The sequence below is a fragment of the Agrobacterium sp. CMT1 genome, from assembly GCF_037203725.1.
Classification (GTDB): domain Bacteria; phylum Pseudomonadota; class Alphaproteobacteria; order Rhizobiales; family Rhizobiaceae; genus Agrobacterium; species Agrobacterium pusense.
In genome coordinates this window covers 114,136-341,391 of sequence record NZ_JBBCAR010000003.1, presented here as the reverse complement: position 1 = coordinate 341,391, position 227,256 = coordinate 114,136, and the positions used below count along the sequence as shown (strand labels likewise).

General features: G+C 59.9%; 219 protein-coding genes, 1 tRNA gene and 1 pseudogene (2 of these 221 cut by a window edge). 96 read left to right on the top strand and 125 right to left on the bottom strand.

What is annotated here, in order from left to right; all coding sequences use genetic code 11:
* The 4 genes from WA845_RS06655 to WA845_RS06640 all read right to left on the bottom strand — a co-directional run.
* Nucleotides 1-224, bottom strand: partial view of a tRNA-binding protein gene (locus tag WA845_RS06655; protein WP_112554068.1) — the 5' portion only. 118 nt of this gene lie to the left of the window's left edge; only the first 224 of its 342 coding nucleotides appear in the window; it begins with the start codon at nt 222-224; its stop codon lies off the left edge, out of view.
* 11 nt (nt 225-235) lie between these two features.
* The gene (gene proC / locus WA845_RS06650) at nt 236-1,054 is read right to left on the bottom strand and encodes a pyrroline-5-carboxylate reductase (protein WP_004442932.1); all 819 of its coding nucleotides are present in this window, start codon (nt 1,052-1,054) and stop codon (nt 236-238) included.
* A gap of 1 nt (nt 1,055) precedes the next feature.
* Complete coding sequence (locus WA845_RS06645; protein ID WP_004442934.1) at nt 1,056-1,556, bottom strand: YbjN domain-containing protein; 501 nt, start codon at nt 1,554-1,556, stop codon at nt 1,056-1,058.
* A 426-nt stretch (nt 1,557-1,982) separates the two neighbouring features.
* Nucleotides 1,983-2,246 (bottom strand): accessory factor UbiK family protein, encoded by a 264-nt coding sequence (locus tag WA845_RS06640; protein WP_004442935.1) that lies wholly within the window; start codon nt 2,244-2,246, stop codon nt 1,983-1,985.
* A 308-nt stretch (nt 2,247-2,554) separates the two neighbouring features.
* Here WA845_RS06640 and lgt point away from each other — a divergent pair, with 308 nt between their 5' ends.
* The 6 genes from lgt (at nt 2,555) to WA845_RS06610 (ending at nt 8,572) form a co-directional block, all read left to right on the top strand.
* A complete protein-coding gene (gene lgt, locus WA845_RS06635) occupies nt 2,555-3,367 on the top strand; it encodes a prolipoprotein diacylglyceryl transferase (RefSeq protein ID WP_042936581.1) in 813 nt (270 codons plus the stop codon).
* A gap of 16 nt (nt 3,368-3,383) precedes the next feature.
* Nucleotides 3,384-4,484: a class I SAM-dependent methyltransferase gene (locus WA845_RS06630; RefSeq protein WP_077987400.1), complete on the top strand. Its 1,101-nt coding sequence runs from the start codon at nt 3,384-3,386 to the stop codon at nt 4,482-4,484.
* A 151-nt stretch (nt 4,485-4,635) separates the two neighbouring features.
* Nucleotides 4,636-5,430 (top strand): peptidoglycan editing factor PgeF, encoded by a 795-nt coding sequence (gene pgeF / locus WA845_RS06625; RefSeq protein ID WP_004442938.1) that lies wholly within the window; start codon nt 4,636-4,638, stop codon nt 5,428-5,430.
* A gap of 1 nt (nt 5,431) precedes the next feature.
* Complete coding sequence (locus WA845_RS06620) at nt 5,432-6,583, top strand: M24 family metallopeptidase (RefSeq protein WP_112554070.1); 1,152 nt, start codon at nt 5,432-5,434, stop codon at nt 6,581-6,583.
* 89 nt (nt 6,584-6,672) lie between these two features.
* Entirely contained in the window at nt 6,673-7,419 is a 747-nt protein-coding gene (locus WA845_RS06615) for a hypothetical protein (RefSeq protein WP_112554072.1), read from the top strand.
* Nucleotides 7,420-7,639: 220 nt separating this feature from the next.
* Nucleotides 7,640-8,572 (top strand): ribose-phosphate pyrophosphokinase, encoded by a 933-nt coding sequence (locus tag WA845_RS06610; RefSeq protein ID WP_003522877.1) that lies wholly within the window; start codon nt 7,640-7,642, stop codon nt 8,570-8,572.
* Nucleotides 8,573-8,800: 228 nt separating this feature from the next.
* Here the strand turns inward: WA845_RS06610 and WA845_RS06605 are convergent, their stop codons facing one another.
* Genes WA845_RS06605 through WA845_RS06590 form a run of 4 tightly spaced genes read right to left on the bottom strand, consistent with a single transcriptional unit; the run spans nt 8,801 to nt 12,269 of the window.
* A complete protein-coding gene (locus WA845_RS06605) occupies nt 8,801-9,649 on the bottom strand; it encodes a phosphatase PAP2 family protein (RefSeq protein WP_037089792.1) in 849 nt (282 codons plus the stop codon).
* A complete protein-coding gene (locus tag WA845_RS06600) occupies nt 9,639-11,147 on the bottom strand; it encodes a glycosyltransferase family 39 protein (RefSeq protein ID WP_162719151.1) in 1,509 nt (502 codons plus the stop codon). The genes WA845_RS06605 and WA845_RS06600 overlap by 11 nt, the downstream gene beginning before the upstream one ends.
* Nucleotides 11,122-11,409 (bottom strand): lipid-A-disaccharide synthase N-terminal domain-containing protein, encoded by a 288-nt coding sequence (locus WA845_RS06595; RefSeq protein WP_035209260.1) that lies wholly within the window; start codon nt 11,407-11,409, stop codon nt 11,122-11,124. The genes WA845_RS06600 and WA845_RS06595 overlap by 26 nt, the downstream gene beginning before the upstream one ends.
* 20 nt (nt 11,410-11,429) lie before the next feature.
* Complete coding sequence (locus tag WA845_RS06590; protein ID WP_037089786.1) at nt 11,430-12,269, bottom strand: glycosyltransferase family 2 protein; 840 nt, start codon at nt 12,267-12,269, stop codon at nt 11,430-11,432.
* A gap of 187 nt (nt 12,270-12,456) precedes the next feature.
* Between WA845_RS06590 and WA845_RS06585 the strand changes: the two genes are divergently transcribed.
* Complete coding sequence (locus WA845_RS06585; RefSeq protein WP_045532019.1) at nt 12,457-14,721, top strand: methyl-accepting chemotaxis protein; 2,265 nt, start codon at nt 12,457-12,459, stop codon at nt 14,719-14,721.
* A gap of 142 nt (nt 14,722-14,863) precedes the next feature.
* Here WA845_RS06585 and adh read toward each other — a convergent pair whose 3' ends face one another.
* The 3 genes from adh to WA845_RS06570 form a co-directional block, all read right to left on the bottom strand.
* Nucleotides 14,864-16,381: an aldehyde dehydrogenase gene (gene adh, locus WA845_RS06580; RefSeq protein ID WP_112554076.1), complete on the bottom strand. Its 1,518-nt coding sequence runs from the start codon at nt 16,379-16,381 to the stop codon at nt 14,864-14,866.
* 173 nt (nt 16,382-16,554) lie between these two features.
* The gene (locus WA845_RS06575) at nt 16,555-17,514 is read right to left on the bottom strand and encodes a helix-turn-helix domain-containing protein (protein WP_006699467.1); all 960 of its coding nucleotides are present in this window, start codon (nt 17,512-17,514) and stop codon (nt 16,555-16,557) included.
* Between the two features lie 94 nt (nt 17,515-17,608).
* Nucleotides 17,609-19,690 (bottom strand): putative bifunctional diguanylate cyclase/phosphodiesterase, encoded by a 2,082-nt coding sequence (locus tag WA845_RS06570; RefSeq protein WP_060942556.1) that lies wholly within the window; start codon nt 19,688-19,690, stop codon nt 17,609-17,611.
* Nucleotides 19,691-19,992: 302 nt separating this feature from the next.
* Between WA845_RS06570 and WA845_RS06565 the strand changes: the two genes are divergently transcribed.
* The 5 genes from WA845_RS06565 (at nt 19,993) to WA845_RS06545 (ending at nt 25,294) form a co-directional block, all read left to right on the top strand.
* Nucleotides 19,993-20,601, top strand: coding sequence for a 50S ribosomal protein L25/general stress protein Ctc (locus WA845_RS06565; protein ID WP_004442950.1), 609 nt, complete (start codon nt 19,993-19,995; stop codon nt 20,599-20,601).
* Nucleotides 20,602-20,899: 298 nt separating this feature from the next.
* Nucleotides 20,900-23,287 (top strand): EAL domain-containing protein, encoded by a 2,388-nt coding sequence (locus tag WA845_RS06560; protein ID WP_112554078.1) that lies wholly within the window; start codon nt 20,900-20,902, stop codon nt 23,285-23,287.
* 17 nt (nt 23,288-23,304) lie between these two features.
* A complete protein-coding gene (locus WA845_RS06555; RefSeq protein WP_048902733.1) occupies nt 23,305-24,018 on the top strand; it encodes a substrate-binding periplasmic protein in 714 nt (237 codons plus the stop codon).
* Nucleotides 24,019-24,117: 99 nt separating this feature from the next.
* Nucleotides 24,118-24,834, top strand: a complete 717-nt coding sequence (gene pth, locus WA845_RS06550; protein WP_004442954.1) for an aminoacyl-tRNA hydrolase — start codon at nt 24,118-24,120, stop codon at nt 24,832-24,834.
* Between the two features lie 7 nt (nt 24,835-24,841).
* Nucleotides 24,842-25,294: a GNAT family N-acetyltransferase gene (locus WA845_RS06545; RefSeq protein WP_337322236.1), complete on the top strand. Its 453-nt coding sequence runs from the start codon at nt 24,842-24,844 to the stop codon at nt 25,292-25,294.
* Nucleotides 25,295-25,297: 3 nt separating this feature from the next.
* Here WA845_RS06545 and clpS read toward each other — a convergent pair whose 3' ends face one another.
* Nucleotides 25,298-25,609, bottom strand: a complete 312-nt coding sequence (clpS, locus tag WA845_RS06540) for an ATP-dependent Clp protease adapter ClpS (protein ID WP_006699463.1) — start codon at nt 25,607-25,609, stop codon at nt 25,298-25,300.
* 241 nt (nt 25,610-25,850) lie between these two features.
* Here clpS and ychF point away from each other — a divergent pair, with 241 nt between their 5' ends.
* The 3 genes from ychF to WA845_RS06525 all read left to right on the top strand — a co-directional run bounded on the left by ychF (nt 25,851) and on the right by WA845_RS06525 (nt 28,188).
* Entirely contained in the window at nt 25,851-26,954 is a 1,104-nt protein-coding gene (ychF, locus tag WA845_RS06535) for a redox-regulated ATPase YchF (RefSeq protein WP_004442957.1), read from the top strand.
* Nucleotides 26,955-27,250: 296 nt separating this feature from the next.
* Complete coding sequence (locus tag WA845_RS06530) at nt 27,251-27,724, top strand: MaoC family dehydratase (RefSeq protein ID WP_006699462.1); 474 nt, start codon at nt 27,251-27,253, stop codon at nt 27,722-27,724.
* Nucleotides 27,721-28,188 (top strand): MaoC family dehydratase, encoded by a 468-nt coding sequence (locus WA845_RS06525; protein ID WP_004442959.1) that lies wholly within the window; start codon nt 27,721-27,723, stop codon nt 28,186-28,188. Before WA845_RS06530 ends, WA845_RS06525 begins: the two co-directional genes overlap by 4 nt.
* Nucleotides 28,189-28,231: 43 nt before the next feature.
* On the opposite strand, the gene WA845_RS06520 is transcribed toward WA845_RS06525, so the two are convergent.
* The 4 genes from WA845_RS06520 to petA all read right to left on the bottom strand — a co-directional run bounded on the left by WA845_RS06520 (nt 28,232) and on the right by petA (nt 31,785).
* On the bottom strand, nt 28,232-28,774 hold the full coding sequence (locus WA845_RS06520; RefSeq protein ID WP_004442960.1) for an adenine phosphoribosyltransferase: 543 nt from the start codon (nt 28,772-28,774) through the stop codon (nt 28,232-28,234).
* Nucleotides 28,775-28,998: 224 nt separating this feature from the next.
* A complete protein-coding gene (locus WA845_RS06515; protein WP_004442961.1) occupies nt 28,999-29,886 on the bottom strand; it encodes a cytochrome c1 in 888 nt (295 codons plus the stop codon).
* 22 nt (nt 29,887-29,908) lie between these two features.
* Nucleotides 29,909-31,192, bottom strand: a complete 1,284-nt coding sequence (locus WA845_RS06510; protein WP_004442963.1) for a cytochrome b — start codon at nt 31,190-31,192, stop codon at nt 29,909-29,911.
* Between the two features lie 14 nt (nt 31,193-31,206).
* Nucleotides 31,207-31,785, bottom strand: coding sequence for a ubiquinol-cytochrome c reductase iron-sulfur subunit (petA, locus tag WA845_RS06505; protein ID WP_004442965.1), 579 nt, complete (start codon nt 31,783-31,785; stop codon nt 31,207-31,209).
* 309 nt (nt 31,786-32,094) lie between these two features.
* Between petA and WA845_RS06500 the strand changes: the two genes are divergently transcribed.
* On the top strand, nt 32,095-33,027 hold the full coding sequence (locus WA845_RS06500) for an endonuclease/exonuclease/phosphatase family protein (protein ID WP_112554082.1): 933 nt from the start codon (nt 32,095-32,097) through the stop codon (nt 33,025-33,027).
* Between the two features lie 9 nt (nt 33,028-33,036).
* On the opposite strand, the gene WA845_RS06495 is transcribed toward WA845_RS06500, so the two are convergent.
* The 3 genes from WA845_RS06495 to WA845_RS06485 all read right to left on the bottom strand — a co-directional run bounded on the left by WA845_RS06495 (nt 33,037) and on the right by WA845_RS06485 (nt 38,153).
* Entirely contained in the window at nt 33,037-34,905 is a 1,869-nt protein-coding gene (locus WA845_RS06495; protein WP_112554084.1) for an ABC transporter ATP-binding protein, read from the bottom strand.
* A 144-nt stretch (nt 34,906-35,049) separates the two neighbouring features.
* Nucleotides 35,050-36,900 carry an ABC transporter ATP-binding protein gene (locus tag WA845_RS06490; RefSeq protein ID WP_045532037.1) on the bottom strand — a complete coding sequence of 617 codons (1,851 nt, stop codon included), beginning with the start codon at nt 36,898-36,900 and terminating at the stop codon, nt 35,050-35,052.
* Nucleotides 36,901-37,277: 377 nt separating this feature from the next.
* A complete protein-coding gene (locus WA845_RS06485; RefSeq protein WP_112554086.1) occupies nt 37,278-38,153 on the bottom strand; it encodes a metallophosphoesterase in 876 nt (291 codons plus the stop codon).
* A gap of 235 nt (nt 38,154-38,388) precedes the next feature.
* Here WA845_RS06485 and WA845_RS06480 point away from each other — a divergent pair, with 235 nt between their 5' ends.
* Complete coding sequence (locus tag WA845_RS06480) at nt 38,389-38,862, top strand: tRNA (cytidine(34)-2'-O)-methyltransferase (protein WP_112554088.1); 474 nt, start codon at nt 38,389-38,391, stop codon at nt 38,860-38,862.
* A gap of 173 nt (nt 38,863-39,035) precedes the next feature.
* The gene (locus tag WA845_RS06475; protein WP_022556698.1) at nt 39,036-40,688 is read left to right on the top strand and encodes a Na/Pi cotransporter family protein; all 1,653 of its coding nucleotides are present in this window, start codon (nt 39,036-39,038) and stop codon (nt 40,686-40,688) included.
* Nucleotides 40,689-40,747: 59 nt separating this feature from the next.
* Here the strand turns inward: WA845_RS06475 and WA845_RS06470 are convergent, their stop codons facing one another.
* Nucleotides 40,748-41,023, bottom strand: coding sequence for a hypothetical protein (locus WA845_RS06470; protein ID WP_004442978.1), 276 nt, complete (start codon nt 41,021-41,023; stop codon nt 40,748-40,750).
* A gap of 128 nt (nt 41,024-41,151) precedes the next feature.
* Between WA845_RS06470 and hemF the strand changes: the two genes are divergently transcribed.
* The 3 genes from hemF (at nt 41,152) to WA845_RS06455 (ending at nt 42,756) form a co-directional block, all read left to right on the top strand.
* Nucleotides 41,152-42,063 (top strand): oxygen-dependent coproporphyrinogen oxidase, encoded by a 912-nt coding sequence (hemF, locus tag WA845_RS06465; RefSeq protein ID WP_004442979.1) that lies wholly within the window; start codon nt 41,152-41,154, stop codon nt 42,061-42,063.
* A 121-nt stretch (nt 42,064-42,184) separates the two neighbouring features.
* The gene (locus WA845_RS06460; RefSeq protein WP_112554090.1) at nt 42,185-42,451 is read left to right on the top strand and encodes a hypothetical protein; all 267 of its coding nucleotides are present in this window, start codon (nt 42,185-42,187) and stop codon (nt 42,449-42,451) included.
* Between the two features lie 119 nt (nt 42,452-42,570).
* Nucleotides 42,571-42,756, top strand: coding sequence for a DUF1059 domain-containing protein (locus tag WA845_RS06455; protein WP_004442982.1), 186 nt, complete (start codon nt 42,571-42,573; stop codon nt 42,754-42,756).
* Nucleotides 42,757-42,782: 26 nt separating this feature from the next.
* Here the strand turns inward: WA845_RS06455 and WA845_RS06450 are convergent, their stop codons facing one another.
* The 3 genes from WA845_RS06450 to WA845_RS06440 are packed head-to-tail and all read right to left on the bottom strand — an operon-like array spanning nt 42,783 to nt 45,300.
* The gene (locus WA845_RS06450; protein ID WP_337322235.1) at nt 42,783-44,039 is read right to left on the bottom strand and encodes a CCA tRNA nucleotidyltransferase; all 1,257 of its coding nucleotides are present in this window, start codon (nt 44,037-44,039) and stop codon (nt 42,783-42,785) included.
* Nucleotides 44,036-44,674: a CoA pyrophosphatase gene (locus WA845_RS06445; protein ID WP_045532048.1), complete on the bottom strand. Its 639-nt coding sequence runs from the start codon at nt 44,672-44,674 to the stop codon at nt 44,036-44,038. The genes WA845_RS06450 and WA845_RS06445 overlap by 4 nt, the downstream gene beginning before the upstream one ends.
* Entirely contained in the window at nt 44,671-45,300 is a 630-nt protein-coding gene (locus WA845_RS06440) for a DUF1285 domain-containing protein (RefSeq protein ID WP_004442985.1), read from the bottom strand. The genes WA845_RS06445 and WA845_RS06440 overlap by 4 nt, the downstream gene beginning before the upstream one ends.
* Before the next feature lie 175 nt (nt 45,301-45,475).
* Here WA845_RS06440 and WA845_RS06435 point away from each other — a divergent pair, with 175 nt between their 5' ends.
* From WA845_RS06435 to WA845_RS06415, 5 genes are all read left to right on the top strand, one after another.
* The gene (locus WA845_RS06435) at nt 45,476-46,486 is read left to right on the top strand and encodes an AAA family ATPase (protein WP_004442986.1); all 1,011 of its coding nucleotides are present in this window, start codon (nt 45,476-45,478) and stop codon (nt 46,484-46,486) included.
* Between the two features lie 25 nt (nt 46,487-46,511).
* Complete coding sequence (locus tag WA845_RS06430) at nt 46,512-47,438, top strand: DUF58 domain-containing protein (RefSeq protein ID WP_112554094.1); 927 nt, start codon at nt 46,512-46,514, stop codon at nt 47,436-47,438.
* Entirely contained in the window at nt 47,435-50,245 is a 2,811-nt protein-coding gene (locus tag WA845_RS06425) for a DUF4159 domain-containing protein (protein ID WP_337322234.1), read from the top strand. Before WA845_RS06430 ends, WA845_RS06425 begins: the two co-directional genes overlap by 4 nt.
* Nucleotide 50,246: 1 nt before the next feature.
* Entirely contained in the window at nt 50,247-52,331 is a 2,085-nt protein-coding gene (locus tag WA845_RS06420) for a hypothetical protein (RefSeq protein ID WP_112554098.1), read from the top strand.
* An 89-nt stretch (nt 52,332-52,420) separates the two neighbouring features.
* The gene (locus WA845_RS06415; RefSeq protein ID WP_045532056.1) at nt 52,421-52,834 is read left to right on the top strand and encodes a GNAT family N-acetyltransferase; all 414 of its coding nucleotides are present in this window, start codon (nt 52,421-52,423) and stop codon (nt 52,832-52,834) included.
* Between the two features lie 19 nt (nt 52,835-52,853).
* Here the strand turns inward: WA845_RS06415 and WA845_RS06410 are convergent, their stop codons facing one another.
* Complete coding sequence (locus WA845_RS06410) at nt 52,854-53,807, bottom strand: LysR substrate-binding domain-containing protein (protein ID WP_112554100.1); 954 nt, start codon at nt 53,805-53,807, stop codon at nt 52,854-52,856.
* 86 nt (nt 53,808-53,893) lie between these two features.
* On the opposite strand from WA845_RS06410, the gene WA845_RS06405 reads away from it, so the two are divergent.
* The gene (locus WA845_RS06405; RefSeq protein WP_112554102.1) at nt 53,894-54,859 is read left to right on the top strand and encodes an MBL fold metallo-hydrolase; all 966 of its coding nucleotides are present in this window, start codon (nt 53,894-53,896) and stop codon (nt 54,857-54,859) included.
* A 56-nt stretch (nt 54,860-54,915) separates the two neighbouring features.
* On the opposite strand, the gene WA845_RS06400 is transcribed toward WA845_RS06405, so the two are convergent.
* Both WA845_RS06400 and WA845_RS06395 read right to left on the bottom strand, forming a co-directional pair.
* Entirely contained in the window at nt 54,916-56,229 is a 1,314-nt protein-coding gene (locus WA845_RS06400; protein WP_112554104.1) for an MFS transporter, read from the bottom strand.
* Nucleotides 56,230-56,565: 336 nt separating this feature from the next.
* A complete protein-coding gene (locus WA845_RS06395; RefSeq protein ID WP_107339111.1) occupies nt 56,566-57,135 on the bottom strand; it encodes a GNAT family N-acetyltransferase in 570 nt (189 codons plus the stop codon).
* Between the two features lie 295 nt (nt 57,136-57,430).
* Here WA845_RS06395 and WA845_RS06390 point away from each other — a divergent pair, with 295 nt between their 5' ends.
* Complete coding sequence (locus WA845_RS06390) at nt 57,431-58,423, top strand: glutathione S-transferase C-terminal domain-containing protein (protein WP_112554345.1); 993 nt, start codon at nt 57,431-57,433, stop codon at nt 58,421-58,423.
* 15 nt (nt 58,424-58,438) lie between these two features.
* Here WA845_RS06390 and WA845_RS06385 read toward each other — a convergent pair whose 3' ends face one another.
* Nucleotides 58,439-58,930 (bottom strand): NUDIX domain-containing protein, encoded by a 492-nt coding sequence (locus WA845_RS06385; RefSeq protein WP_004443008.1) that lies wholly within the window; start codon nt 58,928-58,930, stop codon nt 58,439-58,441.
* Nucleotides 58,931-58,995: 65 nt separating this feature from the next.
* Here WA845_RS06385 and WA845_RS06380 point away from each other — a divergent pair, with 65 nt between their 5' ends.
* Nucleotides 58,996-59,961 (top strand): metallophosphoesterase family protein, encoded by a 966-nt coding sequence (locus WA845_RS06380; RefSeq protein WP_004443010.1) that lies wholly within the window; start codon nt 58,996-58,998, stop codon nt 59,959-59,961.
* 199 nt (nt 59,962-60,160) lie between these two features.
* On the opposite strand, the gene leuA is transcribed toward WA845_RS06380, so the two are convergent.
* From leuA to WA845_RS06360, 4 genes are all read right to left on the bottom strand, one after another.
* Nucleotides 60,161-61,870, bottom strand: a complete 1,710-nt coding sequence (leuA, locus tag WA845_RS06375) for a 2-isopropylmalate synthase (RefSeq protein WP_112554106.1) — start codon at nt 61,868-61,870, stop codon at nt 60,161-60,163.
* A 318-nt stretch (nt 61,871-62,188) separates the two neighbouring features.
* Complete coding sequence (gene brnA / locus WA845_RS06370) at nt 62,189-62,431, bottom strand: type II toxin-antitoxin system BrnA family antitoxin (protein WP_004443014.1); 243 nt, start codon at nt 62,429-62,431, stop codon at nt 62,189-62,191.
* On the bottom strand, nt 62,391-62,681 hold the full coding sequence (locus WA845_RS06365; protein ID WP_112554108.1) for a BrnT family toxin: 291 nt from the start codon (nt 62,679-62,681) through the stop codon (nt 62,391-62,393). Before WA845_RS06365 ends, brnA begins: the two co-directional genes overlap by 41 nt.
* Before the next feature lie 36 nt (nt 62,682-62,717).
* Complete coding sequence (locus WA845_RS06360) at nt 62,718-63,896, bottom strand: benzoate/H(+) symporter BenE family transporter (RefSeq protein ID WP_004443018.1); 1,179 nt, start codon at nt 63,894-63,896, stop codon at nt 62,718-62,720.
* 274 nt (nt 63,897-64,170) lie between these two features.
* On the opposite strand from WA845_RS06360, the gene WA845_RS06355 reads away from it, so the two are divergent.
* Nucleotides 64,171-65,253 (top strand): esterase-like activity of phytase family protein, encoded by a 1,083-nt coding sequence (locus WA845_RS06355; RefSeq protein WP_112554110.1) that lies wholly within the window; start codon nt 64,171-64,173, stop codon nt 65,251-65,253.
* Nucleotides 65,254-65,332: 79 nt separating this feature from the next.
* On the opposite strand, the gene WA845_RS06350 is transcribed toward WA845_RS06355, so the two are convergent.
* Together WA845_RS06350 and WA845_RS06345 are read right to left on the bottom strand one after the other, a co-directional pair.
* The gene (locus WA845_RS06350) at nt 65,333-65,977 is read right to left on the bottom strand and encodes an NrsF family protein (RefSeq protein WP_035209199.1); all 645 of its coding nucleotides are present in this window, start codon (nt 65,975-65,977) and stop codon (nt 65,333-65,335) included.
* A complete protein-coding gene (locus WA845_RS06345) occupies nt 65,974-66,522 on the bottom strand; it encodes a sigma-70 family RNA polymerase sigma factor (RefSeq protein ID WP_006699438.1) in 549 nt (182 codons plus the stop codon). The genes WA845_RS06350 and WA845_RS06345 overlap by 4 nt, the downstream gene beginning before the upstream one ends.
* Nucleotides 66,523-66,704: 182 nt before the next feature.
* On the opposite strand from WA845_RS06345, the gene WA845_RS06340 reads away from it, so the two are divergent.
* Nucleotides 66,705-66,947 (top strand): pentapeptide MXKDX repeat protein, encoded by a 243-nt coding sequence (locus WA845_RS06340; protein WP_022556718.1) that lies wholly within the window; start codon nt 66,705-66,707, stop codon nt 66,945-66,947.
* Nucleotides 66,948-67,018: 71 nt separating this feature from the next.
* Here WA845_RS06340 and WA845_RS06335 read toward each other — a convergent pair whose 3' ends face one another.
* Entirely contained in the window at nt 67,019-67,600 is a 582-nt protein-coding gene (locus WA845_RS06335; protein ID WP_003523060.1) for an ATP-dependent Clp protease proteolytic subunit, read from the bottom strand.
* A gap of 233 nt (nt 67,601-67,833) precedes the next feature.
* Between WA845_RS06335 and WA845_RS06330 the strand changes: the two genes are divergently transcribed.
* Both WA845_RS06330 and WA845_RS06325 read left to right on the top strand, forming a co-directional pair.
* Nucleotides 67,834-68,424, top strand: coding sequence for a HupE/UreJ family protein (locus WA845_RS06330; protein ID WP_112554112.1), 591 nt, complete (start codon nt 67,834-67,836; stop codon nt 68,422-68,424).
* A 100-nt stretch (nt 68,425-68,524) separates the two neighbouring features.
* Nucleotides 68,525-69,277: a DUF2076 domain-containing protein gene (locus WA845_RS06325; protein ID WP_037089749.1), complete on the top strand. Its 753-nt coding sequence runs from the start codon at nt 68,525-68,527 to the stop codon at nt 69,275-69,277.
* 25 nt (nt 69,278-69,302) lie between these two features.
* Here WA845_RS06325 and queF read toward each other — a convergent pair whose 3' ends face one another.
* The 4 genes from queF to WA845_RS06305 all read right to left on the bottom strand — a co-directional run bounded on the left by queF (nt 69,303) and on the right by WA845_RS06305 (nt 72,414).
* Nucleotides 69,303-69,767: a preQ(1) synthase gene (gene queF / locus WA845_RS06320; protein ID WP_004430149.1), complete on the bottom strand. Its 465-nt coding sequence runs from the start codon at nt 69,765-69,767 to the stop codon at nt 69,303-69,305.
* 16 nt (nt 69,768-69,783) lie between these two features.
* Nucleotides 69,784-70,686 carry a cation diffusion facilitator family transporter gene (locus WA845_RS06315; RefSeq protein ID WP_004443025.1) on the bottom strand — a complete coding sequence of 301 codons (903 nt, stop codon included), beginning with the start codon at nt 70,684-70,686 and terminating at the stop codon, nt 69,784-69,786.
* A gap of 155 nt (nt 70,687-70,841) precedes the next feature.
* The gene (locus WA845_RS06310) at nt 70,842-71,243 is read right to left on the bottom strand and encodes a glyoxalase superfamily protein (protein WP_112554114.1); all 402 of its coding nucleotides are present in this window, start codon (nt 71,241-71,243) and stop codon (nt 70,842-70,844) included.
* Between the two features lie 67 nt (nt 71,244-71,310).
* Nucleotides 71,311-72,414 carry a branched-chain amino acid ABC transporter substrate-binding protein gene (locus tag WA845_RS06305; protein ID WP_004443027.1) on the bottom strand — a complete coding sequence of 368 codons (1,104 nt, stop codon included), beginning with the start codon at nt 72,412-72,414 and terminating at the stop codon, nt 71,311-71,313.
* 286 nt (nt 72,415-72,700) lie between these two features.
* Here WA845_RS06305 and WA845_RS06300 point away from each other — a divergent pair, with 286 nt between their 5' ends.
* Nucleotides 72,701-73,876: a DUF3095 family protein gene (locus WA845_RS06300; RefSeq protein ID WP_112554347.1), complete on the top strand. Its 1,176-nt coding sequence runs from the start codon at nt 72,701-72,703 to the stop codon at nt 73,874-73,876.
* A 128-nt stretch (nt 73,877-74,004) separates the two neighbouring features.
* On the opposite strand, the gene WA845_RS06295 is transcribed toward WA845_RS06300, so the two are convergent.
* The 4 genes from WA845_RS06295 to WA845_RS06280 form a co-directional block, all read right to left on the bottom strand.
* Nucleotides 74,005-74,325, bottom strand: coding sequence for an ArsR/SmtB family transcription factor (locus WA845_RS06295; RefSeq protein WP_003524068.1), 321 nt, complete (start codon nt 74,323-74,325; stop codon nt 74,005-74,007).
* A 536-nt stretch (nt 74,326-74,861) separates the two neighbouring features.
* Nucleotides 74,862-75,908: a choline ABC transporter ATP-binding protein gene (gene choV, locus WA845_RS06290; RefSeq protein WP_004443032.1), complete on the bottom strand. Its 1,047-nt coding sequence runs from the start codon at nt 75,906-75,908 to the stop codon at nt 74,862-74,864.
* Entirely contained in the window at nt 75,905-76,756 is an 852-nt protein-coding gene (gene choW / locus WA845_RS06285; protein ID WP_112554116.1) for a choline ABC transporter permease subunit, read from the bottom strand. Before choW ends, choV begins: the two co-directional genes overlap by 4 nt.
* A 187-nt stretch (nt 76,757-76,943) precedes the next feature.
* Nucleotides 76,944-77,846 carry a choline ABC transporter substrate-binding protein gene (locus WA845_RS06280; protein WP_373887382.1) on the bottom strand — a complete coding sequence of 301 codons (903 nt, stop codon included), beginning with the start codon at nt 77,844-77,846 and terminating at the stop codon, nt 76,944-76,946.
* A 373-nt stretch (nt 77,847-78,219) separates the two neighbouring features.
* Here WA845_RS06280 and WA845_RS06275 point away from each other — a divergent pair, with 373 nt between their 5' ends.
* From WA845_RS06275 to WA845_RS06265, 3 genes are all read left to right on the top strand, one after another.
* Nucleotides 78,220-78,801 (top strand): thymidine kinase, encoded by a 582-nt coding sequence (locus tag WA845_RS06275; protein WP_022556726.1) that lies wholly within the window; start codon nt 78,220-78,222, stop codon nt 78,799-78,801.
* Nucleotides 78,802-78,912: 111 nt separating this feature from the next.
* Nucleotides 78,913-79,362: a pseudoazurin gene (locus WA845_RS06270; RefSeq protein ID WP_037089744.1), complete on the top strand. Its 450-nt coding sequence runs from the start codon at nt 78,913-78,915 to the stop codon at nt 79,360-79,362.
* Between the two features lie 236 nt (nt 79,363-79,598).
* Nucleotides 79,599-80,756 (top strand): DUF2333 family protein, encoded by a 1,158-nt coding sequence (locus WA845_RS06265; protein ID WP_004443043.1) that lies wholly within the window; start codon nt 79,599-79,601, stop codon nt 80,754-80,756.
* A gap of 30 nt (nt 80,757-80,786) precedes the next feature.
* On the opposite strand, the gene WA845_RS06260 is transcribed toward WA845_RS06265, so the two are convergent.
* Together WA845_RS06260 and WA845_RS06255 are read right to left on the bottom strand one after the other, a co-directional pair.
* Entirely contained in the window at nt 80,787-81,503 is a 717-nt protein-coding gene (locus WA845_RS06260; RefSeq protein ID WP_337322233.1) for a helix-turn-helix transcriptional regulator, read from the bottom strand.
* Between the two features lie 95 nt (nt 81,504-81,598).
* Nucleotides 81,599-82,120, bottom strand: a complete 522-nt coding sequence (locus WA845_RS06255; RefSeq protein WP_004443046.1) for a TIGR00645 family protein — start codon at nt 82,118-82,120, stop codon at nt 81,599-81,601.
* A 353-nt stretch (nt 82,121-82,473) separates the two neighbouring features.
* Here WA845_RS06255 and WA845_RS06250 point away from each other — a divergent pair, with 353 nt between their 5' ends.
* Entirely contained in the window at nt 82,474-84,714 is a 2,241-nt protein-coding gene (locus WA845_RS06250) for a TonB-dependent hemoglobin/transferrin/lactoferrin family receptor (protein WP_337322232.1), read from the top strand.
* Nucleotides 84,715-84,770: 56 nt separating this feature from the next.
* On the opposite strand, the gene WA845_RS06245 is transcribed toward WA845_RS06250, so the two are convergent.
* Entirely contained in the window at nt 84,771-85,709 is a 939-nt protein-coding gene (locus WA845_RS06245) for an extensin family protein (RefSeq protein WP_112554122.1), read from the bottom strand.
* 282 nt (nt 85,710-85,991) lie between these two features.
* Here WA845_RS06245 and WA845_RS06240 point away from each other — a divergent pair, with 282 nt between their 5' ends.
* Together WA845_RS06240 and WA845_RS06235 are read left to right on the top strand one after the other, a co-directional pair.
* Nucleotides 85,992-88,181: an anthranilate synthase gene (locus WA845_RS06240; RefSeq protein WP_112554124.1), complete on the top strand. Its 2,190-nt coding sequence runs from the start codon at nt 85,992-85,994 to the stop codon at nt 88,179-88,181.
* Nucleotides 88,181-88,690, top strand: coding sequence for a GNAT family N-acetyltransferase (locus WA845_RS06235; protein WP_112554126.1), 510 nt, complete (start codon nt 88,181-88,183; stop codon nt 88,688-88,690). Before WA845_RS06240 ends, WA845_RS06235 begins: the two co-directional genes overlap by 1 nt.
* Here the strand turns inward: WA845_RS06235 and WA845_RS06230 are convergent.
* Nucleotides 88,687-89,631, bottom strand: coding sequence for an HD-GYP domain-containing protein (locus WA845_RS06230; RefSeq protein WP_035211098.1), 945 nt, complete (start codon nt 89,629-89,631; stop codon nt 88,687-88,689). The genes WA845_RS06235 and WA845_RS06230 overlap by 4 nt on opposite strands.
* Before the next feature lie 276 nt (nt 89,632-89,907).
* Between WA845_RS06230 and ade the strand changes: the two genes are divergently transcribed.
* Entirely contained in the window at nt 89,908-91,602 is a 1,695-nt protein-coding gene (gene ade, locus WA845_RS06225; RefSeq protein ID WP_112554128.1) for an adenine deaminase, read from the top strand.
* A 67-nt stretch (nt 91,603-91,669) separates the two neighbouring features.
* Here the strand turns inward: ade and WA845_RS06220 are convergent, their stop codons facing one another.
* From WA845_RS06220 to bglA, 3 genes are all read right to left on the bottom strand, one after another.
* Nucleotides 91,670-92,356, bottom strand: a complete 687-nt coding sequence (locus WA845_RS06220) for a hypothetical protein (RefSeq protein WP_337322231.1) — start codon at nt 92,354-92,356, stop codon at nt 91,670-91,672.
* Between the two features lie 130 nt (nt 92,357-92,486).
* Nucleotides 92,487-92,942 (bottom strand): aminoglycoside 6'-N-acetyltransferase, encoded by a 456-nt coding sequence (gene aac(6') / locus WA845_RS06215; RefSeq protein ID WP_037089732.1) that lies wholly within the window; start codon nt 92,940-92,942, stop codon nt 92,487-92,489.
* Nucleotides 92,939-94,603: a beta-galactosidase BglA gene (gene bglA, locus WA845_RS06210; RefSeq protein WP_112554132.1), complete on the bottom strand. Its 1,665-nt coding sequence runs from the start codon at nt 94,601-94,603 to the stop codon at nt 92,939-92,941. Before bglA ends, aac(6') begins: the two co-directional genes overlap by 4 nt.
* Nucleotides 94,604-94,758: 155 nt before the next feature.
* Between bglA and WA845_RS06205 the strand changes: the two genes are divergently transcribed.
* Together WA845_RS06205 and WA845_RS06200 are read left to right on the top strand one after the other, a co-directional pair.
* Nucleotides 94,759-95,679 carry a PfkB family carbohydrate kinase gene (locus WA845_RS06205; protein WP_162719152.1) on the top strand — a complete coding sequence of 307 codons (921 nt, stop codon included), beginning with the start codon at nt 94,759-94,761 and terminating at the stop codon, nt 95,677-95,679.
* A 138-nt stretch (nt 95,680-95,817) separates the two neighbouring features.
* Nucleotides 95,818-96,867 (top strand): bifunctional monoglucosyl/glucuronosyl diacylglycerol synthase, encoded by a 1,050-nt coding sequence (locus WA845_RS06200; protein ID WP_112554137.1) that lies wholly within the window; start codon nt 95,818-95,820, stop codon nt 96,865-96,867.
* 170 nt (nt 96,868-97,037) lie between these two features.
* On the opposite strand, the gene WA845_RS06195 is transcribed toward WA845_RS06200, so the two are convergent.
* The 4 genes from WA845_RS06195 to WA845_RS06180 form a co-directional block, all read right to left on the bottom strand.
* A complete protein-coding gene (locus WA845_RS06195) occupies nt 97,038-97,646 on the bottom strand; it encodes a DUF2026 family protein (protein WP_112554139.1) in 609 nt (202 codons plus the stop codon).
* Nucleotides 97,647-97,841: 195 nt separating this feature from the next.
* Complete coding sequence (der, locus tag WA845_RS06190) at nt 97,842-99,272, bottom strand: ribosome biogenesis GTPase Der (protein WP_004443070.1); 1,431 nt, start codon at nt 99,270-99,272, stop codon at nt 97,842-97,844.
* Nucleotides 99,273-99,404: 132 nt separating this feature from the next.
* The gene (locus WA845_RS06185) at nt 99,405-100,076 is read right to left on the bottom strand and encodes a tetratricopeptide repeat protein (RefSeq protein WP_112554141.1); all 672 of its coding nucleotides are present in this window, start codon (nt 100,074-100,076) and stop codon (nt 99,405-99,407) included.
* 156 nt (nt 100,077-100,232) lie between these two features.
* Nucleotides 100,233-100,817 carry an NnrU family protein gene (locus tag WA845_RS06180; RefSeq protein ID WP_006699417.1) on the bottom strand — a complete coding sequence of 195 codons (585 nt, stop codon included), beginning with the start codon at nt 100,815-100,817 and terminating at the stop codon, nt 100,233-100,235.
* 148 nt (nt 100,818-100,965) lie between these two features.
* Between WA845_RS06180 and WA845_RS06175 the strand changes: the two genes are divergently transcribed.
* Nucleotides 100,966-101,949 carry a polysaccharide deacetylase family protein gene (locus WA845_RS06175; protein ID WP_112554143.1) on the top strand — a complete coding sequence of 328 codons (984 nt, stop codon included), beginning with the start codon at nt 100,966-100,968 and terminating at the stop codon, nt 101,947-101,949.
* Nucleotides 101,950-101,995: 46 nt separating this feature from the next.
* Here the strand turns inward: WA845_RS06175 and sbmA are convergent, their stop codons facing one another.
* The 4 genes from sbmA to WA845_RS06155 form a co-directional block, all read right to left on the bottom strand.
* Entirely contained in the window at nt 101,996-103,273 is a 1,278-nt protein-coding gene (sbmA, locus tag WA845_RS06170) for a peptide antibiotic transporter SbmA (RefSeq protein WP_034498745.1), read from the bottom strand.
* 185 nt (nt 103,274-103,458) lie between these two features.
* Nucleotides 103,459-104,649, bottom strand: a complete 1,191-nt coding sequence (locus WA845_RS06165) for a YbfB/YjiJ family MFS transporter (RefSeq protein WP_112554145.1) — start codon at nt 104,647-104,649, stop codon at nt 103,459-103,461.
* 280 nt (nt 104,650-104,929) lie between these two features.
* A complete protein-coding gene (map, locus tag WA845_RS06160) occupies nt 104,930-105,682 on the bottom strand; it encodes a type I methionyl aminopeptidase (RefSeq protein WP_004443083.1) in 753 nt (250 codons plus the stop codon).
* A gap of 51 nt (nt 105,683-105,733) precedes the next feature.
* Complete coding sequence (locus WA845_RS06155) at nt 105,734-106,798, bottom strand: LLM class flavin-dependent oxidoreductase (protein WP_004443085.1); 1,065 nt, start codon at nt 106,796-106,798, stop codon at nt 105,734-105,736.
* 205 nt (nt 106,799-107,003) lie between these two features.
* Here WA845_RS06155 and WA845_RS06150 point away from each other — a divergent pair, with 205 nt between their 5' ends.
* The 5 genes from WA845_RS06150 (at nt 107,004) to WA845_RS06130 (ending at nt 113,937) form a co-directional block, all read left to right on the top strand.
* Nucleotides 107,004-107,780: a 3-hydroxybutyrate dehydrogenase gene (locus tag WA845_RS06150; RefSeq protein ID WP_006699412.1), complete on the top strand. Its 777-nt coding sequence runs from the start codon at nt 107,004-107,006 to the stop codon at nt 107,778-107,780.
* A gap of 127 nt (nt 107,781-107,907) precedes the next feature.
* Nucleotides 107,908-109,377: a xanthine dehydrogenase small subunit gene (gene xdhA / locus WA845_RS06145; protein WP_278066944.1), complete on the top strand. Its 1,470-nt coding sequence runs from the start codon at nt 107,908-107,910 to the stop codon at nt 109,375-109,377.
* Nucleotides 109,378-109,380: 3 nt separating this feature from the next.
* Nucleotides 109,381-111,720 (top strand): xanthine dehydrogenase molybdopterin binding subunit, encoded by a 2,340-nt coding sequence (xdhB, locus tag WA845_RS06140; protein ID WP_337322230.1) that lies wholly within the window; start codon nt 109,381-109,383, stop codon nt 111,718-111,720.
* A 195-nt stretch (nt 111,721-111,915) separates the two neighbouring features.
* The gene (gene xdhC, locus WA845_RS06135) at nt 111,916-112,770 is read left to right on the top strand and encodes a xanthine dehydrogenase accessory protein XdhC (protein ID WP_162719154.1); all 855 of its coding nucleotides are present in this window, start codon (nt 111,916-111,918) and stop codon (nt 112,768-112,770) included.
* A gap of 237 nt (nt 112,771-113,007) precedes the next feature.
* Nucleotides 113,008-113,937 (top strand): LysR substrate-binding domain-containing protein, encoded by a 930-nt coding sequence (locus tag WA845_RS06130; RefSeq protein WP_112554151.1) that lies wholly within the window; start codon nt 113,008-113,010, stop codon nt 113,935-113,937.
* On the opposite strand, the gene WA845_RS06125 is transcribed toward WA845_RS06130, so the two are convergent.
* Nucleotides 113,913-114,251 carry a hypothetical protein gene (locus WA845_RS06125; RefSeq protein ID WP_006699610.1) on the bottom strand — a complete coding sequence of 113 codons (339 nt, stop codon included), beginning with the start codon at nt 114,249-114,251 and terminating at the stop codon, nt 113,913-113,915. The genes WA845_RS06130 and WA845_RS06125 overlap by 25 nt on opposite strands.
* Nucleotides 114,252-114,722: 471 nt before the next feature.
* Here WA845_RS06125 and puuD point away from each other — a divergent pair, with 471 nt between their 5' ends.
* The 4 genes from puuD to WA845_RS06105 all read left to right on the top strand — a co-directional run bounded on the left by puuD (nt 114,723) and on the right by WA845_RS06105 (nt 119,532).
* The gene (puuD, locus tag WA845_RS06120; RefSeq protein ID WP_112554153.1) at nt 114,723-115,985 is read left to right on the top strand and encodes a urate hydroxylase PuuD; all 1,263 of its coding nucleotides are present in this window, start codon (nt 114,723-114,725) and stop codon (nt 115,983-115,985) included.
* Complete coding sequence (guaD, locus tag WA845_RS06115; RefSeq protein ID WP_112554155.1) at nt 115,982-117,292, top strand: guanine deaminase; 1,311 nt, start codon at nt 115,982-115,984, stop codon at nt 117,290-117,292. The genes puuD and guaD overlap by 4 nt, the downstream gene beginning before the upstream one ends.
* Nucleotides 117,293-117,598: 306 nt before the next feature.
* On the top strand, nt 117,599-118,318 hold the full coding sequence (locus WA845_RS06110; protein ID WP_077987360.1) for a sulfite exporter TauE/SafE family protein: 720 nt from the start codon (nt 117,599-117,601) through the stop codon (nt 118,316-118,318).
* Between the two features lie 80 nt (nt 118,319-118,398).
* The gene (locus WA845_RS06105; RefSeq protein WP_162719336.1) at nt 118,399-119,532 is read left to right on the top strand and encodes an L-lactate dehydrogenase; all 1,134 of its coding nucleotides are present in this window, start codon (nt 118,399-118,401) and stop codon (nt 119,530-119,532) included.
* Nucleotides 119,533-119,735: 203 nt separating this feature from the next.
* Here the strand turns inward: WA845_RS06105 and WA845_RS06100 are convergent, their stop codons facing one another.
* Nucleotides 119,736-120,080 carry an SMR family transporter gene (locus WA845_RS06100; RefSeq protein WP_112557355.1) on the bottom strand — a complete coding sequence of 115 codons (345 nt, stop codon included), beginning with the start codon at nt 120,078-120,080 and terminating at the stop codon, nt 119,736-119,738.
* Nucleotides 120,081-120,082: 2 nt separating this feature from the next.
* The gene (locus WA845_RS06095; protein WP_112557356.1) at nt 120,083-120,649 is read right to left on the bottom strand and encodes a TetR family transcriptional regulator; all 567 of its coding nucleotides are present in this window, start codon (nt 120,647-120,649) and stop codon (nt 120,083-120,085) included.
* 200 nt (nt 120,650-120,849) lie between these two features.
* Here WA845_RS06095 and WA845_RS06090 point away from each other — a divergent pair, with 200 nt between their 5' ends.
* Nucleotides 120,850-122,121, top strand: a complete 1,272-nt coding sequence (locus WA845_RS06090) for a D-alanyl-D-alanine carboxypeptidase (RefSeq protein ID WP_244455643.1) — start codon at nt 120,850-120,852, stop codon at nt 122,119-122,121.
* 3 nt (nt 122,122-122,124) lie between these two features.
* Here WA845_RS06090 and WA845_RS06085 read toward each other — a convergent pair whose 3' ends face one another.
* The 9 genes from WA845_RS06085 to WA845_RS06045 form a co-directional block, all read right to left on the bottom strand.
* A complete protein-coding gene (locus WA845_RS06085; RefSeq protein ID WP_112557358.1) occupies nt 122,125-122,868 on the bottom strand; it encodes a metallophosphoesterase family protein in 744 nt (247 codons plus the stop codon).
* Nucleotides 122,869-122,873: 5 nt separating this feature from the next.
* Entirely contained in the window at nt 122,874-123,230 is a 357-nt protein-coding gene (uraH, locus tag WA845_RS06080; RefSeq protein WP_037089711.1) for a hydroxyisourate hydrolase, read from the bottom strand.
* Nucleotides 123,227-123,727 (bottom strand): ureidoglycolate lyase, encoded by a 501-nt coding sequence (locus tag WA845_RS06075; RefSeq protein ID WP_004443111.1) that lies wholly within the window; start codon nt 123,725-123,727, stop codon nt 123,227-123,229. Before WA845_RS06075 ends, uraH begins: the two co-directional genes overlap by 4 nt.
* A gap of 3 nt (nt 123,728-123,730) precedes the next feature.
* A complete protein-coding gene (locus tag WA845_RS06070; RefSeq protein WP_006699600.1) occupies nt 123,731-124,093 on the bottom strand; it encodes a HepT-like ribonuclease domain-containing protein in 363 nt (120 codons plus the stop codon).
* Complete coding sequence (locus tag WA845_RS06065; protein ID WP_004443113.1) at nt 124,090-124,380, bottom strand: nucleotidyltransferase family protein; 291 nt, start codon at nt 124,378-124,380, stop codon at nt 124,090-124,092. The genes WA845_RS06070 and WA845_RS06065 overlap by 4 nt, the downstream gene beginning before the upstream one ends.
* A 49-nt stretch (nt 124,381-124,429) precedes the next feature.
* Nucleotides 124,430-124,927 (bottom strand): 2-oxo-4-hydroxy-4-carboxy-5-ureidoimidazoline decarboxylase, encoded by a 498-nt coding sequence (gene uraD / locus WA845_RS06060; protein WP_006699599.1) that lies wholly within the window; start codon nt 124,925-124,927, stop codon nt 124,430-124,432.
* Nucleotides 124,927-125,850: an allantoinase PuuE gene (gene puuE / locus WA845_RS06055; RefSeq protein WP_112557360.1), complete on the bottom strand. Its 924-nt coding sequence runs from the start codon at nt 125,848-125,850 to the stop codon at nt 124,927-124,929. Before puuE ends, uraD begins: the two co-directional genes overlap by 1 nt.
* Before the next feature lie 200 nt (nt 125,851-126,050).
* Complete coding sequence (locus tag WA845_RS06050) at nt 126,051-126,758, bottom strand: DUF1045 domain-containing protein (RefSeq protein WP_004443119.1); 708 nt, start codon at nt 126,756-126,758, stop codon at nt 126,051-126,053.
* A gap of 96 nt (nt 126,759-126,854) precedes the next feature.
* Nucleotides 126,855-128,069, bottom strand: a complete 1,215-nt coding sequence (locus WA845_RS06045) for an FAD-dependent oxidoreductase (protein ID WP_112557362.1) — start codon at nt 128,067-128,069, stop codon at nt 126,855-126,857.
* On the opposite strand from WA845_RS06045, the gene mnmD reads away from it, so the two are divergent.
* The gene (gene mnmD, locus WA845_RS06040; RefSeq protein WP_112557364.1) at nt 128,068-128,823 is read left to right on the top strand and encodes a tRNA (5-methylaminomethyl-2-thiouridine)(34)-methyltransferase MnmD; all 756 of its coding nucleotides are present in this window, start codon (nt 128,068-128,070) and stop codon (nt 128,821-128,823) included. The two genes, WA845_RS06045 and mnmD, sit on opposite strands and share 2 nt — an antisense overlap.
* An 11-nt stretch (nt 128,824-128,834) precedes the next feature.
* Here the strand turns inward: mnmD and WA845_RS06035 are convergent, their stop codons facing one another.
* The gene (locus WA845_RS06035) at nt 128,835-132,509 is read right to left on the bottom strand and encodes a response regulator (protein WP_337322229.1); all 3,675 of its coding nucleotides are present in this window, start codon (nt 132,507-132,509) and stop codon (nt 128,835-128,837) included.
* A 501-nt stretch (nt 132,510-133,010) separates the two neighbouring features.
* Here WA845_RS06035 and WA845_RS06030 point away from each other — a divergent pair.
* A complete protein-coding gene (locus WA845_RS06030; protein ID WP_004443127.1) occupies nt 133,011-134,483 on the top strand; it encodes a DEAD/DEAH box helicase in 1,473 nt (490 codons plus the stop codon).
* A 234-nt stretch (nt 134,484-134,717) separates the two neighbouring features.
* Here WA845_RS06030 and WA845_RS06025 read toward each other — a convergent pair whose 3' ends face one another.
* From WA845_RS06025 to WA845_RS06010, 4 genes are all read right to left on the bottom strand, one after another.
* Complete coding sequence (locus WA845_RS06025; RefSeq protein WP_112556943.1) at nt 134,718-135,626, bottom strand: DMT family transporter; 909 nt, start codon at nt 135,624-135,626, stop codon at nt 134,718-134,720.
* Nucleotides 135,627-135,790: 164 nt separating this feature from the next.
* Entirely contained in the window at nt 135,791-136,180 is a 390-nt protein-coding gene (locus WA845_RS06020) for a DoxX family protein (protein ID WP_004443130.1), read from the bottom strand.
* 239 nt (nt 136,181-136,419) lie between these two features.
* The gene (locus WA845_RS06015; RefSeq protein WP_004443131.1) at nt 136,420-137,037 is read right to left on the bottom strand and encodes a L,D-transpeptidase; all 618 of its coding nucleotides are present in this window, start codon (nt 137,035-137,037) and stop codon (nt 136,420-136,422) included.
* 78 nt (nt 137,038-137,115) lie between these two features.
* Nucleotides 137,116-138,012 carry an EamA family transporter gene (locus tag WA845_RS06010; protein ID WP_112556942.1) on the bottom strand — a complete coding sequence of 299 codons (897 nt, stop codon included), beginning with the start codon at nt 138,010-138,012 and terminating at the stop codon, nt 137,116-137,118.
* A 437-nt stretch (nt 138,013-138,449) separates the two neighbouring features.
* Here WA845_RS06010 and WA845_RS06005 point away from each other — a divergent pair, with 437 nt between their 5' ends.
* The 7 genes from WA845_RS06005 to WA845_RS05975 all read left to right on the top strand — a co-directional run bounded on the left by WA845_RS06005 (nt 138,450) and on the right by WA845_RS05975 (nt 143,951).
* Nucleotides 138,450-139,859 (top strand): circularly permuted type 2 ATP-grasp protein, encoded by a 1,410-nt coding sequence (locus tag WA845_RS06005; RefSeq protein ID WP_022556767.1) that lies wholly within the window; start codon nt 138,450-138,452, stop codon nt 139,857-139,859.
* 3 nt (nt 139,860-139,862) lie between these two features.
* On the top strand, nt 139,863-140,804 hold the full coding sequence (locus WA845_RS06000) for an alpha-E domain-containing protein (protein WP_004443135.1): 942 nt from the start codon (nt 139,863-139,865) through the stop codon (nt 140,802-140,804).
* 21 nt (nt 140,805-140,825) lie between these two features.
* Nucleotides 140,826-141,647: a transglutaminase N-terminal domain-containing protein gene (locus WA845_RS05995; protein WP_112556940.1), complete on the top strand. Its 822-nt coding sequence runs from the start codon at nt 140,826-140,828 to the stop codon at nt 141,645-141,647.
* 4 nt (nt 141,648-141,651) lie between these two features.
* Nucleotides 141,652-142,248, top strand: a complete 597-nt coding sequence (locus tag WA845_RS05990) for a methyltransferase domain-containing protein (protein WP_112556937.1) — start codon at nt 141,652-141,654, stop codon at nt 142,246-142,248.
* A gap of 116 nt (nt 142,249-142,364) precedes the next feature.
* Nucleotides 142,365-142,823: a GNAT family N-acetyltransferase gene (locus WA845_RS05985; RefSeq protein ID WP_112556935.1), complete on the top strand. Its 459-nt coding sequence runs from the start codon at nt 142,365-142,367 to the stop codon at nt 142,821-142,823.
* A 55-nt stretch (nt 142,824-142,878) separates the two neighbouring features.
* Nucleotides 142,879-143,295: a VOC family protein gene (locus tag WA845_RS05980; protein WP_112556933.1), complete on the top strand. Its 417-nt coding sequence runs from the start codon at nt 142,879-142,881 to the stop codon at nt 143,293-143,295.
* Nucleotides 143,296-143,318: 23 nt separating this feature from the next.
* Nucleotides 143,319-143,951 carry a histidine phosphatase family protein gene (locus WA845_RS05975; RefSeq protein WP_112556931.1) on the top strand — a complete coding sequence of 211 codons (633 nt, stop codon included), beginning with the start codon at nt 143,319-143,321 and terminating at the stop codon, nt 143,949-143,951.
* A gap of 197 nt (nt 143,952-144,148) precedes the next feature.
* Here WA845_RS05975 and araD1 read toward each other — a convergent pair whose 3' ends face one another.
* The 4 genes from araD1 to chvE all read right to left on the bottom strand — a co-directional run bounded on the left by araD1 (nt 144,149) and on the right by chvE (nt 149,150).
* Nucleotides 144,149-145,144, bottom strand: a complete 996-nt coding sequence (gene araD1, locus WA845_RS05970) for a 2-keto-3-deoxy-L-arabinonate dehydratase AraD1 (RefSeq protein WP_112556929.1) — start codon at nt 145,142-145,144, stop codon at nt 144,149-144,151.
* 119 nt (nt 145,145-145,263) lie between these two features.
* Nucleotides 145,264-146,460 carry a sugar ABC transporter permease GguB gene (gene gguB, locus WA845_RS05965; protein WP_004443145.1) on the bottom strand — a complete coding sequence of 399 codons (1,197 nt, stop codon included), beginning with the start codon at nt 146,458-146,460 and terminating at the stop codon, nt 145,264-145,266.
* The gene (gene gguA / locus WA845_RS05960; RefSeq protein ID WP_022556773.1) at nt 146,457-147,995 is read right to left on the bottom strand and encodes a sugar ABC transporter ATP-binding protein GguA; all 1,539 of its coding nucleotides are present in this window, start codon (nt 147,993-147,995) and stop codon (nt 146,457-146,459) included. Before gguA ends, gguB begins: the two co-directional genes overlap by 4 nt.
* A gap of 90 nt (nt 147,996-148,085) precedes the next feature.
* Nucleotides 148,086-149,150, bottom strand: coding sequence for a sugar ABC transporter substrate-binding protein ChvE (chvE, locus tag WA845_RS05955; protein ID WP_004443148.1), 1,065 nt, complete (start codon nt 149,148-149,150; stop codon nt 148,086-148,088).
* 254 nt (nt 149,151-149,404) lie between these two features.
* On the opposite strand from chvE, the gene WA845_RS05950 reads away from it, so the two are divergent.
* Entirely contained in the window at nt 149,405-150,409 is a 1,005-nt protein-coding gene (locus WA845_RS05950; RefSeq protein WP_004443150.1) for a LysR family transcriptional regulator, read from the top strand.
* Between the two features lie 71 nt (nt 150,410-150,480).
* A complete protein-coding gene (locus WA845_RS05945; protein ID WP_112556927.1) occupies nt 150,481-150,963 on the top strand; it encodes a hypothetical protein in 483 nt (160 codons plus the stop codon).
* Between the two features lie 46 nt (nt 150,964-151,009).
* Here WA845_RS05945 and WA845_RS05940 read toward each other — a convergent pair whose 3' ends face one another.
* Both WA845_RS05940 and WA845_RS05935 read right to left on the bottom strand, forming a co-directional pair.
* Nucleotides 151,010-151,273: a hypothetical protein gene (locus tag WA845_RS05940; RefSeq protein ID WP_112556925.1), complete on the bottom strand. Its 264-nt coding sequence runs from the start codon at nt 151,271-151,273 to the stop codon at nt 151,010-151,012.
* A gap of 246 nt (nt 151,274-151,519) precedes the next feature.
* Nucleotides 151,520-152,026 carry a MarR family winged helix-turn-helix transcriptional regulator gene (locus WA845_RS05935; RefSeq protein ID WP_004443154.1) on the bottom strand — a complete coding sequence of 169 codons (507 nt, stop codon included), beginning with the start codon at nt 152,024-152,026 and terminating at the stop codon, nt 151,520-151,522.
* Nucleotides 152,027-152,546: 520 nt separating this feature from the next.
* On the opposite strand from WA845_RS05935, the gene WA845_RS05930 reads away from it, so the two are divergent.
* Nucleotides 152,547-152,623, top strand: a tRNA-Arg gene (locus WA845_RS05930).
* A 325-nt stretch (nt 152,624-152,948) separates the two neighbouring features.
* On the opposite strand, the gene WA845_RS05925 is transcribed toward WA845_RS05930, so the two are convergent.
* Both WA845_RS05925 and uppW read right to left on the bottom strand, forming a co-directional pair.
* Nucleotides 152,949-154,898, bottom strand: a complete 1,950-nt coding sequence (locus WA845_RS05925; RefSeq protein ID WP_112556923.1) for a methyl-accepting chemotaxis protein — start codon at nt 154,896-154,898, stop codon at nt 152,949-152,951.
* A 470-nt stretch (nt 154,899-155,368) separates the two neighbouring features.
* On the bottom strand, nt 155,369-156,745 hold the full coding sequence (gene uppW / locus WA845_RS05920; RefSeq protein ID WP_004443210.1) for a Wzy-type polysaccharide biosynthesis protein UppW: 1,377 nt from the start codon (nt 156,743-156,745) through the stop codon (nt 155,369-155,371).
* A 534-nt stretch (nt 156,746-157,279) separates the two neighbouring features.
* Here uppW and WA845_RS05915 point away from each other — a divergent pair.
* Nucleotides 157,280-158,350 (top strand): GNAT family N-acetyltransferase, encoded by a 1,071-nt coding sequence (locus WA845_RS05915; RefSeq protein ID WP_162719310.1) that lies wholly within the window; start codon nt 157,280-157,282, stop codon nt 158,348-158,350.
* 36 nt (nt 158,351-158,386) lie between these two features.
* Here WA845_RS05915 and uppG read toward each other — a convergent pair whose 3' ends face one another.
* Together uppG and uppI are read right to left on the bottom strand one after the other, a co-directional pair.
* On the bottom strand, nt 158,387-159,466 hold the full coding sequence (gene uppG / locus WA845_RS05910; RefSeq protein ID WP_162719312.1) for a polysaccharide biosynthesis glycosyltransferase UppG: 1,080 nt from the start codon (nt 159,464-159,466) through the stop codon (nt 158,387-158,389).
* A gap of 2 nt (nt 159,467-159,468) precedes the next feature.
* Nucleotides 159,469-160,539 (bottom strand): polysaccharide biosynthesis UDP-hexose transferase UppI, encoded by a 1,071-nt coding sequence (gene uppI / locus WA845_RS05905; protein ID WP_112556916.1) that lies wholly within the window; start codon nt 160,537-160,539, stop codon nt 159,469-159,471.
* A 275-nt stretch (nt 160,540-160,814) separates the two neighbouring features.
* Between uppI and uppH the strand changes: the two genes are divergently transcribed.
* Entirely contained in the window at nt 160,815-161,726 is a 912-nt protein-coding gene (uppH, locus tag WA845_RS05900; RefSeq protein ID WP_006699577.1) for a polysaccharide biosynthesis endo-1,4-beta-xylanase UppH, read from the top strand.
* Nucleotides 161,727-161,734: 8 nt separating this feature from the next.
* Nucleotides 161,735-162,679, top strand: coding sequence for a polysaccharide biosynthesis UDP-hexose transferase UppJ (uppJ, locus tag WA845_RS05895; RefSeq protein WP_112556913.1), 945 nt, complete (start codon nt 161,735-161,737; stop codon nt 162,677-162,679).
* Between the two features lie 21 nt (nt 162,680-162,700).
* Here the strand turns inward: uppJ and WA845_RS05890 are convergent, their stop codons facing one another.
* Together WA845_RS05890 and uppL are read right to left on the bottom strand one after the other, a co-directional pair.
* Nucleotides 162,701-162,949 carry a hypothetical protein gene (locus WA845_RS05890; protein ID WP_045532155.1) on the bottom strand — a complete coding sequence of 83 codons (249 nt, stop codon included), beginning with the start codon at nt 162,947-162,949 and terminating at the stop codon, nt 162,701-162,703.
* A gap of 154 nt (nt 162,950-163,103) precedes the next feature.
* Nucleotides 163,104-163,904 (bottom strand): polysaccharide biosynthesis UDP-hexose transferase UppL, encoded by an 801-nt coding sequence (gene uppL / locus WA845_RS05885; RefSeq protein WP_142185169.1) that lies wholly within the window; start codon nt 163,902-163,904, stop codon nt 163,104-163,106.
* Nucleotides 163,905-164,147: 243 nt separating this feature from the next.
* Here uppL and WA845_RS05880 point away from each other — a divergent pair, with 243 nt between their 5' ends.
* On the top strand, nt 164,148-164,357 hold the full coding sequence (locus WA845_RS05880; protein WP_003491679.1) for a hypothetical protein: 210 nt from the start codon (nt 164,148-164,150) through the stop codon (nt 164,355-164,357).
* A gap of 20 nt (nt 164,358-164,377) precedes the next feature.
* Here the strand turns inward: WA845_RS05880 and uppM are convergent, their stop codons facing one another.
* Entirely contained in the window at nt 164,378-166,000 is a 1,623-nt protein-coding gene (gene uppM / locus WA845_RS05875) for a polysaccharide biosynthesis protein UppM (protein WP_162719309.1), read from the bottom strand.
* A gap of 257 nt (nt 166,001-166,257) precedes the next feature.
* Here uppM and uppO point away from each other — a divergent pair, with 257 nt between their 5' ends.
* From uppO to WA845_RS05860, 3 genes are all read left to right on the top strand, one after another.
* Entirely contained in the window at nt 166,258-167,673 is a 1,416-nt protein-coding gene (gene uppO / locus WA845_RS05870) for a polysaccharide biosynthesis phosphomannomutase UppO (RefSeq protein ID WP_112556909.1), read from the top strand.
* Between the two features lie 131 nt (nt 167,674-167,804).
* Nucleotides 167,805-168,206 (top strand): group II truncated hemoglobin, encoded by a 402-nt coding sequence (locus WA845_RS05865; RefSeq protein ID WP_037091753.1) that lies wholly within the window; start codon nt 167,805-167,807, stop codon nt 168,204-168,206.
* Nucleotides 168,203-168,598, top strand: coding sequence for a DUF423 domain-containing protein (locus WA845_RS05860; RefSeq protein WP_004443245.1), 396 nt, complete (start codon nt 168,203-168,205; stop codon nt 168,596-168,598). Before WA845_RS05865 ends, WA845_RS05860 begins: the two co-directional genes overlap by 4 nt.
* Nucleotides 168,599-168,690: 92 nt before the next feature.
* On the opposite strand, the gene WA845_RS05855 is transcribed toward WA845_RS05860, so the two are convergent.
* The 3 genes and pseudogenes from WA845_RS05855 to rutR all read right to left on the bottom strand — a co-directional run bounded on the left by WA845_RS05855 (nt 168,691) and on the right by rutR (nt 170,189).
* Nucleotides 168,691-168,978 (bottom strand): hypothetical protein, encoded by a 288-nt coding sequence (locus WA845_RS05855; protein WP_112556905.1) that lies wholly within the window; start codon nt 168,976-168,978, stop codon nt 168,691-168,693.
* A pseudogene (locus tag WA845_RS05850) lies at nt 168,959-169,282 on the bottom strand (DUF2325 domain-containing protein); the annotation flags it as partial. The pseudogene WA845_RS05850 and the gene WA845_RS05855, both read right to left, overlap by 20 nt.
* A 265-nt stretch (nt 169,283-169,547) precedes the next feature.
* Entirely contained in the window at nt 169,548-170,189 is a 642-nt protein-coding gene (rutR, locus tag WA845_RS05845; RefSeq protein WP_112556903.1) for an HTH-type transcriptional regulator RutR, read from the bottom strand.
* A gap of 258 nt (nt 170,190-170,447) precedes the next feature.
* On the opposite strand from rutR, the gene WA845_RS05840 reads away from it, so the two are divergent.
* From WA845_RS05840 to WA845_RS05795, 10 genes are all read left to right on the top strand, one after another.
* Nucleotides 170,448-171,695 (top strand): allantoate amidohydrolase, encoded by a 1,248-nt coding sequence (locus WA845_RS05840; protein ID WP_162719308.1) that lies wholly within the window; start codon nt 170,448-170,450, stop codon nt 171,693-171,695.
* Nucleotides 171,692-173,149 carry a dihydropyrimidinase gene (gene hydA, locus WA845_RS05835; RefSeq protein ID WP_337322228.1) on the top strand — a complete coding sequence of 486 codons (1,458 nt, stop codon included), beginning with the start codon at nt 171,692-171,694 and terminating at the stop codon, nt 173,147-173,149. The genes WA845_RS05840 and hydA overlap by 4 nt, the downstream gene beginning before the upstream one ends.
* Nucleotides 173,150-173,151: 2 nt before the next feature.
* Nucleotides 173,152-173,586 (top strand): NUDIX hydrolase, encoded by a 435-nt coding sequence (locus WA845_RS05830; RefSeq protein WP_004443258.1) that lies wholly within the window; start codon nt 173,152-173,154, stop codon nt 173,584-173,586.
* On the top strand, nt 173,583-174,377 hold the full coding sequence (locus WA845_RS05825; RefSeq protein ID WP_112556899.1) for an ATP-binding cassette domain-containing protein: 795 nt from the start codon (nt 173,583-173,585) through the stop codon (nt 174,375-174,377). The genes WA845_RS05830 and WA845_RS05825 overlap by 4 nt, the downstream gene beginning before the upstream one ends.
* Nucleotides 174,378-174,611: 234 nt before the next feature.
* Nucleotides 174,612-175,487: an ABC transporter permease gene (locus WA845_RS05820; RefSeq protein ID WP_107341344.1), complete on the top strand. Its 876-nt coding sequence runs from the start codon at nt 174,612-174,614 to the stop codon at nt 175,485-175,487.
* The gene (locus WA845_RS05815; RefSeq protein WP_112556897.1) at nt 175,484-176,356 is read left to right on the top strand and encodes an ABC transporter permease subunit; all 873 of its coding nucleotides are present in this window, start codon (nt 175,484-175,486) and stop codon (nt 176,354-176,356) included. The genes WA845_RS05820 and WA845_RS05815 overlap by 4 nt, the downstream gene beginning before the upstream one ends.
* A gap of 21 nt (nt 176,357-176,377) precedes the next feature.
* Nucleotides 176,378-177,370 carry an ABC transporter substrate-binding protein gene (locus WA845_RS05810; protein ID WP_107341345.1) on the top strand — a complete coding sequence of 331 codons (993 nt, stop codon included), beginning with the start codon at nt 176,378-176,380 and terminating at the stop codon, nt 177,368-177,370.
* A 500-nt stretch (nt 177,371-177,870) separates the two neighbouring features.
* Complete coding sequence (locus WA845_RS05805; RefSeq protein ID WP_006699561.1) at nt 177,871-179,067, top strand: efflux RND transporter periplasmic adaptor subunit; 1,197 nt, start codon at nt 177,871-177,873, stop codon at nt 179,065-179,067.
* Between the two features lie 13 nt (nt 179,068-179,080).
* Nucleotides 179,081-182,401, top strand: a complete 3,321-nt coding sequence (locus WA845_RS05800) for an efflux RND transporter permease subunit (protein WP_337322227.1) — start codon at nt 179,081-179,083, stop codon at nt 182,399-182,401.
* A gap of 474 nt (nt 182,402-182,875) precedes the next feature.
* Nucleotides 182,876-183,565 (top strand): cyclic nucleotide-binding domain-containing protein, encoded by a 690-nt coding sequence (locus tag WA845_RS05795; protein WP_112557326.1) that lies wholly within the window; start codon nt 182,876-182,878, stop codon nt 183,563-183,565.
* Nucleotides 183,566-183,633: 68 nt separating this feature from the next.
* Here WA845_RS05795 and aidB read toward each other — a convergent pair whose 3' ends face one another.
* The 21 genes from aidB to WA845_RS05690 all read right to left on the bottom strand — a co-directional run bounded on the left by aidB (nt 183,634) and on the right by WA845_RS05690 (nt 200,971).
* Nucleotides 183,634-184,458 (bottom strand): AidB family quorum-quenching N-acyl homoserine lactonase, encoded by an 825-nt coding sequence (aidB, locus tag WA845_RS05790; RefSeq protein WP_112557328.1) that lies wholly within the window; start codon nt 184,456-184,458, stop codon nt 183,634-183,636.
* Nucleotides 184,459-184,461: 3 nt separating this feature from the next.
* The gene (gene ureG, locus WA845_RS05785; RefSeq protein WP_004443279.1) at nt 184,462-185,073 is read right to left on the bottom strand and encodes an urease accessory protein UreG; all 612 of its coding nucleotides are present in this window, start codon (nt 185,071-185,073) and stop codon (nt 184,462-184,464) included.
* 250 nt (nt 185,074-185,323) lie between these two features.
* Nucleotides 185,324-185,995, bottom strand: a complete 672-nt coding sequence (locus WA845_RS05780; RefSeq protein WP_162719333.1) for an urease accessory UreF family protein — start codon at nt 185,993-185,995, stop codon at nt 185,324-185,326.
* Between the two features lie 3 nt (nt 185,996-185,998).
* Nucleotides 185,999-186,496 (bottom strand): urease accessory protein UreE, encoded by a 498-nt coding sequence (gene ureE, locus WA845_RS05775; protein WP_022556801.1) that lies wholly within the window; start codon nt 186,494-186,496, stop codon nt 185,999-186,001.
* Between the two features lie 149 nt (nt 186,497-186,645).
* Nucleotides 186,646-187,182, bottom strand: a complete 537-nt coding sequence (locus tag WA845_RS05770; protein ID WP_006699556.1) for a peroxiredoxin — start codon at nt 187,180-187,182, stop codon at nt 186,646-186,648.
* 155 nt (nt 187,183-187,337) lie between these two features.
* On the bottom strand, nt 187,338-188,006 hold the full coding sequence (locus WA845_RS05765) for a TIGR02117 family protein (RefSeq protein WP_112557330.1): 669 nt from the start codon (nt 188,004-188,006) through the stop codon (nt 187,338-187,340).
* A 12-nt stretch (nt 188,007-188,018) separates the two neighbouring features.
* Complete coding sequence (ureC, locus tag WA845_RS05760) at nt 188,019-189,728, bottom strand: urease subunit alpha (protein ID WP_112557332.1); 1,710 nt, start codon at nt 189,726-189,728, stop codon at nt 188,019-188,021.
* Between the two features lie 4 nt (nt 189,729-189,732).
* Entirely contained in the window at nt 189,733-190,377 is a 645-nt protein-coding gene (locus WA845_RS05755) for a hypothetical protein (protein ID WP_045532181.1), read from the bottom strand.
* A 4-nt stretch (nt 190,378-190,381) separates the two neighbouring features.
* Nucleotides 190,382-190,798: a lysozyme inhibitor LprI family protein gene (locus WA845_RS05750; RefSeq protein WP_082074323.1), complete on the bottom strand. Its 417-nt coding sequence runs from the start codon at nt 190,796-190,798 to the stop codon at nt 190,382-190,384.
* Between the two features lie 3 nt (nt 190,799-190,801).
* Nucleotides 190,802-191,158, bottom strand: a complete 357-nt coding sequence (locus tag WA845_RS05745; protein ID WP_045532183.1) for a GFA family protein — start codon at nt 191,156-191,158, stop codon at nt 190,802-190,804.
* A 1-nt stretch (nt 191,159) separates the two neighbouring features.
* Entirely contained in the window at nt 191,160-191,465 is a 306-nt protein-coding gene (locus WA845_RS05740; protein ID WP_006699550.1) for an urease subunit beta, read from the bottom strand.
* 20 nt (nt 191,466-191,485) lie between these two features.
* Entirely contained in the window at nt 191,486-191,743 is a 258-nt protein-coding gene (locus WA845_RS05735; protein ID WP_112557334.1) for a DUF1272 domain-containing protein, read from the bottom strand.
* An 8-nt stretch (nt 191,744-191,751) separates the two neighbouring features.
* Nucleotides 191,752-192,054, bottom strand: a complete 303-nt coding sequence (locus tag WA845_RS05730) for an urease subunit gamma (RefSeq protein ID WP_004443305.1) — start codon at nt 192,052-192,054, stop codon at nt 191,752-191,754.
* Nucleotides 192,055-192,160: 106 nt separating this feature from the next.
* On the bottom strand, nt 192,161-193,012 hold the full coding sequence (locus tag WA845_RS05725) for an urease accessory protein UreD (RefSeq protein WP_162719334.1): 852 nt from the start codon (nt 193,010-193,012) through the stop codon (nt 192,161-192,163).
* Entirely contained in the window at nt 192,919-194,172 is a 1,254-nt protein-coding gene (locus tag WA845_RS05720; RefSeq protein WP_112557335.1) for a polyhydroxybutyrate depolymerase, read from the bottom strand. The genes WA845_RS05725 and WA845_RS05720 overlap by 94 nt, the downstream gene beginning before the upstream one ends.
* 242 nt (nt 194,173-194,414) lie before the next feature.
* Nucleotides 194,415-195,110, bottom strand: a complete 696-nt coding sequence (urtE, locus tag WA845_RS05715) for an urea ABC transporter ATP-binding subunit UrtE (RefSeq protein ID WP_063948236.1) — start codon at nt 195,108-195,110, stop codon at nt 194,415-194,417.
* A 223-nt stretch (nt 195,111-195,333) separates the two neighbouring features.
* Complete coding sequence (urtD, locus tag WA845_RS05710) at nt 195,334-196,095, bottom strand: urea ABC transporter ATP-binding protein UrtD (protein WP_004443315.1); 762 nt, start codon at nt 196,093-196,095, stop codon at nt 195,334-195,336.
* A 4-nt stretch (nt 196,096-196,099) separates the two neighbouring features.
* Nucleotides 196,100-197,263 carry an urea ABC transporter permease subunit UrtC gene (gene urtC / locus WA845_RS05705; RefSeq protein ID WP_112557339.1) on the bottom strand — a complete coding sequence of 388 codons (1,164 nt, stop codon included), beginning with the start codon at nt 197,261-197,263 and terminating at the stop codon, nt 196,100-196,102.
* Nucleotides 197,260-198,873, bottom strand: a complete 1,614-nt coding sequence (gene urtB / locus WA845_RS05700) for an urea ABC transporter permease subunit UrtB (protein WP_112557341.1) — start codon at nt 198,871-198,873, stop codon at nt 197,260-197,262. The genes urtC and urtB overlap by 4 nt, the downstream gene beginning before the upstream one ends.
* A gap of 273 nt (nt 198,874-199,146) precedes the next feature.
* Nucleotides 199,147-200,436 (bottom strand): urea ABC transporter substrate-binding protein, encoded by a 1,290-nt coding sequence (gene urtA / locus WA845_RS05695; protein WP_004443324.1) that lies wholly within the window; start codon nt 200,434-200,436, stop codon nt 199,147-199,149.
* A 328-nt stretch (nt 200,437-200,764) separates the two neighbouring features.
* Complete coding sequence (locus tag WA845_RS05690) at nt 200,765-200,971, bottom strand: DUF2735 domain-containing protein (RefSeq protein WP_162719335.1); 207 nt, start codon at nt 200,969-200,971, stop codon at nt 200,765-200,767.
* Nucleotides 200,972-201,452: 481 nt separating this feature from the next.
* Here WA845_RS05690 and WA845_RS05685 point away from each other — a divergent pair, with 481 nt between their 5' ends.
* The 5 genes from WA845_RS05685 (at nt 201,453) to WA845_RS05665 (ending at nt 208,698) form a co-directional block, all read left to right on the top strand.
* On the top strand, nt 201,453-202,487 hold the full coding sequence (locus tag WA845_RS05685) for a glutamine synthetase beta-grasp domain-containing protein (RefSeq protein WP_006700347.1): 1,035 nt from the start codon (nt 201,453-201,455) through the stop codon (nt 202,485-202,487).
* Nucleotides 202,488-202,710: 223 nt separating this feature from the next.
* Nucleotides 202,711-203,481, top strand: coding sequence for an SDR family oxidoreductase (locus tag WA845_RS05680; RefSeq protein ID WP_112557345.1), 771 nt, complete (start codon nt 202,711-202,713; stop codon nt 203,479-203,481).
* Between the two features lie 31 nt (nt 203,482-203,512).
* On the top strand, nt 203,513-206,908 hold the full coding sequence (locus WA845_RS05675) for an ATP-binding protein (RefSeq protein ID WP_112557347.1): 3,396 nt from the start codon (nt 203,513-203,515) through the stop codon (nt 206,906-206,908).
* A complete protein-coding gene (locus WA845_RS05670) occupies nt 206,905-207,831 on the top strand; it encodes a response regulator transcription factor (RefSeq protein WP_004443339.1) in 927 nt (308 codons plus the stop codon). The genes WA845_RS05675 and WA845_RS05670 overlap by 4 nt, the downstream gene beginning before the upstream one ends.
* 279 nt (nt 207,832-208,110) lie before the next feature.
* A complete protein-coding gene (locus WA845_RS05665; RefSeq protein ID WP_112557349.1) occupies nt 208,111-208,698 on the top strand; it encodes an AAA family ATPase in 588 nt (195 codons plus the stop codon).
* Here WA845_RS05665 and WA845_RS05660 read toward each other — a convergent pair.
* The 7 genes from WA845_RS05660 to WA845_RS05630 form a co-directional block, all read right to left on the bottom strand.
* Nucleotides 208,647-209,363: a polysaccharide deacetylase family protein gene (locus WA845_RS05660; protein WP_045532202.1), complete on the bottom strand. Its 717-nt coding sequence runs from the start codon at nt 209,361-209,363 to the stop codon at nt 208,647-208,649. The genes WA845_RS05665 and WA845_RS05660 overlap by 52 nt on opposite strands.
* A 127-nt stretch (nt 209,364-209,490) precedes the next feature.
* Entirely contained in the window at nt 209,491-210,609 is a 1,119-nt protein-coding gene (locus tag WA845_RS05655; RefSeq protein WP_004443345.1) for a branched-chain amino acid ABC transporter substrate-binding protein, read from the bottom strand.
* A 119-nt stretch (nt 210,610-210,728) separates the two neighbouring features.
* Entirely contained in the window at nt 210,729-211,082 is a 354-nt protein-coding gene (locus WA845_RS05650; RefSeq protein WP_004443347.1) for a DUF6867 family protein, read from the bottom strand.
* Nucleotides 211,083-211,262: 180 nt separating this feature from the next.
* Nucleotides 211,263-211,991 carry an ABC transporter ATP-binding protein gene (locus WA845_RS05645; RefSeq protein WP_004443349.1) on the bottom strand — a complete coding sequence of 243 codons (729 nt, stop codon included), beginning with the start codon at nt 211,989-211,991 and terminating at the stop codon, nt 211,263-211,265.
* Complete coding sequence (locus WA845_RS05640) at nt 211,991-212,869, bottom strand: ABC transporter ATP-binding protein (protein ID WP_034498713.1); 879 nt, start codon at nt 212,867-212,869, stop codon at nt 211,991-211,993. Before WA845_RS05640 ends, WA845_RS05645 begins: the two co-directional genes overlap by 1 nt.
* Nucleotides 212,869-214,221: a high-affinity branched-chain amino acid ABC transporter permease LivM gene (livM, locus tag WA845_RS05635; protein WP_373887383.1), complete on the bottom strand. Its 1,353-nt coding sequence runs from the start codon at nt 214,219-214,221 to the stop codon at nt 212,869-212,871. Before livM ends, WA845_RS05640 begins: the two co-directional genes overlap by 1 nt.
* Nucleotides 214,222-214,270: 49 nt before the next feature.
* Nucleotides 214,271-215,173, bottom strand: a complete 903-nt coding sequence (locus WA845_RS05630) for a branched-chain amino acid ABC transporter permease (protein ID WP_004443357.1) — start codon at nt 215,171-215,173, stop codon at nt 214,271-214,273.
* Nucleotides 215,174-215,508: 335 nt separating this feature from the next.
* On the opposite strand from WA845_RS05630, the gene cysQ reads away from it, so the two are divergent.
* The 4 genes from cysQ (at nt 215,509) to WA845_RS05610 (ending at nt 218,655) form a co-directional block, all read left to right on the top strand.
* The gene (cysQ, locus tag WA845_RS05625) at nt 215,509-216,297 is read left to right on the top strand and encodes a 3'(2'),5'-bisphosphate nucleotidase CysQ (protein ID WP_337322226.1); all 789 of its coding nucleotides are present in this window, start codon (nt 215,509-215,511) and stop codon (nt 216,295-216,297) included.
* A 340-nt stretch (nt 216,298-216,637) separates the two neighbouring features.
* The gene (locus tag WA845_RS05620; protein WP_112557081.1) at nt 216,638-217,678 is read left to right on the top strand and encodes a DUF2793 domain-containing protein; all 1,041 of its coding nucleotides are present in this window, start codon (nt 216,638-216,640) and stop codon (nt 217,676-217,678) included.
* Nucleotides 217,679-217,869: 191 nt separating this feature from the next.
* Nucleotides 217,870-218,145 carry a CtrA inhibitor SciP gene (sciP, locus tag WA845_RS05615; protein WP_003491799.1) on the top strand — a complete coding sequence of 92 codons (276 nt, stop codon included), beginning with the start codon at nt 217,870-217,872 and terminating at the stop codon, nt 218,143-218,145.
* A 228-nt stretch (nt 218,146-218,373) separates the two neighbouring features.
* Nucleotides 218,374-218,655 carry a GNAT family N-acetyltransferase gene (locus tag WA845_RS05610; RefSeq protein WP_337322225.1) on the top strand — a complete coding sequence of 94 codons (282 nt, stop codon included), beginning with the start codon at nt 218,374-218,376 and terminating at the stop codon, nt 218,653-218,655.
* A gap of 140 nt (nt 218,656-218,795) precedes the next feature.
* Here WA845_RS05610 and WA845_RS05605 read toward each other — a convergent pair whose 3' ends face one another.
* Both WA845_RS05605 and WA845_RS05600 read right to left on the bottom strand, forming a co-directional pair.
* Nucleotides 218,796-218,999, bottom strand: coding sequence for a DUF1059 domain-containing protein (locus WA845_RS05605; RefSeq protein ID WP_004443364.1), 204 nt, complete (start codon nt 218,997-218,999; stop codon nt 218,796-218,798).
* A 283-nt stretch (nt 219,000-219,282) separates the two neighbouring features.
* The gene (locus WA845_RS05600) at nt 219,283-219,633 is read right to left on the bottom strand and encodes a flagellar export protein FliJ (protein ID WP_003491821.1); all 351 of its coding nucleotides are present in this window, start codon (nt 219,631-219,633) and stop codon (nt 219,283-219,285) included.
* A gap of 482 nt (nt 219,634-220,115) precedes the next feature.
* Between WA845_RS05600 and ctrA the strand changes: the two genes are divergently transcribed.
* Both ctrA and WA845_RS05590 read left to right on the top strand, forming a co-directional pair.
* Nucleotides 220,116-220,820: a response regulator transcription factor CtrA gene (gene ctrA, locus WA845_RS05595; protein ID WP_004443365.1), complete on the top strand. Its 705-nt coding sequence runs from the start codon at nt 220,116-220,118 to the stop codon at nt 220,818-220,820.
* 121 nt (nt 220,821-220,941) lie between these two features.
* Nucleotides 220,942-221,469, top strand: a complete 528-nt coding sequence (locus tag WA845_RS05590; RefSeq protein ID WP_035211687.1) for a GNAT family N-acetyltransferase — start codon at nt 220,942-220,944, stop codon at nt 221,467-221,469.
* Between the two features lie 30 nt (nt 221,470-221,499).
* On the opposite strand, the gene WA845_RS05585 is transcribed toward WA845_RS05590, so the two are convergent.
* The 4 genes from WA845_RS05585 to chpT form a co-directional block, all read right to left on the bottom strand.
* Nucleotides 221,500-222,546, bottom strand: a complete 1,047-nt coding sequence (locus tag WA845_RS05585) for an alpha/beta hydrolase family protein (RefSeq protein ID WP_035211690.1) — start codon at nt 222,544-222,546, stop codon at nt 221,500-221,502.
* A gap of 132 nt (nt 222,547-222,678) precedes the next feature.
* Nucleotides 222,679-222,786, bottom strand: coding sequence for a DUF6616 family protein (locus tag WA845_RS05580; protein WP_312619911.1), 108 nt, complete (start codon nt 222,784-222,786; stop codon nt 222,679-222,681).
* A 45-nt stretch (nt 222,787-222,831) separates the two neighbouring features.
* Nucleotides 222,832-223,359, bottom strand: a complete 528-nt coding sequence (locus tag WA845_RS05575) for a GNAT family N-acetyltransferase (protein ID WP_035211693.1) — start codon at nt 223,357-223,359, stop codon at nt 222,832-222,834.
* A gap of 84 nt (nt 223,360-223,443) precedes the next feature.
* Nucleotides 223,444-224,091: a histidine phosphotransferase ChpT gene (gene chpT, locus WA845_RS05570; RefSeq protein WP_004443377.1), complete on the bottom strand. Its 648-nt coding sequence runs from the start codon at nt 224,089-224,091 to the stop codon at nt 223,444-223,446.
* 252 nt (nt 224,092-224,343) lie between these two features.
* Here chpT and WA845_RS05565 point away from each other — a divergent pair, with 252 nt between their 5' ends.
* On the top strand, nt 224,344-224,940 hold the full coding sequence (locus WA845_RS05565) for a DUF1134 domain-containing protein (RefSeq protein ID WP_004443378.1): 597 nt from the start codon (nt 224,344-224,346) through the stop codon (nt 224,938-224,940).
* Between the two features lie 310 nt (nt 224,941-225,250).
* Nucleotides 225,251-226,501, top strand: coding sequence for a hypothetical protein (locus tag WA845_RS05560; RefSeq protein WP_112557076.1), 1,251 nt, complete (start codon nt 225,251-225,253; stop codon nt 226,499-226,501).
* A gap of 236 nt (nt 226,502-226,737) precedes the next feature.
* Here WA845_RS05560 and WA845_RS05555 read toward each other — a convergent pair whose 3' ends face one another.
* A protein-coding gene (locus WA845_RS05555) for a TrmH family RNA methyltransferase (RefSeq protein ID WP_092651364.1) crosses the window boundary here: on the bottom strand, nt 226,738-227,256 show its 3' portion. Its footprint extends 336 nt past the window's final position; the window shows 519 of its 855 coding nt (coding positions 337-855); its start codon lies beyond the right edge, outside the window; its stop codon occupies nt 226,738-226,740.

The window sequence follows — 227,256 nt, the reverse complement described above, 5'->3', positions numbered from 1 at the left end:
GGCGGAAAATTCACCACGCCCAGAACCTGCCGGCCGATAAGGCTTTCCGGCGTATAGTGCACCGTGATCTGCGCCGAGGACTTCTTGATGCCGATCTCCGGCCCGAAATCGATCTTCACCTTGATTGCCGGTTTGCGCGCCTCGGGAAAAGGCTCGGCTTCCACGATCGTACCGACGCGGATATCCACCTTCTCGAAATCGGCATAGGAAATTTCGCCGTTCATCGCCCGCCTCCTCAGCCCGCCAGTTCTTCAGCGCGGGTCTTGGCAGCGGCGACCGCCCTGTCGAACAGGGGCTGCATGCCGTCTTCGGCCATCAGCACGGAAAGTGCGGCAGCCGTGGTGCCGCCCGGCGAAGTCACATTCTGGCGCAGGCGCGCCGCCTCGTCGGAGGACTGGTGCAGAAGCTCGCCGGCGCCAGCCACGGTTTCACGCGCCAGACGCATGGCCACATCCGCCGGCAGACCGGCCTTACGGCCGGCTTCAGCCATGCATTCCACGAGATAAAAGACATAGGCTGGCCCGCTGCCCGAAACCGCGGTCACGGCATCGATATCGCTTTCGGCATCCACCCATTCGACCGGACCGCTGACCTTCAGCAATCCGTCCACCACGGCTTTAAGCTCGGGCGTCACAAGTTCATTTGCATATGCGCCGGTAACACCACGGCCCACCATCGCTGGCGTATTGGGCATGGCGCGCACCGCGGCAATCGCACCGAAATGCGAAACGAAGGTGGCAATGGTGGTGCCCGCCGCGATGGAGACGACGACCGTTTCCGGGCCCAGCAGGGGCTTCAGCGAAGGCAGCACTGCTTCCATCATCTGCGGTTTCACCGCCACGAAAAGAATGCCGGCCTTGACGCCTTCAGGCGCGCTTTCGCTATGGGCCGCACCCGCTTCCGTAATCGTTGTGCGCATGGCGTCGGAGGGCCGCGGGTCAACGACAATGACCTGCGATCCCGGCACGCCCTTTTTCAGCCAGCCAGACAGCATGGCGCCGCCCATATTGCCGGCGCCCACTAGGACGAGCGGCCCGGAAGCCTTGTACACCATGTTACGCTTCTCCAACGGTCTCGAACATGACCGCTTCGATTGCACTTTTCGCATCCAGACCCGACCAGACGACGAACTGGAATGCCTGATAATATTGCTCGCAGGCCTCCAGCGCGCTGGAGAGCAGCACTTCCACCTGCTGGTTGTTCGGCTCGGCACCGCCTGACAGAAGCAGCGACTGGCGGAAGATCACGACATCTTCCTGCCGCCACAGATCGAAATGCCCCATCAGCACCTGACCGTTGACCTGCGACAGCAGGCAAATGACTTCGTTGACACGGTGATCGGGCACCTTGATGTCAAAGGCGCAGGCAAGATGCAGCGCTTCGAAATCTTCCATCCACGCAAATGAAACGTGATAATCGGCCCAGTGGCCCGCCACAGTCATGGCGATCTCGTCCTCGCCCGAACGCTCGAACGACCAGTCATTCGAGGCAGCGACAATCTCGATCATATCGACGGGATTGGACTGACGCTCAATTTCAAATTCTATCAGACTCATGCGGCACCTTCTCAGCCGGTCGGAATGTCGTGTTTTGAACGCCGGGCACAAAACGCACATACAAACCGGGATAAACATTTGAGACGATTGCCCGACACCACCAGAATAACGCATTCACCCTGTCTGGAGCTTACCGGTCTTTTCGAATCATCATTTAAAATCAGTGTATAATGGCCGAGTCCCGCTGCCACCCCTCGCTCGCCATTTTTGCTTTTTGAGCAGTGGATATCTTCTCCCCCATCACCTCAGGCGAGAGTCTTAAGCGACTCTGCCGATTGTGTTTTTTGGAAGTGTCCACAGGCCCAAAAAATTCGCGTCTGAGCACGACTTTCGGCAACCGGAGACCAAGTCGGCCAGAGAGAGCCGAAAAACAAAAAGCCCCGGAATCGCCTGCGATCCGGGGCTTCTGAGAAAAGTGATGAAGAATCAGTCCTTCGTGGCCGAAAGCTTTGCTTCGAGAGCCTCGATCCGGGCGCGCAGGGCGTCATTTTCATCCCGCGCCTGGATAGCCATCTCCCGCACGACGTCGAATTCCTCGCGCCGGACGACATCCAGACTGTTCAGCCAGCGATCGGCCTGTGCGTGGAACGCAGCCTCGGCTTCCTTGCGCACGCCCTGGGCCGCGCCGGCCGCATCCGTCATCAGCTTGGCGAATTCATCCAGAAAACGATTGGTGCCTGTCGTGCTCATGGCGCTCATCCTTCGTCGGTTCAGGGGCATCGTCTTGCCCGCTGTTGATAGCATTCAGGTAGGCACTCCACCGTCGCCTTGCAAGCGAAATCGAAAAATCCCAAGAGCTTGCGTCACCTTTGGTATGTTGAGCCATAGCTTAAAGAATCACCTTGACCGCCGCCACCGCAATCGCCATTTTCCTTGGCGTCAAAGAACCGGTGAGCATCATCGCCCGGTCCTTTGAGACAATGGATGATCCGTTGTCCGCCCAGCAACGATGACGGAATATATACGGATTGATAGCCGCTCCCACTTCACTCGCCATCATGCCCTTCCCGAACATCGACCCGATAGCGTTGTCCATCGGTCCTCTGGCGATCCACTGGTACGGCATCGCCTATGTTGCGGGGATCATGCTCGGCTGGCTTTACGCCCGCCGCCTCGCCCGCACGGATCGCCTGTGGCCTAACGACGCCTCACCCATCTCGGCGCAGCATCTTGACGATTTCATCCTGTGGGCTGCTGGCGGAATCGTGCTTGGCGGACGCATCGGCTACATCCTGTTCTACGATCTCGCTGCGGTCGCCGCCAATCCCATCAGAGCCATCGAAATATGGAATGGCGGCATGTCGTTCCATGGCGGCCTGATCGGCACGACGATCGCCATGCTTCTTTTCGCCCGCAAGAACGGCATTCCTGTCTGGAGCATGTTCGATATCGTCGCGGCCGTAGCGCCCATCGGGCTGCTCTTCGGGCGCATTGCCAATTTCATCAATGGCGAGTTGTGGGGCCGCATTGCCGATGTGCCATGGGCGGTCGTCTTTCCCACAGGCGGCCCTTTCGCGCGCCATCCGAGCCAGCTTTATGAGGCTGGCCTCGAAGGCCTCGTGTTGGCCATCGTTCTGGCCATCGCCATTTACGCCTTCAAGGCTCTGAAGCGGCCCGGCACCGTCACCGGCATCTTCGTCTGCGGTTATGCGCTGTCACGCATCTTCGTGGAATTCTTCCGTGAACCGGACGCGCAGATCGGTTATCTCGCCGGCAACTGGCTGACCATGGGCATGGTTCTGTCCACTCCGATGTTCCTTCTGGGCCTCTGGGCCGTCCTGCGCGCGCGCCGCGCGGCAAAAGTCGCCTAAAGCGGTATGGCCAGCCATGACCACACCGCTCGCGCAACGCATCAAATCACTTATCCGGCTCAACGGTCCGCTTAGCGTAACCGACTTCTTTTCACTTTGCCTCGCCGATCCGGAACATGGCTATTACAAGAGCCGCGAGCCCTTCGGCCGTTCGGGTGATTTCATCACCGCCCCGGAGGTGAGCCAGCTTTTCGGTGAAATGCTTGGTGTTTTCGTGGTTCATGCCTGGCAGAGGCACGGTGCACCCGCTGAAACCCGGCTGGTGGAAATCGGCCCCGGCCGCGGCACCATGATGGCGGACATGCTGCGCGTCATCCGCCGCATCGCGCCGCCGCTCTATGAGACGATGCGGGTGCATCTGGTGGAAACCAGCCCCCGCCTTTCCGCCATCCAGAAGGAAACGCTGGCCGAACATGCGGGTCGACTGGCATGGCATGACAGTTTCGACGATGTGCCTGAAGGTTTCCTGCTGCTTGTCGCCAACGAACTTTTCGACGCCATTCCGATCCGGCAATTCGTCAGAACGCCGCAGGGTTTCCGCGAACGCGTGGTCAGCCTCGATGCCAATGGCGACCTCGTCTTCTCCACGGGTCTTGCCAGCATAGACCCGGCGCTGCTTCCGCCGCAGCCCGAACGGCAGCCGCTTGGCACGATATTCGAGATTTCGCCCGCCCGGGAAGCGGTGATGACCGCAATCTGCCAGCGCCTGTCTGCCCATGGCGGCACCGCGCTCGCCATTGATTACGGCCATCTGGTTGCCGGCTATGGCGACACGCTGCAGGCCATGCGCAACCATGCCTTCGATCCGCCGCTCGCCCATCCAGGCGAAGCCGATCTGACCAGCCATGTCGATTTCGAAAGTCTTGTAAAAACGGCCGAGGCGACTGGCGTTCACGTTAACGGCACCCTGAGACAGGGCGATTTCCTCTACGGCCTCGGCCTCAAGGAACGGGCCGGGGCGCTCGCCGCCAAGGCAACCGCGGACCAGACCCTCGCCATCGCCGAAGCCGTCAACCGCCTCGCCGGCGAAGGCGCCGGCAAGATGGGGGAACTTTTCAAAGTCATCGCCGTTTCCAGTCCCGCGCTCCATCTTCTGCCGTTTCGTGCAGTGGATTGACAGCGTAATAACCTCTGGGCCAACATCGTCGCGACACACGAAGCAGGCACACTGCATCACACACGCCGCGCAACGCCGCGGCAACAGGAAACATCTCGCTTGACCCTGCTCCATTGGGCTACAGCGAAATTCTCCAAGGAACTCCCGCACCATGCAGAACGTAACGCTGCCGCTCCCCATCCAGAGTCCCCTCCTCGCCGCCTTCGATAAAAATCGCATCCGCCATGGCTTTTTCACCCGGCAGGGCGGCGTTTCCGATGGTCTTTATCAAGGCCTCAATGTCGGGCTCGGATCTGATGACGAGCCGGAACGGGTGCAGGAAAACCGCCGCCGCGTAACCCAATGGTTCGGCCTTGCCCCAGACCGCCTCGCCACGGTCCATCAGGTCCACTCCCCCGAGGTCGTCGTGGTTGACGGAACCTATGACGGCAGCCGTCCGCAGGCAGATGCGATGGTGACAGCGACACCGGGTTTCGTCCTCGGCGTGTTGAGCGCCGATTGCGGCCCCATCCTGTTCGCCGATGCGGAAGCGGGCGTCGTGGGTGCCGCCCATGCCGGCTGGAAGGGTGCTTTGTTCGGCGTGCTGGAAAACACGATCGAGGCGATGACGAAGCTCGGGGCCAGCCGCGATCGTATTGCTGCCTCGCTCGGCCCCTCCATCAGCCAGGACAATTATGAGGTCGGGCCGGAATATGTCGCGCGTTTCACCGATATCGAACCCGCTTACGCGGATTATTTCTCCAGGGCGGAGAAAGAGGGCCACGCCTTGTTCGATCTCAAGCAGTTCACCATCGACCGCCTGACCAAAGCCGGTGTAAAGGCGGAAAATCTTGGTCTCTGCACCTACCCGGACGAAGAACGCTTCTATTCCTACCGCCGCACCACCCACCGCGCCGAACCCGATTACGGCCGGCAGATTTCCGCAATCGCAATTCTGGAGGACTAAGATGGCCCTGCATTTCGAGCTTTCGGAATTCGATGCCCGCCGCGAGCGGCTGCTCGCGAAAATGGCCGAGGAGAAGCTGGATGCGCTGCTGCTTTTCGCCCAGGAAAGCATGTACTGGCTGACCGGCTACGATACTTTCGGCTACTGCTTCTTCCAGACGCTGGTGGTGAAATCGGACGGCTCCATGACGCTGCTGACACGCTCGGCCGATTTGCGTCAGGCCCGCAATACTTCGATCATCGAGAACGTCCTCCTCTGGGTCGATCGACCCAATGCCGACCCGACGCTCGATCTCAAAAACCTGCTGAGCGATCTCGACCTTCTGGGCGCAAAGATCGGCGTGGAATATGACACCCACGGCATGACCGGCCGTGTCGCCCGCCTGCTGGATAACCAGCTTGCGAGCTTCGGCCAGATGGTCGATGCGTCGTATCTCGTCAGCACCCTCAGGCTCGTCAAAAGTCCCGCCGAAATCGCCTATGCCCGCAAGGCTGGCCAGCTGGCCGATGAGGCTCTCGATGCAGCATTGCCGCTCATCAAGCCCGGCGCGGACGAAGCCGCCATTCTTGCGGCAATGCAGGGTGCGGTGCTCGCGGGCGGCGGCGACTACCCCGCCAATGAATTCATCATCGGCTCAGGCGCGGATGCGCTTCTCTGCCGCTACAAGGCAGGCCGTCGTGTCCTCGACAGCAAGGATCAGTTGACACTGGAATGGGCCGGCGTCAGCGCCCATTACCATGCCGCCATGATGCGCACGGTGGTGATCGGCGAACAGGACTTCCGCCAGAAGGAGCTTTACAGCGCCTGCCTGCAAAACCTCACCGCCATCGAGGAGGTGCTGCGGCCGGGCAAGACCTTTGGCGATGTCTTCGATGTGAATGCCCGCGTCATGGACGAGCGCGGCCTCACCCGCCATCGGCTGAACTCCTGCGGTTATTCGCTGGGCGCGCGCTTCTCCCCGTCCTGGATGGAGCATCAGATGTTCCACTCCGGCAATCCGCAGGAGATCACCGCTGACATGACGCTCTTTGTGCATATGATCGTGATGGATTCCGATTCCGGCACGGCCATGACGCTCGGCCAGACATATCTGACCACGGACGGCGCGCCGGAGCCACTGTCGCGTCACAGCCTCGATCTTCTCACAGCTTAAATCGCCCCCGGGTTTGACACAGCGGGAAAACCGCCCTTACATTGCGCCACCTTGGGCAAGAAGGAGCGGAACATGAGAGGGAAAATCGCATGAGCCGGTTGGGGGTTGCCCTCATTGTTCCGGCTTTGGCACTGATCCTGTCCGGCTGCAACACCACGGAAGCGCTGACGCCACAGGTGGATGTCGGCCACAACGCATCACAGTCGACGCCGGTAACACAGGGTGATCTCGACCAGATGGCGGCAGCCGCCGACCGCGCACCCGCAGGCGGGCCGGCAATCGCATCGTCCGTCCCTGCCTATGCACCCCAGAACTCCCTGCAGGCACAGGCACAGGCACAGGCACAGGCGCTGTCCAATGGCAGCCAGTACGGGGAACCGCTCCGTCAGAACCAGAACGCGGCCGCGGCCCCCGCCGTCACGCAACAACCGCCGTCACAGCAGACGGCTTCCCTTGCACCTGCCACCGCCGCGAATTCCATCCGCTTCCTGCCCATCATCGGCGCGCCGGTTCAGGCGGTGACACCGCTATCCCGCCAACTGGGGGCCGAAGCGCGGGCCAAGGGGCTGACAATCCGCGCATCCAACGACAATTCCGCCGAAAATATTCTGAAGGGATATTTTTCCGCCTTTGCCGATGGCGGCAAGGTCAATGTCGTATACGTGTGGGACATTCTCGACGCCAATGGCGTGCGGCTGCACCGATTGCAGGGGCAGGAGGCAGTGACCGCGCGAGGCAGTGATCCATGGGCCGCCGTGACCGACAAAGTCATGCAGGACATCGCCGCAAAAACACTCAACGACTACACGTCATGGAAGCAGTCTCAAAGCGGATGAGGTGAAACGACGGGAGAAGTCACAGAGATTTCACGAAAATCATTGTGAAAGCGCGGAGTCCTCTTGCAATCGGAAGCAACAGCGCTATTAAGGCGCGCATGGCAACAAGGCGTATCCGGCAAAGGCTTTTCAGCCGGATGTTCCTCCCCTTGAACGACGCTTGGTTACGGCGGATTGAGCCCCGTGGCGCAAGGCGATGGCATGGAAACAGGCGGCCGCAATGAAGGTTTTCGCAGGCAATTCGAACCGGCACCTTGCCGAAGCGATCTGCAAGTATCTTAATGTTCCTCTCGGAAATGCCACTGTAAAGCGGTTTGCTGACCAGGAAATATTCGTAGAAATCAGCGAGAACGTGCGCGGCGAGGACGTCTTTATCGTCCAGTCCACCTCCTTCCCGGCAAATGATCATCTGATGGAACTGCTCATCATGATTGATGCCATGCGCCGCTCCTCGGCCAAACGAATTACCGCGGTGCTTCCCTATTTCGGTTACGCCCGCCAGGACCGCAAAGCCGGCCCCCGCACTCCGATTTCCGCCAAGCTCGTTGCCAATCTCATTACCGAAGCCGGCGCCGACCGCGTTCTCACCCTCGATCTTCATGCCGGACAGATCCAGGGCTTTTTCGATATCCCCACCGACAATCTCTTTGCAGCACCGATTCTTGCCCGCGACGTGAAGGATCACTACGACACCAACAATGTCATGGTCGTTTCGCCTGACGTCGGCGGCGTGGTTCGCGCCCGTGCGCTGGCCAAGCGCCTCGACTGTCTTCTGGCCATCGTCGACAAGCGCCGTGACCGTCCCGGCGAATCCGAAGTCATGAACGTCATCGGCGATGTCTCCGGCAAGGACTGCATCCTCATCGACGACATCGTCGATTCCGGCGGCACGCTCTGCAACGCCGCTGAAGCCCTGCTGAAAAAGGGCGCGACCAGCGTTACTGCCTATATTACCCATGGCGTGCTCTCGGGCGGCGCGGTGGCCCGCGTGGCCTCTTCCAAGCTGCGCGAACTCGTCATCACAGACAGCATCCAGCCGACCACCGGTGTCCAGTCCGCGCATAATATCCGCGTGGTGAGCACCGCCGGCCTGCTCGGCGAAGCAATCAACCGGACCGCGCAGGAACAGTCGGTTTCCGGCCTGTTCGACTGAATAAATTCAGCAATCACGCTGAGGGTTGCCTACGTCTGCCGGTTTTCCGGCACGCGCTTGAGCCAAAGTGGGCGCATATTCACTCAACGTGATCCTCGGCCTTGTGCCGAGGAGCTAACCACGTCGATAAAATCAAGGCGCGCGGGCAATAGGGACAACCCCGAGGATAAGTCGGAACTGTCTTGCCGCTCGCTCCCACCCCAGCGATGCTGCACCTCGAACTCCCAACTAAGACGACGCCGCACCCGTGTCCGGGGGCCGTTGGAGACGGGTGGCTGCAGCCCTGATTTTCGGCCACCAGCCCCGAACGCGGGTAAGTATGGCGTGGCGGCCATTGCGCCAAAGGCTGATCGTATCGGCTGAGATGGCAGCACCGCTGAAGAGGTGACGGTGGTGGCTTATCGCCAGCACACGGTACAGAAACAGTGTCGTCAGGGCCGAAAACAGGATGGACATCACCACATCGCTGAGGAAATGCCCGCCGGCCGCGATGCGAAGACCGGACATGAGAATGATTGCCCCGGCGGCAAGGGCTCCCACCACCCATCGCCCATAGGGCCGCAGGCGCGGCCAGACAAGCACGCAGAGTGGCAGGAAAAAGCTCGCGATCAGTGCGGTTTCACCCGAAGAAAACGAACAGTTCGAATAGCATTGCGTGCTGAACTGAAAAGGTGGCGTGAAAAGCTGATGCCCGCCAAATTCGGTAACGCTGAACGGACGCGCGCGACCGATCATGGCCTTCAGCACGCCGTTGACCAGCAGCCCGGCACAGAGGATCACGGGACCACAAAGGAACGCCCAGACTCGCCAGCCGGTTCGCTGCGAAGTGCCGAGCCGGAGATTGCCGACAAGGACCAGGAAAGTCAGAAGCGCGGCGAGCTCGACACCTTCCCGCAACGTGTCGCGCAGCCATTCGGGAAACGGCTCCCGGCCAGGCCATGGCTGGCCCACCGGCGAGAAAAACAAGGCGGAAAAGCGCAGATCTATAGAGGGGAAGGTCGCAAACAGGATCACCAGCGCAAGCGCTGCGAACGTAACCCAGATGGTGATCCGCATATGCGAGAGATCATTGTCCATTGGCGCTCTCCGGGATGCACTGTGGTGGCAGCCGCCACAGCCCGATTTCCCTGCCCTCGACAAAGCCCGGGCCGGCGGTCCAGTGCGCCACCGGCGCCTCGCCTGCAAGACACGCCGGCAAGCCATCGGCACTTGCCAGAAACAGCGGATTTTTCGCTTCGCCCGGCTTCAATGGATAAAGAAGGGCATAATGGCTGGACGGCACGCCGGTTTCCGGAAGCGCACGCGTCAACATCTGTTTCTCGTCCCGCAACTGGTAAAAGAGCTCGGCCAATATCGAACGATCATTGGCGACGATAGCGTCCGCACCTGCTTCACGCGCCCGCGACAGGCCGGTCGATACCAGCTCGGAGCTTCCAAGATAACGTGCCATCGCCAGTTTACCGTTCGGCAGGCGCAAGCCCGTTCCCACTATCGTCAGCAGCGGCAGCGCGATTGCGACGATGCCGCCGAGGACCAGTGTGGATACGATGAGCCAACGTCGCGATGCCAGGATCGGCACCGCCAGCAGTACGCCTGCCGCATAAGCTCCCACCGCCCAATTGGCGAGTGCCCGCGACATGAGGCCCTGTGCCGTGATCAAAAGCACGATCGGTACGGAAAGAGCGACGAGCGCCCGTGCTTCACCGGTTTTTGCGCGGATTGTCGCAACAATCATGCCGACGAAGACGTATGGCCCAACCACACCTGCCTGGGAAAAGAAGAATTCAAGCGCGGAGCCGATCTTGAGTTGGACACCGTGCCAGTTGGCATTGTCGGCGGTGTGGCGTGCCGTCATGAAATCATGGGCCGCATTCCACCACAGATTGGGCGCGATGACGGCAACGCAGACGAGCGCAGCAATGACCGCGTCACGCAGCCGGATCCGCCATGCTTCGCAAAGCCAGCTGGCGGCGATGAAGCACGGCAGAAAATAGATCATCGCATATTTCGACATCAGCCCGAGGCCGAAACAGAGACCCAGAGCGATGCTCCAACCCAACGCCGCCCTGCCCTCGCTGCGGGCGAGCGCAAGCTTGCGCACGGATATCATCGACAGCACGATGAACAGCATCATCGGCGTATCGGTCGAGATCAGCAGGCTGCCGAGCGTCACGGCTGGCAAGGTCAGATAGATCACTGCCGCAAGCGAGGCCAGCCTGACATCATAGATCATGCGGCCGAGCACAAAAATGGCCGCCGCCGCAACGCCATGCACGACGGGTGCGGCGAGCCGCACCTGAAACGTACCCTCCCCGCCGCCCAGAATGGTGGCCGTGCGAATAAGCCAGCCGATGAGCGGTGGCTTGGAATAGGCGCCGAGCGCCATTTCGCGACCCCACAGCCAGTATTGCGCCTCATCGACAAAAAGGTCGGTGCGGTTGAAGGCGAGCCCGAGGACGCGCAGGGCAGTTACGAGGACAATTGCCGAAAGCGCGAATGTCAGCCATTGGCGCTCAGCGCCTGCCCGCGCATAAGGCAGGGTCGTCGCCTCATGCATGCTGGCGGCGTTCTGCATGGATCAACCAGAGATTTCGAGCATAGATAAAGAGGCCGGATGCCTGCCCGAGAACAAAGACCGGATCGCGCCGCCACAGTGCATAGGAGAGCAGCACCACACCGCCAAGAATCGAAAAATACCAGAAAGCCACCGGCATGACCGACCGGTTGGCCCGTTCCGATGAAATCCATTGAACCAGAAAACGCATGGTGAACAGCATCTGGCCCATGAAACCGGTCAAGACCCATACGAATTCTTCCCAGCTGTTCACATGCAGCATGGACCATAAAGCCGGTACGTTCACGGCAATGTCTCCGTTATGAAAGTTTCAGCCCAGCTTGAACGCTTGCGCCGGCGCAAAAGCCATGCGACGCCGATCAGGTCGTGGATGCCCACCAGCGCCCGGCCGATATTGGTATAATGGGAATTTCCATGCAGCCGCGCCCGGTGCGTGACGTCGACATGGGCGACCTGCCAGCCGTCACGATTGAACAGCGCCGGGAAGTAGCGGTGGTGATGGTCGAAATAGGGCAAAGCGAGGTAGGCGTCGCGGCGAAAGGCCTTGAGGCCGCAGCCGGTATCGCGCGTGCCATCCTTCAAAATTCGCGCCCGAAGCCCGTTGGCAAAGCGTGAGGAAAGGCGTTTTCCCAGCGTGTCGCGCCGGCCGACGCGCTGGCCGGCCACCAGCCCAAGCCGGCGCGGTGCATTGGTGGACAGAAGCGGTGCAAGAAGTGCCGGCAGATTGTCCGGCGGATTCTGGCCGTCGCCGTCCAGCATACATACGATAGGCGCGCGCGCCGCCTGCACTCCGCTGTGGATCGCAGCCGATTGACCGCCCTGGCGGTCGTGCCGCACCAGCCGCAACATGTTGTAACGGGCAGCGAGCGCCAGAACCGCTTCCGCCGTGCGGTCAGAAGAAGCGTCATCCACTACCACGATCTCGAAGCGTCCGACCGGCGCACAGGCGCTCACGATCTCTGCCACCAGCGTTTCAACGCTCGCTTCTTCATTGTGCATGGGCACGACAACGGCAAAATCCGGGGCAGATCGCAAATTGGCTCCGTCACATCCGTCTGCGCGGGTTCCGCAAACATCATCGATTGTGGCGAGAGAAGGAGCGTGAAAAGCTTGCATGAACATGAACAGCCGTTGATCTTCGCTGGATATGCGCCCGTTCTGTTGCAGTTTTATTACGTGGCCTATCGGCGCGGCTCTTCGATTTTTTCACGCCATGCGGGAAATTATCCTACAATTCCCTGTCCTTTAACGCGACCGTAAACAATTTTTGCAACGGTACGGCCACGTTTTTTGGGGGGAGGAAAACAGGATGCCGGGTGGAAATCCGACTGCTGTCAAAGCTAAATCATTGTCAATCAAAGCCAAATTTGCCGCGCTCGTTACCGGTGCGACACTGGTTTCCTGCCTGTCGGTGGGGCTGCTGTCCTACGAGATGGGTAAATCGGGGCTGATCGACGCCAGCAAGATCAGGCTCGAAACGGTTGCAGGCAACCAGTCCAAGCAGCTTGATGCCTATACGTTGCGCGTCGAACAGAGCATTTCCGAACTGTCGCAGAACGCCGCGGTGGCCCAGGCGCTCGAAACGATGACCACCGTTGTCCCAACGGAAAAGGACGCCATCATCCAGGCTTTCCGCCGAGAGGGCGTCTCCGAAGAGGAGCGCGCCTCCTTCAACGGCGAAGGGTTGCGGCTGCTCTACGCCATTCGTCATGCGACCATCAACGCCGCCATTGCCAGCGTCTGGCGTAATACCCGCGTCAGCGATATCTACGTGATCGACAAGAACGGCCTGATTATCTATTCCGTGACCAAGGGAAAGAACTTCCTGACCAATGTAACGGAACCGCAGAACGCCGCGATCAAGGAGCTGTTCGACCGCATCGAAGCCGGCAAGGACGGCGTCGTCAGCACCACGGGCTTCAGCGATGGCGAGAATAATTCGGCCATGATCGGCATGCCGCTCGCCGTCTCCAACTGGGGTCAGCTCCAGCGCAAGGGTGCCGTTATCATGCGCATCGCCGCCGATCGCATCGGCGCGGTGGTGACGCCCGAGGAAACCGGCAAGACCATCGACGACGCCGTTCTCCTGAGCGCCGACGGGAAACTCAGGGCTGGCGTCCTCTCGGGCGGTGCGGATGCTGCCGTTTCCGAAAGTCTCGCTGCCCTTTCCAACGTAAACGACGCCGGAACGGTCATGGCGCAGACACCTGCGGGCAATATCTTCTATGCCTATCGTCCGGTCGCCGTCTTCGGACAGAAACATCTTCTTGCCATCGGCCAACAGGAAAGCAAGGTTCTCGCCGCTGCCAACGATCTCGCCTTCTGGGCAGCGGTGGCAACGCTGGCCGTACTTGCAATAATGACGCTGATCGGGATTTTCGTTTCCGCGAGCCTGACCAAGCCGTTGACCGGACTTGCCGGTCTTATGGAGCGCCTGAACGGCGGTGAAAACAACATCGAGATCAAGGCAGTTTCCCGTGGCGACGAGATCGGCACCATGGCGCGCGCGCTGGAATCCTTCCGCCAGGGCATTCTGGACAAGCAGCGGATGGAAGCCGAAGCCCACCGCAAGGGTGAAGAACTGGACGAGGAACGCGCCCAGCGCGAGATGGAGAAGGCAAGAAGCGCCAGGGAACTGGAAGAAGCCGTGGACGCGCTCGCCACCGGTCTTGCCAATCTCGCCGCCGGCAGGCTCGATCTTCGCATCGAAAAATCCTTCGTTCCGTCACTCGATCATCTGCGCATCGACTTCAACAACTCCATGGCAGGGCTGGAAGCGACGATCTCCAATATCGGCGGAAGCGCCAATGCCATCCGCTCCGGTTCCGGCGAGCTGAAAAGCGCCTCGGAAGACCTGTCGCGGCGCACAGAACGTCAGGCAGCAGCCCTTGAGGAGGCGGCAGCGGCGCTCGGAGACATGACGCAGGCTGTCAATCTGTCGCTGTCGCGCTGCAATGTCGCCGTCGCCGCTACGGCGGATACGATGCAGGATGCCCATAGATCCACGGCTGTCGTCAAAGAAGCGATCGTTGCCATGGAACGCATCGAGACCTCTTCGGCCAAAATCCGCCAGATCATCGATGTCATCGACCAGATTGCCTTCCAGACCAATCTTCTGGCGCTGAATGCCGGTGTTGAAGCAGCGCGCGCCGGCGAGGCCGGCAAGGGTTTTGCAGTCGTGGCGCAGGAAGTTCGCGAGCTGGCCCAGAAATCGGCCGCCGCCGCCCGCGACATCACGCAGCTCATCGCCACCTCTGCGGGTGATGTGGAAAGCGGTGTGGCGCTGGTGCTGAAGACCGGTGAAAGCCTGGAACAGATCCAGAAACGCATCCAGTCGGTCAACGACCAGATCGGCGAAATCGCTACCGCGTCGCGCGAACAATCCGGCCGTCTCAGCGAGATCAATGCCTCCGTCAATGAACTCGACCACGTGACACAGCAGAACGCCGCCATGGTGGAGGAGACAACGGCCGCCGCCTTCTCGCTCGCCAACGAGGCGGATGGCCTGACCGAACAGGTGGGGCAATTCTCCGTGGGCGATCCTCGCCGGCGAGACCAGCGTTACGCGGCATGATGCGCAACAAAAAGGGCCGGAGGCAAAACCTCCGGCCCTTTATTTTGCCTGAAAACCCGATCCGGGCTCCCAGGGGCAGAAGCCCCTGGGAACACGCCGGCGACCTGGCACCACAGCCCCTCGCCGGCTTCCGGGGAGGACCTCAGAAGAAACCAACCTTGTTCGGGCTGTAGGACACGAGCAGGTTCTTGGTCTGCTGGTAGTGGTCGAGCATCATCTTGTGGGTCTCGCGACCGATACCAGACTGCTTGTAGCCGCCGAAGGCCGCACCCGCCGGATAGACGTGATAGCAGTTCGTCCACACACGGCCCGCTTCGATGCCCCGCCCGGCGCGGTAGGCGATGTTCGTGTCACGGCTCCAGACGCCAGCGCCCAGCCCGTAAACCGTGTCATTGGCGATTTCGAGCGCTTCCTCCACGGTCTTGAAGATGGTGACGGAAACAACGGGACCGAAGATTTCCTCCTGGAAAATCCGCATCTTGTTGTTGCCTTCAAAGACAGTCGGCTGGATGTAATAACCGTCTTTCAGATCACCCGACAGCGTCTTGCGATCACCGCCGGTCAGAACCTTGGCGCCTTCCTTCTTGCCGATCTCCAGATAGCTCATGATCTTGTCAAACTGTTCCTGCGAGGCCTGTGCGCCCAGCATCGTCGACGGATTGAGCGGATCGTCCTGGCTGATGGCCTGAACGCGCTTGATCGCTTTTTCCATGAAGCGGTCATAGATCGATTCATGCACCAGAGCACGCGAGGGGCAGGTGCAGACCTCACCCTGGTTCAGCGCGAAGAAGGCAAAACCTTCGAGCGCCTTGTCGAGGAAGGCATCGTCCTCGTTCATCACGTCGGCAAAGAAGATGTTCGGCGACTTGCCGCCCAGTTCCAAGGTGATGTTGGTGACGTTGTCGGCGGCATAACGCATGATTTCCTTGCCGACCGAGGTGGAACCGGTAAAGGCGATCTTGGCGATGCGGTTGCTCTGCGCCAGCGGCTTGCCGGCTTCAAGGCCAGTACCATTGACGATGTTGAGGACGCCAGGCGGTAGAAGGTCTTCAATCAGCTCCATCACGATGAGAATGGAGGCGGGCGTCTGCTCGGCCGGCTTCAGCACCACGCAATTGCCTGCTGCAAGCGCCGGTGCGAGTTTCCACGCAGCCATCAGGATCGGGAAGTTCCATGGAATGATCTGGCCGACGACACCGAGCGGTTCATGGAAGTGATAGGCGACGGTATCGTTATCGATCTCGCCGATCGTGCCTTCCTGAGCGCGGATGCAGCCTGCGAAATAGCGTAAATGGTCGATGGCGAGCGGGATATCCGCATTGGTGGTTTCACGCAGCGGCTTGCCGTTATCCCAGGTTTCAGCCCGGGCGATGAGATCTAGATTGTCTTCAATGCGCTGGGCGATCTTGAGCAGGATGTTGGAGCGCTCGGTTATGCTCGTCTTGCCCCATTTGTCGCGGGCCTTGTGGGCCGCGTCGAGCGCAAACTCGATGTCGGCTGCATCCGAACGCGGCACTTCGCAGATCTTGTGGCCGGTCACCGGCGAGAGATTATCCATGTAGCGGCCGGATTTCGGCTCCACCCACTTGCCGCCAATGTAATTGCCGTATTTCAGCTTGAAGGGCGCTTCGCCCGCTTTCTGCTGAACCTGAATATTCATGATTTCATCCTCCCTGATGAAAACGATCCTGAGCGGACCGCATGAAAGGAAGGTGGGCCCAGATGGCACGGTTCGGTAGAGGGGCGACGCGGTTCCGCAGCGCACATTGTCTCACATCTGCGACAAAGCCGCGTTGATCCGGCGTGATCGGCCGGATCGCAACCACACGGACGTCAATGAACGTCGAATTTCTTCATCTTGCGATGAAGCGTGGCCCGGCTGATGCCGAGCAAGGACGCGGCCTGCGTGACATTGCCGTTGGTGCGCGACAACACGCGCCGCAGCGCCGAACGCTCCGCTTCCGCGAGGTCGGAACCGCTGTCATGGCGCTGTTCCTGCAGGATATCCGCGGCCGGGAGACCCTGCGCGATGCGGGCATCGTCCAGCTTCAGCGCAAGACGAGCGGCGCGGGTCGCGCCGAGCACGAGATCGTCCTGATCCACGGCGAGCAGCGAAAGCGCCGCCCCGAACCCACTTGGCACGACGACGATGCGTGCCCCCGGAAAGGCACGGCGGAACAGATTGCCCTCGATGCGCTGCGCCGCGTCCTTCACCGCCTGGGTGACAAAAGAAAAGGTCATCTCGTTGATGTCGTCGCGGCAGGTGGAAATATCGAGCGCACCCGTCACCCGGCCGGTATGATCGCGAATGGGAGCCGTGGTGCAGCACAGTTCCGTATTCGACGTGAAGAAATGTTGGTCACGATAGACAACCACCGAACGCTCGTCGACGAGCGCGGTGCCTATGCCGTTTGTGCCAACGCTCTCTTCGCTCCAGACGGCGCCGGACCAGAGGCCGAGCGCCCGGAAATCGCGATCATCGCCGGACGCGCCTCGCCGCTCCAGCGCAACGCCCTGAGCATCGGTCAGGAGCAGGCAGCAGCCGGATCTCCCGACACTGTGGAAAATTCGGTCAAGTTCGTCGGTGCTTTCAGCAATCAGGCCAGCGGCACTTTCACGGGCGCGCCGAAACTCCGTCTCGCTGAGAAAGATCGGCTTGCGATTTTCTTCCGGTGCAAGACGGTGCTTGACCATGCAGCGACGCCACGAGGCGACAATCGGCGAACTTGCGGCTGCGGAACGGTGGCGTGCGGTTTCATACACGCGTTCCGCATGGGCGATGTCTGTCGGCATGCGCTCCTCCCAAAGCTTTTGGGCGATGGTGCGCTGGAAGCGTCGATGTTTCAACAAAAAACTTCGCGACCGGCATCGGAGGCGCAGCTGACGGTCAGACCGCCTTGAAGTAACGCCTGCCGGCAGTGACCTCCGGTTCGTCCTCAACGGACAGGAAGGTGTCATCCACGAGGCTGGCAATGGATGTCAGCGGACCGGGCTTGCCGAAAAAGAAGCCCTGCACCTGCAGGCAGCCTTCGCGGCGCAGGAACTCGACATGGGCCTTGGTCTCCACACCCTCCGCAAGCACGGGAATATTCAGGCTATGTGCCAGAATAAGCGTCGAACGCACGATCGCTTCGGACTGCACATTGGTCGACAGCCCGTCGATGAAGGCTCGGTCGATCTTGATCTTGTCGAAAGGGAAACTCTGCAACGTCGAAAGCGAGGAATAGCCCGTGCCGTAATCATCCATCGCGATCTTGACGCCGAGCGCCTTGAGCTTGCGGATGGTGACAAGCGCATGGCGGTGATCGGCGATGATGCTGCCCTCGGTGATTTCCAGCTCGAGCCTTTCAGGCGCAAGGCCCGTTTCTGCCAGGATTTTTTCGACCTTGTCCGGGAACTCGTTATCCGCAAGCTGCTGCGGCGCCACATTCACCGCAATGGAAAGCGATTTTTTCCAGAGTGCCGCCTGCGCGCAGGCTTCTCTCAGAACCCACTCGCCGAGTTCGACGATGAACCCCGTCTGCTCCGCGATCGGGATGAATTCGGCGGGAGAAATCATGCCCCGATCGGGATGGTTCCAGCGCAAAAGCGCCTCGAAGCCGACGATACTGCCGCTTCTGGTGTCGTTCTGCTGCTGGTAATAAAGCTCGAACTCGTTATTGGCGAGGCCGCTGCGCATGGCGACGGCAAGCACATTGCGCTCACGCGCGGCCTCATCCATCGATTTATCGTAAAAGCAGATCGTATCCGAACTGCCGCTTTTTGCCCGGTACATCGCGACATCCGCCTGCGCCATCAGCGTATCGGCATCGATGGAGCCGGTATTGCGGACCGAAATGCCCACACTCGCACCGACCGAAAATGTCTGCCCGTTCCATTCCACCGGCCTGCTGATCTGGTCGATCAGCCTCTGGGCGAATTCGGCGCCATCGGCGCGGGTATAATAGGAATTTGTCATCGCCACGAATTCATCACCGCCCATGCGCGCCAGAAATTCGCCGGCCTTCAGCACGGAACTCGCCCGGTCGGCGATGGTGCGAAGCACGGCGTCGCCCGCCGCATGGCCGTGAACGTCATTGATTTCCTTGAAACGGTTGAGATCGATGGAAAGAAGCGCGGTGTGTGCGCCCAACGAAATATGACGGGTGCGACGATTGAGATGTTCGATGAAGGCTGCCCGGTTGGGAATGCCGGTCAGCGGATCGTGCAGGGAAAGATGGCGATAGCGGGCGACTGCCTGCTGGGTGGACTGGGCGTCGATGACATAAGTGGAAAGCCCCAGTGCCAGCAGCAACAGCGTCACCGCGATGGCGCCTCCGCCCATGATGGCCGGCGGCAGCAGATTTTCAGGAATGATGATACGCGGGTCGAAGGCGAAAGACATGGAGGCCATGCCCGTATAATGCATCGACGCTATCGCCAGGATGAGAAACGCCACCGCGCTGTACTGGCAGAACCGATTGACGGGCCGCGAGACCCGATTGACTGCAACGGCGCCCAGCACTGCCCCCAGCACGAGGGACGCGATGACATAGTTCTGATCCCAGAAAATCATGCCCTGAACATTGTAGGCCGCCATGCCGGTGTAGTGCATGGCTGCAATGCCGAGACCAAGGATGATCCCGCCGGCTTCCACCAGCACGCTGCGCCCGCCATAGGCAGAAATTCCGAAACCGGCAGTCGTTGTGGTAATCGCAATCAGAAGTGACAGCCCGGTCAGATACGGATCGTATCCCACGTCACCCGCAGCAACATAGCCCAGCATCGCCACGAAATGGGTGGTCCATATCGCCGCGCCGCCATTGACACCTGCCAGAAACAGCCAGTTGACCTTCTGCACCCCCGTCGCCAGACGTGCTTTCGAAAAAAGGCGCATCGACACGAAACTACCGAGCATGCAGACGAAAACCGCTGCGACGGTATATCGATAGTCGTGATCGATGGTAAGGCACTGGAGAACTTTGAGCATTGTCATCTACGCAGTTGGAATTTCGCGTAGCCTTATCATTCGCCAAGTTTTCGCCCGGTTTACATGAATGGATAAGCACATATTAAAAGTTGCAACATGCGAGTGAATTAGTACAACCTAATAAACCCGCAAGGCGTGCGATCGAAAAGCAGGCCTCTCTTGTCTTTGTCTCCCGTTTGTATTATAGCGCCCGCACCCGTGTAGACACCCTTGGAGGCAACGCGGGTGGGATGGCGCTTGCCGCCTCCCCAGTTCAGCGCCCGCGGGCATGAACTCTCCATATAACCTCGAAAGGAATTGCCATGAGCAAAGAATCGTATGAGCTCAAGGCCGAGGCGCGCGAACGAGTTGGTAAGGGGTCCTCTCGTGAACTTCGCCGCAACGGTTTGATTCCCGCTGTCATCTATGGTGACAAGCAGGCCCCCATTTCTATCGCCCTGTCCACCAACGAAGTCACCAAGCGTATCCACGCCGGCGGTTTCATGACGACGGTTGCGACGATCGACGTCGACGGCAAGAAGATCAAGGTTCTCCCGAAGGATTACCAGCTTGATCCGGTCCGCGACTTCACCATGCATGTCGACTTCCTGCGCGTTTCGGGCAACACGCTCGTCAACGTCGAAATTCCGGTTCACTTCGAAAACGAAGAAAAGTCGGACATCAAGATCGGCGGCGTTCTGAACATCGTTCGCCACACGGTGGAATTCCACTGCCCGGCCAACGACATTCCGGAAGCCATCACGGTTGACCTCTCCGGCCTGAAGATCGGCGACAGCGTTCACATCTCGAACGTCAAGCTGCCGAAGAACATCACGCCCGTTATCGCCGACCGTGACTTCACAATCGCAACGATCGTTGCCCCGGCAGCAGGCGTTGAAGAAGAAGCAACTGAAGAAGCTTCCGAGGAATAAAATCGGCGGCCGCAAGGCCGGACAGCTTTGAAGAACGAGGCCCGTTCCGTTTCCGGAACGGGCCTTTTAGTTTTTATGAACTTTAAAAACAGAAAGCCCGCTCCCCGCCAGCGATGCGGGCCGTGCTTCAGCGTCGATTAACACTTCCATGAAACGATACCCTTGCGCCCTCATGGAAACACCGGCGGGTCGAGAAATAGCGTGGGGAAAGGGCTCGGCCCGGGATCTGACGCATCTCTGTCCGAAAGGATGAAACAGGGCGCAGCAAGTCTGGGGCAAAGGGTAGCTGCAATCGAACATGGCTCATTCCGTCGAAAGTCGCTTTATCGCGATTGTTTCCGGCGCACTTCTTACAGTGGTCGCCCCGCTCTTCACGCTTTTGCTGACACTTTCCTATAACGAGGCTATTCGCAGCCAGCGCAACCATATCGAAATTCTGCTGTCGACGAATACGCAGGCGCTGGCCCGCCCCCTGTGGGACCTCGATGACGACACGATAAACCAGATTACCGGAACCCTTGTCTCCGATCCCATGATCCGTATGGTCGAGGTCAAGGATACGTCCGGCCAGCTTGATGTCGTTCAGACCGCCGGCAGCGACATCATCCAGGATGCCGCCTCGACGACGCGCGAGGTTATCTACAAGACGACCAAGGGGCCCGTCACGGTCGGCCAATTGACGGTGTATTACGATGATGTCGGTCTTCTGACCTCTCTAAGCCGCACCGAACTGGCCTTTATCACGATTTTCATCCTCGCCATTCTCACCATGGTCCTTGCCGCCATTGCCGGTAACCGCTTCATGGTCATCCGTCCGCTGATGCGGCTGGCCGCGGCAATAGAAGCGACACGACGCCTCGGCTCCCGCCACCACGTCGACTGGCGGTCGAAAGACGAGATCGGCCGGCTGGCGAAAAGCTTCAACGAAATGCAGAGCCAGCTCGAAAAAGAAGAGCTGGAGATAAAGAACGCCCACGCCCGCAAGACGGAAATCTACAACCGCACGCCGGCCATGCTGTTTTCGCTGGACAGGCACGACAGGATCGCCGCCGTCAGCGACTACTGGGTGCAGGCGACCGGTTATGACCGCGCCAGAATACTCGGCCTGAATTTCGCCGACCTCATCCACCCCGATGACCGGACATTATTCCAGGAACGCAAGGCGGCGCATCAGGCGGGTGACACCCAACAGGCAGGCATCACCGTTCGCTTCCACTGCAGGGATGGCAGCGTCATGGATGCCCTTATCCTAGAAAAAGCCCTCGATTCCAGCGATACGGCCCATCACAGCACCTGCCTCTGCGTTATGACCGACGTGACCGAACTTCGGCAGTCGGAAAAACGTAATCGCCAGCAGGCCATTTCCGACCATCTGACCGGCCTCTTCAACCGTCAGGGCTTCGAGGCCATCCTCGACCTGCAGATTCGCGATGCGGACAGGAACGGCAGCGAACTCGCTTGCCTGTTCATAGATCTCGACCGGTTCAAGGCCATCAACGACAATCTCGGTCACGCCGCAGGCGATGCCGTTCTGCGCGAATTCACATTAAAACTGCAGCCGCTGCTGACACCGCTGGACAGCGCCTCGCGTCTGGGCGGAGACGAGTTCGCAATCCTGCTGGCCGGTGACAAGGTGGAAGAGCGCGCCCTGCAGTTCTGTGAGCGCATCTGCACCCTGCTGGACACTCCATTTGAAATCGAGAACAACAGCATCCGCCTCAGCGCCAGTATCGGTATGGCGGTCTACCCCCTTCACGCCGCGAGTGCCTCCGAGCTTCTGCAGAACGCCGACATGGCCATGTATACCCGCAAGCGGACAGGCAAGAACGGCTCCCAGGTCTTCGACAGCTCGATCATGGACAGGGCTCGCGAACATGCGGAACTGGAACGGGATATCGCGCAGGCGCTTTCCGAAGACTGGTTCGAGGCCTATTTTCAGCCAATTCAAAACATTGCAACCGGCCAGACAGCGGGTTTCGAGGCCTTGCTGCGCCTCAACCATCCGGATAAGGGGTTGCTTTCCCCCGCAGCCATCATCAGCCTTGCGGAAGAGAACGGAACCATTCACCGTATCGGCAACGTGATCCTTGATCAGTCGGTCGCCAATCTCGCCAGGCTGTCGCGCCTGCCGGGCATGGCGCAAACCTATGTGGCGGTGAATTTTTCGCCATTGCAGTTCGAACCGGGACTGCCGACACGCATTGCCGGACTGTTGCACCGGCACGGCATTCTTCCCGGGCGGCTGGTCATCGAAATCACCGAAGCGGTCATCATGAAGGACGATCCACAGATCCGGGCGATCCTCACCGCCATCCATCAGCTGGGTTGCCGCATCGCGCTGGATGATTTCGGCACGGGTTACTCGTCGCTCAGCTATCTCAGCCGCTTTCCGGTCGATATTGTAAAGATCGACCAATCCTTCACCCGCTCGATCTGCGACGATACGGTGGAAATCCGGCAGCGCAACCGCATGCTGGTCGAAGGTATCGCAGCCATCTCGCACAAGATGAATTGCGTTGTCATCGCCGAGGGTGTCGAGACGGAGGAGCAGAAGCTGCTTCTGGCGGATATGGGTGCCGATTATGGCCAAGGTTACTTTTTCGCTCGCCCGCAGCCCGTCGAGCGACTGATTGCCACTTATGAGGCCGGGTCCGGACAAAGCCGCGCAGCGGCGCGACAAGCCTGAGCCGACGGGGAGTAGTCATGGGATTGATCCGCTTTTGCCTGGTCTTTCTTGCTCTTGCCAATCCCGTCTGCGCGGCCAAGCTTTTCCTGACCACAGAAGTCTACCCGCCCTACAACCTGCAGGGCAGTGACGGCAGCGTACGCGGCGTCTATTTCGACCAGCTCAAGATCATTCTTGAGGACACCGGCACCAGCTACGAGGTCGCCGTCATGCCCTGGGCCCGGGCGATCGCCCTTGCCACAACACAGCCGATGCATTGTGCCTTCGCCACGGCGAGGACCGCCGAGCGGGAAAAGCTCTTCAAATGGGTCTCGCCAATCCACATCGATCGCAACATTCTCGTGGCGCGGCGCAAGGCGAATATCAATGTCGTGAGCCTCGAAGACGCCAAGAAATACCGGGTTGGAACCCAGCGCGGCGACTACACCGAAACCCTTCTGGAAACGCTCGGTTTTCCGCAGGTGGATGTCGGCGCGGATTTCGAGATCACGCTTCACAAGCTGACGGCCGGACGCATCGACCTTATGCCCATGTCGGAAAGCACCTTCAAGAGCCTGCCGGCGCACACTTTCAGGGAAGTGATAACGCTGTCGAGACAGCAGCTTGGGCTTGCCTGCAACAAGAGCGTGCCGGACGAGGTTATCGCGAAATTGCAGGCCCGTCTCGATGAGCTGATCGCCGACGGGACACAACAGCGGATCTTCGACCGTTACGATCTCATCAGGCCCTGAGCGTCGGCCGGCATTGCCGCAACCCCACAAAAAGATTGACAGCCAGCGGATTTCAGGGTGGTGACAACAGCATCATCAGGCACAACGCGGACATGCTTCATGAAGATCATCGCAGGACTTGGTAATCCCGGCACGCAATATGCCGGAAACCGGCACAATATCGGCTTCATGGCGGTGGATGCGTTACAGCGCCTGCCTTCGTTCGCGCCCTGGTCAAAGAAATTCAAGGCCGAGATTTCCGAAGGCGAGATCGCCGGAGAAAAGGTCCTGCTGATGAAACCGCAGACCTATATGAACCTGTCGGGCGAATCCGTGGGCGAAGCTATGCGCTTCTTCAAACTCACGCCGGCGGACATCATCGCCATCCATGACGAACTCGATCTTCCGGCCGGGCGCGTGCGCATCAAGACCGGCGGCGGTCACGGTGGCCATAACGGCCTGAAATCGCTCGACGCCCATTGCGGCAAGGATTACCGACGCCTGCGCCTCGGCATTGGGCATCCCGGTGACAAGGAGCGCGTGCACGGCCATGTGCTGGGCGATTTCGCCAAGGCCGACCGGGTCTGGCTGGAGCCGCTGCTGGATGCGATTGCCGACAACGCCGCCATGCTGGTGAAGGCGGAGGATTCCCAGCTGATGAACAAGCTGGCGCTGGCCACGGGCAGCAAGCCCGAAGCCGAGAAGCCGGCCAAGGCAGCCAAACCCGCCGCGCAGTCTCATATCCACCAGGCACGCAACAGCGCCCAGCCTAAAAAGCTGCCGGAGACCGGGCCGATGGCCGAGATGCTGAAGCGGATGTTCGGCAAGAAGGACTAGATCGCGAATGTCTTCGAAGACCATCACCCTGCGCGAAGCCGGAACCAGCGATCTGGCTGGATTGCTTGATCTCTACCGGGCGCTTAATCCATCCGACCCGGAAATGACGACGGAAGAAGCAAAGACGGCTTTTGCGGCCATGCTCGCCCAGCCGGGTCTGACCGTGTTTCTTGCGACCGAAGGCGAGGAAGCGGTCGCTACCGCCACGCTGCAGATTGTTCCAAATCTCACGCGCGCCGCCCGTCCCTATGCTCTTATCGAAAACGTGGTGACACTGGAAAACCGTCGCGGCCGCGGATATGGCCGCGCGGTCGTGCGCCATGCCGTCGAGGCGGCTTTTGCGGCGAATTGTTACAAGGTGATGCTGCTGACAGGGCAACAACGCCCGGAGGTTCACGCCTTTTACGAAAGCTGCGGCTTCGTGCAGGACAAGACCGGCTTCCAGATCCGGCAGGATTGATGCTCACTCCTCCGGCTCGGTCGTGAACATCAGCGGAAATCCCGCTTCCTTGCCGAGATCGGTCGCCTCCTTGGCCTTCGTCTCGGCAATATCACGTTCGCAAACGACGACCACCGCGCTGCCGAAACGGTGCGCCGTCATCATCACCCGGTGGCCGGCCTCCTCGCTCATGCGGAACACGGCTTTCAGCACCACAGTCACGAACTCACGTGGCGTATAGTCGTCATTCAGCAGAATGACCTTGTAGAGCTTCGGCCGCTCCAGCTTTGGCTTGACCTTCGGTTTTGGTTTGAGATCGACAGGACTGTCGCTCATCATGGCCGCTCGTGCCTGCCGTTCATCGCGGTTGCTCATGGGAAAACCCCGTTGATGACGAAAGATCGATCGCTTGACCCGCTTATATTGCGCCGCAACCACGCCATCGGCAAGTCTGTCAGGAATTCCTCGCCTTTAAGAAGCCTTTGCCGGCCCAAATCGACCCGCGGGCTTGACCTTCCCCCGCCCTTTCCGCAAAAGGCTCCTCAACGAATTCTTTCAAACGGACAGGTTTCAAGCCATGGGCTTCAAATGCGGTATCGTTGGATTGCCGAATGTCGGCAAGTCCACTCTTTTTAACGCGCTGACGAAAACGGCCGCCGCACAGGCCGCCAACTATCCCTTCTGCACCATCGAACCGAATACCGGCGAAGTGGCGGTGCCCGATGCGCGCATGAAAATCCTTGCCGACATCGCCGGCTCGAAGGAAATCATCCCGACCCGCATCTCCTTCGTCGATATTGCCGGTCTGGTTCGCGGCGCATCGAAGGGCGAGGGTCTCGGCAACAAGTTCCTCGCCAACATTCGCGAAGTCGATGCCGTCGTACACGTGCTGCGCTGCTTTGAAGACGACGATATCACCCATGTGGAAGGCCGCATCAACCCGGTTGGCGATGCCGAAACGATCGAGACCGAGCTGATGCTCGCCGATCTCGAAAGCCTGGAACGCCGCGTCGAGCAGACGCGCAAGCGCGCCACCAGCAAGGACAAGGAATCGCTGGCCCAACTGCCTGTCATGGAAGCCGTCATCGCGCTGCTCACCGACGGGAAGCCGGCACGCCTGCTTTTGAAGACACTGGCGGACGAGGAAATCGAAATCCTCAAAGGCCTCAACCTTCTGACATCGCACCCGGTGCTTTATGTCTGCAACGTCTCGGAAGCCGACGCATCGTCCGGCAACGAGCACACCGCAGCCGTCGCAGAAATGGCGAAGCAACAGGGTGCGGAATGCGTGATCATCTCGGCGGCGATCGAAGCCGAAGTCGCACAGCTTCCAGCCGATGAAGCTGAAGAATTCCTCTCGGCCCTTGGTCTTAACGAGGCCGGCCTCGACCGGCTGATCCGTGCGGGATACCACCTGCTCGACCTCATCACCTATTTCACCGTCGGCCCCAAGGAAACACGCGCATGGACGATCGTGCGCGGCACCAAAGCACCCGCCGCCGCCGGCGTCATCCACAGCGATTTCGAACGCGGCTTCATCCGCGCCTTCACCATCGGCTTTGACGATTACGTTACCTACAAGGGCGAAGTCGGCGCCAAGGAAGCTGGCAAGGGACGCGACGAAGGCAAGGAATATGTGGTTCAGGACGGCGACGTCATCCACTTCCGCTTTAATACCTGATTTGATCTGAACGGGCTTGCTTCTTTTGTGGGGCGGACCCAGCCGCTTGTTTCTTCTCCCCGACCGGGGAAAAGATTGCCCCAAGGGTCGGATGAAGGGCGACGTTGCCGCAGCTCGCTACCTTCGCCCGCTCATCCCGCTGCCGCGACCTTCTCCGCGGCGGGGGAAGATGCAAGACGCATCCGCTCGCTCCATAGCGCCTTCCCGCTCCGATATTGCGCCACCGATTTGACCTTTACGTAAAGGGAAAAATCCTCTTAGATGCGACGGTATTGACTGTGCGAAGGGAGGAAACCATGGCGCCGGTCGCGACCTATGCTTACGAGGATTTCACGGTAGGGCGGGAGTTTCCGCTTGGACCGCAACCGATCTCCGCGGGGCAGATCATTGCTTTCGCCAGCGAATTCGATCCGCAACCCATGCATCTTTCCGAAGAAGCAGGCCGCCAGAGCATTCTTGGTGGGCTTGCAGCTTCCGGCTGGCACACCTGCAGTCTGCTGATGCGAATGATGGCGGACAGCTATATCTCGGATTCGACGTCGCAGGGCAGCCCCGGCATCGACTACGTTGATTGGAAGAAGCCGGTTCTGGCAGGAGATAGGCTTTCTGGGAAATCCATCGTGCTGGAGCAGCGCCCTTCGGCTTCGCGCCCCGGTATCGGCCTCGTGAAATTTCGCCACGAGCTTTATAACCAGCGCGGCGTTCTGGTGTCGCACGGCGAAAACACCGTGATGTTCCTGATGCGCGGCAATGGAGGTATTGCGGCATGAGACTGGCAGAACTCTCCCCGATCGGCGAACGAGTGACCCTCGATACGCTGCATTTTTCCGCCGAAGACATTATTCGCTTCGCCCGCGATTTCGATCCGCAGCCATTTCATCTTGATGCCGAAGCCGCAAAGAACAGCGTTTTTGGCGCACTTTGCGCATCTGGATGGCACACTGGTGCAGGCTGGATGAAGTGTTTTCTCTCGTACTGGGCCAAAGAGGTTAAAAGACTGAAGCTTGAGGGCCTTGAACCGCCAAAACTCGGCCCTTCACCGGGCTTTCGCGAACTTAAATGGAAAAAGCCGGTCTTCGCGGGAGACGATGTCACCTACTTCGTCACCCTGCTCGATACCCGGGCGCTGGAATCCCGAGCCGGTATCTGGCTGAACACCACATTTAACGAAGGGGTCAACCAGTCGGGAGAGACCGTCCTGACTTTCCAGAGCGGGGTTCTGGAATTCGAATAAGCGAGCTTCGGGGCATGTCATTGCGACCTGCCCCACCCGCCGCTCAATGACCGGAAAATTCCACCAGGGTCCGTACCTCGACACCGAGGTCCTCGAGTTTCTTGCGGCCGCCGAGATCAGGCAGATCGATAACGAAGCAGGCGGAGACGATCTCGGCGCCCATCTGGCGCAAAAGCTTGACAGCGCCCTCGGCAGTCCCGCCGGTCGCAATCAGGTCATCGACCAGAATGACCTTTTCACCCGGCTGCACCGCATCAACATGCATTTCCATTTCATCGACGCCGTATTCTAGGCTATAGGCAACCCTTACCGTGGCATGCGGGAGCTTTCCCTTCTTTCGGATCGGCACGAAACCGGCCGAAAGCTGATGCGCCACCGCGCCGCCCAGAATGAAGCCGCGCGCTTCCATGCCCGCGATCTTGTCGATCTTCGTTCCCGCATAAGGTTGTACGAGTTCGTCCACGGCGCGGCGGAATGCGCGGGGGTTGCCAAGCAACGTGGTGATGTCCCTGAAGATGATGCCCGGCTTCGGATAGTCGGGAATGGAACGGATGGCAGCGGAAAGCTCCGAAGCGATAACGGTCATGGTATTTCCAGTTAAAAATGGGAAATGGATGGTTCGGGCCACCCTATCAACTTGACGGCGGCGCACCAACTAAAAAGGACCCGCGCAACCTTCGGCCAACGCGATTGGTATGGCGCATCGCAAATCCGCATCTTGTGAACGACAACCAGGTCAATGCCAGACTTCTAATAAAAAGGCCCCCATGGGACCATGGGGGCCGATGACTGCCGGCACCGTAGTGCCGATCAATGTTCCTTGTTGGCGTAGACCGATTTCTTGGTGAGGTAGATCAGCGCGGTGAAGATGAACAGGAACACCATGACCATGAAGCCGGTGCGCTTGCGCTCTTCCAGATGCGGTTCTGCAGCCCACATCAGGAAGGCGGCCACATCCTTGGAATACTGATCCACGGTCTGCGGCGCACCATCGTCGTAAGTCACCTGATCGGCGCTGATCGGCGGCGCCATCTTCAACGCGACCGCGCTGACGAAATACGGATTGAAATGTGTGCCTTCGGCCACTTCAACACCAGCCGGCGGGTCCTGATATCCGGTCAGCAGCGCATGGATGTAATCCGGGCCGCCCTCCTGATAACCGCCGACGATCGGGATCATGTCGATGATGAATTGCGGGAAACCACGCTCCACGCCGCGCGCCTTGGCAAGCAGCGACATGTCTGGCGGTGCGGCGCCACCATTGGCGGCAGCAGCCGCCTCATGGTTAGGGAATGGCGACGGGAAATGATCTGACGGCACGGCCTTGCGATTATACATTTCGCCGTCGGCATTCGGACCGTCCTGCACTTCATATTCAGCGGCGAAAGCCTTTACCTGCTCTTCCGAATAGCCAAGATCCTCCAGCGTACGGAAAGAGACAAGGCTCATGGAATGGCAGGCCGAGCAGACTTCCTTGTAGACCTTGAGACCACGCTGAAGCTGGCCCTTGTCATATTTGCCGAAAGGACCGGCAAATGACCAGCTCTGCTCCTCGGGCTTGATCACCGGGAAGTGGCCCCCGGCAATCGCATGTTCCGTCTTGGTGGCGAGGTCATGGCTCTCCTCCGCCGCCGAGGCGACGGTGAAGGAACAGCCGATGGCGGCGAAAAGCGCGATGCTCGTTACAAGCTTCTTCATTGTCGTCATCCTTCCTTCGCGCTCAGATTTCGGCAGCCGCAGGCGCGGCACCCGACTTGGCGGCGTTCTTTTCGAGAACGGCCTCGGTAATGGAATTCGGAATACGCCGGGGCGTTTCGACCAGACCGAGGATCGGCATGATGACGAGGAAGAAACCGAAGTAATAAAGCGTGCCGATCTGCGACATGATGACGTAGGTGCCTTCCGCCGGGCGCGAACCCAGCCAGCCGAGCATGATGGCGTTCACCACGAACAGCCAGAAGAACATCTTGTACCAGGGACGATAGACGGCGGAGCGAACCTTCGACGTATCGAGCCAGGGCAGGAAGAACAGCACGACGATTGCGCCGAACATCACGAGAACGCCACCCAGCTTGGAGTCGATGACCCAGATGTTGAAGGTGATGGCGCGCAGCATGGCGTAGAACGGCAGGAAGTACCATTCCGGAACGATATGCGCCGGGGTCTTCAAGGGATCTGCCATGATGTAGTTATCAGGGTGGCCAAGGAAGTTCGGCATGTAGAAGACGAACCAGGCATAACCGATCAGGAACACGGAAACACCGAGCGCATCCTTCAGCGTCGCATAGGGCGTGAAGGGAACGGTGTCGGTCTTGCTCTTCACTTCGACGCCGGTAGGATTGGTCTGGCCGGTGACGTGCAGCGCCCAGATATGCAGGATAACGACGCCCGCAATCATGAAGGGCAGCAGATAGTGAAGCGCAAAGAAGCGGTTCAGCGTCGGCTGATCCACGGCAAAGCCGCCGAGCAGGAACTGCTGGATCCATTCGCCGATGGCAGGAAACGCCGTGAAGAAGCCGGTGATGACGGTCGCGCCCCAGAAGGACATCTGACCCCAGGGCAGAACATAGCCCATGAAGCCCGTCGCCATCATCAGCAGGAAGATGACGCAGCCAAGAATCCAGAGGATTTCACGCGGCGCCTTGTAGGAGCCGTAATAGAGGCCACGGGCGATGTGCAGGTAAACCGCGATAAAGAAGAACGACGCGCCGTTGGCATGCATGTAGCGCAGCAGCCAGCCGTGGTTGACGTCGCGCATGATCTTTTCGACGGAATTGAAGGCAACCGTCGTTTCGGCCGCATAATGCATGGCCAGCACGACGCCGGTGAGGATCTGCACGATCAGCATGACGGAGAGCATCGCGCCGAAAGTGTAGGCGTAGTTCAAATTACGCGGGACAGGATAGGCAACGAAGCTGTCATAGATCATGCGCGGCAAGGGAAGCCGCGAATCGATCCACCTCTCGATGCCGGTAGACGGCTGATAACTGGAATGACCACTCATGAATATCTGTCCCCTTATCCGATCTTGATCACGGTATCGGATGTGAATGCAAATGTCGGGATGGCGAGGTTCTGCGGCGCCGGACCCTTACGTATGCGGCCCGCCGTATCGTAGTGCGAGCCATGGCAGGGACAGAACCATCCGCCGAAATCACCGGCCTGGCCGAGCGGAACGCAGCCGAGATGGGTGCAGGAACCGACCATGACGATCCAGTTTTCCTTACCCTCGCCGGCAGAACGGTCGATATCGGTCGCCTGCGCGTCGGCGGCAATGTTGGCGTTGCGCGCCACCGGATCCTTGAGTTCGCCAAGAGCGACCGCCTTGGCTTCCTCGATTTCCTTTTCCGTGCGGTTGCGGATGAAAATCGGCTTGCCGCGCCACTTGACGGTAAGTGACATGCCCGGCTCGACCGCCGCGACATCCACCTCGATGGAGGCCAGCGCCAGCGTCGATGCATCGGGGCGCATCTGGTCAATGAAAGGCCATGCAACTGCGGCGGCACCGACGGCACCCGCCATTCCTGTCACTAGATAAAGAAAATCGCGACGGGTCGGTTCACCCGAAGCGTCGTGATTGGTTACGTGCTCGCTCACCGCTACACCATCCTCTGCGCTGTTTTTGCCGTAAATCGCATGAGTCCTCCCGCTATGATTTGATCCAGGACAATCTCCGTCCCACCGTCCTGGACACAACTGCGGCATCAAGAAACCGCGTCACTCTGTGTGATCGCAAAATATTGACCGACTTGGCAAGAGCAAAGCACACAAAGCTGCCGTAATTCTGCCCGAAGCGCCCGATTTGCTTCTCATTTTTTCGCCGCCTCTGGCAGTCGGGCAACATTGTGCACCCAAAGGCGCCATGTTAGGAGACTACGAGGGAGAGCTTGGAAAGCAGGGATTCGGATGACGGCGAAGCTCTCGTGCATGGTCTCCACGGCGGTTGCTGCCGTTCTCGTCATTGCCAGTCTGCGCTACATCACCGATTTCTGGCTTCTTGCCTTCGTCACCAGCTTCCAGCTTCATATCGCCATTATCTGCATCCTGTTGTCATGGCTGGTATTTTGGCTCATGCGCGACGCCTTTTCCGCCGTGCTCTTGGTCTGGTCGATTGCGCTCGCCGTCCATGCGGTGGCCATGCTTCTGGATTTTTCGACATCGGCCACGGCCGCACCGGATGCGCAGCCGTTCAGGCTGCTTTCCTTCAATGTGCTGATGGATAACGCCGCCAATGCGGAGGTGATTGCCGACGCGATTGTCGAATCACGCGCCGATGCGGTTTATCTCTTTGAAGCGGACGCCCTGCAATCGGCTCTGCCGCGTCTGCAACAGACATATCCGCACAGGCTGGGCTGCTTCGAGGGAACGCCGGGCTGTGACCTCGTGATCCTGTCGAAGCGGCCTTTGCTCGAAGGCCATTTTCATAGTCTTAGCGACCTGCGCCGCGACCGTTTCGCGATCGCCAAAATCGATCTCGACGGCAGGGAAGTCACGCTTGCCGCTGCACATCTTACCAAGCCCTATTTCGACGATTATCACCGCGACGAGCTGGACGAGGTCAGCGAAATTCTCTACCGCGTCACCGGGCCGCTCATTCTTGCAGGAGACTTCAATTCGGCAAGCATCGCTCCCGATATGCGGGATTTTCTGGCCGCCAACGATCTCAGGAAAGCGCCCTGGGAGCCCGCGACTTGGCCAACGGAAGCAGGACGTTTCGGCATAGCCATCGACCATATCTTCGCCCGTGAACCGGCAACGCTGATAAAAACCACGCGCCTGCCGGACAGTCTCGGCTCCAATCATTACGGCCTGATGGCCGACTTCATGATCGGCAAATAGCGCCGCGCTTTACGGGATCGCCTCGTCTGCCGCGAGAAACCCGCCCGATTGCCGCGCCCAGAGCTCCGAATAGAGTCCGCCCCGCGAGACCAGTTCCGAATGCGTGCCCTGCTCGACGATGCGCCCCTGATCCATCACGATCAACCGGTCGAGCGCCGCGATGGTCGAAAGGCGGTGGGCGATTGCCAGCACCGTCTTGCCCTGCATCAGCTCGTCCAGATTACTCTGGATCGCAGCCTCTACCTCGGAATCGAGCGCCGAGGTCGCCTCATCAAGCACGAGGATTGGTGCATCCTTCAGCATCACACGGGCAATGGCTATGCGCTGGCGCTGGCCGCCGGAGAGTTTCACCCCGCGTTCGCCCACATGGGCGTCGAAACCGGTGCGTCCGCGCTGATCCTCCAGCCGCTTGATGAAGTCGTCCGCCTTGGCCCGTCGCGTCGCCTCCTGCAATTGCGTTTCGCTGGCGTCGGTGCGGCCGAACAGGATGTTGTCCCTGATAGAGCGATGCAGCAGCGATGTGTCCTGCGTAACCATGCCGATATGGGCCCGCAGCGATTCCTGGGTTACCCCCGCAATATCCTGCCCGTCGATGAGAATGCGTCCTTTCTCGACATCGTAAAACCGCAGCAGCAGATTGACGAGGGTGGATTTTCCCGCGCCGGAGCGTCCGACGATGCCGACCTTTTCCCCTGCCCTGATGTCGAGATTGAGATGGTCGATGACGCCGTTCTTTCGGCCATAGTGGAAACTGACATTCTCGAAACGAATGCTCGGTTTTTTAACCTCCAGCATAACCGCGTCAGGCGCATCGACCAGACCGATCGGCTGAGAGATCAACTCGGCGGCGTTCTGCACCGTGCCGAAATTGCGCATGATGCCGTTGAACTGCGTCATCAGGCGCCCCAGCAGGAAATTGAGACGCAGCACCAGCGCCAGCGTGAAGGCCACCGCACCGGAACTGATCTTGCCGGAAAGCCACAGATCGATGCAGAGAGCCGCCATGGACGTGATCATAACGCCTGACAGCAGCGCCATCGATGCCCGCACGCCGGTAATGAACCGCGTGAACGTCATCGTCGCACGCTGAAAGATATCGAAGCCCTGCCGCATGTAGCGGTCATTGGCGTCGTCGCGCCCGAACAGCCGCAGGGTCTGGATATTGCTGTAGGCATCTACCATGCGGCCGGAAAGCATTGAGGCGGCTTCCGCCGTTTCTTTTGAATGATAGCGGATGCGCGGCACGAAATAGCGCGCCAGCAGCGAGAAGATCGCCACCCAGACAACGACGACGACCGCAAGCCGCCAGTCCAGCCCCCCGATCAGAAACAGCATCGAGACGGAATAGATGCCGACGAACCAGACGCTTTCCATCAACGAGGTCACAAGGTCGCCCGCCGCCTGCCCGCCGGACCAGACCTTGGTGACGATGCGGCCGGAAAAATCGTTCTGGAAAAAGGTCAGCGACTGCCGCGCCACATGCATGTAGGATTGCCAGCGCACCAGATTGTAGAAGCCGGGCGTGATGATCTGCTGATCCACCAGCGCCGTCAGCATCGTGACGATGAAGCGGATGACGCCGATCAGGACAAGCATGCCGACGAGTTCGCCGCCATGGGTGGAAAGCAACCCGGCCCAGCCTTCTTCCGGTTTTACCGTCGAGAGAATATCAACGAGCCGACCAACGAACCAGAAAAGCGCCGCCTCGATGGCCGCAGTCAGCCCACCCAGCACCAGCATCGCGAAGAACGGCGCTTTCGCCTGCGAAAAATAAAACCAGATGAAGGCGAACGTGCTTTCCGGCGGCCGCAAATCGTCCTTGCGGTCGAAGGGCTTTATCCAGTTCTCGAAATACTCGAAGATGCGGGTAATGAGCATGATCCGGATATAGGCGGATTCCCGGTGCGGGAACAGCCGCGGAGGCTACGGTGAGAGATTATATTTCGGTAACGTTCCGAGAATGAAAAAGGCGGGAATAAAAGACGGAGGGCGGGAACCCTGTTTCCCGCCCTCCGTCTTTCCTTACTCCGCAGCCGCTTCCGCCTCGTGATCGGCGATGAAGCCGCCGGACTGGCGCCGCCACAGATCGGCGTAAATGCCGCCCATTGCCACCAGTTCCGCGTGGCTGCCCGCTTCCACGATCCGGCCCTTGTCCAGAATGATCAGCCGGTCCATTTCGGTCAGCGTCGAGAGACGGTGGGCAATGGCGATCACCGTCTTGCCTTCCATAAGCGAGAACAGGTTCTCCTGAATTGCCGCCTCGACTTCTGAATCGAGCGCCGAGGTCGCCTCATCAAGTACCAGAATCGGCGCGTTCTTGAGGAAGACGCGCGCAATTGCGATACGCTGGCGCTGGCCGCCCGACAGTTTCACGCCGCGTTCACCTACCTGGGCATCGAGGCCCTGGCGACCATGCATGTCGACCAGCGTTTCGATGAAATCCCAGGCATTGGCCCGCTTTGCTGCCGCAATCACCTGCTCGTCGGTGGCTTCCGGATGACCATAGGCAATGTTGTCGCGGATCGAGCGGTGCAGCAGCGACGTATCCTGCGTCACGACACCGATCAATTCTCGCAGGCTGTCTTGCGACACCTTGGAGATGTCCTGACCGTCGATGGTGATCCTGCCGCCTTCCAGATCGTAAAAACGCAGCAGCAGGTTCATCAGCGTCGTCTTGCCCGCCCCCGAACGCCCGACCAGACCGACCTTTTCGCCCGGCTTGATATCAAGCGTCAGCCCGTCGATCACGCCCTTGTTCTTGCCATAGTGGAAGCGGACGTTGTCGTAGCGGATGCCGCCCTGCGGGGCCGCAAGTTCCGGAGCCTTCGGAACGTCGACGATGTCATGCGGCTTCGTCATCATCGACATGCCGTCATAGACCGTGCCGATATTTTCGAACAGTGAGGTGACTTCCCACATGATCCACTGCGACATGCCGTTGACGCGCATCGCAAGGCTGATGGCAATGGCGACGGAGCCAGCCGTCACCGAACCCTGCATCCAGAAATAGAGACCGAGCGCGGCCGTTGAAAACAGAACCACCGCATTGTTCAGGTCGATCAGGATGTTGAAGCCGGAAATCTTGCGCATCTGGCGGTGAACGGTTCCAAGAAACACGTTCATGCCCTCACGCGCGTATCTCTCCTCGCGGCCCGCATGGGAAAACAGCTTGATCGTCGAGATATTCGTATAGCTGTCGACGATCCGGCCCGTCATCATGGAGCGCGCATCGGCCTGCTCCTGCGCCAGCCGACCGAGCTTGGGCACGAAATAGGCGAGGATACCCATGTAGATACCCAGCCAGACCAAAAGGGGGATAACCAGTCGCCAATCGGCAGCCGCGACCATGAACAGCATCGAAACGACAAAGCTGATCGCGTAGACGAAGACGTCGATGACCTTCAGTGCCACTTCGCGGATCGCCAGCGCCGTCTGCATGACCTTGGTCGAAACCCGGCCGGCAAATTCATTGGCGAAAAACGTCATGGAATGGCGCAGCAGGAAACGGTGCATTTTCCAGCGCGCAATCATGCCGAAATTGCCGGCAAGCGTCTGGTGCATCGTCATGGTGTGGATCGCGCCCATCAGCGGCAGCAGAAACAGCACCAGCCCGGCCATGATGATCAGATGCCAGCCCTCATCGGCAAAAAACGTCTCGCGATTGGCCGTGGAAAGCCAGTCGACGATATTGCCGAGGAATTTGTAAAGCATCGCTTCCGCAACGGCGATGCCCATCGACATCAGGCCGAGCAGCAGCAGCCACGGCCAGGCGGGCTTCACATAATGCCACAGGAACGGCAGAAGCGTCTTCGGCGGCACGGAAGGCGTCGAAGACGGAAAGGGATCGAGACGTTTTTCAAACCAGCCAAACATAGGCCAAGCTCCGGCAATAAATCGTCCCGTCGTCAAAGGTAAGCGGACGCAATATGGCCCACGACGGAACGGAAAAGTCTTTGAACATGGCCGTGACAGCCACATGACGAATCGGAATATGGGAAACGCGGCCGAGCCGCAGAGTAACACCTAGGCCAGCAGCAGCACGACTGGGGCCGGGAGGCGAATACGAATGTCATTTGGCATAAGAACCTCCCTTGGCTGGTGTTGAAGATATGGCCTTGTAGCGCAAAAATTAAGCAATGACCAGCCGGAAAGACACCGACACGCTCGAAAACTCAAGATGTGTCGAGTAGCACAATAGGACGGATTTACCCGCAAAGGTTTCCGACCACCGCCTGCCGTGCTGCATCGCCTTATTCGGCTGCGTCCTGCGCCTGACCACTCTCATATTCCGTGATCAACTCGATCATTCCGGCCTGAGTATGGCGCTTGAGTTCCCGCCGGTCGCTGGGCTGCGGGGCAAAGGTAACGGTCAGACCCATATCCCTTATCGTGCCGATGGCGAAAGATGCGCCGGAGAGCATGCGTACGCCCTCATGCAGCCACAGAGGATCGGTCGCGAAATGCTGGCCGATACCGACCACGATGGGAATGCCCTGCCAGTGTGACATGCGGTCGTAATGGATGTGGCCTGCCAGAATACCAATGATGTCATGTTCGAACAGCAGCTCGTCCAGAATCTCGGTATCGTCAAAGGACAGGGATTCCCACTCCGCATCGGGACGGTCGAAATCAAGCGCCGGCGCATGGTGCATCACCAGCAGCTTCGGCAATTCGGGATGGTTTTCCAGCTCATCCTCAAGCCATTCGACCTGTCCGGGTTCGAAAGCACCCCCAACCTTGCCGGGAACGCTGGTGTCCATGACGATGATGTGAATGCCGGCAATCACCTCGGCATGGTCATAGGGCTCGTCCAGATCCTCGTGGCGATCGAGCATCACGGGATAAAATCCATCGCGGCGGTCGTGATTGCAGAGCGCGAAGAGCACAGGCATACCGAGTTCCGCTTCCTTTATCAGACGCTTGAGCTCCTCATAGCTGCCGGCATCGCCCCGATTGGTCAGATCGCCGCTGACGACGATGAATTCGGGCGGCGGCACCAGCGCCTTGATCTGCGCAAGCGTCGTGGAAAGCGTGGCCGAGGTCTCTGAATAAAGATCGTCATCCTGCACCTGCGGATTGCCCACATGCAGATCGGTCAGATGGACGAAATTCACCCGTTCGGACATGCTATACGCCTGTTCCTGCGTGCAGAAGATCCGGCTCAAGTAGGCCGACGTCAACCGTTCCCCGATGGTTCGGGCAAGCCTGATGATGTACTGGTGAATGGGTAGCCGCCCAGTGTGTCACGCGCATGAATATCCGGTCTGTAATGGCACCCGAGAGGGACTTTTCGCAAACTGCCTGTCGTCCCTTGCCTGCGCGTGATAATCGGACGAGCACAGCAACCGCAGTGAGATCTCCATGTCCGGCACCACGACCGAAATCAGAATCGCCCTTTACCAGCCCGACATTCCCGGCAATACCGGCACCATCCTGCGGCTGGCCGCCTGCCTTGGCCTTGGCGTCGACATCATCGAACCCGCAGGTTTCGACATCTCGGATCGCAATCTGAAACGGGCCGGCATGGACTACATTGCGGCGGCCGCCCTCACGCGCCATGTCAGCTGGGATCGCTTCGAGGAATGGCGGGCAACCACCGGCCGGCGGCTCGTCCTCGCCTCCACCAAGGCAGCCCTGCCCTATACTGATACCACCTATCGTGCCGACGATATCCTGCTCTTTGGCCGCGAAAGTGCGGGCGTGCCTGATCACGTGCATGAAAAGGCGGATGAGCGAATCATCATTCCGATGGTCGCCGGGCAGCGCTCGATCAACGTTGCGATGTCGGCTGCGATGGTCACCGGCGAGGCCTTGCGCCAGACCTCATGGTCCTGACCTGCCATCTTTACAGCTAATTTTTCAGGCAAATTTGAAAATTGGCCGTTTTTGCCGCGAAACTGTCGCAACCCGGCCTGTACCGGAGGCGTTCACGCTCCTATACTGATTAGCCGGACAATAAAAATCGCCCTCGCCGAGACGGTCCGCCGGCGGGTGTGTGGAGACGTCGCATGCAGTCCACCATTGTCATCGTCAATCTTCTCGGCGCGGTCGCGCTGCTGCTCTTCGGCCTCGCCCAGGTGAAGGATGGCGTGACCCGTGCCTTTGGCATGAAACTGAGGAGCGTACTCGCCACCGGCACCCAGAACGGGCCCCGATCCTTCTTTTCCGGCTTCTTCGCCACCGTCGCGCTGCAGAGCTCCACGGCAACCGCTCTCACCGTCGCCTCCTTCGCCGAACGTGACCTCATCAAGCCGCGCATGGCGCAGGTTGTGCTGCTTGGCGCCAATGTCGGCACCGCCGTGACCGCGTGGATCGTGGCGGCGGGCGTCGAATGGTTGTCACCGCTTCTGATCCTCGCGGGCATCGTGCTCAAGAAGGGAAGCTCCAACGCCAGGCAGGGCGGCGGAACGGCGCTGATCGGCATCGGCCTGATGCTTTTGTCACTGCATCTGCTGAGCGGCGCGACCGAGCCCATGCGCGCCTCGCCCGCGCTTGCCGTCTTTATCGGCCTGCTCGACGGGGCCTGGCCGGTTGCGCTGATTTTCTCCGCGGTGCTTGCCTTCGTCTCCTCCTCCAGCCTTGCCGTGGTGGTGTTGATCCTGTCGCTTGCGGCCACCGGAACGCTTTCCACCGGCCTCGTCATCGTCCTCATTCTCGGCGCCAATCTCGGCGGCGCCATTCCTCCGGTCATCGCCACGCTTTCCGGCCCCGCCTCGGCGCGGCGCATCACCATAGGCAATCTCGCGGTGCGCACCACTGGCTGCCTCATCGCCCTGCCGCTCGCCTCCTATGGCGCGGAGTTCCTGCAGCAATTGCCGCTTTCACCCGCGAAACTGCCGGTCGACGCCCATCTCATCTTCAACGTCATCCTGGCCGCGCTCGCATGGCCCTTCTCGGGCCTCATCTCGGATCTGATGACGAAGCTGGTTCCCGGTGATCCGAAAGCCGAAGACGGCCCGAATTTCCTCGATCAACAGGCGCTGGCAACGCCGGTGGTGGCACTGGCCAATGCAACGCGGGAGGTCCTGGTCGTCGGCGACAGCATCGAGCGAATGCTGATCCGCGCCGAAAACGCCTTCAAGCACAACGACCTGGCGCCGCTTGCCGAAATATCCCTGCTTGAAAAAAAGGTCGACCGCCGCCAGCAGGAAGTAAAGGTCTATCTGTCCCAGCTCGGCCGCAAGGGGCTTGACGATGAGGATGCCCGCCGTTCGATCGCAATCATCGATTATGCCATCAACCTCGAACATATCGGCGACATCATCGAAAAGGGCATTTGCGAACAGATCCGCAAGAAGGTGCTGAACAGCTTCAAATTTTCCGATGACGGTTATGAGGAGTTGAAGACCCTGTTCGACATGACCATCGAGAACCTGCGCGCCGCCCAGAGCATTCTGGTGACCGGCGATTTCGAACTTGCCCGCAGGCTGATGGAAAGCAAGGTGGATATTCGCCGCCTCGAAAAACAATCCTCCAACCGCCATCTGGAGCGGCTGCGCGATGGACTGACGGAAAGCATGCAGACAAGCTCGCTGCATCTCGACATGCTGCGCGACCTCAAGCGTATCAACGCCCATATCGTTTCGGTGGCGCACCCCATTCTGGATGAAAGCGGCGTGCTGATCGAAAGCCGTTTGCGATACGCCGAGCCGCGCGCCTAGAGGATTTCAGGAAGCGTCGTCCGGTTTTTCGGTACGGAAAGACGAAAGCACTCTAAAAATCAGTCTGCCGAGGGAAGCCGGCGCATGGTGAATTCGATGCGGTCACCTTCCAGCTGCCGCCAGCTTTCCACTTCAGTCCAGTAAGCGGCCTTGGGAAAGCTGTCGAACCATTCTCGGGCCTTGGCGCGGGCTTCTTCGCGTCCCAGACAGAACGTTTGCCGCACGAACATGCCCTCACGCTTTTGTTCGCCGCCGGCGCTGTCGCGCTCCCTGCGGTGATTGGCAATTCTGCGCTTCAGCCCGTCGAGGGGCGGCGGTCCGGTAAATTTCGTCATGATATTCACCTCTGGCACCTACGTCTTTAAAGATAGTGTCGACACGCTGACTTGGCGAGTCGAATTTGTGCGCGGCGCAAACACCTGCTAGAGGCGGCATGACAGACTACACCGCAGGAGAATGAGACATGGAACGGCCGATCTTGCCGAAGGGCTTGCCCGAGGACATTGAAGACAAGAAGGCCGTTGCCCAGGCATGGTTCCAGCATCTGCGCGACACCATCGTCGCCTCCTTCGAAACCCTGGAAAACGAACTGACCGGCCCCTTGTCCGATCAGGAACCGGGCCGTTTCGTCCAGAAAGACTGGCTGCGTGACAATGGTGAAGGCGGCGGCGGCAAGATGTCTATGATGGAAGGGCGCGTCTTCGAAAAGGTTGGCGTGCACACCTCCACCGTCTACGGCGAATTTTCGCCGGAATTCCGCAAGCAGATACCGGGCGCGGAAGAAGACCCGCGCTTCTGGGCGTCGGGACTGTCGCTCATCGCCCATCCGGTCAATCCCAATGTGCCGGCCGTGCATATGAATACCCGCATGGTGGTCACCACCAGCCACTGGTTCGGCGGCGGCGCGGACCTGACGCCGGTGCTTGGCCGCAGGCGGACGCAACAGGACGCCGATACCCAGCTGTTCCACCGCGCCTTCGAGATCACCTGCAACCGCCATCCCGTGGCGGACTATCCACGATACAAGACGTGGTGCGACGAGTATTTCTACCTGAAGCACCGCGACGAGCCGCGCGGCACCGGCGGCATCTTTTTCGACTGGCTGCATCCGCAAGAGCAAAATGGCGGCTGGGACGCCAATTTCGCCTTCGTGCAGGATGTCGGCCGGGCCTTCAATCTGGTCTATCCGAAAATCGTCCGCGCCAATTTCAACCAGAACTGGACGGAAGAGGACCGCGACGAGCAGCTTATTCGCCGTGGCCGCTACGTGGAATTCAACCTTCTCTACGATCGCGGCACCATCTTTGGACTGAAGACCGGCGGCAATGTCGAATCGATCCTGTCCTCCCTGCCGCCGGTAGTGCGCTGGCCCTGAAAACCTCACGCAAATTTGACGCTTATCAGCCATTTTGTCGCAAATAGCGTAAATTAGGACTTATGGAAAAATCAAGGCAGTGGTAGTCTCCTCCCGCAGACGTACTGGAGGAGCTATCGTCATGATTACTTCGAACAGCATGCCTATTTCTGCTTCCGCCGAGGGAGCATCGCAATCCATCGATACCACCGCATTGATTGACCGCCTGGCCGCCGAAATGCGCTCAACGGGTGATCGCGAACTGCCGCATTCCTTTTATGTCGAACAGGTGAAACGCACGCTCGCCGGAAAAGCCGTGAAGCGCGCGGATAACGACGAACGATCCAGCACAAAAATCCCGCCGGCCGGGACGTCCTCCGTTTTCCAGTGCTGGGCGATGCCCGAATAAGTCCGGTATCAGCGCTCAAGGACGCCGCTTTGGAACATAAGCGGCGGACTTTTGTTTCATAACGGAAGGGCAGCACGTCACTTCAATGCTGCCTTTTTCTGAAGCAGGGAGGCAAGACCATGAGACTTTTTGAATGTGGAACGCTCGTGCCGGGCTGCGCCTGGCATACACGCGCAGATGACGATGCTGAAGTCGTCCGCCGCACGGTGGAGCATATGCGCTCGGCCCACGGCGAAACCGTTATCCGCGAAAATATGATCGAGAACATCAAGGCCCGCATCCGCGACGAGGCGAATGCGGCTTAGACCGGAGTGTCAGCGCTCTGGCAATATCAGTTCTGAAGCATCTCTTTAAGCCGGGCGGTCAACGCTGCCCGGTCAAGCGAGAAATTGACGTCGATCCACTTTTCCTCAAGGCTTTTCAGCACCTCGCCGACCTGCGGACCGGCCGCGACGCCCGCTGCCATCACGTCTGCACCGCTTAAGGGAAATCCGGGCTTCTGGAATTTCTCCGCCCTCGCCAGCAGCGTCGAAAACCGCGCAACCTTTTGCATGGCTGTCTCGCCGGCCGAAATATCGGCACGAGCGGAGGCAAGCGCGAGTTTCAGCCGCGTCTTCACGCCTTCGACACCTTGACGATAAAGCAGCCGGTCGAGCGCCGTCTCCTTCAGTTCGGGATCTGCCGGCGGGGCCGAGGCCCAATGGGCAAGGTAGGCAGCTTCTGCCTTGGACAGCCTGAGCCGCGCGGCCAGAGAGGCCATCTTCTCCCTATCCGGCGGCACGATCGCGGCAAGCCGCAGCATTGGATCCACCGCCCAGCCAAGAGCCTGCTCCGTCGCGACCAGACCGTGAATGGCGTCGATACCCCATTTCTCGGTTTCGGGAAGAATTTCCGTCAGAACGCCCGATTGCCGCATCCAGAGCAGGGCGCGGGAAGGATCGCGGGCCGAAAGCAGCTTTTTCAACTCGCTCCACACCCGCTCGGCCGAAAGCGTCGCCAGCCTGTCCTTGGCCCGTGCGCTGGCTCGCAAGCCATCGGCATCCGGGCGGCCAGAGCCATAATGGGCAAAGAAGCGGAAAAAGCGGAGAATCCGCAGATAATCTTCCGAAATTCGCGTCGCCGCATCGCCGATGAAGCGCACGGTTCCGGTTTCGATATCGGGCAACCCGTTGATAAGGTCGATGATCTCGCCCTTTTCATCGGCATAAAGAGCATTGATGGTGAGATCGCGCCGCTCGGCATCGGTCTGCCAGTCGGTGCCGAAGGCCACCTGTGCGTGGCGGCCATTGGCCTCCACATCGCGGCGCAGCGTCGTCACCTCGAAACCTTCACCGTCGATGACCAGCGTTACCGTGCCATGCTCGATGCCTGTTGGCACCGCCTTGATGCCCGCAGCCTTGGCCCGCGCAACAACCACGTCGGGGGTCAGCGTCGTGGCCATGTCGATATCGACCACCGGCAGCCCCATCAGCGCGTTGCGCACCGCGCCGCCGACGATCCGCACCTCGCCGCCATCGGCATTCAAAAGCGCGAAAATGCGCTTCAGCGCCGGTTTTTCGAACCAGTCCTGGCCGGCAAGGCTGTTCATGAATAAAACCTTTCGTAAATCGTCCTGACGATGCCCGCCGTAATGCCCCAAATGTAGCGTTCACCATAGGGCATTTCATAGAAAAACCGCTCCTTCCCCTGAAAGATGCGGCTACCGCGCGCGTGGTTTTCAGGGTTCATCAGGAAGGACAGCGGCACCTCGAAAACTTCGTCCACTTCCGCCGGATTGAGCGTGAGGTCGAAGCCCGGCCGAACAACGGACAGCACCGGCTTTATCCGGAAACCCGTACCGGAGATATAATCCGGCAATCGCCCCACAGTTTCCACGAAGGACCGGGACAGACCGATTTCCTCCTCCGCTTCGCGCAATGCTGCCTCTTCCGGCGTGCGGTCCTCGGCGTCGATACCGCCGCCCGGGAAGGAAATCTGACCTGAATGTTTGCGTAAGGTGGAGGTGCGCTGGGTGAAGATCACCCGGGCATCATTGCCGTCATCGATAACCGGGACCAGCACGGCGGCGTCTTTCAGCTTGATGCCGTTCCCGGACAGCACCACGCCCGGATTGAGGACATGGTCGCCATTTTCGCGCTCGGCCACGCCCTCGCCCTCCTGCAGCACCCGGCGGCGGAAGTCGCTGGCAGTAAAAGCCTTGAGGCCTATTGTCGTGATCGTCATTGCGAAAGCCGTTCCAGTTCATTGGCGGGCATGACTGGAAAAACGACGCCGCCCGAGCGCACCGCGAACATGTCGACGCCGTTTACCTCGATCACTTCACCGAGGGCGACGAGGTCGTACATCACGGCTCGCGAGACAAGCGCTTCCAGACGGCCGCGGACCAGAAGATAGGGCTTCAACTCGCGGTTTTCGCCCGAAATTTCAAACCGCAGCGGATGCTCCCGCCCCGCCTCTACCACGTCGCCAACATTCGTCCGGAAAGTGAGCACAGGCTCCCCATCCTCCTCGCCCACCGTCACCTTCATTTCCACGGCGACGAAAGGCGCATCGACGACCCGGATCCCGACTTTTTCCACAGGAGTTACAAGATAGGTTTTGCCATCCTCATCCTTGCGCAGAACAGTCGAAAACAGCCGCACCAGCGGCGCCCTGCCAATGGGCGTGCCGAGGTAGAACCAGGTGCCGTCAGCGCGGATTTCCATGTCGAGATCGCCGCAAAAGGGTGGATTCCAGCGGTCCACCGGGGCCGGTCCGCGCCTGGCGTCACCGGTCTGTTCCGCGGCGCGGGAAATCAACGCCGCAAGGCCAGCCGCATCATCAGCCGAATTTATCGTCTCCGCTGCCATATTCGAGTCTCGCTTTGCCGATAAGGAAATACTAAGTCACGACATAGTCATTCGAATGGCGCTTGTCAGCGGCCAAGAGAGCAATAAGCTATATGCAGCGCAAAATCCGTTCCGGCTGGCGGCCAGCAAAACCGGAATGCAAATGTGACAGCGGCGAAGGTATGAGGAGAGCGACATGGGCGTGATGAATACCGGCGAAACCCTCGATGAAAAGGCGATCATCGCCTCGGCCGAAAAGGCGCTGTCCGACATTGCGGCGATCCGCGCGGAAGTCTCCAAGGTTATCTTCGGCCAGGAAAAGGTGGTGCAGAACACGCTTCTCGCCATCCTCTCCGGCGGCCATGCCCTTCTTGTCGGCGTTCCCGGCCTTGCCAAGACCAAGCTCGTCACCACACTCGGCACCGTGCTCGGCCTCGACGCCAACCGCATTCAGTTCACACCGGACCTGATGCCGTCAGATATTCTCGGTTCCGAAGTCATGGACCAGGACGAAAACGGCCGCCGCTCGTTCCGCTTCATCAAGGGACCGGTTTTTGCTCAGTTGCTGATGGCCGATGAAATCAACCGCGCCAGCCCGCGCACGCAGTCCGCGCTGCTGCAGGCCATGCAGGAATACCACATCACCATGGCCGGCCAGACATATGAGCTGCCGAAGCCGTTTCACGTTCTCGCAACGCAGAACCCGCTGGAACAGGAGGGCACCTATCCGCTGCCCGAAGCCCAGCTCGACCGCTTCCTGCTGCAGGTGGATGTCGGTTATCCCGAACTTGCCGCCGAACGCCAGATCCTGCTCGACACCACGGGCACCGCCTCGGGCGAAGCACGCGGCGTCATCGATGCGCCCCGCATGATGGAGATACAGGCGCTCATCCGCCAGATGCCGGTCAGCGACAAGGTGGTGGACGCCATTCTGTCGCTCGTCCGTTCCGCCCGCCCCGGCCACGGCAACAAGTTGACCGATAAGAACGTTGCCTGGGGTCCCGGTCCGCGCGCCGGCCAGTCGCTGATGCTGACGGCCCGTGCGCGTGCGCTTTACGAAGGCAGGCTCGCACCCTCGCTTGACGATGTCTATGCGCTGGCCGAACCGGTGCTGGAACACCGCATGGCGCTGACCTTTGCGGCCCGCGCCGAAGGCATGTCGGTGCGCGATGTCATCGCTGCCCTCGTGGAGCAGGCGAAGAACTGAAGCGACGTTCGCGAAAGGACTGCATGTGGCATCCATCGGCCAGATCGTAGACAAGACGCCGGGTAGCGAAGTTCTGGCGCGCGCGCGCCAGCGCGCCGCCCTGGTGCCGGACTGCATGGTCGAGGCAAAGCGCATCGCCAACACCGTCACCGCAGGCTGGCATGGCCGCCGCAAGCGCGGCATCGGCGAAAATTTCTGGCAGTTCCGCCCCTATGCCGATGGCGAAAGTCTCTCGCGTATCGACTGGCGGCGTTCGGCCCGCGACGATCATACCTATGTGCGTGACCGCGAATGGGAAGCGGCCCACACCATCTGGCTGTGGGCTGACATGTCGCCGTCGATGATGTTCAAATCTACCCTCGGTTCCGTTTCCAAGGAAAGCCGGGCCCTGGTGCTGATGCTGGCGCTGGCGGAAATCCTCGCGCGCTCCGGCGAGCGCATCGGCTGCCCCGGTATCATGGAACCGGTCTCGGCCCGGAATGCCGCCGAACGGCTCGCCACCGCGATCATGCATGCGCCGCCGACCGAAGGCATGCCGGAAACGGGCATGATCCGTGGCGCGAGCGACATCGTGCTGATCGGTGATTTTCTCGATGATGCACAGGCCGTGATGGAGCGCATTTCACCGCTCGCACGGCGGGGCTTGCGCGGCCATGTGGTGGAAATTGCCGACCCGGCCGAAGAAACCTTCCCCTATTCCGGCCGCACCGAATTCAGCGATCCGGAAACCGGCGAAAAACTGGTGTCCGGCCGCGCCGAGACCATTCGCGAAGACTATACCCGCGCCTATCTCGCAAGGCGCGAGGCACTCTCCTCGTCGCTTCGCCGGCTGGGCTGGAACTTCGTGTTCCACCGCACCGACCATCTCGCTTCCGAGGCATTGGTGGCCATGCACATGTATCTTTCCGGCGCGCCGGCACAGGGCGGTGGGCAAGGCGGTGGCCGCCGATGAGCGCATTGCCTTTCGTCTTCACCAGCCCCTACATCCTCTTCGGCTTGCTGGCGCTGCCTGCCATCTGGTGGCTGCTGCGGCTGACCCCGCCGCGCCCCAAGGCAGAGGTCTTCCCGCCACTGAAGATTCTGGCGACGGTGTTGAAACGCGAGGAAACGCCGTCGAAAAGCCCGTGGTGGCTCACCTTGCTGCGCATGGCGCTTGCCGCCGCCGTGATTCTTGCTCTCGCCGATCCCGTGGTAAATCCACGCAACAGCGGCATCGCCGGCAGCGGCCCGCTGGTGCTGGTGGTTGACAATAGCTGGGCGTCTGCGCCCGACTGGGAGCGGCGCGTGGCGACCGCGGAAGCCCTGATCGGGGATGCAGAGCGTGCCGAGCGCCCCGTCGCCATCGCTTTTACAGCTGATGCCGAACATGACGATGTACCCGGAACGACAGCGGTCGCCCTGGAAAAGCTGGCAGCGGCAAAACCGAAGCCGCTCGTGCCCGATCGTGTCCGTACGGCCGATGCCATCACCGAAGCGCTTAACGGCACGACCCCCGGCACCCTCGCCTATATCGCTGATGGCGTGCAGACGGCGCAGGACGAAAGCGCCCTGAAAACGCTGGCCAGTCTTTCACCAGCCGAATTCCGTATCGTCAGCGGCGACGGCAAGGCCATTGCCGCGATAACGGGCGCAACCAACAATGCCGACGCCATGAGCGTTTCGCTTTCAAGGCTCGATACTGCGGAAGCTGCCCGGTTGACGGTCAACGCGCAGGACAGCCAGGGCCGCATTCTCGCCAATGGCATCGCCACCTTCGCCCCCGGCCAGGCTGAAACAACGGCAACGGTGGAAGCACCCTTCGAATTGCGCAACGATTTCGCCCGTCTTTCCCTTGAAGGTGTTTCCACGGCGGGTGCAGTGCATCTTCTCGATGACGGCTTCCGCCGCCGCCGCGTGGCGCTGCTGGCAGGCGAAACCGGCAATGATTTCCAGCCGCTGCTGCAACCGCTTTATTACATCAGCCGCGCACTTCAGCCCTTCGTCGATCTCATTCCGCAGCGGCAGGCCGATCTGGCGCAGGCCATCCCGGAAATCCTGCAATCCAACCCCTCCGTCATTGTCATGGCCGATATCGGCCGCCTGCCGCAGGAAACCTATGAGCCGATGCAAAAATGGCTTGCGGGCGGCGGCACGTTGATCCGCTTCGCCGGGCCACGCCTTGCTGCAGCCCCCGCCGACGACCCGCTGGTGCCGGTGACGCTGAGACAGGGCGAACGCGCGCTCGGCGGCGCACTCTCCTGGGCTGAACCGCAACCGCTTGCCGATTTCCCTGCATTCGGCGCTTTCGCCGGCATGCCGAAAGCCGATGGCATTCTCGTCAAACGCCAGGTTCTGGCCGAGCCGACACCGGACCTCGCCGAACGCACCTGGGCAAGCCTTGCCGATGGCACACCGCTCGTCACCACCCGCAACGTCGAGGCAGGCCGCATCGTGCTGTTCCATGTCAGCGCCGAGGCCAGCTGGTCCGACCTGCCGATATCAGGCCACTTCGTCGATATGCTTCGCCGTATCGTGCAATTGTCCAAGGCGGGCGGCGCTTCGGCTTCCGCCAATGCCCCGGCCGCCGCTCTACCACCCTTCCGGCTGCTGACGGCGGAAGGCGCGCTGTCAGCCGAAATCGGCACCGCCCGGCCGCTGGAAATGCGCGCCGGCCAGCTTCCGCGCACCGGTTTCGACAATCCCCCCGGCCTTTACGGCACAGAGGATGGTTTCGTGGCTCTCAATCTCCTGCCCGCAGGTGCGACGCTGCGCCCGCTCGATACCTCGGCCGCCGGTGTCAGCACGTCAAGTGAAGCGCTGATTGGCGAGACGGCGAAATCGCTGCGTCCCGCCCTCTTCATCGCTGCCTTCCTGATGCTGATCGCCGACAGCCTGATCGTGCTTTTCATGAACGGTGCCTTTGCCCGCCTGCCGAAAGCCAGAAGCGCCACAGTGGCCACAATGCTGCTGGCGCTTGGTGCCTTTGCCGCGGTGTCGCCAACCGATGCCCGTGCCGACGATCCCAAACCCGGCGACGAGCAGATATTCGAGCGGCTCGACACCACTCATCTCGCTTATGTCCGCACCGGCGAAGACGATGTCGACCGCATTTCAGAACAGGGTTTGCAGGGTTTGAGCGAATTCCTGACCTGGCGCACGACGCTGGAGCCCGGGCAGCCTGTCGGCCTTGATATTTCCAAGGATGAATTGTCCTTCTACCCAATCATCTACTGGCCGGTTTCGGCCTCCGCGCCCATGCCGTCCAGCGCCGCCATCTCGCGCATCGACGCCTATATGCGCGCCGGTGGCACCGTGCTGTTCGATACGCGTGACCAGTTCTCCTCGCTCGATACCGGCGCGACCAGCGCCAATGGCGAGCGTTTGCAGGCGATCCTCGCCAATATCGATATTCCGCCGCTGGAGCCCGTGCCGGAGGATCACGTCCTGACGCGTTCCTTCTACCTGCTCACCAATTTCCCCGGCCGTTACAATGGCTCGCCGCTCTGGGTGGAATCGCGTCAGGGTGCCGCCAAGACCACCTCCGGCCTCTCCTCCTCCGGGGACGGCGTGACGCCGATCATGATAACCGGCAATGATTTCGCCGGCGCATGGGCCGTCGATGCGCAGGGCGCACCGGTTCTGCCCACCGTTCCGCCTGACGAGATGCAGCGCGAACATGCCTTCCGCTCCGGCGTCAACATCATGATGTATATGCTGACCGGCAACTACAAGGCCGATCAGGTCCACGTTCCGGCACTTCTCGAACGGTTGGGGCAGTGACATGACATTGACCTTCGCTCCCTTCCTGCCATGGATCGTGATCGCCGTTCTGGCCGTCGCAGCACTTCTTCTTTCCTTCATCGGCCTGTGGCGCGGCGTGCGTGGCGCATGGCTGCGCGGGCTCGCGCTTGCCGCCCTGCTTGCCGCCATCGCTAATCCGCTTTTGACGCAGGAGGAGCGCGAGCCGCTTTCCACCATCGTCCCCGTCATCGTCGATCGTTCGCAGAGCCAGGACGTGCAGGACCGGCCGCAGATGACGGACACGGCGCTCAATGCGCTGAAAGACCGGCTGTCCCGTTTCCCCCGCATCGAGCCGCGCATCGTTGAAGTGCGCGACAATGGCGAGAGCGATTCGCCCTCGACCCAGCTTTTCTCGGCCTTGTCCTCCGCCGTTTCGGATGTCTCGCCTTCCCGTGTGGGTGGCGCGATCTTCCTAAGCGATGGTCAGATTCACGATATTCCCAATGCCCTGCCCAACGCCGAGCAGGCGCTCGGCTTCCGCGCGCCCGTGCACGGCCTGATCACGGGCAAGGCTGATGAGTTCGACCGCCGTATCGAAATCGTTCGCGCCCCGCGCTTCGGCATCGTCAATGAGGAACAGCAACTGACGCTGCGCGTCTTCGATGACGGACGCCCGGCAGGCGGTGGCGCGGCTGAGGTGACGGTGAAGATGAATGGCGAAGAGATCGCCACACTACAGGCGACACCCGGTCAGCCGACGCCGTTCCGCTTCAAGGTCCCACGCGGCGGCAACAATGTCATGGAGTTTTCCGTCGCCGAAATCCCGGGCGAAGTGACTGTTGCCAATAACCGCGCCGTTCACCTGATCGAAGGCATCCGTCAGAACCTGCGCGTGCTGCTCGTCTCCGGCGAACCGCACGCCGGCGAGCGGGCATGGCGCAACCTCCTGAAATCCGACGCCTCGGTCGATTTGGTGCATTTCACCATTCTGCGTCCGCCGGAAAAGCAGGACGGCACGCCGATCAACGAACTCTCGCTGATCGCCTTCCCCACCCGCGAGCTGTTCGTCGAGAAGATCAATGATTTCGATCTCATCATCTTCGACCGCTACCAGCATCGTGGCGTGCTGCCGATCCTCTATTACGATTACATCGCCCAATATGTCGAAAAAGGCGGCGCACTTTTGATTGCCGCCGGGCCGGAGCATGCCGGTCAGGATTCGATCGCCATGACGCCTCTGGCCTCCGTGCTGCCGGCGCAGCCGACCGGTCAGGTGCATCAGGCTGCCTTCTATCCGCGTCTTTCGGAAGCGGGCAAGAAACACCCGGTCACCCGCGGGCTAGAGGGATCGGGCAATGAGCCGCCGCAATGGGGCCGCTGGTTCCGCACCATCAGCGTCGACCCGCCGCAGGGCCAGACCGTGATGCTGGGCGATGGTCAGGACCCGCTGCTGGTGCTCAACCGCCAGGGTGAAGGCCGTGTCGCCATGCTGCTGTCGGATCAGGGCTGGCTCTGGGCGCGTGGTTATGAAGGCGGCGGCCCGCATGTGGCGCTTTACCGCCGCATCGCCCACTGGCTGATGAAAGAACCCGAGCTTGAGGAAGAGGCGCTGACGGCGCGCGCCAACGGCCGCACCCTGCAGATCACCCGTCAGACCATCGGTGACGATCCCGGTCAGGCCAGCGTGCGTTTCCCTTCCGGCAAAACCGAAAACATGGCTTTCACCAGCAGCGAGCCCGGTCTCTACAGGATCGAACGCCGCATGGATGAAACCGGCCTGTTCGAAATCAAGAACGGCGATTTCACCACCCTCGTCCATGTTGGCGCAGTGGACGCACCCGAATTCAAGGCGATGATTTCAACGACCGAAACGCTGAAGCCGCTGGCAGATGCCACCAAAGGCAGCGTGCACCGTGTCGCCGATAATTCCGGCCGGGTCGCACTGCCGGATATTTTGCCGGTTCGTGGCGATATCAGGGTTGCCGATGAGGATCGCATGCTGATACGCATGACCGACGAGACGGTGCTGAAAGGCGTCAACACCCTGCCGCTCTTTGCAGGTTTCGCCGGGCTAGGCGCGTTGCTGCTTGCCTTCTCCGCTCTATGGTGGCGTGAAGGCCGGTAAGGGCGTTCCAGCAAAGATCGTGGGGCCTTCCCCTCGTCTCGGCACGTAAACGGGAAACGGCCACCGCCCGGCGGCCGGGGAAGATGAACATGAATTTCGTTTTAAGCGATGCCGCCGATCCAGAGGCCGAAAAAGCCATCCGCGATCCTCTGGTGGCCTATAATCTTGCTCGTTTCGGCGAAAGCGACAAACGCGACATTATCATCACCATCCGCAATGACGACAATGAGGTCACCGGCGGTCTGGTGGGCCACACCGCCCGCGGCTGGCTTTATGTGCAGCTTCTTTTCGTGCCGGAGACGATGCGGGGACAAGGCACGGCCTCGAAACTTCTGGCCATGGCCGAAGACGAGGCGAAAAAGCGCGGCTGTATGGGCGCCTATATCGACACGATGAACCCGGATGCGCTGAGGACTTACGAACGGTACGGTTTCACCAAGATCGGCTCGCTTGGGCCACTCTCCAGCGGCCAATCCATCACCTGGCTGGAGAAACGGTTCTAGAGCACCGGCCACGCAAATTTCAGGCGGCGATGCCCGACACCTCGCTGTCGACCGTGCGTCCCATGGTGTCGCGAATCTGTTGACGCAGCCACACGGCTCCCGCATCCGCATCGGTCTGCAATGTCCAGACCATGGCGACAGGCGGGAAATTCAACGTCACCGGCACCGGGCTCACTTCCAGTCCCAGCATCGGCGCATAACGCTGAGCAATGCGCGAAGACACGGTCGCCAGCACGGCTGAGGAGCGCGCCGTTGCCAGCACCGAAAGAAAATCCGGCGCAGCAGCGACGACGTCGATTTCCAGTCCGGTCAGTTCCAGCGCGTCCTTGATACAGCCATGCAGACTGTCGGTCTGTGATATGACCGCGTGCTTGGCCGACAGATAGGCGTCCAGTCCAACGGGATTGGGCAGATGGAGCAGAGCCGGGTTGAAGCAGCAGAGCACGCTGGAAGAATAAAGCGGTTCGCAATGGTGCCGCTGTTCTTTCGAATAGGTGCATCCCACAGCCATGTCGATCACGCCCGTATCCAGCATAGCGGTGATTTCCTGCTGTTGCCCGTTGCGCGCAAGGATACGGATACCGGGTGCGATCTCGCGCAGCCGCGCGGACAGATCCGGTAAAAGCAGCAGCTCCACCTCACTGGACATGCCGAGCCGGAACGTCCGCCTCTCGGTCGCCGGATCGAACACATCAGCCGTCAGCACCGCCGCCTGCGCTTGTCTCAGCGCCTGGCGTACCGGCCCCGCCAGATTGAGCGCCCGCGCCGTCGGCTTCATTTCCTGCCCCACACGAATGAACAGCTCATCCTGAAACAGTGTGCGCAGGGTGGAGATATTATGGCTCATGGCAGGTTGCTGGATTTTCAGCCGCCGCGCCGCGCGCGTGACGTTCATCTCTTCCATCATCGCATCGAAAGCGACGAGGAGATTGAGGTCGAAGGAACGGAGATTGAAATGATCGATAGTTTGCATAAGTCACATCGATTTGATTGCTAACCTGCCTACACTTAACTGGAGATCGGAAAGTTTCAAGACATTCCTAAACCCAGGAGCCTTCAATGCCATCACGTCGCTCACTTCTCAAAGGCGCCGCCAGCGCCCTCATCGCCGCCCCCTTTGTTGCGCCCTCCGTCGCATTTGCCAAGGCACCGCTTGTCGCCACGCAGGCGCCCGGCTTCTACCGGCTGATGGTCGGCAAGGTGGAAGTTACTGCGCTTTCGGACGGGGTCATTGCGCTGCCGCTTGCCAAAATTTACACCAACACCACACCGGAACATGCGACGAAGGCGCTTCAGGATGCGTTCCTTCCGGAAGAGACGCCCACGTCCGTCAATGCGTTTCTCGTCAACACCGGTGACAGGCTGGTGCTGATCGATGCCGGCACCGGCTCCTATCTTGGCCCAAGCCTCGGCAGGCTCGTCGCCAATATCGAAGCCTCGGGCTACAAAGCGGATGAGATAGATGATGTCGTTCTCACCCATATCCATACAGATCATTCCGGCGGTCTCTCCGCGGATGGCAAGCGCGTCTTCGCCAACGCGACCCTGCGCGTGAACAAGCGCGAAGCCACTTTCTGGCTGGACGAGGCAAAGGCCAAGGCAGCACCGGAGGCGCTGAAGAAGGGCTATGCCGAAGCCAAAGAAAGCATCCAGCCCTATATCGATGCCGGCAAGTTCGAGACGTTCGGCGACAATGCCGCGCCGGTTCCCGGTCTCGGTTCAGTCCTTTACGCCGGCCACACGCCGGGCCACAGCGGCATCGTTCTCGAAAGCAACGGCCAGAAAATCGTCTTCTGGGGCGATATTACCCATGGCGATATCCTCCAGTTCGATGAACCCGATGTCGCCGTCGCATTCGACGTCGATCAGAAGGCAGCCGTCGCCACGCGTGATCTGGCATTTAAACAGGCGGTGGAAGGCAAATATCTGGTGGCAGGCGCGCATATCGCCTTCCCCGGCATCGGTCATGTGCGCACCGACAGCACCAATTATGATTGGCTGCCGGTGAATTACACGACGCTATAAAGCCGAACCGAATGGCCTGATCCTCAAGGGTCAGGCCATCGTCCCGCACTGACACCCTATGTCAGCGCCACCTGGCGCGTTTCCGCATTGATCATCGTCGCCGCAATGGCGGCCAGTACCAGCAGCCCGGCAAATATGCCGATCGCGACACCAAAACCCTGCGCAATGGCATAACCGAGGAGTGACGGCGCCAGCAGGCCCCCAAGCCGCGCCATCGCCCCTGCGGCACCCATGCCGGTTGCCCGTGATTCCGTCGGGTAAAGTTCCGGCGTGAATGCATAGAGAGCGCCCCAGGTGCCGAGCAACGCAAAGCTCATGATGAGAAGCGAGGCGGCAATCATCGCACCGCCGGAAGCAAGCGTGAAAAGCAGGCATCCGAGCGCGGAGAGCAGGCAGAAGCCGATCAGCGTCGGCTTGCGACCCCACTTTTCGACACCATAGGCCGCAAGCGCGTAACCGGGGATCTGTGCCAGCGCCACCAGCACAAGGAAACCATAACCGCGCACGAAACCGAAGCCATCTCCCGCGAGCTTCGCCGGCATCCAGGTGAAGACGCCGTAATAGGAAACGGAGACGAGAAACCAGATTGAGAGGATCATGATGCTGCGTTGGCGCAGCGCCGGTGAAAATATCCCCTGCCCCTTGGACACTTCAGGCTGGAAAAGCGCTGTCCCGGCATCGAGCGGAGCGCGGCCATTCGTGACCAGCATACGGTTGACGACGGCCTTTGCTTCCTCCGACCGACCCGTGCGCAGGAGATAAAGCGGCGATTCCGGCACGAGAAAGCGAAGGCCAAGGCCGAGGACAGCCGGGAACGCGGTTACGGCAAAGATATATCGCCAGGCATCGGCAACACCGGCAAGGCTGGCACCCCAGGCTGCAAGCGCCACGATCAGCGTCCCGACAGCCCAGAAACCTTCCAGAAAGACGAGCCAGCGCCCACGATTCTTGGCGGGCAGGAATTCCGCCATCATCGCATAATCCACCGGCAGCGTGCCGCCCACGGCGGCCCCGGTGAGAAAGCGCAGGACAAGCAGAATGGTGAAATCCGGCGAGAATATCGAAAGCACGCCGAACAGGGCATCACAGGCCACCGTGACGATTAGCACCCGGCGACGGCCGTAACGGTCCGCCAGCCGTCCGAAACCCGCAGCACCCAGCAACATGCCGAAAAAGAACGCTGTTCCGGTCTGCAGCGCCTGCGGCACCGTCAGCCCAAAGGTTGCGGCAATTGAGGCCGCAGTGAAACCGACGGCCAGAACCTGCATGGCATCCGCCGCCCAGACGAGGCCGAATATGCCCATCAGCCTGCGCTGATAGGCGCCTGCGCCCGCGCGCTCCAGCGCATCATTCATGGTGATTGCCGTCATGCCTCGTCCCTTCGCAAAAACCGACTTTCACTTGCTATCGTATGGGGGGAGGAAACGGAATTGAATTCTGTGGAGGGAGACGCGTTGTTTCGAAACAGGCTACTGGAAGAAGATTTTACCAGACAAAAAGATGTGCACAGCAGTCTCGATGTTTGCCATAGCGCGCAACGCCCCTTCCGTCATCCCGGCCTCGAGCCGGGATCCAGTCACGGCGCGTCTGCGCCGTGGGAAGGGTCCTTTTCAGCCCAAAGACTTGGCCTGGCTGCATTCCGGCTCAAGGCCGGAATGACGGGGCCTATGTTGCGCCAAGAAGCAAAAAGCTCTTCGGATATCCCGTCACCCGTAAACCCGAAGAGGCGCCTCGAAACCCTCATCTTCCACTGTCGCGGCCGGCATCACGGCCTCGCATTTGCGCCAGCCGATATTGCCCTTCAGCCGCTGGTGCACGTCATTGCCAAGCGGCACGACCAGCACCCGGTTCGGATCAACCGGCCCCGGAAAATCAAGCGCCGCATAAGCGACCTTCTCGAACCCGAGCGGCATGTAATAGGGCGGATCGCCGATCAGTATCACGGCTTCGGAGCCCTTGCGCCTTGCCGCCGCAATGGCGATCCGGACGAGTTCCCGGCCGATGCCCTTGTTCTTGTGAGAGGGCCGAACCGCAAGCGGGCCAAGCATATGACCCTTCACATTGCCTGCCAGAACCGGCGTCATGCGCACCGAGGCAATCGTCTCGCCATCATCGGCGCAGACGAAGGAGAGCGACCGGTCATGCGGACCCTGCTCGCGGATGCGTGCTGCCGCACGGGTGTGCCGGCCGGGGCCAAATGCTTCTTCGTTGATGACTTCGATGATGGCGTCGTGCGACGCGTCCTCGGTGAGGTAGACAAGATCGTGCTTGGACATGAAGAGACCGAAACTTCCAGAATGCGGATGCGACAATAGATGACGGCTGCGCCGGTTAGGGCGTTCAGGAGCGTCAGCGTCGTCGGAGCATCCGTAGTTCGATCATAATCAAAAATTTCCTCAGATTTGTGAAAATCGCAATTATCAGGAAAATAACGACCCGTCCAGAACAAATCTCGTCGCGGCCCCATTCCAGCTCTGCAGCACGGAAACGCATTGTTCAATGCCTTGCGGGTTCGCGACAACGAGTGAAACGGGTAGGATTGCCGCCAAGGAAACAATCAAGGAGATCGTCATGGGCATGCTGGTGGAAGGCGTATGGAAAGACGTCTGGTACGACACCAAGGAAACCAAGGGGCATTTCAAGCGCAGCGCCTCGCAATTCCGCAACTGGATAACGGCGGATGGCGCACCCGGCCCTTCAGGAGAAGGCGGCTTCGCGGCGGAGAAGGACCGTTATCACCTCTATGTCTCCTTCGCCTGCCCCTGGGCGCACCGAACCCTGATTTTTCGCAAGCTGAAAAAGTTGGAAGAGCTTGTTTCGGTCTCGGTTGTCGACCCTTTGATGCTGGAAAAAGGCTGGGAATTTAAGCCTGAAGGTGAGCGGACGCCAGGTGCGACCGAGGATCACCTCTTCGGTTCATCCGCGCTCTGGCAGGTCTACACCAAAGCGGATCCCAAATATTCCGGCCGCGTGACCGTGCCGGTGCTCTGGGACAAGAAGCGCGGCACCATCGTTTCCAACGAATCGGCAGAAATCATCCGCATGTTCAACTCCGCCTTCAACGACCTCACCGGCTCGCAGACCGATTATTATCCCGAGACGTTGCGCGACGAAATAGACGCGTTGAACGACGTGATTTACGACACCGTCAATAATGGCGTCTACAAGGCTGGCTTTGCCACAACGCAGGATGCGTATCAGCAGAATGCGGTCAAGGTCTTCGAAACGCTGGACATGCTGGAAGACCGGCTGAAGCACCGCCGTTTCCTGTTCGGTTCGGAGCAGACGGAAGCGGACTGGCGCCTGTTCACCACGCTGGTTCGGTTCGACCCCGTCTATGTCGGCCATTTCAAGTGCAATATCCGCCGCATCCACGACTATCCGCACCTCACGGGTTACCTGCGCGATCTTTACCAGACGCCGGGCGTGCCTGACACGGTCGATATGCGCCATATCAAGGAACATTATTACCGCAGCCACCTCACCATCAATCCGACAGGCATCGTGCCCATCGGCCCCGAGCTGGACCTGACAAAGGCGCATGGCCGCGACTCGCTTTCCTGACGAGGGTGGGCACTGTTACCAGTGATCGGCGAGCGCCGCCTCGCCGGCAAGTTCTGCAAGGCGGCGGCGGGTTGCGGCTGTCACTCCTTCGGGCAGATTTGAAAGATCGAAAAAGCCGCTTTCGGCAATTTCATGATCCGGCTTTTTCGGCTTGGTCTGGGTAACCTCAAGCCGATAAAGCGCGACATGGTCGCGATTGCTGCCTTCCAGATTGAGATAAACATGGAAAAGCTCAGGCTTTGACGTGGCTTCGAGATTGCCTTCCTCCCTAATTTCCTTGTGAAGCGCCGCGAGCAGGGTTTCACCCCGCTCCACCCCTCCACCCGGCAGATACCAGCCCGGCAGATAGGTGTGGCGGACGAGGAAAATCCTGCCGGTTCCATCATAGCAGGCGGCACGCACGCCAAGAGTTGCGCCGCGCGTGAACAGAAAAACGAAATGCAGCAAACGAATGAAGACGCGCATATGGAACGGACGGGCCTGCCGCCCGGTTGTCTCGTCATTCACCCTGTTTCTCCCCGCCTGCCGGCTTTTGTTGGACGTGCGGCATATCATAGGTTATCTCTGCCGCCATGTTCAAACTTGCGCATATTTCAGACGTCCATTTGGGGCCACTTCCAAAACTCACTTTTCGCGAACTTGCATCCAAGCGTATCACCGGTTTCGTCAACTGGCATCGCAACCGCCGCAAGCATCTCTTCACCGATACGCTGGAAAAGCTGCTGGACGATCTGGAGACAAAATCACCGGATCATCTGGCTATCACCGGCGATCTCGTCAATCTTGCGACCGGCATTGAAATTCGCGCCGCCGCCGACTGGCTGGAAGAGGTGGGTGACCCCGAAAAGACCTCCGTCGTTCCCGGCAATCACGACGCCTATGTGTCCGGCGCGCATGACAAGGCCATGCAGGCCTGGTACCCCTATGTTCGTGGCGATGGCGACCCTGCCGAGTGGGACGACGACCGCAAGATATTCCCCTATATGCGCGTGCGCGGCCCCATCGCGCTGATCGGCTGCTCCACCTCGATTGCAACGCCACCTTTCTCGGCCACCGGCTATTTCGGCAACCGGCAGGCGCGCGCCACGGCGGAACTGTTGAAAAAAGCCGGGGAACAGGGGCTGTTCCGCGTCGTGATGATCCATCACCCGCCGATCCGTGGCGCCGCCCCAACGCACAAGCGCATGATCGGCATACGCCGTTTCGCTGCGGCGCTTGGCGTCGGCGGTGCGGAGCTCGTGCTGCATGGCCATACACATTTGAACACAGTCTATTGGCTGAACACGCACCATGGTGAAGACCACATTCCCGTGGTCGGCATCGCCTCTGCCAGCCAGGGGCCCGGTGGAGAAAAACCGCGCGCGGCCTATAATCTCTTCAACATCTCCGGCGGTCCCGGCACCTGGAACGTGACCTGCGAACGGCACAGCCTCAATGAGACGGCAACGGGTGTCGCGCTTGAGGATATCAGGGTATTTTATGAAAACGGGCGGCCGCTGGGGTTTTCGCGGCCTGCGGAGCAGAGCCCGGAGGAGTAAACCTTAGCGCGTGCAGCTTACCCTCCTCTGTCCTGCCGGACATCTCCCCCTCAAGGGGAGATCGACTCGTGGCGATCTTTCGGTCATCTCGACCTTGGCAAACGAGGCTATGTTAGTGCTTCCTGCTGATCTCCCCCCTTGAGGGGGAGATGCCCGGCAGGGCAGAGGGGAGTGCTTTGCCCCACCCTCAACGCAAGCCTTATTTCGTCCGCTCTTCCAGCACCCGATTGGCCGCAGAAACGATCGCTTCCAGCGAAGCCGCCACGATATTCGTATTCACCCCTGCTCCGAACAGCTTGCCGCCCGGATGTTCCATCTCGACATAAGCGATGGCCGAGGCATTCGAGCCGTGCTGCAGCGAGTGCTCGGAATAATCATTCACCGAGAGATCAATGCCGAGATAAACCGACAGCGCATTGATGAACCCGTCGATCGGACCGGTCCCCTTGCCTTCAATGCGCTTCACCTCACCATTGTCGGTGATCTCGGCGGCAACGATGCGCACGCCCTTGAAATCGCCGGCCGGATAGGTGTGGTGATCGACGAATTTGAGGCGCGCATTCGGCTGCGTCACGTAGCGCTCGATAAAGCGCTCATAGATGCGCTTGGCCGCCAGCTCGACACCCTCTTCATCGGTGATGCGCTGGATATCCTCGCGGAACTCCACCTGCAAATTGCGCGGCAGGTTGATGCCGTAATCCTGCTGGAGGATATAGGCGATGCCACCCTTGCCGGATTGCGAGTTGATGCGGATGATCGCCTCGTAGGAGCGTCCCACATCCTTTGGATCGATCGGCAGATAGGGCACTTCCCAGACGGGATGATTGGCGACCTTGATAGCCTTCATGCCCTTGTTGATGGCGTCCTGATGCGAGCCGGAAAACGCCGTGTAGACCAGTTCGCCTACGTAAGGGTGGCGCTCGGGGATCGTCATCTCGTTGGAATATTCATAGACCGCCTTGATGCGCTCGATATCGCGGCAGTCCAGCTCAGGATCCACACCCTGCGTATACATGTTCAGCGCCAGCGTCACGACATCGACATTGCCGGTGCGCTCACCATTGCCGAACAGGGTGCCTTCAACGCGGTCCGCACCCGCCATCAGGCCCAACTCGGTCGCCGCAATGCCCGTGCCGCGGTCATTGTGCGGGTGAAGCGAGATGATGACGTTTTCGCGATTGTCGATATTGCGGCACATCCATTCGATCTGGTCGGCATAGATATTCGGCGTCGCCATTTCCACCGTCGATGGCAGGTTGAGGATCAGCTTGTTGTCGGCCGTCGGCTTCACAACCTCGACCACGGCGTTGCAGATTTCCAGCGCCACTTCCAGCTCGGTTCCGGTAAAGCTCTCAGGCGAATATTCGAAACGGTAACCGCCGCCGGCCTTGGCCGCCATGTCGGTGATCATCTTGGCCGCATCGACCGCGATCTGCTTGATACCGTGCACATCCTTGCCGAACACCACGCGGCGCTGCAGTTCCGATGTCGAATTGTAGAAATGGATGATCGGCTTGTTGGCGCCTTCCAGCGCTTCGAAGGTGCGGGTGATCAGTTCCGGGCGGCATTGCACCAAAACCTGCAACGAGACGTCATCGGGCACATTGCCCTCTTCCACGCACCAGCGGGCGAAATCGAAATCCGTCTGCGACGCGGAAGGGAAACCGATCTCGATTTCCTTGAAACCCATTTCGAGCAGCAGCTTGAACATGCGGGCCTTGCGGTCGTGACCCATGGGGTTGACCAGCGACTGATTACCGTCGCGCAGGTCCACCGAACACCAGATCGGCGCCTTGGTGATCGTCTTGGAAGGCCAGGTGCGGTCGGGGATGTTGATCGTGGGATAAGGGCGATACTTCACGCTCGCGTCGGTCATGCCCTTGGAAACAGTGGTGGTCTTGGCGTCCATGTCGCTTCCTCCTTGCGCCATCCGCGGGCTTCTTCAAGCCATCGGCGGATGCGCGGCCCTTGAGGGCCTAAATCCAGTATAAAATGAGATTTCGAGATGAGGAGCGTTTGCACCAGCGGGCTTTCGGCCGCCGGGCGCTCCTCACTGGACCCGGCAACCGCGTGTAAGGTCGAGGCTAAGAAGCGAGAGTGCACCGCACGGCGAGGCCTTCGCAGAAATCTGCGCGCTCATGCCGGAAATGGTTGCGATGCTGTTGCTCATGGCGATGTGTATAAACAGCGGCTGGCGGTCTGACAAGTGATCTTGTGCGGTGCAGGCCTATTTTGCGTGTCGGCCGATCTCAAGCCTTTCCGCGATCCACAATTTGACAAGCGACTGCCGGGTCACCCCAAGTCTCCGAGCCTCATTGTCCAGGTCGTTGACGACCCACGTCGGAAAATCTATGTTGACACGTTTGGGCTCGATATTCAGATGCCGCGCCGTTGTCCAGTCGAGATACTCACCGATGTCCTCGCCATCATCAGCCATTCTGTCGAATTCTTCTGCGCTTATTGTCTTCATAATGATGCCTCTCTAACTCACGGGCGCGCCGAACGGAAATGATTCGAATACGCCCATCCCGCAGCGTATGCACTGCGAGCCATAATTTGCCGCCGAGAAGAGCGATGAGCGCAAACCGCTCTTCACCGACGCCCAGCGCGATAACGGTCAAACCGAATTTGTCGTGCCACAACGCCTGAGCATCGACAAAATCAATCCCGTGCTTGTCTTTATTGCCAGCGCTCTTGGCCGGATCAAATTCGAATTCCATGAGAATATAATATAAAAACTATACCATTTCCACTATCTAACCACGCCTTACCAACCGTTGCAACGCCATCATCAACCCGCCGCCGATCAAGCCCCAGAAAGCACCGGAAACGCCGCCGAAGGAGAGGCCGGAGGCCGTGATGAGGAAAGTGATGGCCGCAGCCTCGCGGGTTTCGGGGTCCTTGAACGCGGCGACCGCTGAGCCGGAAAAAGCGCCGACCAGCGCCAGCCCCGCCACCGCCTGAATGAGGATGGGCGGCGCAAGCGCCACGAAGGCCGTGACCACGCCGGCTAGCAGACCGAAAATAATATAGCCGACACCGCCGATGATCGCCGCCCAATAGCGCCGCTTTGGATCAGGATGGGCATCCTCGCCCGCGCACATCGCCGCCGTTATTGCCGCAAGATTGACGGCATGGCCGCCAAAGGGCGCGGAAAGCAGCGAGAAGAAGCCGGTCGCGGCGAAAAGCGGGCCGGGCTGCGGGTCGTAGTGATTGACCTTCAGCACCGCAATGCCGGGAATATTCTGCGAGGCCATGGTGACAATGAAGAGCGGCAGCGCGATGGAGACGACGGCATGCAGGCTGAAGACGGGTGTTACCCATTCCATCGGCGGCGTCAGCGATTGCGCGACGCTATCGAGCGCGCCCGCCGGAATATCGACGCCGAAAATCATCACCAGCACGAAGGCGGCAAGGGCCGCAGGTACTGCAAACAGCCGCCTGAAAGCCCCCACGACAATCCACGCCAGAATGATCGGCAGGCCAAGCGCCGGGTTGAAGCCGATCGCCTTGATCGGGGCGAAACACAGGCCGATGATGACACCCGACAGCATGGCATTGGCGAGTGGCGCCGGAATGGAGGCAACCGCCCGACCGAGCGGCTTGAACAGGCCGGCAACGATGATCAGGACGGCGCAGACAATGAAGCCGCCGACAGCCGCAGGAAAACCGCCCTCGATCACGCCCGTCGTGGCCAGAAGTGCGGCGCCCGGCGTCGACCATGCAATGCTGACCGGCAGCCGGGTGGCGACGGAAAGAACGATGGCGCAAAGCCCCATCGCCACCGAAAGCGCCATCAGTCCCGACGCGGCCTCGAAATCGGTCGCGCCCACGGCTTTGAGGCCCTGCAGCACGACGGCAAAGGAACTGGCGAAACCGACAAAGGCGGTGAGGCAGCCCATGAACAGGCTCTGGACGGAAAAATCTCTCAGCATGAAGCACTCTGCGGCCTGCTGCCCGTCGCAAGAAACCGCAGCGATCTGCACTGGCGACGGACACGAACAAATTTGAAGCGTGAAGCGCGAATCTGAAGATAGCAGCACGCTCTGGATGAAGCATGGCTATATTCAGGATCAAAAAAGACGGGGCTTGGCAAGATGAACCGCCGGACTTCGGGTACGCCGGCATGGAAAACGTCATCAAAGTTTAGCGGCAGCACGCTAATCCTCCCTGCATCGCAACGGATCATCCGCCACAGGAGGGAGCTTCATGTATCGTATCGTCACCATTGCAGCCCTGGGTTTTGCAGCCCTTCCGGCGGCTGCCCAGACCCTGCCGCAGCCGGCCTTTCTGGGCCAGATCGTCGTTCCCTCCGGCCTCGCCATCGATGGCGTCACCTTCGGCGGGATCTCCGATCTCGCTTTCGACAGCGAAACCGGGCGTTATCTCGCAATTTCCGACGACCGCGTGGAAAAGGGCCCGGCCCGTTATTACGAGCTGGAACTGGCGGTGTCGGAAGGCGTCGCCACCCTCAATATCGCCGCCATGCATGAATTGAAGGATGAGACCGGCGCGGCCTTCGCTCCCAAAGGCATCGACGCAGAAGGCATCGCACTCGACCGCAAGGGCGGCAAGCTCTATTGGTCTTCGGAACGCGACCTGAAAAACCAGCCGGCGATTTATGTGGCAAACCTCGATGGAAGCGATGTCAAACGGCTGGCGCTGCCCGACGCCTATCTCATCGATGACGCGAAGACCAGGGGCGTGCAAAACAATCTCGGCTTCGAAGGGCTGACGTTGACACCTGGCAGACTGATCGCCGCCACCGAAAATGCGCTCACTCAGGATGGCCCGAAGGCGACGCCGCAGGCGGGCAGCCCGGCCCGTATTCTCGTCATCGATACCGCGACCCTGAAGCCGGTCGCTGAACATGTCTATGTGACGGAGGCGATCTCCAACACACCGACAGCCGCCGAGCCGAAATACAATGACAATGGCCTCTCCGCTCTTGCGGCCCTGCCGGACGGGCGCCTCGTCGCCGTCGAGCGCAATTTCGCCTCCGGGGTCGGCAACCATATCCGCTTCTTCGTCGTCGACCTCTCGCGCGCCGAGAATATTCTCGGCAAGGACAGGATCGATCCGGCATCCGTGGCCGCCGTTTCCAAATCGGCATGGTTCGAAATCAAGGAAGGCGACTTCGGCCTCGACATAGACAATATCGAAAGCCTTGCTTTTGGACCGGTCGTGGATGGCAAACAGCTCTTTGTCATCGCCTCGGACGATAATTTCAACCCGGGCAAGCAGTTCACCCAGTTTGCAGCCTTCGCAGTGCCGGCAAACCTCGGTCAGTAACACACGATAAGGATCGTGCCGGCCCCTGACAGCCCACAGCGCCGGCATGAGCGGACACGACACAACAGGAAACCTGCCTTCACCAGCGGAGAAGACGTGAACCGGCGAAGGCCCCAATCAGACCGGTGAGGAGAATACCCAGCGAATACCAGATCAGCACGAAGGCCAGGCCGTTTTCGCTGCAGAACCAGGAATAGACCCAGGCTCCGGCCGCTCCGGCCGCAAGTCCCACGGCAAAACCTGCCAGGGCGGGATCGGCAGGAGCAGATCGTTTGAGAGCGGCAAAATTCGCAAAAAACACCGGAACAGAAAAGGCGACGATCAAGAGCGGGCAATGCAGGGCTGAAGAACCCAGGATGAGCCTGCGGTAGGCTTCAGGCAGGGCAAATCCCAGCTGTACGAAGGCCATCACCGCCATTGCCGAAACGATCACCGCGATCCCGACAAACAGGCAGCTTCTTTCTCCCTCCGGCCGGGCAAGACGCCTGACCGCGAAAAAAGCGACCATCGCCAGCAGGGCATTGTAGAAAGACTTCACCCAGAAAGCTGGCTCGCTCACCGCATCCCGCATATCGCCGCGCGGTCCCAAAATGATGAACATCAGCAGAAGTGAAACGCCAAGCGCCGGCAGGGCTGCAAAGGCCAGCCGACGCTCGAGCGCAAAAGCCGGAACGGGCCTGAGATCTGCTGCCAGTCGCTCGATAATATCTTCCGTTTTCTTCACGTGTCGCCTCGCAACTTCGCCGCCAGGGTTTTTAATGTCCTGTGAATGCCGACTCGTGCCGCAAGCTCGGTCTGGCCGGTTTTTTTTGCCGCTTCGGCAATGGACTGCCCTTCAAGCTTCACGCTGCGAATGAGCTCGCGTTGCCGCTCCGGCAAATCCTCGAGCAACCGTTCGACATCCATCCGCGCGGTGACGGCGTCGACAGACCAATCCGCCTCCAAGGTCTCATCCAGCTCCACCTCCCCCCGCATGCGCGCGCCCCTGCCGCGATAGTGATCGATGAGCTTGTAGCGCGCTATCGAAAAAAACCAGGCCGTGAACGGTCTTGAGCGATCATAGGTCGCCCGCTTCGCATGCAGCGACAATAGCGTTTCCTGCACAAGATCTTCCACTTCTGCCCTTGAAGCGGCGCCCATGCGCCGACCGTAGTAAGCAGTCAGCAGCCGGCGCAGGGCATGAAGCAAATGCCTGTAGGCGCCTTCGTCCCCGTCGAGGGAACGCAGCATCAGCGTCTTTAAAGTGTCTTCTGAAAGGCTGCCTGTCATTGTCACTATCGGGTTATTCGCGGTCGGCAGCATATTGTTACACGGTGGTTTGAAAAATCTCGCGCGAAGATGTTGTCACAAACGTGTGAAGCTGTAACGACCGCCCATTTCTCCCGAATGGACAATCGTGATCCCCGACATGATGCCGGCGGACATTCGATAACGTCCAGAGGAAACCCTTCATGACCCGCATTTTCACCGCCTTTGCCGCCGCCTCCCTGCTCTCTACTGTTTCCCTCACGGGCATCGCCCATGCCGACGGCATGAAGACAGACGCCATGAAGCCCGACGCGATGAAAATGGAGACGATGAAAAAAGATGGCATGTCCGTGACCGGCAAGAAGGCCTGCATGCACAAGGCCGGTATGGAAATGGACAAGATGAAGAAAGCCGACATGATGAAGGCCTGCGATATGATGAAATAACAACGGCCCGAAAGGAAAAAGCCCGCATCGGTTTTCACCGATGCGGGCTTTATCGACTGAAAATCCGGAACTCAGAGTTCCGACTGGCTTTCGACGATCTTGCCGACGAGGCCATAGTCCTTGGCCTCTTCCGCGCCGAGCCAGTAATCGCGATCGATATCCTTGGCGATCTTTTCTTCGCTCTGGCCGGTGGCCTTGGAGAAAATCTTGATCAGGCGCTGGTTCATCTTGATGATTTCGCGAGCCTGGATTTCGATGTCGGACGCCATGCCGCGCGTACCGCCGGAGGGTTGGTGCAGCAGGAAGCGGGTGTTCGGCAGGCAAAGGCGACGTTCTTTCGGCACCGAAACATAGATCAGCGCGCCGGCGGAGGCGACCCAGCCCGTGCCGATGATGTAAACCTTCGGCTTGATGAACTTGATCATGTCGTGGATGGAATCACCCGATTCGACATGACCGCCCGGAGAATTGACGTAAACGCGGATGTCGTCGTCGCTGGCGGCGGCAAGGGCCACGAGCTGCGTGCAGACCTTCTGCGCCAGTTCCTGCGTGATGCCACCATAGATGAAGATCGAACGCGACTTGAAAAGATTCGCTTCCGTTTCCTTGCCGATCGGCAGTTCCTTGCTCTTGTCGTCTTCGTCTTCGTTCATCAACGGCTCTCTCCAGCAAAATTCGTGCATGCCCTTCGGACATAGTGCGACTTGTTACGTAAGGCAATGAGCAAAAAAGACAAGGTTCGCGCCCGAACAATAAACAGCACCCCCGGCAGATGACGCATGGACAGCTCGTTCGTCTTCGCGATATCGTCAGCGTCTCATTGCAGTGCCGCACGCTGCGGAACCCCAAGACAGCAGGTGAGCGGCGATAATCTTAAGAGGGAACCATGCTGAAAAGACTAAGCCTTGCAGCCGCCGCGCTCGGCCTTACCACCCTGCCCGCTTTCGCGCATTTGAACCCGGAAGAACACGGCTCCTTCATGGCCGGTGTGTCTCACCCCTTCTTCGGTGCGGATCATATTCTGGCGATGGTGGCGGTCGGCATCTGGGCCTCCCAGATTGCTGTCGCGCAAAGTGACCGAAGGGCGCTCTGGATCGTGCCCGCCGCCTTCGTCGGCACCATGGCTGTGGGCTTCCTGATGGCGGTTTACGGCATCGACCTGCCCTTCGTCGAACCCGCCATTCTCGCCTCCGTCATCGGCCTTGGCCTTCTGGTCGCCATGGCGGCAAAGCTTCCCACCGCAGCAGCCGCGGCCGTTGTCGGCGCTTTCGCGCTTTTCCACGGCCATGCGCATGGCGGCGAACTCGGCAGCGCGGGCGCGCTGCAATTCGGCATCGGCTTCATGATCGCCACCGCCATCCTGCACCTTGCCGGCATCGCCCTCGGTCTCGGCATCACCCGCTTCGGCTCGGTCGCCAGCCGCACGGTTGGCGCGCTCACGGCGATTGCGGGCCTCTCGCTCGCTTTCGGCGGCTGAGGATCATTACCGAAATTTAAAATTCGGACCGCTTTGAAAAGCCAAAATTGTGGCCTACCTCCTTATCGTAGAATTTCGCTTCACGGTAAGGAGGCAGCACATGTCACCGGAAGAAAGCCAGCTTCTCAAGGGCCTGTTCGAAAGAACCAAGGCCGCATCCGCCACCCCGCGTGACCGCGAGGCGGAAACGTTGATCGCAGACGCCGTGCGCGATCAGCCCGAAGCTCCCTATTATCTCGCTCAGGCGGTGATCGTGCAGGAGAAGGGACTGGAAGCGGCAGCAGCCCATATCAAGCAGCTCGAAGAGCGCATCCACGCATTGGAAAGCGCCAACCCGGCCCCTCAGGCCGCAGCGCAGGGCGGCTTTCTCAGTTCCATCTTCGGCAGCGGCCAGCCGCAGCCGCCAGCTCCGACACCAGCACCTGCTGCTGCCGCGCCGGCCTCGTGGCGCAACGATACCGCTGGCCAGACGACCGGTCCGTGGGGATCGCAGGCAGCCCAGCAGCAGCCCGGTGGACCGTGGGGTCAGCAGCCGGCAGCAGCCGGCCGATCTGGCGGCGGTTTCCTGCAAGGTGCGCTTGGCACCGCAGCCGGCGTTGCAGGTGGCATGCTGCTTGCGAATTCGCTGAGCGGCATCTTCGGAAGCCACATGTCGTCGCTCGGTCTCGGCTCGCCCTTCGGCGGCAATAGCGGCACTGGCAATGCGCCAGTCGAAGAAACGGTCATCAACAACTATTATGGTGACAGCGCGAACCCGCAGGATAACAATGACGACGATATCCAGCAGGCCGATTACGACGACAGCGCCGATGATGCTGATTTCGATTCAGGCGACGACAGCTCGTTCGCCTGAACTTTTTATCCTTTAAGGAGCCGGATCAGCCGCGGCCGCGATAAGTGGCAACGCCCTGATCCGGCAGCCACACGCCCTCGGGCGCCGGTCCGGTCTGCCAGAACACGTCGATCGGAATGCCGCCGCGCGGATACCAGTAGGCGCCGATACGCAGCCACTTCGGCTGCAGCAATTCCACAAGGCGCTTGGCAATATAGACCGAGCAATCCTCATGGAATGCGCCATGGTTGCGGAAGGACTGCAGGAACAGCTTCAGCGACTTCGATTCCACCAGAAAGTCGCCGGGAATATAATCGATGACGATATGGGCGAAATCCGGCTGGCCGGTCATCGGGCAAAGCGAGGTGAATTCGGGCGCGGTAAAGCGCACGACATAATCGGTGCCGGCATTGCCGTTGGGCACCTTTTCGAGAACGGCCTTTTCAGGGCTCTCTGGCGTATCGACCTTCGTGCCCAGCTGCGACAGGCCGGAAACATCCGTCACGGACATGGAAAACTCCTGTTTTTTAAACGATCACTTTGACGCCATGCGCCTTTTCGCCTTCCGGCTCGACGTGAATGGCAAGGCTGGCGCCCGGTATGACGTCCCTTATGGCATCTTCAAGGCGGTCGCAAATATCATGCGCCTCACGCACCGTCATGATCGCCGGTACGACGACGTGAAAATCGATGAAGGCGGCCGAACCGGCGCGGCGGGTTCTGAGATCATGGACACCGATAATGCCACCGGAATTGGCTGCGATCGCCTTCTTGATCGCCTCATCCTCCTCGGGCTCCACTGCCCGATCCATCAGGCCACCAAGCGAATGCAGGATGACCTTCGAGCCCTGAAACAGAATGTTGACGGCCACGAGAATGGCAAGCGCGGGATCGAGAATGGCATAGCCCGTCAGCAATGCCAGGACGAGGCCGACAAGTACGCCTGCCGATGTCACGACATCAGACATGATGTGGTGGCCGTCGGCCGCAAGCGCCGGCGAAGAATGCTGTTTGCCGACGCGGATCAATATTGTCGCCCAGACAGCGTTAATGATCCCGGCCGCGGCATTGATGGCAAGACCAAGTACCGGCGCTTCCGGCAGTCTCGGATTGAAGAGAGCGCCCCAGGCCTCCTGCACAATCAGCAGGGCGGCGACAACGATCAACACCCCTTCGACAACAGCGGAAATATACTCCGCCTTGTGGTGGCCGAACTGGTGGTCGTCATCGGCGGGCTTCTGCGCATAACGAATGACGAAATAGGCGATGAAAGCCGCGACCACGTTGACGGTCGATTCCAGACCGTCGGACAGCAGCGCGACCGAGCCGGTAACCCACCAGGCCACAAGCTTGAGGCCGAGTACACCGAAAGAAAGCGGAATGCCCCAGAATGCGAGCTTCCTGACCAGCGCATTGCCTTCAACGTTCATTTTCTGTCCCCGTGCGGATGCGAACGAATTGCATCATCAAGTCCCAAAACGCACGAACCGCGCGCACGGGGGTACCCGTGCGCGCGGTTCGCAATTTGCGCGTTCTATCGTTCAAACCATGGCAAAGGTCAAGAGCCGTAGCGGCCTTCAAGGCCTCATGGCCGGCTTTTCTGTTCGCAGAAACGGATGCGGTTGCCGAAGGGGTCGGTCACCTCCATCACGTCGCCCCATGGCAACTCTTCGACACCCGGCTTCATGAAGCGATAATCCTTCGCTGCCAGTTCGCGCTGAAAGGCGTGAACGCCGTGCATCGTGACAAAGATGTTCGAGCCCGGTGTCGCATCGCCATGATGGCCGCTGAGATGAAGACCCATCCCCGCGCGTGAAATCTGCATGTAGAGCGGGAAATTTTCGCCGAAGCGGTGTTCCCAGTCGACCTCGAAACCGAGAAAATCGATATAGAACTCCCGTGCCTTGGCCTCGTCGAACATCCTGAGGATGGGGAATATCCGCTCGAAAGCGATATCTCCGTCTATGCGCGTCCCGGCATCGGCCATGCTGCCTTCACCTTCTTCAGGCCATAAAATGAAACCGGCCGCAACAGGTGCGGCCGGTAAGGTCAGCTTATTCGGCTGCGACGATCTTGCCGTCCTGCCACTTGAACAGCGAGAAGGTCTGCGAGGTCAGGTCACCGCTTTCGCCATAGGTGACCTTGCCAATTGCGGTCGGGAAGGCTTCACCGCTCTTCAGAACCTTGGCAACCGCTTCGGAATCCTTGGCGCCAGCCTTTTCGATGCCGGCCTTCAGGACTTCGACAGCCGCGTAAGCGTTGAGCGTGAAGGCTTCCGCCGGAATGTTGGCGGCCTTCAGCGCTTCCGCGGCAGCCTTGGAATCAGCGTTCTTCAGCGCGTCGGAAGCATTGGTGAAGATCGTGCCTTCGCCAGCCTGCGAACCGATGTTCCAGAACTCGCTGTTCGACAGGCCGTCACCGCCGATAACGGCAGCCTTGGAGCCGATATCCTTCAACTGGCGCACCAGAAGACCGGCTTCCGGATGGTAACCGCCGAAATAGATGATTTCGGCATTGTCGGACTTCAGACGTGCCGTCAGCGCGCCGAGGTCCTTTTCGCCCGGCGTCAGGGCATCGTAGAGAACTTCGGTCACGCCGCCGGCATTCAGCGTCGCCTTGAAGGCATCTGCCAGGCCTTTGCCGTAAGCGCCCTTGTCGTGAATGATGGCGACCTTCTTGTCCTTGAGGTTGGCGAGAACGTATTTCGCCGCAACCTCGGCCTGCTGGTCATCGCGACCGCAGGTGCGGAAGACGTTGGAAAGGCCGCGGTTGGTAAGGCCCGGCGCAGTCGCCGTCGGCGTCACCATCAGCACGCCGTTTTCGGCAAAGACGTCCGAAGCGGGAATGGCGACGCCGGACGTCACCGGACCGACGACGAAGTGAATGCCTTCGGCAACCAGCTGATTCGCGGCCGAAACGCCCTGCTTCGGCTCGCCGCCATCGTCGGCCAGCTTCAGCACGACCTGTTCGCCGAGGATGCCGCCCTTTTTGTTGATTTCATTGACTGCCGTCTGGGCGCCGTTCTTGACCTGGTCGCCATAAGCGGCGACAGGACCGGTAAGCGGCGCAATCAGGCCGATGACGATTTCGGCATGGGCAAGGGGTGCGAATGCGAAGGACGCTGCAAGCGTCACGCTGGTCAATGTCTTCAGTTTCATCCTGGTGTCTCCTTAAAGGGGGTCGCGGGACCCGGTGAGCGCCATGGGCGCCGACCGAATGAAACTATCGGACGCCTCCCGGCGAAAACTCGTTCCATTTTTGAATTCCGAGCCTTCCACTCAACTCATACGGAAGGATTGATGATCTATGCAAGTCACCTTTGCTGGATTAGGTCTATTAGAGGTAAATCAAACGCGAAGCGGGCCATGATCCTATCACTCCAAAGCACGGTATCGACCCATGGAAATGCTTGGCGTTCGGCCGCCGCTGGAGGATAATCGCGGCATGATCACAGCAGATGACGAATTTCTGACAGGCCTGCCCGTTTTCCAGCGCTTTGAGGACGTGGTTGATCCGGCGCTTTATCGTGCCCTGCCACCGGGATGGGGGGTCGCCATCGCCGATATCGTCGATTCAACGGCGGCGATCCAGACCGGCCGATACAAGGCGGTGAACATGGCCGGCGCGGCTGTCATTTCCGGTGTATCGAACAGTCTCGGACGTCACGACCTGCCCTTCGTTTTCGGCGGCGATGGCGCCGCCGTCACCGTGCCCCCGGGCGGGCTGCCGCTTGCCAGCGCCGCTCTTTCTTCCGTTCAGCGTTGGGTGAAGGACGATCTCGACCTTACGATGCGGGTAGCGCTGGTTCCGGTTGAGGATATTCGTGAGAATGGCTTCGATGTGCGCGTCGCGCGTTTTCAGGCAAGCGACGATGTATCCTATGCGATGTTTTCAGGTGGCGGCAATAGCTGGGCTGAAGCACGGATGAAGGAAGGCCTTTATATCCTGCCCACCGCAGCCGCAGGCGAACGCCCGGATCTGACCGGCCTCTCATGCCGCTGGAATCCCATTCCGGCGACCCGTGGCAAGGTTGTATCCATCATAGCGGTGCCGGGGCCGTCGCGGGACATGCCGGCATTCCGCAAGCTTGTTACCGATCTTGTCGATCTGGCCGAGCAGGACGGAAGGCATGGCCACCCCGTGCCTGAGGAGGGCCCGAAGCTCGGTTTCGTGCGGGAGGGACTGAATCTCGAGGCACGCGCAGGAGCGGCCCATCGCGACGTCTGGGGCCAGTTGCGCCGTTCGTCCCGTATTCTCGGCGAGACCCTGCTTATCAATTTGCTCGGCTTGACGGGTCTTTCGCTCGGACGGTTCAATGCGGAGCGCTATCGGCGCTCCGTCGCCAGCAATACCGATTTCAGGAAATTCGACGACGGTTTGAAGATGACTGTGGACATCGACGCCGCAAGGCTCGAAAAAATTCGCGACCGGCTGGAGCAAGGCCGCCTGTCTGGAAGCTGTTATTTCGGCCTGCATGAGCAGGACGCCGCATTGATGACCTGTATCGTACCCTCCCCGCTTTCACGGGATCACATGCATTTCGTGGACGGCGCTGACGGCGGATATGCGGCTGCAGCAAGCCTGCTCAAGCAGCAGATGCAGGCTGGGCCCGCCCGCTGATCGCACCCGGCGCAAAGACCAGCGCGCTCCTTGCGGGATCACCCGCCCGGTCAGGTAACTCACAAACGAAAAACCGGCGTCAAGCGCCGGTTTCAATTCAATGCTGCCGGAGGCCTGACGGCCCCGGATCAGGCGGCTGTCTTGCTGCTCTTCTGCGCCTGGCAATAAATTTCCTCAAGGGAGGCCAGGATTTTCTTAACGGATTCGGAGTTGCTGGAATAATAGATGGTCTGCGCATCCCGTCGTGTCTTTACCAGCCGCTGGGCCCGCAATTTCGAAAGATGCTGCGAAAGAGCGGACTGGCTGAGACCAACCTGAGAGGCGAGAACACCGACCGGCACTTCCGTATCCACCAACGTGCATAAGATCATCAGGCGCTTGGGATTCGCCATCGCTGAGAGCAAGTCTGCAGCGGCGATGCTATGTTCCGACAGAGATTGGTTATCCATACGCTCAAGTCTCCTGATGACAGTCGGAAAGACGGTCATGGTGGCTATTATAGGTGTTCCAAAAGGTGTTTTTATAATTCGGTGGATACGTTGTATATACCTAAATCTTGCTTATATCGTGTCCCTTTCAAAGACTATTCTTCACTAATTATCCATCTAAGACACTTCACCTAAAATATCGGCGTTCTGCCTGATTTTTATCACATTTACAATAAAAACATGTATTAGAATAAGTATTCATAAGCAACAAATGATAAAAATTTCAGCTCCCAAATCACCATAACCCGCGACCGATTTTGAGGCTTTAAGCTTATACCACCTTAAATTTAGCAACGCGCTACAGAATCTAGTTTTACTTTGCGCAATTTTCTCGAAATTTGCAATATGGTTTTTATTAGTAATAATTTTCATGCATAACTTATGATGTCAAAGATACTCTTTCCAACAGGGGGAAGGTAACTTGCCCGGAATATCTGCGGAAAAACAAAAGGGACCCCCGGTGAGGGAGGTCCCTTTTGTTTCCTGGCAAAAGCCAGTTATTTTTTGCGATGACGGGTCAGCCCTGCCACGACTTCGTCAGCGGAAATCGTGCCGACGATCGCGCCATTGTCGACGACACCGATTGCGCCGGAATGTTTGGCCAGCGCATCGAGAATGTCGATCAGGGGGGATGACGGGCGGGCGGTGGCCGCGACGGTCATCTGGCCGTTGCGTTCATCTACGCCCCGCTTCATCACATCCGCAGCGGTCAGCATGGAGATCGGGTTCATATTCTGCACGAAATCCGCGACATATTGCGTGGCCGGTTGCTTGACGATCTGCTGCGGCGTCCCGCACTGGATGATGCGTCCGCCTTCCATCATGGCGATACGATTCCCGATGCGGAAAGCCTCATCCAGATCGTGGCTGACAAAGAGAATCGTTTTCTTCAGCCGGCTCTGGAATTCGAGAAGCTCATCCTGCAGGCGGCTTCTGATAAGGGGGTCGAGCGCCGAGAATGGTTCGTCCATCAGCAGGATCGGCGCGCCGGTGGCAAACGCTCTCGCCAGTCCCACACGCTGCTGCATGCCGCCGGAAAGCTCTCCCACCTTGCGGTCGGCCCAGGCGGAAAGATTGACCAGTTCGAGCTGCTCGGCCACCATGCGTTTGCGCTCCGCTTCCGGTACGCCGGAAAGCTCGAGCCCGAAACCGACATTGTCGGCCACGTTACGCCATGGCAGAAGACCGAATTGCTGGAACACCATGGAAACCGTATGCATGCGCAGGTCGCGGAGCGATTTGGCCGTTGAGCGATAGGGATCGACAAAGCCGGTCTTGGTCTTCACCCCCACATTGCCGCGTACCACGGGCGCAAGCCCGTTGACGGCCCTGAGCAGCGTCGACTTGCCCGAGCCGGAAAGCCCCATAAGCACGAGTATCTCGCCTTCGCTCACCGACAGCGATGCATTGGCGACACCGAGCACCAGCCCGGTCTCGGCATTGATCTCGTCGCGCGTACTGCCCCTGTCGATCATCGGCAGCGCGGCATCGGGCCGGTCGCCAAAGACGATATCGACATTTCCGAAGATGATGGCGTCACTCATAGATCATCCTCCGTACCGGGAAGGCGGAAAAGCCGGTCAAGAACGATCGCCAGTATGACGATGCACAATCCCGCCTCGAAGCCCATGGCGATATTGACGGTGTTCAAGGCGCGCACGACAGGCACGCCCAAACCATTGGCGCCGACAAGCGCGGAAATGACCACCATCGACAACGACAGCATGATCGTCTGGGTAAGACCGGCCATGATCTGCGGCGCGGCGAAGGGCAGCTCCACCTTGCGCAGCACCTGCGACGGCGTTGCTCCGAAGGCGACGGCCGCCTCGACCAGCGCCGGCGGCGTGGAGACAATGCCGAGGCGTGTGAGCCGCACCGGAGCCGGAATGGCGAAGATGACGGTGGCGATCAGCCCCGGAACCATGCCAAGGCCGAACAGCACCAGCGCCGGAATGAGATAAACGAAGGTGGGGATGGTCTGCATCAGGTCCAGCACCGGGCGCATGCCGGCATAGATCCATTTGCGCCTCGCCGCCAATATGCCAAGCGGTATGCCGATGATCATGCACACGGCGCTGGCGGCGATCACCAGCGCCAGCGTCTCCGTCGTCGCTTTCCAATAGCCGAGATTGATGATGAGCAGCAGGCCGAGTGCGGTGAAGACGGGCATGCCGATCGAGCGTCGCGTCCAGGCCGAAAGCGCCGTGATAATCGCCACGATGACCAGCGGATGCGGCGCCTGGAGCACATAAAGCAGGGCGTTGATGACGCTTTGGAAAATGAAGGAAAGCCAATCGAAGAAAAAAGCGAGATTGCCGGTCAGCCAGTCGATGGCCTCCTTGGCATATCGGCCGACGGGCAGGCGGTTTTCAGGAGCGCTGAGCCATTCCACGGTAAGAAAAGACCTTTCTTAAACAAATGCAGAAACAACGACCGGCAGACGGCGGCCGGACGCGGTGCTGGCGCATGACCTGCAATGCGTTGAAAATGCGCGGGCAAGGTCATGCATGGGCATCGATATTTCCCGCTGCATCCAGCCTGTCGCACAGGCCGGATACAGTCATGCATAGTCTTGCGTTTTAAAGGCCAAGCGCCTTCTTGACGGCGGGCAGGGCGTCGGCGCTGCCATCCTTGGTCTTGACGTTGGCGAGCCAGGGCTCGACCGCAGCCGGATTGGCCTTCAGCCATGCGGTGGCGGCAGCTTCGCCCTCAAGCCCGTCATTCAGGATTTTGCCCATGATCTCGTTTTCCATGGGCAGGGAAAATTGCAGGTTCTTGAGGAAGGCGCCGACATTGGGGCATTCCTCGACATAACCCTTGCGAACATTGGTGTAGATCGTCGCACCACCGAAGTTGGGACCGAAGACCTCATCGCCGCCCGTCAGGTAGGTGAGCTTGAAATTCGCATTCATCGGATGCGGTTCCCAGCCGAGGAAAACGATCGGCTCGCCGGATTTTTCCGCGCGGGCGACCTGCGACAGCATCCCCTGCTCGGAGGATTCGACGACTTCGAACGCCTTCAATCCGAATGTATCCTTCGCCACCATGTCGAGGATCAGGCGGTTGCCGTCATTACCGGGCTCGATGCCATAAATCTTGCCGCCAAGCGCGTCGCTGTGCGTGGCGATGTCCTTGAAATCCTTGATGCCGAGTTCGGCACCCTTGGCGTTGGTCGCCAGCGTATACTTGGCGCCGGTCAGGTTTTCCCGCAGCGTTTCGACCGATTTGTCTTCGCGGTAAGGCGCGATATCCCCTTCCATGGTCGGCATCCAGTTGCCGAGGAAGACATCTATGTCTTTGTTTTTTAGGGATGTATAGGTAACGGGAACAGAGAGAAGCTTGACGTCGGTTTCATAGCCGAGGCTTTTCAGTAGTACCGTGGCGGTGGCCGTTGTGGCAGTGATGTCGGTCCAGCCCACATCGGAAAACCGCACCGTGCCGCAGCTTGCCGGTTCGGCGGCACCGGCCGCGCTGAACGTCATGGAGGAGATTGCTGCGGCCAGAACCAGACAGCGACGTCTATTTGCAAACATTGTTTGCTCCCTTTTTTTCGTTCCCTTGCCATTATCAATATCTTCCGGCCACAATCAACTCGCGTGCATTTGCGTGCTTTGGCCCGCCCGTTTGCGACAAAAACGGCAAAAACGTCGGGATTCGAACCTGCAAATGGGAAAACGCAGACCGCAGAAATCTGTGTTTTTCGCGCCTGCGCACTTTTCAATCCACATCTTCCTCGTCAAAAGACGCCTGATGCGGCATCGGACCGGGCTTTGTGATCGCCTGGTGAAATCCGGCGCGCCGTTTCGTGAGGTTGCGAGGCGTCCGAAAGGCGCGAAGGCGCTCCGGGAGTGGATAATGGCAAAACTCTATTTCAATTATTCGACGATGAATGCCGGCAAATCGACCATGCTGCTGCAGGCGTCCTATAATTATCAGGAGCGCGGCATGCGCACGCTGATCTTCACGGCCGCGTTTGACGACCGCGGCGGCGTCGGCCGTGTCGCCTCGCGCATCGGTCTGTCCTCCGACGCCCTGACCTTCGATGAGAATACAGATTTGTTCGCTGAAGTATCGGCCCTGCATGTACAGGCGCCCGTCGCCTGCGTTTTCGTCGACGAGGCCAATTTCCTCTCAGAACACCATGTCTGGCAGCTTGCCGAGATTGTCGACCGGCTGGACATCCCGGTCATGACCTATGGTCTGCGCACGGATTTCCAGGGCAAGCTCTTCCCTGCCTCGAAAGAACTGCTTGCGATTGCCGACGAGCTTCGCGAAATCCGCACCATCTGCCATTGCGGCCGCAAGGCGACGATGGTGGCCCGCTTCGACAATGAAGGAAATGTCGTCACGGAAGGCGCGCAGATTGAGGTAGGCGGCAACGAAAAATATGTTTCCTTCTGCCGCCGCCACTGGGTGGAGGCGTTCAACGGCGGCTGAGCGGCTGCGTCCGGTTGCCGCATTTGATTTTTCGCAAAGATGACCGCCCGGCTCCTGCGCTAGAACGGCGGGGACATCCGCTTGGATGTGCTTTCTCTCAGGAGCAAAATTATGCAGAACAAAATTGCCGGATTTGCCAGCCTCGTCATTGCTGGACTTTTTGCCTTCCCCGCCCTGTCTGCCGAAATCGAAGTGAAGATGCTCAACAAGGGCAGCGATGGTCAGGCGATGGTCTTCGAGCCCGCAACCGTAAAGGCTGCCGTAGGTGACGTCATCACCTTCATTCCGGTGGACAAGGGCCATGACGCGGCAGCCGTGAAGGATATGATCCCCGAGGGGGTTTCCGAGTTCAAGGGCAAGATGAACGAGGCGGTGAAGCTGACGGTCGAGAAGGAAGGCGCCTACGTCGTCAAATGCACGCCGCATCTCGGCATGGGCATGGTCGCGCTCGTTGTCGTGGGCGACGCCGTGCCGGCCAACCTCGATGCCGTCAAGAGCGGCAAACTGCCGAAAAAGGCACGCGACCGGCTGAATGAGGAGATCGCCAGGCTCGGCCTCTGACTGTTTGCCCTCCGGCTCCGCGGCGGCCGTTACGTCGCAGTCCGTATGGAGAGCGATGGCGGCGGGCGCGGACCGCAGGTTGAGAAAAGTTTCGCAATCATGTTGTATCCCGGTTGACCGGGACATATCTGCAGGACAGTAAATGACCGGAGTCCGACCAGGCGCCGAAGGGCGCCCCACCGGATGGCGGTTTTATTCCGGCATCCAGCCCCACGGGCAGAGGAGACTATGACGACATGATAGACCGGATCACCGCCACGATTCAGGCAGCCTTCAGTGCCATCGGCAGGGCCGCCGGTCTTCTCGTCGCCTGGCTTTTATGGCCCTTCATGGCCGCCCATGGCTGGTACAGCGGCCGCAACTGGCTCATCAAGGGCCCGATCGCTCTGGTTCTCATCCTGCTTGCCGGCTTCTACGGATATTTCGTCTGGCAAACGCAGGTCTGGAGCAATTTCGATCCGGATTACATTTCCCGTTACAAGCTTGCTGAACGGACCGTGCCGCCCGGACAGGAACTGCCGGCCGCCTCCCCGACGTCGCCCGCTGGCGCAACCGGTGCAGCCGCCAACACATCCGCGCCGGTGTGCCAGCGCTCGGCCATCGTTGACGCTGCCGCCGATCTCACCGATTTCAACGTCAACCAGAATGCATGGATTTCCTCCATGCTGCTCTATCGCCTCGGTCTCTTCGGCATGGACTGGGATAGCACACCGTTTCTCGACAACAAGGCTTCATTCCAGCGCGGCGTGAACCAGGCCGTGCGCCGCACCTCGGTGGAGCTGGTGGATACGCTCGGGCGCGTGCGCGGGACATCGGGCATCAACAACAACCTCCAGGAAGCGCGTGGCAATATGCAGTTCAGCGAATATTCCTGGTATTTCGGTCTCGATCCTTTCGGCCCGAAGACGCCGACCCCCAGCTATTACCGCGCCGCGATCCGCAGCTTCCAGGCCTTCAATGGCGAGCTCGTCGCCTGCAAGGCCGTCTTCGACACCCGCGCCGACAACCTGATCCAGTTCATCGACCGCATTGCCGGCGATATCGGCTCGACATCGGCCATCCTGCGTGAGCGTTCGGAAAACTATAATGGCGGTTGGTTCGATACCCGCGCCGACGACCGTTTCTGGTTCGCCTATGGCCAGCTCTACGGTTATTATGGCGTACTTTCCGCAGCCGGATCCGACTTCGCGCAGGTCATCCGCGAACGCAACCTCACGAACCTGTGGAACGACACGCTCCTGCAGACCCGCGCAGCCTTGCGCATCCAGCCGGCGATCATCTCCAATGGTGAGGAGAGCGGCTGGATCATGCCGTCGCACCTGGCAACCATGGGATTTTACGTTTTGCGGGTTCGCTCCAATCTCGTCGAGCTTCGCTCGGTTCTCGACCGATAAGGCGCAGGTTTCCCCGAAGGGCGGGACCGATCAGACGATCAGGCCAAGGCGTATGGTCTTGGCCACCAGCTGGGTGCGGTTCACGCAGTCGAGCTTGCGGATGGCGTTGTTCATATAGGCGTTGACGGTATGTTCCGAGATGGAGAGAAGCTCGGCAATCTCCACCGAGGTCTTCCCCTGCGCCGTCCAGCGCACCACGTCGAGTTCCCGCTTCGTCAGCGGTGAAGGCCCTCTGGAGCCGGTGCGGCAAAGCCGGTCATAGACCTCCAGCGCATGTAGCGCGATCATGCCCAGCTCGTTCAGCGCGGCCTGTTGCAGGTTATCGCGATCGCCTGCGAAATTCATCAGATACCGATTGCCGTTCATGCCGTGTACCGGGACCATGAGACCCGAAGTAATGCCCATGCTGCGCACGGAGGATACGGCATCCTGAAGCGTTTCACACGCAATGTCCGGGTCCTGCAACGACCAATATTGCGGCATCATCGATGATGCGCCGCGCCTGATGACGGGAAAATCCCCGAGCGCACCGTCGCTGGTCATCGCATTCACGACCCAGATTGGCAGGCTGCTTTCAATGACCGTCGGCAAGCCATAGGCATTTTGGCCGCCGGGCAGGAGCAGCAGGGTCACATAGGCGTAACCGAAAGCGTGCATCACTTCCTGCAGCGCCTCCAGCCATTGGGACTTGTCGGCAGCAGCCGACAGATCATCGCATAGCCTCGCCTGACGCTCCGTCTTCACCATTCACGCCCCTTCTCCGCGCCGGGTCTTGACGCCAGGAGCGAAAAAATGCGTGGCCATGACGGGGTTGCGACCTTCATATCGTCTGGATTACCCTGCTAAAGCACCGGCTTTTCGGCCTTGTCCTTCGGCTTGGCCATCAGTTTCTCCAGGAAACCAAGCATGACCGCCGAGGCGACAAAAGCCAGATGGATGATCGTGAACCACATCAGCTTGCTGTCCGAGTACTGATTGGCATTGAGAAAGATTTGCAGCAGGTGAATGGACGAAATGGCCACGATTGACGACGCGACCTTGATTTTCAGGCTTCCGGCATCAAGCTTGCCCAGAAACGAAACCTCCGCATCGGCATCGTCGAAACGGCTGACAAAGTTCTCGTAACCGGAAATCATCACCATGACGATCAGGCTGGCGACGAGTGCCGCATCGATCAGGCCCAGCATGGCAAGGATCATGTCGGCTTCGTCGTAGGTAAAAACGTTCTTCGCAACTTTCAGAAACTTGAGCGCGAAAGAAAAAGCGTAGACAGCCAGCGCCGCGACCAGGCCGAGATAAAAAACGACCAGCAGCCAGCGGCTGGAGAGAATGATCCGCTCGACGAGCAGTTCAAGAGACTTCATTTCCGTATCCGATTATTTAACTGTTATTTTCGGGTATGCTTTCTTTCGCCAAGTAAACTGGCCGCGAAGATCGTAGCAAGCATCAATGTCGGCACTTTGACCGCATCGTGGCGTTTTCGCCCTGACCCATCTTTTTTGGCCGCGGCCCGCAAACGTAATATTTTTGCAACATAGCGCCCCGCTTTAAAACATGATGCAAAAAGTCATATATAATATGTTGACAGTTATCGTCATGTTTTTTAGTCCTCGCTTATCGGCTCGCCCGTAACCAATCAGAACATATCCAGCCGCGCCTGAGCGCGGCGCGTTTTTGCGCGCCGTAGCTCCTGTGCGCGCATATTCGGGGGTAATCAATGTCCATCTCACGCACGCATTCCGCGCTGCTTCTCTGCACCGCCATGTCTCTTCTGCCCCTGACCGGCCACGCACAGGCACAGGATGCCGCTTCCGGTACCAATGGCACCACCACGCTCGAAAAAATCGTCGTCAAGGGCAAGCGCGTCAAAAGCGCCAATGCCGTAGCCGACACCCCGCTGGCGAGCCAGACGACTGCGGAAGACATCCGCAAGAAGGACATCGGCAGCATCAAGGACCTCGGCAACAGCACGGAACCGGGTGTCGATTACGTCGACGCCAAACCCGGCCGGCCCGGCGGCCTGTTCATTCGCGGCCTCGGTGGCGCACGCGTCGTCACCTTGATCGACAATATTCCCGTTCCCTTCTTCGAAAACTTCGCCCGGCAGGGTCAGGCCACCACCACATTGAGCAATACGAATTCGAGCTTTGATTTCTCATCGCTTTCGACCGTTGATGTGGTGCGTGGCGCCGATTCCAGCCGCATCGGCTCCGGTGCTCTCGGCGGCGCGCTGGTGCTGCGCACGCTCGAGCCGGAGGACCTGATCGGTGAAGGCAGGGACTGGGGCGGTGTCGCCAAGACCACCTATGACAGCGAGGACAGAAGCGTGGGCGGATCGCTCGCCGTCGCCAGGAAGATCGAGAACACCTCGGTCCTTTTCCAGGGTTCCTACAAACGCGGCAATGAAACGGACAACAAGGGTACGGCAGACATCTACGGCACGCGTCGCACCAAGCCCAACCCCGCCGACACCTATGAAAGCAACCTGATGTTCAAGATCCGCCAGGATCTGGAAGGTGGCCACCGCATAGGACTTACTGCCGAACGGTATTCGCTGAGAGACCGCAGCGACATGAAAACCCTTCAGGGTGTCAGCGTATCGGGCTCGACCTATCGCATCGGTGATTACCGCGGTTACGAGGACACTGAGCGCGACCGCGTCTCGCTTGATTATGAATACGAGGCGCCCTCGACTGACGGCATGATCGATGCCGCCAATCTGTCGCTCTACTGGACGCGCCTCTCCAAGGAATCCGGCGCCGGCGACCGGCTGACCAATAATTCCCTCTATATTCGCGAAGACAGCATGCGCAACAGCGCCTTCGGTATCGTCGGCGGCCTGGAATCCGGGTTCGAGCTTAGCGGCGTGCAGCACACCGTCCGTTTCGGCGGCAACGCCATGACCACAGATTTCAGCCAGGAGCTTTTCGCCAATACGGCCGGTTCGACCTCATCGTCGCAATCGGACATGCCTGACGTGAGCGGCAAGAGCCTCGGCCTCTATCTCGATGACGAAATCGCCTTCGGCAACGGCTTCCGACTGACCCCCGGCCTGCGCTTCGATTCCTACGATTACGATCCCGATGGCTCCGTTTCCAGCAACAGCGGCTACCGAACATTCGGCCTGCCGAGCGGCAATAGCGGCTCGCGCTTCTCGCCGAAGCTTCTTGCCACCTATGATGTCACGCCCGAACTACAGCTTTTCGCACAATGGTCGATGGCCTATCGTGCCCCCACGATCAACGAACTGTATCTGAACTTCTCCAACGTTAGCTCCGGTTACGCTGTTGTCGGCAACTCCGCCCTCAATCCCGAGACCAGCAACGGTTTCGAGATCGGTGCGAACTACGCCTCCGGCGACCTGACGGGAAGCCTGACGCTGTTCCACAACAAGTACAAGAACTTCATCGAACAATATACGACCTCGACAACGCTCTTCCCCGGCTTCGGCGGCAGGGGCAACGGATCGCTGTTTACCTATCGCAACCGCAACAACGTCGAAATCTCCGGTGTGGAGGCCAAGGTCCGCAAGGATCTGGCAAACGGCTTCTTCGCCCACGCCTCGCTCGCCTACGCCTATGGCAAGGACACCGACACCAACGAGTTCATCCGCACGGTGGCACCGTTCAAGTCCGTCCTCGGCGTCGGCTATGCGCAGGATGTCTGGGGCACGGAACTGACGGGCGTTTTTTCCGCCGGCATGCGTGACGACAGGGTGGCCAACACTTTCGACGCCCCCGGTTACGGCGTCTTCAACCTGACCGGTTGGTGGGAACCCGAGCAGACCAAGGGCCTGCGCATCCAGGCCGGCATCTACAACCTGTTCGACAGGAAATACTGGAATGCCGTCGGCGTCCGCGACGTGAACCCGAATTCGGTCAGCACGGTCAATCAGCCGGTCGACTTCTACACGGAAGCAGGCCGCACCTTCAAAATCTCCCTGACCCAGAAGTTCTAAATCCGGGGCGGAAGCATCAACTCCAGTCGGGCGGCCTTTCGGGTCGCCCCTTTTTGTCAGCGGCAATAGAGATAGCCGCCTTTTCGCTCCAGCACGTCGAGATGCAGGTGATCCTGATGGGTAGCATCGCTGCCGGGCGAAAGGACCGTGCGGAAAAACAGGCAGGCGGCAGCGGTAATCGTGCGCTGAAAAGCACCCTCCGGCGTCCCGTCCTCACCGCGCGGCTTCATCACCAGCGGCTCGCCCTTATCGAAGGAAATGGTGGAAATATCCACGGCATTGCCCTTGGCATGTTCGGAAATCTTGCCGTTTTCCGCGCTGTTGCGGTTGCGGCAAATGTAGGTCGAAGCGTTGGCGATCGCCGTCACCTTTCTGTCCGGGAAAGCGAGAGCCGTCGCCGGCACCATCATCTCCTTGGTCCAGCGTGAAAGCGCAAGCGCGGTTTCACAGCGCATGGTTCCAGATGGCTCAAGCTTGATGCCAGGCAGAACCACGGAAAGCTCGACAGGCGCGTCGATGCCGCACCCCTGTTCCGTATCGCGGATCGGCTCAAGAGGTTTGAACTCGGCGCCAATCTCCTTCAACGAGGCAAGACATGCCTGGAGTGCGGCCGGGTCCTCCGGCTTCACCGGCTCCGGTGGCTTCTCGTCAGGTTTCGCCGTTTCGACAGTCGGTTTCTTCTGCTCCACGCCATCCTTGTCCTCGCCTTCCTTCTTGGCGTCATCGGAACCCTTGTCTGCGGGTGTCTTTTCACCATCGGATTGCTGGTTTCCGGAAGCATCGGGTTTCGCGACCGGCTTCTCCTCGGGCTGCGGCTTGGGAACAGGTTTGGGTGGTTCCGCCGGCCTTTGCGGCGTCTCGTCGGATGGCTTTTCCGAGGGGGTGGAGGACTGCCCCTCACCCGGTTTCGGCTGCGGCACCGACACCTGCGCCGGCGGTTCTGAGGCAGAAATCAGTGCGAGGGTGGTTACCAGAAGACACAGGCGATGAAGCATTTTACGGGGCACTCCTGACCGTTTCGGCAGGGGTGCAACGCCGCGGCGGCCCGTAAGGTTCATTCCCTTGCCGAAATCCGCTTGCCAAGGCGGATCGTGCACGCTAACAATTTTCGCATGAACATCGTGTCTAAGAACATTGCTAACTGGTGGTGGAGCAGCTTTACGCGGCCTTGACCAGTCATGTCTTCAGACAAAGTCCAAGCCGCCCGAATTTTCAGGCGGCTTTTTTGTTATCTTGCCGCCTGTCATCGGGCCTGAACAACGGGAAGTGCGAAAGAAATGGTAACGATCATTCAGGATGACGGAGCGGAAACCTACGAGACGAAAGGCGGCATCAAGGTCAGCCGAAAGCGCCGGCCTGCCGATTATGCGAACGCCATCGACAATTATGTCGAAAAGCTCGATTCCCATCGCGGCGCGGTTTTCTCGTCCAACTATGAATATCCCGGCCGCTACACGCGCTGGGACACGGCCATCATCGACCCGCCGCTCGGAATTTCCTGTTTTGGCCGCAAGGTGTGGATTGAGGCCTATAATGGCCGCGGCGAAGTACTGCTTTCCTTCATCACCGAAAAGCTGAAGGCGACGCCCGATCTCACGCTCGGCGCTTCCACCACGCGTCGTCTTGATCTTACCGTCAACGAACCGGACCGCGTCTTCACCGAAGAAGAACGCTCAAAAATCCCGACCGTCTTCACTGCGCTGCGCGCCATAGTCGACCTCTTCTATTCGAACGCGGATTCGGCAATCGGCCTGTTCGGCGCCTTTGGTTACGACCTCGCTTTCCAGTTCGACGCCATCAAACTGTCGCTGGCGCGCCCGGAAGACCAGCGCGACATGGTGTTGTTCCTACCCGATGAAATCCTGGTCGTTGATCACTATTCCGCCAAGGCCTGGATCGACCGTTACGACTTCGAAAAGGGCGGCGTGACGACGGACGGCAAGTCCTCCGACATAGCACCCGATCCCTTCAAGACAACCGATACGATCCCGCCCAAGGGCGATCACCGTCCCGGCGAATATTCCGAACTTGTCGTGAAGGCCAAGGAAAGCTTCCGCCGCGGCGATCTGTTCGAGGTCGTCCCCGGCCAGAAATTCATGGAACGCTGCGAAAGCAACCCGTCGGCGATTTCGCGCCGCCTGAAGGCGATCAACCCGTCCCCCTACTCCTTCTTCATCAACCTCGGCCATCAGGAATATCTGGTCGGCGCCTCGCCGGAAATGTTCGTGCGCGTCTCCGGCCGCCGCATCGAGACCTGCCCGATCTCAGGCACCATCAAGCGCGGCGATGATCCGATTGCCGACAGCGAACAGATCCTGAAACTGCTCAACTCGAAGAAGGATGAGTCCGAACTGACCATGTGTTCGGATGTGGACCGCAACGACAAGAGCCGCGTCTGCGAACCCGGTTCGGTCAAGGTCATTGGCCGCCGCCAGATCGAGATGTATTCGCGCCTCATCCACACGGTGGACCACATTGAAGGCCGCCTTCGGGACGATATGGACGCCTTTGATGGCTTCCTCAGCCACGCCTGGGCCGTGACCGTCACCGGCGCACCGAAGCTCTGGGCCATGCGCTTCATCGAAGGCCATGAAAAGAGCCCGCGCGCCTGGTATGGTGGTGCGATCGGCATGGTCGGTTTCAATGGCGACATGAATACAGGCCTCACTCTGCGTACCATCCGGATCAAGGACGGTATTGCCGAGGTGCGTGCGGGTGCGACCCTGCTCAACGATTCCAATCCGCAGGAAGAAGAAGCCGAAACCGAACTCAAGGCGTCCGCCATGATATCAGCCATTCGCGACGCGAAAGCCACCAACGCCGCTTCCACCAAGCGCGATGCGGCCAAGGTCGGTACTGGCGTGAAGATCCTGCTTGTCGATCACGAAGACAGCTTTGTCCACACGCTGGCGAATTATTTCCGCCAGACCGGTGCGACCGTCTCCACCGTCAGATCGCCGGTCGCAGCCGACGTATTCGATCGCTTCCAGCCCGATCTCGTCGTGCTTTCCCCCGGACCGGGCAGCCCGACGGACTTCGACTGCAAGGCGACGATCAAGGCGGCCCGCGCCCGCGAATTGCCGGTCTTCGGCGTCTGCCTCGGCCTTCAGGCTCTGGCGGAAGCCTATGGCGGCGAGCTTCGCCAGCTTGCGGTGCCGATGCATGGCAAACCCTCGCGCATCCGCGTGCTGGAACCGGGCCTCGTCTTCTCCGGTCTCGGCAAGGAAGTGACCGTTGGCCGTTACCACTCGATCTTTGCCGACCCCTCCACCCTGCCGCGTGATTTCATCATCACGGCCGAAAGCGAGGACGGCACGATTATGGGCATCGAACATGCCAAGGAACCCGTGGCTGCCGTTCAGTTCCACCCGGAATCGATCATGACGCTTGGCCAAGACGCCGGCATGCGCATGATCGAGAACGTGGTGGTGCATCTCACCCGCAAGGCGAAGACGAAAGCCGCGTGATGGCTGCCGCCGATACCACCAACATCGAGCCGATACGGGCGGAGCACGTTGAGAGCTTTCACCGTGCGCTCGATGCGGTATCGCGCGAGCGGAAATATCTGAGCTTCCTGGAGGCGCCGCCGCTCGATGCGGTGCGCGCCTTCGTTCTCGACATGATCGAGAACAACCATCCGCAATTCGTTGCAGTTTCGGATGGCGAAGTGGCGGGCTGGTGCGACATTCGCCGCCAGGACAGAGTAACCCGCGCCCATTGCGGCACACTCGGCATTGGTATCCTACCAGCCTACCGTGACAAGGGACTTGGCGCGCAGCTGATGCGGCGAGCGCTCGATTCCGCCCGTCAATGCGGGCTGCATCGTGTCGAGCTGAGCGTGCATGCGGACAACGCCAGAGCCATAGCGCTGTACGAAAAAATCGGCTTTGTGCATGAGGGCCGGGCCCGCGATGCCGTTCTGATCGACGGGCGCTATATCGACAGCCTGAACATGGCGATCATCCTCGGCAACTAACCCCTCGGCAGCGCAGCGGAAATACAAAGCGCGAATTTCTTCAGCAGCTGCAGGTCGAAATGTCCCTCCCGACGCAGCATCCAGGTCAGCGCGTCATTCGCCGTCCATGGCTTCTTGTAGGGTCTGACCGAAGTCACGGCGTCGTAAACGTCGCAGATGGCCGCGATACGCGCGTAAAGGCTGATCTCGCTGCCGGCACGCCCGCTGGGATAACCGCCGCCGTCAATTCGCTCATGATGATTGAAGCAGACATCAAGCACCATCTCAGGCATCTGCTCGTTTCGCGACAATATTTCCCGCCCGAATGCCGGGTGGAGATTGATGATTTTGCGTTCGTCGGTGCTCAACCCATCCGCCTTGTTGAGAATGGACGAGGGGATTTCCACCTTGCCAATATCATGCAGCAGGCCACTGACGCCGAGCAGATCGACCGTTCCGCGGTCGAGCCCGAGATAATTACCGAAGAGGATCATCAGCCCGCTGACGGAAACCGAGTGCACAAAAGTCGTTTCATCTTTCGATTTCAGGCGGGTGACCCCGATGAAGATCGCCGGGTTCGACTGTACGGCATCGGAAATCTTGCCCGCCGCCGCCGCCATGCCCTTCAGCGACACAAGGCCGCCGGCTTCTGCGGAAGCAAAGGTCTCGGAAATAGTGCCTGCGGCTGATCGGACCGCATGGGTTACGGCGGCAATGGTTTCCGGGCAATTGTCCGGCGCCAGCGAAACCGCAGCCGAACGCCTGCCGCCTTCGGTATCGTATCCCCTGGCCGTGTTGATGATGATGCTTTCAGCGCCGCTTGATTTCAATTGCCGCATCAATTCCTCCTGCCGCAAAAGAAAGCGGTGCCGCTTTAAAAATCCCTGATTCGAAAGCGTTCCTTCGACCGCTTCGATAAACATGCCAAGTGTCAGTTGCTGGGTGGAAATTCGTTTGAGCATCAGACGCTTTTATTTTCCTTCCCGGGAATATAACCTAAAACCGCAATTCGTAAAAATGCCGGCGTACAACCGGATGAACTATAAAGGTGAAGTCAAGCCTTCCCAATCCCGCCTAAACTTGAACCTTGAAGATTAGATACCACAAATATGAAAATTTTTTACTCTCGATATATTTAAAACTCAAAGAATCAATTCGAATAGATCCAGAAACAACCCTCGAATGTAAATAATGAAGATTCTCGCATACGACGTAAATCAGGAGCCGAAGAAAGCCGCATGAATTCCAGACTTGAAAAGCGCATCGACCAGGGTACGGGCCGTGAACCGGCAGACATGGTTCTCAAGAACGGCCGCTTCTTCGATCTCGTCACCGGAGAACTCGTTGCCTCGGATATCGCCATTTGTGGCGATACGATCGTGGGAACCGGTGAAAGCTATGAGGGTTACCGGGAAATCGATATTTCCGGCAAAATCGTCGTCCCCGGTTTCATCGATACGCATCTCCATATCGAATCGTCGCTGGTGACACCGCATGAGTTCGATCGCTGCGTTTTGCCGTATGGCGTCACCACCGCCATTTGCGATCCTCATGAAATTGCCAATGTGCTCGGGGTGGAGGGGCTTCAGTTCTTCCTCGACAGCGCCATGGAAACCATCATGGACATCCGCGTGCAGCTTTCCTCCTGCGTGCCCGCCACTCACCTGGAAACCGCTGGCGCCGACCTGCCGATTGAAAAGCTGCTGCCGTTCCGGAACCACCCGAAGGTCATCGGCCTTGCTGAATTCATGAATTTCCCCGGTGTCATCCACAAGGACCCGGTGTGCATGGCGAAGCTGGAGGCTTTTCAGGGTCAGCATATCGACGGGCACGCACCGCTTCTTTCCGGAACAGCGCTGAACGGTTATCTCGCTGCCGGCATCCGCACCGAGCATGAATGCACGAGTGCAACGGAAGCGCTGGAGAAAATCCGCAAGGGCATGCACATTCTGGTGCGCGAAGGCTCGGTCTCGAAAGACCTGCATGCCCTGATGCCCATCATAACCGAGCGGCTGTCGCCCTATCTGGCGCTCTGCACCGATGACCGCAACCCGCTCGACATCGCCGAACAGGGCCATCTCGACTACATGATCCGCACCGCGATCGCCAGCGGCGTGGAACCGCTCGCCATCTATCGCGCCGCCTCTATTTCCGCCGCCAAAGCCTTTGGCCTGCGCGATCGCGGCCTGGTCGCGCCGGGCTGGCGCGCCGATCTCGTGGTGATCGACAGCCTGGAAAGCTGCAAAGCCAGCATGGTTCTTTCCGGCGGCCGGATCGTCAACGATGCGCTCTTTGCCACGCGCAAACCGGTCGCACCGGTCGGTCTCGACAGCGTCAAGGCAAGACCCGTGCTCGCCTCGCATTTTGGCGTGCCGGTCACGGAAGGCGAAAGCCCTGTCATGGGCGTGCTTCCCGGCAAGATCATTACCGAGCACCGTCGCTACAGACTGCCGACGGACGGCAACCAGACCACCGTCGATCTCGAAAACGATATCATCAAGGTCGCCGTCATCGAACGCCACGGCATGAACGGCAACCATGCCAATGGTTTCGTTCAAGGTTTCGGCCTGAAAAAGGGCGCCATCGCCTCCACCGTCGGTCATGACAGCCATAATATCTGCGTTGTCGGGGTGAGCGAAGACGACATGGCGCTGGCCGCTAACCGGCTGGGCGAAATCAAGGGCGGTTTTGTCGTGGTGGAAGACGGCAGGGTGACAGGCGAAATCGCTTTGCCCGTCGCCGGGCTGATGAGCCTTGAACCCTACGAGACCGTTCGCGATACGCTGCACACCCTGAGAAAAGCAGCCTATGCGCTGGGCACCACGCTGGAAGAACCCTTCCTCCAGGTCGCCTTCCTGCCCCTGCCCGTCATCCCCCATCTCAAGATTTCCGACATGGGCATGGTGGATGTGGACCGGTTTGCGCTGATCTGATGGTGGCTTGGCGACTAGCGGCAGCGAAGAACGCTTCGCCTCCGTTTTTGAGGCCGCTGGCGCGGCCTCATGCCTTCGTCTCCGCAGGCCAGGTGACATAATAATATTTGCCCGCGACCCTGCCGAAATAGGCATTTTTTCCCGTCGCCTTTTCGACATAACTCCCGTTTCCGTCCTTGGAAAGCGCACCGTCTTCGCTGCGCTTCAGTTGAGTATTGAGAAAGTCGACCCAGTTGGTCTTGGCGGTATCGGTAGCTGTGGTCGGCGTTGCTTTTTTCTGGTTGGGATCCCACGCATTGATCGTTTTACCCTGAGTGGGATTGGTAACCTGCAGGGCCCCGCGCTCGAGAGCGCCTACCATTGCCCGGGCGCGCAGATATTGCGCCGGATCGTCGCCAGCCAACGAGAGCTTCGCTTTCAGATTCCGCATGAAAGCGGGCGACGCGATATAGTCGGACGAAGAGGTTTTTGCCGCTGGCGTCGATGAGGATGTGCGGGCCGCCGATTTCCCGGCAGGAAATACATCCCGGATGGACGGAAGGGCAGCCTTGGCTTTGCCGCCTGAGGATCTAGTATTACCGCTGTTGGGCTGATTGAAATTCTTGATTGAAACGGACATGACAATTCCTGCTTCACTAACGAGTGGTGATGGAAATATGCAGGACACGATGTTTGACGCCAAAAGCTTGCCCAAGACTTGCAGTACAGCCGAAATAAATGCGAAACCATTATTTATGCGGAGGAAAAACGACAATATAAACATTCTAAATTATGAATATACTTAAATAGCTTCGTTACGACGTTAAGACAAAGCCATGACGTAACATGCGGCGGTGGCAACCCGCCCCGCAGCCAGAGACTCTTCGCGGATCAGCACAGGCAGCTTATCGCCTCGGGATCAGCGACCTGCGAAAATAAACGACGCGCTCCGTTTCCTCAAATCCCAGGGCCGCATGCATGCGATGGGAGCTGAGATTGGCGATATCGGCATCGGAGGCAAGTTCGCTGACGCCTTGGTCGATGGCCCATCGGGTCACCTGCTCCACCAGAAGGGCGGCGACGCCCTGCCTGCGAAACGCCTCCTCCACGTAAATTCCCTCAAGAAACGCCACGGGTGACGTATCGCAGCCGTTGACGTAATCCCGCCGCAGGCTGACCTCGGCAAAACCAATGGCCGATCCGTCAAGATCGTGAACGATAAATCCAGCCCCGGTTTCGCAAACGTCCTGCAGCTCAGCCCGATGGTCTTCAGGCGCCGTATCGGGCCAGAGACGGTGTCGCAGAAGGCACCAGTCGTCCGGATAGTCGCCAGCATTTCGGACGTCGAAAGTCCCGCTCATTCAACGCTCCCGCAAAACACGTCCAGCCCCTCAAGCTTGACGATGCCGCCATCAAACAGCGGCTCGAAACCCGGCATCGGCAGGATTGTCGTCACGTTCATGCCCCTGGGGATGGGAAACTCCACCGGCTTGCGCGTCAGGTTGAAAACGAAAAGCAGCGTATGCTCGCCCCTGTGACGCGTGAAGGCTAGCACGTCGAGATTGGTTTTCAGGAACGTCATGTCCCCGTCACGCAGCGCGCCATGGCTTTTCCGAAACGACAGAACCGCCCGGTAATGGTTCAGGATCGAGTCCGGCCTGCGCTCCTGCGCATCCGCGGCGTGCATGGCATGCGCATAGGGCACCGGCAGCCACGGTTTGTCAGCGGTTGAAAAGCCGGAATTCTGCTTGCCTGTTTCCCACACCATCGGCGTGCGGCATCCATCGCGCCCCTTGAAGGCTGGCCAAAAGCGGATGCCATAGGGGTCACGCAAATCAGCGAAAGCCAGCTCAGCCTCCGTCAAGCCAAGTTCCTCGCCCTGATAGAGGCAAATGGACCCGCGCAGGCTGGCGAGAACGCAGATGGCAAGCTTTGCAACCCGCGTCTGTTCTTCGGCGCCTTCCGAAAACCGGCTGAGATGGCGCACCACGTCATGGTTGGAAAAGGCCCAGCAGACCCACCCGTCCGTCACCACCTTGCCGAAAGTCTCGACCGACCCGCGGATGTGTTTGGCGGTGAAATCCGGCCCCAGAAGGTCGAAGGTGTAGCACATGTTGAGCTTGTCGTTGCCGGATGTGTAGGCAGCAACGGTCTTCAACGACCGCGCGCCGTCACCCACTTCACCCACGGTGGCGCGGCCCTCATACTCATCGAGCAATGCGCGAAAGCGCTTCAGGAATCCGATATTTTCCGGCCGGGTCTTGTCATAAAGATGGTCCTGCATGCCGTAGGGGTTGACGTCCGAAGCGTCGAGCCCGAAGCTTTCCTCGTCGAACAGCGGCGGGTTGTCACGCAGGAGCTTGTCGTGGAAATAGTGATTGACGGTATCGAGCCGGAAACCGTCCACGCCGCGATCCAGCCAGAAGCGTACCGTTTCCAGCAGCGCATCCTGAACCTCGGGATTGTGGAAGTTCAGGTCCGGTTGCGACGTCAGGAAGCTGTGCATGTAATATTGCTTGCGCACGCCATCCCACTCCCAGGCCGGCCCGCCAAAAACTGAAAGCCAGTTCGTCGGTGCCGTGCCGTCCGGTTTGGGATTGGCCCACACATACCAGTCAGCCTTGCTGTTCGTCCGGCTCGCCCGGCTGTCCACGAACCATGGATGCTGGTCCGACGTGTGCGAGATGACCTGGTCGATGATGACCTTCAAGCCGAGACGATGCGCCTCGGCCATCAGCGCATCGAAATCAGTGAGCGTGCCGAACAGCGGATCGACATTGCAATAATCCGAGACGTCATAGCCCATATCCGCCATGGGCGAGGTGAAGAAGGGCGAAAGCCAGATTGCGTCGACACCGAGCGAGGCGATGTATGGCAAGCGCTTGGTCACGCCGGCGAGATCACCATAGCCGTCGCCTGTCGTGTCCTGAAACGAACGCGGATAGACCTGATAGATCACCGCTCCCTTCCACCAGTCCGATTGCGCTTGGGGTTTGTGGACCGGGGCATGGGATAACGTCATCGGCAATCTCCTGATCGTGTCTGACGGAGAGAATATAAAGCCGCCGCCTCCGCGTAAACCTTAACTTCGCACCTGCACAAACGGCCAAAACCACCTTGTCAGCAGCGCGCACTCGTCGTAAGCCGCATGGCTGGAAAAAACGGGAGGATGACGGCGTGGGCGGACGATTTCTGTCGATTGGCGAATGTATGGTGGAACTGTCGCAGGCCGGCAACGGGCTGCTGCGTAAGGGTTTTGCCGGCGACACCTTCAATACCGCCTGGTATGCGCGCGCCTGCCTGCCGGAGGAGTGGTCCGTCGATTATTTCACCGCACTCGGCGACGATCCGCTTTCGGAAGACATGCTGGCATTCATTGCGGAAGCCGGCATCGGCACGGAAAAAATCCGCCGCATCAAGGGCGGCACGCCCGGTCTTTACCTGATCAACCTGAAAGACGGCGAACGTACCTTCAGCTACTGGCGCAATGCCGCGGCGGCAAGACAGCTCGCTGCGGACGCGGACCACCTGCGCAAAACGGTCGAAAACGCCGACGTCGTCTATTTCTCCGGCATTACGCTCGCCATCCTCGCCTCCGCCCATGATGTCGATACATTCCTTGCGGAACTGCGCCGCGCCAGGGCGGCCGGTAAGCTCGTGGTCTTCGATCCCAACATCCGCCCGCGCCTCTGGGCGGACAAGGACATCATGCTGGAGACGATCTCCAATGGCGCCCGCGCCGCGACGCTTGTCATGCCGAGCTTCGACGACGAGGCGAGCCATTTCGGCGATACCTCCGTGGAAGTGACCATTGCCCGTTACCGTTCGCTCGGTGTTGAAAACATCGTTGTGAAGGACGGCGCCAAAGGCGCAACACTCCATTTCGGCGGCAGCCGCAGCCACGCCCCGGCGATGAAGGCCGTTGAGGTGGTTGACACGACGAGCGCCGGCGACAGTTTCAACGGCGCCTTCCTCGCCCGTTATGTGACCGGAAGCTCTCCGGAAGAAGCGGCCACTTTCGCCGCAAGGGCGGCGGCAACCGTGATTGGCCACCACGGCGCGCTGATCAGCCCCGAATTGCTCCCTCTCGTCGGATAGCCGCCACGCCCGGCCAGCAAACAAGGTTTTGCAGCCGTCACAGACCCTGACATGATCCTGTAACACGCGCGCCGCATATACGGGCGGAAGCCGGGCAATGGGGATTCGCCCGTGCGCAGATGAGCAGGATCGGTGTTCATGACGAGAATCACGATTGTCACAGATGCCTGGCACCCGCAGGTCAACGGCGTGGTTCGCTCGATCGAAAACACCAATACCGAACTCGCGCGGCTCGGCGTCGATGTGCGCATGGTGACGCCGCAGAGTTTTTACAGCATCCCCTGCCCCACCTATCCGGAAATCCGCCTTTCGGTCGCCAGCTATCGCCGCGTGGCGGCGGAGATCGAAAAAAGCCAGCCCTCCTTCGTGCATATTGCCACAGAAGGGCCGCTGGGTTTCATGGCGCGGCGCTGGTGCGTCAAGAACCGCATGCGTTTTTCAACCAGCTATCACACCCGCTTCCCCGAATATGTGGCGGCGCGCTTTCCCGTGCCGGAAAGCTGGCTTTATGCCTTCGTGCGCTGGTTCCACAATGGCGGCAACACCTGCATGGTGGCGACGCCAAGCCTTGAGACAGAACTGGAGGCGCGCGGCGTGCGCAACCTCAAACGCTGGAGCCGCGGCATCGACGCCGAGCTTTTCCATCCCCGCCCGAAGGCAAAGCTGCCCTTCGACCTGCCAAGACCGATTTTCATGACCGTGGGACGTGTAGCGGTGGAGAAGAACCTGCCGGAATTCCTCGATCTCGACCTGCCGGGATCTAAGGTCGTCATCGGCGACGGCCCAGCCCGCCATGAATTGCAGGAAAAATACCCTGACGTCCTTTTCACCGGCGTCAAGACCGGCGAGGATCTTGCCGACGCCTATGCGCAGGCCGATGTCTTCGTTTTCCCGTCCAAGACAGACACCTTCGGCAACACCATTCTGGAAGCTCTGGCAAGCGGCGTGCCCGTGGCCGCCTTCCCCGTTACCGGACCAATCGACATCCTTGGCGGCAACCCGGCGGCCGGAGCGCTGGACGACAATCTTCGCGATGCCTGTCTTGCCGCGCTTCATTGTTCGCCCCAGGCGGCGCTGACGCTCTCCAGGAGCTACAGCTGGGAAAAGGCATCCAGGCAATTCCTCGACAATGTCATTCATGCCGCTGGCAAATCGCTGCCGCTGCTCTCCCGCTCCCAACTTGCATGAGTCGATCCCCGAGATTTTCTTCAGGGATAGTGGACGAAACCGATCGGGAATGTCACAAGGCGACCAGGACGCGACTGCCGTTATCTTTAGAACGGGGTCGGGCTGCTGATTGACGTCAGGCGGCTGCCGCGAGATTACGCTGGCCGTCCTTTAGTCCGATAAACCGGTGCCTACCAGGCACCGACCAGAGATTCGCCCGTCAGTGGCACGGTCCGCGCCTTACCGTCCCGATCCGTTACCGACAGCGACGCGGCCATCTGCTTGGGCGACTTGCGGAACCAGTTGGCGGCGACGCTTGCCATATCGCCTATCATCGCGTGTTTGTGCCATTCGGCAAAGCGCTTGGCTGTTGCTTCCGGCTCCGAACGATAGAAGAAATCGCCGGATTGGCCGAGATCGTTGATGGATGCCGCCATGGCGGAGAGTGGCCGCTGGAACATTTTTGCCGGCACCGACAGCCCCCGGGCGCTATCGGCAAAAGCCGGCGCCATGAAATCGATCGCCCAGCCATCGGCATCGATCCAGCAGTGGAAATTCTCGCCCGCACCTGTCACGTAACCATCGTCGCGATGATCCGCGAACAGGAGCACCTTTCCGCCAAGATTATAGGCCGCAAGCCCGCCCTTCGGCACCGCTTTCACCTTGTAGTGCTGCTGCAGGATGAAGGCGCCGAAAGTGCTGAAATACATCGAGGCCGAAGCGGGATCGGCATTCTGGGCGAGGAGCAGGCTGTTGATGACGCGGTAGATCCGCTGATAGTCGGTCTGCTTGATCAGCATGATTTTTACTCTTCAAAACAAGGCGTTGGATGAGCGTCCGCCGCTTGTTTCTTCTCCCCGGCAGGGAGAAGTCCGCGGCAGCGGGATGAGGGGCTAGGCCAGCGATATACGGAGAGCTTGCCCCCTCATCTGACCCTTCGGGCCATCTTCTCCCCGGCAGGGAGAAGAAAATTGCCGCGACGTCTCACGCCAAAATCAACGTCTCTTCTTCGCCTTGCTCTCGAACGGATTGTCCGAGCCGCGATAATGTACGCGGATCGGCACGCCCGGCATGTCGAAATCCTTGCGCAGGCCATTGACGAGATAACGCGTATAGCTCTCCGGAATGGCTTCCGGCCGCGTGCAGGAAATCATGAAGGCGGGCGGGCGGGCCTTGACCTGCGTCATATATTTCAGCTTCAGGCGGCGGCCGGAGACGGCCGGCGGCGGGTGCTGCGTGGTCTGCGCGTCGAGCCAGCGGTTAAGCCTTGCGGTGGAGATGCGGCGGTTCCAGACCTTGTCGGTATCGATGATATTCTGCATCAGCCGGTCGAGGCCATACCCCGTCTGTCCGGAAATCGGCACGGCGCGAATACCGCGCGCCTGCGGCAGCAGACGCTCGGTCTTTTCACGCAGATCAGCCAGATAGGCCTGCGGGTCTTCGACGAGATCCCATTTGTTGAAGGCGAGCACGGCGGCGCGGCCTTCGCGGATGACGAGATCGACCAGCTGCAAATCCTGCTTTTCGAACGGAATGGTGCTGTCGAACACGATGACCACGGTTTCGGCGAAGCGGATGGAGCGCAGCGAATCCGCAACAGAGAGCTTTTCCAGCTTCTCCGTCACCTTGGCCTTGCGGCGCATGCCGGCCGTATCGAACATCTTGATGGTGCGGCCGCGCCAGTCCCATTCGACGGAAATACTGTCGCGGGTGATACCGGCTTCGGGGCCGGTCAAAAGGCGATCTTCGCCGAGGAAACGGTTGATCAGCGTCGACTTGCCCGCATTCGGCCGGCCGATGATCGCGACGCGCAGCGGCTTGGTCTCGTCATAGACGGGCTCTTCGTCTTCCTCGTCCTCGCTGCCGGGCTCGCTGCGTGGCAGAACGATATCCGTTTCCGCCTCGTCCACCTCAGGCGGGAAGGCGACGTCTTCGCCGATCGCCTCGACAATGGCGTCGCGCAGGTCGATCATTCCCTGGCCGTGTTCGGCCGAGATCGGGCAAGGATCGCCAAGACCGAGCGTGAAGGCATCGTAGAAACCGGCGTCGGAACCGCGCGCTTCGGATTTATTGGCCACCAGCACCACCGGCTTGCCGCGACGTCGCAGCATTTCCGCCAGCGTCTCGTCGGCCGGCGTCAGGCCTGCCTTTGCATCCACGACGAAGAGTGTCACGTCGGCATCGTCGATCGCCGCTTCCGTCTGGGCCCACATGCGGCCCTGAAGCGTTTCCGGCCCGGATTGCTCCAGACCGGCGGTATCGATGATGGTGAAACGCAGGTCGACGAGCTTTGCCTCGCCAGGCCGGCGGTCGCGGGTCACGCCGGGCGTATCATCCACCAGCGCCAGCTTCTTTCCGACGAGACGGTTGAAAAGCGTGGACTTGCCGACATTGGGGCGCCCGACTATGGCGACGGTGAAGCTCATTGATCCTGGTTCCTTAAAGCACGTCTGCCCAAAACGTTACCTGTTTTGGGCAAAGGACATGCGTAAAATAATGCGTTGGATCGCTTTGGCAATGCGAAGATTGTCGGCGCGATCTCGGGCGGGGCAGCGGCGTTAGGCAGCCTTGCCCGAAGCGGTGATGTTATCGAGCATGATCTGCGCGCGATTGGTGACGTTGCGCGGCGCCTGCGTGTCGCCGACGATCTGCTCGAACCATTGCTTGGCCTTGGCGAAATCGCCAGCCTTATAGGCGGCAAGACCGAGCGCCTCGCGGGCGGAAGCGCGCATGGTCTGGCCGTCAGTGCTGAGCGGTTCGGCAAGCGCAGCCACCTGATCATAGGTGCCATTATCGACCAGCAGCCAGGCGGCGCGAACCTTGGCGGCATCACGGAAGACCTGCGGCGCGGAATTATCGTTGCCGATCGCGGTGAAGGCGGCGATCGCACCGGCCGCATCGCCCTTCTGTGACAGCAGCGTTGCCGAACGGAACTTCGCAAGAACGGGATAGTTGCCGTGACCGGAGGTTTCGAGATCGGCGAAGGCCTTCAGCGCCTCATCCGTCTTGTTTTCGGAAGCGAGCGTCAGGGCCGCCAGGAACTGGTCGCCGGAATTGGAGGCACGGCTGGTGTTCCAGTATTCGTAGATGCCGGCACCGGCGGCACCGAGAACAACGAGGACGGCGGCACCCACGACCACGATACCGTAACGGCTCCAGAAACGCGACAGCTGCTCGGAGCGGATCTGCTCGTTCACTTCGCGGATAAAGGTATCATTCTCGTTTGCCATCAAATTCTCCGTTACCCGCGCGGAGATCGTGTCCCGATCCATCCGTCCGCGGACATACCAAGCCGCTTACCCGGATCGGCAAAAGTAAGGCCAACCGGGTCATGGTCGGCCTTCTAGCCTATTTTGCCTGATATGTAAGGGGGAAACGTCGATTTCCTACATGGCGATGGGCTGAACGCCGATCAACCATTCGTGCAGTTTCAGGATGAAAGCCCCCCACAGAACAATGCCGCCGACGACCGCCACCAGATCGTAGCGGCTTGAAACGAAGTCCCGGACCACTTTTTCACCTGCCCGTTCCCGACGCTTCAGCGAAATCCGCATCACCACGCCCCAGGCAAGGAACGACACGAAAAGCAGGATCGAAGACGTTTCTCCATTGGCGAGAAGATGCGCGAGCGCCCAGATTTTGACGGCCAGAATGAGCGGATGTTTGGTCTTCGTTGCGATATGGCCAGCCGGGATGAGGCTGGCCACGAGACAGATCATCGCCAGCAACATCAGGGTAATGGCGATGTGGCTCATCCAGACCGGCGGATACCAGAGCATGCCCGTCTCCTGCCGCGCTTCGCCGAAAGCGTAAATGACAAGGCCGAGCGTGATGAGGCTGACGACGGAATAAACGCCCTTGAATGGCCCTTCACCCATCGTCGCGATCATGCGCGCGCGAAACTGCGGTGCGATCACCTTCAGGAGATGGGTAAGCAAAAACAAGGCAAGACAGAGTGCGAGAAAAAGCATGAACACGGCCCCCGGAGCGGAACGAAGCGGCTCAATCACCGCAGTCAAGAACAGGAATTAGGCTGAAAGTCATGAAAACGCCAGACTATTCAAAGCTTCGCCTTATTCCACCCGCAAAAGGCCACGGTGTTCATATGACGGAAGACTGATGTTTCGCCCCTTTGCCGCCTTTTCCCTGTCGCTTCTCGCCGCCCTTCCCGCTTTTGCACAAGAGGTGCAGAAGCCGAAGCAGCTTGTCATCGTTTCCTTCGACGGTGCGGGCGACAATACCCTGTGGGAAAGAAGCCGGACGACGGCGAAAGAAGTCGGGGCGCATTTCACCTATTTTCTCGCCTGTACGCTGGTGATGGATCGCAAGACCAGCGCCAAGACCTATCAGGGACCGGGCCAGAAGGCCGGCCGCTCCAATGTCGGCTTCGGCCAGTCGCCGGATGAGGTGGAGGCAAGGCTTAGAAACATCTGGGCCGCCTATCGCGAAGGCCACGAGATCGCCAACCACACCTGCGGCCATTTCGACGGCGGGCAATGGACCGCCGAACAGTGGGACGGCGAATTCACCACATTCACCAGCACGCTGGAAAACGCCTGGCAGATGATCGGCAAGAAGGGCGAGGAGCCCGAAGGCTGGCGCGACATGGTCAAAAAGATCAATGGTTTCCGTGCACCCTATCTGTCGCAGGGGCCGGCGCTGACCGCCGCGCAGAAAAAGCACGGCTTCGTTTACGACGCCACCAGCATCACCAAGGGACCGGAATGGCCGGTGGAGCGGGAAGGTATCCAGCATTTCGGCCTGCCGCTGATACCCGAAGGCCCGGGCAACCGCCCGATCATTGCCATGGATTACAACCTCTTCATCCGCCACTCCGTCGGCGTCGAAACGCCCGATCGCTCGAGCGAGTTCGAAGAGCGCGCCTACACTGCCTTCCGCAACGCTTTCGACAGGCAGTACAATGGCGAACGCATTCCCCTGCAGATGGGCTTTCACTTCGTGAAAATGAATGGCGGCGCCTACTGGAACGCCTATGAAAGGCTGCTGCGCGAGGTCTGCCACAAGACCGATGTCGCCTGTGTTAGCTATGCTGAAGCCATGCCGATGATCGAGGCGCGCAAGAAGGCGAAGACCGAGGGCTGAAACCTCTTCATAAAAAAAGGCGACCGATTGGCCGCCTTTTTGTTTGTCACGGACGGTTGGCCGCCAGTTCACCTTCCTCTGCCTCGCGGCGCAGGTAACGCTCGTCGATATCCGGAAGCGGCTTGTCGTCGATCGCAGCTTCGAAGGCGACGAGGCGTTTGTGGATGGACAGCAGCTCAATGATCGTCGACCAGTAGTTCACCAGATACTGAAAGGAGTTGCTGACCTCGCCGAAGGCCGTCGCAATCTGCTGCCAGATACCCATGGTGATGCGTCCGGCAACGAATGTCGGGATCAGGATGAAGTTCAGGAAGATGGCGTCAAGCTGGCCGTAGGAGTAACGCGCCACGTTGAAATAGAGATAGTGCCAGTACATACGGAAATAGTTCTTACGCACATTGGCGAACAGTTCCCGCACCGTGACGGGATCGGCGCGGTCGGCATGGTCCTCGCCATAGACTAGTTCCTTACGGTAGGCCGCTTCCACGCGCTGGTTGCGGAAGTTAAGCCCGGGCAGCTTGATACCAGCAAGCGCAAGCAGCGCGGTACCGAAAATCGACCAGACGATCGCCAGCCAGAAAAGCGCATGTGGAATGGCGCCGATGACAGGCAGGTCGCCCACATGTTCGGACATGCGGAACAGAAGCGGAAGGAAGACCACCAGCGTCATCACCGAATTGATAAGCGTCACACCCAGCCCTTCGAGAATATTGGCAAACCGCATCGTATCCTCCTGGATACGCTGGGATGCACCCTCGATGTGCCGAAGCTTGTCCCATTTTGACATGTAGTAGTTGTTCATGGCGGTGCGCCAGCGGAATACATAGTGGTTGGTGAAGAAGGCGGTCACGACGTTCATCACCACGCCGACGGCGCCGATCTCAAGGAACTTGAGCTGATAATCGTAGAACTGCGCGGCGGTCACGTCGCCCTGCTTTGCAAGCGCGTTCTGTAGAAGATCGAAGAACGGACCGCGCCAGTTGTTCAGCGCCACCGAAACCTGCACCGCAAAATAGGCGATGAAGATGATGAATGCCGAGCCCCAGATGGACCATGCGGTCCATGGGTGATCCTTGGCGATGATCTGCCATGTAACACCGAATATGGCGACGAAGATCGTGAAATAGAGATAGAACCAAAGATTGTCAGGCGAGAAGAAATAAGCAAGTCCGATCGGCGCGGTCTGTCCGGGCGCCAGTGGCGGCAGACCGATGGCCGCACCGATCTGCGGGCCGACACTGTACCAGACAACGATACACACGATTGTCCACAGCGCGGCCGACGTGAAGAACAATTTCGGTTTGGGAAAGAAGGAATGAAACACGTTTCGAACTCACGCGCGTTTGAAATCAGCCATTATTGGCGAAGCACTAGATTGCCCGAACCTAGGGCAGAAATTTGTGCACAGCAACGGCGAAGCGCTGACCTTAACAAGATGTAAGGCAGAGTCCGTGGACGATACCCAGCGGAAACGCAGGATGAAAGGGGAAGAGACAGCGGCCCGCGGCCTTAACCACGCCGCTCCGTGGCGAGCACCGGCAGCATCAGCAGAATGCTGACGACGAGCACGGCGGAGGCGAGAACGCTGGGCGCGGTAAAACTTCCCGTCGCCTCGGCAATCCAGCCGGCGGCAAGCGGCCCGACGATCTGGCCCGTCCCGAAAGCGGCCGTCATCAGCGCAAAGGCGCGACGCGGGCTCGGACCCGCAAATTCCCGGCCGAGCTGTAGCCCGTAAGCAGTGATGACCATGAAGGTCAGCCCCAGGAGCAGACCACCCATGAGCACACCGGACACGGGCGGCAGCATCACGGAGGCGAAAACGCCGACGGCTTCCACGGCAAGAACGATCACGAAAGCACGTTTCAGCCCCTGCGCCCTCAATAGCGGCTTCCAGAGGAACAGGGATACCGCAGCGGCGCAGCCGGTGATGAACCAGGCGAGGAACTCCACGAAAACACCGGCTGCTGCCATGCGCGCTATCGCCACGATGAAGGTGGCTGTGATGACATAACCGAAGCCAAAAAGACCGTAGGCCAACGTCGTCAGGAAAAGCGGTCGTGTCCAGCTGAGCGGCGGTTCCGCCACCGCGGAAGCATGCCGCGGCGGGCCTGCCGGCAATATCCTGAAGACGAGCATAAAGGTCAGGAAGGAGAAGACGGCGCCGGCGATCCATTCCTCCCACCACGAGGCGCCACCCCCATCGAACACGACACCGATGAGATAGACCGCAAGCGAGGAGATTGCGATCCCCGCGCCAACGCCACCATAATGCAACGCCTGGATATTGTCCCTGCCGGCCTTGACGGCATGGCCGATGACGATCTGCGAGGTGAAGATCATGGTCAGCGCACTGGCGATACCGGCGAGAAACCGGATGACTGTGAAAGCGGCGACGGAATTGAAAGCCGCCATCGCAAACAAAAGCGCTCCGGTTGCAAAAAGGCCGCTCAGCGCCACCAGCCTTTCCCGTCCCGAGCCCCATGAATAGGCCGCGAGAACCGCACCCGCCAGATAACCGGCAAAATTACCAGCCGCCACGATCCCCGCATCCCCCGCAGACAGGGGCACGTTCGCCATCATGCCGGGCAGGATCGGCGTAAAGGAAAAACGGCCGAAGCCCATGGCGGAGGCCATCATCAGCGCACCGGCGAAACCGAGCGCTGTCAGATGTCTGGCGGAAAGTGGCTTGTCGATGCTCATGCATGGCTTATCGCAACGCGGAGGATAAGGGACAAGCGAGTTATTTTGATCGGCGTTATAAGCGGTCGTTATCGGTCAAGTGGTGAGCATCGAGGGTGCCGCGTATTTCCTCTCCCCGCCAGGGAGAAGGTGGCGAAGGGTCGGATGAAGGGGCCAGGTTGCCGGATTTCGGAGAGCTTGCCCCCTCATCCCGCTGCCGCGGACTTCTCCCCTCGGGGAGAAGAAACAAGCGGCACGCGCCCGCTCCGACAGCGAAAACGAGGCGGCAAAGGAGACGTCGTCAGTCCGCGAGCGTCAGGACCAGCGGTCCGTTCTTGGTCGCGACCACGGTATGCTCATACTGTACCGTCGGCGCGCTTGGATCGCTGTAGAGCGTCCACGGATCATCATCGCCGTCTTCCGCCCAGTAAGCCCCCGTCGAAAGAAATGGCTCGACAGTGAAGACCATGCCTTCCTGCATGATGCGTCGCTCATCCTTGTCCGGCCAGGTCGCCAGTTCCTTCGGCTCCTCGTGCAGCGAACGGCCAATGCCATGGCTCGCCAGATTGGTGATCAGCGTGTAGCGGTTTTTCTTGGCGAAAGCGCCGATGGCATTACCGATATCGGCAAAGGGACGGCCGGTCTTCACCTGCTGCAAGCCTGTCCACATGGCGCGCTTGCCATCGCGGCACAGCCGCTCGATTTCCTTTTTGACCGGCGGCACGGCGAAAGACGAACCCGTGTCGCCGAAAAAACCGTTCTTCACGGCCGAGACATCGATATTGACGAGGTCGCCCGCCTTGATAATGCGCGCTCCCGGAATGCCGTGGGCCACTTCCTCGTTGACGCTGATGCAGGTCGCACCGGGAAACTTGTAGCAGAACTCCGGCGCCGATTCCGCATCGTTATCCTCGAGCACCTTGCGGCCGATGGCATCCAGTTCGGCCGTGGTGATGCCCGGTTCCAGCGCATCCGCCATGGTCTGCATGGCAACGGCGCATATACGGCCGATATCCTTCAGCATGACCAGTTCTTCGTCGGTGGAGATAACCATATGTCTTTCCGTCATTGTGAATGGCGGGTCTCGTGGCGCCCGCCTTGGTAATCATGAGGCCGTGGCTTTCACCGGATCGGCGCTCCCCGTCAATTCTTTTCTGACGATCGGAGCGACTTTCGTACCATAAAGCTCGATGCCGCGCATGATCTGATCATGTGGCATCAGGCCGATGGCCATCTGCAGCAGGAAGCGATCATTCCTGAATACCCCATGCGCCTTGATGATCTTTTCTGCCACCAGCTCCGGCTCGCCGAGAAAAAGATTGCCTTCCGGGCCACGCGCTGCATCGAAATGGGCGCGGTTGGTCGGCCCCCAGCCGCGCTCGCGGCCGATGCGGTTCATCACCTCCGCCTGCGGCCCGTAAAACTGATCGGCCGCCTTGTCGGTGGTATCGGCAATGAAGCCATGCACGTTGATGCTGGTGCGCAGTGTCGTCTTGTCCTGACCGGCCCGCCGGGCAGCCTCGTGGTAGAGATCGAAGAGCGGCGCGAACCGGCGATATTCGCCCCCGATAATGGCGAGCGCTACCGGCAGCCCCATGGCGCCGGCGCGGGCGACCGATTGCGGCGTGCCGCCAACGGCGATCCAGACAGGCAGACGTTCCTGCAGCGGTCGCGGATAAACGCCCCGACCGTTGATGGCCGGGTGCTTGGTGCCCGACCAGGTGACGATTTCCTGTTCGCGCAGCGCCAGCAGCAGATCGAGCTTTTCGGCAAACAGCACGTCGTAATCTTCCAGATCATAACCGAACAGCGGATAGGATTCGATGAAGGAGCCGCGCCCCGCCATGATCTCGGCACGGCCGTTCGACAGGAGATCGACGGTGGAAAACTGCTGGAACACGCGAACGGGATCATCCGAACTCAGCACCGAAACGGCGCTCGTCAGACGTATGTTCTTCGTCTTCACCGCCGCCGCAGCAAGCACGGTGGAGGGCGAGGACACAACATAGTCCGGGCGGTGATGTTCGCCGAGCCCGAACACATCGAGACCTACCTGGTCGGCAAGTTCGATTTCCTCCAGAAGCTCCCTGAGCCGGCGCGCGCCTTCCGGCCCCCGGCCATCGGCGGGGTTCGGGTTGACATCCGCGAAAGTGTAAAGACCGAGTTCCATGAACATACCTCTGTTTGCCTGTCCGAGAGATAGGGACTGAGGCCCCCGCAGACAAACGCATAATATGGAAGTTTAGCTTCGAAAAAATGGATGGGCGCCGCCGGATCCGTGTCCTGTGACCCCGGACAGAAATGGCGATTGCCAGCCTGCCTTCTTGGGCATACGCTGGTTAAATATGTGCGAAGTAATGCAAAAAGGGGAAAGCATGCATCGGACAGTTATCGTGACAGGCTCCACGAGCGGCATCGGCCTTGCCATTGCCCAGAGATTTGCAAGGGAGGGCGCAAATGTCGTGCTGAACGGTTTCGGCGACGAGGACGAGATCGAAAAACTCCGTCTGGTGCTGGAAGCCGAAAGCGGCGGGCGCGTGCTTTACCATCCCGCAGACATGACGAAACCGGACGAGATCGCCGATCTCATCCAGTCGTCGCACGATAAGCTCGGCTCGGTCGACGTGCTCATCAACAATGCCGGCATCCAGCATATCGCACCCATCGAGGAGTTTCCGACGGAAAAATGGGACTGGATCATCGCCATCAATCTGACCAGTTCCTTCCATACCATGCGCGCCGCGATACCGCTGATGAAGAAGGCTGGCAAAGGCCGCATCATCAACATTTCCTCGGCCCATGGCCTCGTCGCCTCGCCGTTCAAATCGGCCTATGTGGCCGCAAAACACGGCATCATGGGCCTGACGAAAACGGCGGCGCTGGAGCTTGCGCAGACCGGGGTTACCGTCAACGCCATCTGTCCCGGTTATGTGCTCACCCCGCTGGTGGAAAAACAGATACCTGAGATGGCCAGGGTGCGTGGCATCAGCGAAGAGGCGGTGAAGAACGACGTGATGCTGGAATTGCAGGCGACGAAGCAATTCGTCACCGTCGATGATGTCGCGACCGCGGCCATATTCCTGGCCAGCGACGCCGCCAGCAACATCACCGGCACGCATATTTCCGTCGACGGTGGATGGACGGCACAATAATCGCCAATTTTTCTTTCCATTATGGAAAGAATGAATTGCCAAAACGGAAATCGATATGCCCGCCGGGGCGTGCATAGATGAACAACAAGAAACCGGCTCGGCGGCCGGACAAAAAGCAAGGCATTGCATGAACGACGCGATCAGCTTCATCCTCAACAGCGAAACGATCTCGCTTAGGGATTTCGGACCGACAGACACGCTTCTCGATTACCTCCGCATCAGCAAGCGGTTGACCGGGACCAAGGAAGGCTGCGCGGAAGGCGACTGCGGCGCGTGCACGGTGCTGGTCGGGCGGCTGCTGGACGGTTCGCTGCGTTATGAAAGCGTCAATGCCTGCATCCGTTTTCTGGGCTCGCTGCACGGCAGCCATATCGTGACGGTGGAGCATCTGGCAGCCCGCGACGGCACGTTGCATCCCGTGCAACAGGCCATGGTGGATTTCCACGGCTCGCAATGCGGTTTCTGCACGCCGGGCTTCATCATGTCGCTTTACGGCCTCTGGCTGACCAGCGAAAACCCCGGCCGCGCCGATATCGAGAAGTCGCTGCAAGGCAATCTCTGTCGGTGCACGGGTTACGAGCCGATCGTAAAGGCCGCCGAAAAAATCGCTGCCGCCCGCCCGAGCGCCCTGTTCGACCCGCTGCAACGGGACCGCACCGATATCATGGCACGGCTTTGGGCGATCCGCGAAAACGAGACGATCACCATCGTCAGCGGCGAAGACCGCACCATAATTCCGGCAACGCTTGCTGATCTTACCGAAATCTACGCCGCGGAGCCGAAAGCGACCATCGTTGCCGGCTCAACCGATGTCGGCCTGTGGGTGACGAAGCAGATGCGGGCGCTGAACCCTGTCATCTTCATCAACAATCTCGGCGACCTGCAGACCATCACGGTGGGGGAAGACGGTATCACGCTCGGCGCGGGCGTCACCTACAGCCAGGCCTTCAAGACCATCGCAGAGCATTTCCCGCCGCTTGCCCGGTTGTTCGATCGTCTCGGCGGCGAGCAGGTGCGCAACATGGGCACCATCGGCGGCAACATCGCCAATGGCTCGCCTATCGGAGATACACCGCCGGCGCTGATCGCGCTTAACGCGACGCTGACCCTGCGTTCTTCCTCGGGAAACCGCAGCCTGCCGCTGGAAAGCTATTTCATCGATTACGGCAAACAGGACCGGCTGAGCGGCGAATTCGTCGAGAAACTCTTGATTCCGTTCCAGAAGCCGGAAAGCCACTATGCCGTCTACAAAATTTCCAAACGCCGCGACGAGGATATTTCCGCGCTGTGCGGAGCGTTCAATCTGACGCTTGATGCTGAGGGCGCAGTCGAAGACATCCGCATCGCCTTCGGCGGCATGGCCGGTACGCCGAAACGCGCTGCACATCTGGAGGCGGCGCTTCTCGGTAAAGCGTGGTCGCAGGACACGATTGATGCCGCGCGCGATGCGTTGGATGAGGATTTCACCCCGCTGACCGACTGGCGGGCGACCGCCGAATATCGGCAACTGACGGCCAAGAATTTGCTGACACGGTTTTTCCTCGAGACAGCAGGGGAAAAGCAGGAACTTGCCCGCTTCTCGCTGGAGGAAGCTTGAACCATGGACACCACAAGCTTCGACAAGACCAAGACCGAAATCGACGGCCCGATGCACACCTCGCTCCGGCACGATTCCGCCCACAAGCACGTGACGGGCAGCGCCGAATATATCGACGATATGCCCGAACCCGCGGGCCTCATCCACGGCGCGCTGGGCATGGCGGACCGTGCCCACGCGGAAATTGTGTCGATAGACCTCTCCGAGGTCGAAGCCACACCGGGCGTTCTCTGGGTGATGACCGGTAAGGACGTGCCCGGCGAAAATGACATTTCCTCCGGGGGCCGTCACGACGAGCCGCTGCTTGCCGAAACAAAGGTGGAATTCCACGGCCAGCCGATCTTCGCGGTCTTCGCCGAGACGCGCGATATTGCTCGCAAGTCCGCCCGGAAAGCAAAGATCACCTATAAGGATCTGCCGCATTTCACCGACATCGATACAGCGATTGAAAATGGCGGCGCGCTCGTCATCGATCCGATGACGCTGAAGCGTGGCGATGCGAAGCTGGAAATGGATGTCGCGCCACGCCGCCTCACCGGCACGATGCGGATCGGCGGACAGGAACATTTTTACCTCGAGGGCCACATCGCCATGGCGGTGCCGGGCGAAGACGATGATGTGACGGTGTGGAGCTCCACCCAGCATCCGAGCGAAATCCAGCACATCGTCAGCCACATCCTGCAGGTGCCATCCAATGCCGTCACCGTGCAGGTGCGCCGCATGGGCGGCGGTTTCGGCGGCAAGGAAACGCAGGGCAACCAGTTCGCCGCGCTCTGCGCCATCGCCGCCAAGAAGCTGAACCGGGCCGTGAAAATCCGGCCGGACCGCGACGAGGACATGACGGCAACAGGCAAACGCCACGATTTCCGCGTCGATTACGAGCTGGGCTTCGATGACGAGGGCCGCATCCACGCCGTCGATGCCACCTATGCCGCCCGCTGCGGTTTTTCCTCCGATCTATCCGGCCCGGTCACGGACCGCGCGCTGTTCCATGCGGATTCCAGCTATTTCTATCCGCATGTGCACCTCACCTCGCGGCCGCTCAAAACCCACACCGTCTCCAATACCGCCTTTCGCGGTTTCGGCGGCCCGCAGGGCATGCTCGGCGCGGAACGATTTATCGAAGAAATCGCCTATGCCGTCGGCAAGGACCCGCTCGATATCCGCAAGCTGAATTTCTACGGCGAGACCGGTTCCGGCCGCACCACGACGCCCTATCATCAGGAAGTCGAGGACAACATCATCGCCCGCGTTGTCGAGGAGCTGGAGACGTCAAGCGACTATCGCGGACGACGCGAGGCGATCATCGAATTCAACAAAACCAGCCCGGTCATCCGCAAGGGCATTGCGCTCACCCCTGTCAAATTCGGCATCTCCTTCACCATGACCGCCTTCAACCAGGCCGGAGCGCTGGTGCATATCTATAATGACGGCTCCATCCATCTGAACCATGGCGGCACCGAAATGGGCCAGGGCCTTTACACCAAGGTGGCGCAGGTCGTGGCCGATGCCTTCCAGGTGGATATCAACAGGGTGAAAATCACCGCCACGACCACGGGCAAGGTGCCGAACACGTCAGCCACCGCCGCCTCGTCAGGCACCGACCTTAACGGCATGGCCGCCTATGACGCCGCACGCCAGATCCGCGATCGGCTGATCAAATTCGCCGCCGAGAACTGGAACGTGCCGGAAGAGGAAGTCGTCTTCCTGCCGAACCGGGTCCGCATCGGCCTTGAGGAAATCGCCTTCAACGACTTCATCAAAAAGGCCTATTTCGCCCGCGTGCAGCTTTCCGCCGCCGGTTTTTACAAGACGCCGAAAATCCACTGGGATCGCGCCGCCGGCCGTGGCACGCCGTTTTATTATTTCGCCTATGGCGCGGCGTGCTCGGAAGTATCGATCGACACGCTGACCGGTGAATACCTGATGGAACGTACCGATATCCTCCACGATGTCGGCAAGTCGCTCAACCCGGCCATCGATATCGGCCAGATCGAGGGCGCCTTCGTGCAGGGCATGGGCTGGCTGACCACGGAGGAATTGTGGTGGGACGGCAAGGGGCGGCTGCGCACCCACGCGCCTTCCACCTACAAGATCCCGCTCGCCTCCGACCGGCCGAAGAGCTTCAACGTCAGGCTGGCGGAATGGTCGGAAAATGCCGAACCCACCATTGGCCGCTCCAAGGCCGTGGGCGAACCACCCTTCATGCTGGCCATCTCGGTTCTCGAAGCCCTCTCCATGGCCGTCGCTTCCGTGGCCGAATACAAGGTCTGCCCACGCCTCGACGCGCCAGCGACGCCGGAGCGGGTGCTGATGGCGGTGGAACGGTTGAAGAAGGTTTGAGGGAGGACGTACCCATGCGGCCAAGCCCCCTCATCCGTCCCTTCGGGCCACCTTCTCCCCGTCGGGGAGAAGAAAGATGCCGCATCGCCTCACCCTTCCTGCAAGCACGTAAGATGGACGGAGCCAGTGCTCCGGGTTTCTTCTCCCCGTCGGGGAGAAGGTGGCGCGCAGCGCCGGATGAGGGGGCCAGCCCCAATGCCTGACGCCTCCCTCTCCACTTTCCTCGCCCGCTACACCTCCACAATCCTCGTGGAAATCGAAGCCGTGAAAGGCTCGTCACCGCGCGAGGCCGGCACCTTCATGCTGGTCAGCCAGGAGGCCATCTGGGAAACCATCGGCGGCGGCCAGTTCGAATATATGGCGATAGACCATGCCCGCGCCATGCTGCGCAGCGGTGTTGCCGAAGACCGCATGGATATACCGCTTGGCCCCGAAATCGGCCAATGCTGCGGCGGGCGCACCCTCCTGCGCTTTCGGCTGGTCACGGCGGATATTGCCGCCGCGCTTGAGGCAAGGCAGAAGGGCGAAGCTGAGCAGCAGCCCGCCGTTTTCATTTTTGGTGCCGGCCACGTGGGCAAGGCGCTGGCTGAGGCCCTGTCGCTGCTGCCCCTGACCCTGACCGTGGTCGAAACACGCGAAAACGAACTGCGCGATCTTCCGTCGGCAGCGGCGTCCATACTCACCCCCATGCCGGAAGCATTCGTTCGGAAAATCCCGGCAAATGGGGCCGCGGTCATCGTTACCCACGATCATGCACTCGATTTCGTGATCGCGAAGGAGGCGCTCGCCCGCAACGATCTCGCCTATGTCGGCATGATCGGCTCGAAGACCAAACGCGCTACCTTTGCCCATTGGCTGGAGCGGGAAGACGAGCCGCCTTCCCGCCTTGCAAAACTCATTCTGCCCATCGGCGGCAGCAGCGTCAGGGACAAGCGTCCCGCCGTTATAGCGGCCCTTGTGGCAGCCGAGTTGCTTCAAGCATTTTCCGCTGCCGAAACCCGCCGCAGCGGTAATCAATACGGCCATCCTCAAGGCCTAGATCTCGCTTGAGCGCGTCCGGCAGGCTTTCATCCGCCAGATTGTCGGGTTGGAGGCTCTCTAGGATAAACCGTTCCGCTGTCCGCAGGCCCGCGCGCAGGCGGGACCACGCGCGCAAGAGTGCTGTGCGCATGTTCGTCTCCGTTCAAAAATGTCAGAAGCTCAGTTGATGAATTGCGCTAAAAATGCTCTGATTTCCGAATTAAAACCAATGAAACCTTCGGCAATTGGCATAAAGAGAACTTATCCATGAAAATGTCACGCCAGTTCCCCCTGAATGCTCTGCGGGTGTTCGAAGCCGCCGCAAGACACATGAGCTTCACCAAGGCCAGCGAGGAATTGGGCATGACGCAGACGGCAGTCAGCTATCAGGTGAAACTGCTGGAGGAGAATATCGGAGAGCCGCTCTTCATAAGAAAGGCGCGGCAAGTCTCGCTGACCGAGGCTGGAGAAAAATTAGCGCCGAAAGTTGCGGAAGCCTTTAATACCTTAAAGGAGGCTGTCGATAGCGTGCGCGACGCGCCCGACGCAACGCTGACAATCCACTCAACCGCCACCTTTGCGTCGCGCTGGCTTTCGCGGCATCTGGGCGCTTTCCAGCTTGAACATCCCTCAATCGCGGTGCGGCTTGATACATCGAGCTCACTGATCGATTTTTCCCAATCAGACTGCGATGTCGCCATTCGCTGGAGCAAAGATAACGGTAAAGGGCTGATCTACCATCAACTGCTGCGCGGCGTTTATACGCCGATGCTGCATCCTAGTCTTGCTGACAGCATCGGCGGATTGCACCGTCCGGAAGATCTGCTGCGCCTGCGCATCATTGATCCCGGCGATATCTGGTGGAGCCAGTGGTTTCAGGAAGTGGGCGTTGAAAATCCCGGTCTCGACCGTTATCCCCGCAGCCGTCTCAATGTGCAGGCCTTCGAGGCCGCAGCGGCGATCGCCAGCCAGGGCGTCGCCATGCTCACCCCGGAACTCTATGCCGATGAGATTGCGCTCGGCCGCCTTTATCAACCCTTCGAGCATCTTAGCAGCGAGGGCAAGAACTACTGGCTGGTCTACCCCGAAAACCGCCGGAACATTCGCAAGATAAGGCTGTTCCGCGACTGGATATTGAAGCGGATCGAAGAATGTCGTCCGCACCAGCCGACTCAATACCCCATATCAGGCGCATAAAAACACCGCGGCGTATCCTCATCCGGAAACAGACAGAGGTGGTACTCGCCGTCTTCGGATCGACGCGCCTGACTCTGGGACCAGTTGAACACGTGGCGCCGCGTGACCATGCGGTGATCGCCGGGCGCAAGCGAGACCTCGTAACCATCAGACGTCACCCGAACGCTGCGCGTCGGGATCATCTGGCAGTCGCCGGTTTCGGCATCGCCATTGCAGCAGTAGCTCTCATATTTGAATCCCTTGTGGGATTCATGGGCAAGCGCGGTGGCGCTGAATGCAAAAAGCAGAAAAAGAACCGTCAGAACAAGGCGCATCGGCACGGTCTCCGTTGAGAACAACGGCGGCAGCCGGAAGATCATTGCGTCCCTTAATTTAAAATCTCATATCACTCACACCCGGACACAATGGCACCGGGAACTGCGACACCTGCCCCCTGATCTGCTCCGCCCAGGGTTCGCAGCGCCCGCTTTCGGAAGAACCGCCAGCGAAACATGTCATGGGATCCGCGCATCGACGCGAGAGTCCACAGCCTCATATTCTAGCACATCAGCAGGCTGCACACAGGATCATAGCTGAGTCGCCTTAGCCAGCTAAGCACAAACTCGACGACAGGATAGACCGTTTCCAGCTTTCGAGGGCTTGATCGCCAAGCCGGAACGGACCGGCCCAGGATTGCAGACACAACCGCGTTGCATTGTGAACAATCTCTGCCCGGCCTCTGCTTTCCCCTTCCCTAAAGGCCAAATTTCTCGCAAGGTGCGCTGCACAAGGATCAGGGGAACCGCATGTACGAATACGCCATTGCGTGGGAATGGATGGCCTTTGCCGTCCGCTGGCTCCACGTCATCACCGCCATCGCCTGGATTGGCTCATCCTTTTATTTCATCGCGCTCGATCTCGGGCTGGTCAAACGGCCGCATCTGCCGCCCGGGGCCTATGGCGAGGAGTGGCAGGTGCATGGCGGCGGCTTTTACCACATCCAGAAATATCTGGTCGCCCCTGCCCAGATGCCCGAGCACCTGACATGGTTCAAATGGGAAAGTTACGTCACCTGGCTTTCCGGCTTCGCCATGCTCTGCATCGTTTATTATGGCGGGGCGGACCTGTTCCTCATCGACCATTCCGTACTTGATCTCACCCAGTTCCAGGCCATCGCCCTGTCACTGGCATCGCTCGCCATCGGCTGGCTATTTTATGATTTCCTCTGCAAGTCGCCGCTCGGCAACAACACCTGGGGCCTGATGGTCGTGCTTTATGTCGCGCTGGTGGCGATGGCATGGGGTTACACGCAGGTCTTCACCGGTCGCGCCGCCTTCCTGCATCTGGGCGCCTTCACCGCCACCATCATGTCGGCCAATGTGTTCTTCATCATCATCCCCAACCAGAAGATCGTCGTCGCGGACCTGATCGCCGGGCGAACGCCGGACCCGAAATATGGCCGCATCGCCAAGCAGCGCTCGCTGCACAACAACTATCTGACGCTGCCCGTCATCTTCTTCATGCTGTCGAACCATTATCCGCTGGCCTTTGCCACGCAGTTTAACTGGATCATCGCAGCGCTGGTCTTCCTGATGGGCGTTACCATCCGCCACTGGTTCAACACCACCCACGCCCGCAAGGGCAAGCCGACATGGACGTGGCTTGCGACCGCCCTCATCTTCATCGTCATCATGTGGCTTTCCACCGTGCCGAAGGTGCTGACCGGCGAAGAGGAAGAGAAGGCCGCCACCCTCTCACCCATGCAGCAACAATTCGTCAGCGATGCCCATTTTACCAAGGCGCGTGACGTGGTTCAGGGGCGCTGTTCCATGTGCCATGCCGCCGAGCCGGTGTGGGAAGGCGTACCGTTCACACCGAAATCGGTGAAGCTGGAAACCGACGAACAGATCGCCGCCCATGCGCGCGAAATCTATTTGCAAGCCGGCCGCAGCCATGCCATGCCACCCGGCAACATCACCGCCATCACCCCGGATGAGCGCAAGGTGCTGACCGCCTGGTATGAAAGTGCGGTTTCCGGGGCCGGAAAAGCCGAAGGAAAGACTGAATGAGCCTGGTTCTGCTGCGTGGCCGCCTGCTGAGCTTCCGCCGCGCGCCGCTCGCAATCGACGATACGCAAAGCTATCTCTATATCGAAGATGGCGGCCTGCTTTTAGAAAACGGCAAGATCGCCGCCATCGGCGAATACGCCGATATCCGTAAGACAGCACCCGAAGACGTCGAGGAAAAGGACCACCGGCCGCATCTTATCGTGCCCGGCCTCATCGACATGCACCTGCATTTCCCGCAGATGCAGGTCATCGGCTCCTATGCCGCCAACCTGCTGGAATGGCTGAACACCTATACCTTCCCGGAAGAATGCCGCTTCGTCGAAACCGCGCATGCCAGGCGCATCGCCACACACTTCTACGACGAGCTTCTGCGCCACGGCACGACAACGGCCGCCGCCTACTGCTCCGTGCACAAGACCTCTGCCGACGCCTTCTTCGCGGAAGCCATGAAGCGCAACATGCTGATGGTCGGCGGCAAGGTGATGATGGACCGCAATGCCCCGCAGGGCCTGCTGGACACGCCGGAAACCTCCTATGACGAGACACGCCACGTCATCGCTGACTGGCACGGCAAGGGCCGCAACCACGTCGCCATCACCCCGCGCTTCGCCATCACTTCCACGCCGAAGCAGATGGAAGCAGCACAGGCGCTGGCGCAGGAGTTTCCCGATCTTTTCATCCAGACGCATCTGTCTGAAAATCTGGACGAGATCAAATATACCTGCGAGCTTTACCCTGAAGCGACCGACTACACCGACATCTATGTGCGTTACGGCCTGATGGGCAACAAAACCCTTCTCGGCCATGCCATTCATTTGTCCGATCGCGAGGCGGACGTGCTGTCGGAAACCGGCGCGGTGGCAGTGCATTGCCCCACATCGAACCTCTTCATCGGCTCCGGCCTCTTCCCGATGAAAAAGCTGCAAAGGCGCGAAAATCCTGTTCGTATCGCCGTCGCCACCGATATCGGCGGCGGATCGAGCTATTCCATGCTGCGCACCATGGACGAGGCCTACAAAATCCAGCAATTGCTGGGCGAACGTCTTAACCCGCTGGAAAGCTGGTATCTGATGACCCGTGGTAATGCAGAAGCGCTCTCCATGGTCGACCGCATCGGCACGCTGGAGGCCGGCACGGATGCCGACATCGCGGTGTTGAACGCCTTCTCGACGTCAGCCATGGCCCTGAAGATGGAAGTGGTGAAAAGTCTCACGGAAGAACTGTTCCTGATGCTGACCATGGGCGACGACCGCACAGTGGTAGAGACCTATGTGGCCGGCCAGCCGATGAAGAGCGTGCTGGCATAGTTCGGCTGCGGCCGAAACATAAAGCTGCTAACTCGTTTACATCCGTCACATATTGGATCGAGCGTGTGCCGCCTCTTTCTTCTCCCCGCCGGGGAGAAGGTGGCCCGAAGGGTCGGATGAGGGGGCAACGTTGCCGGATTTCGGAGAGCTTGCCCCCCTCATCCCGCTGCCGCGACCTTCTCGCCGGGGGGGGGGAAGAAACAAGCGGCACTCGCTCGCTCCACATGATTGCCTGACGCCATTTCGGCCGAATGCGAATGACCTCTGGAGTGCCCGGTGCCGAACCTAGACACAACCACCCTGCTGATGATCCTCACAACATTCATCGTTGCCGGCATCGTCAAGGGCGTGACCGGCATGGGGCTGCCGACTGTTGCCATGGGCGTGCTCGGCCTCTTCATGCCCCCGGTCATCGCCGCCGGCCTGCTCATCCTGCCCTCGTTCATCACCAATATCTGGCAATTGCTGGCCGGGCCTGATTTCCGGGCCATCGTGAAGCGGCTGTGGCCGATGATGATCGCCATTGCGCTTGGCACCCTCATCGGTATCCGGCTGATGACGGCGGGCACCGGCGTCTGGACCACCTCAGCGCTCGGCCTGTGCCTCGCGGTTTACGCAGCCTACAGCCTGCTTGCCAGACCGATCTCGATACCGGCAAGGCTGGAACCAAAACTCTCCCCCATCATGGGGCTGGTGACGGGCCTTCTGACCGGCGGCACCGGAATTTTCGTCGTACCCGCTGTGCCCTATATCCAATCGCTGGGTTTTAGCCGTGACGATCTGGTGCAGGCACTCGGCCTTTCCTTCACCATTTCCACCCTTGCACTTGCCGCCGGTCTTGCTTCTCAGAATGCTTTTCATGTCGAGCATCTGTCGCTTTCCGCACTCGCCGTCCTGCCAGCGCTTCTCGGCATGTGGCTTGGCCAGAAAATCCGCCATATCGTTAGCCCGGCGACATTTCGGCGCTGGTTCCTCATCTGCCTGCTCGTGCTTGGCTGCGAACTATCCCTGCGCGCTTTTTGGTGAAACACGAACGACGATTTCGATGTCGCAACCGTGCTATTCATGTTAAGTGAAGCCATCATTCAAATGTGAAGGCTTTATCCATGGGCAAAATCCTGACCATAGCTGACCTGAAAAACCAGGCGCAGCGCCGTGTGCCGAAAATGTTCTTTGACTATGCCGATAGCGGCGCGTGGACGGAAAGCACCTACCGCGCCAATGAGGATGATTTTGCCAAGATAAAGCTGCGCCAGCGCGTGCTGGTGGATATGACCGACCGATCGCTCGCCACCGAAATGGTCGGCGAGAAAGTCTCTATGCCGGTAGCGCTTTCCCCTACGGGCCTTACGGGCATGCAGCATGCCGATGGCGAAATGCTGGCTGCCAAGGCGGCGGAGGAATTCGGCGTGCCTTTCACGCTCTCCACCATGAGCATCTGCTCCATCGAGGATGTGGCCTCCGTCACTTCGAAACCCTTCTGGTTCCAGCTTTATGTGATGAAGGACCGTGACTTCGTCAACAACCTCATTGACCGCGCCAAGGCCGCCGGGTGCTCGGCGCTGGTGCTGACGCTCGACCTGCAGATCCTTGGTCAGCGGCACAAGGATCTGCGCAACGGCCTCTCGGCCCCGCCGAAATTCACCCCGAAACACATCTGGCAGATGGCGACCCGGCCCAAATGGTGCCTGGACATGGCGCGGACCAAGCGCCGCAGCTTCGGTAACATCGTCGGCCACGCCAAGAACGTCTCCGACCTCTCGTCGCTCTCTTCCTGGACGGCCGAGCAGTTCGATCCGCGTTTGTCCTGGAAAGACGTTGAATGGATCAAGGAACGCTGGGGCGGCAAACTTATCCTCAAGGGCATTCTTGACGAGGAAGACGCCCGCGCTTCACTCGATACCGGCGCCGATGCCATCATCGTCTCCAACCATGGCGGCCGCCAGCTCGACGGCGCGCACTCCTCCATCGCAATGCTGCCGAAAATCGTCGATGCCGTTGGCGACAGGGTCGAGGTGCACATGGATGGCGGCATCCGCTCCGGTCAGGATGTGCTGAAGGCCGTGGCGCTTGGCGCAAAGGGCACCTATATCGGCCGGCCCTTTCTCTATGGCCTCGGTGCGGATGGCAAACAGGGCGTGACGACAGCGCTCGAGATCATCCGCAAGGAAATGGATGTCAGCATGGCGCTCTGCGGCAAGCGGCTGATTACCGATGTGGATAGCAGCATTCTGGCGTGATGTCAGAAGGGCAGAACTTCCGGCATGGCAACCACAGCTCGCGGACCTCTCTACGGTCATGCCGGACTAGATCCGGCATCCAGCCGCGGCGCGTCTGCGCCGCGAAAGAGTCTCTCGCGATCAAAGACTTGATCGCGCCGGATCCCGGCTCAAAGCCGGGATGAGGCGGTTGGTATAGCCTTCGCGCTACACCACCCAGCCCCTCAATGCCCGACCGTTTTCGAAAACACGTTCACGATCACCACGCCGGTGATGATGAAGCCGAGGCCGATGACGGCGGCAATATCCAGCGTCTGGCGGAACACGAAATATCCGATGCCGGAAATCAGCACGATGCCAAGCCCGCTCCAGATCGCGTAGGCCACGCCGACCGGCAGCGCCCGCAGCGTGAACGACAGAAGATAAAAGGCTGCACCGTAAAGCAACGCCATCAGCACTGTCGGCACCAGCCTGGTGAACTGCTGCGATTGCTGCAGGAAGGAGGTGGCGATTACCTCGCAGACAATGGCTGCGACAAGCGCGCCATAAGTGAAGACCGCGGTATTCATCGTCACGTATCCTTCTTCGTCTGGGCGATCATCCGGGCCCTCAGAGCCGCCCTGTCGCCACCCGCTTTGCCGTCGTCGGCCAGCAGATCGGCAAACCAGATGCCGTCGGCAGCCAGCCGCACCATCTCCAGTACCACCCCGTCATCCGTTTCTTTATGACGGACAAGACGACCCTCGATCCAACTGTTCCACATGCGTCGAAGCGACGGTTCGCCGACCATCGAAACGGAGATCGCTGCCCATTGCCGACCCGAATCCCTGCCCCGATCAGAGAAAACCGCGTTTACATAGGCCCGCGTGAAGCTTCCAAAAGCTTCACGATCCTGTGAGATGAGCGCATCGATCTCGTTGTCCAGCGCCGCCAGAAGGTCAGTCATGACGGCTTCGAGCAGCACCTGCTTGGAAGGAAAATGGTGAAACAGCCCGCCCTTGGTCACTCCCGCCGCATCCGCCACCGCCTGCACGGAAAGTGCTGCAACCCCTTGTTCAGCAGCAAGTTTCGCCGCGCAATCGAGTAGATTGCGGCGCACCACCTCAGGCTGCTTCTTGCGTTCATGAGCGTTTGTCATGTCAAAAACATACCGGATGGTTGGTTTCTTTTCAAGGAAATTGTGAGGGTAGCTGTCGGGTTGAAATTCATACTTAATTAAGCATGAAAGCGATCTCTAAAGTTTTAGCGGTTTTGTTGCCGGAAAGTGTCAGTAAAACTTTGCCCAGCGCGGCGATCGAACAAAAGGGGTGAACTATGTCGGGAATGATCAAACGGGGAATGGCGGGTGCCTGGATTTTTGCACTCGCCTTCTTTTGCGCGATCCTCTCGCTCCATGCGTCGCCGGCGCAGGCGGGCTATGCCCATTTCATCATGGACGCCAATACCGGCAAGGTTCTGGCCGCCCGCAATGCCGATGTGCTGAACCACCCCGCCTCGCTCACCAAGATGATGACGCTTTACCTGACCTTTGAGGCGCTGCATGCCGGCAAACTTCGCTGGGACCAGAAGATAACCATGTCCAAGAATGGGGCATCGGTCATCCCCTCGAAGCTCTATGTGCGTCAGGGCCAGACCTTCACCGTGCGCGAAGCCGTCTACGGCATGATCGTCAAATCCGCCAATGACATGGCCGAAGGTATGGGCGATCACCTCGGCGGCTCCGAGGCACGGTTCGCCGAAATGATGACCCGCAAGGCCCGCCAGCTCGGCATGACCAAAACGGTCTTCCGCAACGCGTCCGGCCTGCCCAACAAGTCTCAGGTGACGACGGCACGCGACATGGCGAAGCTCGGTCTTGCCTTGCAACGGGATTTTCCCAAAGAATACAGCCTCTTCGCCACGCAATCCTTCAATTTTCGTGGCAAGCGCATCCGCGGCCACAACAATCTGATGTATCGTTATCAAGGGATGGACGGCATCAAGACCGGCTATACCAACGCCTCCGGCTTCAATCTCGTCAGTGCAGTCAATCACAATGGCCGCCGCGTCGTCGGCGTCGTGCTGGGCGGCAAGACCGCGCGCAGCCGCGATGCCCAGATGGCTGCACTTCTCGACAAGGCCGTGCCGCAGGCATCGAGAGGCCGCAACACCGAACAGCTCGTCGCCAGTGCCAATGTCAGCCGCACCTTCGATGTTGCCGCCGCCGTGCCGCCGGCTGTCGTGCCGCTGCCGATGTTCGCCGAGCGCCGGGCAGATCCGGTTGCCATGCAGATTGCCACCGCAAACGCCGATGTGGCGGACATGATGCAGGTCTCGGCCATCCCGCGGCCTGCTCCCGCCGCGGCCCCTTCCGGCCAGCGCAGCCGGTGGGAGGTGCAGATCGCCGCCACCGACAGCGAAGCCGCCGCCCGCTCGCTGCTCGCCAATGCGCGCTCCAATATCGGCAACTATTCCGGCATCGCCCCCTACACTGAAGCCGTGCAGAGCGGATCGGCGACGCTCTACAGAGCCCGCTTCACCGGCTTCGAAGACCAGTCCTCAGCAGTCTCCGCCTGCAAGGCGCTGAAGGCACGCTCTTATGCATGTGTGGTGATGACCAGTGAGGGGTGATCCCTAGCGCTTCAGCCAGCCGTTTTCCAACGCATCGGCCAGATAAGGAATACCGTTGACCCGAGCCATTTCGGACATGGCCAGGTTGTCGTAACGGATATTGCGGAAATAGACCTGCCAGCCGCGTGCGGTTTCTTCGAGAACTGCATAGGTGGCAAGCGGGTGACCGGCCTCAACGTGGTGATCGAAAGGCGTATCGTCCCTCCACCCAGGACAGCCGACGCTGCCCGGATTGACGATCAGCCGGCCATCTGAAAGCTGCACGGCGCGTGGGATATGGGTATGGCCGCAAAGCATCAGCGGCTGCGTGATACCCTCAGCCATGGATTCGATTTCGGCCAGAGGCCGCAATTTCAGGACACCTTCAGGGGACAGCGTTTCCAGCCAATATTCCAGATCGTCACGGGGCGAACCATGACAGCAATAAGCGACGTCCTTGAACACCATGCTGAACGGAAGAGTTTGCAACCAGTCCCGGTGCGCAGTGCTCAGCTGCGCATGAGCGGGCCTTTCCCAGCTCCCCATCTCCTCCGGCGCCCGCTCGATCAGTTCCCGGTCGTGATTGCCGCGGATGCTGGGAATCCAGTTGCCGACCAGCACGTCGCCGGTAAAACCGGCCTCCAGCGGACCGCTGAAACAATCGCCGAGATTGACAATGTCCTCGATACCGAGCCTGGCGATATCCTCAAGCACCGCCTCCAGCGCGGCGCAGTTTCCGTGAATATCGGCAATGGCGGCAAAGATCATCGGTGTCAGCTTCCTCGATAGGTGGAATAGCTATAAGGCGAGAGCAGCAAGGGCACATGGTAATGACCGCTCTCGTCGGCAATGCCGAAACGGATCGGGATAATATCGAGGAAGGCCGGCTTCGGAAGCACGACACCCTTTCCTCGCAGATAATCGCCGGCATGGAAAACCAGCTCATACTCACCGGCCCTGAAACTGTCGCCAACGAGCAGCGGCCCGCCATCGACACGGCCGTCGCCATTTGTCTGCACCGTCTTCAGCTTGTCACGGCGATCACCGGAGAGCCGGTAGAGATCGATCACCAGCCCCTCGGCAGGCGTGCCGTGCGCGGCGTCGAGAACATGGGTTGTCAGACCGGTCATAGGCTGGGCTCCGCGATTACATAGGGCCTGTCGAAAAAATACTCTTCCAGATTGTTGCCCGGCCCGTCACGGTCGGCAACCAGAAAATCCGAAACCGCCTGCAACGGCATCAGCGGATAGTGCCAGACATTGCGGCGGTAATTCACGCCCTGATCGCCCCGCGCCAGAAACACCCGAGGCCGCCCCGGCCGGCCGCCATCGTCTTCGGCAACGACCACGAGGAAGGGCCGGCCGGAAAGCGGCGAAAAACTCTGGCTGCCGAGCGGATGCCGCTCCATCATCTCGATTTCATGCGGAAAGGCGCGCGGCTGCCCGCGGAAGATATTGAGGATCACACGTGCCCCCTCGCCTGCCGCCTCCGGCGCTGCGAGCGCATGATGCCGCTCCGTCTGGCCGCCGTTGATGTACCGCATGGAAGAAGGTGTTGTTTCGATCACGTCGCCGAAGGACGCAAACGCCTCCTTGGTAAGAGGTTGTATGTTGAGAAAATCAGTCAAATGTCATTCACCTTGGGCATGCCAGTTTCGGAGAAGGGAGAGGCGCGCCTGCAAATCCGGAATACTCTGCGTTATCGTTTTCCAGACGACCGAGAGCTCTGCCCGGAAGTAATCATGCACGATCAGATTGCGCATACCCTTCATCTTGATCCAGGGGATTTCCGGGTGCTGCTGTAAAAACGCTGGGTAGTGCCTGTCGAGCTTGGCGACCGCCTCGCCGATCAGGGCAAGACCCATCATCACCGCCATCTGCGTGCGCGTGTCGGAAGAAAAAGCGGCCTCATCCATATCCTGAATGAAATCCCGTATCCTGGAAGCAGCAACATCCATCTCCTTCAGATAGAGCAGAAGCCGATCCGTACTCATACCGCTTTGGCTTCCTTCAGAACGCGCGCCCGAATATCCGAATGCAAGCCGCCCGAGGTGACAACATCGACCTCGACACCAAGCATCGTCTTCAGTTCCTCCAGCAAACCGCCGAGATCAAACAGCGTCGTACCCGGCAGCGCGTCCACCAGAATGTCGAGATCGCTGTCCGGCCTGTCCTCGCCGCGGGCGACGGAGCCGAACACGCGGGGATTTGCCGCATTGAAGCGTTTCGTCGCTTCGCGGATCGCTTCCCTGTTCTTTTCCAGCACCTCGGAAGGTCTCATCGTCATCTCCAAACGGCGCGACTCTAGCAGAATGGCCGCAACGCGCCAATCATCCCTCCGGCAGCATTGCGCAAAGACGAAGCCAGGCGATCTTTTCAACCTGCGCCGTGGCGGTCGCGAATTCTTCGGCCGCGCCGTTACCTATGCGTGTCTCGAAGGCCGAGAGTATATCGTGCCTGTTCAGCCCCTTGACCGCGATGATGAAAGGAAAACCGAATTTATCGGTATAGGCGCTGTTCAATTCGGTAAAACGGGCGTGCTCTTCCGGGGTAAGCCTGTCGAGCCCGGCACCGGCCTGTTCGTTGCGGCTGTCTGCCGTCAACTCGCCGGCAATTGCCAGCTTGCCGGCGAGATCGGGATGCGCCCGCAACACGCCAAGCCTTTCCGCCTCGGAAGCCGCGCGAAACTGCGCGCTAAGCGCGGCATGAACCGCCTTCGCCGTCAGTTCCAGGCCGGCCCCACCGGCGTCATAGGCCCGCTCGGCAATGAATGGCGAATGTTCGAACACGCCGCCGAAACGGGTAACGAAGTCCTCACGCGTCAGCATCAAAGCGCCTCCGGCTTGTGATGCTCATGCCAGTGACGGGCGATCTCGATGCGCTGCGGGATCCACACCTTTTCGTGGCCAAGCACATATTCGATGAAGCGGCGAAGCGCCGCTGCGCGACCCGGACGGCCGACAAGACGACAGTGCAGGCCGACACTCATCATCTTCGGCGCACCTTCGATACCTTCCTCATAAAGCACGTCGAAAGCGTCCTTCAGATAGGTGAAGAACTGGTCGCCGGAATTGAAGCCCTGCGGCGTGGCAAACCGCATGTCGTTGGTCTCAAGCGTGTAGGGAATGATCAGGAAAGGCTCATCCTTCACACCCTTCACCCAATAGGGCAGATCGTCGGCATAGGAGTCCGACGAATAGAGAAAACCACCCTCTTCCATGACAAGCCGCAGCGTATTATCCGAGGGCTTGCCCTGATACATGCCATAGGGACGTTCGCCGGTGACCTCCGTGTGCAGACGGACCGCTTCGACGATGTGCTTACGCTCTTCCTCCTCGGAAAAATCCTTGTATTCCAGCCAGCGGTATCCGTGGCTGGCGATTTCCCAACCCGCTTCCTTCATCGCCGCAACCGCTTCCGGGTTGCGGGCCATGGCTGCGGTCACGCCGTAAACGGTGGTGGTGACGCCAAGCCCGGTGAACATGCGCCACAGCCGCCAGAAGCCGGCGCGCGAGCCATATTCATAGATCGATTCCATGTTCAGGTTGCGCTGGCCAGGCCAGGGCTGGGCGCCGACGATTTCCGACAGCAGCGATTCCGACGCCTTGTCATTGTCGAGAATGCAACTTTCGCCGCCCTCTTCGTAATTGATGACGAATTGCACGGCAATGCGCGCACCGCCCGGCCATTTCGGATCGGGAACATTGCGGCCATAGCCCACCAGATTGCGGGAGTAGTTTTCGGAAATCATTCAGCCACCCAGACCATCTCTCCCAATCGGCAACCGATTTCGGAGACATAAACAGAACTTCGAAGATGCCTGATCCAGACGGATGACGCAGCGCACTTCGAATATGCGATGTCGAACGGTAGCATTCGCATCCGGAATGTCGAGATCAATTTTGCCGACATTCCGAAGCTTTTTTGTATACGATTATGATGGCGCGCCAGTCAGGCAATCTTGCGGGCGGAAACGCGGCCCATGGGATGAAGCGAGTGCACCCGGAAAGGCGCTCCCGGCTCATCCTCGATGAAGAGCGCAAGGCTGGAAAATTGCAGGGACCGGGACAGCAGCGGCTCGAACACCTTGCGCACCGCCCGCTCGATCCTCTGGCTGCTGGCGGGTTCCACACCGCCGGTCAAAGACATCTGGAACCGGAACTCGTCCATCACATGCGGGCTGCCCCAGCGGTGCAGATTGGTGAGCTGCGAGGCCGACAGCCGGTCCGGATCGGCACGCTCGATCTCCGCCTCTGTGAGAGGCGCGCGGTAACGGTCGAATTCCTGCACGACGCGGGCCGCGAAAAAATGCAGCACTTCACAGGGCCGTTCGGGGACGAGGCTGAAGACATTGTCATGCCTCGCCACCACAAGTTGCGGCAACGGAAAGGGTTCCTGCCTGCCGGAAAAATACATCAGGTCGCGCAGGAGCGCCGCTTCGGACTGACCCTCGGCAAGGCGGAAAGGAGCCTTGATGGTGCCATGGAAACCATACCGGCGCGGCAGGGCCGTGTGATAGGAAATCTCCTGCATGCCAAGATCGATCATACCGGGCGGCTCAACCGCCTGACCGGAATAGGCATCGCGCCCCAGCCACGCAGCGGCTACCTGCGTCAGGGGGTCATTGGGGGAAGGCGTGAAATGAATGGCGTATCGCATGCGCTGTCACCTCGCCGCAAAAGCGGACAAACCTGCCTCGTTGCAGGCCAGCAAATAAGTGATTTGCGTGACAGATTAACGACGTAAGCGGTCTGGTCAGAACTTTCCGATGCCCGCCATGGCTATGTTCACGTGTTCTTGAAGCTGGAAACTCCGCGGCACGTCCGGTGCCTTTCCGCAAACGGCCTGTAGCGCGGTATCGGCAAGAGAATGGGCAAGACCGAAGCTCACCTTGAAGCCGCCCGTCAATGCCACAAGCTTCGGGTGACCGGCAACCGTTCCCACCATGGGGTCTCTGCCCGCAGCCTTCGGCCGCAGCCCGGCCCAGCGTTCGAGAACCGGCGCCCCGCGAATGCAGGGGACAATCGCAGCCGCATCCGCAAGCAGTTTTTCCAGCTTCTCATCCGTATCGAAGGGGTCGGAAAAACAATCTTCGCTGGTACTGCCGATGGCGACCGTTCCGTCTTCGTGCGGCACGATGTAAAGACCGTTCAGGAACACCACCGGCATGGCCGGATCGACCGCCGCGTCGAGCAGCGCCGCCTGCCCCTTCACCGGCTGCCCGAGCACCAGCCCGGTGTCGAGGCCCAGTGCGTCCCGGATCAGGGGAAAGGATCGATGTCCGTTGGCGATCACGGCGTGCCCGAACACGACCTCGTCACCCGAAGACAGCGCCGCCCGGCCTGTCTCCGCGTCAAGCGAAAGGACGCGGCAACCCTTGATCAACCGCACATGCCGCGCCTTGCCGAGAAATGCCGAAAGAAGCGCAATCATTGCACGCGGAGCCACCCGCGCCGCCAGCGTATCGAACACGAAACCCGCTGCGCCAGCCGCGTCATCCACCCAGCCCGCAACCGCTGGGCTGTCACCGACATGCCAATGGAACCGGCGCTCACCCGAGACCCAGTTCTCCTGCGCATCCCTTTCATGCCGCTCGGCGATGGGACGCAGATGCGGCTTCGGCAATGGGATGATCCGGCCAGAGCGGCGATAACCGGCGGAAAGCCCGGTCTCCGCCTCCAGCCCGGCGATCTCTTTTTCCAGCGCCACGAGGGCGGCGAACTGGAACTGCTTCTTGTCCGACCAGCGGTCCGGCATATGAGGCATCAGCGCGCCGAGCAGCCCGCCACTCGCGCCGCCACCGGGATGGTCCGCCTCCACCAGCAACGTATCGATGCCGAGCCGTTCCGCCTTAACCGCAGCCCATAGACCCATGATACCACCCCCGACGATGAGGAGAGCGACGGAAGCAGGCAAAGGCGTTCTTGGTGATTGACCCTGTTCGAAAGCGGGATTATCGGCTTTAGCCATGAAAGATTCCAACGACACTATCAGAGAGACTGGCGCACAGGCCGGTTCGGCAACCGGCGAAACCCACACTGCACTCGACTGGCGTGACGGGGATATGCCCTATTCGCTGGCTTTTGACGACCATTTTTATTGCCAGACGGATGGCAGGCTGGAATGTGGCCACGTCTTCCTGTCAGGAAACGGCCTGCCGCAACGCTGGCGGGAACGCGAAGGCGTCTTCCGCGTCGGGGAACTGGGCTTCGGCACCGGGCTCAATCTGTGCGAGACATGGCGCCAATGGAAAGAGGTCCGCAACGGCCGCTCCACGTTGCATTTCATCTCCTTCGAACTCTACCCGATGAAGGCGGACGAGATCGGCCGGGCACTTTCCCGCTGGCCGGAGGTGGACGCCGAACGCAGGGCGCTCACCGCCCTCTGGCCCGCCGAACCGAAGGGGAAGGTGGAGATTGAACTCGATGGTGAAACACGCCTGACGGTGGTCTGCGGCGAGGCGCTCGCCGGTATTTCCAACAGCCACGAAACCTTCGATGCCTGGTTCCTGGATGGTTTCGCACCTGCGCGCAACCCGGACATGTGGTCGCTGGAGATCATGCAGGCACTGTTCGCCAGGACGGCGCCGGCAGGCACCTTCGCCACCTATGCCGCCGCAGGCTTCGTCCGCCGCAATCTCATCGCCGCCGGTTTTGATGTGGAACGACGCAAGGGTTTCGCAGGAAAACGGGAAATGCTCTGCGGCACCAGGCCCCCGGTTTGACCAAAACGACATCAGCGACCGGTTGCGTCATCAGATACCCGGCGCGGAATATCTTCACCCAGCCACTGGGCGATCTTGTCCTCGAGAATTTCGGGGCTGATGGGCTTCGACAGATAATCGTCCATGCCGGCCTGCAGGCATAGATCGCGGTCAGCATCCTGCGTATGGGCCGTCACGCCAATGATCGGCACATGCCGGCCTTCGGCGGCCGCAAGTTCGGCCGTCCGGATCGCCTGCGTTGCCTGATGCCCGTTCATGACAGGCATGGAGACATCCATGAGGATGATCGCGGGATTATATTCCTCCCACGCCTGAACGGCCTTTTTCCCATTGCCGACGATCAGGAACCGCAGACCCGTCTGCTGCAAAATCTGCGTGAAAACAATCTGGTTGACGTCATTGTCCTCGGCCACCAGCACATCGATCAGGCTGGGCCGCAGCCGGACGGAAACTGTCGGCACCTCTGCCCGCCGCTTCTTTTCTGAAGCAGGACCTTCCGGCCGGGACGAACCGCCGTCCGAGGCACCTGCGAAAGCTTCCGGCCGCGCGCGTTTTAGCCGCACGTCGCGCACCACGTCGAACAGGGTGGAGCGCAACAGCCGCGCCCGCGCGGGCTTCATCAAATGGGCCTGCACGTTGAGATCGGTAAAGAGCGTCTCGTCACCCACGACATCCATGGACGTGAGGAAAATGATGGCGATGTCGTCGAAACGGCGATCCGCCCTGATCCGCTCCACGACGTCCAGGCCGTTCATGACAGGCATGTGATAATCAAGAATGATGGCGTCGATCGAAAGACCCACCGCTACGGCTTCCTGCAGCACGGCGATGCCCGTGGGCCCACCCTCGACGGCATGGCCGTCTATGCCCCAGCTTTGCAGCTGCTCCGTCAGGATGCGCCGGTTGACATCGTTGTCATCGATGACGAGCACCCGGATATTTTCGATCGCCACCGAAAGAGGTGGGACATCCCTCCGCCTTTCGGTCATCTGAAACGGGATGTTGACCTCGAAACTCGACCCCTTGCCCACTTCGCTGACGACATCGATCTTGCCGTTGAACAGCCCGACAAGGCCGACGGTGATCGCCAGGCCGAGCCCGGTTCCTTCGTGACGGCGCGTGGCGGAACTATCGACCTGGCTGAACTTGTCGAAGATCGTCTCCAGCTTGTCGGAGGGAATACCGATCCCGCTGTCTTCGACACGCAGCGACAGGATAGCCTCCGAAGCTTCCGCTGACTGCGCAGAAAGCTCCACCAGCACATGGCCGGTTTCGGTGAACTTGACGGCATTCCCGACGAGGTTTGTAACAATCTGGCGGAAGCGTCCGGCGTCACCGATGACCTTGCCGAAAACCGACGGGTCGGTCCGCACCACCAGCTCTATGTTCTTCTCCAGCGCCGCCGAGGACAGGAGCGAAACCACATCCTCAACGGCTTCCGCCGGATCGAAAGATACGCTGCGCAGTTTCATCTGCCCGGCTTCGATCTTGGAGAAATCGAGGATGTCGTTGATGATCGTCAGAAGCGCATTGCCTGACTTGACGATGATGTCGGTGAAAGTCTTCTGGCGCGTATCGAGGTTGGATTTGGCCAGAAGCTCCGCCATGCCAAGCACGCCGTTCATCGGCGTGCGGATTTCATGGCTCATATTGGCCAGAAATTCCGATTTGGCGCGGTCCGCCGCTTCCGCCCGCGAAAGCAGACGTTGCAATTCGCCTTCGCGCATCTTCATCTCGGTCACGTCGGTGACGATCACGAGCCAGTAATTGCCGGAACTGTTGGTGGCTTCCAGGTTGAGCCAGCTCTTGCCGGCGACATGGATTAGCCAGGAGAACGGCCGGTTGGCGGCAATGTTGTCTTTCCAGGCATTAAGCATCGCGGCCGCTTCCTCGGCCGTGCCGAAATCTCCGCGCGCGGCACAATGGGCGAAGAAGCCGGACCAGTCGCGATCCTTTTCCAGCAGCTCGGGAGGCACGTCGAACATCCGCGCCATCGCCTCGTTGGACATGATGATCGTGCCCTGCTCCACCAGCACCAGGCCCTGCGCCATGGCGCGCGTCGCGCCCTGCATATATTCGCCGACGCGCTCCAGCTCGGCCTTCGCCTTGCTGATTTCGGCGTCGCGCATTCGCACATCCGTCACATCGGCATAGGTGCTGAGGATTTTTCCGCCTTCGAGGCGCGTTTTGGAGATGACGGTCACCTTGCCGCTTTTGCTGCGCACCTCGCGGGGGGCAAAGGCCTCATCCTTCAGGAGCCGCTGCGCCCGCTCGCTATAGACCTCGTCGAAAGGCCGATCGCCATAATCATAAAGGCCGCTATCGAAATTCATCCTCATGAATTCGCGATAGTCTTTGCCCACAAGTGATTTCTCGCCGCCGATTTCGCCCCAGACCTGGTAGAAGAACGGATTGACATATTCGATGACGAGATCGGCGCTGAGAAGCAGCACCCCCACGGGCAGCGCGTGAAGCACCGCTTCGAGCTGGCGATGCAGCGCCTCGGCTTCGGCCTGTGTCGCGATCAGCGCCTTTTCCCGCTCCTGCAGGAGGCTGACATCGGTGACGGAGCCCACGAGGTAATATTCGTCATCCGGTGTCGCAACGCGGCCGAGCCGCGTGATGACGGGAATGGCCCGTCCGTTGCGCTGAGGCATGTTTCCCGTGCGTTCGAGCGCCTCTCCGGTCTGCAAGATCCGTTCGTTTTCCTGCTGGAACTGGGAGCCATTCTGCGGGAACATTTCGGATTCGGTCTTGCCGATATAGTCGGCGAGATTGCCGCCGAGAAATGCATCATAGGCGGCATTGGCATAGGTCAGCCGCCTGTCCTGATCCCTCAGGAAAACCCCCACCGGCAATTGTTCGAGGGCAGCGCGCAGCAACCAGGTTTCGCGGATCTGGGCGCTGAGAAGGGTCTCGTGCGCCTTGAACTCGGTCACATCGATGCGCAGGCCAACCAGCATGCCGTTTTCCAGCCGCTTGTTGACCATGCGCACCCAGCGGCCATCGGCGAACTGCTCCACCCTTTCGAGATAGGGCAGGGAAAAATCGCGCAACTGCTCCCGCATCCAGCCTTCGAACGCAGGGTCGTCTTCTTTGACGCGACGATATCCGCTCGAAAAATAGAGCGCCTCCATCAGCGCCTCGAGCCGGATGCCCGGCTTCAGCTCGACGCCAAAACCGCTATAGAACTCCGCGAAACGGGCATTGCAATAAACCAGTCGGTTTTCCGCATCGTAGACGACGATGCCGGCATCGATGAAATCCATGAGGCCGCTACTGAACAGCAGGTCCGACGCCCCGCCGATATCCGCCGTCCCCGTCAGAACGCCCAACGGCATGTCTTCCACCGTTTCGAACAGGAACAGGCTGCCGTCATCATCGGTGAAGCGCTCGCAGCGAAGCGTGTATGGCAGGGAGGAAACCGAGGCATGGCAGGCGATCATCTCGTCCGTCGCAAAAACGAGTGAACGGCGCTCCCTGTCCTCCCGCTCCGCATCACGGATATCAGCCGAGAGGGAAAGGCTGGTGTGGCCTTCGAACGCCCTGAGGGGACGCCCCATCAACCGTGCGTAGGCGGCGTTGACCACGAGATAGCGCAGCTCGCTGTCCTTGATGCACGCGGGCAGGTTCAGGGCGGCAACAGCCCTGCAAGCCTTTTCCAGCAACCCGCTGCCCTCGGTCAATCGATACTCCACAGCGTGCAGTTTCACTTTTGTCGAATCAAATATTTCTAGATGACTTCGCAAAAACGTTATGTGAGAAAATCTGTTTTTGCTATGCGCCCTGCCCGGCAATACACTTTTTTAACCATAATTATTCGCTGCGACCCAGCTCTTCGGCCAGCTGGCGGCGGCGTTCCGCATGGCTGCCATGCGCCGTCCGGCAGCCATGTCATGAAACTATCGCTTGACTTTGGCGAGTAAAACGCCCACATGCCGGTCAAGCTTTCACCTTCGGCAGCCGCGTGAGCTGCAGCGTATGTTGAGAAGACTTGGTCCGAGAGAGACTTGGCCCGCATGAAGGAAAAGCGCAGAGAATACAGAAGACGGCATGTGCCGCACTGATGCGCAGAAAGTTATTCCAACCCACAAGTTCCCAATTCACGCGGGGTTCTTGACGCCGAAACCGCCGGACAGCAGCCCTGTTCCGGACGATTGGTTTTTGGCGCCCCGAAAGGCATTATATTGACCAGTTTTAGCGAACTCGGCCTCTCCGAAAAGATTGTTGCCAGCGTTACCCAGCTTGGCTACACAACCCCGACCCCCATTCAGGCAAAAGCCATTCCGCTGCTGCTCGAAGGCCGCGACCTGATCGGCCTCGCACAGACCGGCACCGGCAAGACCGCCGCTTTCGGCCTGCCGATCATCGAAATGCTGATGAAGCAGGCGGACCGCCCGGCAAACCGCACCTGCCGCACGCTCATCCTTGCCCCGACCCGCGAGCTGGTGAACCAGATCGGCGAAAACCTGCGCGCTTTCGTGAAGAAGACGCCGCTGCGCATCAACCAGGTGGTTGGCGGCGCATCGATCAACAAGCAGCAACTCCAGCTCGAAAAGGGCACGGACATTCTGGTGGCAACCCCCGGCCGCCTGCTTGACCTCATCGCCCGCAACGCCATCTCGCTCTCCAAGGTCACCTATCTGGTGCTGGACGAAGCGGACCAGATGCTCGACCTCGGCTTCATCCACGATCTGCGCAAGATCTCGAAGATGGTGCCGGCCAAGCGCCAGACGCTGCTCTTCTCCGCCACCATGCCGAAGGCGATCGCCGATCTGGCCCACAGCTACCTGACCGATCCGCTGAAGGTCGAAGTGACCCCGCCCGGCAAGGCAGCCGACAAGGTGGAGCAATATGTCCACTTCGTCGCCGGCAAGAACGACAAGACCGAGCTTCTGAAGAAGTCGCTCAACGAGAACCCGGATGGCCGCGCCATCGTGTTCCTGCGCACAAAGCACGGTGCGGAGAAGCTCTACAAGCATCTCGAACATATCGGCTTCAAGGTCGCCTCCATCCACGGCAACAAGAGCCAGGGCCAGCGCGAGCGCGCCCTGAAGGGCTTCAAGGACGGCGAGATCAAGGTTCTGGTCGCAACCGACGTCGCGGCCCGCGGCATCGATATCCCGGCCGTGACGCACGTCTTCAACTATGACCTGCCGGAAGTACCGGACGCTTATGTCCACCGCATCGGCCGTACCGCCCGTGCCGGCCGCGACGGCATCGCCATTGCTTTCTGCGCACCCGACGAAACCCGCCTGTTGCACGACATCGAAAAGCTGATGAAGATCGATATTCCGGTTGCCTCTGGTGAACGCCCGGCCGGTCTTGCCAGCCCGACGCGCCCCAACAACAACCGCGGCGGACGCAATAACAATGGCGGCCAGCAGCGCGGCCCGCGCGAAGGCGGACGCCACAACGGCGAATCCCGCCCGTCTCGCCACCACGCGCCGCGCGATGCGGACAATGATCTTGAAGTCACCTCCGACTTCAAGCGCGTGAAGCAGGCCGAAGGCGACGCAGGCCGCCCGGCTGGCCCGCGCAAGCATCGTCGTCCGGCCCGCAAGCCCGGCGGCAGCGGCGCCAACCGCCACGCCCCTGCCGGCGGCAACGGCCAGGAAAAACGCGCTTCCGGTAACGGCCATCGCGGCCGCAACCGTTAAGGCGCTCTGAATGGATTGGGGACGCCGCAGCATTGCCGGGCGTTTCTTCTCCCCGCCGGGAAGAAGGTGGCCCGAAGGGTCGGATGAGGGGGTAAAGTTGCCGTATCTCATCACCCTTGCCCCCTCATCCCGCTGCCGCGACCTTCTCCCCGGCGGGGAGAAGAAACAAGCGGCACGCGCTCGCCAATAATCAAGCCCCGCAGCCACACCCGGTAGCGGGGCTTTTCTTCGCCTTCAGCTACCCTGCGCGACCGGACGACGCCGTGACGGCAGGGTCATCGCCAGCACGCCCGCAATGACGCAGACGAGCCCACCCCACATGGCGGGCGTCGGCATTTCCCCCAGAAACGCCATGCCGATGGCGACCCCGACCGGCACCCTGAGATAGGCCTGCGAGGTGGTACCGACCGAACCGAGTGTCTGCATCAGCCGGAAATAGATCATGAAGGCGAGCGCGGTCGAAAACACACTGAGGCACAACAGCGCTGCCAGTGATGCCGCCGAAGGCGACAAGGTCCAGGGTCGGTCGACAATCAGGCTCACGGGCAGCAGCAGGACAGCACCGCAGATAAGCGAGCCGGCGGCCGGCATGATCGGATCGAGCCCTTTGAAATTTTTACTGAAAATGGCCGCGCAGGCATAAGAAAATGCCGCTGTCAGCACGGCGAGCTGGCTCCATATCGCCTCGCCCGCCCCATCAAGTGCCTCCATGCCGATAATGAGGCAAACGCCCGTCATGCCGGCAATCGTGCCGAACAGCTTGCGCCCGCTGACTGCCTCATGCCGGATCACGAGCGCCGTGAGAAGAAAGGTAAAGATCGGCGTCGTGGCATTGAGAATGACGGCGAGGCCGGCATCGATGCTCTGTTCGGCCCAGGCGATCAGCGTGAAGGGGAGAACGCTGTTGATACAGGCCTGAATGAAGAACAGCCGCCATGTCGCTAAATCCGTGGGCAAACGCAACCCGCGCAGCCGGATCACCGCGAAGAGCAGCAGACCGGCGATCATCGTGCGCGATGCGATGAAGGTAAGGGGCGGAATGGTCTCCACCCCGATCTTGATGAAAGTGTAGGATGCGGCCCACAGCGTGGACAACAGGGCCAGAAGCAGCAATTCGCGGGCGATGGGGTTCTCAGAGGTCACGGATCGATTTCCAACTGCATTGAGGGTGACCCGTTCTTAACCGGAAAACAGGCGCCTATGCTTCGGCCGCGGCCGAAGTATCGACCCTGCTCTAAAAAGAAGCCCCCGCGCGGCGTTGGCCACGCGGGGTTTCGGCAAAACAAATCGATGTCCGGTCAGGCAGATCAGGCCCGGCGCTCATCCACCGAGAAAGCGCCCGGACCGGCCACGAACAGATAGAGGAAGATGAAGCAGAACAGGATGGCGGCATCACCCCCGTTGAGTGCCGGGAAGAAGCTCTTCGGCCCATGCGCGATGAAATAGGCAACCGCCATCTGGCCGGACAGGATGAATGCGACCGGACGCGTGAAAAGGCCGATCAGCACGAGAATGCCGCCGACGAATTCCAGAATCGCCGCCACCAACAGCATCGTCGGCAGGGAGCCTTCCATCTGCGATGCCGGAAAACCGAACAGTTTCTGCGTTCCATGCGAAATGAAAAGCAGCGCCGTCATGATGCGCAGCGCCCCGAGTGCCTGTGGGCGATAGCGGGAGAGAGAATCGAAAATTGCCATGTTGATGTGTCCCCGTTGAAGTGGTGAAGCGCCGATAAGAGCGCGATGGCACGTTTATGGATACACCTCCGAAATAGCGGAAATCACGTTTCCGATATTGCAGAACTACCTAAAATACTCAAAACGCCATTTTCTACAAATAGTTGATTTCACCATAGAAAATTGACTTTCTTACAGAAAAATCAACTCAGGGCTTCAGACATTTTTTCGATCGCAACAGGCGGAAAAACCGTCCCGCCTCACGCCTGCAGCACCACCACCTTCGAACCGACAGGCACGCGGCTATAGAGGTCGATGATGTCGTGGTTCAGCATGCGGATGCAGCCGCTCGACATGGCGTGGCCGATGGACTGCGGCTGGTTGGTGCCATGCAGGCGGAACATGGTGTCGTTGCCGCCGCGATAAAGATAGAGCGCGCGGGCGCCAAGCGGATTGTTCGGGCCGCCGGGCATGCCGGCTGCGAATTTCAGATTGCGCGGATCGCGGCGCATCATGTTCGCGGTTGGTGTCCAGGATGGCCATTCCGCCTTGCGACCGATATAGGCGTCACCCTTCAGGGCAAGACCCTGGCGGCCTACACCGACGCCGTAGCGCATTGCGCGACCGTCGCCGAGAACATAATAAAGCCGCCGCGCCGGCGTATCCACAACCACCGTTCCAGCCGGATGGCGCGTATCATAGGCCACCTCCTGCCGGCGCAGTTCGGGCTTCACCTTATCGAGATGCATGGCGGGAAGCGGGAATTTTTCCTCCGGCTTCGCCGCGTAATCCAGCCTGTGCTGGCCGATGCCGGTGTTTGCGCAGCCAGCCAGAAACAGCGGCAATCCAAACAGAACACCACGACGTGAAATAGACATGTAACCCCCGCCAAATCATGTGATTAACGAGAGGTATAATTTTATGGTTAACAAACCCCTAATATGAGGTTGCAGTAATTAACCCGCCGCAACCGATGCGGCAGGTTTGCGATTGGCGAGATAAACGCCTGTCACCGCCAGAACCGTGCCTGCAATCATTGCAGGCGTCAGCGTCTCGCCGAAAAGCAGGGCGGCTTCCACCGCGGCAAGCGGCGGCACGAGATAGATCAGCGAAGCGGCGCGCGAAACCTGGCCGCGCCGGATCAGATAAAGAAGCAGCGCCACGGCCCCGATGGAAATCGCGCCGACAGACCAGGCGAGCGTGGCGGCAAGGCCGAGGCTCCAGTCCACATGCCCATCTTCCAGCAGAAGCGCGAAGGGAACCGTTACCAGCAGCGCGCCGACATATTGCAGCGTTGCCACCGCCATGATGTTGCCGCCATGCACGTACTTCTTCTGGTAGAGCGTGCCATAGGTGACCGAGGTCATGCCCAGCACATTCACCGCCACGGCGTAAAGCGGCACCGACAGCCCGACAGCACCCGCGGCCATGACCTTCGGCAGCACCGCGATGGCGATGCCGGCAAAGCCGATGAGCAGGCCGGCGCGCTGCAGCGGCGAAATCCTTTCGCCGATCATGAAACGGGCGGCCACCGCCGTCATCAGCGGCTGCAGGCCGGCGATAATGCCGCCGATCGCCGCCGGCACGCCCTGCCCTATCGCCCACCAGATCATGCCGAGATAAAGACCGTGCAGGAAGACGCCTGACAGGATCGCCCGGAAGATACCGACACGACTTTCGGGCCACTGGATGGACGAAAAGCGGCAGATCGCCCACAGCAAAACGCCCGCCAGAAGATAGCGCAGACAGAGGAAGGTCAGCGGCCCGGTATAATAGACCGCATATTTGGCGGTGACCCAGCCCGTCGACCAGAGAAAGACGAAGATGGCCGGAGCCAAACGGTCGAGCGACATGGGCGCATCCTCTGTGTAGCATGATGTCCGCTACCGGTGCGGAACAGACGGCGAATTGATATTTCTGCGGCTTCACGCGAACCGGCGAATAGTCGACCCGGGTGTTCAGCATGGCGGTATCCGCATCCCGGCAAAAGGTCAAAGGCGTTTTGGTGATCACATCTTTCAGATTTTCTGATGCGACGCCGGACATTCATCAACCGAAAGCGAGAGAACAAAATTTATGCATTCGCCCACGGCGCAAACAGCGCCACCGCCCGCTTACACCGCTCGTCGCCCCGCAACCAATTTGCCGATGCCGCATTTATAGGCGGAAGCCGAAAAAACGCTTCTTTTTTAAAACTCTAGGGCGACAAAAAATCTTCTCGGGGAGGCCTGCATAGTTCTTGCATTGCATTTGTCGTTGTATTCATATGGCAAAAAAGGGGACATCGAAGTTGGCATTTGACGAAATGATAAATGCGGACAACACGCCGCGAAGCCCATATGAAAACTATAACGAATGGTACAGCCGGCAGGACAGGGCGCACCTGATCCAGAAATCAAAAGACGCGGAAAACATCTTCAGAAAAACCGGCATTACTTTCGCAGTCTATGGCCACGCCGATAGTTCAGAAAAACTTATACCCTTCGATATTATCCCGCGCATCATCTCCGGCCGTGAGTGGCGCAAACTGGCCCAGGGCATCGAACAGCGTGTTCTCGCCCTCAATGCTTTCCTCGACGATATCTACCACAAACAGGAAATCATCCGCGCCGGGCGCATCCCCCGTGAGATCATCGAAAAGAACGAAGCCTTCCTGCCGGAAATGATCGGCTTCACGCCGCCTGGCGGGGTCTACACCCATATCGTCGGCACGGATATCGTCCGCACCGGCGAAGACCAGTTCTATGTTCTGGAAGACAATGCCCGCACGCCGTCAGGTGTCAGCTACATGCTGGAAAACCGCGAAACGATGATGCAGATGTTCCCGGAACTTTTCCATGAGAACCGCGTGCGACGGGTGGAGGATTACCCCTATCTGCTGCGCCAGTCGCTTGCCTCGCTCGCCCCTCCGGGCTGCACCGGCAAGCCGCGCGTCGCGGTGCTGACCCCCGGCATCTATAATTCCGCCTACTACGAGCACTCGTTCCTCGCCGACATGATGGGTGTGGAACTGGTGGAAGGTTCCGACCTTCGTGTCATGGACGGCAAGGTGAAGATGCGCACGACACGCGGTTATGAGGCCATCGACGTTCTCTACCGCCGCGTCGACGACGACTTCCTCGACCCGCTGACTTTTCGGCCGGATTCGGCGCTTGGCGTTCCCGGCATCATGGATGTCTATCGCGCCGGCAACATCACCATCGCCAACGCCCCCGGCACCGGCATTTCCGACGACAAGGCGATCTATTCCTACATGCCCGAGATCGTCGAATTTTATACCGGCCGCAAGCCGCTCCTAGAAAACGTGCCGACCTGGCGCTGTTCCGAGCCGGACAGCCTGAAATACGTTCTCGACAACCTTGCCGATCTCGTCGTCAAGGAGGTCCACGGTTCAGGCGGTTACGGCATGCTGGTCGGCCCCACCGCATCGAAAAAGGAGCGGGCGCTATTCGCCGAAAAGCTGCGGGCGCGCCCCTCCAACTATATTGCACAGCCGACGCTGTCGCTCTCCACCGTGCCGATCATGGTCAAGAACGGCATCGCGCCGCGCCATGTCGATCTGCGTCCTTATGTCCTTGTTTCGGACAAGGTGCAGATCATTCCCGGCGGCCTGACCCGCGTTGCGCTCAAGCAGGGCTCGCTGGTGGTCAATTCCAGCCAGGGCGGCGGCACCAAGGATACGTGGGTACTGGAGGATTAAGCCATGCTGGGCAGAACGGCAAACGGGCTCTACTGGATGTTCCGGTATATCGAGCGCGCTGAAAACATCGCCCGGCTCATCGATGCGGGCCTGCGCGTTTCACTGACGCGCTCAGGCAGCGGCGACGAGGATTGGGACGGCGTGCTGCAAAGCGCGGGCGTGCATGAGGAATTCCTCGAAACACGCGAAAAGGTGACGGCGGCAAATGCTATCGATTATCTTCTTCGCGAGAAATCGAACCCATCCAGCGTCATGTCCTGCATCGAAGCGGGGCGCAACAATGCCCGCATGGTGCGCACGGCTTTGACGCGCGAGACATGGGAAGCCACCAACGAATTCTGGATCGAGCTGAAGAACATCCTCGGCCGCAAGCTCAACCATGCGGAACTGCCGCAGACCATCGACGTGATCAAACACCGCGCCGGTCTGGTGCGCGGCGCCTTCCACGGTTCAATGCTGCGCAACGATCTCTATAATTTCTCCCGTATCGGCACCTTCATCGAACGCGCCGACAATACGGCGCGCATTCTCGACGTCAAATATTACGTGCTGCTGCCAGCTGTGGCGCATGTCGGCTCATCGCTCGACAATGCGCAGTGGGAATCCATTCTGCGCTCGGTTTCGGCCCACCGTTCCTATGGCTGGGTCTATGATGCGGAATACAAACCGGCCAACATCGCCGACTTCCTCATTCTCAATGGACGCATGCCGCGTTCGCTTGCCTATTGTTACGAGAAGATCGCCAGCAACCTCAATTACATCGCCGAGGACTACAGCGAGCGGCACAAGGCACACGATACGGCGGAAAGCATCCGCGACAGCCTGCGCGCGACCACCATCGCCCGGGTCATGGACGAGGGCCTGCACGAGTTTCTGGAAAGATTCGTCCATCGCAACGGGCAACTGGGACAGGAAATAACGGAAGGCTACCGCTTCTATCAATGAGCGCGTAGACGGGGACAGCTTATGCGTCTGAAAATCACCCATACGACGGAATATGTCTATGACGAGCCGATGCCCTATGCCTTGCAGCGGCTGCGCCTGACACCGCAGACCGGCCCGAGCCAGACGGTGGAGGACTGGGATGTCTCGGTCGATGGCGCGACCGTGGAAGTGACCTATGACGACCATTTCGGCAATCGCGTCGCACTGGTGGAAACGGAAGGCCCACAGCAGCGGGTCAAAGTGGTGGCGAGCGGCACGGTGAACACGCAGGACAAGGCCGGCGTGTTCGGTCACCACATCGGCAACGCACCGCTCTGGCTCTTCCTGCGCGAAACGCCACGCACCAAACCCGGAAAGCTGGTACGCGAACTGGTGAAGGTGAGCGTCGGCGAGAGCGAGCTTGCCCGCCTCCACAATCTCATGGAAAACATTCACGGCAAGGTGGAGTATGTGCCCGGCTCCACCGACATCGAAACCACGGCCGAAGCGGCACTGGAGGCTGGCAGGGGCGTCTGTCAGGACCACGCCCATATTCTCATTTCCGCTGCCCGGCAGATGGGCCTGTCTGCCCGTTATGTATCCGGTTATCTGATGATGGAGGCGGTGGAGGAACAAACCGCTACCCACGCCTGGGCCGAGGTGCATCTGCAGGGCCTTGGATGGGTCGGCTTCGACGCCGCCAACAATATCTGCCCCGATGACCGTTATGTCCGCATCGCATCCGGCCTCTGCTACCGCGATTGCGCGCCTATATCTGGCATGCGCATCGGCCCGGCCGGTGAGACGCTGAGCGTTTCAGTTACCGTGCAGCAATCGCAGAGCCAGAGCCAGTCCCAGAGCTGAGATCATGGCCGCCAGAGACGACGATACGATCGGTTTCTATACTGACAACGCAACCGCCTATACCACCCGCGGGCAGGCAGCAGACCGCCCGCATCTGGAAACATTCCTGTCGCAGTTGGAAAAAGGCGCGACCATCCTCGAACTTGGATGCGGCGGCGGGCAGGACAGCGAATATATGCTGGCAGCCGGTTTCGACGTGCATCCCACCGATGGAACGCCCGATATAGCGAAGGCTGCGGAAGTCAGACTCGGCATTCCTGTCAGGACATTGCTGTTCGAAGATATCGATGAGGTCGGGCGCTATCACGGCATCTGGGCCAATGCCTGCCTGCTGCACGTGCCCCGCCCTGCCCTGCCGGGCATCATCGGCCGCATCCACACCGCGCTGAAACAGGGCGGCATCTTTTATGCGAGCTTCAAGGCCGGAGAGGCTGAAGGACGCGATACGTTCGGCCGCTATTACAATTATCCGTCCAGGTCATGGCTGGAGGAGCTTTACGGGCAATATGACTGGACGGGCGTAGAGATCGAAGCCCGGCAGGGAAGCGGTTACGACAAGCTGCCGACAGACTGGCTGCATGTCACGGCCAAAAAGCACTGACCAACCGCGACAGGTTGACGGTTGCAAAAAGGCGCAGCACCCGTTTTAATCGCCGTTCTCAATTGAAAGCATGATCCGGTTTATCCTTTTGGGACAAAACCGGCCGGGAGACGGCATTGTACAGCATTTCCGACTATCGCGACTGCCAGTCGCATGGACCCATCATAGCAGAAAGGGTCTGGACGGCCTGGTGGCAGGATAGCGGCCTCAAGGTGGGCGATGTCCTCGAGCACCTGAAAGAGATGACAAATCCTCACGCCCTCCCCACCGGTTTCGTCGCCCATGATGGCGACGCCTATGTCGGCTCCGCCTTTCTCATTCATTGCGATCTTGAGGAGCGCCCGCACTATCTTCCCTGGGTCGCGGCCCTGTGGGTGGAAGAAGACCGCCGGCGCTCTGGCGTGGCGCGCGCGTTGATGCAGGCCGCGACAAAAAGGGCCGCCGACCTCGGTCACGAGACCTGCTACCTCTGCTGCGAGGCAGGTCTTGAGGACTATTACCTCAACTGCGGCTGGACCATCCTCGAACGGGGCGTCGGCAAGCACGATCTGACGGTGTTGACCTACAAGACCTGACGCCGCCCGCCGCCTACCCATCATTCCTCACCACATCTCGACCATAGGAGGCACCATGCAACCGCCAACAGCCATCATGGAAACCGCGATCTATGTGAATGATCTCGAAGCCGCCGAGGCTTTTTACCGCGATGTCTTCGGGCTGGAGATCATCCGCAAGGTGCCCGGAAGCTTCGTCTTTTTCAGGTGCGGGCGGCAGGTACTGCTGGTTTTCGACCCCGAGAAGTCGCGCAAGGCCGATCCCGATAATCCCATCCCTCGCCATGGCACGGCAGGTGAAGGCCACTTCTGCTTTTGCGCAAGGGACAAGTCGGAGGTAGACGGCTGGAAAGCGCACTTCGAAACGCTCGGGATTCCTATCGAGCACTATCACCGCTGGCCGAATGATAGCTATTCCGTCTATATCCGCGACCCCTCCGGGAACTCGGTGGAAGTGGGAGAAGGCAAGCTCTGGGGATTTGAACAGGGCTGACCGCAAAGAAACAGGACGCCACCGTGAAGACCATCTATGTCGTAACTCATCCTCAGTCGGTCCACCATGTCGAGAACCGGGTCGGCGGCTGGTATGATACCGAACTGACGCCGCACGGCAGGACCGATGCCAGGGCGGCGGCTGCCAGACTGGCGACGCTGGTTGGTGGTGAGCCCGTGGAAATCTTCAGCTCCGATCTGCTTCGCGCCTCGCAGACCGCAGAAATCATCGCGGAACGCTTCGGGCAGCGAATGGAGACCATGCGTGACTTGAGGGAAATGAGCTATGGTGAGGCCGAAGGCATGCCGCAGCAATGGCTTGATGAGCGTCAAATCCCGGCACCACACCATAATCGCCTTGACCATCGTGGCGGTATTGCCGATGGCGAGACGAGACGCGAATTTGCCGAAAGGGTATATCGGGCCGTGGACATGATCATCGCGCGGCCCTGCGCCACGCAGATCATCGTGACCCATGGCTTCGCCCTGACCTTCGTCATCGCGGCATGGATCAAGATGCCGATCGACAGCGCCGGTTATGTGAGCTTTCCGGCGCGCTCCGGCAGCATTACGCATTTGAAGGAAGACGATTACTGGCAGAACCGCGCCGTCGTTTCACTGGCGGATGTTTCGCATCTGACTAACGGTGATGGCTGACAAGAGCCCGCTTGAAAATCGTCCTCGCAAAGGGACGATTGGTCACAAAACCTAAACTCTAGCGTCATCCTCGGGCTAGACCCGAGGATCCATGTGAGCGCCGGGTTGTGAATCCTCGGGTCAAGCCCGAGGATGACGTAGAGAGGTGGGAATACTCCGAGACCACACCTCAACCCTTTACGTGCTACTCTCGCAGATCAGATCTGCCGAACCACGATCTCTTCTTCCGCATCGACCGCCAGCGGGTTCTTCAGCGGCAGGCCGAAACCGGCGGCTTCGATTTCGAAGACGTCGCCCGCTTCCGGCTTGATACCTTCGGCGAAGGAAAGCGTTGCCGTGCCGAACATGTGCACATGCACATCGCCAGGCGCACGGAACAGGCCGTATTTGAAGTGGTGATATTCGAGGTTCGCGAAGGTATGGGACATGTTGTCTTCACCCGATACGAACGGCTTTTCGAAAATGACCTTATCGCCGCGGCGGATGCGCGAGGTGCCGCGAATATCGGACGGCGGAGCGCCGACGCGAATTTCCGGACCGAAGCTTGCCGGGCGCAGCTTGGAATGGGCGAGGTAGAGATAGTTGATCCGCTCAGTGACGTGATCGGAAAACTCGTTCGAGACGGCAAAGCCGATACGCACGGCTTCGCCCTTGTCGGAAATCACGTAGATGCCGGCCATCTCAGGCTCTTCGCCGCCATCCAGCGCAAACGAAGGCGAGGTGAGCGCCGCACCGGGCGCTGCCGCCACATGGCCGTTGCCCTTGTAGAACCACTCGGGCTGAACGCCTTTTTCACCGGCCTTCGGCTTGCCGTTTTCCAGACCCATGCGGAACATCTTCATGGAGTCCGTCAGGCTTTCCTCGGCGGCTTCCGTGGTTTTCTTGTGCATGCTGTCGCGGGTCGCGGCCGAACCGAGATGGGTAAGGCCAGTGCCGGTCAGATGCAGATGAGCCGGATCGGGATGGGTGATCGGCGGCAGGAAGCGACCTTCGGCATAAGCCTTTTCAAGATCGACGGCATCGCCCAGGCCATGCGCGGAAATGACATCTGCAAGGTTCTTGCCGCCATTGGCGGCTTCCATGGCAAGCGCATAAACGGACTCTGCGCCCTTGACTGCGCGTGCCTCTCCGCCTTCTTCGCGAACCGCTACGGTGATGTTGCCGCTGGCATCTTTAATCTGTGAAATGAGCACGGGATTTCCTTCCTCCGGCGCAGTGCGCCTTTATCTCTTCTACGCGGCGCCTTGCGCCTGCATCTTATGAAAGTGGCCGGAAACCGGCCACTTTTTGGACTGCGATAGGGGTGAGCCGATCAGCCCTTGTTCTTGTTGTAGACGTCGAAGAACACGGCGGCGAGCAGCACGAGGCCCTTGACCATCTGCTGGAAGTCGATGCCGAGACCGACGATCGACATGCCGTTGTTCATGACACCCATGATGAAGGCGCCAATGACCGCACCGGTGATCTTGCCAACGCCGCCGGATGCCGAAGCACCACCGATGAAGCAGGCCGCGATAACGTCAAGCTCGAAGCCCACGCCGGCCTTCGGCGTTGCCGAGTTGAGGCGGGTCGCGATGATCATGCCGGCGAGACCAGCCAGAACGCCCATGTTGACGAAGGTCAGGAAGCTCAGGCGTTCGGTGTTGATACCCGAAAGCTTGGTCGCCTTTTCATTGCCGCCCATGGCGTAAATGCGACGGCCGATGGTCGTGCGACGCGTCACGAAGCTGTAGAGCGCAACGAGAGCAAGCATCACGATCAGCACGTTCGGCAGGCCGCGATAGGTGGAAAGCTGGTAACCAAGGAACAGGATCGCGGCCGAAATCAGCAGGTTCTGGGCGATGAAGAAACCGAAAGGCTCGACATCGATGCCATGCTTCACATTCACGACACGGCGACGCCATGCGAGATAGAACAGCACGACGGTAATCAGCACCGTCAGGATCATAGAGGTGGTGTTGAGACCTTCAATGCCGCCGATATCGGGCAGGAAGCCGGTGCTGATAATCTGGAAATCGGTCGGGAACGGACCGATGTTCTTGCCGCCGAGCACGAAGAGCGTCAGGCCGCGGAACACCAGCATGCCCGCCAGCGTCACGATGAAGGACGGAATGCGGTGATAGGCGATCCAGTAACCCTGGGCCGCACCGATGATGCCGCCGATGACGAGACAAATCAGCGCCGCCAGAAAGGGGTTCATGCCCCATTGCACGGTCAGTATGGCCGCGATCGCGCCGACGAAGGCGACGATGGAACCGACCGAAAGGTCGATATGCCCGGCCACGATGACAAGCAGCATGCCCAGCGCCATGATGACGATGAACGAGTTCTGCAGGATGAGGTTGGTCAGGTTCACGGGGCGGAACAGGATGCCGCCGGTGTAGAACTGGAAGAAAACCATGATGGCGACGAGCGCGATCAGCATGCCATATTCGCGGATATTGGAGCGAATATAGGATGTGACCGAGACGACGTTACTTTCTTCGTTTGTTGTGTTTGCCGAACTCATGAGTTCTTCTCCCCTGAGCGCATGATAGCGCGCATGATGCTTTCCTGGCTCGCCTCTCCCTTCGGCAATTCAGCGACGATGCGGCCTTCGTTCATGACGTAGATGCGGTCGCAATTGCCGAGCAGTTCGGGCATTTCCGATGAGATCATCAGAACGCCTTTACCATCGGCAGCGAGCTGGTTGATGATGGTGTAGATTTCATATTTCGCGCCGACATCGATACCGCGGGTCGGTTCATCGAGGATCAGCACGTCGGGATTGGAGAACAGCCACTTGGAGAGCACAACCTTCTGCTGGTTGCCGCCCGAAAGGTTGACCGTTTCCTGAAAGATGCCCGACGAGCGGATGCGCAGGCGCGTGCGGAAATCGCTCGCCACCTTCATTTCCTTGATGTCGTCGATGATGCTGGCATTCGAGACGCCGGCAAGATTGGCGAGTGTGGTGTTGTGCAGGATGTTGTCGTTGAGCACGAGACCGAGATGTTTGCGGTCCTCCGTGACATAGGCAAGACCGGCATCGATTGCCTTGCGCACGGTGCTGACGTCAACTGGCTTGCCGTTGATCAGCACTTCACCGGTGATCTTGTGGCCATAGGACTTGCCGAACACGCTCATCGCAAATTCGGTGCGCCCTGCCCCCATCAGGCCGGCAATACCGACGACTTCGCCCTTGCGCACGGTGACGTTGATATCATGCAGAACCTGGCGGTCGCGGTGCTGCTGGTGATAGGCGTTCCAGTTCTTCACTTCGAGAATGGTTTCGCCGATCGGCACGTCGCGCGGCGGATAACGATCTTCGAGATCGCGGCCCACCATGTTGCGGATGATGACGTCCTCGCTGATTTCTTCCTTGTGACAGTCGAGCGTCTTCACCGTCATGCCGTCGCGCAGCACGGTGATCTGGTCGGCCACCTTGCGCACTTCATTCAGCTTGTGGGTGATGATGATCGAGGTCATGCCCTGCTTGCGGAATTCCATCAGCAGGTTCAACAGCGCCTCGGAATCGCTTTCGTTCAACGAAGCGGTCGGCTCATCAAGGATAAGCAGCTTCACGCTTTTCGACAGCGCCTTGGCGATTTCGACCAGCTGCTGCTTGCCGACGCCAATATCGGTGATCAGCGTCTCCGGTGATTCCTTCAGGCCCACTTTCTTCAGAAGTTCGCGGGTACGGTTGAAGGTCTCCTGCCAGCTGATCACGCCGTTCGAGGCGACCTCGTTGCCAAGGAAGATGTTTTCCGCAATCGACAGGAGCGGCACGAGCGCCAGTTCCTGGTGAATGATGATGATACCAATATCTTCACTGTCGTTGATGGCGCGAAAGTTTCGCACTGCGCCTTCATAGTGGATTTCGCCCTCATAGGTGCCGGCGGGGTAAACACCGGAAAGGACCTTCATCAAGGTCGACTTTCCCGCGCCGTTCTCACCGACGAGTGCGTGGATCTCACCTTCCTTAACCTTGAGGTTGACGTTCTCAAGCGCTTTCACGCCCGGAAACGTCTTGGTGATGTTCCGCATTTCGAGAATGGTATTGGCCATATCGCAATCCAGCGCCCGATTAATTCCGGCGTTTTTATTTTTATGGAAAAACGGGGATGACGCCAAGCCATCCCCGCATGTGTATCAGGCTTATTTCAGCTGGTCTTCCTTGTAGTAACCGCCATCGACGAGAACCTGCTTGTAGTTCTCCTTGGTTACTGCAACCGGCTTCAGCAGGTAGGACGGAACAACCTTGACGCCATTTTCATAGGTCTTGGTGTCGTTCACTTCAGGCTCCTTGCCCTGCATAACGGCATTCACCATGTTCACGGTAACCTTCGCGAGTTCGCGGGTGTCCTTGAAGATGGTGGAATACTGTTCGCCGGCAATGATCGACTTCACGGACGGGATTTCAGCGTCCTGACCGGAAACGACCGGCAGCGGCTGATCCTTCGTGCCATAACCAACGCCCTTCAGCGAGGAGATGATGCCGATGGAAAGACCGTCATAAGGCGACAGAACGGCGTCAACCTTGGCGTCGGTGTAGTAGGCCGAGAGAAGGTTGTCCATGCGGGCCTGGGCCGTTGCCGGATCCCAGCGCAGCGTGCCGACCTTGTCCATGCCGGTCTGGCCGGACTTCACGACGAGCTTGCCGCTGTCGATGTAAGGCTGGAGAACAGACATAGCGCCGTCGTAGAAGAAGAAGGCGTTGTTATCATCAGGGGAGCCGCCGAAGAGTTCGATGTTGAACGGACCCTTGCCATCCTTCAGACCGAGCTTGTCGACGATCGAAGTCGCCTGCAGCACGCCAACCTGGAAGTTGTCGAAGGTGGCGTAGTAGCTGACGTCGCCGCTGTTGCGGATCAGGCGGTCATAAGCGATGACCTTGATGCCCTGCTCGCCGGCCTGCTTCAGCACGTCCGACAGCGTGGTGCCGTCGATCGAGGCGATCACGAGGACCTTGACGCCCTTGGTGACCATGTTTTCGATCTGGGAAAGCTGGTTCGGAATATCGTCGTCGGCATACTGCAGGTCGGTCGTGTAACCAGCTTCCTGAAGCTGCTTGACGATGTTGTTGCCGTCATCGATCCAGCGCGCGGAAGACTTGGTCGGCATGGCGATGCCAACAGCGCCCTTGTCCTGTGCGAAAGCCGGCACTGCGAAAGACGCAGCACCGATGGCACAAGCTGCCATCAGCGAAATAATGGACTTCATTAACTCTCTCCCTTGAGCCCTTCTCTGGACCCGCATGTTGCGGTGCACCAGGAAATTCATGCCGTCAGAGGAAGAAGCCGCGCCCTGCTCGCTCCCTTTTCGCAATTGCGAAATGGAACAGCTGCCGCTCCTCCCCGGCATTCCGCAAATTGTTCTGAATCCATATAACTGTCAAATAGAATAAATCAGTTTCCATATATCAATTATGATATATTAAATCGATACAAAAACCGATGAGGGGTATAAAATCGCGAATGAGCAACCAGAAAGTGTATGAGCAGGCGCAAACAACGGATGCCCTTTTTGTCTTTGAAGACAACCCGTTGCTGCGGGCCGGATTGAAGATGAGCCACCTGCGCATGCTGGTCATGATCGAGGAGCACGGGCAGGTCAGCGCGGCTGCCGCCGCCATGAACATGACGCAGCCGGCGGCCTCGCGCATGCTCTCGGAAATGGAAGCGATCGTCAAATCGCCGCTCTGTCAGAGAGCATCGCGCGGTGTGGTTCTGACGAAGTTCGGCGAGGCGCTGGCGCGACGGGCGCGCACCATATTGCTGGAGCTGCGTGAGGCGAGTCGCGAACTCAATCAGATGAAGTCCGGCAGCGGCGGATCCGTTTTCATCGGCGCGGTGACCGCGCCCGCCATAAGCCTCGTGGTTCCCGCCATAAGACGGGCCATGGACACCTATCCCGGCATTGAAATCAATGTTCAGGTGGAGAGCAGCAACGTGCTGGCGCGGGAATTGCTGGCTGCGCGCCACGATTTCATCATCGGCCGCATACCGGATGACTTTGATCCAGGCCTGTTCTCCATCCACGAAATCGGCATTGAGCGCGCCTGTCTGGTGGTGCGCGAAGGCCACCCGCTTCTGGGCGGCGATCCCGTCACCCTGCAGGATCTTTCCGGTTACGACTGGGTGTTCCAGCCCCCTGGCGCGCTTTTGCGGCGCACCATGGAGGATGTCTTCCTTACCCACGGCGTCGCCATGCCGCGCAACGTCATCAACACGCCATCCGTGGTTCTCACGCTTGCGCTTGTCTGCAACACCGATGCCATTGCGCCGATTGCGCAGGACATGGCCGAATTCGTGGCCGGCCAGCGGGCCGATATCGGCCGGACCCGCATATTGCCGACGGATTTCGAACTGGTCGTCAAGCCCTACAGCATCATCACCACCAAGGGGCGCGTCCTGCCGCCCAGCGCCCGTCTGCTTTACGATCTGGTGCTGGATGAAAGCCGCAAGCTGACTGCCCAGTGACGGCGGCAAGCCAGACGCCACCTTCATCCACTACAAGGGCCGGAAATCGTGACCGGCGAAGGAACAGCCGTATGCTCTTCGGACAATCCGTTTTCCAGTCTGTCGTCGAAAGACTGAAGCAGGAGAAAGAAGACGAAGGCGCAGAGCCGCCGCCGCCCGCGGATCACCGCATTGCCGGCTTCAGCTCAGGCTTCGTTGTCGATACGCATATCGAAGCGCCGCCGGCTGCGAACGGCAATCTCGACGCTTATCTCGCCTTCCTGGAAGACGCCGCGCCACCGGCGGAACCCCAGCCGGAACCGGAGAGCGAACCGGAACCGATGCCGGCCCACCTCGAAAAGACCTCACTTGCCGATGTTTCGGCGGAACTGGCGATCCAGGAGACCGACACTGCGGCAACGCTCGCGGAAAAGCGCCGCGCCTTCGCCCGCCTCAATCATCCCGACCGGGTGAAACCGCAGTTCCGGCACAATGCGACACTGCGCATGACGGCAGCCAATCTCCTGATCGACCAGGCGTTCCGCATGCTTCGGATGCGAGAGCATTTCCGGTAAGAGGCGGGCAGCTCAAGACAGGCGATGAACGGAAAATGGCGACGCGTCAGCCGGCATCGTCCTTATCGGTGGGTGGATTTTCGGCGGCGGGCGCAACCGCCCCGTCCCCACCCTTTTCGCCGTCGCTTGCGGGTTTGAATTTTACCAACAGTTCATAGGCCGCATAGACGCCTATGCCGCCCACGACGGTTCCCCAGAAGAACTCGCGATTGACGAATTCGATGACAGCCCATGCCACACAGAAACCGACGATGAGCAACCGCACCCACAGGGGACGATAAAGCGGATGACTCGTATCGATATTCAGCATGGTGTTTCCGTCTCTGGCTTTTCCGGTCAGTCGCTCGCTGCCGCGCGGGCACCGCATGGCACGGGGATTCCATGCGTCTTGACCGTTTCGCAGACAAATTGCAACGCAAATCGGACCGAGGGATATCAGGCTGCCGTGATGGAGATTACCTGATAACCGGGGGTAACGTGCGACCACGGATGAAATCCGCCGCCCCTTCCGCCCAGCATTGCCGATCTGAGCATGGGGAAACACCGGCGCCGGACGTCAGTCGCGCAGGCGGCCGAGCAGCGCCAGCAATTGGTCGCGGGCCTTCTTGCCGCCGATACGGTCGATGAGCTTTTCCTCGCGGTCGCGCCAGACATCGGAAAGGCGCTCGAGAAGACGGCTACCCTCGGCCGTCATGTCGAGGAAATGAACGCGCCTGTCCTCTTCCGACCTGCGGCGGACGAGCAGACCTTTCTCTTCCATGCTGTCGACGATGGCAACGAAATTAGCCCGCTGGATGCCGAGCGCCTCGGCAACATCGCTTTGTTTAAGACCCGGATTTCCGCCGACGATGACGAGAACGGAAAAATCGGCCGGCCGCAATCCCTGCTCCGCCAGCACATCGGAAAAACCGTTTGCCACGGCAAGTTGCGAGTGCCGCAAATGGTAGCTGATCGCAGTCGTCAGCAAACCGTAATCGATCGCGGTGAGATGCGTCGTTTGCGCGCTGCCGCTTTCGACCTTTTCCGTCCGCGGCCCGTTGCTATGTGCCAATCGCAAAGCCATCCGATCCCCCGCCTGATTCGTCCTTTACCCTGCCAAAATCATAACTGACAATGTCACGAAACTGTATCCTAAATAAATGTAGATGATACTAATATTGTATAAGAATTTGACAGTTAATGGCCGGAAACCCAATGTAGCCCGCCATCTGGCGACAAAATCTGCGCCGAAAGCATGACTATTTACCCGCCAATTTTGAGGGGCCGGAACCGCGGGGCCACCCTTCTCTGGCAGGCATACGGGCACTCCGGTCCACGACGGATGAACATGCTGAAACTGCATGCGGGACCCGTGACAAGCTACTACTTATAAGTGAAATCGATTTCCGCGAGACCTGGGACGCCAAACGACGCAGCCCCGCGCGCAAAGACGCCAAAAACCCGCACGCCCCCACTCCCGGCCCTCTTCCCCCTGCGGTCTCGAAAACTGGCAAGGTTTCGCAAATCTTGGATTTTTAGTCATTGATGCGGAAAGAAAGCTGGGGTATGAACCAACCGCTGCACGCGATTCAAGCGTGACCGCTGCACCCGTAGCTCAGCTGGATAGAGTGTTGGATTCCGATTCCAAAGGTCACAGGTTCGAATCCTGTCGGGTGCGCCATTTTACGCAGAACGTATCACCCCGGATTGCCACTCTTCGTTTTTGACGGAAGCCTATGGAAAGCATGTATGGCGTTGCCGCATCCGGGAGGAGGCATGCTTTGACAAGTGCGCGTCGCGGCAGTCTGAGACGGATTCCCCGAAAACGCCGTTAGACTCCGTCCCGATCGATATTACTGCAGCATTGAAGGCGATGGGCGAGGCTGGCGGCGGCGGATCATTGGTGGCCTGAGATAAGCTATCCGGTCTTCGACAACCCCGACGCAAAAAAGCCGCCCGGTGTTCGAAGCACCGGGCGCTGGTTTCAGGCGAATGAAGTCGCAGGATCAAAACTCACGCCATTCGTCTCTCGATCTGTCGACGGCGGCATTGCCCGCGAAGGCGGCAGCGAGCTTGTGGCCGAGCGCACGCACGGGTGATGCTACCGGTCTTTCGCCGCCGGCGGCGGTGCGCACCGGCGCGGGCTGGCTCTGCGGCTGATAGGCGCTGTCGCCGAGGCGGAATTGCGACAGCAACTGGTTGAGAGAGACCACCTCCTTGGCCAGGCTGTGGCTTGCGGCATTGGTTTCTTCGACCATCGCCGCGTTTTTCTGGGTGTCCTGATCCATCTGGTTGACCGCGGTGTTGATCTGCTGCAGTCCCGAGGACTGCTCCTGCGCCGCCTCTACGATGGAAACCACGTGGCGGTTGATTTCCTGCACTTCGGATACGATCGTCACCAGCGCCTTGCCGGTGTCACCCACCAGCTGCACGCCCTGCTGCACCTGATCGTTCGAGGTGGTGATCAGCGCCTTGATCTCCTTGGCAGCATGGGCGGAGCGTTGCGCAAGCTCGCGCACCTCCTGGGCCACGACGGCGAAGCCCTTGCCGGCCTCACCGGCGCGGGCGGCCTCCACGCCGGCATTCAGGGCAAGCAGGTTGGTCTGGAAGGCGATCTCATCGATCACCCCGATGATATTGCTGATTTCATTGGCAGAATTCGCGATCTGCTCCATGGCGACCACGGCGCGGCGCACCACTTCGCCAGATTGTTCCGCGCCCGCCTTGGCGCGACTGACGATCAGGCCCGCCTCCTGCGCGCGTTTGGTGGAATCCTGCACGGTCGTGGTTATCTCCTCCAGGGCCGCGGCGGTTTCCTCCACGGCCGCCGCTTGCTGTTCGGTACGTCTCGCCAGATCGTCAGCGGCCGATTTGATTTCGTTTGCCCCCGCGCCGATGCCGTTGGCGTTCTGCGCAACACGGGTCAGGGCTGCCTGCAGCTTTTCCGCCGATGTGTTGAAATCGTTGCGCACGGTATCGAGCGTTGTCGTGAACGGCTCGCGGATGCGGTAGGAGACATCGCCGTCGGAGAGTTTCGAGAGACCGGCAGCGAGGTTGTCGACGGCGAATTTGACGTCGGCCGCTTCCTTCGCCTTCTGCTGCTCACGGTCGATCCGGTCCTGTTCCGACAGGCTGCGGTTCGCTTCGGTTTCCTGCTCGAGACGAATGCGCTCGATGGCATTTTCACGGAAAACCTGAACCGCCTGCGCCATCTGGCCGACTTCGTCTTTGCGTGCCATTCCGTCGATTTCCGCCGTCGTTTCACCGGCGGCCAGCGAGACCATGCGCTCGCGCAGGCGGGCAATCGGCGTGGTGATGCCGCGCGAAGCCACGAAAAGCGCCAGAATAATGCCGGCCGCGAAAGCAACGCCGACAGCCATCAGCGAGGTGAGGATGGTCGAATTGGTCTGATCGGTCAGGTCGTCGCTTCCCTTGACGACACCCTTGGCAAGCCTGTCAAGAAGATTGGCGATGTCGGCGCCCGTAGCGCGCATGGCAACGTCAGCCCTCAGAAGCTCCGCAGCGGATTCCTGGTTGCGGTTGGCCGAACCGAATTCCACGGCCTTGTCCGTGATGGCGATAATGGCCTTGACGTCTCGCAACAGCCCGTCGAGTGCTGCTGTCTCTTCCGGAAAAATGGCTTTGACATCGTCCAGCCGCGTTACCACCTCTGCCCTGTCCCCCGCATATTCCTGCTTCACGATTTTAAAGTCGGGGCTATTGGCGTCATAAACCATGATCTGATACGCACCATAGGCCATGGACTGCAGGTTTCGGTTTGCCCGGGCAAGCTCCACCAGGGCGGCGTTGTCTTTGGCGATAAAATCGGAATAGGCCGTGTCCGCGTGCTTGTAGCGGTCGGACATGAAGCCGGTGGCGCCAAGACCGACGATGCAGATCGGCAGAATGAGGGAAAGAATTTTGGTGCGGATGCTGGCGTTCTGGAGAAAGGACACGGAAACCTCACGTCATGAAAAAACCGCTCCTTCCCCGTGCCACAGGAGGTGTTCGGCAAGGCTGGCATGGCACGTCGAGGACCCCGGTCATCAGGGCTTCGATAGCCGCATCATCGGCTGGGATTGCCTCTGCATCATGCATACGCCGAAGAAAGTCCGGGCCTGTCCCTGCAATACGCACAGGTCGTCTCCCCCCGTGGCATGGCGCCCCTGAAAGGCCAGGCGCCAGGCCGCATCTTGAGGAAAAGCTGAGCAGAGCCGATCAATCGGCTGCTCGTGATTCCTTTTATCGCAAAATAATTATGATCAAAAACTTTATAATTTCTTCACGCCGAAAAATTGCAGGTGCCGACAGGGATTCGCGGTTTGGCTGCTGCCCGCGACATCGAATGACCGAACCAATATGGGGGAATGATCTTGCATCATTATCCGACGCAGCGCGGCCGGCGGTGGCGGCGCATCTCGAACCGTCAACGGGAATGCAGGACCTGCGGTTGTGCGGCAGGCGGCCCGCCCGGCTTCGCTACACTGCGCACGGGGCCGCCGGACTGGCCGGGTTCCCGCTCCGCCTCTTCCTCGACGAGGCTGGCATGGGCCTGCAGATGCAGGCCCATCATCGCGACGAGCAGGAAAAACCAGACGAAACCCGCGCTCAGAAGAAACAGGGTCTCCAGAAAGCCGTATAGCAGGACGTAAAGCCAGACGCCGACATAAAGCCGCGTCAACGGACTGTTGCGCGTGGCGCTGTCCATTTTGCCGAGATTATGGAGCGGCAGCAGATAAATCCATATCAGCACCAGAACAAGCCCCGGCACACCACCTTCCAGCAGCAGGTCGAAATAGCCGCTATGGGAAGCCGGCGCGGTGGTCGCCCAGCTATTGTCCTCGGTGAAGCTCGACATCAGCGTATCGCTGCGCCAGAAGGCCTGGTAACCATATCCGAGGATCGGGCTTTTGCGGATGTAATCGATGGCGACAGCCCAGATATCGGTTCGGCCCGTAAAGCTGGCGTCGATGCCCATTTTCGTCAGCATCTGTGAAAACACCGGGTCTACCGTGGTGCCCACGGTCACGGCCGCGCAGAACAAAAGAAGCAGGGTCACGACCATATAACGCCACCGGGGCCAGCGAACGATGAACCAGCCGGTTGCCACGATGATCGGCATCAGGCCGAGCACCGTCTTGCCACCTGTCTTGACCAGGAAGAAAACCGACAGCAGCAGCACCGAGAGGCCGCCGATGAAGGACCAGCGCCTGCAAAGATAAATCGACACGATGATCAGCACCGCCATGACCGATGCGGCCTCGTTCTTGTGCTGGAAGACCCCCCGCCAGTTGCCGGCCAGCAGCGGCTCCAGCGCATCGCTTGCCAGGTGAATGGACCGCGAAGGCAGGGCGACGACGCCGAAATAACACAGGAACAATATGATGAGGACGCAGGTGGCGAGCAGCGTGGTGAAATGCCGCTCGGTGCGCGGCAGCTGCAGGAACCCGCCGGCGAGCACGCAGATGATGGCGCACATGACAAGCCGACGTAGAGAAAACGATGGTGCTTCACCAAGAAGCGAGGTCAAGGCAAACCAGCCGAAAATTGCCGCTGTCAGCAGGCGCGGCGCAAGGATGATGGAGAACGAGCGCTCCCTGGCCATGAATGCCACAAAACTGCAGAGCAGGATGACTGCGGTGAGCTGGTTGAGCAGGTTGGACCCGGCCGCCATGGCGGACCCCAGATAGGTGGAGGAGAGCGAGATATAGGGCGAAAAACCGACTGTGAAGTACAGGAACGTCACATAAAACAATGCGTCCCGCCAGTAGCCACGCCCCTGTCCGTCATGCGGTGCATCCATAAGGGGTTTTTCTCTTCCTCTTTCCACCGCCTCGGCATCCCGTCCGATGCTTCATCCGGTTACCCGAATATCCTCCCAAAATCCTATTTTTTAGTTATATATAATGCACGGAAGAATAGTAATTCCGTCATTTCCGACCGCGCTTCCGGAGCGAGGTCAAAGGGTTAGAAACGGAGAAGGACTGCCGGGAAAGAAGCTGCGCTCTGAAGAACGGCTCTCAGGCGTTGACTTCGCATCGAAAATTTAATGCGCTGATTTCCTTAATATTTACCACGAAATTCCTGGCCGGAAAGCCCGCCTCTACTTGCACGACAAGAGAACCGTCTTCGCATGCCGGAGGTATACTCACGCAGCCAGCAGATACTCTATTTAGCGTATATTAACAACTAAAGATATATCTTTGGGTTGATTTCGTAAATGCGCATAAGCTGGAGACCCAGGGTGGACGTTCCGAGGCAGACCAGGACGGACGATAGCGATAACGGTCAGTCGACGCGATGCCCGGCGCCGCAAAGCTCAACCGGCGTCCGCCCCATGCGCAGGGACGACGTGCCGGCTGTCGAGCGGGTGCTGAACAGCGCATTCAGGAAGACAGGGCCCACGACGAGCTTCGATTTTCGTTCCTATGTAGGGACGTTGTTCTTCAGCAGCCCCGTTTTTGATCCGGATTACGGCAGCGTGGTTTACGATGCGGGAGAGAATGGCGTGACAAGCGTCATTCTGGCCGTGCCCATGCGGTTTGTCGCCAATGGAAGAACCGTTACGGCGCGCCTGCTCTGTGCTTTCGCGTCGGATGGAAAACTTGGCGCACTCGGGGCCGCGCGCCTGTCCCGCGGCATGCGGGCATCGAAACACGACATGCTGTTTTCGGATACAGCCTCGCCTGTCAGCGCCGACCATTGGGTTGCGACCGGCGGCAACATGCTGCCCATCGAAAGCCTGCAATGGCACAAGGCACTGAAGCCCTTCTCAACCATCGCACTGCGCATGCCGCGCCGTTCGAAACTGGCCAAGACAACGCTTGCCCTGGCGGCGCTCGGCTTCGTGGACGGCGTCCTGCGCAAATGGAAAAAAGGCCTCAGGCCGCAGCAGGCTCCGGGCGCCAGGGTAAAAGAAGTGGATTTCGAAACCTTCCGCCGCGCAGCGCTGCCGATGATCGAGCGTTTTTCCGTCCGCCCGGAATGGTCCCATGACGAATTTCACTGGCTGATCGGCATGAGCAGGACGAATGAGAGCCTGGGCGAACTGAAAAGCCTGGCGATCGAGACGGCCGAAGGTCATGTCATGGGAGCCGCCCTGTTTTTCGGCCAGCCGGCGCGAACCGCCTATGTGCTCAATCTCGTCTGTGATGCCGGCCGCGAAAACGATGTCCTCAACACACTGTTCCACCATTTTGACAATGAGAATTACGCCCATGTCACTGGCATGGCGCAGCCCTTTCTGATCAACGCGCTTTACCGCCAGAACCACATGAGCTTCCGCCATGACGGATATTTCTGCATGGCCACCCGGGACGATCTGCTGAGGGAAAGGGCGCTGGCCGGGGATATCTATATAGGCGGACTATGCTCGGAGAGCTGGAGCAAACTCATCACCGATTATTGAGGCCCCGCGCAGACCGACACGAGCCGGGCCGCCGCCTCAAGCCTTGGTAAAACGACCCACATTGGCCGATATCAGATGGCGCAGGGCCTTCGCGTAACGTCTGGAGCGTGTCTTGGCCGCCAGCGCGCTGGTCCAGTCCACCATCGATCCGTTGATATCGAAATCGCCGAGCTGACCTTCGGGTATATCGCCCTTTTCGATCCGCTCGACGATGGAAGCGAGCGCCGAATAGAATTCCGGCGAGCGATAAGGCGGGTGCAGTGAATACATGCCTTTACCCGTACCGAGAAAATCCAGCCTGTAGACGCCGCTGCGCATCATGTTGGTGCTCAACACCTCCTCAGCAGGCATCGAGACGGGCTGCTGATTATAGGCATAGGAGCGGATGCGCCGTTTGACATCGGGCCTGAGCAGTTCCAGCGAACCGATCCGCTTGGCGAAGCGTTCCATGTCGATCATGAAAAGACGTGTGGAAACGGTGGCGAAGCGCCAGGTGGGAATACGCGACGGCAACTTGCGCGGCTCAGGAATGTTCTTCACGCCGGGCATGCCGACATGGCGGGAAATATCGAGATCGCCCCGCACTGTCGGCGGCCCGGAAAACGGCGTGATGCACAGCGCATCCGGATTGGCTTTCTGCAGCGCGATCGCCTCGGAAAACCAGCTCTGGCTGCCGCCGCCAAACATCATGTCGCTGTCCATGTGCAGTACGTAACGGGCGTTGGCCCGTTTAAGACCGTGGAAATAGACGTGGAAAGGACCGCCGTCGAAAGCCTTGGCGGGATAGGGAACCGCCGACCGGGAAAAGAAGGTCTCGGACACCGCCTTGCGCGCCTCATCGCTGTAATCGACGATATCGACGACGAGATGCGGATAGTTGATCTGCATTTCCTCCAGCATGTCGAAAAGTCGTTTGCGCGACGCTTCGAAGCCTTTGCCCTTGTAGCGACCCGCCCCCACCTGGCCGGTATCGACAGTCAGCAGAATGCGGTCCACCTGTCCGCCCCAGACCCGTAGCTGATGCGGCAACGTCAATGCGGCATGCGGAGCGTCGAAGGGATGCAGATTGACCTGCAGCGCTTTCTGGACGGGAGGAAGCGGCATTTCAGCATTCATAGTCACGCACCACGGTTCCGGAATTCATTGATGATGGCCATCATGGGTTTTTCGTTGAAGCTCCAGTCGAGCGGCAACGGTCGGTTCGCCGTGCCGTCACGACGCGGATACGCCCAGCGGATCCAGGTATACTGGTCCGAAATACCCCATGTGGTGATCGAGGAAAGCGGGCCGCCGGCCGAGGCCGCCTCAAGAAAATCCCGGACCTGACCGTTGATCAGTAAATCGCGTTCCGCTTCCGGACCGGGCAGCGTCTGGTCCATCACATCAAGCTCCGTCACCAGAACGGCAAGGCCGTAACCGCGCATTTCCGTCACGAAGGCGGCAAGCTCGTCCTTGGCGATCGGCCAGCCGCCGCGCAGGTGCCCCTGCAGACCGATGGCGTTGATGGGCGCCCCTTTTTCCAGAAGCTCGAGAATGAGATTGCGGAACGCCTCGCGCTTGGCTGGCGATTTTTCGACCGCGAATTCCACGTCATATTCATTGAGAACGAGCTGCGCTTTCGGATCGACCTGATGGGCGATATCGAAGGCCTTCTTGATGGCGTCCGGCCCGGCGCCGTAATACCAGGCGTCACGCCGGGCGCGCACATTGCCGGGAACATCCGGGATCGGTTCGTTCACCACGTCCCAGCTATGGACCACATCCCCGTAACGCTCCATCACCTTGACGATATGGGTTTCCATCAGCTTCTCGACCTTGCCGCTGCCACCGATGCCGGCAATCCAGGGGGCATTTGAGGCGTACCAGATGAGCGGATGGCCATGCATGGAAAGCTTGTGCTGACGCGCGAAGCTGGCGAGTGCATCGGCGGGCGCAAAATCGAACACCGCTTCCGATGGCCGCATGACCTCCCATTTCATTTCAGTCACGGGGGTGATGCGCGAGCAATATTTCACGATCGCCTCGCCGATGCGGCTATCGGCGGTGAGGTCAGGCAGATAAATGGCCGCGCCGTAAGGGGCGGTTTTGGTCGAGGTTTTTTTCTGCGCGGCAGAGGCCGTGCCGGTCACGGCGTGCAAAAGGCCCGCGCTTGCCGCACCGCCCAGAAAATTCCGCCGCCCGATCCGCATTCATCCGCCTCCACAACCCCGGCGCATCGAGGGAAAACCGGGATCGATTTTCGCCAGCAACGATGCGCAGCCCAAAATGTCGGAGCGTTTCCGCACATCCGGATGGACCCGGCACGCTCCATTCTCAAAACATAACATTCTGATCATGCCAAAAGGATATTAAAGATTTGCAAGGTTAACCGCCGCTATACCACGTCATAATTGGCCAGCGCCGCTTAATCCGGTAGTAACTTCGCCATGCGAATTCTTGGCCCATGCCTCACGGAGTTTAAAGCTTGATATCCGTTTCGATTGTCATCCCCGTTCGCAATGGCGAGCGTTACATCGTGGAAGCGATCGAAAGCGCATTGCTTCAGGGCAAAACCGTCTGCGAGGTGCTGGTGGTTGATGACGGTTCCACTGATAGCACGGCGCAAAAGGTGCAGGGTTTTTCCGATCCGCGCGTTAAACTGCTTGCCCGGCCGCAGGGACGGCAGGGCGTTTCCGCGGTTCGCAATTTCGGTCTTTCGCAGGCACGTGGCGAGTGGACGATGTTTCTCGATGCCGATGACCGCCTGAAGCCTGGCGCCGTCGCAGCGCTTTGCGCCGGCGTCACCGGCCCGGATGTCGTTGCCGTTTATGGCGATTACGAGCGTATCGATGAAAACGGTGCAAAGATCGGCCGTCGCAACCTCATCCGTCGCCGCGAAAAGCCTGACGGGTTCATCCTTCGGCCGCTGCTCGGCGGAAACTTCATCGTCAATGGCGGCATCATGCTGGTCAAAACCCGAATCTTCCAGGATTTCGGCGGTTTCGACGAGACCCTGCGGTATGCGGAAGACTGGTACGGCTGGTGCAGGCTGGCCGCCGCGGGCCGCTTTGTTTATCTTCCCGGCCGCCACGTCCTCGATTATCGGGTTCACCGGACGAGCGTTATGATGAACCGGCTCTTGACCTTCCGCGATTGCGAACCGGCAATCGAAGCCGTGTTTTCCGATCCCGCCATCGTCGCAGCCATACCCCCGCAGGAGCTCGGACGGCTTCGCCGCAAATCCGAAAACCATATGAACGCCTATACCGTTGCCCAGGCGTTTCGTGCCCGCCGTTACCGGGAAGCCTTTTCGGCACTGGCCGACACCGTCATCCATCGCCCGCGCCAGAGCCTCCGGGCCGTCGTTTTTTCCGCCGCAGCACTTGCCGGAATTTAGGAGTTTCCATGTCCGAGATCATGCCGGAAGCGGTGGTGTGCATCCCCAGTTTCCGCCGGCCGGAAGGCCTGAAGAAGACACTTTCATCGCTTGCAGCCCAGAAGGCCGATTTTCCCTTCGCGGTCGTCGTGGTCGATAATGATGGTGCAGGCCAGCAGGGTCTCGCTGTGGCGCGCGCCTTTTTTGCCGAAAACGACATGGCCGGGCTGGCCCTGGTAGAACCGACACAGGGCAATTGTTACGCCATCAATACGGCGTTCCGCACCGCCCGGCAGAGCTATCCTTCGGCGCAATGGTTTTTGATGATCGATGACGACGAGGCCGCCTCCCCCGTCTGGCTTGGGCAAATGGTCTCGGCGGCGAAATCCTTCGACGCCGATATCGTCGGCGGACCCGTCAATCGCGAATTCGACGCCCCGGCTTCCAGGGCGGTTCTTTCGCATCCGCTGTTCGGTTCCATAGAAGCACCGACCGGCCCGGTCGACCAGATCCACGGCTCGGGCAATTGCCTGATTTCACGGCGAGTGTTCGAAACCTTGCCGAAGCCGGAATTCGACGTGCGGTTCAACTTCCTCGGCGGCGGCGACATGGATTTCTTCACACGCTGCCGCAAGGCCGGTTTCAAATTCGCATGGAATGCGAACGCCCTCATCATCGAATACGTGCCGGAAAGCCGCATGGCGCCGCGCTGGATCATGGAGCGCTCGCTCCGGACCGGCATCATCAATTACAGCATCGATCGCGCCCGCCGCCCCGGCCTGAAGGGCGGACTGCTGCTCGCCGCCAAAAATGCCGTCAGCCTGTGCCTGTCGCTCTTCCGTGCCGTTTCCGCATTGCTGAAAACCGGTTCGCTGCTGCCCGCCACCCATCCCCCCCTCATGTCCGTGGGCCGGGTGATGGCGAGCCTCGGCATCACGCTCACGCCCTATAAGGCACCGGCGAAGAAAAGCTGACGCCCGATCTTACCGTCACGTTTAACCCAGTGTCTTTTGCCTGCCGAACGACATCGGGTTCGCGCGCCGTTTCTGCAAACCGAAAGACGAAAAGGCCGTCGCAAGTACGAGAAGCGGCACGAGCACCGGCCAGAAAAAACAAAGGACAATGCCGGTTACCCGATAAAAATCCCAGCTCTTGTCGCGGCGGGCGCCTTCAATATAGGTCATGGCGAGAGAGGTAACGGTGCCAATTCCATATATGAAAAGAGAAATGGACGTAATCACCATTGGTGGCCTCGAAATATCTCTGATTCGAATAAATTTGTAATATTTGTGCAGTGTAGCGCAGCCGTTCGCAGTTGCAACGGGTTTCGGCGCCGTAGCGCGCTGATTCAATAAGTTAGAAAAACCTTACATTTATCGGGCAAGACGGCGCAATGATCTAGCGGTTCTGCCCCGAAGCGCCAAAGCGATACTTCAGCAGCGAATATATGGCGATCGGATTGGTCAGCAGGTAACGTTTTCCAAGACGCTTCGGCTCAAGCATCGCCCGGTAGAGCCATTCCAGCCCCATATCCTGCATCCACTGCGGCGCCCGGCTGTTCTTGCCGGCAATGAAATCAAAAAGGCCGCCGCAGGTCTTGATCACGGCGACGCCGGAAAGCCTGTCCAGATTGCGCGAAACGAAGCGCTGCTCGAGCGGAATGCCGAAGCCGACCCAAAGAATATCGGTCTTCGAGGCGACAATATCGGCAATGATTTCGTCCCCGCGACCCGGACTGAAATAACCATTATGGCGTCCCGAAAAGACGAGGCGCGGATAAAGCCTCTGCATTTCCTCGACCGCCGCACGGTTCACCTCTTCGGAACCGCCAAGGAAATAAAACCGGCTGCCCGTCTCTTCGGCGCGCTTGGCCACCGCATGGACGAGATCCGTCGTTGCAACCCGTTCTCTCAACGCCCGGGCACAGAACTTGCGGGAGAAGATCACCAGCGACATGCCATCGGCGTGAATCTGGTCCGCCTGCCGCAGCATGGCGTCGAATTCGCGGTCGTTGTGGCAGAGCGCGATGACCTGACCGTTTGCGGATGTCGAATAAAACGGCCTTGCACCCGGCGCACGCTCCGTCGTTGCACGCAGGATGAAATCCCGCGCGGTTTCATCGATGGTTGCGTCAGTAATGGGTAGAGACGCAAGAGAAATGACCGGCCAGGAATGACCAGTCTCCTCCGTCTGCGGCATCTCTCTCCCTGTCATAATCTGTCCGGCGTCCAAGATAGGCATCGTTTCATTGTTATGGGCACGCATATGCATAAAATAGAAGGCTTCAAACACTACGAAGAACTATCATTAATATTTTTATAAATCCTCCGCTTGAGGCAGGGAAATTGCACGCCCGCTGGTTGAATGACCTTCCCCTCGCCTATTCCCGTTTGGCGTCCGATGGTTTAATGGACGGAAACATCAATGACAAAGGTCCCGGCCATGGAAACCATTTCAATCGACAACCGCGGCGATTTCGGCCTCTGGGCAATAGAACGGGCGAAGGAAATCGTTGCCAACGAGGCGTCCGATCTCGCCGTTTCCGTCCGTGATGGCGACGAGGCAGGCATTCGCGATGCTGGCAATGCGCTGGGTGCGGCCATCGCCGCCGCTCTCCTTGAAGTTTATGATGGCCTGATCTCGGAAGAATAAGTCGGCGCGGGGTCCCAGGTTTAACGCGCCGCGGCTTCCGTATGATCGTCGCGGCGCAGATAACCCCACAGCCCGAGTGCGATCGCAATGGCGAGGCCGAGAAACAGGCCGCCCGCGCCGCCAGCGACGAGGAAGACCAGCTTGCCCGGCGGCCAGCTTCTGGAGTTCGGCGCAACCGGCTGCGAAATAACGCGGACATTGGTGGAATCGATCGATTGCTGTTCGGCGAGCTGGCGTGACCGGGTAAGATAGGTCTCATAGATCGCCGCTGCCGAGCGGGCGTCGCGCTCAAGATCCCTCAGCCGCACCTGCGCTTCGTTATCGGTGAAGACATTGGCACGCTCCGCCACGGCTTTCAGTCGCAGCGCATCGAGCGAGGAGCGCGCTTCGGCGACATTTGTCTTTGCTGCCTGCAGAATGCGCCGCGCCTCGTCGGCCATGCCGCGTTCCAGCATGGCCCGTTCCGCACCTGCAGTCGCCAGCCGCGGATGACGCGCGCCGTAGGTCAGCGTCATGGCTCCGATCTGCTGCTGCAGGGTGCTGTATTGCGCCCGGATCGTGTTCATGGTCTGGCTATCGAAAATCGCATCGCTTTGCGTGCGGTTCTGCGCGATTGCCGCCTCCATCTGCTTCAGCCGGGATTCTTCCTGGATGACGCGCTGCTGGGCCGCGAGAACCTGTGCATTGAGCTCACCGGAGGCCAGGTTGCTGACAAGCTGGCCATTATTCTCCTGCAGGCCGTTTTCGCGACGGAAATCGGCCACCCGCTTTTCAGCCGCAGTAACATTCTCGCGCATTTCCTCAAGCCGCTTCCTGAGATCGTCGACGACACGCTGGCTGCTGTCGGAGGTCGTCTGGAACAGCTCGGTCTCAAACGCCTTCACGATGGCCTTTGAGACCGTCACGGATTTGTCGGCATCATTGGTCCAGACGGAAAGCGTCACCACGAAGGAGCGTGGGTCGCGTTCCGCTGCGACCCGGTCGCCGAGGGAGCGGAGTGCACCGAGCCGGTTGTCGCCATCTTCCGGCCTGGATGAAAACATCGCCTTCAGCCGGGCGAGCGGCGGCGGGCTGATGAATTCCGGATCCTGATCGAGCTTCAGTTCCTCCACCACCCGCGCCAGCACGTTGCGCGACGTGATCGTGCGCAGCTTGCTTTCGACTTCGAGAATCTGCGTGTCACGCTGCTGGTTCGGCGAGAACACGCCGTCGTTGACAACGTTGAGATTGGAGGGATTGACGACGATATCCGTATAGGCCGTGTAGCGTGGCGGCGTCATATACGCATAGCTGAGCGCAGCCGCGACGCAGAGAATGATAGCCAGAACGATCCAGACGATGCCCCTGCGAAGCCAGATGAGGACGTCGTCAACGCCGATCCTGTCGATATGGCTGAGGCCCGGCAATGCTGCGGCCAGACTTCCGCTGGGCGACGACGCCTTCACCGGTCTCGCGGCCGGAGCGGGCTCGACGGCAGCCGCCGCCGGTTTCGGCTCGAGATGCTCTTTCAGCACCGTGCGTTCGAAAACCTCGTCGTCATCCACCAGATCATCCAGCAGGGAACCATGAGTTTTCGCGGCCGGCGCCGTTTTTTCATCGAGCGGACGTACCTGCTTATGTCCCGCCTTTTGAAGCCTGTACATCAGCCAATCCAACTCGAACGAACCAAAAAAAGCCGGCAACCGATGATCCTCATCGTCGCCATAGCCGCTATCGACGGACAAGTTTAAATATGACGGGTGAATTTTAGGTTACCCGCATCATTGCCGTCATCATCGCCTATTCGCGGCCTCCAGGGAAGGGGAGGATTGACGTGAATGGATCGATACGGTTCTTTCAAGCGTTACATTTTTGAACTATCCATTTGGCCCTCAAGGATTTTACGGAAGCGGAGTTGAGAATGAGCCTGAAATTTGGAACGAGCGGCCTTCGTGGCCTCTCCGTCGATCTGAAAGGAAAAGCGTCGGCCGTTTATGCCACGGCATTTGCGAGGCACCTTCTCACATCGGGCCAGGCAAAGGCGGGCGACCCCATTCTCGTTGGCCGCGATTTCCGCGATTCGAGCCCCGATGTGTCCGCCACCTGCATCGCGGCGTTGAAAAAGGCAGGCCTCACGCCGTTCGATTGCGGCACGGTGCCCACCCCGGCTCTGGCGCTTTATGCTCTGTCGCTGAAGGCGGGCGCGCTGATGATCACGGGCTCCCACATCCCGGCCGACCGCAACGGCATCAAGTTCTACCGCCCGGATGGCGAAATCGACAAGCAGGACGAGACGGCCATCGCAGCCCTCGCCGCCGAAATCGAAGCGGAAGGCATCAGCGACGAGACGGCGACTGCCGAAGACCATTCCGCCATCGCAGCCGAACTATTCTACGAACGCAACATCGCGCTGTTGCCGGAAAAGGCTCTCTCAGGCCTCAAGATCGGTGTTTACCAGCATAGCACGGTGGCGCGCGATCTCTTTGTCGACGTTCTCGCCCATTACGGCGCCGATGTCGTTCCGCTCGGCCGCTCGGAGACCTTCATCCCCGTCGATACGGAGGCGGTCTCGCCGGAGACGCTTTCGCTTCTCAAAAAATGGGCTCCTGAGCACAGTCTCGACGCCATTGTTTCCGCCGATGGCGACGGTGACCGCCCCCTGCTGGCCGATGAAAGGGGCGTACCGCTGCGCGGCGACCTCATTGGTCTCATCACCGCCAATTTCCTTGGCGCAGGCGTCGTTGTCACCCCTGTAACGTCCAATTCCGGCATCGAGGCCAATGGTTCCTTTGAGGTCGTTCGTACGAAGGTTGGCTCGCCTTTCGTCATTGCCGGCATGGCAGACGCCCTTTCAGCCGGCAAGAACGGCGTGATGGGCTTCGAGGCGAATGGCGGCCTGCTGACGGCCTCTTCCTTCACGCTCAACGGCAGGCCCCTCTCGCCGCTGCCCACGCGTGACAGCTTCCTGCCCGTTCTCGCCGTGCTGCTTCTTTCGTCGGAACAGAAAAAACCGCTGTCGCAAATCGCCGCCGCCTATAACCTTCCGGTCGCCGCCGCCGACCGCCTGGAAAATTTCGCGCAGGAAAAGAGCGCCGCCCTGATGGCGCATCTGCGCGCCTCGCGCACCAATCTCGAAGCCTTCCTCGCCCCGGTTGGCACGGTGAAAGGCCTGAGCGACATCGACGGCCTGCGCGTGTCATTGACCGACGGCAGCACCATCCACTTCCGCCCGTCAGGCAACGCGCCGGAAATGCGCTGCTACGTCGAAGCTGCCAATCAGGATGAGGCCGAGACGCTTTTGAGCAAGGGGCTCGACCTTATCCGAAATTTTGGATGATTTTTGGATGATGCCGGGCAAGCCCGGCATCTGCCCTTTTTAATCTGTCCCAAATGTCGCACCCTGCCCGTGCCTGTTGCTCTTCCGGCTCCGCGGAGCGATAAGAGCCGGAGGGCCACAAGAGGCGGATTATGACTGGCGAAACCATTACCCTTTATGAAGCGATCGGTGGCGATGCGACCGTCAGGGCGCTCACCCGGCGCTTCTATCAACTGATGGATACCCTGCCGGAAGCAGCCCGCTGCCGCGCCATCCACCCGGCCGATCTTTCCGGCAGCGAAGCGAAGTTCTACGATTACCTGACTGGATATCTTGGCGGACCGCCGGTCTACGTCGAGAAGCACGGCCACCCGATGCTGCGCCGCCGCCATTTCGTCGCCCCCATCGGCCCTGCCGAGCGGGATGAATGGCTGCTCTGCTTCCGCCGCGCCATGGAGGAGACGATCGAAAATCCCAAGCTGCGCGAGATCATATGGCCCCCGATCGAGAGGCTCGCCTTTCACATGCAGAACCGGGAGGCGGACAGCCAATGACCACGCAGAACGCGACTATAGCGACGGTGCCCGGGGCCAGATTACGGGCCTTCATTCTGTTGCTGGGCAGCCTGCTGGGTGCTGCCGGCGTCATGCTTGCCGCCGCTGCCACCCATACCGGCGAAACCTATATGCTCGGTAATGCTTCCGCCATGGCGCTGGCGCATGCGCCGGTTCTTATCGCGCTCCATATCGGTGCGGATCGCATCAGGACCGCCATTCCGGCGGGCTTGATCCTCGGTCTCGGCACGGCGATCTTCGCCGGCGATCTCGTTATCAGGCATTTTTCCGGCCATAGCCTGTTTCCATACGCTGCGCCCCTGGGCGGCATCGGCATGATCGCGGGTTGGCTGGTGTTGTGCGCGGGAGCGTTTCTGAAGCCGAAAGGCTGATTGTTTTTAGGGCATCTGCATCGTGACCCGGAGTGCGAGCGGAGCTTTCCTTACACCTGGCGCCATCTTGCCCTCTCGGCAAGGATTTAACGCTAACCACGCGTCCAGCGAAACGGCAGAATGTTGCGGCCTTTCTCAGCCGCCACACCTGTTTGAAAGGCCGTCGTTTCACCCGGCTGGCGGGCGCGCTGATGAGGAAAGGTCACCACACTGCCGCCGCTTCCGGCAACGCGGCTGCGTCTTTCGCGTTCGCCGATGATGTCATAAAATTCCGTCGTGGCCGGATCGCTCGCCTGTTCGGCCATCTTGTGCAGTTCCACACCACACGGTCTGTCCGCCGTGCGGTGCTCGTCGGGAAAATTATTGCGCTCGTCGCTCATCGCTGGGGCTCCGTTCATTCATCGTCTGAAGCGCCCGCTCCAGACTGGATTTGCTGCCATTGCGCAGCGGAATGAACGTCTTGCCGAATTTCTTGCAACCCGACTTCACCCGCAGACACGCATCGTGGCTGATACAGTCGATCGGGCAGAAAACGCAGTCGACAGAAGGAAGCACGGTATCGATGCGCGACACCGCCTCACGCAGGCCGCCGTCGTGGTGGATCAGTTCGGCGCCGAAATTGCTGGCGATCTGGCGAAGATGGGCAACCTGACAGTCACGGCCGCCGACATAAAGAAAGCTTTTCGGACCGGAAAGCTGCTGTTCGGCCACGTCCCGCTCGGTCTGGGGAGCGCCTTTGCCCTGCTTGCCGCCACGTTCGGCCTTCTTCTTTTCCTTGCGTGCCATTCCCTCACCTGCCGGTTGGTTTTTGATACCCCGATATCGGGCCCCGACGTTCGGGATGCCGGCACCATAATAAAGATGAGTTTTGGAGTAAAGTATAAAGGTGATAAATTTCCTCATGTTTTTATGCGGAGGGCTTATCACATAATCGCGAGAAGCACGCCGATCAGCCGTTTATCCGCAACCCGCCCATGAAAAGCTGTTCCAGATGGCGGGCCGCGTCTTCGAAACGTCCCTCGCCGCCATTCTTGTCGCCCAGAACCGCCCGCACCTGTACATCGAAATCGGCATAGTGCTGGGTGGTCGACCAGATCGAGAAAATGAGGTGGTAAGGGTCACATTTGGCCATCCGCCCGGCCTTCACCCAAGCGCGGATCACCTCGGCCTTCTCATCCACCAGCTGTTTCAACGGGCCCTTCAGTTCATCCTCGATATGCGGGGCGCCCTGCAGGATCTCATTCGCAAACAACCGGCTTTCGCGCGGAAAATCACGCGACATTTCCAGCTTGCGGCGAATATAGGAGCGGATCTCGCTTTCAGGATTACCCTCGGCATTGAAAGCGCGCAGCGGGTCGAGCCACGTGTCCAGCACCCGCTCGATCAGCGCACGATGCATCGCCTCCTTGGTGCGGAAGTAATAAAGCACATTCGGCTTTGACATGCCGGCCGCTTCCGCAATCTGGTCGATGGTGGAGCCGCGGAACCCATTCGTGGAAAAAACACTGAGCGCGGCTTCAAGAATCGCTTCCTGCTTTTCCTCCTGAATGCGGGTCCGCTTCTGTGTTTTCGCTGCGCGCGGTATGGCCATTCTCAGCTCTCTGTTTCTTTTCAATGCAATTGCCGCTACAGTATGCTTAAAAAATAATCGACGTTCATAGCTTAGGCAAAATTACTGCGTTTCGTCACAAATTCCCTTGCTGACGCCATCGCGAATTTGCAATGTTTACCAGCCGGTCAATTTATCCATCATCGCCGCCACAAGGCAATGGCTGTTATCTTAACCGGCAAAAAAGGGAACGGCACAAGCTTTGCTTTGATAAAAACAAAACAGGTGAGGACGACACTCATGACGGCGGGTAAGAACTTGACGGTTAATGGCGACCGTCTGTGGGATAGTCTGATGGATATGGCGAAGATTGGTCCCGGTATCGCCGGCGGCAATAATCGCCGCACGTTGACGGATGAGGATGCGGAAGGCCGCAGCCTTTTTCAGCGCTGGTGCGAAGCGGCAGGCCTGACGATGGGCGTAGACCGCATGGGCACCATGTTCGCCACCCGCGCCGGCGAGGACCCGGACGCGCTCCCCGTTTATATCGGCAGCCATCTCGATACCCAGCCGACCGGCGGCAAATATGACGGCGTGCTTGGCGTGCTGGCCGGTCTGGAAGTCGTGCGCAGCCTGAACGACCTCAATATCCGCACGAAACACCCCATTGTTGTCACCAACTGGTCGAACGAGGAAGGCGCCCGCTTTGCGCCTGCCATGCTGGCGTCGGGGGTCTTCGCCGGCATTCACGATCTCGATTACGCCTATAGCCGCACGGATACCGACGGCAAAACCTATGGCGAGGAGCTGAAACGCATCGGCTGGCTGGGTGAGGAAGAGGTCGGCGCGCGCAAGATGCATGCCTATTTCGAATATCACATCGAACAGGGCCCGATCCTGGAGGCCGAAAACAAGCAGATCGGCGTCGTCACCCATTGCCAGGGCCTGTGGTGGCTGGAAGTGACGCTGACCGGCAAGGAAGCCCATACCGGCTCCACCCCGATGGCGATGCGCGTTAATGCCGGCCTTGCCGCGGCGCGAATCCTCGAAAAGGTGCAGGAAGTGGCGATGGCTCACCAGCCGGGAGCCGTCGCCGGCGTCGGCCAGATGATCTTCACGCCCAATTCCCGCAATGTGCTGCCCGGCAAGGTGGTCTTCACCATAGACCTCAGAACCCCCTCGCAGGCAAAGCTCGACAGCATGCGCGCCATCTTCGAACGCGAGGTGCCCGCCATCGCCGAAGAACTCGGCGTCGGCTGCTCGATCGAAGCCATCGGCCATTTCGACCCCGTCACCTTCGATCCCGTGCTGGTCGGCCGGGTGCGCTCCGCCGCCGAACGACTGGGCTACAGCCACATGGACATCATCTCCGGCGCCGGCCACGATGCCTGCTGGACGGCCAGAGTCGCCCCCTCCACCATGATCTTCTGCCCCTGCGTGGCCGGGCTTTCCCACAACGAGGCCGAAGAAATTTCACCCGAATGGGCAAAAGCCGGCTGCGATGTGCTGCTGCATGCCGTGCTGGAGACTGCGGAGATCGTTGAATGACCGCCACCATCATCAAGAACGGCACCATTGTCACCGCCGATCTCACCTACAAGGCCGACATCAGGATCGAAGACGGCAGAATCACCGAGATTGGACCTGATCTCACCGGCGGCACCGTGCTGGATGCGAGCGGATGTTACGTGATGCCCGGCGGCATCGATCCGCATGTGCATCTGGAAATGCCCTTCATGGGCACCTATTCCGCCGATAATTTCGAGAGCGGCACGCGGGCGGCGCTGGCCGGCGGCACGACCATGGTGGTGGATTTCTGCCTGCCGGAGCCGGGGCAATCGCTTCTCGATGCCCTGCAACGCTGGGACAACAAGGCGACGCGCGCCAATTGCGATTACTCCTTCCACATGGCCGTCACCTGGTGGGGCGAACAGGTCTTCGACGAGATGAAGACGGTGGTTCAGGAAAAGGGCATCAACTCCTTCAAGCACTTCATGGCCTATAAAGGCGCGCTGATGGTGAATGACGACGAGATGTTCGCCTCCTTCTCGCGCTGCGCGGAGCTCGGCGCCATTCCCTTCGTGCATGCGGAAAACGGCGATATCGTCGCGCAGATGCAGGAAAAACTGATGGCGGAAGGCAATGTCGGGCCGGAAGCGCACGCCTATTCCCGCCCGCCCTCCGTCGAAGGCGAGGCGACAAACCGCGCCATCATCATCGCCGATATGGCCGGTGCGCCGCTTTACGTCGTCCACACCTCCTGCGAACAGGCGCATGAAGCCATCCGCCGCGCCCGGCAAAACGGCATGCGGGTCTATGGCGAGCCGCTGATCCAGCACCTGATCCTCGACGAAGGCGAATATGCCAATCCCGACTGGGATCACGCCGCCCGCCGCGTCATGTCACCGCCCTTCCGCAACCGTCAGCATCAGGACAGCCTCTGGGCGGGTCTCGCCTCCGGCTCGCTGCAATGTGTGGCGACCGACCATTGCGCCTTCACGACCGAGCAGAAACGCTTCGGCCTCGGTGATTTCCGCAAGATCCCGAACGGCACCGGCGGGCTGGAAGACCGCATGCCGCTGCTCTGGACCCATGGCGTGGCAACCGGCCGGCTGACGATGAACGAGTTCGTCGCCGTCACTTCCACCAACATCGCCAAGATCCTCAACATCTATCCGAGAAAAGGCGCGATCCTTGTCGGCAGCGACGCCGATATCGTTGTCTGGGACCCGGCGCTTACAAAGACCATCAGTGCGGCAAACCAGCAATCGGCCATCGATTACAACGTGTTCGAAGGGCAGAAGGTAAAGGGTCTGCCGCGTTACACGCTCTCGCGCGGGCTGGTGAGCATTGAGGAAGGCACCATCGAGACACAGGCCGGCCACGGCCAGTTCATCGCCCGCGATCCCTATCCGGCCGTCAGCCAGGCGCTTTCCACCTGGAAGGAGCTCGTATCGCCACGCAAGGTGGAACGCACGGGCATTCCGGCATCGGGCGTGTGATTATGAGCGAGCCGAAACGCGAAATCCTCATCGCCGCCGCCATTCTCCTCAACGAGAAGCGGCAGATGCTCGTGGTGCGCAAGCGCGGCACCACGCAGTTCATGCAGCCGGGCGGCAAGATCGATCCAGGCGAAACGCCGGAACAGGCGCTTCACCGCGAGCTGGCCGAGGAAATCGGCCTGACGCTGCCCGAAAATGCCGCGCGTTATGAAGGCATCTTTCGCGAGGAAGCCGCCAATGAGCCGGGCGCTGATGTCGTCGCCCATGCCTTTACCGCCAGGCTTCATAGCGAGGTCACCCCGCAGGCGGAAATCGAGGAAGTCCGCTGGCTCGATCTCGACCGCACCCCCGGCGTCACCATCGCCAGACTGACGGAAACCCAGATGCTGCCGCTGGCGCGCGCCGCACTTACGGAAAGTGAAACCAAGCCGCGATGAACCAGGCCTCTTCCTACTCCGTCGTTTCCGCCAGAAAACTGGGCCTCACTTTCGAAACGGGGGACGGCCCGGTTCACGCTCTGTCCAATGTCGATCTCGACGTGAAAAAGGGCGACTTCGTCTCCTTCATCGGCCCTTCCGGCTGCGGCAAGACGACCTTTCTGCGGGTCATCGCCGATCTCGAAAAACACACGTCGGGTGAGATCACCGTCAACGGCACCACGCCGGAAAATGCCCGCAAGGACCGGTCCTACGGCTACGTCTTTCAGGCCGCCGCGCTCTATCCATGGCGCAGCATCGAAAAGAACATCGCCCTGCCGCTCGAAATCATGGGTTACAGCAAGGCCGAGCAGCGCGAGCGCATCGACCGCACCATGGACCTCGTCAACCTCAACGGCTTCAGCAAGAAATACCCCTGGCAGCTTTCCGGCGGCATGCAGCAGCGCGCCTCCATTGCCCGTGCGCTCGCCTTCGATGCCGACCTGCTTCTGATGGACGAGCCCTTCGGCGCGCTGGACGAGATCGTTCGCGATCATCTGAACGAACAGCTGCTGAAACTCTGGGATACGACCGGCAAGACCATCTGCTTCGTCACCCATTCCATTCCGGAAGCCGTTTATCTCTCGACCAAGATCGTCGTGATGTCGCCGCGGCCGGGCCGGGTGACCGATGTGATCGAATCCAGTTTGCCTCGGGAAAGGCCGCTGGAAATTCGCGAGACGCCGGAGTTTCTGGCGATTGCGCATCGGGTGCGTGAGGGGTTGAAGGCGGGGCATGGCTATGAGGGGTGAGGTCAGCGCCAGCATTACCCCCCTCTGCCCTGCCGGGCATCTCCCCCTCAAGGGGGGAGATCGACTCGTGGTGAGGTCTCGCCCGTCTCAACGTTTGCGAATGAAGTGGCGGTCGCGCCTCTTGCCGATCTCCCCCCTTGAGGGGGAGATGCCCGGCAGGGCAGAGGGGGGTAAGCCTCACCCACAGGTCACCGCTAATCATCACCCTCGATGCACGCAGCGGAGCAAAACCCCATGACCCTCCTCCGCCACCGCGTCCTCCCCATCCTCACCGTCCTCCTCGCCATCCTCGTCCTCTGGCACCTCGCCGTCATCTACCTCAACATGCCCTTCGCCCGCGACCAGGCCACCCGCGCTGGCCAGACGCCGGGCTTCCTCGAACTCCTGCCGCAAACCTTCGCACAGGAGCGCCCGGTCCTCCCCGCGCCGCATCAGATCATCGCGGAACTCTGGGATACCACCGTCAACAAGGCCGTCACCTCCAAGCGCAGCCTCGTCTACCACGCCGGCGTCACGCTTTCGGCCACGCTGCTCGGTTTCGCCATCGGCGCGGTGCTGGGAATCCTGCTGGCGGTCGCGATCATCCATAACCGCGCCATGGACCGCTCCGTCATGCCGTGGATCATTGCCAGCCAGACGATCCCCATTCTCGCCATCGCGCCGATGATCATCGTTGTCCTGAACTCCATCGGCATTTCCGGGCTGCTGCCGAAGGCGCTGATCTCGACCTATCTCTCTTTCTTCCCCATCGTCGTCGGCATGGTGAAGGGCTTAAGAAGCCCCGAAACCCTGCAGCTTGACCTGATGCACACCTATAATGCCTCACCAGCGCAGATCTTCTGGAAGCTGCGCTGGCCCGCCGCCCTGCCCTATCTCTTCACCTCGCTGAAGATCGCCATCGCCATCGCGCTCGTCGGCGCCATCGTCGGAGAACTACCGACAGGGGCCGTCGCCGGTCTCGGCGCGCGCCTGCTCTCCGGTTCCTATTATGGCCAGACGGTACAGATATGGGCGGCGCTGTTCATGGCAGCCGGTGTCGCCGCCATTCTGGTATCGATCATCGGCGTCGCCCATGCCGCCGTCCTCAAGCGAATGGGAGCACGGCCATGACGAACCCCGGCTGGTTTATCGGCGCTATCCTGTTCTGGCTTGCCGCCTGGGCGTTCAACGAATGGCTGGTGCGCCAGGCCTTTATTTCCGAGACAGCGAAACGCACAAGCCGCCTCGCCGTACCGCTCCTCTTTGGCCTCGCTATTATCGTGCTCTGGGAGGGGGTGGTGCGCGGATTTTCCGTGCCGCCCATCCTGCTGCCGGCGCCGAGCGCCATTCTCGCCCGTCTTCTCGGCTCTCTACCGATTCTCTGGGCGGATTTCCGCCAGACCTTCATCAAATCCGTACTGACGGGTTATGTCCTTGGCTGCGGCCTCGGGTTCCTCGTCGCCATCCTCATTGATCGGTCGCCTTTTCTGCAACGCGGTCTTCTGCCCATCGGCAATTTCGTCTCCGCCCTTCCGGTCGTCGGCGTGGCACCCATCATGGTGATGTGGTTCGGTTTCGACTGGCAGTCGAAAGTCGCCGTCGTCGTCATCATGACCTTCTTCCCGATGCTGGTGAACACGGTGCAGGGGCTTGCTGCCGCCAGCCACATGGAGCGCGACCTGATGCGCACCTATGCTGCCGGCTGGTGGCCGACGCTGATAAAGCTGCGCCTGCCCGCCGCCTGGCCTTTCATCTTCAACGCGCTGAAGATCAATTCCACGCTCGCCCTGATCGGCGCCATCGTCGCGGAATTCTTCGGCACGCCCATCGTCGGCATGGGTTTCCGCATCTCGGCGGAAATGGGCCGCAGCAATGTCGATATGGTCTGGGCCGAGATTGCCGTGGCGGCGCTCGCAGGTTCGGGCTTTTACGGTCTTGTGGCGCTCGCAGAACGGGCCGTCACCTTCTGGCATCCGTCCGTCCGTGGGGGACGAACGTAAATAACGAAAAAGGGAACAGCGATGAAAATGAAACTTGCATCCATGCTTCTTGCCGGGGCGTCACTCCTGACCGCATTTAGCGCTCAGGCCGCCGACAAGATCACCCTGCAGCTGAAATGGGTCACCCAGGCGCAGTTCGCCGGATATTACGTCGCCAAGGACAAGGGCTTTTATGAAGCCGAGGGCCTCGATGTCAATATCAAGCCGGGCGGCCCGGATATTGCGCCCGCGCAGGTTCTGGCCGGCGGCGGGGCCGACGTCATCGTCGACTGGATGCCGTCTGCGCTTGCCACGCGTGAAAAGGGCGTGCCTCTCGTCAATATCGCACAGCCGTTCAAATCATCGGGCATGATGCTGACCTGCCTGAAAGAAACCGGCATCAAGAAGCCTGATGATTTCAAGGGCAAGACGCTGGGCGTCTGGTTCTTCGGCAATGAATATCCGTTCCTGTCGTGGATGGCGCACCTGAAAATTCCGACCACCGGCGGCGCCGATGGCGTGACCGTGCTGAAACAGGGCTTCAACGTCGATCCGCTTTTGCAGAAACAGGCCGCCTGCATTTCGACGATGACCTATAATGAATATGGACAGGTCCTCGATGCCGGCATCAAGCCTGAAGACCTCGTCACCTTCAAATATGAAGACGAGGGCGTGGCGACGCTGGAGGACGGTCTCTACGTTCTCGAAGACAAGCTGAAGGACGCCAAGTTCAAGGAAGACATGGTCAAATTCGTGCGCGCCTCCATGAAGGGCTGGAAATGGGCGGAAGAAAACCCTGACGACGCCGCCGGCATCGTTCTCGAAAACGACGCCTCCGGCGCGCAGACCGAAAAGCACCAGAAGCGCATGATGGGCGAAGTGGCCAAGCTCACCGCAGGCTCCAAGGGTGCGCTCGACAAGGCGGATTACGAGCGAACGGTAAGGACCCTGCTCGGCGGCGGCTCCGATCCCGTCATCACCAAGGAGCCCTCGGGCGCATACACGACCGAAATTACCGACGCTGCGTTGAAGTAGGCGCGGGCGGGAAGATAGGATCGCGCGGCGTTGACCGCGCGATTTTGTTGAATGACAACCTCTCCTCCGTCATCCTCGGGCTTGACGCGAGGATTTACCGACGTTTCGATTGCGGCGATGTGCCTGGATCCGCGTCAAGCCCGAGAATGACGGCGTATTAGGCGCTCTCAGAATTCCAGGCCGCGTCACGCAGTGGTAACCCATCAAATCAATTACAACACCTCGGCCTATACAAAAATGTATATCAACCCTCGTGGCTATGCGGATTGATTTGCACGACAACAAGAATTACAGTCCCGCCCACAAGACTGCCAAATTTGATCTTGTAGAAAAAGCACAGGGCAAAGGTGCTTGAGATTCGCGTTGAGGGGCGTTCGAATCGGGAGGATCGAAAAGGGAGTATTGTGATCCCTTGTTTCACATTCGCCATCGCATGACCTTTTAAGATACGGGCCGCAGCCTGCAGGACATGTGAGCGGATATTGCGCGAGCCAAGACATATGCAGCATAAAGTCACGTTTAACCGCATTCTTTTCCTTCTTCTTCTGTCCGCAACGGCGCTTCCCCTTCCAGCAGCCGCGGAGGGAGAGGCACAGGCGCCGGTGAAACAGCAGAACGTGCCCTCGATCATCGTCGCGCATGTCGCAAAGCGCGACCTCGTGGACCGTGTTATCGCGACAGGCACAATCCGCCCGGTGGATGAAATCTACGTCCAGCCCCTGGTCGACGGCCTGTCGATCGACACGTTGAACGCCGATATCGGCGACCGGGTGGCGGCGAATGCGGTTCTGGCCGTCCTGTCCTCCGACAGCCTCGTCCTGCAAAAGAGCCAGCTCGAAGCCAACAAGGCCAAGGCCGAAGCTTCCGTCACCCAGTCCAAGGCGCAGGTGCTGGAGGCGCAGGCCAATCTGGCCGACGCCCTTCGCCAGCGCGACCGCGCCGCCAAGCTCAGCCAGACCGGTTCAGGCTCCATTTCCGAAACGGAAAAGACCGAAGCCCTCGCGCAGGTGGCGCAGGCTCGCCTCGATGCGGCCAAGCAGGCCGTTTCCGCCGGCGAAGCCGACATCAAGGTGGTTGACGCGCAGATCGCCGATATCGATCTCAAGCTCACGCGCACCGGCGTGAAAACTCCGGTCGCCGGCATCGTTTCAGCCAAGAACGCCAAGGTGGGCGCGATTGCCAGCGGCGCCGGAAACCCGCTTTTCACCGTCATCAAGGACGGCGCCATCGAACTTGTTGCCGATCTTTCCGAAACCGACATTCAAAACGTGAAAGTCGGCCAGAAAGCCTATTTGACGGTTGCTGGCGGAAGAGCGAAAATAGAAGGCAAGGTGCGCCTCGTTTCGCCGACCGTCGATCCGACGACGCGCCTCGGTTCCGTGCATGTGGTGCTGCCGGAAAACAGCCCGGCGCGATCGGGCATGTATGCCAGCGCAGAGATCGTGATCGAGGAGACGAACGCGCTCGCCTTGCCGCTCTCGGCTGTCACTTCCGGGCGTGAAGGCTCGACCACCCGCAAGGTGGAGGGCGACGTCGTCAAGCAGGTGAAGATCGAGACCGGCATAGAAGACGGTGGATTCATCGAGATCGTCAGCGGCCTTGCCGCTGGAGACAAGGTTGTCGAGAAAGCTGGAGCATTCGTGCGTGATGGTGACCGGATAAGACCGGTGGAAGCCCAGACGGCTGCGTCCAACTGACTGAGGGAATGAAATGAACTTCTCCGCATGGTCAATCCGTAACCCGATTGCGCCGCTTCTCGGCTTCGCGCTTTTGATGATGCTCGGCATGCAGGCGTTCAATACGCTGCCGATCACCCGTTTTCCGAATATCGACGTGCCTGTCGTCGCCGTCACCGTGACCCAGAGCGGGGCTTCGCCCTCCGAACTGGAGATGCAGGTGACGAAGGAGATCGAGGACGCCGTTGCCGCCATCAGTGGCGTCGACGAAATTCAGTCCACCGTGGTCGACGGCCAGTCGACGACAACGGTCGTGTTCCGCATCGAAAAACCGACGGAAGAAGCGGTTCAGGACACCAAGGACGCCATCGACAAGATCCGCAGCGATCTTCCCTCCGATATCGAAGTGCCCGTCGTCAGCAAGATCGACGTCGAGGGACAGGCGATCCAGACCTTCGCCGTCTCTTCGCCGAACATGACGCTGGAGGAACTGTCCTGGTTCGTGGATGACACGATCAAGCGCTCGCTGCAGGGCCAGTCCGGCATCGGCAAGGTCGACCGTTACGGCGGCGCGGACCGCGAGGTGCGCGTTTCGCTCAGCCCCGAAAAGCTCGATGCCTATGGCATCACCGCGACAGAGGTGAACAGCCAGCTGCGCGGCACCAATATCGACCTCGGCTCCGGCCGCGGCCAGGTGGGCGGCAACGAGCAGACCATCCGCACGCTGGGCGATACACGCGATGTAAGCCAGCTTGCCAACACCACGATTGCGCTTTCCAACGGCCGCTTCGTCAAGCTTTCCGAACTCGGCACGGTTACGGACACATATGAAGAGCAGAAGTCCTTCTCGCGCTTCAACGGCAATCCGGCCGTCACCTTTGCGGTGTTCCGCTCCAAGGGCGCGAGCGAGGTTTCGGTCGCCGAAACCGTCGCGCAAAGTCTCGATCAGGTCCGCAAGGACCACCCCGATGTCTCGATCGAGATGGTCGATGACGCCGTCTATTTCACCTATGGCAACTACAAGGCCGCACTGGACACGCTGATCGAAGGCGCGATCCTCGCCGTTATCGTGGTCCTTCTCTTCCTCCGGAACTGGCGCGCGACACTGATCGCCGCCGTGGCGCTGCCGCTTTCTGCGATCCCGACCTTCTGGATCATGGATATCATGGGCTTTTCGCTCAACCTCGTCAGCTTCCTCGCGCTTACGCTCGCCACGGGTATTCTCGTGGATGACGCCATCGTGGAAATCGAGAACATCGCCCGCCATATCAAGATGGGCAAGACGCCCTATCGCGCGGCCCTCGAAGCAGCCGATGAAATCGGACTTGCCGTCATCGCGACCAGCTTCACCATCATCGCCGTCTTTGTGCCCGTCTCGTTCATGCCGGGTATTCCGGGCCAGTATTTCATCCAGTTCGGCCTCACTGTCGCCTTCTCGGTATTCTTCTCGCTGGCAGTGGCCCGTCTCATCACACCCCTGATGGCGGCCTATCTGATGCGCGCCGAAGACGCGATGGACGATCACCACGACAATGACCGCAGGCTGATGAAGGCCTATACGCGCATGGTGACCGCCACCACGCGGAAATGGTGGGCGCGTTATCTCACACTATTGGGAGCCATTGCCTTCCTCATCGCCTCAGTGATGCTGTTGAGCCAGGTCCCCGGCAGCTTCCTGCCGCCTGATGACGCCTCGCGCGTCACCCTGTCCGTTGAACTGCCGCCCAATGCGACGCTGGATGAGACCGACCGCACGACAACGCAGATCTACCAGGCGATCCGTGACATCAACGGCGTGGAAAGCGTCTTCATCCTCGGTGGTGCTTCGCCCAAGGGGGACCTGGAGCTGCGCCGCGCCACCGTCAATGTCATCCTTGAGCATATCGATCACTCGCTGCTGAAAACCCTCGTGAACAAGGGGCTCGGCTCCATTCCGCTCATAGGCCAATATCTTCCCAAGCTGGAGGAGAAGGGCCGTACACGTCCGCAATGGGATGTCGAGCGGGATATTTTCGCGCAGGTGCGTGGCATTGCGGATGTTCGCATCATCAAGCTGAACGACCGCGCGGAACGCGAGCTTTCCTTCAACTTCCTTTCAACCAACGAGAAGGATCTGAACGACGCCGTGGGCATTCTCGAAAGCCGCCTGCGCGCTTCGCCCATCCTTGCCAATGTCAGTTCGGAAGGCGCTCTGCCCCGTCCCGAACTGCAGATCCGCCCGCGCAAGGATGAGATCGCCCGCCTGGGCATCACGCCGCAGCAGATTTCGCAGACCGTGCGCGTCGCCACCATCGGTGATATCGATGCGCAGCTGACGAAAATCTCGCTGGATGACCGGCAGATCCCGATCCGCGTGCAGGCTTCGCTCGATACCCGCCGCGATCTCGCCACCATCCGCGCCTTGAAGATCAAGACCGCCTCCGGTTCGCTGGTGCCGCTCTACAGCGTGGCCGATATTGATTACTCGGAAGGCCCGAGCTCGATCAAGCGCAACGACCGCAACCGCGTCGTCTCCATCGGCTCGGATGTGCCTTTCGGCACGGCGCTCGATACGTCGACGGCCGAGTTCAAGCGCATCGTTTCGGAAACCAACCTGCCGGCAAGCGTTCGGCTTGCCGAAAGCGGTGACGCCAAGGTGCAGGGCGAAATGCAGCAGGGCTTCGTCAACGCCATGCTGCTTGGCCTGATGCTGGTGCTGGTCGTTCTCATCCTGCTGTTCAAGGATGTCATCCAGCCCTTCACAATCCTGTTCTCGCTGCCGCTTGCCATCGGCGGCGTGGCAGTCGCGCTCATCATCACCCAGAACGCGCTCTCCATGCCGGTTCTCATCGGCATTCTGATGCTGATGGGCATCGTGACCAAAAACGCCATCCTGCTGGTGGATTTCGCCATCGAAATGCGCCGTCACGGCATGGAGCGGGTGCATGCCATGGTGGAGGCCGGCCGCAAGCGCGCCCGCCCGATCATCATGACCTCCATCGCCATGTCGGCAGGCATGCTGCCGTCGGCGCTCGGCGTCGGCGAAGGCGGTTCGTTCCGCGCACCGATGGCGATTGCGGTCATCGGCGGCATCATCGTTTCCACGGTGCTGTCGCTGATCGTGGTGCCGGCCTTCTTCCTGATCATGGACGACCTGTCGCGTCTGCTCGCCCACCTCTTCGGCCGTTTCGTCGGCAAGAAGGAAGAGGAGGAAGAGGCCCTCTCCAACGAGAAACTCTCGGAGATCGCCCGCGAAAACAGCCTCGCGCTTTCCTCGCTGGAGGCACGGGTGGCCAGTATGGAAAAGGGCAGCGGCGACAAGGCCGCGGACAAGGGCAGCAATATATTGCGATTGCCGCCGCTTGCCGCGGAGTGAATGCTGCAGCTTGAAGATTGAGACGCCGGGTCATGTGCCCGGCGTTTCCATATACTTTGGGAGAGCACGGCATCGCGGATCGTTTCTTCTCCCCGCCGGGAAGAAGGTGGCCCGAAGGGTCGGATGAGGGGGCAAGCTCTCCTGATATCTCGACCCTCGCCCCCTCGCCCCCTCATCCCGCTGCCGCGGACTTCTCCCCCTCGGGGAGAAGAAATATGCCGCACGCGCTCGCTCCATATTTCCCTTGTGATTGGAAGCATGAGCAGCCCCATCATTTCCTTCCTCACAACGGCCGCACCCCCGTTTGATCGAAATCAATTCGCTTTCCACCTGAACTGCTAGTCTCCCTCGCATCGGGAATTGCCGGTCGAGGAAAATGCGATGAGTTCAGTGCAGATGGGCGTGAGGGGCAAGGAACATCCCCGGTTTCGTATCGCTTCGGACAGCCCGGCAAAAGGTTTGAGCGGGAGCCGAATGGACGTGAACAAGACCGTGAAGCTGAGCAACAGGGACAGGAACATTCTGCTGCGTGCGCCCTTGATCGGGATCGCGGATGACGCGGTGGCGCTGAAGCTGATGGAGGCGGCGACCATCACCAATGTGAATGCCCGCCATGTGCTTTTTAAGGAAGGCGAACTGGCCCAGCATTTCTATTGCGTGCTGTCGGGTTATGTCAGGCTCTACCGGCTGGACAGGCACGGCCGCGAGGCGGACGTGCGCGTCAGCGGCCCCGGCGATACCTTCAATGAATGCCTGATCTTCGGTAGCGACACCTATCGTTACAGCGCGCAGGCGGCGGAAAGCTGCACCGTGGCGCGTTTCGAACTCACCAGGCTGCGCAGCCTGATCGATCAGGAGCCGGCCATCGCCAAGGCCGTCATGCGCTGCCTGTCCAACAGCCTGCTGGCCACGATGGATTGCATCGCCAACGACCGGCTGCAGACGGCGCCGCAACGTGTCGCCCATTACCTCATCAATCAGGGCCCGCGCGACGCGACATCCTTTTCGCTGCGGCTGCCATTCCAGAAAAGCCTGCTCGCCGGCAAGCTCGGCCTCGCGCCGGAGGCCCTCTCCCGCGCCTTCTCCACCCTGAAAAAGTCGGGCGTCACGGTGCGCGGTCGCATCGTCCAGGTCAATGACGTGGCGGCGCTGAAACAGATCTGAAAATACGGGGAGAGGACGAAGGGCGGGAGGCCATCAGGCATTCCGCCCTTCGGTGTATTGCACGGAAGTCATCCAGGCTGCGGTATAAAACCGAAACTGTCGCCCCGCCGCTCGACCGTAAAAAAGCCGCCGAGATGGCCGCCGGACACCAGCCAACCATGGTCAGCCGCCGCCGACAACGCTTCGAGACGCGTCGCGTGGGCGAGTTCGGAATCGATATCATAGACAAAAGCAATTCCGGGATCGGCCGCCTGCATGTCCCCGACATGCAGCACATCGCCCCATAACATCAACCGCTTATCGTCTCTTCCTATGAGATAAGCCATCTGTCCGGGCGTATGACCGGGCACCGCGATTGCCTCTATGTCCTCGGCAACCGTCCCCACCGAGATCGGCCGCAACATCGCGCCGCAAATATCGATCAGGCGGGCAGCCAGATCGAAACCGCCCTGCCGGGCGGGCGGCAATGTCTTTCGCGCCTCTGCATTGGTGAAAAAGGCAAGATCGGCCTCCGGCACCCATATCTCCGCCTTGGGAAAATAAGGCCGGTCGCCATCGATGAGGCCCAGCGCGTGATCACCGTGAATATGGGTGAGGATGACACGGCTGACATCATCAGGCTGAATACCGGCGGTAATCATCTCCGCGCGGGCATGGCCATAGGCCTCGCCCCAGGCCGTGCCGCAGCCGGCATCGATCAGCCAGATGCCCTCAGGTCCCGAAAGCGTGAAGCAGTTGACGTCCATATCCACTGTTTCGCCGTGATGGCCGGCAAGGGCCGCAGCCAGCGCTTCGGCACCCTGGCGGTGAATGAGATGGCTGACCGGTGCCTTGTAGACACCGTCGACAAAACGGGAAACTTCGTAAGCGCCGAAACGGCGGGGCATCGTCATTATTCAGAGACCGCCCTGCTCTTTCAGGAAACCGACGATGCGGTCCACGCCATCGCCCCGTTTCATGTCGGTAAAAACAAAGGGCATGGCGTTGCGCATGCGGGTCGCATCGCTGTCCATGACAGTCAGATCCGCGCCAACATAAGGCGCAAGGTCCTTCTTGTTGATGACGAGCAGGTCCGAACGGGTGATGCCTGGCCCGCCCTTGCGCGGAATTTCCTCGCCCTGGCAGACGGAAATCACATAGATGGTGATATCGGCAAGATCAGGCGAAAAGGTCGCCGCGAGGTTATCACCACCGGATTCGATGAAGACCACGTCGAGATCGGGAAAACGCTGGTTGAGCCCGGCAATCGCCTGCAGATTGATCGTGGCATCTTCGCGAATGGCCGTATGCGGGCAACCGCCCGTCTCCACCCCGACGATCCTTTCGGAAGGCAGCGCCTGCATGCGCACCAGTGCCTCGGCATCTTCCTTGGTATAGATATCATTGGTGACGACGGCGACCGAATAATCGGCGCTCATCGCCTTGCAGAGCTTTTCCGTCAGCGCCGTCTTGCCGGAACCCACCGGCCCGCCAATCCCAACGCGCAGCGGACCATTACCCGATTTCATCACTCTGTTCCCTTCACTATGCTGTGGTCCAATCTTACGACAACCACTCAAATTACAGCTCAAATATACGCAAGGATCGTGCCACTTGTTTCTTCTCCCCGCCGGGGAGAAGGTGGCCCGAAGGGTTGGATGAGGGGGCTAGCTCTCCGGATATCTCTACCCTTGCCCCCTCATCCCGCTGCCGCGACCTTCTCCGCGGTGGGGAGAAGAAACAAGTGGCACGCGCTCGCCCCATCGATTGCAGTCGCTTTCACGACCGGAAAAGCCGTGTCCCCTGAGTTTCATGACGCATTGCCGCCGTATCGGCGATGATCGTGGCGCTGCCGAGGTCATCAAGCGTGGACTGGACGGCCCGTGCCGCCACCTCGGCAATCCCAGCCTCGCTTGCGGCGAGAATGGCAACGCCATCTTTCTGGCCCGCGACGCCGAGACGGATAGCGGCAGAAACGATCTGTGAAACACCTGCATGCAGAAAGGCGGCAAGCGTCTCGCGCAGCGGCACGCCGTGGCCCGCGGCCACAGCGCCTATGGCGACGGGATAGGGAGCCTCTTTCGGCAACAGCTCCAGAACCGCATGCGGCCATGCGCTGGCGGCGGAAACGAAGGCGTCTCCCAGAAGCACGGTCTCCCGATAACGCTCCGCCGAACCGGCGAGCGCGCGGCCAAGATCAGCGGTTTCGCTGAGCGCTACGGCATCCTGCGAGCATCGCCAGGCATGCGCGAGAAACACCGCATCGTTCCACAGGCTGCCGTGGCGCAGCAGCGTTTCCACCCAGCCGCTCAACTCGGCGGCATTACGCACACGCCCGTCCTCCACCGTCTTTTCCAGCCCGCCCGAATAGGAAAAGCCGCCGACAGGAAACGCCGGCGACATCCAGGCCATCAGGCGCAGCAGCGCGGCGACGCCGCGTTCCCCGCTCACGCCTCAGCCGTGATCATGATGGTGGTGGCCATGCCCGTGCCCGTGATCATGGCCATGCGAGTGGCCGCCATGGGCGTGATAAGCGCCGCGCGCCGGCTGAAACGGCTCTTCCACCTCGCGCACTGTGGCGCCCAGACCTTCCAGCATGGCGCGAATGACATGGTCACGCAGGATGAGAATACGCTCCTCCTCGATCTGCGCCGAAAGATGCCGGTTGCCCAGATGCCAGGCGAGCTCGATCAGGTGAAGGCGGTCCTTCGCCTTGATTTCGAACAGCTTTTCATCCGCCGCACGAACCTCGATCAGATCGCCGTTTTCGACCATCAAAAGGTCGCCATGGGCAAACAGCACGGCTTCCTTCAGGTCCAGCATCACCATCTCGTCATTCTGCAGATGCAGAAGCTTGCGGCGCAGATGCCGCTGGTCATGCGCCAGCGTGACATAGCCGGAGGGCTCGTCGGCAGGGGTTCCGGCCGGGTGATAGGAGGTGACGCGCAGCATGGGATGATCCGTTTCAGAAACAGTCTTGGGGGTCTGATTTTTGACGGATAGGCGGGGGGATTTCAAGGTGTGTTTTCAGGGCGGCAATGCCTCGGAAAACAAAAAGCCCGGCATCGCTGCCGGGCCTTTCTCAAACAACAAAACCAAAATCAGGCCGCAGCGCGGCTTTTCAGGTTTTCCAGAATGTTCTGCGGCGAGGAAACGCCGTAGGGGTCGCTATCGCAATTGTCCGAATAGCCTTCTTCCTCGAACCACTGCTCGACGACGCCATCGTTGATGACGGCGGCGTAACGCCAGGACCGCATGCCGAAGCCGAGATTGTCCTTGGCGACCAGCATGCCCATCTTGCGGGTGAACTCGCCCGAACCGTCAGGGATGACCTTGACGTTTTCGAGGTTCTGACCCTTGGCCCAAGCGTTCATGACGAAAGCATCATTGACCGACAGGCAATAGATTTCATCAACGCCGAGCGCACGGAACTCGGGTGCGAGTTTTTCGAAATCAGGAAGCTGGTAGGTCGAGCATGTCGGCGTGAAAGCGCCGGGCAGCGAAAAGAGGACGACCTTCTTGCCCTTGAAATAATCGTCGGAGGTCATGTCCTGCCAACGGAAGGGGTTCGGGCCGCCAACGGCCTCATCGCGAACGCGCGTGCGGAAGGTTACGGCGGGCACTTTTTTGCCGAGCATGTCTTGTCTCCTGTTCTGGCGTTTTGCGAGGCATCGCTTGGGATCGATCCGCGCGGAATTCTTTTGCCGTTTCCATAGCGCAAGACGCGCTGCGGTGCAGCATAAAAATGGGATTCCAGCCACCAAATGCGCGAAATGCCGCACGGAATTGGGGATCAATTGTGCAGGTTTATCGACCAGCGCAACAGCGGCGGCAAGGGCGTCCACCAACCGGTTTGAACGCCCGCTTCCCGCAACATCGCGGCTGACCACGTGTTACAGCCGGCGAACGCATTGAACTGGCCATTCGCCTCGAAAAAAGCGTCCGTCAGGCCGTAGCCAGCGCCGGGTACCGGACTAACACCGTCATCGTTTCCGGCAAAACTCGCCCGGATGCCCGCGACGAGACGCTGATAACCCACTTCGGAAATTCGAAGCCGTTTCACTCCGGCGAGATCAGCGGGAAAATCACCTGTCACATCCACATGCATGACGGAGCTGTCCAGCGTGAAAGAGCGCAGAACCGGCATCGGTTTCAAATCGGCCCAGGTGGGCGTCTGAATGTAAAACGAGCGGCCGCCCCAGCCGAACACCAGATAGGCCGCAGCTGGATGATTGACCGCAATCCCACCCTCCTGCAACTCGGCAAAGACCCGCCGCAGATCGTCATCAACCGGCAGGGCGATATCGGTGTGGATCGGGTTGGATAAGAGCAGGATTTCCCTGCTCTTTTCGCCTTCACCCACCTGCTCGGCAAAAAACGGGCGCGGCGCAACCGTGCCCAGCACAAGAAGCAGGAGGAGCAGCAGCAGGCCGCCGCCGATCCATCGTGTGAGGCGTCTCAAGAGCGCCTGCCGTCAGAACAGGAAATAACGCTGCGCCATCGGCAGCACGGTCGCCGGTTCACAGGTCAGAAGCTCGCCATCCGCACGTACTTCATAGGTCTCGGGGTCAACCTCGATATGCGGCGTCAGCGAATTGTGGATCATCGAGGCCTTGGAAATGCCGCCGCGCACATTTTTCACCGGCAGCAGCTTCTTCGCGACACCGAGACGCTGGGCAAGGCCGGCATCCAGCGACGCCTGCGAGACAAAGGTCACCGAGGAATTGGTGCGCAGCTTGCCATAGGCGGCGAACATCGGCCGGTAATGCATCGGCTGCGGCGTGGGGATGGAGGCATTCGGATCGCCCATTGGCGCGGCAGCGATCGAGCCGCCCAGCAGCACCATTTCCGGCTTCACGCCGAAAAACGCCGGGTTCCAAAGAACCAGATCGGCACGCTTGCCGACTTCGATGGAGCCGATCTCGTGGCTGACACCCTGGGCGATGGCCGGGTTGATGGTATATTTGGCGATGTAACGACGAACACGGAAATTGTCGTTTTCGCCGGTCTCTTCCTTCAGGCGGCCACGCTGGCGCTTCATCTTGTCAGCGGTCTGCCAGGTGCGGATCGCCACCTCGCCGACACGGCCCATGGCCTGACTATCGGAGGAAATGATCGAAAACGCGCCGATATCGTGGAGAATATCCTCCGCCGCAATGGTTTCCTTGCGGATGCGGCTTTCGGCAAAGGCGATATCTTCGGGGATGGACGGCGACAAGTGGTGGCACACCATCAGCATGTCGAGATGTTCCGCCAGCGTATTGACGGTGTAAGGCCGCGTCGGGTTGGTCGAGGACGGAATGACGTTGGGATTGCCGCAGACCTTGATGATGTCAGGCGCGTGGCCACCGCCCGCCCCTTCGGTGTGGAAAGCGTGGATGGTGCGGCCCCTGATAGCCGCGACCGTGTCTTCCACGAAACCGCTCTCGTTCAGAGTGTCGGTGTGTATCATCACCTGCACGTCATATTCGTCGGCCACCGTCAGGCAATTGTCGATGGCGGCGGGCGTCGTGCCCCAGTCCTCATGCAGCTTCAACGAGGAGGCACCGGCGAGGATCATTTCTTCCAGCGGACCCGGCAGAGAGGCATTGCCCTTGCCCGCAAGCGCGAGGTTCATCGGGAAAGCATCGAAGCTTTCGATCATCCGCTCGATATGCCATGCGCCGGTGCAGGTGGTGGCAAGCGTGCCGTGCGCCGGGCCGGAGCCGCCGCCAAGCATGCAGGTCACACCACTCATCAGCGCTTCTTCGATCTGCTGCGGGCAGATGTAATGGATATGCGCATCCATGCCGCCGGCGGTCAGAATCTTGCCTTCGCCGGCAATTGCTTCCGTCGAGGGACCGACGATGATCGTCACGCCGGGCTGCGTATCGGGATTGCCGGCCTTGCCGATGGCGTGAATGCGGCCGTTCTTCAGGCCCACATCTGCCTTGTAGATGCCGCTATGGTCAACGATGACGGCATTGGTGATGACGGTATCGACAGCGCCCTCTGCCCGCGTCGCCTGGCTCTGGCCCATGCCGTCGCGAATGACCTTGCCACCGCCGAATTTCACTTCCTCGCCATAGGTCGTGTGGTCCTTCTCGATCTCGATGAAGAGTTCGGTATCAGCAAGACGCACCTTGTCGCCAACGGTCGGGCCGAACATGCCGGCATAGGCGGCGCGGGAAATCTTGTATGGCATGGGTTCAGGCTCCTTCGGACGCGGAGAAAATCGGTATGGGAGAAAATCGTGTCAGCCGGCCCGTTCCCGCAAGGGCATCGACCAGCTGTTGTTCGGCGGTAAAGGGATGGCCGCTCCAGCCCTGGTGGCTGAAACCGGCAATCGTCACCTCGTCATCATCGCCGCTGACATTTTCAAGAACATGGGCAATGGCAACGAGGCCGGTGCTGGGGCAGACGTATGGTGCGGGCTTATAGGCTTCGAGCGCCGTATCGAGCCTCTCATGCACACCGCGAGAAATAACGACATGGCTCTTGCCGCCAGCTCGTGCGATGGCCGCGAATTCGCCGGTATAATCGGCGCAGAAATCAGTGAGTTCCGGCCAGGCTGCGCGGATGCCGGGTTCCATTTCGGCAAATTTCGCAGGATCGCGCACCGACCAGATGGCGGCGGCTTGGCGCACACCATGGCTCTCGCGCCATTCGCTTCCCTCGGTCATCTCACGGCCCGGCCGCCCGGTATTACACACGGCCACCACATCGGTGCGCGTACCGCCCAGCCCAAGAGACCGGCAATCATTAAAACGGACGACGATATCCGACCGGTCGATAAGCAGGGCCGCGCCTGGCGGCAGCTCCCCGTTTCCGACAATCGTGATCCGCCGCCCCATGGGTTCAGAAACCTTCCGAGAGTTGGCGCAGTTCTTCCGCCCGCTTGCCGCTCGTCTCGGCCAGGCAGGAAGAGATCAGCATCGGCTCCATTGAGCCGCCACGCGCCTGAAAACCGGCAAGTGCGCAATTGGCGTCACGGAACGCCACCCATGCGCGCTGAGCTGTCACCAGCGCGTCGGTTGCACCCTTTCCATCCGCATCCGCCGCCTTGTCACGTTCGATGAGCAGCTTGCGCAGCTTCTGATAAGCGACATTGAGCTCTTTGTCGGCCTTTTCGTAATCCTTGCCGGCGCAAATCGTCATGTCCGCCTGCGTCTGCGGTTCCTTGCAGTTCGGCTCCTGCGCGGCAACCGGCATGGAAATACCGGCGGTTACGCAGATGAGAGCGGTCATGACGAGGTTGTTCTTGCTGATCGCCATCGCTCAGGCCGCCGCGCCGTCATAAGCCTGCGGCTTCAGCGCCCGCGGATCGACGCCATCGAGACAATTGGCATTGACCGCCACCATCGGCGTACCGTCAGGCCCATCGGCATAGGCAAAGCTTTCAATGCCGCAGGTGGAGCAGAAAAAATGATGGATCCTGTGTTTGTTGAAGAGATATTCACTCAGCGTGCCCTCGCCGGAAAGCAACGTGAACTTGTCACGCGGCGCGAAGGCGAGCGTGGAGCCCAGACGTTTGCACCGCGAACAATTGCAGACAACAGTGTGATCGAGATCGGCATCGACCTCGAAGCTGACGCTGCCGCACTGGCAGCTTCCATGATAATGCGCCGTCGCCATTTCATAACCTCCCCATGACCTGTTGACGGAAACCATAAACCTCCCGCTTGCCGGAAAGCGGCACCAGCGTCACTTCCCGCTTCTGGCCAGGCTCGAAACGCACCGCCGTGCCGGCCGGAATATCGAGACGCATGCCGCGCGCCTTTTCGCGATCGAAAATGAGACCCGCATTGGTCTCGAAGAAATGGTAGTGGCTGCCCACCTGCACCGGCCGGTCGCCCGAATTGGCCACTTCGATCGTCACGGTCGGCTGGCCGGCATTGAGTTCGATGGTGCCTTCGGCGGCAATGATTTCGCCTGGTTTCATCGGTGTTCCCCTTATCGTTCTTATGCGGCCGTGGCTGCCGCGCAGCCTTCCGCCTTCAGCACCCGTTTTGTCGATGCCGGGTTATTGATGAGCTTTCCCGCCGGGCGGACGGGCCTTCGCACCAGTTCGCCACCGCAATTCGGGCACGCGCCCTTGAGCACGCCGGTCACGCAATCGGCGCAGAAAGTGCATTCGAACGAGCAGATCATCGCGTCCTCGCTGTCGGGCGCTAGATCACGGTCACAGCATTCGCAATTGGGCCGAAGTTCCAGCGCCATACGTCACCTCACCGGATCGGTTCGTGAACGGTCACCAGCTTGGTGCCGTCAGGGAAGGTCGCTTCCACCTGCACATCGTGGATCATCTCGGCAATGCCGTCCATCACCTGATCACGGGAAATCACATGCGCGCCCGCCTCCATCAGGTCGGCCACGGCGCGGCCATCGCGTGCGCCCTCCACCACGAAATCGGTAATCAGCGCAATCGCTTCCGGATAGTTCAGCTTGACGCCGCGCTCCAGCCGGCGGCGCGCCACCATGGCGGCCATGGAAATCAGCAGCTTGTCTTTTTCTCTTGGGCTAAGGTTCATCGTCGTCCCACGGCTTGGCATCTGCTCCACAAACGAGGTTTGCTGGAGACCAGATCCGACATTTGACAGACCCCGAGAACGCCTGTCACGAGACGATCCGAGGGGTTTACAGATTCCAGACTTTCGGCACTGGCGCGCCGTTTCGCAAGAGCGAAATGATCGGAAAAAGCAATTTTCTCAAGGAGAAACCATCAGCGGCGGACACGCGCACGACGAGCTTGCCCTGCCACTCGCTGGCACCGCCGCTTTCCCCGGCAATCGCCCGGATTTTAGGCAGAAGCGCCTCGGCCAGAGGCCCGATGTAAAGCAGCGTGGCAAAGGCAACCTGCCCGGCCAGAACCGCAGGTTTCGCGGTCAGCGCCGCCACCTCGCCCGCAAGCAGAAGTTCTTCGGCATGCACCAGCTTGCCGCCGTGGCGAATGCGCCAGCGGTCGCGGAAAAGCCCGTGCGTCATCGCCTCGCCCATGGCCTGGCGGCCAAGCAGCACGGCTTCGACTGCGATGAATTCTGAGGACTGGTCAAGATCGGCTTCCAGCCTTCGCGTCAGCGACGCCCGGTCGAAGAGGATCGTTTCCTGCGGCAGCCAGTGCAGCTTCGCACCCGGCCCGGCGGAAACACGCGCGGTCACGGTGGCGGTGCCGGACGACGCCTTGTAGACCTTCTCACAGGCCTGCGTGGTGACCACAAGCGAGGTACCGGCGCCGGCGACTGCCTGCCATTCAAGTTCGTCTCCGCCGGTCAAACCGCCGGAGGAATTGATGAGAATGGCTTCTGCTTCGTTCGAGTAGGTTTCCGGCAGACGGATCTTGGCGCAACCCTCCTGAAACAGTTCCTCCAGCCGGCTGCGCCCTTCAACTGCCTTGGTTACAATGCGTCCTCTGCCACGGGCGCGCTGTTGCCGGACAGGTTGAGCGTCTTCGCAACCGGAAGGGCTGATGGCTTGCTGTTGCTGCTGCACGCGGTCTCCGAAGCGGTTGCGGAAGCGGGATTGGCCTTGGCGACGCAATCCTTCTTGACGACGGCGTCCACCACCATCTGCCCTTCCGTGTTACGGAAGAAATCCCACATTCTCTCGGCTGCATCAACCGTCCGCGTCACTTCGCCTGTCGGCATCTTGCGCTCCACGGCGGGCTCCGCTTTCGGCGTCTGCTCGCCGCCCGGCTTGCGGGTAACAACGGCGTTTGCGGCCAGAACCTCGGCCTTCATGGTGGCGCGCGGCCAGGCGTGGTCCCAGTCGTTGATGACATAGGACTGGATACGAGCGCCTGCCTTGCAGACATCGTAAGAATTGACCGTGAAGCTCTCGCCCACCTTGCTTTTGGCGGCGCCCTTGCAACCATCCATTTCGGCCCAGCGCTTCAGCGCCGTCTCGCCGCTATATTGCCAGTAGGATTTGCCGCCGCCCTGATAGGGGTTGGCTGGATCCTTCAGCCCGGCAAAGGCGATGATCGACATCGGCCGCGCCGGTGTGCAGCTTGCCGCATCCGGTGCCCATTTGCCTTCGGTCTCCAGCGGATAACCCGCGCGCAGCGAGGCGACAAAACCGGCGGCATTAAAATCCTTGGCTCCGGTGCAGATGAATTGCGACAGCATGCGCCCGCCGCCAGAATAGCCGGAACCGTAAAAACGTTCGTCATCGACGCAGAACTTGCCCTTCACCATGGCAATCGCTTCATGAATGAAGCTCACCTCATCCAGCCCGCCGGGGCGTGTTGTAACACCGGGAACATTCCAGGCATGGGTGCCCGGCAATTCGCCGTTTAAACTGCCCGCCAGCGCGACGACCACAAGACCATCACGCTCGGCAAGCTTGTCCCAGCCGCTGCGGTTCAGCTGGCCGTGCGGGTTGCTGTTGGAGCCGTGGAAATCGAATACGACAGGCAGGGGCTTATTTCCATCATAGGCGGATGGAACAAAATAGACGCCGTCGCGTTTCTGCCCGTTAGAGAGAATGGAAAAATCATGCCGACCCGGTTCCATGCCGGGGCCAATACCCTGACCGCAGGTCGATGCCGACGCTGCGGCCCCTGCGCCTGCGCTGATCGCCAGCCCAAGAAGCAGGCTGCGTGCGGAACGAACCAACCGGGAGGCCCGGCCCACTGCAAAGTCTTGAATCATTGACACGCCTTTATTGGCACAGTTTCCCGACGATACGTCGGACGTGCGTGGAATGTAAGGGATCAACTGTCGCGGCGTGCGAATAGACTTTTCCTGTGTCTCGCATGCAGCATTTCATCCGCCCAATACCATAGGCTTTTACTTAATGAAACGCTAAAATTACGCATGAAAGCCATGCGCAGGCGCATAGACTTTCAAAATATTAATCGACCATTTTTATGCCGTGATCGGTGCGCGAAGCCTTACACCGTCAAATGCCGCCGCGCTTCCGGCGTATCCAGCGTTTCTGCCAGCCCCTCATGCACGATCTCGCCGCGGTCCATGATGTAGACGTAGTCGGCAAGTTCGCGGCAGAAATCCAGATATTGCTCAACCAGCAAAATCGCCATGCCGGTGGAATCGCGCAGATATTTGATCGCCCGGCCGATATCCTTGATGATCGACGGCTGGATGCCCTCGGTCGGCTCGTCGAGAACGAGGATTTTCGGCCGCGTCACCAGCGCCCGGCCGATGGCAAGCTGCTGTTGCTGACCGCCGGAGAGATCGCCGCCGCGGCGCGACAGCATGGTCTGCAGCACCGGAAACAGGCTGAAAATATCATCCGGGATGAACCGCTCCTTGCGCGACAGCGGCGCATAACCGCTCTCCAGATTTTCCTGCACGCTGAGCAGCGGAAAAATCTCGCGCCCCTGCGGCACGTAACCGACGCCGCGTTTTGCCCGCTGGTAAGGTGCCAGCCCGTCAAGCGCCGCATCACCGAAACGGATCGTGCCGGCGCTGGTGGCCTGCTGGCCGGTCACGGCCCGCAGCAGCGAACTTTTGCCGACGCCGTTGCGGCCGAGAACGCAGGTGATCTTGCCCATCTCGGCCTTCAGCGACACGCCGCGGAGCGCCTGCGCTGCGCCGTAGTGGAGGTTGATGTTGTCGACTGTCAGCATGGTGAAACTCCAATGACGGTATGGTGGGCGGCGCTACCCCCCTCTGCCCTGCCGGGCATCTCCCCCTCAAGGGGGGAGATCAGATGCTGCACCCACCCACTCCATCGAGAGGGAGCGATCAGGCGCAGTGTAAGCCACTTGCCGATCTCCCCCCTTGAGGGGGAGATGCCCGGCAGGGCAGAGGGGGGTACGGTCACGGCAAACGCAAACGCAAACACCACCATCACCGCCCCAGATAATTCTCGATCACCTTCGGATCGCTCGACACGAAGTCGATCGACCCCTCAGCCAGCACCGAGCCTTCGGCAAGGCACGTCACCTTCACCCCCAGCTCGCGGATGAAGCCCATATCGTGCTCAACCACCACCACCGAACGCGTCTTGGCGATTTCCTTCAGGAGCACCGCGGTTTCAGCCGTCTCGGCGTCCGTCATGCCCGCCACCGGCTCGTCCACCAAGAGAAGCTTCGGCTCCTGTGCGAGCAGCATGCCAATTTCCAGCCACTGCTTCTGCCCATGCGAGAGATTGGCGGCGAGATCGCCGCGGCGGTGGCCAAGCCGCACGGTGGCGAGGATTTCCTCGATGCGCGCCTTGTCTTCTTCCGTCAGCCGGTAGAACAGGGTTGCGAACACGCCGCGCTTGCGGTTCAGCGCCAGTTCCAGATTGTCCCACACGGTATGGCTTTCAAACACCGTCGGTTTCTGGAATTTCCGGCCAATGCCAAGCTGGGCGATGTCGGCCTCATCCTTCTTGGTGAGGTCGATACTGTCTTCAAAGAGAACCGTGCCCGTGTCCGGTCGCGTCTTGCCGGTGATGATGTCCATCATCGTCGTTTTGCCAGCACCATTCGGGCCGATGATGGCGCGAAGCTCGCCCGGCTCCACCACGAAGGAGAGGGAATTCAGCGCCCTGAACCCATCGAAGGAAACGGAAACGCCATCGAGATAAAGCAGGCTTTTCGCTCTGTTTTCAGAAACCGTGTTCATGGGCTTACTCCGCCGCCTGTTGCGCAACCGCGCTGTTGTTGCCAGCCTCACGCGCCGCGCTTGCAACCCGCTTTTCCCGCCGTCCGGCCAGATAATGCTGCACGGTACCGACGATGCCCTTGGGGAAGAACAGCGTGACAGCGATGAAGAGACCGCCGAGCGCAAACAGCCAGAATTCCGGGAACGCGCCAGTGAAATAGCTCTTGCCGCCATTGACCAGCACCGCGCCGATGATCGGCCCGACCAGCGTGCCGCGCCCGCCGACAGCCGTCCACACCACCACTTCGATGGAGTTGGCAGGCGAAAATTCGCCGGGATTGATGATGCCCACCTGCGGCACGAACAGGGCACCGGCAATCCCCGCCATCATCGCCGAAACGACGAAGGTAAAGAGCTTGATGTTTTCCACCCTAAAACCGAGAAAGCGCACCCGGCTTTCGGCATCCCGCACACCCACCAGCACCTTGCCGAACTTGGAATTGACGATGCCCGACGCGATCAAAAGCGAGAGCGCCAGCATCACGGCCGTCATGGCAAACAGCACGGCGCGGGTGCCATCCGCCTGCACGGAATACCCAAGAATATCCTTGAAATCGGTGAGGCCATTATTGCCGCCGAAACCCATGTCGTTGCGGAAGAAGGCAAGCAGCAGCGCATAGGTCATCGCCTGGGTAATGATCGAGAGATAAACGCCATTGACGCGCGAGCGGAAAGCGAACCAGCCGAAGACGAAGGCGAGCAGCCCCGGCACGACGAGCACCATCAGCGCCGCAAACCAGAACATGTCGAAGCCGTGCCAGAACCACGGCAATTCCTTCCAGTTGAGGAACACCATGAAATCAGGCAGCACCGGATGGCCATAGACCCCGCGCGTGCCGATCTGCCGCATCAGATACATGCCCATGGCATAACCGCCGAGCGCAAAGAAGGCGGCGTGGCCAAGCGAGAGAATGCCGCAATAACCCCAGACCAGATCAAGCGCGAGCGCCAGCAGCGCATAGGCCAGATATTTGCCGAGCATCGACATGATATAGGTCGGGATGCGGAACGCGCTGTCGGCTGGCAGCAGCAGGTTGGAGGCGGGAACCAGCACGGCGATGGCAAGGATGATGCCGATGGCGATGGAAATGCGGCGATCGAGCGCGCGCAGGAGGAAGCCGGTAATCATGCTTCGATCGCCCTTCCCTTGAGTGCGAAGAGACCGCGCGGCCGCTTCTGGATGAACAGGATGATAAGAACGAGCACGAGGATCTTGCCGAGCACGGCGCCCACCGTCGGCTCAAGAAACTTGTTGAGCACGCCGAGCGACAGGGCGCCTACCAGCGTTCCCCAGAGATTGCCGACCCCGCCGAACACCACCACCATGAAACTGTCGATGATGTAGCTCTGGCCGAGATTGGGAGAGACATTGTCGATCTGCGACAGCGCGACGCCCGCAAGCCCGGCGACACCGGAACCGAGCGCGAAGGTGAAGGCATCCACCCAAGGCGTGCGAATGCCCATGGAAGACGCCATGCGGCGGTTCTGGGTCACGGCGCGCATCTGCAGGCCGAAGGCGGAGCGCTTCAGGAGAACCAGCAACGCGAAGAAGACGGAGAGCGAGAAACAGACGATCCACACCCGGTTCCAGGTGAAATTGAGATAACCGACGCTGAAGGAGCCGGACATCCAGCTCGGGCTGCCGACCTCCCGATTGGTGGGGCCGAAGATGGAGCGCACGCCCTGTTGCAGGATCAGCGAGATGCCCCAGGTGGCGAGCAACGTTTCCAGAGGTCGTCCATAGAGATAGCGGATGACACCGCGTTCCATGACGAGGCCGACGCAGGCCGTGACCAGAAAGGCGGCCGGCAGGGCAATCGCCAGCGACCAGTCGAACAGGCCGGGCAAATGACTGCGGATCAACTCCTGCACCATGAAGGTGGAATAGGCACCGATCATCACCATTTCACCATGCGCCATGTTGATGATGCCCATGACGCCGAAGGTGATGGCAAGGCCGATGGCGGCGAGCAGCAGCACGGAACCAAGTGACAGGCCGTACCAGACATTCTGCGCGTAATCCCAGAAGGCAAGGGAACTCTCGATGCTGGAAATCGCCTCGTCCACATCCGGTTTCAGGCTCGGATCGACCGATGGCGTCGCCGCCATCAGAATGCTGATCGCATCGCGCCCGCCAAGGGCCTTGATGGTGGCGATCGCTTCTTTCTTCACCTCAAGGGGGCGGCCGGAGGAGAGCAGCGAGACGGCCCGCGCCTCCTCCATCCGGGTCCGCACCTCCTTATCGGTTTCCTTGGCGATGGCCGCTTCCAGCAATTCGAGATTTTCAGCGCTTGGCGCTTTCAGGACGGCGTCAGCCGCCGCAAGCCGCACGGATTTTTCCGGGCTGAGCAACGTCAGCCCGCCCATCGCGGCGCGGATGACGCGGCGAAGATTATTGTTCACCCTGATCTTGGTAACGGTCGCCTTCGGCGCCGAGCCGGCGCTTTCACCCGTCAGCGGGTCGATCAGCGTGAAATCGGAACCGGCAGGCTTGGTCATGAAGACGAGATTGTCTGACTTGCGCACGTAGAGATCACCCGCCGCAAATGCCTCCAGCGCCGGAACCACGCGCGCATCGCCAGTGGCGGCAATCTGCCCGATCAGCACTTCGGCCTGCTTGAAATCAGCCGTGCCGAGCTGGTCGATCAGCGCCTTTGGGTCGCTCTGCGCGAGGGACTGGGCGGCGATCCCCATGGTGAGCCAGAGGAAGATGGCTCCGAGAAAAGATCGGATCGTCATGTCGGGTTCCTTGGAGCAGCGGTGTATTTTTGGCGAGGAGTATGCGGCTTACCCCCTCTGCCCTGCCGGGCATCTCCCCCACAAGGAGGGAGATCGGCAAGATGCGCTCGCATCGCTCCATCTCAACGGAGGAGAAATGCGGGGCCTCGCCGCTTGCCGATCTCCCCACCTGTGGGGGAGATGCCCGGCAGGGCAGAGGGGGCATGCTTGTTCAGTTTCCAATGATAAAACCGCCCCCACTAAGGGAGCGGCCCATCACAGCGCCCCCGCTAATCAGCTACCCTTACCGCCACACTTGCCGGTCGCCACGTTGAAGTTGCCGCAGGACATCGGCTTTCTCCAATCCGAGATCAGATCCTTCGAGTCCGGCAGGTAATCCGACCATTCGTCACCCACCACCTGCGGTGTCTGCTGCACGATTTCGAACTGGCCGTCGGCCTGGATTTCGCCGATCAGCACCGGCTTGGTGATGTGGTGGTTCGGCATGACGGTGGAATAACCGCCCGAAAGGTTCGGCACGGAAACGCCGATGATCGAGTCGAGAACCTTGTCCGTATCGGTCGTGCCGGCGGATTCCACGGCCTTAACCCAGGCGTTGAAGCCGATATAGGCGGCTTCCATCGGGTCGTTGGTTACGCGCTTGTCGTTCTTAGTGAAGGCGTGCCAGGTTTTGATGAACTCGGCATTGACTGGCGCATCAACGGACTGGAAGTAGTTCCAGGCGGCGAGGTGACCGACGAGCGGTGCGGTATCGAGACCGGCAAGCTCTTCTTCGCCCACCGAGAAGGCGACGACCGGAATGTCTTCAGCCTTGATGCCCTGGTTGGCCAGTTCCTTGTAGAAGGGCACGTTGGCGTCACCATTGATGGTGGAAACAACGGCGGTCTTCTTGCCGGCCGAGCCGAATTTCTTGATGTCGGACACGATCGTCTGCCAGTCGGAGTGACCGAACGGCGTGTAGTTGATCATGATGTCCTCTTCCTTGACGCCCTTCGACATCAGGTAGGCCTTCAGGATCTTGTTGGTGGTCTGCGGATAGACATAGTCCGTGCCGGCCAGAACCCAGCGCTCGACGCCTTCGGTATTGGCAAGGTAATCCACGGCCGGAATGGCCTGCTGGTTGGGGGCGGCACCCGTGTAGAAGATGTTGCGCGAGGATTCTTCACCCTCATACTGAACCGGATAGAACAGGATCGAGTTCAGCTCTTCGAACACAGGCAGAACGGATTTGCGCGAGGAGGACGTCCAGCAGCCGAAAACGGCGGCGACCTTGTCCTGCGAAATCAGCTGGCGGGCCTTTTCGGCGAAAAGCGGCCAGTCGGAGGCCGGATCGACCACGACGGCTTCGAGCTTCTTGCCGAGAACGCCACCCTTTTTGTTCTGCTCATCGATGAGCATCAGCATGGCGTCTTTCAGCGTGGTTTCTGAAATGGCCATCGTACCGGAAAGAGAATGCAGCACGCCGACCTTAATCGTGTCATCGGCAGCGAAGGCGCCGTGGAAGGCGGTGGTGGACAGGATTGCGCCAAGCAGCGCGGCACTGAGCGTCTTGCGGAACATCATCGGAAGGACCCCTCTCCTTGTTGGCCTCTCGTGGAGGCTCAGCGGCATCTTCGGCCGCTGCTGGAGGGACTATCGATCTCGTAAGCGCGAAACCGTATACGTCAATTGACGTAGTCGGGGTGGCGAAAGGTGCAGGGGACGGGACTACCGGACAGAGCGGCCTATGTAGACCGAGAGGTCTCGGCTTGTTTCTTCTCCCCGCCGGGGAGAAGTCCGCGCAGCGGATGAGCGGGTGAGGCCAGAGATATACGGAGAGCTAGCCCCCTCATCCGACCCTTCGGCCACCTTCTCCCCGCCGGGGAGAAGAAAGGCGCGGCAACGTTTCACATCAAGAATGCGGCTTGCGGTCGCTCTCTTCGTCCCGGATCGCCTCGTCATGATACCAGGAGCCGAAATCCACATGCGGCTCTCTCGCCTCGCGTTCGAGGTCGCTCAAGCCATTAGTGCGGAACTTGGACGCACCAGCGCGCCCGCCAACAGGGAATTGGTAGATCGTTGCCGTCTCACGATGAAAGCCAGTCGCCATTTCGGTCATCTCACTCTGTTTGCATCGAAGCACTTGGTCATGGAATCAAACCCGTGAAAGCCGGATTCGCTCCCTTTGATTAAAAAAAAATCACGTTGCGGAAAATATAGGCATAGACAGTGGTTTCGACAAGAAAAACCATTCCGAAAGCGCTGGTTTTTAGGGCAAATGCCAATCCCTCGCGCGCAATTGAATTTCCCGCATCGCAGCATCGCATAAGACTGCCGGGCGCCGGCTATCTATCAGGATTCAATGATGAAACTTGAGGGGTGATTTACTCTGTTGCGTCGCAACAGAAGCCCCTCTGCAGGAAATCCAGAGGCCCTGCGCCAACGGACCCTGAAAGATTTTTCGAAAAAATCGCCGGATATCGCGAATCTGGCACGCGGCATGCATCTAAGGGGTCAGCCCTTGAACGCGAATGCGCTTCCGGTGGTGAAAGCCGCGGGAGGCCTCAAGGCTTCGCATTGTTACCTATGAGAGGTTCGTAATGACTAAGTTCAAACTCGAGTACATCTGGCTGGACGGATACAAGCCGGTCCCCAACCTGCGCGGCAAGACCCAGATCAAGGAATTCGATGAATTTCCGACACTCGAGCAGCTGCCGCTTTGGGGCTTTGATGGCTCCTCCACGCAGCAGGCCGAAGGCCACTCCTCCGATTGCGTTCTGAAGCCCGTCGCGATCTACCCGGATCCGGCCCGCTCCAACGGTGCGCTCGTCATGTGCGAAGTCATGATGCCCGATGGCGTCACCCCGCATCCGTCGAACAGCCGCGCAACCATCCTCGACGACGAAGATGCATGGTTCGGCTTCGAGCAGGAATACTTCTTCTACCAGGACGGCCGCCCGCTCGGCTTCCCGGAACAGGGTTACCCCGCTCCGCAGGGTCCTTACTACACGGGCGTCGGCTTCAAGAACGTCGGTTCGGTTGCCCGCGAAATCGTTGAAGAGCACCTTGATCTCTGCCTCGAAGCCGGCATCAACCACGAAGGCATCAACGCCGAAGTGGCCAAGGGCCAGTGGGAATTCCAGATTTTCGGCAAGGGCTCCAAGCGCGCCGCCGACCAGATCTGGATCGCTCGTTACCTGCTGCTGCGTCTTTGCGAACAGTATGGCATCGACGTCGAATTCCATTGCAAGCCGCTCGGCGACACCGACTGGAACGGTTCGGGCATGCACTGCAACTTCTCCACCAAGTACATGCGTGAAGTTGGCGGCAAGGAATATTTCGAAGCCCTCATGGCCGCCTTTGCCAAGAACTGGAAAGAGCACATCGACGTATACGGTCCGGACAACCACCTTCGCCTGACCGGCAAGCACGAAACCGCTCCGTGGAACAAGTTCTCCTACGGCGTGGCAGACCGTGGCGCGTCGATCCGCGTTCCGCACTCTTTCGTCAACAACGGTTACAAGGGTTACCTTGAAGACCGTCGTCCGAACTCGCAGGGCTGCCCTTACCAGATCGCTTCCGTCGTTCTGAAGACGATCGCGGAAGTGCCGCTCGCAAAGTCGGCTGCTGCCTGATATCCAACTGATGGCGTCGCCCGAACCGGGCGACGCCATTTTTCTGTCCACCGAACGGCCAGGCGGACAGGTGACCTTTCGCCCGTCGCCATATGCGGCATAGTCATCCCGGCGCAGGCATCTGCGTGGTTTTGAGCGATGGCATCGCCGCTTCCTTGACCCGGACAGGGTTCGCCCCGGTGCCTCAAAGCAGGCCATGTGCTTTCGAGCAGAAAGGTGAACGATGGGCATTCTCGACAAATTCTCTCTCGAAAACCGCACGGCCATCATCACCGGCAGCGGCCGCGGCCTGGGTTTTGAAATCGCCAAAGCCTTTGCCGAAGCTGGCGCCCATGTCTGGCTGACCGGCCGCAATGCCGAGACGTTGCAACAGGCGGTCGACACGCTACGCGAAGCGGGCGGAAAGGCGGATTATGCCGCCTTCGATATTGCCGATACCAAAGCCGGCGCGGCGCTGGTCCACCGCATCATGAGCGAACTCGGCCACCTCGATATTCTCGTCAACAATGTCGGCGCGCGCGACCGCCGCCCGCTGTCCGAGTTCAGCGATGAGGACGTTCTGGAATTGATCCGCACCGACCTCACCTCCTCCATTTCCCTGTCGCGGGATGCGGCGGAAGCCATGGCGACAAAGGACTATGGCCGCATCATCACCATCACCTCCATTCTTGGCCACATCGTGCGGCCGGGCGATGCGATCTATCCCGTCGCCAAACAGGGGCTGACGGGCCTGATGCGGGCGATTGCCGTGGAATATGGCGCGCGCGGCATCACCAGCAACGCCATTGCGCCGGGCATGTTCGCCACCGAAACCAACGCCGCCCTTGCCGAAAATCCTGAAATGGTCGCCTTTGCCAAGCTGCGCGTACCGCTGGAGCGCTGGGGCAGACCGGACGAGATTGCCGGTGCGGCCCTGTTTCTGGCCAGCGACGCGGCCTCCTTCGTCAACGGCCATGTGCTGACCGTGGATGGCGGCATGTCGGTGCGCCTGTGAAAGGCCGCGGGCGGAAAGGCGCTCAATAGGCATGGCGGCACGGCAACGCATCATCCCCGTCAGGCGCGAATATAACCGCTGGGTCGCCAACCAGACGCTGGAAGATTATGCGCTGCGCTTTACCGCCAAAAGCGCCCGGCAATTTTCCTCCAACCGCATTTCCCACACCGCCATCGGCGCGATTTCCTTTCTGGCGCTGGAAGCCATCGGTGGGGCAATCACGCTCTCCTACGGCACCACCAACGCTTTTTACGCCATCCTAGTCGCCGCCGTCGCCATGCTGGCCGTCGGCCTTCCGATCAGCCGTTATGCCATCCGCCACGGCGTCGATATCGATCTGCTGACACGCGGCGCAAGCTTCGGTTACATCGGCTCCACCATTACCTCGCTGATCTACGCGGCCTTTACCTTCATGCTCTTCGCCATCGAGGCGTCGATCATGTCCGGCGCGCTGGAGTTGGCGCTCGGCATTCCCTTGTGGATTGGCTACATCATCTCCGCCGTCATGGTCATTCCGCTCGTCACCCATGGCGTGCGGCTTATCAGCCGTTTCCAGATCATCACCCAGCCGTTCTGGATCGTCCTCAACATCCTGCCCTTCATCTTCATCGCCTTGATGGACTGGGAAAAATACGATCTCTGGCGCGCCTTTGCCGGTATTCACCATGCATCCGGCCCGCCCGGCACCATCGCGGATTTCAATCTCGTGGAATTCGGCGCAGCCTCGGCCGTCATTCTGGCTTTGATGTCGCAGATCGGCGAACAGGTGGACTTTCTCCGCTTCCTCCCCGCCGAAGGCCAAAGCCGCCTGCGCCACCGCCTCGCCGTCTTTCTGGCCGGTGCGGGCTGGGTTGTCGTCGGCGTACCGAAGCTCTTGGCCGGCTCGTTCCTTGTCGTGCTGACCTTCAGCTCCGGCGTTTCGGTCGACCGCGCCGCCGATCCTGCGCAAATGTATCTCACCGCCTTCGGTTATATGATCCCAAACCAGACGGCGGCAATGCTGCTGATGGTCGCCTTCGTGGTCGTCTCGCAGCTGAAGATCAATGTCATGAACGCCTATGCGGGTTCGCTCGCCTGGTCGAACTTCTTCTCCCGCCTCACCCACAGCCACCCCGGCCGCGTCGTCTGGCTGGTGTTCAATGTGGCCATCGCGCTGCTCTTGATGGAACTCGGCATCTACCGGCTGCTTGAGGAAACGCTCGGCATCTTCTCGATCATCGCCATGGCGTGGCTCTGCACCATCTCCGCCGATCTCTTCATCAACAAGCCGCTCGGCCTTGCCCCGCCGGGCATAGAGTTCAAGCGCGCCCACCTCTACGATATCAACCCGGTCGGCGTCGGCTCCATGGCGCTTTCGGCCACCATTGCGCTGATGGCGCATTTCGGCACCTTCGGCCCGCTCGCCGCCTCGCTCGCGCCCTATCTCACACTCATCGTCGCTTTCATCGCCTCGCCGCTGATTGCCTGGGGCACCAAAGGCAAATTCTACCTTGCCCGCAAGCCGCGCCAGCAGTGGCGCGAAGAAAGCAGCATCACCTGCTCGATCTGCGAGCACCCTTTCGAGCCTGAGGACATGGCCTGGTGCCCGGCCTATGCCGCGCCGATCTGTTCGCTCTGCTGCTCGCTGGACAGCCGCTGCCACGACATGTGCAAGCCGAAGGCGAAGCTGAACTATCAGGTCGCGACCGTCGCCAAGACCTTCCTGCCGAGACAGCTGGTGGCAAAACTCGCCACCCGCCTCGGGCGCTACGGCATGGCGGCGGCGATTGCCGTCACCACCATTGGCGGCATTCTCGCCATGATAGCGCATCAGGTCGGCACCGCCTCGCCGGAAACGGCAGATGTGGTGAACCGCACCATCCTCATCGTGTTTTTCGTCTTCGCCGTCATTGCCGGCATCGTCTGCTGGTTCCTCGTCCTTGCCCATGACAGCCGGGTGGTGGCGGAAGAGGAATCCTCCCGCCAGAACACGCTGCTCTTGAAGGAAATCGCCGCCCACAAGAAGACAGATGCGGCCCTCCAGGACGCCAAGGAAACGGCTGAGGCCGCCAACCGCGCCAAGAGCCGTTATGTCGTCGGCCTCAGTCACGAGCTACGCACGCCGCTGAATGCCGTTCTCGGCTATGCCCAGATCCTCGAGCGCGACGAGACCATTCCCCCTCCCCGGCAATCGGCGATCAAGGTCATCCGCCGCTCCGCCGACCACCTCTCGGGTCTGATCGATGGGCTTCTCGATATTTCCAAGATCGAGGCGGGCCGCCTGCAGGTCTATTCCAACGAGATCAACATTCAGGATTTCCTCGATCAGATCGTCGATATGTTCCGCCCGCAGGCGCAGGCCAAGGGGCTGGAATTCCGCCACGACCGCTCGCCGGCTCTGCCGCAATATGTGCGAACCGATGAAAAGCGGCTGCGCCAGATTCTCGTGAACCTGCTTTCCAACGCCATCAAGTTCACCGATCATGGCGCCGTCACCTTCGATGTCGGTTATCGCAGCCAGGTGGCGAGCTTCACCGTGTCCGATACCGGCCGCGGCATTGCGGAAAAGGACCTCGCCCGCATCTACGAACCCTTCCAGCGTGGCGAGGCCGAAAGCGTGCGGCCGATGCCAGGGCTTGGCCTCGGTCTGACGATTACAAGGCTTCTGACCAATACGCTCGGCGGCGAGATTTCCGTTTCCAGCGAAAAGGACAAAGGCTCCACCTTCCGCGTGCGCCTCATGCTATCCGCCGTCCACCGGCCAAACACGGCGCCAGCGCCGGAAAAGACCATCCGCTCCTATTCCGGTCCACGCCGCACCATCGTTGTGGTCGATGACAACGAGGATCACCGCGAGCTGATGCGGCAGGTGCTGTCGCCGCTTGATTTCGTGGTGCTGACCGCGCAATCCGGCCCCGAATGCCTCACCCTTATCGAAGGGGTGAAGCCCGATCTTTTCCTCATCGATATTTCCATGCCCGGCATGACCGGCTGGCAGCTGGTGACGAAACTGCGCGAGGCGGGCCAGACCGCCCCGCTCATCATGCTCTCAGCCAATATCGGCGACGGCACTGTCGCGGGCGCCGGCGATGACAATCACAACGACGCCATCGCCAAGCCGGTCGATATCCGCCACCTCTGCGACAGGCTCGCCGTGCATCTCGGGCTGAAATGGATTTACGATACCGACCTGCCGCCCGCGCCGGAGCCGCAGCCGCCCGCCGAGATCGTCCATCCGGGAGCCATTCACATCCAGGATTTGCAGCGGCTGGGCGAAATAGGCTACATACGCGGCATCGAAGCGAAACTCGCCGATCTTGCCCGCAACACGGAAAACCTGCCCTTCACGCAGGAGCTCGGCGCCTATGTGCAGGCTTTCGATCTGGCCGGTTACGCGCATTTTCTCAAGCGGTTCGAAGACAGTGACAGGGGAGACCTCAAGGCATGAGCGCTCAGGCGGCGGCCCCGAGAGACATCGTATTGCTGGTGGATGACAGCCCGGAAGCGCTGGGATTCCTGACCGACGCGCTCGAACAGTCCGGCTTTTCCGCCCTCATCGCCACATCGGGACAGGCCGCGCTCAACATTGCCGAACGCATCACGCCCGATATCATCCTGCTCGACGCCGTCATGCCCACCATGGACGGTTTCGAAACCTGCCGCCGCCTGAAGGCCAATGCGGCGGTAGCGCAGGTGCCCGTCATTTTCATGACGGGACTGACCGAGACCGAACATGTGGTGCGGGCGCTGGACTCCGGTGGCGTCGATTATCTGACCAAGCCGATCAATATCGACGAGCTGCGCGCCCGCATACGCGTGCATCTTTCCAATGCCCGTTCCGCGCAAAGCGCCCGCGTGGCGCTTGACGCCGCCGGCCGACATCTGCTTGCCGTGCGCGCCAATGGAGCCATCCACTGGTCAACACCCCAGGCAACACGGCTTGTCAACGCTGCGACCGGCCGGGATGATGGCATGGAAATCGTCGTCAGCCATATCGGCCGCTGGCTTGGCGAAAGGGCGGCCTCCGAAACCGGTCGCGATGCACCGCTGACGATCACCCAGGCCGGACGCCCGGCCTTGCAGCTCTCCTTCCTCGGCGCGATGGGTCCGGATGAGCATCTGTTTCGCCTGACCGCCGCCAACGAAAAGTCGGATGACCACCTTCTGAAAGAGCATTTCGCGCTGACCACGCGGGAATCGGAAGTGCTTTTGTGGATCGCCAAGGGCAAATCCAACCGCGATATCGGCGATATTCTCGGCCTGTCGGCCCGGACGGTGAACAAGCATCTCGAACAGATCTATGTGAAGCTCGGCGTGGAGAACCGCGCCTCTGCCGCGGTCAAGGCGGCGCATATTCTGCATCAGGGGTGACGGCTCGCCAAATTATGGTAGGCTCTTCCGACACATTCCCGCTCAAATACGCAAATTCTGCTTGTTGAACGAGCGGTAACCCATTGTTTCTTCTCCCCGCCGGGGAGAAGTCCGCGGCAGCGGGATGAGGGGGCGAGGGTAGCGATAAGACCGAGAGCTTGCCCCCTCATCCGGCCGTTCCGGCCACCTTCTCCCCGGCGGGGAGAAGAAACGCGCGGCAACCACCTCCCAAAAAATCACCACCCCCTACCCTGAACCCCAACACAGGAACGCACACCCATGAACCGTTTCATCATCCTCTCCGGTTGCTCCGGCGGCGGAAAATCCACACTTCTCGCCGAGCTCGCCCGACGCGGTTTCGCCACCGTGGAGGAACCCGGCCGCCGCATCGTCATCGAAGAAATCCGCGATGGCGGCAACGCTCTGCCGTGGATAGACCTCGAAGCCTTTGCGCGCCGCGCCATCGCTGTGGCGCTTGAAGACCGTCAGCATGCGCCAGAGCACGGCACCGTCTTCTTCGATCGCGGCCTGATCGACGCCGCCTCGGCTCTACGCGAGGTCAGCGGTGACCCCGTCATCGAAACGTTGCAACGCGAACATCGCTATAACAGGCTGGTCTTCCTTACCCCGCCCTGGCCGGAAATCTATCGGGCAGACGCGGAGCGGCGGCATGATTTTGCCGCGGCCGTGGCAGAATACGACCGCCTCGTCAGGGATTATCAAGCTCTCGACTATGAAACCGTCGTCCTTCCGAAATCAGGCGTCGAAGAGCGTGCCGACTTCATTTTGGAGCGGCTGGACGGAGCGCAGCTGTCTCAGCGATTTTCCAGCAGCTGCGACACGGTCACGAACTCGAACCCGCGCTGACGCAGTCCATCGATGATCAGCGGCAAGGCCTGCCGTGAAGTCTCGCGGCTGCGATACATGACATGCATGATGATGATCGAGCCGCTTTTCGTGTGCTCGATAACGTGCTTCGCAAGAGCCGCTGCATCCTCGGCGATATCTGGATAGGATTCCGGCTCAACATCCCACATGATTGTTTTCCGGTCATGCCGGTATAGATACCATGGCAAGCCGAGCAGCTTCTTGCCATAGGGCGGGCGGAACATGATCTCGCCTTTATGACCCGCAGTCCGAATGGCCGCATCGGTGCGCTCGATCTCGTCCCCGACCGTGCCCAGTCCCATCAAGGCCATGTTGGAATGCGTATAGCTGTGGTTTCCAACCTGATGGCCATCGCTGACGATCATGCGGGCCTGCGGCAGGTTTTCTTCAGTTTCCTTGCCCGTCAGGAAAAAGGTCGCTTTGATCCCCCGTTCCCTCAGGATCGCCAGGACCTCAGGCGTGAAACGCACCGAGGGCCCGTCGTCAAACGTCAGGGCCACCACCGGCTTCGGCGTCTCGACCCTCGGAATGATCACTCCGAACAATTGCGTCGTCCGGGATTTGCTGAAGAGATGAACGCCACCGAGCACCACCGCCAGCATGGCAAGACCAAGGATTAGAGACACCACCCGTTTCATCGCCATTGCCACCCCTCATTGCAGTTTTCTGGAGGTTTTGTCTCTCGCCTTATTGTCTCCAGTGTGGCGCCTGTCGCGCAAAAGAAAAGCCCGGCATTACTGCCGGGCTTCGATAGGGGGTCGCAAAAAAGGCTTAGCTGCCCTGCTGGATGTAGGTGAACTTGCCGTCCGGACCCTTCTTCCACTCGTACATGACATAGCCAGGAAGCTTCGGGTCACCCTTCTCATCGAAGGAGATCTCGCCGAGCGCCGTCGGGAAGCTACCCTTCTTCAGCGCTTCGGCAACCTTTTCAGGCTCCACGGAACCGGCTGCCTTGGCAGCGCCGGCAATCGCCTGCAGGGCTGCATAGGAGTAGAGGGTATAGGCTTCCGGGTTGAAACCGGCGGCCTTGAACTTCTCTACCAGTTCCTTGTTTTCCGGGCGCAGTGTCGGATCAGGACCAAAGGTGTTGAGCGTGCCTTCGACGGCGTCGCCGGCGATGGAAGCCAGTTCGTTCGATACGATACCGTCGCCCGAGACGAGCTTGGCCTTCAGGCCCTGGTCAGCCGCCTGGCGGATGATGAGGCCGGCTTCGGTGTGCAGGCCGCCCCAGTAGATGATGGAAACGCCGGCTTCCTTCATCTTGGAGATCAGCGCCGAGAAGTCCTTGTCGCCGACATTCACGCCTTCGTACATGGCTTCCTTCACGCCGGCGGCATTGGCTGCCTTCTTGGTTTCATCGGCAAGGCCCTGACCGTAAGGCGTCTTGTCGTGAATGATGGCGATCTTGGCGTCCTTGAAATGATCGGCAAGATACTTGCCGGCGATGCCGCCCTGCTGGTCGTCACGGCCGCAGGTGCGGAACGTGTTCCACAGACCGCGCTCGGTGAACACGGGGTTGGTCGCGGCAGGCGTGATTTCGAGAATGCCGTTTTCGGCGTAAACTTCGGACGCCGGAATGGAAACGCCGGAGTTGAAGTGACCGACAACGAATTTCACGCCGTCAGCGACGAATTTATTGGCGACCGAAATACCCTGCTTGGGGTCGGATACGTCGTCGCCCAGCACGATCTTGATCTGCTCGCCATTAATGCCGCCGGCGGCATTGATGTCTTTCGCAGCCTGTTCGGCACCCTTCTGGATCTGAGCGCCGAAAGCAGCGTTCGGGCCGGTCAGCGGTGCGCCGACGGCGATCACGACATCGGCCCAGGCCGAACCGCCAAACGCGACCATGGCGGTCAGCGCGACAGCGGAAAGAAGAGACTTCTTCATTACTTTACTCCCAGTTCCTTTGGATGGGTTGTTTGCGAGGACCTGTTCAGTACCCACCTTAACCGAACAGGAAACGTTCCACTCTGCCGAGTATTAGTGACCCCGGAAAATACCGGCTGTCAATTTTTCTTTTTATAGGAAAATGCCGACGTGCGGTCGTAGAGCCAATAGTAATTATTGACCATCTGGCTCGTCCTGCGCATGCGGAAACCGATGCTGGAAAAAACCAGAAGAAGAACGACGTCAAACACGTAGTAGAAGCCGTTGATGAACGGCCCATCGAACAGCGCGTGATGCAAAAACCGCATCACCACGCCGAGCGCGAGCGTGTAGATCACCACCCGCGTATAACCACCCCAGCCGTCGGCAACGGATTTGCCGGTGCGCCAAGCCGTCCAGAAACCCAGAAGAACAACCAACGCGCGCAGAACATACCGCACGCCGTTATCCGTCTCGAAAAAAAGGCCCTGCATCTCTTTCCCCATCAGTGCCGGGCTGAATACCCAGGCCCTGCCTTGTCTGTCGTCCCGTCGTTTGCCGCCGGGCATTTTATTGTTTACGCCCCGACATGGATCCTTCAGGTTTTGACCAAAGGACGACGGACCGCCGTTTGCAGTCTTGCGCCGCAAAATTTCCGGCGCAAGTAAAATCTTTCAGTGCCGTCCGCCTTCGAGATAGGCGGCGCGTACCTGTGGATCGGCGAGCAGTTCCTTGCCCGAACCGCTCATCGTCACCTTGCCGTTGACCATCACATAAGCGCGGTCGGAAAGCTTGAGCGCGGCGAAGGCGTTCTGCTCCACGAGGAAGACGGTCAGACCCTCTTCCTGATTGAGTTTCTTGATCGCCTCGAAAATGCCCTTGACGATCAGCGGAGCGAGACCCAGCGAAGGCTCGTCCAGCAGCAGGAGCTTCGGACGCGCCATCAGCGCGCGGCCGATGGAGAGCATCTGCTGCTCGCCGCCGGAAAGCGTGCCGCCGCGCTGGCTCTGACGCTCCTTCAGGCGCGGAAACATCACGAAGATCTTCTCGACGTCTTCCTTGAAATATTTCAGGTTGTCGAGATTGGCGCCCATCTGCAGGTTTTCCAGCACTGTCATGCGCGGGAAAATCCGGCGGCCTTCGGGCGATTGGGCGATGCGCTTGCGGGCGATCAGATGGGTCGGCAGCTGGGTAATGTCCTCGCCATCGAAGATCACCTGGCCGGCGCGCGCCTGCGGGCTGCCGCAGATGGTCATCATCAGCGTCGACTTGCCAGCGCCATTGGCGCCGATCAGGCTGACGATTTCGCCCCTCTTCACTTCGACATCGACACCGGCCAGAGCCCGGATATTGCCATAATAGGTTTCGACACCCTGGACTTTCAGAAGCGGTTCACCGGACATCAGGCCGCTCCTCCGTCGAGTTCTTCCGCAATCACGTCTTCCACTTCATCATCCTCGACACCCAGATAGGCGGCGATGACCTTCGGGTCGTTCTTCACATGGTCCGGCGTGCCGTCGGAAATCTTCTGACCGTATTCCAGAACCACCACGTGGTCGGAAATCTGCATCACCACGGACATGTCGTGCTCGATGAGGAGCAGCGACGTACCCTCGTCGCGGATGCCGCGCAGCAGCGTGTTGAGCGCCAGGGATTCCTTCGGATTGAGACCGGCGGCGGGCTCATCGAGGCAAAGCAGTTCCGGCCCCGTGCACATGGCGCGGGCGATTTCCAGGCGGCGCTGCGCGCCATAGGGCAGATCGCCCGCCGGATCGTCGGCACGATCGATCAGATCGGCCTTTTCCAGCCAGTATTTGGCTTTTTCGATAGAAGCATCCACCGCCCGCCGGTATGCGGGCAGGCCGAGAAGGCCGAGGATCGTGTAACCCGAGGCCTTCATCAGCGCATTGTGCTGCGCCACCAGCAGGTTTTCCAGAACGGTCAGGCCCGAAAACAGGCGGATGTTCTGGAAGGTGCGCGCCACCTTTGCCTTCTTGGTGATTTCGAAATCCGGCAGGCGCTCGAGTAGATGCGTCTCGCCATCCTGCTGGCGCATGGTGATCATGCCCATGGTGGGCTTGTAGAAGCCGGTGATGCAGTTGAAGACCGTGGTCTTGCCCGCACCGTTCGGGCCGATCAACGCGGTGATCTCGCCGCGCTTCGCCTCGAAGGAGAAGTCGTTGATGGCCATAAGGCCGCCAAAGCGCATCGAGAGATGTTCGACCTTGAGGATCGTGTCGCCAGTGGTATTGGGTGTCATTGTTGTTGTTCCGGAAGCCATCAACCGTGACCTTCCTTGGTAAAGCTGCCGGAGACGGCCTTGCGTTCTTTAAGGAAAGCCGTGGGTTCACGCGAGCCGACGAAACCGCGCGGCTTGAACAGCATGACGATGACCATGGCAAGCCCGAACAGCAGCATACGATAGAGTTCCGGCGTGAAATCCGGCCCGAAGACATGCTTCAGGAACTCCATTTCGCGCAGAAGCTCGGTGCCGCCGACCATGACGAGCGCCGCAATGGCAATGCCGGTCAGCGAGCCCATGCCGCCGAGAACGACGATGGCGAGAATGACGGCGGATTCGAGGAACACGAAGCTTTCCGGCGAAACGAACCCCTGACGGGCGGCGAAGAAGGAACCGGCAAAACCGCCGAACATTGCGCCCGTGGCAAAAGCGGTGAGCTTGGTGATGACCGTATCGATGCCGAGCGAACGGCAGGCGATCTCGTCCTCACGCAGCGCTTCCCACGCCCGGCCGATGGGCATGCGGCGCAGGCGGATGGTGACATAGGCCGTCAGCATGCACAGCAGCAGGATCACGTAGAACAGGAAGATTTTGTAATAGGCCGAGGACATCGACAGGCCGAACGCCTTGGCGAAATTGTTCGGCGCGCCGACATCGAACGACCAGATGCCGAAGATCGACGCCTTGGCGATGCCGGAAATACCGAACGTGCCCTTGGTCACATCCGTCCAGTTGAGCAGCACGAGACGGATGATTTCACCGAAGGCGAGCGTGACGATTGCCAGATAGTCGCCGCGCAGGCGCAGCACCGGAAAGCCGAGGATGATGCCCCAGAAGCCTGCCAGAATGCCGGCAACGGGCAGCAGCACCCAAAACGACAGGCCGAACTGGCTGGAGAGCAGCGCATAAGAATAGGCGCCCACCGCATAAAAGGCGACGTAACCGAGATCGAGCAGGCCGGCAAGGCCGACGACGATGTTCAGACCCCAGGCCAGCATCACATAGATCAGGATCTGGATGCCGAAATTGTCGACGAATTTCAGCGAGCCCTGGAAACCGAAGAGCTGCACCGCGATAACGGGATAAAGCAGCAGCAGAACCAGCGCCAGCTTCAGAAAGTGCTTGTGGAAAAAGCCCTTTTCCTCGGAAATCTCCAGAACGCCGCTCTTGGCCTTGGCCAGCTTGCGGCGATCCAGCGACGGCTTGATAAAGCCGACCATAAGGAAGCGGCCGATGGCGGCAACGGCGACGAAGATCGCCAGAAGGCCCCAGCGCGTGCCCCAGATCAGCTGGTTGTTGATGTCCTGATAGGTGACGATGCCGACATAAAGAATGAACATGCCGAACGAGATGACGCCCGCAATCAGGCCCTCCTTCACGGCTGTCGCCATCAGGCTGGGGCCGGAAGAGGTGTTTTCGGAAGCGATATTGGCCATGGGATCACACCTTCTCGACTTCCGGGCGACCAAGGATGCCGGTCGGCTTGAAGATCAGCACGAAAGCCAGGATGCCGAAAGCCGCGACATCCTTGTAGGCGATGGAGAAATAGGCCGACCACAGCGATTCGATCAGGCCGATCAGGAGGCCGCCGAGAACAGCGCCCGGCAGCGAGCCGATGCCGCCCAGAACGGCTGCGGTAAATGCCTTGACGCCGGGAATGAAGCCGTCGCTGAAAGAGGCAACACCATAATACATCAGATACATGGTGCCGGCGACCGCGGCGAGTGCTGCACCCATGATGAAGGTGATGGAGATGGTCTTGTCGACATCAACGCCGAGCAGCGCCGCCATCTTGCGATCCTGTTCGGTGGCGCGCTGCGCCCGGCCGAGCGGGGTCTTGTTGACGATATACCAGAAGGCGAAGAGCAGCACCGAGGTGACGACCATGATGATCAGCTGCTTCAGCGACACGGTGATGGCGCCGAAATGATAGCTTTCGGTCACCAGCGACGGGATCGGCTTGTTGCGTGGACCCTGCGTGACCTGGATGAAATTGGACAGCGCGATCGACATGCCGATGGCAGTGATCAGCGGCGCAAGACGGAAGGAGCCTCTGAGCGGGCGGTAGGCGACGCGTTCGATCACCCAGTTCCACAGGCCAGTCATCAGCATGGCGACGACCATCATCAGAAGCAGAAGAAGCGCCACCGGAATGCCGGCGACAAAGGATGTCACGATCAGGAAAACGATCAGCGCGGCGAAGCCGCCGAGCATGAAAATATCGCCGTGGGCGAAGTTGATCATGCCGATGATGCCGTAAACCATCGTATAGCCGATAGCGATGAGGCCGTAGATCGATCCAAGAGTCAGCCCGTTTATGAGCTGCTGGATAAAATACTCCATGTCTTTCCCCCGGGCACGACCTCAAATGGGCCACGCCTCGTTATGTTAATTATAGGGGCGCCCTTGCAGGCAGACCCCCACCCTCAAAATGCATATCGTGTTCGTTAAAAATGTGAAGTCAAAAACGGGCGATCCTGCACAAAATTTGGAATTTCCACACCAGCTGCCGCTTTCCCGATCAAAAGAGCCATGATTTTGGCAGGAAGTGCTGAAAAAATGACGGTCGAATGCTTATTTTAGCATTGTCCAACGCCATTATTTGACGGGCAGCGGGCAAAGGAGTAGCGAAGATCGGAACGGCGATATCCCGCAGGCGGGATTCAATTGGCAAAGAGATGATCGACATATTGACGAAAGCGGCGCTGGACGCCGGGCAGGCCATCATGGCGGTCCACCGTGCCGGCCCGCATGTGTCGTACAAGGATGACTGTTCGCCGGTGACGGAAGCCGATCAGCGTGCCGAAGCGATCATTCTTGCGGCCCTGGCGGCCCATTTTTCCGATATACCGGTGGTTGCCGAAGAGGCCGTGTCGAGTGGCATCCTGCCGGAAACCGGAGCGGAATTCTTTCTCGTCGATCCGCTGGATGGAACCAAGGAGTTCATTTCCGGCAAGGATGATTTCACCGTCAACATCGCGCTCATCCGCAACGGCGCTCCGGTGGCCGGTGTGGTTTACGCCCCCTGTCGCGGACAGGCGTGGACCGGCGAGGGCGACGCCGCCGAAAAACTCGCCATATCGGCCGAAGGCGTCATCCTGTCGCGCCACCCCATCCGGGCCCGCCAGCGCGGCGCTTCCCCCGTGGCGCTGATCAGCCGCTCGCACTGCACCGCACGAACGGAAGCCTTCGTGGCCGAACATGGACTGAAGGACTGTATTTCTGTCGGCTCGTCGCTGAAATTCTGCATGCTGGCTGAGGGTGCCGCCGATATCTACCCGCGCTTCAGCCGCACCATGATGTGGGACACGGCGGCGGGCGACGCCGTGCTGCGCGCCGCCGGCGGCCGGACGCTGGACTGCTCGGGCCTTCCGCTAACCTATGCGGTGAAGGGCGATGGCGAGGATGCGCTGGCCAATCCGGATTTCATTGCCGAAGGGGCGATGGCGGTGGAACACGCGGGGTAACGGGCGCTCGGCGTTTGCTGCGGCTCTTGCGACGGGCGGCATTGGTGAGCTTCGGTGTGTGCGGCTTTACCCCCCTCTGCCCTGCCGGGCATCTCCCCCTCAAGGGGGGAGATCGACTCGCGGATAGGTCTCCCCCATCTCAACGTTTGCGAATGAAGTGGCGGTAGCGCTTCCTGCTGATCTCCCCCCTTGAGGGGGAGATGCCCGGCAGGGCAGAGAGGGGTAAAGCCACACACACCAAGGCGCCCCCCAAAAAATAATCCACCCCCGCTCATCCCCGCCCCACGCCACCACCTCACAATGCCCCCGCAACGAAACACCGCAGCGCGGAAGGCACATCATGACCGAACAGACGGCGAGACTTCAGCTTCCCTATATCCTCCCCTCGCAGGCGCAGAAACACGTCACCCACAACGAGGCGCTGCAACGGCTCGACGCGATCGTGCAGCTGGTCGTCAAGGCTGTGGTTGCCGCACCGCCCGAAAACGCCGCCGAGGGAGATTGTTTCCTCCTCTCCGCCGACGCTACCGGCGATTGGGCCGGCAAGGGCGGCAGGTTCGCCTTCCGGCAGGATGGCGCGTGGCTCTCGATCACACCGCAGCCCGGCTGGACGGCATGGTTTGCGGCCGAAAGCAGATATCGCGTCCTGCGCGACGGCGGCTGGCGTGACCTGCCACTGCCGGCCACCGGTCGGCTGGAAAGCATGGGAATCGGCACGGAGGCCGACGCCGTCAACCGGCTTGCGCTCGCCTCCCCCGCCAGCCTTTTCACCCACGCGCAGGATGACGGCAGCCACCGCATGACGATCAACAAGGCGGGCGGGGCCGATACAGCCTCATTGCTGTTCCAGTCCGGCTGGAGCGGCCGCGCGGAAATGGGCCTGGCCGGAAATGACGGGTTTTCGATCAAGGCCAGCACGGACGGGGCCTCATGGCACACCGCCATAGTCTGCAGCGGCGATGGTCGCGTCTCGATGCCCAACCGCCCGCTCGCCGTCGCTGGCCTGCCGGCGGGCACGACGAAGCCGGCCGATGGCTCTGCCGCCGGTTTTTCCGTGCTCTCCCACGCTAAGGGCGGCTTTGCCTTCGGTGATGCGGTGAGTGGTGGTGGGCGCGACCTGGTGGTGCCAGCGAAGGGCCTCTATCTGGCCATATTGACGCTTGCCGTGGTCTCGTCTTCCGGCCACCGGGTGACGCTGTTGATCAACGGCACGGCGGCCGATTTCAGCATCGCGGGCAATGTGTCAGACTCAGGCGCGTCGCAGTCGGCAACCGCCTTCCTTCGCCTCGATGCCGGCGACCGCCTGCGGCTGCACCATGAGGGAACGGTGGAATTGACCCAGGGCAACGGCAAAACGTGCCTTTCGCTTGCGTGGATCTGATCTGGACAACCGATGAGAGAGAAAAATTGCGATTTTTGGAAAAATTTTTCCCCGACAAAATAAGGCGACTCGAACAAATCAGGCGAAACCGTTCAAATTCTTAATAAATTGTCACGAGCTGCTTAGGCAATTTTTAAAGGTACGGGGCTAAAGTTCCCGTCATATGGTCTTGAGTTTGTATAGAGTGTCCAATGACCGAAATGATACGCCCACGAGTTAAATATGTCATCGGCCCCGATGGCAGCCCTCTGACGATTGCGGATCTTCCGCCTGCCAATACCCGGCGCTGGGTCATTCGCAGAAAGGCAGAGGTTGTTGCCGCCGTGCGCGGTGGACTGTTGAGCCTCGAAGAGGCCTGCGAGCGTTATACGCTCACCGTTGAAGAATTCCTGTCCTGGCAGTCCTCGATTGCCGATCATGGCCTTGCCGGCCTGCGCACCACGCGCATTCAGCAATACCGCCACTGAGAAAGTGCGCCGGCGCGCCAAAGGCGCCCAACGCCGGATTTTCAAAACGCCCCGTCAGTTTATCGACGGGGCTTTCGGTTTGATTTCGGATTTTTCATGCAGAACCATGCCTGCTGACGGTGAGAGATTGTCACCGGTTTGTGTCCGCTGCGTTCGCTATCCCGCTGTTTCAATTCGGGCGCAAGCCGCTACAGTGGAGATACGAACAGCAATGGGAAGGCAGAGATAATGGATATCAAGACAACCGAAACCGGATCGCGCGGCGAATATCTCGCAACCGTCGACGGCCATACGGCGGAAATGACCTATTCCCGCACCTCCCCTTCCCTCATCATCATCGATCATACCGGCGTGACCGATGCGCTTCGCGGCAAAGGCGTCGGCCAGGCACTTGCCGCCCACGCCATCGATGAAGCCCGCAAGGGCGGCTGGAAGATCATTCCGCTCTGCCCCTTCTTCAAGGCCCAGACCCTGCGCCATCCAGACTGGGCCGATGTTATCCAGGGCTAAGGGCGCTTTATCATCTGTCTGAGGGCAGAAGTCGCAAGCGTCGCGGCATATTTCTTCTCCCCGCCGGGGAGAAGAAAAAAGCGGCTTACGCTTAATCGCTCACAGCCGTTCCAAATATCGCGTCATTTCATAAATGCGTGTCACGCCACCTTCAACGGTGGGGTCCCGGCATGCATGCTCCGGCGGACCTCTTCCCGGAATTCGAGCGTATCCTTTGCGCCGTGCACGGCCACGGCATGCTGCACGGCCGCCTCCATCAGCTCCTCCTGGGAATCGGCCGAAATGGCAACGGTGCATCTGCTGTCACTGGGAAATTCACGGCAATCGATATATTGGCGGGCCATTTTTTCCTCCCTGCAATGGCCGCCCGCACCCGCACGGGTGCGTGCGCGTAAAAGCCTCCGGCTCACAGTCGGAACCCCTGTAAAATACGCCTTTCCGCATGTCCGGACAATCGAAATCGGGGCGGCCGCCCCATCGTGGCGCGATGGCGAAGCAGCAAGACAAAAGGCCGCCCTGATGGAGCGGCCTTTCGAAAAAAAGCATGTCGTCCCGTCATTGAAAGCCGCCTCCTGATCCACCGGCAGCCGTCAATGAGGACGAGGTTCGTCAGTTCTGCGCCACCTGTCAGGCGCGGGCGCGGATGGCTCCGTCGCGGTTTTCCAGTGCGGCGGCCTTTTCATATTCGGCCTGCACCTCTTCCAGCGATGCCTCGGCGGCCTCCTGCTGGGCCTTCAGTTCCCGGATGGAAACCTGAAGATTATCCGCCCGCTGGCGCGCGGCCTTGGCGAAGGTCGGATAGGCGAAATGCGTCGGATCGGTAATGCCCGACTTGCTCTCTTCCAGAGAGATCTGATGCACCAGTTCCTTTGCCATCCGCTCGAATTCGGACATCATCTGCTGCAGCTGGTTAAGCTGCCTGCGTTTTTCATTGACCTGAAATTCCTTCAGGCGAACCAGGCTGTCACGCGACTTCATACGCAATACTCCATGGATAGCGAGACCCGGATCAAAAAGGGCACTATGCCCCCTCGACCGGCCCGTTTAACCCGCCCTTTCAACCGGCCGGGTTAACCCGTTGTGCCGGAATGATTCCCGAAAGTTACCCGGCGTTAATAAAAAACCGCCGCCGTTAACCTTTCGTTTACGGGCATCGTTAATGATAAACACGATCATTTAAGGGTCGGTAAATGCCAGGTCCAAAAAAATGGGCCAGACGATGTAAGAGTCGATTGAATCACTTAGCGGGAAATCCTCACGTTAAGCTTCAATTTTGGCGATGTTGGATTCACGTGCAAAAACAGCGAAATGCCTAGTTTGCTTAATAAATTCGATACACCTTGCCAAAGGCAATTAGAATTTGTTAACCATTTGGTGGCAGCCTGCAAATCAGGCAACGTCTGGATCCGCATCGCGCGAGGCAATGTTTTACCGGTTCGCGGGCGGCAAAGGGGATAATTATGCGGGTTCTACTGATTGAAGACGACAGCGCGACAGCGCAGAGCATTGAACTGATGCTGAAGTCGGAAAGCTTTAACGTTTACACGACCGACCTCGGTGAGGAAGGCGTGGACCTTGGCAAGCTTTACGACTACGACATTATTCTTCTCGACCTTAACCTCCCCGACATGTCGGGTTACGAGGTGCTGAGAACGCTTCGGCTTTCCAAGGTCAAGACGCCGATCCTCATCCTGTCCGGCATGGCCGGCATTGAGGACAAGGTTCGCGGCCTCGGTTTTGGCGCAGACGATTACATGACGAAGCCGTTCCACAAGGACGAGCTTGTTGCCCGCATTCACGCAATCGTCCGCCGTTCCAAGGGCCATGCGCAGTCGGTCATCTCCACCGGCGAGCTGATCGTCAATCTCGATGCCAAGACGGTTGAAGTGGGCGGCCAGCGCGTTCACCTGACCGGCAAGGAATATCAGATGCTTGAGCTGCTTTCGCTGCGCAAGGGCACGACGCTGACCAAGGAAATGTTCCTGAACCACCTTTATGGCGGCATGGACGAGCCGGAACTGAAGATCATCGACGTCTTCATCTGCAAGCTGCGCAAGAAGCTGGCAAACGCCGCCGGCGGCGCGAACTACATCGAAACCGTCTGGGGCCGCGGTTATGTTCTGCGCGAGCCGGATGGCTCGACTGAATATCTCGAAACCGCCTGATTCCTGCTGGAACAGGGCTGTTTTGAAAGACCCGCTGGAAACGGCGGGTTTTTTGTTGACTGCGGGTCGCGGCAGGTCGGCAACGGCGTCCCGCTCAGGCGGAGGCGCCAGAGGACAAAAAATGACGGACGCAATCCCCACCCTCGTGACAAATCGCCTTAACCTTCGCCCACCGCGACTGGACGATTTCCCGGCCTATCGTGATTTCATGGCGTCACCGCGCTCCACCGGCGTCGCCGGACCGCATGATCTTGCCGCCGCATGGGCCATGTTCTGTCAGGACAGGGCATTGTGGTCGTTCTTCGGTCACGGCGCGCTGATGATCGATCTCGCCGAGAGCGGCGAATGCATCGGTCAGGTCGGCATCAATCACGGCCCCCTCTATCCCGAGAAGGAACTGGGCTGGCTGCTTTACGACGGTCATGAAGGCAGGGGTTATGCTGCGGAAGCCGCAACGGCGCTGCGGGACTGGGCCTTCGATACGCTGAAGCTTCCAACCCTCGTCAGCTATGTCGGCGCAGGCAACCGCCAATCCGCCGCTGTTGCGGAGCGAATCGGCGGAGTGCTGGACCCTGTCGCGCTGCGCCCGCTGCCATCAGATCTGGTCTATCGCCATGATGTGCGAAGGGATCGGCATGCAAGGACGTGATCGATAGAGCCGCATTTATGCGGCCCGTCTTTATTTTAAAGCGTCACGCAGAAAGGTCGTGACTGCACCACGGATCTCCTGATGCAGTGCCGCCCTGTCTCTTCCGCCACCGCTGCGGCATATGAATGCTTCATCGGGCGATTCTTCCAGCAGGCGTTTTTCGCCATCTTCCTTGCATATCTGCATGAAACTCAAATGGGTGGCGTCCGATATCACATGATAGGTGGTCGTCGCCTTTGGCAGAAGAGCGGCGACACGGTCTGAATCGGCTTTGATCGCCGCAATCTCCGGCGTTTCCACGCCAGCGGCCATCACCAGAACCGGAACGTCCACCTGTCGCAACGTCTCAGGCAGAAAGCCCGCAGCCGGGCCCAGATCAAGCGAAACGACAGCGCGAATTCGGTTATCATACCTACTCATTGAGAGGCGCGGATCGGCCTTTCCACCACCAATAATTCCCACCTTGCTTAAGAGCCGGTTGGCTTTGCATTGCGGCGGCAGCGGCGTCACATCGCAACCTTCAAGAGCCAGATCGGCACTATATCTTGCGCCTGCGAGTTCCATCGCGGTCCAGCCGCCGAGCGAATGGCCGATGACTGCGATGCGCCGACTGTCGATGCGCCCGGCAAGCGCCTCATCTTTGAGGAGCGCTGTCAGGACCGTACTGATGGCGCGTGGCCTTTCCCAAAGTGCCACCACCTCGTTTCCCTTCTGCGCCTCGAAATCTTCGCCAGCATGATCGGGTGCGGCGACGACATAACCATCATGCACCAGTTCACCCGCAAGCCAGTTGAGGTTGCGCCAGCTGCCGCCGTAACCATGAGACAGCAGCACAAGCGGGTGAGAACCCGGGGCACGGGAGGCGTCCCGGAGAACATCAAGCCCGAAAAATATGGCGTTCTCGCCGACAGTCTCCGCTTTCCCTGAAGACGTGGTTGGATACCACATTGAAACTGCGAGAGTTTTTCCGCCTTGATCAGCCGGCAACTCAATCTGTTTGAAACCTATGGCCTCTTTGGCGGTCACGCTTGCGGTCAGCGCGAAAAGGAGCATTGCAGCTAGTGCCAGTATGCGCATATTTGTCTCTCCGTTGGTCTGGACGGAGAAAAGATTGGTTTATCTAATTGCTGGAGAGACCTTGAACGCGCTCGTCGTCGTGCTCGATCGTGATCGAGGCCGTCGCGGCAACGGCCAGGTTCACGTGGCGGATCAGATCGCTGCAAGCTGCTGGAGATGGCCTGTCATGCCGACACCCTCCCCGCCCGAATTCACCGTATCGAAGTAGTCGTGCCAGCCGCTCTCGGCGGTTGCCTCCACTACTATGAGTCAAAGCCCTTTGTCCGTGCTTTGGACATCGTGGAGTTAGGGTGTCCTGATCCGCTCGAAAAGCCGCACCGGGCTTTCCCGGAACATCGTCTCTCTGATGGGAGAGAAGCCGAAGCGGGTGGCGATTGCGAGGGAGGGTACGTTGAGCGGATCGATCATGCACACGATCCGGTTCGATATGCCCTGCGTGTCGAACCAGCCAAGCGCGGCCTGCACGGCTTCGCTCGCCACGCCCTTGCCCGTCAGATCCCTGTCGATCTTCCACATGGCCTCCGGTGCGGTGTCGAAATCCGCGCCATGTCCGCGGCGCATATGGGCGAGACCCACCTCGCCGACGATTCGTCCCGTGGACAGTTCCTCGACCACGAAGGGCCCGAAACCGAAGACGGACCAGTGGCCGATGAAACGCAAAAGCCGCGCGAAAGCGAGTTCGGGGTCGAGCGGCGCTATTGAGTTCACCCCCGGAATGGGTTGAACGGCCGCGCTCCAGAAAGCGCAATAACGCGCTTCGTCCTCGATGGCATGCGGCCGAAGACAAAGACGCGCGGTTTCGACACGAATCATGAGACCTCCCCTGGAAACGAAAAAGGGCCGGGCGCTGGCAAAACCGGCCCGACCCCTGATGGCATCACTGTCGCATTGAAACGATCACGCCGCGATCGTCTTTGCCGTGAAGACGATACGATCGTCATGCACCTTGTATTCCACCGTCATATTGGCCTCCTCGGCCAGAAGCAGCGTGTAATAGGGCTGAACGGAATGGGCGTCGACCGCCTCTTCCAGCCTGCCCTCGTAGATTTCCACGAACTTGCCCGGCACGCGCATCATCCGGCCCTTGACGGTGATTTCGAACTTGGCGTCGCCATCGGGGTTTTCAAGCAGCACATCCACATTGCCACCGCGCGGTATCGCGCCATAGGCCACGAGGAAGAGGTTGAGCAGAAGCTTGACGCGGTTCTTGGCAACGATGGCGCGCGGGCCGTTCCAGCTGACTTCCGCCTTCTTTTCGGCCTCCGCAAAATCCTTGGCGGCCTTTTCGGCCTCGCCGGTATCGATCGACGCGCCGGCGGAACCGGAAGCACCGAAAGCAAGGCGGGCGAACTTCAGCCGCACGGATGCGTTAAGGGCTGACGTGCGGATGAGATCGAGCGCATCGTCATCCGTGCCGCCCTCGTCCAGCAGTTCGAGGCCGTTATTGATGGCGCCGACAGGAGAAATCACATCATGGCACACACGGCTGCACAGAAGGGCCGCCAGATCGGGACCGGACAGCGTGATATTGAGTTTGCTGGTCATAAAATTCTCTCCTGCGCAAGGGAGGCGCGGACGGTGTGGAAATTGTTAAGCCATAATGACACCATATTTGGTAAACCGATTGTTAATAGGATGGTTTCAAAATGCCAAATGCCTTAACAGGCCACACTGGAGCCCCGTGTATCCGTCAGGATGCGCGAAACATGCTGTAGAACTTTGACTCTGCGCGTCGGCCCTTTCGAAAAACCGATTCGGATTTTCGAACCGATGCGCTAACGAAACAGACGGACGGACATGACGATGCGCCTTAAGAAAACCCGCACCATTGCACGCCTCGGACTGGGAAAGATCGTCGCGCTCCTCGCGAGCCTGCTGATATGGGTCGCACCGGCCGCGGCCCAGAACAGCGATCAATATTCTTTCCAGGAAGTCGTGGATGCAGGCCACGGATTCTTCGGCGAAACCACCGGCGGCCTTGCCAAGGTGGTGGAGCGCGCCTTCCAGCAATACGGTCTTCCGAACGGTTACATTCTCGGCCAGGAGGGCTCCGGCGCCTTCGTTGCCGGCCTCACCTATGGCGAGGGCACGCTTTACACCAAGAATGCCGGCCAGCACCCCGTCTTCTGGCAGGGACCGTCGCTCGGCCTCGATTACGGCGGCCAGGGCACCCGCGCCATGATGCTGGTCTACAATCTGCCCTCGGTTGATTCGCTCTATCGCCGTTACGGCGGCGTCAGCGGCTCCGCTTTCATCGTCGCCGGCGTCGGCATGACCTATCTGAAAAGCAGCGAAGTCACGCTCGCCCCCATCCGCACCGGCATTGGCGCACGCCTCGGCATCAATGTCGGTTACCTGAAGCTCACCCAGCAGCCGACCTGGAACCCATTCTGATTCGCTGAGGCCTAACCGGAGCTAACGGTGGTCTATAGGACGAGACGGTGCGGCGGATTTCTTCTCCCCGCCGGGGAGAAGGTGGCCCGAAGGGTCGGATGAGCGGGCAACCTTGCCGTATCTCATAACCCTCGCCCCCTCATACCGCTGCCGCGGACTTCTCCCCCTCGGGGAGAAGAAACAAGCGGCAAGGTCCCGCCCAAGAATTGCCAAAGGGAAACCCCTCCCCACGGTTGCAATAATAGCGTAACGTGTTTTCGCGCCCCTCTTTCCGAATGCGCGCGTATCTGAGTTTCGGAGACTGTAAAGCGTGATCGAATATGCCATTCTCTTCGGATTGGGTTTTCTCACCGCAACCCTGCTGGCCCTGTTGATCGCACCTGCGATCCACCGCCGCATCGTCGCTTATACGGAAAACCGCATACGCGCGACAATGCCCATCAGCCCGCAGGAAGTCCGCGCCCAGAAGGACATGGCGCGCGCGCTCTATGCGGCCGAAAACGCCAAGGTCCGCCAGGAACTGGAAACGGAGCGGGAAAAGAACACCTCGCTCCGCCTCGCCAACGAGGCCGCTTCCAGCGATGCCTATCGCCTCGGCGAGCAGAACCGCAGCTTTTCCCTGAAGATCGAAGAGCTGACGCTGGAGATCGGCGAATTGCGCGCCGCACTTGACGCCAGCGAAGAGCGCGCCGGCATCATCCAGGCCAACCTCCTGCAGCAGGAGCAGGCTGCCAATGAGCGCGCCAGCCAGATGTCCGATCTCACCGCCCGCCTCACCAACCTGACGCGCGAACTTGATGATTCGAAAATCCTCGCCGCCACCCGCGATCTCGAAGCCGAACAGGCCAAACAAAGCGCCACACGCTTCCGAAAGGAAGGCGAGACCGTCACTCGCGAGCTTCAGGATATCGCCAGCCGCAACCGGGAAGCGATGGAAGCCGTGGCGCGCGAAAGCCGCAAGGTGACGAGGCTTGAGGAGCAACTGGCCAGCACCATCGCCAAAAACGCCGACCTCGACACGATGCTGACCCTGCGCAACCAGGAGGTCGCGCGCCTCAAGGAACAGTTGGCCGCAACCGGCGGCCGCAGCAACGACATGATCATCCGCCTGCCGAACCCCGCTGTTCCCGTCGAAAAGCCGGTTGAGCGGCAGCAAGCCGCAGCGCCGACCCCTGCCGCCACACTCGAAACCGCGCCCGCCATCGAGACGGACGCACAACAGACGGCAGCCCCAGAGGATGCCGCCCCCGCCTTCCCGCCGGAGGAGCCGGGCGCACAGCCGGGCGCGTTGGCACCGGAAGGTTTGGAACAGGAAATCGAGGATATCCGCAATCAGGGCACCGCGCTCACCGAGCGCCTGTTGAATGTGCGTGGTACCGGCAATGACGAGCCCATCCGCCGCGAAATCGCGAGGATCGCCGCCGAAATGATCGCACTCACGGCGGCGCAGGAGGGTGAGGCATCGCCTATTCCGGGGCTGCTGGCCAAGGCGTCTGGTTCATCGGGGCGGGAGAGCCTTGCGAAGCGGGCGAAGGTGGTGATGGAGAAGCGGAAGCGTTAGGTACTCGGTGTATGCCGCTTCACCCCCCTCTGCCCTGCCGGGCATCTCCCCCACAGGTGGGGAGATCGATATGCGGCAAGGTTTTGCCCATCTCAACGTTAGAGAATGAAGTGGCGATATCGCGTCTTGCCGATCTCCCTCCTTGTGGGGGAGATGTCCGGCAGGACAGAGGGGGGTAAACCCCACCCACCAAGGCAAGCGTAAACTTCATCCGCAAAGATGGCGTTAAGCACTCCTCACACCCGCCCGATCACCCCCGCCATCTGATAAAGCGCCAGCCCCGAAGCCGTCCCCGCATTCAAGCTATCCAGCTGCGGCGACTGCGCAATCCGCGCCGTATGAAACCGCGACAGCACCGATTGCGGCAACCCCTCACCTTCCGTGCCGATGACGAGCGCCATGCGTTCAGCGCGGGGAATATCGCGGATTTCGGTCTCGCCACCGGGCGAAAGGCTCCAGATCGCAAAACCGGCTGCCGCGAGCCGCTCCAGCATCTCCACTGCCCCGCCGCCGCGATGATAGGGGACCGACAGCACCGACCCCACGGAAACCCGCAGCGCCTTGCGATAGAGCGGATCGCAGCACGTCTCGTCCAGCAGCACCGCATCGGCATAAAAGGCTGCGGCGTTGCGAAACATCGCTCCGAGATTGTCGTGGTTGGAAATGCCGCAGCCAACGAGCACCAGAGACGACGCGGGAAGCGCTGCAATCATCTCTTCCAGGCCGTCATCGCGCACCCGCCGCCCGAGCGCCAG

Coding starts and splice junctions, on each gene's coding strand:
- proC (WP_004442932.1), bottom strand. CDS start 1,054: ATGGTGTACAAGGCTTCCGGGCCGCTCGTCCTAGTGGGCGCCGGCAAT.
- WA845_RS06645 (WP_004442934.1), bottom strand. CDS start 1,556: ATGAGTCTGATAGAATTTGAAATTGAGCGTCAGTCCAATCCCGTCGAT.
- WA845_RS06640 (WP_004442935.1), bottom strand. CDS start 2,246: ATGAGCACGACAGGCACCAATCGTTTTCTGGATGAATTCGCCAAGCTG.
- lgt (WP_042936581.1), top strand. CDS start 2,555: ATGCCCTTCCCGAACATCGACCCGATAGCGTTGTCCATCGGTCCTCTG.
- WA845_RS06630 (WP_077987400.1), top strand. CDS start 3,384: ATGACCACACCGCTCGCGCAACGCATCAAATCACTTATCCGGCTCAAC.
- pgeF (WP_004442938.1), top strand. CDS start 4,636: ATGCAGAACGTAACGCTGCCGCTCCCCATCCAGAGTCCCCTCCTCGCC.
- WA845_RS06620 (WP_112554070.1), top strand. CDS start 5,432: ATGGCCCTGCATTTCGAGCTTTCGGAATTCGATGCCCGCCGCGAGCGG.
- WA845_RS06615 (WP_112554072.1), top strand. CDS start 6,673: ATGAGCCGGTTGGGGGTTGCCCTCATTGTTCCGGCTTTGGCACTGATC.
- WA845_RS06610 (WP_003522877.1), top strand. CDS start 7,640: ATGAAGGTTTTCGCAGGCAATTCGAACCGGCACCTTGCCGAAGCGATC.
- WA845_RS06605 (WP_037089792.1), bottom strand. CDS start 9,649: ATGGACAATGATCTCTCGCATATGCGGATCACCATCTGGGTTACGTTC.
- WA845_RS06600 (WP_162719151.1), bottom strand. CDS start 11,147: ATGCAGAACGCCGCCAGCATGCATGAGGCGACGACCCTGCCTTATGCG.
- WA845_RS06595 (WP_035209260.1), bottom strand. CDS start 11,409: ATGCTGCATGTGAACAGCTGGGAAGAATTCGTATGGGTCTTGACCGGT.
- WA845_RS06590 (WP_037089786.1), bottom strand. CDS start 12,269: ATGTTCATGCAAGCTTTTCACGCTCCTTCTCTCGCCACAATCGATGAT.
- WA845_RS06585 (WP_045532019.1), top strand. CDS start 12,457: ATGCCGGGTGGAAATCCGACTGCTGTCAAAGCTAAATCATTGTCAATC.
- adh (WP_112554076.1), bottom strand. CDS start 16,381: ATGAATATTCAGGTTCAGCAGAAAGCGGGCGAAGCGCCCTTCAAGCTG.
- WA845_RS06575 (WP_006699467.1), bottom strand. CDS start 17,514: ATGCCGACAGACATCGCCCATGCGGAACGCGTGTATGAAACCGCACGC.
- WA845_RS06570 (WP_060942556.1), bottom strand. CDS start 19,690: ATGCTCAAAGTTCTCCAGTGCCTTACCATCGATCACGACTATCGATAT.
- WA845_RS06565 (WP_004442950.1), top strand. CDS start 19,993: ATGAGCAAAGAATCGTATGAGCTCAAGGCCGAGGCGCGCGAACGAGTT.
- WA845_RS06560 (WP_112554078.1), top strand. CDS start 20,900: ATGGCTCATTCCGTCGAAAGTCGCTTTATCGCGATTGTTTCCGGCGCA.
- WA845_RS06555 (WP_048902733.1), top strand. CDS start 23,305: ATGGGATTGATCCGCTTTTGCCTGGTCTTTCTTGCTCTTGCCAATCCC.
- pth (WP_004442954.1), top strand. CDS start 24,118: ATGAAGATCATCGCAGGACTTGGTAATCCCGGCACGCAATATGCCGGA.
- WA845_RS06545 (WP_337322236.1), top strand. CDS start 24,842: ATGTCTTCGAAGACCATCACCCTGCGCGAAGCCGGAACCAGCGATCTG.
- clpS (WP_006699463.1), bottom strand. CDS start 25,609: ATGAGCGACAGTCCTGTCGATCTCAAACCAAAACCGAAGGTCAAGCCA.
- ychF (WP_004442957.1), top strand. CDS start 25,851: ATGGGCTTCAAATGCGGTATCGTTGGATTGCCGAATGTCGGCAAGTCC.
- WA845_RS06530 (WP_006699462.1), top strand. CDS start 27,251: ATGGCGCCGGTCGCGACCTATGCTTACGAGGATTTCACGGTAGGGCGG.
- WA845_RS06525 (WP_004442959.1), top strand. CDS start 27,721: ATGAGACTGGCAGAACTCTCCCCGATCGGCGAACGAGTGACCCTCGAT.
- WA845_RS06520 (WP_004442960.1), bottom strand. CDS start 28,774: ATGACCGTTATCGCTTCGGAGCTTTCCGCTGCCATCCGTTCCATTCCC.
- WA845_RS06515 (WP_004442961.1), bottom strand. CDS start 29,886: ATGAAGAAGCTTGTAACGAGCATCGCGCTTTTCGCCGCCATCGGCTGT.
- WA845_RS06510 (WP_004442963.1), bottom strand. CDS start 31,192: ATGAGTGGTCATTCCAGTTATCAGCCGTCTACCGGCATCGAGAGGTGG.
- WA845_RS06500 (WP_112554082.1), top strand. CDS start 32,095: ATGACGGCGAAGCTCTCGTGCATGGTCTCCACGGCGGTTGCTGCCGTT.
- WA845_RS06495 (WP_112554084.1), bottom strand. CDS start 34,905: ATGCTCATTACCCGCATCTTCGAGTATTTCGAGAACTGGATAAAGCCC.
- WA845_RS06490 (WP_045532037.1), bottom strand. CDS start 36,900: ATGTTTGGCTGGTTTGAAAAACGTCTCGATCCCTTTCCGTCTTCGACG.
- WA845_RS06485 (WP_112554086.1), bottom strand. CDS start 38,153: ATGTCCGAACGGGTGAATTTCGTCCATCTGACCGATCTGCATGTGGGC.
- WA845_RS06480 (WP_112554088.1), top strand. CDS start 38,389: ATGTCCGGCACCACGACCGAAATCAGAATCGCCCTTTACCAGCCCGAC.
- WA845_RS06475 (WP_022556698.1), top strand. CDS start 39,036: ATGCAGTCCACCATTGTCATCGTCAATCTTCTCGGCGCGGTCGCGCTG.
- WA845_RS06470 (WP_004442978.1), bottom strand. CDS start 41,023: ATGACGAAATTTACCGGACCGCCGCCCCTCGACGGGCTGAAGCGCAGA.
- hemF (WP_004442979.1), top strand. CDS start 41,152: ATGGAACGGCCGATCTTGCCGAAGGGCTTGCCCGAGGACATTGAAGAC.
- WA845_RS06460 (WP_112554090.1), top strand. CDS start 42,185: ATGATTACTTCGAACAGCATGCCTATTTCTGCTTCCGCCGAGGGAGCA.
- WA845_RS06455 (WP_004442982.1), top strand. CDS start 42,571: ATGAGACTTTTTGAATGTGGAACGCTCGTGCCGGGCTGCGCCTGGCAT.
- WA845_RS06450 (WP_337322235.1), bottom strand. CDS start 44,039: ATGAACAGCCTTGCCGGCCAGGACTGGTTCGAAAAACCGGCGCTGAAG.
- WA845_RS06445 (WP_045532048.1), bottom strand. CDS start 44,674: ATGACGATCACGACAATAGGCCTCAAGGCTTTTACTGCCAGCGACTTC.
- WA845_RS06440 (WP_004442985.1), bottom strand. CDS start 45,300: ATGGCAGCGGAGACGATAAATTCGGCTGATGATGCGGCTGGCCTTGCG.
- WA845_RS06435 (WP_004442986.1), top strand. CDS start 45,476: ATGGGCGTGATGAATACCGGCGAAACCCTCGATGAAAAGGCGATCATC.
- WA845_RS06425 (WP_337322234.1), top strand. CDS start 47,435: ATGAGCGCATTGCCTTTCGTCTTCACCAGCCCCTACATCCTCTTCGGC.
- WA845_RS06420 (WP_112554098.1), top strand. CDS start 50,247: ATGACATTGACCTTCGCTCCCTTCCTGCCATGGATCGTGATCGCCGTT.
- WA845_RS06415 (WP_045532056.1), top strand. CDS start 52,421: ATGAATTTCGTTTTAAGCGATGCCGCCGATCCAGAGGCCGAAAAAGCC.
- WA845_RS06410 (WP_112554100.1), bottom strand. CDS start 53,807: ATGCAAACTATCGATCATTTCAATCTCCGTTCCTTCGACCTCAATCTC.
- WA845_RS06405 (WP_112554102.1), top strand. CDS start 53,894: ATGCCATCACGTCGCTCACTTCTCAAAGGCGCCGCCAGCGCCCTCATC.
- WA845_RS06400 (WP_112554104.1), bottom strand. CDS start 56,229: ATGACGGCAATCACCATGAATGATGCGCTGGAGCGCGCGGGCGCAGGC.
- WA845_RS06395 (WP_107339111.1), bottom strand. CDS start 57,135: ATGTCCAAGCACGATCTTGTCTACCTCACCGAGGACGCGTCGCACGAC.
- WA845_RS06390 (WP_112554345.1), top strand. CDS start 57,431: ATGGGCATGCTGGTGGAAGGCGTATGGAAAGACGTCTGGTACGACACC.
- WA845_RS06380 (WP_004443010.1), top strand. CDS start 58,996: ATGTTCAAACTTGCGCATATTTCAGACGTCCATTTGGGGCCACTTCCA.
- leuA (WP_112554106.1), bottom strand. CDS start 61,870: ATGGACGCCAAGACCACCACTGTTTCCAAGGGCATGACCGACGCGAGC.
- brnA (WP_004443014.1), bottom strand. CDS start 62,431: ATGAAGACAATAAGCGCAGAAGAATTCGACAGAATGGCTGATGATGGC.
- WA845_RS06365 (WP_112554108.1), bottom strand. CDS start 62,681: ATGGAATTCGAATTTGATCCGGCCAAGAGCGCTGGCAATAAAGACAAG.
- WA845_RS06360 (WP_004443018.1), bottom strand. CDS start 63,896: ATGCTGAGAGATTTTTCCGTCCAGAGCCTGTTCATGGGCTGCCTCACC.
- WA845_RS06355 (WP_112554110.1), top strand. CDS start 64,171: ATGTATCGTATCGTCACCATTGCAGCCCTGGGTTTTGCAGCCCTTCCG.
- WA845_RS06345 (WP_006699438.1), bottom strand. CDS start 66,522: ATGACAGGCAGCCTTTCAGAAGACACTTTAAAGACGCTGATGCTGCGT.
- WA845_RS06340 (WP_022556718.1), top strand. CDS start 66,705: ATGACCCGCATTTTCACCGCCTTTGCCGCCGCCTCCCTGCTCTCTACT.
- WA845_RS06335 (WP_003523060.1), bottom strand. CDS start 67,600: ATGAACGAAGACGAAGACGACAAGAGCAAGGAACTGCCGATCGGCAAG.
- WA845_RS06330 (WP_112554112.1), top strand. CDS start 67,834: ATGCTGAAAAGACTAAGCCTTGCAGCCGCCGCGCTCGGCCTTACCACC.
- WA845_RS06325 (WP_037089749.1), top strand. CDS start 68,525: ATGTCACCGGAAGAAAGCCAGCTTCTCAAGGGCCTGTTCGAAAGAACC.
- queF (WP_004430149.1), bottom strand. CDS start 69,767: ATGTCCGTGACGGATGTTTCCGGCCTGTCGCAGCTGGGCACGAAGGTC.
- WA845_RS06315 (WP_004443025.1), bottom strand. CDS start 70,686: ATGAACGTTGAAGGCAATGCGCTGGTCAGGAAGCTCGCATTCTGGGGC.
- WA845_RS06310 (WP_112554114.1), bottom strand. CDS start 71,243: ATGGCCGATGCCGGGACGCGCATAGACGGAGATATCGCTTTCGAGCGG.
- WA845_RS06305 (WP_004443027.1), bottom strand. CDS start 72,414: ATGAAACTGAAGACATTGACCAGCGTGACGCTTGCAGCGTCCTTCGCA.
- WA845_RS06300 (WP_112554347.1), top strand. CDS start 72,701: ATGATCACAGCAGATGACGAATTTCTGACAGGCCTGCCCGTTTTCCAG.
- WA845_RS06295 (WP_003524068.1), bottom strand. CDS start 74,325: ATGGATAACCAATCTCTGTCGGAACATAGCATCGCCGCTGCAGACTTG.
- choV (WP_004443032.1), bottom strand. CDS start 75,908: ATGAGTGACGCCATCATCTTCGGAAATGTCGATATCGTCTTTGGCGAC.
- WA845_RS06280 (WP_373887382.1), bottom strand. CDS start 77,846: ATGACGTTCAGCGCGGCCGGTGCCGCCGAACCGGCAAGCTGCGGCACG.
- WA845_RS06275 (WP_022556726.1), top strand. CDS start 78,220: ATGGCAAAACTCTATTTCAATTATTCGACGATGAATGCCGGCAAATCG.
- WA845_RS06270 (WP_037089744.1), top strand. CDS start 78,913: ATGCAGAACAAAATTGCCGGATTTGCCAGCCTCGTCATTGCTGGACTT.
- WA845_RS06265 (WP_004443043.1), top strand. CDS start 79,599: ATGATAGACCGGATCACCGCCACGATTCAGGCAGCCTTCAGTGCCATC.
- WA845_RS06260 (WP_337322233.1), bottom strand. CDS start 81,503: ATGGTGAAGACGGAGCGTCAGGCGAGGCTATGCGATGATCTGTCGGCT.
- WA845_RS06255 (WP_004443046.1), bottom strand. CDS start 82,120: ATGAAGTCTCTTGAACTGCTCGTCGAGCGGATCATTCTCTCCAGCCGC.
- WA845_RS06250 (WP_337322232.1), top strand. CDS start 82,474: ATGTCCATCTCACGCACGCATTCCGCGCTGCTTCTCTGCACCGCCATG.
- WA845_RS06245 (WP_112554122.1), bottom strand. CDS start 85,709: ATGCTTCATCGCCTGTGTCTTCTGGTAACCACCCTCGCACTGATTTCT.
- WA845_RS06240 (WP_112554124.1), top strand. CDS start 85,992: ATGGTAACGATCATTCAGGATGACGGAGCGGAAACCTACGAGACGAAA.
- WA845_RS06235 (WP_112554126.1), top strand. CDS start 88,181: ATGGCTGCCGCCGATACCACCAACATCGAGCCGATACGGGCGGAGCAC.
- WA845_RS06230 (WP_035211098.1), bottom strand. CDS start 89,631: ATGCTCAAACGAATTTCCACCCAGCAACTGACACTTGGCATGTTTATC.
- ade (WP_112554128.1), top strand. CDS start 89,908: ATGAATTCCAGACTTGAAAAGCGCATCGACCAGGGTACGGGCCGTGAA.
- bglA (WP_112554132.1), bottom strand. CDS start 94,603: ATGACGTTATCCCATGCCCCGGTCCACAAACCCCAAGCGCAATCGGAC.
- WA845_RS06200 (WP_112554137.1), top strand. CDS start 95,818: ATGACGAGAATCACGATTGTCACAGATGCCTGGCACCCGCAGGTCAAC.
- WA845_RS06195 (WP_112554139.1), bottom strand. CDS start 97,646: ATGCTGATCAAGCAGACCGACTATCAGCGGATCTACCGCGTCATCAAC.
- der (WP_004443070.1), bottom strand. CDS start 99,272: ATGAGCTTCACCGTCGCCATAGTCGGGCGCCCCAATGTCGGCAAGTCC.
- WA845_RS06185 (WP_112554141.1), bottom strand. CDS start 100,076: ATGGCAAACGAGAATGATACCTTTATCCGCGAAGTGAACGAGCAGATC.
- WA845_RS06180 (WP_006699417.1), bottom strand. CDS start 100,817: ATGCTTTTTCTCGCACTCTGTCTTGCCTTGTTTTTGCTTACCCATCTC.
- WA845_RS06175 (WP_112554143.1), top strand. CDS start 100,966: ATGTTTCGCCCCTTTGCCGCCTTTTCCCTGTCGCTTCTCGCCGCCCTT.
- WA845_RS06165 (WP_112554145.1), bottom strand. CDS start 104,649: ATGAGCATCGACAAGCCACTTTCCGCCAGACATCTGACAGCGCTCGGT.
- map (WP_004443083.1), bottom strand. CDS start 105,682: ATGGTTATCTCCACCGACGAAGAACTGGTCATGCTGAAGGATATCGGC.
- WA845_RS06155 (WP_004443085.1), bottom strand. CDS start 106,798: ATGGAACTCGGTCTTTACACTTTCGCGGATGTCAACCCGAACCCCGCC.
- WA845_RS06150 (WP_006699412.1), top strand. CDS start 107,004: ATGCATCGGACAGTTATCGTGACAGGCTCCACGAGCGGCATCGGCCTT.
- xdhA (WP_278066944.1), top strand. CDS start 107,908: ATGAACGACGCGATCAGCTTCATCCTCAACAGCGAAACGATCTCGCTT.
- xdhB (WP_337322230.1), top strand. CDS start 109,381: ATGGACACCACAAGCTTCGACAAGACCAAGACCGAAATCGACGGCCCG.
- xdhC (WP_162719154.1), top strand. CDS start 111,916: ATGCCTGACGCCTCCCTCTCCACTTTCCTCGCCCGCTACACCTCCACA.
- WA845_RS06130 (WP_112554151.1), top strand. CDS start 113,008: ATGAAAATGTCACGCCAGTTCCCCCTGAATGCTCTGCGGGTGTTCGAA.
- WA845_RS06125 (WP_006699610.1), bottom strand. CDS start 114,251: ATGCGCCTTGTTCTGACGGTTCTTTTTCTGCTTTTTGCATTCAGCGCC.
- puuD (WP_112554153.1), top strand. CDS start 114,723: ATGTACGAATACGCCATTGCGTGGGAATGGATGGCCTTTGCCGTCCGC.
- guaD (WP_112554155.1), top strand. CDS start 115,982: ATGAGCCTGGTTCTGCTGCGTGGCCGCCTGCTGAGCTTCCGCCGCGCG.
- WA845_RS06110 (WP_077987360.1), top strand. CDS start 117,599: ATGATCCTCACAACATTCATCGTTGCCGGCATCGTCAAGGGCGTGACC.
- WA845_RS06105 (WP_162719336.1), top strand. CDS start 118,399: ATGGGCAAAATCCTGACCATAGCTGACCTGAAAAACCAGGCGCAGCGC.
- WA845_RS06100 (WP_112557355.1), bottom strand. CDS start 120,080: ATGAATACCGCGGTCTTCACTTATGGCGCGCTTGTCGCAGCCATTGTC.
- WA845_RS06095 (WP_112557356.1), bottom strand. CDS start 120,649: ATGACAAACGCTCATGAACGCAAGAAGCAGCCTGAGGTGGTGCGCCGC.
- WA845_RS06090 (WP_244455643.1), top strand. CDS start 120,850: ATGGCGGGTGCCTGGATTTTTGCACTCGCCTTCTTTTGCGCGATCCTC.
- WA845_RS06085 (WP_112557358.1), bottom strand. CDS start 122,868: ATGATCTTTGCCGCCATTGCCGATATTCACGGAAACTGCGCCGCGCTG.
- uraH (WP_037089711.1), bottom strand. CDS start 123,230: ATGACCGGTCTGACAACCCATGTTCTCGACGCCGCGCACGGCACGCCT.
- WA845_RS06070 (WP_006699600.1), bottom strand. CDS start 124,093: ATGAGTACGGATCGGCTTCTGCTCTATCTGAAGGAGATGGATGTTGCT.
- WA845_RS06065 (WP_004443113.1), bottom strand. CDS start 124,380: ATGAGACCTTCCGAGGTGCTGGAAAAGAACAGGGAAGCGATCCGCGAA.
- uraD (WP_006699599.1), bottom strand. CDS start 124,927: ATGCTGACGCGTGAGGACTTCGTTACCCGTTTCGGCGGCGTGTTCGAA.
- puuE (WP_112557360.1), bottom strand. CDS start 125,850: ATGATTTCCGAAAACTACTCCCGCAATCTGGTGGGCTATGGCCGCAAT.
- WA845_RS06050 (WP_004443119.1), bottom strand. CDS start 126,758: ATGCGATACGCCATTCATTTCACGCCTTCCCCCAATGACCCCCTGACG.
- mnmD (WP_112557364.1), top strand. CDS start 128,068: ATGAAAGATTCCAACGACACTATCAGAGAGACTGGCGCACAGGCCGGT.
- WA845_RS06045 (WP_112557362.1), bottom strand. CDS start 128,069: ATGGCTAAAGCCGATAATCCCGCTTTCGAACAGGGTCAATCACCAAGA.
- WA845_RS06020 (WP_004443130.1), bottom strand. CDS start 136,180: ATGGCAATTTTCGATTCTCTCTCCCGCTATCGCCCACAGGCACTCGGG.
- WA845_RS06015 (WP_004443131.1), bottom strand. CDS start 137,037: ATGTCTATTTCACGTCGTGGTGTTCTGTTTGGATTGCCGCTGTTTCTG.
- WA845_RS06010 (WP_112556942.1), bottom strand. CDS start 138,012: ATGTCGCTCGACCGTTTGGCTCCGGCCATCTTCGTCTTTCTCTGGTCG.
- WA845_RS06000 (WP_004443135.1), top strand. CDS start 139,863: ATGCTGGGCAGAACGGCAAACGGGCTCTACTGGATGTTCCGGTATATC.
- WA845_RS05995 (WP_112556940.1), top strand. CDS start 140,826: ATGCGTCTGAAAATCACCCATACGACGGAATATGTCTATGACGAGCCG.
- WA845_RS05990 (WP_112556937.1), top strand. CDS start 141,652: ATGGCCGCCAGAGACGACGATACGATCGGTTTCTATACTGACAACGCA.
- WA845_RS05980 (WP_112556933.1), top strand. CDS start 142,879: ATGCAACCGCCAACAGCCATCATGGAAACCGCGATCTATGTGAATGAT.
- gguB (WP_004443145.1), bottom strand. CDS start 146,460: ATGAGTTCGGCAAACACAACAAACGAAGAAAGTAACGTCGTCTCGGTC.
- gguA (WP_022556773.1), bottom strand. CDS start 147,995: ATGGCCAATACCATTCTCGAAATGCGGAACATCACCAAGACGTTTCCG.
- chvE (WP_004443148.1), bottom strand. CDS start 149,150: ATGAAGTCCATTATTTCGCTGATGGCAGCTTGTGCCATCGGTGCTGCG.
- WA845_RS05950 (WP_004443150.1), top strand. CDS start 149,405: ATGAGCAACCAGAAAGTGTATGAGCAGGCGCAAACAACGGATGCCCTT.
- WA845_RS05945 (WP_112556927.1), top strand. CDS start 150,481: ATGCTCTTCGGACAATCCGTTTTCCAGTCTGTCGTCGAAAGACTGAAG.
- WA845_RS05940 (WP_112556925.1), bottom strand. CDS start 151,273: ATGCTGAATATCGATACGAGTCATCCGCTTTATCGTCCCCTGTGGGTG.
- WA845_RS05935 (WP_004443154.1), bottom strand. CDS start 152,026: ATGGCTTTGCGATTGGCACATAGCAACGGGCCGCGGACGGAAAAGGTC.
- uppW (WP_004443210.1), bottom strand. CDS start 156,745: ATGGATGCACCGCATGACGGACAGGGGCGTGGCTACTGGCGGGACGCA.
- WA845_RS05915 (WP_162719310.1), top strand. CDS start 157,280: ATGCGCAGGGACGACGTGCCGGCTGTCGAGCGGGTGCTGAACAGCGCA.
- uppG (WP_162719312.1), bottom strand. CDS start 159,466: ATGAATGCTGAAATGCCGCTTCCTCCCGTCCAGAAAGCGCTGCAGGTC.
- uppI (WP_112556916.1), bottom strand. CDS start 160,539: ATGCGGATCGGGCGGCGGAATTTTCTGGGCGGTGCGGCAAGCGCGGGC.
- uppJ (WP_112556913.1), top strand. CDS start 161,735: ATGTCCGAGATCATGCCGGAAGCGGTGGTGTGCATCCCCAGTTTCCGC.
- WA845_RS05890 (WP_045532155.1), bottom strand. CDS start 162,949: ATGGTGATTACGTCCATTTCTCTTTTCATATATGGAATTGGCACCGTT.
- uppL (WP_142185169.1), bottom strand. CDS start 163,904: ATGCCGCAGACGGAGGAGACTGGTCATTCCTGGCCGGTCATTTCTCTT.
- WA845_RS05880 (WP_003491679.1), top strand. CDS start 164,148: ATGGAAACCATTTCAATCGACAACCGCGGCGATTTCGGCCTCTGGGCA.
- uppM (WP_162719309.1), bottom strand. CDS start 166,000: ATGTACAGGCTTCAAAAGGCGGGACATAAGCAGGTACGTCCGCTCGAT.
- uppO (WP_112556909.1), top strand. CDS start 166,258: ATGAGCCTGAAATTTGGAACGAGCGGCCTTCGTGGCCTCTCCGTCGAT.
- WA845_RS05865 (WP_037091753.1), top strand. CDS start 167,805: ATGACTGGCGAAACCATTACCCTTTATGAAGCGATCGGTGGCGATGCG.
- WA845_RS05860 (WP_004443245.1), top strand. CDS start 168,203: ATGACCACGCAGAACGCGACTATAGCGACGGTGCCCGGGGCCAGATTA.
- WA845_RS05855 (WP_112556905.1), bottom strand. CDS start 168,978: ATGAGCGACGAGCGCAATAATTTTCCCGACGAGCACCGCACGGCGGAC.
- rutR (WP_112556903.1), bottom strand. CDS start 170,189: ATGGCCATACCGCGCGCAGCGAAAACACAGAAGCGGACCCGCATTCAG.
- WA845_RS05840 (WP_162719308.1), top strand. CDS start 170,448: ATGACGGCGGGTAAGAACTTGACGGTTAATGGCGACCGTCTGTGGGAT.
- hydA (WP_337322228.1), top strand. CDS start 171,692: ATGACCGCCACCATCATCAAGAACGGCACCATTGTCACCGCCGATCTC.
- WA845_RS05830 (WP_004443258.1), top strand. CDS start 173,152: ATGAGCGAGCCGAAACGCGAAATCCTCATCGCCGCCGCCATTCTCCTC.
- WA845_RS05825 (WP_112556899.1), top strand. CDS start 173,583: ATGAACCAGGCCTCTTCCTACTCCGTCGTTTCCGCCAGAAAACTGGGC.
- WA845_RS05820 (WP_107341344.1), top strand. CDS start 174,612: ATGACCCTCCTCCGCCACCGCGTCCTCCCCATCCTCACCGTCCTCCTC.
- WA845_RS05815 (WP_112556897.1), top strand. CDS start 175,484: ATGACGAACCCCGGCTGGTTTATCGGCGCTATCCTGTTCTGGCTTGCC.
- WA845_RS05810 (WP_107341345.1), top strand. CDS start 176,378: ATGAAAATGAAACTTGCATCCATGCTTCTTGCCGGGGCGTCACTCCTG.
- WA845_RS05805 (WP_006699561.1), top strand. CDS start 177,871: ATGCAGCATAAAGTCACGTTTAACCGCATTCTTTTCCTTCTTCTTCTG.
- WA845_RS05800 (WP_337322227.1), top strand. CDS start 179,081: ATGAACTTCTCCGCATGGTCAATCCGTAACCCGATTGCGCCGCTTCTC.
- WA845_RS05795 (WP_112557326.1), top strand. CDS start 182,876: ATGGACGTGAACAAGACCGTGAAGCTGAGCAACAGGGACAGGAACATT.
- aidB (WP_112557328.1), bottom strand. CDS start 184,458: ATGACGATGCCCCGCCGTTTCGGCGCTTACGAAGTTTCCCGTTTTGTC.
- ureG (WP_004443279.1), bottom strand. CDS start 185,073: ATGAAATCGGGTAATGGTCCGCTGCGCGTTGGGATTGGCGGGCCGGTG.
- ureE (WP_022556801.1), bottom strand. CDS start 186,496: ATGCTGCGCGTCACCTCCTATCACCCGGCCGGAACCCCTGCCGACGAG.
- WA845_RS05770 (WP_006699556.1), bottom strand. CDS start 187,182: ATGCTCGGCAAAAAAGTGCCCGCCGTAACCTTCCGCACGCGCGTTCGC.
- ureC (WP_112557332.1), bottom strand. CDS start 189,728: ATGCCATACAAGATTTCCCGCGCCGCCTATGCCGGCATGTTCGGCCCG.
- WA845_RS05755 (WP_045532181.1), bottom strand. CDS start 190,377: ATGGGGCGGCGGATCACGATTGTCGGAAACGGGGAGCTGCCGCCAGGC.
- WA845_RS05750 (WP_082074323.1), bottom strand. CDS start 190,798: ATGGCGATCAGCAAGAACAACCTCGTCATGACCGCTCTCATCTGCGTA.
- WA845_RS05745 (WP_045532183.1), bottom strand. CDS start 191,158: ATGGCGACGGCGCATTATCATGGAAGCTGCCAGTGCGGCAGCGTCAGC.
- WA845_RS05740 (WP_006699550.1), bottom strand. CDS start 191,465: ATGAAACCAGGCGAAATCATTGCCGCCGAAGGCACCATCGAACTCAAT.
- WA845_RS05735 (WP_112557334.1), bottom strand. CDS start 191,743: ATGGCGCTGGAACTTCGGCCCAATTGCGAATGCTGTGACCGTGATCTA.
- WA845_RS05730 (WP_004443305.1), bottom strand. CDS start 192,054: ATGAACCTTAGCCCAAGAGAAAAAGACAAGCTGCTGATTTCCATGGCC.
- WA845_RS05720 (WP_112557335.1), bottom strand. CDS start 194,172: ATGATTCAAGACTTTGCAGTGGGCCGGGCCTCCCGGTTGGTTCGTTCC.
- urtE (WP_063948236.1), bottom strand. CDS start 195,110: ATGCTGACAGTCGACAACATCAACCTCCACTACGGCGCAGCGCAGGCG.
- urtD (WP_004443315.1), bottom strand. CDS start 196,095: ATGAACACGGTTTCTGAAAACAGAGCGAAAAGCCTGCTTTATCTCGAT.
- urtC (WP_112557339.1), bottom strand. CDS start 197,263: ATGATTACCGGCTTCCTCCTGCGCGCGCTCGATCGCCGCATTTCCATC.
- urtB (WP_112557341.1), bottom strand. CDS start 198,873: ATGACGATCCGATCTTTTCTCGGAGCCATCTTCCTCTGGCTCACCATG.
- urtA (WP_004443324.1), bottom strand. CDS start 200,436: ATGATGTTCCGCAAGACGCTCAGTGCCGCGCTGCTTGGCGCAATCCTG.
- WA845_RS05690 (WP_162719335.1), bottom strand. CDS start 200,971: ATGACCGAAATGGCGACTGGCTTTCATCGTGAGACGGCAACGATCTAC.
- WA845_RS05685 (WP_006700347.1), top strand. CDS start 201,453: ATGACTAAGTTCAAACTCGAGTACATCTGGCTGGACGGATACAAGCCG.
- WA845_RS05680 (WP_112557345.1), top strand. CDS start 202,711: ATGGGCATTCTCGACAAATTCTCTCTCGAAAACCGCACGGCCATCATC.
- WA845_RS05675 (WP_112557347.1), top strand. CDS start 203,513: ATGGCGGCACGGCAACGCATCATCCCCGTCAGGCGCGAATATAACCGC.
- WA845_RS05670 (WP_004443339.1), top strand. CDS start 206,905: ATGAGCGCTCAGGCGGCGGCCCCGAGAGACATCGTATTGCTGGTGGAT.
- WA845_RS05665 (WP_112557349.1), top strand. CDS start 208,111: ATGAACCGTTTCATCATCCTCTCCGGTTGCTCCGGCGGCGGAAAATCC.
- WA845_RS05660 (WP_045532202.1), bottom strand. CDS start 209,363: ATGGCGATGAAACGGGTGGTGTCTCTAATCCTTGGTCTTGCCATGCTG.
- WA845_RS05655 (WP_004443345.1), bottom strand. CDS start 210,609: ATGAAGAAGTCTCTTCTTTCCGCTGTCGCGCTGACCGCCATGGTCGCG.
- WA845_RS05650 (WP_004443347.1), bottom strand. CDS start 211,082: ATGCAGGGCCTTTTTTTCGAGACGGATAACGGCGTGCGGTATGTTCTG.
- WA845_RS05645 (WP_004443349.1), bottom strand. CDS start 211,991: ATGTCCGGTGAACCGCTTCTGAAAGTCCAGGGTGTCGAAACCTATTAT.
- WA845_RS05640 (WP_034498713.1), bottom strand. CDS start 212,869: ATGGCTTCCGGAACAACAACAATGACACCCAATACCACTGGCGACACG.
- livM (WP_373887383.1), bottom strand. CDS start 214,221: ATGGCGACAGCCGTGAAGGAGGGCCTGATTGCGGGCGTCATCTCGTTC.
- WA845_RS05630 (WP_004443357.1), bottom strand. CDS start 215,173: ATGGAGTATTTTATCCAGCAGCTCATAAACGGGCTGACTCTTGGATCG.
- cysQ (WP_337322226.1), top strand. CDS start 215,509: ATGATCGACATATTGACGAAAGCGGCGCTGGACGCCGGGCAGGCCATC.
- WA845_RS05620 (WP_112557081.1), top strand. CDS start 216,638: ATGACCGAACAGACGGCGAGACTTCAGCTTCCCTATATCCTCCCCTCG.
- sciP (WP_003491799.1), top strand. CDS start 217,870: ATGACCGAAATGATACGCCCACGAGTTAAATATGTCATCGGCCCCGAT.
- WA845_RS05610 (WP_337322225.1), top strand. CDS start 218,374: ATGGATATCAAGACAACCGAAACCGGATCGCGCGGCGAATATCTCGCA.
- WA845_RS05605 (WP_004443364.1), bottom strand. CDS start 218,999: ATGGCCCGCCAATATATCGATTGCCGTGAATTTCCCAGTGACAGCAGA.
- WA845_RS05600 (WP_003491821.1), bottom strand. CDS start 219,633: ATGAAGTCGCGTGACAGCCTGGTTCGCCTGAAGGAATTTCAGGTCAAT.
- ctrA (WP_004443365.1), top strand. CDS start 220,116: ATGCGGGTTCTACTGATTGAAGACGACAGCGCGACAGCGCAGAGCATT.
- WA845_RS05590 (WP_035211687.1), top strand. CDS start 220,942: ATGACGGACGCAATCCCCACCCTCGTGACAAATCGCCTTAACCTTCGC.
- WA845_RS05585 (WP_035211690.1), bottom strand. CDS start 222,546: ATGCGCATACTGGCACTAGCTGCAATGCTCCTTTTCGCGCTGACCGCA.
- WA845_RS05575 (WP_035211693.1), bottom strand. CDS start 223,359: ATGATTCGTGTCGAAACCGCGCGTCTTTGTCTTCGGCCGCATGCCATC.
- chpT (WP_004443377.1), bottom strand. CDS start 224,091: ATGACCAGCAAACTCAATATCACGCTGTCCGGTCCCGATCTGGCGGCC.
- WA845_RS05565 (WP_004443378.1), top strand. CDS start 224,344: ATGACGATGCGCCTTAAGAAAACCCGCACCATTGCACGCCTCGGACTG.